The 230,686-nt window shown below is 59.2% G+C and carries 175 protein-coding genes, 1 tRNA gene, 6 pseudogenes and 1 riboswitch; of the genes and pseudogenes, 71 read left to right on the top strand and 111 right to left on the bottom strand.

The window, feature by feature from the left end; translation table 11 throughout:
- Window positions 1-764 precede the first annotated feature (764 nt).
- The 10 genes from LRS06_RS03175 to LRS06_RS03130 all read right to left on the bottom strand — a co-directional run bounded on the left by LRS06_RS03175 (window position 765) and on the right by LRS06_RS03130 (window position 9,959).
- Window positions 765-935, bottom strand: a complete 171-nt coding sequence (locus tag LRS06_RS03175; RefSeq protein WP_257870146.1) for a hypothetical protein — start codon at window positions 933-935, stop codon at window positions 765-767.
- A gap of 86 nt (window positions 936-1,021) precedes the next feature.
- Complete coding sequence (locus LRS06_RS03170) at window positions 1,022-2,146, bottom strand: cytochrome-c peroxidase (RefSeq protein WP_257870145.1); 1,125 nt, start codon at window positions 2,144-2,146, stop codon at window positions 1,022-1,024.
- Window positions 2,147-2,281: 135 nt separating this feature from the next.
- Window positions 2,282-3,268: a hypothetical protein gene (locus LRS06_RS03165; RefSeq protein ID WP_257870144.1), complete on the bottom strand. Its 987-nt coding sequence runs from the start codon at window positions 3,266-3,268 to the stop codon at window positions 2,282-2,284.
- Between the two features lie 36 nt (window positions 3,269-3,304).
- Window positions 3,305-4,363, bottom strand: a complete 1,059-nt coding sequence (locus tag LRS06_RS03160; RefSeq protein WP_257870143.1) for a cytochrome-c peroxidase — start codon at window positions 4,361-4,363, stop codon at window positions 3,305-3,307.
- A 3-nt stretch (window positions 4,364-4,366) separates the two neighbouring features.
- Entirely contained in the window at window positions 4,367-5,134 is a 768-nt protein-coding gene (locus tag LRS06_RS03155; protein ID WP_257870142.1) for an MbnP family protein, read from the bottom strand.
- A gap of 113 nt (window positions 5,135-5,247) precedes the next feature.
- On the bottom strand, window positions 5,248-5,628 hold the full coding sequence (locus LRS06_RS03150) for a hypothetical protein (RefSeq protein ID WP_257870141.1): 381 nt from the start codon (window positions 5,626-5,628) through the stop codon (window positions 5,248-5,250).
- 69 nt (window positions 5,629-5,697) lie between these two features.
- Entirely contained in the window at window positions 5,698-6,225 is a 528-nt protein-coding gene (locus tag LRS06_RS03145; RefSeq protein ID WP_257870140.1) for an NADPH-dependent FMN reductase, read from the bottom strand.
- A 121-nt stretch (window positions 6,226-6,346) separates the two neighbouring features.
- Window positions 6,347-7,102 carry a succinate dehydrogenase/fumarate reductase iron-sulfur subunit gene (locus tag LRS06_RS03140; protein ID WP_196953075.1) on the bottom strand — a complete coding sequence of 252 codons (756 nt, stop codon included), beginning with the start codon at window positions 7,100-7,102 and terminating at the stop codon, window positions 6,347-6,349.
- Between the two features lie 192 nt (window positions 7,103-7,294).
- Window positions 7,295-9,271, bottom strand: a complete 1,977-nt coding sequence (locus LRS06_RS03135; protein WP_257870139.1) for a fumarate reductase/succinate dehydrogenase flavoprotein subunit — start codon at window positions 9,269-9,271, stop codon at window positions 7,295-7,297.
- Window positions 9,272-9,284: 13 nt separating this feature from the next.
- Window positions 9,285-9,959, bottom strand: coding sequence for a succinate dehydrogenase cytochrome b subunit (locus LRS06_RS03130; RefSeq protein ID WP_257870138.1), 675 nt, complete (start codon window positions 9,957-9,959; stop codon window positions 9,285-9,287).
- 222 nt (window positions 9,960-10,181) lie between these two features.
- Between LRS06_RS03130 and LRS06_RS03125 the strand changes: the two genes are divergently transcribed.
- Both LRS06_RS03125 and fabD read left to right on the top strand, forming a co-directional pair.
- Complete coding sequence (locus tag LRS06_RS03125) at window positions 10,182-13,091, top strand: gliding motility-associated C-terminal domain-containing protein (RefSeq protein WP_257870137.1); 2,910 nt, start codon at window positions 10,182-10,184, stop codon at window positions 13,089-13,091.
- A 117-nt stretch (window positions 13,092-13,208) separates the two neighbouring features.
- Entirely contained in the window at window positions 13,209-14,096 is an 888-nt protein-coding gene (gene fabD / locus LRS06_RS03120) for an ACP S-malonyltransferase (RefSeq protein ID WP_257870136.1), read from the top strand.
- A 137-nt stretch (window positions 14,097-14,233) separates the two neighbouring features.
- Here the strand turns inward: fabD and LRS06_RS03115 are convergent, their stop codons facing one another.
- Window positions 14,234-14,659 carry an HAD family hydrolase gene (locus tag LRS06_RS03115; RefSeq protein ID WP_257870135.1) on the bottom strand — a complete coding sequence of 142 codons (426 nt, stop codon included), beginning with the start codon at window positions 14,657-14,659 and terminating at the stop codon, window positions 14,234-14,236.
- A 75-nt stretch (window positions 14,660-14,734) separates the two neighbouring features.
- Entirely contained in the window at window positions 14,735-15,823 is a 1,089-nt protein-coding gene (locus LRS06_RS03110) for a PAS domain-containing sensor histidine kinase (protein ID WP_257870134.1), read from the bottom strand.
- Window positions 15,824-16,050: 227 nt separating this feature from the next.
- Between LRS06_RS03110 and LRS06_RS03105 the strand changes: the two genes are divergently transcribed.
- The 3 genes from LRS06_RS03105 (at window position 16,051) to LRS06_RS03095 (ending at window position 18,073) form a co-directional block, all read left to right on the top strand.
- A complete protein-coding gene (locus LRS06_RS03105) occupies window positions 16,051-16,320 on the top strand; it encodes a hypothetical protein (RefSeq protein ID WP_257870133.1) in 270 nt (89 codons plus the stop codon).
- A gap of 575 nt (window positions 16,321-16,895) precedes the next feature.
- Window positions 16,896-17,087, top strand: coding sequence for a cold-shock protein (locus tag LRS06_RS03100; RefSeq protein ID WP_196953065.1), 192 nt, complete (start codon window positions 16,896-16,898; stop codon window positions 17,085-17,087).
- Window positions 17,088-17,239: 152 nt separating this feature from the next.
- Window positions 17,240-18,073: a phosphatase PAP2 family protein gene (locus LRS06_RS03095; RefSeq protein WP_257870132.1), complete on the top strand. Its 834-nt coding sequence runs from the start codon at window positions 17,240-17,242 to the stop codon at window positions 18,071-18,073.
- A 92-nt stretch (window positions 18,074-18,165) separates the two neighbouring features.
- Here the strand turns inward: LRS06_RS03095 and LRS06_RS03090 are convergent, their stop codons facing one another.
- Window positions 18,166-19,695 (bottom strand): NAD(P)/FAD-dependent oxidoreductase, encoded by a 1,530-nt coding sequence (locus tag LRS06_RS03090; RefSeq protein WP_257870131.1) that lies wholly within the window; start codon window positions 19,693-19,695, stop codon window positions 18,166-18,168.
- Window positions 19,696-19,940: 245 nt separating this feature from the next.
- Between LRS06_RS03090 and ctlX the strand changes: the two genes are divergently transcribed.
- Entirely contained in the window at window positions 19,941-20,837 is an 897-nt protein-coding gene (ctlX, locus tag LRS06_RS03085) for a citrulline utilization hydrolase CtlX (protein ID WP_257870130.1), read from the top strand.
- Between the two features lie 128 nt (window positions 20,838-20,965).
- Here ctlX and LRS06_RS03080 read toward each other — a convergent pair whose 3' ends face one another.
- On the bottom strand, window positions 20,966-23,797 hold the full coding sequence (locus tag LRS06_RS03080) for a bifunctional transaldolase/phosoglucose isomerase (RefSeq protein WP_257870129.1): 2,832 nt from the start codon (window positions 23,795-23,797) through the stop codon (window positions 20,966-20,968).
- A 212-nt stretch (window positions 23,798-24,009) separates the two neighbouring features.
- Window positions 24,010-25,530: a malate:quinone oxidoreductase gene (locus tag LRS06_RS03075; RefSeq protein ID WP_257870128.1), complete on the bottom strand. Its 1,521-nt coding sequence runs from the start codon at window positions 25,528-25,530 to the stop codon at window positions 24,010-24,012.
- A 128-nt stretch (window positions 25,531-25,658) separates the two neighbouring features.
- Between LRS06_RS03075 and LRS06_RS03070 the strand changes: the two genes are divergently transcribed.
- Window positions 25,659-26,231, top strand: a complete 573-nt coding sequence (locus tag LRS06_RS03070; RefSeq protein ID WP_257870127.1) for an NADPH-dependent FMN reductase — start codon at window positions 25,659-25,661, stop codon at window positions 26,229-26,231.
- 124 nt (window positions 26,232-26,355) lie between these two features.
- Complete coding sequence (locus tag LRS06_RS03065; RefSeq protein ID WP_149068989.1) at window positions 26,356-26,547, top strand: cold-shock protein; 192 nt, start codon at window positions 26,356-26,358, stop codon at window positions 26,545-26,547.
- A gap of 87 nt (window positions 26,548-26,634) precedes the next feature.
- On the opposite strand, the gene LRS06_RS03060 is transcribed toward LRS06_RS03065, so the two are convergent.
- Both LRS06_RS03060 and pncA read right to left on the bottom strand, forming a co-directional pair.
- A complete protein-coding gene (locus LRS06_RS03060; RefSeq protein ID WP_257870126.1) occupies window positions 26,635-27,366 on the bottom strand; it encodes a TIGR04283 family arsenosugar biosynthesis glycosyltransferase in 732 nt (243 codons plus the stop codon).
- 61 nt (window positions 27,367-27,427) lie between these two features.
- Window positions 27,428-28,042 (bottom strand): bifunctional nicotinamidase/pyrazinamidase, encoded by a 615-nt coding sequence (pncA, locus tag LRS06_RS03055; RefSeq protein WP_257870125.1) that lies wholly within the window; start codon window positions 28,040-28,042, stop codon window positions 27,428-27,430.
- Between the two features lie 162 nt (window positions 28,043-28,204).
- Between pncA and LRS06_RS03050 the strand changes: the two genes are divergently transcribed.
- The gene (locus LRS06_RS03050; protein WP_257870124.1) at window positions 28,205-29,131 is read left to right on the top strand and encodes a hypothetical protein; all 927 of its coding nucleotides are present in this window, start codon (window positions 28,205-28,207) and stop codon (window positions 29,129-29,131) included.
- Window positions 29,132-29,225: 94 nt separating this feature from the next.
- Here LRS06_RS03050 and LRS06_RS03045 read toward each other — a convergent pair whose 3' ends face one another.
- Both LRS06_RS03045 and LRS06_RS03040 read right to left on the bottom strand, forming a co-directional pair.
- Entirely contained in the window at window positions 29,226-29,759 is a 534-nt protein-coding gene (locus LRS06_RS03045) for a 2'-5' RNA ligase family protein (protein WP_257870123.1), read from the bottom strand.
- Between the two features lie 9 nt (window positions 29,760-29,768).
- Window positions 29,769-31,325 carry a T9SS type A sorting domain-containing protein gene (locus LRS06_RS03040; RefSeq protein WP_257870122.1) on the bottom strand — a complete coding sequence of 519 codons (1,557 nt, stop codon included), beginning with the start codon at window positions 31,323-31,325 and terminating at the stop codon, window positions 29,769-29,771.
- A 202-nt stretch (window positions 31,326-31,527) separates the two neighbouring features.
- On the opposite strand from LRS06_RS03040, the gene hutI reads away from it, so the two are divergent.
- Window positions 31,528-32,736, top strand: coding sequence for an imidazolonepropionase (gene hutI, locus LRS06_RS03035; protein ID WP_257870121.1), 1,209 nt, complete (start codon window positions 31,528-31,530; stop codon window positions 32,734-32,736).
- Window positions 32,737-32,740: 4 nt separating this feature from the next.
- On the opposite strand, the pseudogene LRS06_RS03030 reads toward hutI, so the two are convergent.
- The 6 genes and pseudogenes from LRS06_RS03030 to LRS06_RS03005 all read right to left on the bottom strand — a co-directional run bounded on the left by LRS06_RS03030 (window position 32,741) and on the right by LRS06_RS03005 (window position 37,595).
- Window positions 32,741-33,125, bottom strand: a pseudogene (locus LRS06_RS03030) (DUF423 domain-containing protein).
- Between the two features lie 40 nt (window positions 33,126-33,165).
- On the bottom strand, window positions 33,166-33,783 hold the full coding sequence (locus LRS06_RS03025) for a hypothetical protein (RefSeq protein WP_257870120.1): 618 nt from the start codon (window positions 33,781-33,783) through the stop codon (window positions 33,166-33,168).
- A 65-nt stretch (window positions 33,784-33,848) separates the two neighbouring features.
- On the bottom strand, window positions 33,849-34,517 hold the full coding sequence (locus LRS06_RS03020; protein WP_257870119.1) for a YggS family pyridoxal phosphate-dependent enzyme: 669 nt from the start codon (window positions 34,515-34,517) through the stop codon (window positions 33,849-33,851).
- A gap of 162 nt (window positions 34,518-34,679) precedes the next feature.
- A complete protein-coding gene (locus tag LRS06_RS03015) occupies window positions 34,680-35,705 on the bottom strand; it encodes a VWA domain-containing protein (RefSeq protein WP_257870118.1) in 1,026 nt (341 codons plus the stop codon).
- An 89-nt stretch (window positions 35,706-35,794) separates the two neighbouring features.
- Window positions 35,795-36,703: a hypothetical protein gene (locus tag LRS06_RS03010; protein WP_257870117.1), complete on the bottom strand. Its 909-nt coding sequence runs from the start codon at window positions 36,701-36,703 to the stop codon at window positions 35,795-35,797.
- The gene (locus LRS06_RS03005) at window positions 36,696-37,595 is read right to left on the bottom strand and encodes a DUF58 domain-containing protein (RefSeq protein ID WP_196953047.1); all 900 of its coding nucleotides are present in this window, start codon (window positions 37,593-37,595) and stop codon (window positions 36,696-36,698) included. The genes LRS06_RS03010 and LRS06_RS03005 overlap by 8 nt, the downstream gene beginning before the upstream one ends.
- Before the next feature lie 36 nt (window positions 37,596-37,631).
- On the opposite strand from LRS06_RS03005, the gene LRS06_RS03000 reads away from it, so the two are divergent.
- Window positions 37,632-38,042 (top strand): DUF4296 domain-containing protein, encoded by a 411-nt coding sequence (locus LRS06_RS03000; RefSeq protein WP_257870116.1) that lies wholly within the window; start codon window positions 37,632-37,634, stop codon window positions 38,040-38,042.
- Here the strand turns inward: LRS06_RS03000 and LRS06_RS02995 are convergent.
- From LRS06_RS02995 to egtB, 7 genes and pseudogenes are all read right to left on the bottom strand, one after another.
- Window positions 38,039-38,389 (bottom strand): tRNA-binding protein, encoded by a 351-nt coding sequence (locus tag LRS06_RS02995; protein WP_257870115.1) that lies wholly within the window; start codon window positions 38,387-38,389, stop codon window positions 38,039-38,041. The genes LRS06_RS03000 and LRS06_RS02995 overlap by 4 nt on opposite strands.
- Window positions 38,390-38,496: 107 nt before the next feature.
- Entirely contained in the window at window positions 38,497-39,069 is a 573-nt protein-coding gene (locus tag LRS06_RS02990) for a DUF922 domain-containing Zn-dependent protease (protein ID WP_257870114.1), read from the bottom strand.
- A 32-nt stretch (window positions 39,070-39,101) separates the two neighbouring features.
- The gene (locus LRS06_RS02985) at window positions 39,102-40,463 is read right to left on the bottom strand and encodes an MATE family efflux transporter (protein ID WP_257870113.1); all 1,362 of its coding nucleotides are present in this window, start codon (window positions 40,461-40,463) and stop codon (window positions 39,102-39,104) included.
- 50 nt (window positions 40,464-40,513) lie between these two features.
- Window positions 40,514-41,605, bottom strand: a complete 1,092-nt coding sequence (locus LRS06_RS02980) for a pyridoxal phosphate-dependent aminotransferase (protein ID WP_257870112.1) — start codon at window positions 41,603-41,605, stop codon at window positions 40,514-40,516.
- A gap of 25 nt (window positions 41,606-41,630) precedes the next feature.
- Entirely contained in the window at window positions 41,631-41,876 is a 246-nt protein-coding gene (locus LRS06_RS02975) for an L-histidine N(alpha)-methyltransferase (RefSeq protein ID WP_257870111.1), read from the bottom strand.
- A gap of 55 nt (window positions 41,877-41,931) precedes the next feature.
- Window positions 41,932-42,513, bottom strand: a pseudogene (locus LRS06_RS02970) (L-histidine N(alpha)-methyltransferase); the annotation flags it as partial.
- 184 nt (window positions 42,514-42,697) lie between these two features.
- Window positions 42,698-44,023: an ergothioneine biosynthesis protein EgtB gene (egtB, locus tag LRS06_RS02965; RefSeq protein ID WP_257870110.1), complete on the bottom strand. Its 1,326-nt coding sequence runs from the start codon at window positions 44,021-44,023 to the stop codon at window positions 42,698-42,700.
- A 135-nt stretch (window positions 44,024-44,158) separates the two neighbouring features.
- On the opposite strand from egtB, the gene LRS06_RS02960 reads away from it, so the two are divergent.
- The 8 genes from LRS06_RS02960 to LRS06_RS02925 all read left to right on the top strand — a co-directional run bounded on the left by LRS06_RS02960 (window position 44,159) and on the right by LRS06_RS02925 (window position 53,072).
- Window positions 44,159-45,232 (top strand): o-succinylbenzoate synthase, encoded by a 1,074-nt coding sequence (locus LRS06_RS02960; RefSeq protein ID WP_257870109.1) that lies wholly within the window; start codon window positions 44,159-44,161, stop codon window positions 45,230-45,232.
- Window positions 45,233-45,381: 149 nt separating this feature from the next.
- Window positions 45,382-46,584, top strand: coding sequence for an aspartyl protease family protein (locus tag LRS06_RS02955; RefSeq protein WP_257870108.1), 1,203 nt, complete (start codon window positions 45,382-45,384; stop codon window positions 46,582-46,584).
- Between the two features lie 66 nt (window positions 46,585-46,650).
- Window positions 46,651-47,826, top strand: coding sequence for a hypothetical protein (locus LRS06_RS02950; protein ID WP_257870107.1), 1,176 nt, complete (start codon window positions 46,651-46,653; stop codon window positions 47,824-47,826).
- A 261-nt stretch (window positions 47,827-48,087) separates the two neighbouring features.
- Window positions 48,088-49,080, top strand: coding sequence for an alpha/beta hydrolase (locus tag LRS06_RS02945; protein ID WP_257870106.1), 993 nt, complete (start codon window positions 48,088-48,090; stop codon window positions 49,078-49,080).
- A gap of 166 nt (window positions 49,081-49,246) precedes the next feature.
- The gene (locus tag LRS06_RS02940) at window positions 49,247-49,759 is read left to right on the top strand and encodes a phasin family protein (RefSeq protein WP_257870105.1); all 513 of its coding nucleotides are present in this window, start codon (window positions 49,247-49,249) and stop codon (window positions 49,757-49,759) included.
- A gap of 143 nt (window positions 49,760-49,902) precedes the next feature.
- Window positions 49,903-50,406 carry an AarF/UbiB family protein gene (locus tag LRS06_RS02935; RefSeq protein ID WP_257870104.1) on the top strand — a complete coding sequence of 168 codons (504 nt, stop codon included), beginning with the start codon at window positions 49,903-49,905 and terminating at the stop codon, window positions 50,404-50,406.
- The gene (locus LRS06_RS02930; RefSeq protein ID WP_257870103.1) at window positions 50,369-51,589 is read left to right on the top strand and encodes an AarF/ABC1/UbiB kinase family protein; all 1,221 of its coding nucleotides are present in this window, start codon (window positions 50,369-50,371) and stop codon (window positions 51,587-51,589) included. Before LRS06_RS02935 ends, LRS06_RS02930 begins: the two co-directional genes overlap by 38 nt.
- 74 nt (window positions 51,590-51,663) lie before the next feature.
- A riboswitch (Fluoride riboswitch) is annotated at window positions 51,664-51,737 on the top strand.
- A 75-nt stretch (window positions 51,738-51,812) separates the two neighbouring features.
- Window positions 51,813-53,072 (top strand): chloride channel protein, encoded by a 1,260-nt coding sequence (locus LRS06_RS02925; protein ID WP_257870102.1) that lies wholly within the window; start codon window positions 51,813-51,815, stop codon window positions 53,070-53,072.
- A 21-nt stretch (window positions 53,073-53,093) separates the two neighbouring features.
- Here LRS06_RS02925 and LRS06_RS02920 read toward each other — a convergent pair whose 3' ends face one another.
- Window positions 53,094-54,221, bottom strand: coding sequence for a hypothetical protein (locus LRS06_RS02920; RefSeq protein WP_257870101.1), 1,128 nt, complete (start codon window positions 54,219-54,221; stop codon window positions 53,094-53,096).
- A gap of 119 nt (window positions 54,222-54,340) precedes the next feature.
- Entirely contained in the window at window positions 54,341-56,077 is a 1,737-nt protein-coding gene (locus LRS06_RS02915; RefSeq protein ID WP_257870100.1) for a phospho-sugar mutase, read from the bottom strand.
- Between the two features lie 259 nt (window positions 56,078-56,336).
- On the opposite strand from LRS06_RS02915, the gene LRS06_RS02910 reads away from it, so the two are divergent.
- Window positions 56,337-58,031: a Hint domain-containing protein gene (locus LRS06_RS02910; RefSeq protein ID WP_257870099.1), complete on the top strand. Its 1,695-nt coding sequence runs from the start codon at window positions 56,337-56,339 to the stop codon at window positions 58,029-58,031.
- Window positions 58,032-58,127: 96 nt separating this feature from the next.
- On the opposite strand, the gene LRS06_RS02905 is transcribed toward LRS06_RS02910, so the two are convergent.
- Window positions 58,128-59,117, bottom strand: coding sequence for a LamG-like jellyroll fold domain-containing protein (locus LRS06_RS02905; protein WP_257870098.1), 990 nt, complete (start codon window positions 59,115-59,117; stop codon window positions 58,128-58,130).
- A gap of 364 nt (window positions 59,118-59,481) precedes the next feature.
- On the bottom strand, window positions 59,482-60,615 hold the full coding sequence (hppD, locus tag LRS06_RS02900) for a 4-hydroxyphenylpyruvate dioxygenase (RefSeq protein ID WP_257870097.1): 1,134 nt from the start codon (window positions 60,613-60,615) through the stop codon (window positions 59,482-59,484).
- A 170-nt stretch (window positions 60,616-60,785) separates the two neighbouring features.
- Here hppD and LRS06_RS02895 point away from each other — a divergent pair, with 170 nt between their 5' ends.
- The gene (locus LRS06_RS02895; RefSeq protein WP_257870096.1) at window positions 60,786-61,172 is read left to right on the top strand and encodes a hypothetical protein; all 387 of its coding nucleotides are present in this window, start codon (window positions 60,786-60,788) and stop codon (window positions 61,170-61,172) included.
- A gap of 66 nt (window positions 61,173-61,238) precedes the next feature.
- Window positions 61,239-61,586 carry a DUF952 domain-containing protein gene (locus LRS06_RS02890; RefSeq protein ID WP_257870095.1) on the top strand — a complete coding sequence of 116 codons (348 nt, stop codon included), beginning with the start codon at window positions 61,239-61,241 and terminating at the stop codon, window positions 61,584-61,586.
- A gap of 71 nt (window positions 61,587-61,657) precedes the next feature.
- Here the strand turns inward: LRS06_RS02890 and LRS06_RS02885 are convergent, their stop codons facing one another.
- On the bottom strand, window positions 61,658-63,580 hold the full coding sequence (locus LRS06_RS02885) for an ABC-F family ATP-binding cassette domain-containing protein (protein WP_257870094.1): 1,923 nt from the start codon (window positions 63,578-63,580) through the stop codon (window positions 61,658-61,660).
- A 129-nt stretch (window positions 63,581-63,709) separates the two neighbouring features.
- Entirely contained in the window at window positions 63,710-63,943 is a 234-nt protein-coding gene (locus LRS06_RS02880) for a hypothetical protein (RefSeq protein WP_196953025.1), read from the bottom strand.
- A gap of 158 nt (window positions 63,944-64,101) precedes the next feature.
- On the opposite strand from LRS06_RS02880, the gene murI reads away from it, so the two are divergent.
- The 3 genes from murI to LRS06_RS02865 all read left to right on the top strand — a co-directional run bounded on the left by murI (window position 64,102) and on the right by LRS06_RS02865 (window position 73,885).
- A complete protein-coding gene (gene murI / locus LRS06_RS02875; RefSeq protein ID WP_257870093.1) occupies window positions 64,102-64,935 on the top strand; it encodes a glutamate racemase in 834 nt (277 codons plus the stop codon).
- Between the two features lie 1,057 nt (window positions 64,936-65,992).
- Entirely contained in the window at window positions 65,993-68,350 is a 2,358-nt protein-coding gene (locus LRS06_RS02870) for a T9SS type A sorting domain-containing protein (protein ID WP_257870092.1), read from the top strand.
- 687 nt (window positions 68,351-69,037) lie between these two features.
- Window positions 69,038-73,885: a choice-of-anchor D domain-containing protein gene (locus tag LRS06_RS02865; RefSeq protein ID WP_257870091.1), complete on the top strand. Its 4,848-nt coding sequence runs from the start codon at window positions 69,038-69,040 to the stop codon at window positions 73,883-73,885.
- Window positions 73,886-74,323: 438 nt separating this feature from the next.
- Here the strand turns inward: LRS06_RS02865 and LRS06_RS02860 are convergent, their stop codons facing one another.
- The 4 genes from LRS06_RS02860 to LRS06_RS02845 form a co-directional block, all read right to left on the bottom strand.
- Entirely contained in the window at window positions 74,324-74,650 is a 327-nt protein-coding gene (locus LRS06_RS02860) for an iron-sulfur cluster assembly accessory protein (RefSeq protein ID WP_149069025.1), read from the bottom strand.
- An 80-nt stretch (window positions 74,651-74,730) separates the two neighbouring features.
- The gene (locus LRS06_RS02855) at window positions 74,731-75,141 is read right to left on the bottom strand and encodes a hypothetical protein (protein WP_257870090.1); all 411 of its coding nucleotides are present in this window, start codon (window positions 75,139-75,141) and stop codon (window positions 74,731-74,733) included.
- Window positions 75,142-75,231: 90 nt separating this feature from the next.
- Window positions 75,232-75,648: a Fe-S cluster assembly scaffold IscU gene (gene iscU / locus LRS06_RS02850; protein ID WP_044001465.1), complete on the bottom strand. Its 417-nt coding sequence runs from the start codon at window positions 75,646-75,648 to the stop codon at window positions 75,232-75,234.
- A gap of 117 nt (window positions 75,649-75,765) precedes the next feature.
- Complete coding sequence (locus LRS06_RS02845; protein ID WP_257873368.1) at window positions 75,766-76,977, bottom strand: IscS subfamily cysteine desulfurase; 1,212 nt, start codon at window positions 76,975-76,977, stop codon at window positions 75,766-75,768.
- A 171-nt stretch (window positions 76,978-77,148) separates the two neighbouring features.
- Between LRS06_RS02845 and mce the strand changes: the two genes are divergently transcribed.
- From mce to LRS06_RS02830, 3 genes are all read left to right on the top strand, one after another.
- On the top strand, window positions 77,149-77,556 hold the full coding sequence (gene mce / locus LRS06_RS02840) for a methylmalonyl-CoA epimerase (RefSeq protein WP_257870089.1): 408 nt from the start codon (window positions 77,149-77,151) through the stop codon (window positions 77,554-77,556).
- Window positions 77,557-77,703: 147 nt separating this feature from the next.
- Window positions 77,704-78,282 carry an L-threonylcarbamoyladenylate synthase gene (locus tag LRS06_RS02835; protein WP_257870088.1) on the top strand — a complete coding sequence of 193 codons (579 nt, stop codon included), beginning with the start codon at window positions 77,704-77,706 and terminating at the stop codon, window positions 78,280-78,282.
- 101 nt (window positions 78,283-78,383) lie between these two features.
- Entirely contained in the window at window positions 78,384-79,814 is a 1,431-nt protein-coding gene (locus LRS06_RS02830; protein ID WP_257870087.1) for a CCA tRNA nucleotidyltransferase, read from the top strand.
- A gap of 170 nt (window positions 79,815-79,984) precedes the next feature.
- Here LRS06_RS02830 and LRS06_RS02825 read toward each other — a convergent pair whose 3' ends face one another.
- Both LRS06_RS02825 and LRS06_RS02820 read right to left on the bottom strand, forming a co-directional pair.
- The gene (locus tag LRS06_RS02825) at window positions 79,985-82,588 is read right to left on the bottom strand and encodes a PspC domain-containing protein (protein ID WP_257870086.1); all 2,604 of its coding nucleotides are present in this window, start codon (window positions 82,586-82,588) and stop codon (window positions 79,985-79,987) included.
- 44 nt (window positions 82,589-82,632) lie between these two features.
- Entirely contained in the window at window positions 82,633-82,986 is a 354-nt protein-coding gene (locus LRS06_RS02820; protein WP_257870085.1) for a PadR family transcriptional regulator, read from the bottom strand.
- Between the two features lie 293 nt (window positions 82,987-83,279).
- Here LRS06_RS02820 and LRS06_RS02815 point away from each other — a divergent pair, with 293 nt between their 5' ends.
- Window positions 83,280-84,368 (top strand): PorV/PorQ family protein, encoded by a 1,089-nt coding sequence (locus LRS06_RS02815; protein WP_257870084.1) that lies wholly within the window; start codon window positions 83,280-83,282, stop codon window positions 84,366-84,368.
- Between the two features lie 48 nt (window positions 84,369-84,416).
- Window positions 84,417-89,417 carry a C25 family cysteine peptidase gene (locus LRS06_RS02810; protein ID WP_257870083.1) on the top strand — a complete coding sequence of 1,667 codons (5,001 nt, stop codon included), beginning with the start codon at window positions 84,417-84,419 and terminating at the stop codon, window positions 89,415-89,417.
- Window positions 89,418-89,607: 190 nt separating this feature from the next.
- Here the strand turns inward: LRS06_RS02810 and LRS06_RS02805 are convergent.
- From LRS06_RS02805 to LRS06_RS02795, 3 genes and pseudogenes are all read right to left on the bottom strand, one after another.
- A pseudogene (locus LRS06_RS02805) lies at window positions 89,608-90,092 on the bottom strand (dihydrofolate reductase).
- A gap of 40 nt (window positions 90,093-90,132) precedes the next feature.
- Complete coding sequence (fmt, locus tag LRS06_RS02800; RefSeq protein ID WP_257870082.1) at window positions 90,133-91,089, bottom strand: methionyl-tRNA formyltransferase; 957 nt, start codon at window positions 91,087-91,089, stop codon at window positions 90,133-90,135.
- 92 nt (window positions 91,090-91,181) lie between these two features.
- Complete coding sequence (locus LRS06_RS02795; protein ID WP_257870081.1) at window positions 91,182-92,450, bottom strand: DUF1343 domain-containing protein; 1,269 nt, start codon at window positions 92,448-92,450, stop codon at window positions 91,182-91,184.
- A 113-nt stretch (window positions 92,451-92,563) separates the two neighbouring features.
- On the opposite strand from LRS06_RS02795, the gene LRS06_RS02790 reads away from it, so the two are divergent.
- Entirely contained in the window at window positions 92,564-93,712 is a 1,149-nt protein-coding gene (locus LRS06_RS02790) for an FtsX-like permease family protein (protein WP_257870080.1), read from the top strand.
- A gap of 168 nt (window positions 93,713-93,880) precedes the next feature.
- Here LRS06_RS02790 and LRS06_RS02785 read toward each other — a convergent pair whose 3' ends face one another.
- Entirely contained in the window at window positions 93,881-94,573 is a 693-nt protein-coding gene (locus LRS06_RS02785; RefSeq protein WP_257870079.1) for a peptidoglycan DD-metalloendopeptidase family protein, read from the bottom strand.
- A gap of 156 nt (window positions 94,574-94,729) precedes the next feature.
- Between LRS06_RS02785 and LRS06_RS02780 the strand changes: the two genes are divergently transcribed.
- Together LRS06_RS02780 and LRS06_RS02775 are read left to right on the top strand one after the other, a co-directional pair.
- Window positions 94,730-95,839, top strand: coding sequence for a ferredoxin--NADP reductase (locus LRS06_RS02780; RefSeq protein ID WP_257870078.1), 1,110 nt, complete (start codon window positions 94,730-94,732; stop codon window positions 95,837-95,839).
- A 93-nt stretch (window positions 95,840-95,932) separates the two neighbouring features.
- Entirely contained in the window at window positions 95,933-97,609 is a 1,677-nt protein-coding gene (locus tag LRS06_RS02775; protein ID WP_257870077.1) for a M3 family oligoendopeptidase, read from the top strand.
- A gap of 90 nt (window positions 97,610-97,699) precedes the next feature.
- On the opposite strand, the gene LRS06_RS02770 is transcribed toward LRS06_RS02775, so the two are convergent.
- The 6 genes from LRS06_RS02770 to LRS06_RS02745 all read right to left on the bottom strand — a co-directional run bounded on the left by LRS06_RS02770 (window position 97,700) and on the right by LRS06_RS02745 (window position 101,804).
- Window positions 97,700-98,293, bottom strand: a complete 594-nt coding sequence (locus LRS06_RS02770) for a hypothetical protein (RefSeq protein ID WP_257870076.1) — start codon at window positions 98,291-98,293, stop codon at window positions 97,700-97,702.
- Between the two features lie 74 nt (window positions 98,294-98,367).
- Complete coding sequence (gene paaD, locus LRS06_RS02765) at window positions 98,368-98,847, bottom strand: 1,2-phenylacetyl-CoA epoxidase subunit PaaD (protein ID WP_257870075.1); 480 nt, start codon at window positions 98,845-98,847, stop codon at window positions 98,368-98,370.
- Between the two features lie 59 nt (window positions 98,848-98,906).
- Window positions 98,907-99,659: a 1,2-phenylacetyl-CoA epoxidase subunit PaaC gene (gene paaC, locus LRS06_RS02760; protein WP_257870074.1), complete on the bottom strand. Its 753-nt coding sequence runs from the start codon at window positions 99,657-99,659 to the stop codon at window positions 98,907-98,909.
- Between the two features lie 84 nt (window positions 99,660-99,743).
- Window positions 99,744-100,370 (bottom strand): phenylacetic acid degradation b, encoded by a 627-nt coding sequence (locus tag LRS06_RS02755; RefSeq protein WP_257870073.1) that lies wholly within the window; start codon window positions 100,368-100,370, stop codon window positions 99,744-99,746.
- A gap of 100 nt (window positions 100,371-100,470) precedes the next feature.
- A complete protein-coding gene (gene paaA, locus LRS06_RS02750; protein WP_257873367.1) occupies window positions 100,471-101,469 on the bottom strand; it encodes a 1,2-phenylacetyl-CoA epoxidase subunit PaaA in 999 nt (332 codons plus the stop codon).
- A gap of 35 nt (window positions 101,470-101,504) precedes the next feature.
- Window positions 101,505-101,804 (bottom strand): TetR/AcrR family transcriptional regulator C-terminal domain-containing protein, encoded by a 300-nt coding sequence (locus tag LRS06_RS02745; RefSeq protein ID WP_257873366.1) that lies wholly within the window; start codon window positions 101,802-101,804, stop codon window positions 101,505-101,507.
- Between the two features lie 478 nt (window positions 101,805-102,282).
- Between LRS06_RS02745 and LRS06_RS02740 the strand changes: the two genes are divergently transcribed.
- The gene (locus tag LRS06_RS02740; RefSeq protein WP_257870072.1) at window positions 102,283-103,431 is read left to right on the top strand and encodes a T9SS type A sorting domain-containing protein; all 1,149 of its coding nucleotides are present in this window, start codon (window positions 102,283-102,285) and stop codon (window positions 103,429-103,431) included.
- Window positions 103,432-103,604: 173 nt separating this feature from the next.
- Entirely contained in the window at window positions 103,605-104,633 is a 1,029-nt protein-coding gene (gene thiL / locus LRS06_RS02735) for a thiamine-phosphate kinase (RefSeq protein ID WP_257870071.1), read from the top strand.
- Between the two features lie 358 nt (window positions 104,634-104,991).
- On the opposite strand, the gene LRS06_RS02730 is transcribed toward thiL, so the two are convergent.
- Together LRS06_RS02730 and rlmD are read right to left on the bottom strand one after the other, a co-directional pair.
- Window positions 104,992-105,366 (bottom strand): hypothetical protein, encoded by a 375-nt coding sequence (locus LRS06_RS02730; RefSeq protein WP_257870070.1) that lies wholly within the window; start codon window positions 105,364-105,366, stop codon window positions 104,992-104,994.
- A gap of 442 nt (window positions 105,367-105,808) precedes the next feature.
- Complete coding sequence (rlmD, locus tag LRS06_RS02725; protein WP_374679415.1) at window positions 105,809-107,218, bottom strand: 23S rRNA (uracil(1939)-C(5))-methyltransferase RlmD; 1,410 nt, start codon at window positions 107,216-107,218, stop codon at window positions 105,809-105,811.
- Between the two features lie 187 nt (window positions 107,219-107,405).
- Between rlmD and LRS06_RS02720 the strand changes: the two genes are divergently transcribed.
- Complete coding sequence (locus LRS06_RS02720) at window positions 107,406-108,212, top strand: SDR family oxidoreductase (protein ID WP_257870069.1); 807 nt, start codon at window positions 107,406-107,408, stop codon at window positions 108,210-108,212.
- A 106-nt stretch (window positions 108,213-108,318) separates the two neighbouring features.
- Here LRS06_RS02720 and LRS06_RS02715 read toward each other — a convergent pair whose 3' ends face one another.
- Window positions 108,319-108,852 (bottom strand): SH3 domain-containing protein, encoded by a 534-nt coding sequence (locus LRS06_RS02715; protein WP_257870068.1) that lies wholly within the window; start codon window positions 108,850-108,852, stop codon window positions 108,319-108,321.
- A gap of 270 nt (window positions 108,853-109,122) precedes the next feature.
- Between LRS06_RS02715 and LRS06_RS02710 the strand changes: the two genes are divergently transcribed.
- Both LRS06_RS02710 and LRS06_RS02705 read left to right on the top strand, forming a co-directional pair.
- Window positions 109,123-109,195: transfer RNA gene (locus LRS06_RS02710), tRNA-Lys, on the top strand.
- Window positions 109,196-109,672: 477 nt separating this feature from the next.
- Window positions 109,673-109,828 carry a hypothetical protein gene (locus tag LRS06_RS02705; protein WP_257870067.1) on the top strand — a complete coding sequence of 52 codons (156 nt, stop codon included), beginning with the start codon at window positions 109,673-109,675 and terminating at the stop codon, window positions 109,826-109,828.
- Between the two features lie 249 nt (window positions 109,829-110,077).
- Here the strand turns inward: LRS06_RS02705 and LRS06_RS02700 are convergent, their stop codons facing one another.
- The 3 genes from LRS06_RS02700 to LRS06_RS02690 all read right to left on the bottom strand — a co-directional run bounded on the left by LRS06_RS02700 (window position 110,078) and on the right by LRS06_RS02690 (window position 113,133).
- Window positions 110,078-110,329, bottom strand: a complete 252-nt coding sequence (locus LRS06_RS02700) for a hypothetical protein (RefSeq protein WP_257870066.1) — start codon at window positions 110,327-110,329, stop codon at window positions 110,078-110,080.
- A gap of 440 nt (window positions 110,330-110,769) precedes the next feature.
- Entirely contained in the window at window positions 110,770-111,633 is an 864-nt protein-coding gene (locus LRS06_RS02695; RefSeq protein WP_257870065.1) for an ATP-binding protein, read from the bottom strand.
- A gap of 1,146 nt (window positions 111,634-112,779) precedes the next feature.
- Complete coding sequence (locus tag LRS06_RS02690) at window positions 112,780-113,133, bottom strand: hypothetical protein (RefSeq protein WP_257870064.1); 354 nt, start codon at window positions 113,131-113,133, stop codon at window positions 112,780-112,782.
- Between the two features lie 262 nt (window positions 113,134-113,395).
- Here LRS06_RS02690 and LRS06_RS02685 point away from each other — a divergent pair, with 262 nt between their 5' ends.
- The 3 genes from LRS06_RS02685 (at window position 113,396) to LRS06_RS02675 (ending at window position 115,722) form a co-directional block, all read left to right on the top strand.
- Complete coding sequence (locus LRS06_RS02685; RefSeq protein ID WP_257870063.1) at window positions 113,396-114,115, top strand: XRE family transcriptional regulator; 720 nt, start codon at window positions 113,396-113,398, stop codon at window positions 114,113-114,115.
- A 75-nt stretch (window positions 114,116-114,190) separates the two neighbouring features.
- Complete coding sequence (locus tag LRS06_RS02680) at window positions 114,191-115,444, top strand: site-specific integrase (protein ID WP_257870062.1); 1,254 nt, start codon at window positions 114,191-114,193, stop codon at window positions 115,442-115,444.
- Window positions 115,438-115,722: a hypothetical protein gene (locus tag LRS06_RS02675; protein ID WP_257870061.1), complete on the top strand. Its 285-nt coding sequence runs from the start codon at window positions 115,438-115,440 to the stop codon at window positions 115,720-115,722. Before LRS06_RS02680 ends, LRS06_RS02675 begins: the two co-directional genes overlap by 7 nt.
- 663 nt (window positions 115,723-116,385) lie before the next feature.
- Here the strand turns inward: LRS06_RS02675 and LRS06_RS02670 are convergent.
- From LRS06_RS02670 to LRS06_RS02635, 8 genes are all read right to left on the bottom strand, one after another.
- The gene (locus LRS06_RS02670; RefSeq protein ID WP_257870060.1) at window positions 116,386-116,919 is read right to left on the bottom strand and encodes a hypothetical protein; all 534 of its coding nucleotides are present in this window, start codon (window positions 116,917-116,919) and stop codon (window positions 116,386-116,388) included.
- 10 nt (window positions 116,920-116,929) lie between these two features.
- Window positions 116,930-117,541, bottom strand: a complete 612-nt coding sequence (locus LRS06_RS02665) for a type II toxin-antitoxin system MqsA family antitoxin (RefSeq protein ID WP_257870059.1) — start codon at window positions 117,539-117,541, stop codon at window positions 116,930-116,932.
- A gap of 517 nt (window positions 117,542-118,058) precedes the next feature.
- Window positions 118,059-118,778 carry a M48 family metallopeptidase gene (locus LRS06_RS02660; RefSeq protein WP_257870058.1) on the bottom strand — a complete coding sequence of 240 codons (720 nt, stop codon included), beginning with the start codon at window positions 118,776-118,778 and terminating at the stop codon, window positions 118,059-118,061.
- A 100-nt stretch (window positions 118,779-118,878) separates the two neighbouring features.
- Entirely contained in the window at window positions 118,879-119,358 is a 480-nt protein-coding gene (locus tag LRS06_RS02655; RefSeq protein ID WP_257870057.1) for a hypothetical protein, read from the bottom strand.
- 307 nt (window positions 119,359-119,665) lie between these two features.
- Window positions 119,666-119,962 (bottom strand): hypothetical protein, encoded by a 297-nt coding sequence (locus LRS06_RS02650; protein WP_257870056.1) that lies wholly within the window; start codon window positions 119,960-119,962, stop codon window positions 119,666-119,668.
- 205 nt (window positions 119,963-120,167) lie between these two features.
- A complete protein-coding gene (locus LRS06_RS02645) occupies window positions 120,168-123,227 on the bottom strand; it encodes a type I restriction endonuclease subunit R (RefSeq protein ID WP_257870055.1) in 3,060 nt (1,019 codons plus the stop codon).
- A 108-nt stretch (window positions 123,228-123,335) separates the two neighbouring features.
- Entirely contained in the window at window positions 123,336-124,529 is a 1,194-nt protein-coding gene (locus LRS06_RS02640) for a restriction endonuclease subunit S (RefSeq protein WP_257870054.1), read from the bottom strand.
- A gap of 20 nt (window positions 124,530-124,549) precedes the next feature.
- Window positions 124,550-127,111, bottom strand: coding sequence for a type I restriction-modification system subunit M (locus LRS06_RS02635; protein WP_257870053.1), 2,562 nt, complete (start codon window positions 127,109-127,111; stop codon window positions 124,550-124,552).
- 169 nt (window positions 127,112-127,280) lie between these two features.
- Between LRS06_RS02635 and LRS06_RS02630 the strand changes: the two genes are divergently transcribed.
- From LRS06_RS02630 to LRS06_RS02590, 9 genes are all read left to right on the top strand, one after another.
- Complete coding sequence (locus tag LRS06_RS02630) at window positions 127,281-128,876, top strand: hypothetical protein (RefSeq protein WP_257870052.1); 1,596 nt, start codon at window positions 127,281-127,283, stop codon at window positions 128,874-128,876.
- A 1,100-nt stretch (window positions 128,877-129,976) separates the two neighbouring features.
- Complete coding sequence (locus LRS06_RS02625) at window positions 129,977-133,726, top strand: DEAD/DEAH box helicase (RefSeq protein WP_257870051.1); 3,750 nt, start codon at window positions 129,977-129,979, stop codon at window positions 133,724-133,726.
- A gap of 20 nt (window positions 133,727-133,746) precedes the next feature.
- A complete protein-coding gene (locus tag LRS06_RS02620; RefSeq protein WP_257870050.1) occupies window positions 133,747-134,463 on the top strand; it encodes a hypothetical protein in 717 nt (238 codons plus the stop codon).
- A gap of 27 nt (window positions 134,464-134,490) precedes the next feature.
- Complete coding sequence (locus tag LRS06_RS02615) at window positions 134,491-134,919, top strand: hypothetical protein (protein ID WP_257870049.1); 429 nt, start codon at window positions 134,491-134,493, stop codon at window positions 134,917-134,919.
- A gap of 23 nt (window positions 134,920-134,942) precedes the next feature.
- Complete coding sequence (locus tag LRS06_RS02610; protein ID WP_257870048.1) at window positions 134,943-136,337, top strand: hypothetical protein; 1,395 nt, start codon at window positions 134,943-134,945, stop codon at window positions 136,335-136,337.
- 21 nt (window positions 136,338-136,358) lie between these two features.
- Window positions 136,359-137,285, top strand: a complete 927-nt coding sequence (locus LRS06_RS02605) for a hypothetical protein (RefSeq protein ID WP_257870047.1) — start codon at window positions 136,359-136,361, stop codon at window positions 137,283-137,285.
- Window positions 137,286-137,493: 208 nt separating this feature from the next.
- On the top strand, window positions 137,494-138,108 hold the full coding sequence (locus LRS06_RS02600; RefSeq protein ID WP_257870046.1) for a hypothetical protein: 615 nt from the start codon (window positions 137,494-137,496) through the stop codon (window positions 138,106-138,108).
- Between the two features lie 726 nt (window positions 138,109-138,834).
- Window positions 138,835-140,409 carry an McrB family protein gene (locus tag LRS06_RS02595; RefSeq protein ID WP_257870045.1) on the top strand — a complete coding sequence of 525 codons (1,575 nt, stop codon included), beginning with the start codon at window positions 138,835-138,837 and terminating at the stop codon, window positions 140,407-140,409.
- Window positions 140,406-141,686, top strand: coding sequence for an McrC family protein (locus LRS06_RS02590; RefSeq protein WP_257870044.1), 1,281 nt, complete (start codon window positions 140,406-140,408; stop codon window positions 141,684-141,686). Before LRS06_RS02595 ends, LRS06_RS02590 begins: the two co-directional genes overlap by 4 nt.
- 7 nt (window positions 141,687-141,693) lie before the next feature.
- Here LRS06_RS02590 and LRS06_RS02585 read toward each other — a convergent pair whose 3' ends face one another.
- Window positions 141,694-141,954: a hypothetical protein gene (locus LRS06_RS02585; RefSeq protein WP_257870043.1), complete on the bottom strand. Its 261-nt coding sequence runs from the start codon at window positions 141,952-141,954 to the stop codon at window positions 141,694-141,696.
- A 213-nt stretch (window positions 141,955-142,167) separates the two neighbouring features.
- Here LRS06_RS02585 and LRS06_RS02580 point away from each other — a divergent pair, with 213 nt between their 5' ends.
- Both LRS06_RS02580 and LRS06_RS02575 read left to right on the top strand, forming a co-directional pair.
- Window positions 142,168-142,635, top strand: a complete 468-nt coding sequence (locus LRS06_RS02580) for a LexA family transcriptional regulator (RefSeq protein WP_257870042.1) — start codon at window positions 142,168-142,170, stop codon at window positions 142,633-142,635.
- A gap of 101 nt (window positions 142,636-142,736) precedes the next feature.
- Complete coding sequence (locus LRS06_RS02575; protein WP_257870041.1) at window positions 142,737-144,059, top strand: Y-family DNA polymerase; 1,323 nt, start codon at window positions 142,737-142,739, stop codon at window positions 144,057-144,059.
- 947 nt (window positions 144,060-145,006) lie between these two features.
- Here LRS06_RS02575 and LRS06_RS02570 read toward each other — a convergent pair.
- The 25 genes and pseudogenes from LRS06_RS02570 to LRS06_RS25500 all read right to left on the bottom strand — a co-directional run.
- Window positions 145,007-145,636, bottom strand: a complete 630-nt coding sequence (locus LRS06_RS02570) for a hypothetical protein (RefSeq protein ID WP_257870040.1) — start codon at window positions 145,634-145,636, stop codon at window positions 145,007-145,009.
- Window positions 145,637-145,777: 141 nt separating this feature from the next.
- On the bottom strand, window positions 145,778-146,971 hold the full coding sequence (locus tag LRS06_RS02565) for a T9SS type A sorting domain-containing protein (protein WP_257870039.1): 1,194 nt from the start codon (window positions 146,969-146,971) through the stop codon (window positions 145,778-145,780).
- A 110-nt stretch (window positions 146,972-147,081) separates the two neighbouring features.
- Window positions 147,082-147,624 (bottom strand): GH32 C-terminal domain-containing protein, encoded by a 543-nt coding sequence (locus tag LRS06_RS02560; RefSeq protein ID WP_374679439.1) that lies wholly within the window; start codon window positions 147,622-147,624, stop codon window positions 147,082-147,084.
- Between the two features lie 132 nt (window positions 147,625-147,756).
- Window positions 147,757-148,460: pseudogene (locus tag LRS06_RS02555) on the bottom strand (family 43 glycosylhydrolase); the annotation flags it as partial.
- 276 nt (window positions 148,461-148,736) lie between these two features.
- Window positions 148,737-150,260 carry a glycoside hydrolase family 32 protein gene (locus LRS06_RS02550; protein ID WP_257870038.1) on the bottom strand — a complete coding sequence of 508 codons (1,524 nt, stop codon included), beginning with the start codon at window positions 150,258-150,260 and terminating at the stop codon, window positions 148,737-148,739.
- 13 nt (window positions 150,261-150,273) lie between these two features.
- Window positions 150,274-151,188: a carbohydrate kinase gene (locus LRS06_RS02545; protein WP_257870037.1), complete on the bottom strand. Its 915-nt coding sequence runs from the start codon at window positions 151,186-151,188 to the stop codon at window positions 150,274-150,276.
- 134 nt (window positions 151,189-151,322) lie between these two features.
- Window positions 151,323-152,657, bottom strand: coding sequence for a sugar porter family MFS transporter (locus LRS06_RS02540; protein WP_257870036.1), 1,335 nt, complete (start codon window positions 152,655-152,657; stop codon window positions 151,323-151,325).
- 73 nt (window positions 152,658-152,730) lie between these two features.
- Window positions 152,731-154,446 carry a RagB/SusD family nutrient uptake outer membrane protein gene (locus tag LRS06_RS02535; RefSeq protein ID WP_257870035.1) on the bottom strand — a complete coding sequence of 572 codons (1,716 nt, stop codon included), beginning with the start codon at window positions 154,444-154,446 and terminating at the stop codon, window positions 152,731-152,733.
- 166 nt (window positions 154,447-154,612) lie between these two features.
- Window positions 154,613-157,783 carry a TonB-dependent receptor gene (locus LRS06_RS02530; protein ID WP_257870034.1) on the bottom strand — a complete coding sequence of 1,057 codons (3,171 nt, stop codon included), beginning with the start codon at window positions 157,781-157,783 and terminating at the stop codon, window positions 154,613-154,615.
- 375 nt (window positions 157,784-158,158) lie between these two features.
- Window positions 158,159-160,870 (bottom strand): substrate-binding domain-containing protein, encoded by a 2,712-nt coding sequence (locus tag LRS06_RS02525; RefSeq protein WP_257873363.1) that lies wholly within the window; start codon window positions 160,868-160,870, stop codon window positions 158,159-158,161.
- A gap of 967 nt (window positions 160,871-161,837) precedes the next feature.
- Window positions 161,838-162,266 carry a hypothetical protein gene (locus LRS06_RS02520; RefSeq protein ID WP_257870033.1) on the bottom strand — a complete coding sequence of 143 codons (429 nt, stop codon included), beginning with the start codon at window positions 162,264-162,266 and terminating at the stop codon, window positions 161,838-161,840.
- A gap of 118 nt (window positions 162,267-162,384) precedes the next feature.
- A complete protein-coding gene (locus tag LRS06_RS02515) occupies window positions 162,385-163,137 on the bottom strand; it encodes an SDR family NAD(P)-dependent oxidoreductase (protein WP_257870032.1) in 753 nt (250 codons plus the stop codon).
- Window positions 163,138-163,229: 92 nt separating this feature from the next.
- Complete coding sequence (locus LRS06_RS02510; RefSeq protein ID WP_257870031.1) at window positions 163,230-164,174, bottom strand: AraC family transcriptional regulator; 945 nt, start codon at window positions 164,172-164,174, stop codon at window positions 163,230-163,232.
- 226 nt (window positions 164,175-164,400) lie between these two features.
- Window positions 164,401-166,155, bottom strand: coding sequence for a class I adenylate-forming enzyme family protein (locus LRS06_RS02505; protein ID WP_257870030.1), 1,755 nt, complete (start codon window positions 166,153-166,155; stop codon window positions 164,401-164,403).
- A gap of 52 nt (window positions 166,156-166,207) precedes the next feature.
- On the bottom strand, window positions 166,208-167,476 hold the full coding sequence (locus tag LRS06_RS02500) for an acyltransferase family protein (RefSeq protein ID WP_257870029.1): 1,269 nt from the start codon (window positions 167,474-167,476) through the stop codon (window positions 166,208-166,210).
- 237 nt (window positions 167,477-167,713) lie between these two features.
- Window positions 167,714-170,602: a gliding motility-associated C-terminal domain-containing protein gene (locus tag LRS06_RS02495; RefSeq protein WP_257870028.1), complete on the bottom strand. Its 2,889-nt coding sequence runs from the start codon at window positions 170,600-170,602 to the stop codon at window positions 167,714-167,716.
- 70 nt (window positions 170,603-170,672) lie between these two features.
- Window positions 170,673-170,981, bottom strand: coding sequence for a hypothetical protein (locus LRS06_RS02490; protein WP_257870027.1), 309 nt, complete (start codon window positions 170,979-170,981; stop codon window positions 170,673-170,675).
- On the bottom strand, window positions 170,978-171,868 hold the full coding sequence (locus LRS06_RS02485) for a carboxypeptidase-like regulatory domain-containing protein (protein WP_257870026.1): 891 nt from the start codon (window positions 171,866-171,868) through the stop codon (window positions 170,978-170,980). Before LRS06_RS02485 ends, LRS06_RS02490 begins: the two co-directional genes overlap by 4 nt.
- Window positions 171,822-176,411 (bottom strand): hypothetical protein, encoded by a 4,590-nt coding sequence (locus LRS06_RS02480; RefSeq protein WP_257870025.1) that lies wholly within the window; start codon window positions 176,409-176,411, stop codon window positions 171,822-171,824. Before LRS06_RS02480 ends, LRS06_RS02485 begins: the two co-directional genes overlap by 47 nt.
- A complete protein-coding gene (locus tag LRS06_RS02475; protein WP_257870024.1) occupies window positions 176,408-177,163 on the bottom strand; it encodes a hypothetical protein in 756 nt (251 codons plus the stop codon). Before LRS06_RS02475 ends, LRS06_RS02480 begins: the two co-directional genes overlap by 4 nt.
- Before the next feature lie 47 nt (window positions 177,164-177,210).
- Window positions 177,211-177,831, bottom strand: coding sequence for a hypothetical protein (locus LRS06_RS02470; RefSeq protein WP_257870023.1), 621 nt, complete (start codon window positions 177,829-177,831; stop codon window positions 177,211-177,213).
- On the bottom strand, window positions 177,809-178,297 hold the full coding sequence (locus LRS06_RS02465; RefSeq protein ID WP_257870022.1) for an OmpH family outer membrane protein: 489 nt from the start codon (window positions 178,295-178,297) through the stop codon (window positions 177,809-177,811). The genes LRS06_RS02470 and LRS06_RS02465 overlap by 23 nt, the downstream gene beginning before the upstream one ends.
- 1 nt (window position 178,298) lies before the next feature.
- The gene (locus LRS06_RS02460) at window positions 178,299-178,742 is read right to left on the bottom strand and encodes a DUF4348 domain-containing protein (protein WP_257870021.1); all 444 of its coding nucleotides are present in this window, start codon (window positions 178,740-178,742) and stop codon (window positions 178,299-178,301) included.
- Window positions 178,739-182,887, bottom strand: coding sequence for a peptidoglycan DD-metalloendopeptidase family protein (locus LRS06_RS02455; protein WP_257870020.1), 4,149 nt, complete (start codon window positions 182,885-182,887; stop codon window positions 178,739-178,741). Before LRS06_RS02455 ends, LRS06_RS02460 begins: the two co-directional genes overlap by 4 nt.
- 1,107 nt (window positions 182,888-183,994) lie before the next feature.
- A pseudogene (locus LRS06_RS25500) lies at window positions 183,995-184,702 on the bottom strand (LamG-like jellyroll fold domain-containing protein); the annotation flags it as partial.
- Between the two features lie 279 nt (window positions 184,703-184,981).
- On the opposite strand from LRS06_RS25500, the pseudogene LRS06_RS02450 reads away from it, so the two are divergent.
- Window positions 184,982-185,371 (top strand): annotated as a pseudogene (locus LRS06_RS02450) (integrase core domain-containing protein); the annotation flags it as partial.
- Window positions 185,372-185,437: 66 nt separating this feature from the next.
- Here the strand turns inward: LRS06_RS02450 and LRS06_RS02445 are convergent.
- A complete protein-coding gene (locus LRS06_RS02445) occupies window positions 185,438-186,655 on the bottom strand; it encodes an MFS transporter (protein WP_257870019.1) in 1,218 nt (405 codons plus the stop codon).
- Between the two features lie 226 nt (window positions 186,656-186,881).
- Here LRS06_RS02445 and LRS06_RS02440 point away from each other — a divergent pair, with 226 nt between their 5' ends.
- The 5 genes from LRS06_RS02440 (at window position 186,882) to LRS06_RS02420 (ending at window position 190,006) form a co-directional block, all read left to right on the top strand.
- A complete protein-coding gene (locus tag LRS06_RS02440; protein WP_257870018.1) occupies window positions 186,882-187,517 on the top strand; it encodes a hypothetical protein in 636 nt (211 codons plus the stop codon).
- A 72-nt stretch (window positions 187,518-187,589) separates the two neighbouring features.
- Window positions 187,590-188,033, top strand: coding sequence for a GNAT family N-acetyltransferase (locus tag LRS06_RS02435; RefSeq protein ID WP_257870017.1), 444 nt, complete (start codon window positions 187,590-187,592; stop codon window positions 188,031-188,033).
- A 2-nt stretch (window positions 188,034-188,035) separates the two neighbouring features.
- Complete coding sequence (locus LRS06_RS02430; RefSeq protein ID WP_257870016.1) at window positions 188,036-188,689, top strand: tetratricopeptide repeat protein; 654 nt, start codon at window positions 188,036-188,038, stop codon at window positions 188,687-188,689.
- On the top strand, window positions 188,686-189,639 hold the full coding sequence (locus LRS06_RS02425) for an MBL fold metallo-hydrolase (protein WP_257870015.1): 954 nt from the start codon (window positions 188,686-188,688) through the stop codon (window positions 189,637-189,639). Before LRS06_RS02430 ends, LRS06_RS02425 begins: the two co-directional genes overlap by 4 nt.
- Before the next feature lie 55 nt (window positions 189,640-189,694).
- Window positions 189,695-190,006: an antibiotic biosynthesis monooxygenase gene (locus LRS06_RS02420; RefSeq protein WP_257870014.1), complete on the top strand. Its 312-nt coding sequence runs from the start codon at window positions 189,695-189,697 to the stop codon at window positions 190,004-190,006.
- Between the two features lie 54 nt (window positions 190,007-190,060).
- Here LRS06_RS02420 and LRS06_RS02415 read toward each other — a convergent pair whose 3' ends face one another.
- Entirely contained in the window at window positions 190,061-190,657 is a 597-nt protein-coding gene (locus LRS06_RS02415; RefSeq protein WP_257870013.1) for a nitroreductase, read from the bottom strand.
- 215 nt (window positions 190,658-190,872) lie between these two features.
- Between LRS06_RS02415 and LRS06_RS02410 the strand changes: the two genes are divergently transcribed.
- Together LRS06_RS02410 and LRS06_RS02405 are read left to right on the top strand one after the other, a co-directional pair.
- Window positions 190,873-191,832 carry a hypothetical protein gene (locus LRS06_RS02410; RefSeq protein WP_257870012.1) on the top strand — a complete coding sequence of 320 codons (960 nt, stop codon included), beginning with the start codon at window positions 190,873-190,875 and terminating at the stop codon, window positions 191,830-191,832.
- Entirely contained in the window at window positions 191,832-192,203 is a 372-nt protein-coding gene (locus LRS06_RS02405) for a hypothetical protein (RefSeq protein WP_257870011.1), read from the top strand. Before LRS06_RS02410 ends, LRS06_RS02405 begins: the two co-directional genes overlap by 1 nt.
- Window positions 192,204-192,410: 207 nt before the next feature.
- Here the strand turns inward: LRS06_RS02405 and LRS06_RS02400 are convergent, their stop codons facing one another.
- Complete coding sequence (locus tag LRS06_RS02400) at window positions 192,411-193,127, bottom strand: hypothetical protein (RefSeq protein ID WP_257870010.1); 717 nt, start codon at window positions 193,125-193,127, stop codon at window positions 192,411-192,413.
- Window positions 193,128-193,493: 366 nt separating this feature from the next.
- On the opposite strand from LRS06_RS02400, the gene LRS06_RS02395 reads away from it, so the two are divergent.
- A complete protein-coding gene (locus tag LRS06_RS02395) occupies window positions 193,494-197,369 on the top strand; it encodes a T9SS type A sorting domain-containing protein (RefSeq protein WP_257870009.1) in 3,876 nt (1,291 codons plus the stop codon).
- An 81-nt stretch (window positions 197,370-197,450) separates the two neighbouring features.
- Here LRS06_RS02395 and LRS06_RS02390 read toward each other — a convergent pair whose 3' ends face one another.
- The 3 genes from LRS06_RS02390 to LRS06_RS02380 all read right to left on the bottom strand — a co-directional run bounded on the left by LRS06_RS02390 (window position 197,451) and on the right by LRS06_RS02380 (window position 203,346).
- Window positions 197,451-200,660, bottom strand: a complete 3,210-nt coding sequence (locus LRS06_RS02390; RefSeq protein WP_257870008.1) for an efflux RND transporter permease subunit — start codon at window positions 200,658-200,660, stop codon at window positions 197,451-197,453.
- Between the two features lie 119 nt (window positions 200,661-200,779).
- The gene (locus tag LRS06_RS02385; RefSeq protein WP_257870007.1) at window positions 200,780-201,919 is read right to left on the bottom strand and encodes an efflux RND transporter periplasmic adaptor subunit; all 1,140 of its coding nucleotides are present in this window, start codon (window positions 201,917-201,919) and stop codon (window positions 200,780-200,782) included.
- A gap of 56 nt (window positions 201,920-201,975) precedes the next feature.
- Window positions 201,976-203,346 carry a TolC family protein gene (locus tag LRS06_RS02380; protein WP_257870006.1) on the bottom strand — a complete coding sequence of 457 codons (1,371 nt, stop codon included), beginning with the start codon at window positions 203,344-203,346 and terminating at the stop codon, window positions 201,976-201,978.
- 605 nt (window positions 203,347-203,951) lie between these two features.
- Here LRS06_RS02380 and LRS06_RS02375 point away from each other — a divergent pair.
- From LRS06_RS02375 to LRS06_RS02350, 6 genes are all read left to right on the top strand, one after another.
- Complete coding sequence (locus LRS06_RS02375; RefSeq protein ID WP_257870005.1) at window positions 203,952-206,174, top strand: beta-1,3-glucanase family protein; 2,223 nt, start codon at window positions 203,952-203,954, stop codon at window positions 206,172-206,174.
- Between the two features lie 189 nt (window positions 206,175-206,363).
- Window positions 206,364-209,225 carry a carbohydrate-binding protein gene (locus tag LRS06_RS02370; RefSeq protein WP_257870004.1) on the top strand — a complete coding sequence of 954 codons (2,862 nt, stop codon included), beginning with the start codon at window positions 206,364-206,366 and terminating at the stop codon, window positions 209,223-209,225.
- Between the two features lie 111 nt (window positions 209,226-209,336).
- The gene (locus LRS06_RS02365) at window positions 209,337-211,592 is read left to right on the top strand and encodes a carbohydrate-binding protein (RefSeq protein WP_257870003.1); all 2,256 of its coding nucleotides are present in this window, start codon (window positions 209,337-209,339) and stop codon (window positions 211,590-211,592) included.
- Between the two features lie 78 nt (window positions 211,593-211,670).
- Window positions 211,671-213,560 carry a glycosyl hydrolase family 18 protein gene (locus LRS06_RS02360; RefSeq protein ID WP_257870002.1) on the top strand — a complete coding sequence of 630 codons (1,890 nt, stop codon included), beginning with the start codon at window positions 211,671-211,673 and terminating at the stop codon, window positions 213,558-213,560.
- Window positions 213,561-213,750: 190 nt separating this feature from the next.
- Window positions 213,751-214,206, top strand: a complete 456-nt coding sequence (locus LRS06_RS02355; protein ID WP_257870001.1) for a hypothetical protein — start codon at window positions 213,751-213,753, stop codon at window positions 214,204-214,206.
- Between the two features lie 118 nt (window positions 214,207-214,324).
- Window positions 214,325-215,080: a PD-(D/E)XK nuclease-like domain-containing protein gene (locus tag LRS06_RS02350; RefSeq protein ID WP_257870000.1), complete on the top strand. Its 756-nt coding sequence runs from the start codon at window positions 214,325-214,327 to the stop codon at window positions 215,078-215,080.
- An 83-nt stretch (window positions 215,081-215,163) separates the two neighbouring features.
- Here the strand turns inward: LRS06_RS02350 and LRS06_RS02345 are convergent, their stop codons facing one another.
- The 3 genes from LRS06_RS02345 to LRS06_RS02335 form a co-directional block, all read right to left on the bottom strand.
- A complete protein-coding gene (locus tag LRS06_RS02345) occupies window positions 215,164-216,180 on the bottom strand; it encodes a zinc dependent phospholipase C family protein (RefSeq protein WP_257869999.1) in 1,017 nt (338 codons plus the stop codon).
- A 67-nt stretch (window positions 216,181-216,247) separates the two neighbouring features.
- Window positions 216,248-217,561: an NAD(P)/FAD-dependent oxidoreductase gene (locus LRS06_RS02340; protein WP_257869998.1), complete on the bottom strand. Its 1,314-nt coding sequence runs from the start codon at window positions 217,559-217,561 to the stop codon at window positions 216,248-216,250.
- 48 nt (window positions 217,562-217,609) lie between these two features.
- Window positions 217,610-218,137, bottom strand: a complete 528-nt coding sequence (locus LRS06_RS02335; RefSeq protein ID WP_257869997.1) for a GreA/GreB family elongation factor — start codon at window positions 218,135-218,137, stop codon at window positions 217,610-217,612.
- A gap of 110 nt (window positions 218,138-218,247) precedes the next feature.
- On the opposite strand from LRS06_RS02335, the gene LRS06_RS02330 reads away from it, so the two are divergent.
- A complete protein-coding gene (locus LRS06_RS02330; RefSeq protein WP_257869996.1) occupies window positions 218,248-219,066 on the top strand; it encodes a GNAT family N-acetyltransferase in 819 nt (272 codons plus the stop codon).
- A 63-nt stretch (window positions 219,067-219,129) separates the two neighbouring features.
- On the opposite strand, the gene LRS06_RS02325 is transcribed toward LRS06_RS02330, so the two are convergent.
- Window positions 219,130-221,325: a PAS domain-containing protein gene (locus LRS06_RS02325; protein ID WP_257869995.1), complete on the bottom strand. Its 2,196-nt coding sequence runs from the start codon at window positions 221,323-221,325 to the stop codon at window positions 219,130-219,132.
- A 152-nt stretch (window positions 221,326-221,477) separates the two neighbouring features.
- On the bottom strand, window positions 221,478-221,876 hold the full coding sequence (locus tag LRS06_RS02320) for a hypothetical protein (protein WP_257869994.1): 399 nt from the start codon (window positions 221,874-221,876) through the stop codon (window positions 221,478-221,480).
- 526 nt (window positions 221,877-222,402) lie between these two features.
- Between LRS06_RS02320 and LRS06_RS02315 the strand changes: the two genes are divergently transcribed.
- The 3 genes from LRS06_RS02315 to LRS06_RS02305 all read left to right on the top strand — a co-directional run bounded on the left by LRS06_RS02315 (window position 222,403) and on the right by LRS06_RS02305 (window position 223,351).
- Window positions 222,403-222,693 carry a hypothetical protein gene (locus tag LRS06_RS02315; protein ID WP_257869993.1) on the top strand — a complete coding sequence of 97 codons (291 nt, stop codon included), beginning with the start codon at window positions 222,403-222,405 and terminating at the stop codon, window positions 222,691-222,693.
- Between the two features lie 123 nt (window positions 222,694-222,816).
- Window positions 222,817-223,032: a hypothetical protein gene (locus tag LRS06_RS02310; RefSeq protein WP_257869992.1), complete on the top strand. Its 216-nt coding sequence runs from the start codon at window positions 222,817-222,819 to the stop codon at window positions 223,030-223,032.
- Between the two features lie 43 nt (window positions 223,033-223,075).
- A complete protein-coding gene (locus LRS06_RS02305) occupies window positions 223,076-223,351 on the top strand; it encodes a hypothetical protein (RefSeq protein WP_257869991.1) in 276 nt (91 codons plus the stop codon).
- 58 nt (window positions 223,352-223,409) lie between these two features.
- Here LRS06_RS02305 and LRS06_RS02300 read toward each other — a convergent pair whose 3' ends face one another.
- From LRS06_RS02300 to LRS06_RS02275, 6 genes are all read right to left on the bottom strand, one after another.
- Window positions 223,410-224,063 (bottom strand): bifunctional 2-polyprenyl-6-hydroxyphenol methylase/3-demethylubiquinol 3-O-methyltransferase UbiG, encoded by a 654-nt coding sequence (locus LRS06_RS02300; protein WP_257869990.1) that lies wholly within the window; start codon window positions 224,061-224,063, stop codon window positions 223,410-223,412.
- 348 nt (window positions 224,064-224,411) lie between these two features.
- The gene (locus LRS06_RS02295) at window positions 224,412-224,867 is read right to left on the bottom strand and encodes a DUF3592 domain-containing protein (protein ID WP_257869989.1); all 456 of its coding nucleotides are present in this window, start codon (window positions 224,865-224,867) and stop codon (window positions 224,412-224,414) included.
- 194 nt (window positions 224,868-225,061) lie between these two features.
- Entirely contained in the window at window positions 225,062-225,781 is a 720-nt protein-coding gene (locus LRS06_RS02290) for a copper homeostasis protein CutC (protein WP_257869988.1), read from the bottom strand.
- A complete protein-coding gene (locus LRS06_RS02285; protein WP_257869987.1) occupies window positions 225,778-226,797 on the bottom strand; it encodes a N(4)-(beta-N-acetylglucosaminyl)-L-asparaginase in 1,020 nt (339 codons plus the stop codon). Before LRS06_RS02285 ends, LRS06_RS02290 begins: the two co-directional genes overlap by 4 nt.
- A 151-nt stretch (window positions 226,798-226,948) precedes the next feature.
- The gene (locus tag LRS06_RS02280) at window positions 226,949-227,827 is read right to left on the bottom strand and encodes an SDR family oxidoreductase (RefSeq protein ID WP_257869986.1); all 879 of its coding nucleotides are present in this window, start codon (window positions 227,825-227,827) and stop codon (window positions 226,949-226,951) included.
- A gap of 639 nt (window positions 227,828-228,466) precedes the next feature.
- On the bottom strand, window positions 228,467-230,686 hold the full coding sequence (locus LRS06_RS02275; RefSeq protein ID WP_257869985.1) for a hypothetical protein: 2,220 nt from the start codon (window positions 230,684-230,686) through the stop codon (window positions 228,467-228,469).

The following is a 230,686-nucleotide window of genomic DNA, read 5'->3' as shown; positions in this document are numbered from 1 at the left end:
ACAACTATTCAGACTACTCGGTGTACCAGCCTGCCGTAGCCAGTAAAGAGGTTCACCATCAGTTTCGGGGAAACTTTCGCCTGGTGGTTGCGGGTGGGCCCAGGGGGAGCCTCGGACTGCGGGTTGGCTTGGTGAAGGGTTCCGGCAAAGGCGGCTCTATTCAGTTTGGGACGACCCCGGATGCAGCCGTAAAGTTGCCGATTGGGAAGCTGGTTGAGGTACCGGTACCCCAGGCAGGGCCCCAGCTAACTACAATCGTCGACAACAATAGTGGTGTGCAGCTAAGCTCACGCGCCGGGGTGAAATACAGTGTTTTTGCTAGCAAGCAGAGCCCTTTGCACAGCTTTGCCCGGAATGAGTGGTGCTTTCTGGTGCCGGAGGGTACCACTGTTTTTGGGATCTGGAAAAAAGGAGTATACACGCTTGTATCACCCAGCGGCCGCCGGATAACGCAGCAGACGAGTGGCGAACTGCTGGAGTATTACGAGGTAGGCAAAGCCGAGGCGGGCATTTGGAAATTGGAAGCTCAATCAGGCACCTTATACCTTATAGGCGTGCCTCCCATCCTGGCCCCAACGCCCGCCCACCTGATCGTGCCCAGCGAGAAAAGCAGCAAGGCAAAGTAAGCTGCCGACAGCTTCCCCTTAGCTAAGCAGTTCTGGTATGCGGCTTTCGTGGTTCGATCAGCCTGCGCTACTAACCCAAATGCAACAGCGCCGCCGGAGTAATCCGGCGGCGCTGTTGTTGTATAAAGGTGGAACAAATCAGGGTTGCAGAGGCGGGAACTGGCTGCTGGCGCTGGTATCGGCAATAGCCATAAACCGGTGGGCTGGCTCTGCTATTTCCCGATCTACGCTCAGGGGCCTGGTAACTGCGTGGCTGCAGGCGCCAAACAACGGCGTGAGCAGCAGCAAAGAGTACAAAGTGCGTTTCATAATGGGCCTGATACGGGAGGATACTCCCGGTGTTACTTACAGGTGAAAATATAACGCCAGCCAGTAATTATATAGTTCCGTGATGATTAAGGAGTAAATGGGTTGCTGAATTGCTTGTTTTGAACAAAGGTAGAGTCAGTGAGGGTGCGCAGGAACGCCAGCAACTGTTGCTGCTCCAGCGGGGTGAGGTCCAGCTTCGTACCCCTGGGTGTATTGGAAAGCAGCATGTTGGGGTCGAGAAAAGGGCTGTTGCGCTCCACATGCTCGTTGTAGTGGGCCAGCACTTCCTCCAGCGTCCTGAAGCGCCCGTCGTGCATGTAGGGGGCGGTGAGGGCAATGTTGCGCAGGGTAGGGGCCCGAAATTTGCCCTGATCAGTTGCCTGACCGGTAACGCCGCCCCGCCCGGCATCGGCAAACGTGGCATCCAAGCCATTATTGAAAAACTCCGGGGAGCCGAACAGCCCCGTGGTTTCGAGGTGGCAATGGTGGCAGGCTGCCCCGCGCACGAAAATGCCCCCTACCTCGCCGGGGTGGCTGCGGAACAGGAAAGCGCCCATCTGCTCGTCGCGGGTAAGGTCGGTTTCGTGGCGCAGGAACTGGTCGTAGCGGGAGTTGGCCGAAATCAGGGTGCGCTCAAACTGTGCCAGGGCCTTCAGAACGTTGGTTTCGGTAACCGTCTGGCTGCCGAAGGCCTTGGCAAACAAGGGCGGGTACAGCGCCGTCTGCTGTAGCTTGCGCACGCCCTCGCCCAGGCTCTGGTGCATCTCTACCGTGTTTTCGATGGGCAAACGCGCCTGGTCTTCCAAGGTGTGGGCTGCGCCATCCCAGTTCAGGTTGGGTTCCCACAGCACATTGGCCAATGACATGGTAGAGCGGGCGTGCTCCTGCCCATCGGCCCCAAGCGCCCGGGCCCGGCCATCAGTGAAAGCCTTGCTTTGCTGGTGGCAGCTACCGCAGGAAATGGAACTGTTGCGCGAAAGGCGGGGCTCGTAAAACAGCATTCGGCCCAGGGACACGCCTTCCTGCGTCAGCGGATTATCTGCCGGAATAGCGGGGCGGGCAGGCATGCCCGAGGGTATCTGCAGCTCGTAGGGCGTGGCGGCAAAGGGCGCTACGGGCTCAGCTTCTCCGCCTGGCTCACAGCCGCCCGCCAGCAAGGGCGCAACCGCCAAGGCCGGCCAGAAACGGCGCCAGAAAGAAAAGAAAGTCATGTGCCGCAACGTCTGATGAAAGAAACCAATAAACTTACTGAACCAGCCAGGGCAGAACAATTGTGGTGCCCCGGCTGGTTCAGTAAACGAAGCTACCAGCTGCCGGCGTATACCTGCAGCCGGCAGCGCCCAGGGCTAAAATAAGTATTTTGTTTGTTTGAAGCTGTAGCCCACCGCCAGCACGAGCCGGCCAGCGCTGGCCGGGTGGCCGGTAGCGGCGGTATACACCGGAAACTGGGCGCTGGCGTTCAACGACACGTTTTTGTAGTAGACATCCAGGCCGGGCCCGAGCAGCGCGTTGTTCATGGCGTGCTCCCCCGTTAGGCGGCCTTCGAGCGTTTCGCCTTTGGTCTTTTCGTAGAAAAACTGCGCCGAGGGGTACACCTGCCAGTCGGCCTGCAGCGGGAGGCGGTAAAACAGGTTCACAAATGAGCTGGTGCTGGGCGCGGTGCTTTCCTGAAAGGCGTTGCGATTAGCCCGGCGGTAGCTGGTATTCAAGCTCAGGCCTACGTTGCGGTAGCTGCCAATGTAGTTGAGGTACACGAACCCGTCGGTGGTGCCGGTGCCGGGTTGCGTGAGGGTAGGGTAGCGCCGCCCGGCTTCGTTGCGCCGCCGGAAGTCACCGGTGGGCAGCTTGGCGCCGCCACCCACAATCAGGCGGCTTTGTACGCCGGCCGTTTCAATGTTGCGCAGCAGGTGGTAGCCTGCAAACACCGTTACGTCGCCCAGCCCCGATTGCGTCAGCTCCCGGCCGTTGGCGAAGGACGTATTCATGGCGTACGGCACAAAGGCGTTTAACTCCAGCTTTTTAGCCAGAAAATACTTGGCGCGCAGCTCCACCACCCGAAATACTTCGTAGTCGTGCGGGTCGCCATTGTGGGCGTGGCGGTAGTTGTCGTCGTGGTTGAGGTGGCGGGGGAAAAACGTCCGGGCTCCGTTCGGGAAGAACCGGGGTTGCTGGCCAAGCTGCTGGTAGCCGTTGAAAGCCCGGTAGCGGTGCATCAGCGCCACGCTGCTTTGGTTGTCATAAGGCGTAATGCCCATAAAGCAGCCGCAGATGTCGCAGGCTTGTGCCCGGTAGGAGCCCAGCAGCAGAACAAGAAAAACAGGTAAAGACTTCATCGTGAAAATCCGAAAAAAGAAGTTGATAGCCAGCCCTTAGCGGTGAGTTTCGCTGAGCCGGGCATCGTGCAGAAACTGCTCATCGGTGAGCGTGGCCAGAAACGCCAGCAAATCGGCCTGCTCACCAGCCGTAAGCGGAATGCCCAGCCGCTTATCGGCGCGGCGGAGCTGCGGATCGAGAGTAGGGGACTCTGCCACGCCGTGGTCGTAGTGGGCCAGTACCTGCGTCAGCGTGGCAAAGCGCCCATCGTGCATGTAGGGGGCCGTGCGGGTCACATTGCGCAGGGACGGCACCTTAAAGCGGCCCCGGTCGGCGGCCCGCCGCGTAATTTGGGCCCGGCCGGAGTCGGCCGCAAAGCCGCCGGGCAGCCCGTTGTTGCGGTACGACTCATCGGTAAACAAATCCGTGGCGTGGCAGCTGGCGCACTTCTGCCGCAGCACCGACAGGCCGCGCAGCTCGGCGGGCGTGAGCGTGCCCCCGGCTTCGCCGCGCGCGTACTGGTCGTAGCGGGAATTGGCTGAAGTAAGCGAAGCTGTGAACTGCGCCAGGGCCCTTAACAGCTGCTGCGAATCGATAGGCTTGCGGCCGTACACCTCGGCAAAGCGGCGTTGGTAGTCGGCGTCGGCATTGAGCTTGCGCAGGACGTTTTCCAGCGTTTCGTCCATTTCTACCGGATTGGTGAGCGGGGCCAGCGGCATTGTTTCCAGGTGCTTGGCGCCCCCGTCCCAGAGCAGCTCCCGGCGCCAGCGCAGGTTCTGGAGCGCGGGCGCATTGCGGGTGCCCAGGCGGTTGTCTACCCCATGGCTAAGGCGGTGGTCGGAGTGGGCGAAGGCGGCAAACTGCTGGTGGCAGCTGCCGCAGGATACCTCGCCGCTACGGGAAAGCAGCGGATCATAGAACAGTACCCGGCCCAGCGCAAACCCGGCTGGCGTAGGCGGATTTTCCTCGGCAGCATACTGAGGAGCCGGAAAGTTGGTCGGCACCACCATGCCGGGCACCTCCTCCACGGGCGCGGCTTCATTAGCCGGTGAGCAAGCCAATGGGAGCCAGCCGGCCAGCCCGAGGGCCAGCCGGCACATCATACGGCGTACCATTGCCTAGTTGGCGTGCACGTGGTCCACTGTTATCATGCCGGCGGCCTGGTTGTCGGCTATGCGCACTGCATTGGCGCCGCCCATCACGTCGGAGGTCGTAGCGAAGCGGATGGTATTCACCCCGGAAAACAGCCTGAGCACGTCGGTTTGCAGGTGCACGGCCGGGGTTCGGCTTGGGCGAATCTGAATCGTGGCGCCTTTCAGGGAAGGCGAAACCGTGCGGATGGTGTTGTTGGGCTTTTTGAAGCCGCCGATATGAAAAATCAGCCCGCCGTTGGACGCCTGCGGGGAGGTGCCTTCCAGCTTGGTGTAGATGTAGCCGGAGTCCCAGGTCCAGAACATGTTGTTGATCGGGTCCAGCGCGCCGGTTTGGGCGCCCGACACGTTGCGGGTGCTGTCTACCCCAATAACAAAGCTCAGGGAAGTGTAGTCGCCGGCCGGTATTTTGTCCAGCGTGAAGGCCTTGGACTCTGCCTTGGCCTCATCCACCAGAAAGTAGCTTTCCGGCACCAGGTACGTGCTGCCATCGACTTTGCCCAGGGTGAAGTTGGAGAGGTAGTAGCGGAAGGTAGACACCGTGAACTCGTCGCCAGCCGGCGTGGAGTAGCTGCCGGTATTCAGAACCAGCGGCAGTTGGCCTACGAAGTGGTCTATTTCAATGTCGAGCGTGCCGGGCTGGGTAGGCCCCGGGTCCTTATCGTCGCAGCTGGTGAGCAGTGTGGCCGCAAAAAGCAGGGAAGTACTGAGAAGGGAAAACGAACGGAAATGCATCGAAGAAGCGCGTTAGGCTGAAAACTGAAAAGCACGGCCGGCAGCCACCCCTTCCTATCGGAGCGGCGGCAGCTGACCTGTCAAACCCCGGGCAGGGGCTTGAGCAACGGAGTTCAGACGTGTAGCGCGGGAGGATGCAGGAGGCTGTACGCCGGCGCAAAGGCGTAGCAGCTGGCTACGCTGGGCGCAAACTTGGCCACTGGGGTGTAGGCCGGCATAGGGGAGGGAACGAAGCAGGCCAGAGGAGGCAGCACTTCGTACTTGAGCTTGGCAAACCCCGACTGGGGCGCCTTACGCTCGGTTTCAGAGGCTTTGCGCAGCTGTTTGGCCAGGTGGCAGCGGCCGTTGCAGCGCATTCGGGGCTTGGCTTTGTTGATGCAGAACAGGCGTGTAATCTGTTCCTTCTGCAGCTGGTAATTCACGACCAGCAGCTCCCGACTAAACGTCTGGAGCAGAATCAGGCAGGTCAGGAATAAAGCCAGCAGACGCGTCACGGAGTAAACCTTTCAGGTGCTTTGGGTGCGCTAAATGTACGCACGCCCGCTAGAAAACAAGGCGCACTGCTACCAGGCGGCTACCTGGGCTGCCTGCTCGCGCAGGAGTTGGAGCAGCAAGGGCTGGGTAAGCTGGCCGTCCGGCGTCAGGTGGGCATCAATACCGGGCAGTCGCACGCGGGCGGGCAGCACGGTGGTGCCTAAGTACATGAGCACGTCGGTCAGGTGGCTGAGGGCCAGCAGGCCGCCTTGCTGCCCGGTGCCCAACCCCACCAGCGCCGCCTTCTTACCGCGGATGCCGCCGGGGTAGGGCAGGCCGTCGATGAATCCTTTGAGCGCACCCGGAAAAGAGCAGTTGTACTCCGGCACCACAAAAACGAGCGTATCGGCCTCTTCGGCCAGCCGGGCCAGCTGGTTGAACTCCTCGTGCTGGCCGGTATTGTGGTAGAGTGCTTCGGTTAGAAAGGCAGGCGGCAGCGCCACGAGGTCCAGGATCTGGTGCGGGGCCCCCAGCTCCGTCAGCAGCTGGGCATAGAGGTTGGTGACCTGCCGGGCGCGGGAGTTGGGACGGTTGGTGCCGGAAATCAGCGTTATCATAAAGCCTGGTATAAAGAGGAGGGCAGGCCGCTGCTCTGACGCAGCTTTCGGCCTTCGCTTCTGAAAAATAAAAAAGCGAACCGGAGGGCCGGTTCGCTTTCCTATAACTCAACCACGAAGGCTACGCAAGGTTATTCGAAGAAGCCTTGGCAGCCAGGAATTCGCGGTTCAGGATGGCAATATTTTCCAGCGAAATGCCTACCGGGCACTCAGCGGCGCAGGAGCCAATGTTGGTACAGGCGCCAAAACCCTCTTTGTCCATCTGAGCTACCATGTTTTCCACGCGCGACTTGCGCTCTACCTGGCCCTGGGGCAGCAAGGCGAGCTGGCTTACCTTGGCCGACACGAACAACATAGCCGAGGCATTTTTGCAGGATGCCACGCAGGCACCACAGGCAATGCAGGTAGCTGCCTCAAACGCACGGTCGGCAATTTCCTTTGGAATCGGAATTTCGTTGCCATCGGGCGTGCCGCCGGTATTCACGCTCACGTAGCCGCCTGCCTGAATGATGCGGTCGAAAGCCGAGCGGTCTACGCTCAGGTCTTTGTTGACGGGAAACGCGTTGGCGCGCCAAGGTTCGATGGTGATGGTGTCACCGTCGGAAAACTTGCGCATGTGCAGCTGGCAGGTGGTCGTGCCCTTCTCGGGGCCGTGGGCCCGGCCGTTGATGAACAGGTTACACGAGCCGCAGATACCCTCGCGGCAGTCGTGGTCGAAGGCCACCGGCTCCTCGCCTTTGCGCAGCAGGTCTTCGTTGAGCACATCCAGCATTTCCAGGAACGACATATCCGGGGAAATGTCTTTTACCTGGTAATCCACAATCCCGCCCTTGGCAGTGCGGTTTTGCTGCCGCCACACCTTCAGGGTGAGGTTCATTGGTTTGGCGTTGGGGTTACTTCCGGCCATTGTATTGTTGGGGACTTGGGGACTTAGGGACTTGGGTACTTGGTTTGTGGCCAGCCTGTCTCGGGTCCTGGATTTTCAAAGAGAAAAGTAATTAGGAACACGAAGGAAATTCTTGAGGCCTCAAAGACAACCAAGTCCCTAAGTCCCCAAGTTCCTAATTCCCTACTTGTAGCTACGCTGCGTGAGCTTGACGTTTTCGAACTGCAGCTCTTCCTTGTGCAGGACTTCGGGCTGATTGTCGCCCACGTACTCCCAGGCGGCCACGTAGGCGTACTCGTCGTCGTTGCGCTTGGCCTCACCCAGCTCGTCCTGGTACTCCTCGCGGAAGTGGCCGCCGCAGCTTTCGTTGCGGTTGTAGGCGTCGTCTATCATCAACTCGCCCAGCTCCAGGAAGTCGGCCACGCGGCCGGCTTTCTCCAGCGTCTGGTTCATGTCTTCGCTCACACCCGCCACTTTCAGGTCACTCCAGAACTCCCGGCGCAGCTTCTGAATCTCGGCTTTGGCGTGGCGCAGGCCTTCGGCGTTGCGGGCCATGCCGCAGTATTCCCACATAATATGGCCCAGCGCTTTGTGGAAGTCGTCGGGGGTGCGGGTACCATTGATGCTCAGTAGCTGCTGCACGCGAGTGCGTACGGCCGCCTCAGCTTCGTTGAAAGCCGGGTGCTCCGTCGTCACTGGCTTGGGGGCGGTTTTCGCCAGGTAATCACCGATGGTGTACGGAATTACGAAGTAGCCGTCGGCCAGGCCCTGCATCAGCGCCGAGGCGCCGAGGCGGTTGGCGCCGTGGTCGGAGAAGTTGCACTCGCCGGTAGCGTAGAGGCCGGGAATGGTGGTTTGCAGGTTGTAGTCTACCCAAAGGCCGCCCATGGTATAGTGCACGGCCGGATAGATGCGCATGGGCTGCTCGTAGGGGTTTTCGCCGGTGATTTTGGCGTACATATCGAACAGGTTGCCATACTTCTGGGCTACCGAGTCGGCGCCGGTGCGCTTGATGATGTCGGCAAAGTCCAGATACACGGCCAGGCCGGTTGCGCCCACGCCGCGTCCTTCGTCGCACATCTGCTTGGCATTGCGCGAGGCCACGTCGCGTGGCACCAGGTTACCGAAAGCGGGGTATTTGCGCTCCAGGAAGTAGTCACGCTCCTCTTCGGGAATGTCCTGCACCCGAATCTGACCGGCGCGCAGGCGCTCAGCCATTTCCTTGGTAGCCGGCACCCACACGCGCCCGTCGTTGCGCAGGCTCTCCGACATCAGCGTGAGCTTCGACTGGTAGTCGCCCGATACGGGAATGCAGGTGGGGTGAATCTGGGTAAAGCAGGGGTTGGCAAACAGGGCGCCTTTCTTGTGGGCGCGCCACGGGGCCGTCACGTTGCAGTATTTGGCGTTGGTGCTCAGGTAGAACACGTTGCCGTAGCCGCCAGTAGCCAGCACCACCGCGTGGGCGGCGTGCTTTTCAATTTCGCCTGTAATCAGGTTGCGCGTGACGATGCCGCGTGCCCGCTTTTCTAGCGTAATTTCTCCCGTTTCCTTATCTTCTACCTCTACATCTACCACTACCACGTCCAGCATTTCGGAGCGGGTGTAGAGCTTCACTTTGCCATAGGCCACCTGCCGGCTCAACGCCGAATAGGCGCCCAGCAACAGCTGCTGCCCGGTCTGGCCACGGGCGTAGAACGTGCGGCTTACCTGTGCGCCCCCGAAAGAGCGGTTGGCCAGCAGCCCACCGTACTCACGGGCAAAGGGTACGCCCTGGGCCACGCACTGGTCAATGATGTTGACCGACACCTGGGCCAGCCGGTACACGTTGGCTTCGCGGGCCCGGTAGTCACCGCCCTTGATGGTGTCGTAGAACAGGCGGAACACCGAGTCCCCGTCGTTCTGGTAATTTTTGGCAGCGTTGATACCGCCCTGCGCGGCAATGGAGTGCGCGCGTCGGGGGGAGTCGTGGTAGGTGAAGGCCTTTACGTTGTAGCCCAGCTCGGCCAGCGAAGCTGCCGCCGAAGCGCCAGCCAGGCCCGTGCCTACCACAATCACGTCGTACTTGCGCTTGTTGGCAGGGTTGACGAGCTTAACGTTGAACTTATGCGTGTCCCACTTCTCGGCCAGAGGGCCTTCGGGAATTTTGGAATCCAGGTTCATCGGGTGGACGAGGTTAGGACTTGAAGAAGTAGAAGTACACCGGCATAGCGGCGAACAGGGCGCACACTATGATGGAAAAGCCAAAGCCGAGTACTTTAATGGCGGGCGTGTACTTGCGGTGGTTGAGGCCCAGCGTCTGGAAGGCGCTCTGGAAGCCATGCAGCAAGTGGTAGCACAACGCCACCTGCGCCACTACATACAAAAGAACGTACAGCGGGTTGCGGAAGGCTTTCACCACCAGCCCGTAGGCATCTTCGTTGCCGTTGGCATCGCGCGGTACATCGGTGAAGCGCAGGGAACCCAGGAAGTTGTACAGGTGTACTACTAGAAAGAACAGCACAATGCTACCCAGCAGCGCCATGCTGCGCGAGTACCACTTGCTGTTCTGCTCGATGTGGTCGGAAACGTAGCTGCTGCCGCGGGCGGCGCGGTTTTTAGCTGCCAGCGCCAGGCCCTGGTAAATGTGAAAGCCGAAGCCCAGCACCAGCACCCACTCAACGGTACGGATAACCGGGTTGTGGCCCATAAACTCGGAGTAGGCATTGAAAGCCACGCCGTTGTCGTCTTTAAACAGCTGCAGGTTGCCAACTAAGTGAACGACCAGAAAGGAGCACAAAAACAGGCCCGTAACGGACATAATGATTTTGCGACCAATGCTGCTGGAAAACGTATTACTGATCCAACTCATAGAAGCTACTGAAGGGTGTGGGTAGGTCGGTTGTACCGGCCAAAGGTAGGCGCCAACCACGTACGAAACAATCAGCCTTGTACGTTTGCATCTATCCCGGGCCGTTCCCGTAACACGCGCTAGACTTCAGGATAACCCTATCAGGCACAATTTTGTTAGGTTTCTGTCGTAATTTCCTTGACCTTCTTTGCTGACGGCCAGCCGGCTGTATACTCTCTTCCTATGACTCAACTCGTACTTCCGGACCAGCTGCGGCGGCTGTGGGCAGTGGTGCTCGTGCTGCTGGCAGCGCTGAGCGCCCGACCGGCTCAGGCTACCCACCTGCGCGCCGGCGACATTCAGGTGACGGCCGACACCACGGCCAACCCTATTCCCGGCCGGTATTTTTTCAAGCTCGTCACGTATGCAGTAACAGATGCGAAGGCCAATGATGATGACAGAGAAACCATCTTCTTCGGGGATGGTACATCCAGCGGTTTAGATGCTATTGTACGAGAAAGCACCACGCCACTGGGCAACAACGTTAGCCGCAACGTCTACCGGTTCTCGCATATTTACAATGCTCCCGGTCCGTACACCATCCATTACATCGGCGAAAATCGGAATCCCAGTATCCGGAATATTAACGGTGGCTCATCGGCTAACATCAACATCTACCTCTACGCCAAGATAATAATAGATCCGGCCCTGAAGGGTAACCGTTCACCCGTGCTAAGCGCACCACCTATCGATCTGGCCGCTGTGCGACAGGTGTACCTCCACAACCCTGCTGGCTCCGATGCTGATGGCGACAGTCTGGCGTATAAGCTGGTAGAATGCCGCTATGTACCGGGTGGCGTAGCCAGCGTTCGGGGCAATACCCCAGAGCCCAAAGTGGTGCCTGCGTACCGCTATCCTGACGACCAGGCCTCGACCGTATCGCCGGGTGGGGTACAGGTGCCCTTCGCAGGGCCACCGGCAGCCCAGGAAGGCCGCCCGGCTATTTTCACGCAGGATGTGCTTACTGGCCAGATTGTATGGAACTCTCCCAGCATGGCCGGCGAGTTCAACGTGGCCTTTGTGGTGGAGGAGTGGCGCCGCGTAGAAGGCGCAACCCCCGTCAAGATCGGAGAAATTCTGCGGGATATGCAGATTACCGTTTCTCCTACCGACAACCTGCGGCCCATTCTCACCCTCCCGCGCGACATCTGCATCATTGCCGGTGACTCGGCCCGGGGTGTGGTTCGGGCGGTTGACCCCAACGGCGACCCTATCGACCTGACGGCCTTCGGGGGCCTGCTGGCGCGCACTCCGGTGCTGACTCCGCCGGGTTACGAGCGGTTTCGCGCCACTTTCCGGCAAAAGCAGCGCACGGCTCCGGTAAGCGGCGTGTTCCGCTGGCGCTCCACCTGCGCCGATGTGGCCGAGCAGCCCTACCAGATTGTATTCCGGGCCTCTGATGACCCCGGCAACAACGAAGTGCCGCTGATTGACCAAGGCGTGTGGCGTATTACCGTGGTAGGGCCGCCGCCGGAAAATCTGCAGGCCACTCCGGAGGCCTTAGGCATTAACCTCACCTGGAACCTCTACGAATGCCAGAACGCCAGCCGCATCCTCATCTATCGGCGCGAAGGCCCTGGCAATTTTGAGCCGGATACCTGTAACCCGGGCATCCCTACGTCGGCTGGTTATGTCCAGATCGGGGAAGTAGCGGCCAACACCCGGGAGTTCCGGGATGATAACAAAGGCCGGGGACTGGAGCGGGGCAAAACCTTCTGCTACCGCATCTACGCCGAGTTTCCGCTGCCCGCAGGCGGCAAAAGCCTGGCTTCGCAGGAAGTATGCGCCAAGATTGAAGGCCGGCCCATCTTGCTCACGAACGTAACGGTAGAGCGTACCGGCGTGACGGACGGCTCCATTAAAGTGGTATGGACCAAGCCAGTGCTGGCCTCCGGGGCCTTCTTCACGCCCTCAGGCTACCGCTTGTACCGCAGTGAGGGCATCAATTCCACGCCTACCGTGCTGGTTACGGCTCCCATCCGGAACCTGAACGATACGGTGTACGTGGACAGCAACCTGAATACCCAGGAAAAGGCCTTCACCTACCGCGTGGAGTTCTTCAGCAGCAAAATCCAGGGCGGAACCGACGAAATAGTGGAAGCTCCGCCGGCCGCTTCTTCAGTGCGACTGGAAGGCACGCCCACTGCCGTGAGCGACGGAATTAATCTAACCTGGCAGTACCAGGTGCCTTGGGACAATACCGTGCGGCCCACCCGCATCTACCGCCGCGACCAGGGCGCTACAACCTACACGCTCATCACCACCGTGCCTGGGGGCGCTACCAGTGGCACCTACCTGGATAAGGGCACGGCTACGGCTCCGCTGCGCAAAAACCAGGAGTACTGCTACTACGTGGAAACCGACGGCGAATACAAGACGCCTCCCATTGGGCCGCTACTAAACAAGAGCCAGGAAAAGTGCGTGGTGCTGGCCTCCGTGCCCTGCCCGCCCGTACTCACCCTAGTCGAAACCAACTGCGACAGTCTGGCGGCGCTGCCTTACTTCCCCAACATCACCAGTACCCCCTACAACAACAAGCTCACCTGGACGCTGGACGAAAACAACCCGGCCGACTGCAGCACCGAAATAGCCTACTACCGGATCTATTTCAGTGCCACCCAGTCGCAGAATCTGGCCGATTTCACCCTGCTCGATTCGACTACCGTGCGCAGCTTCGTGCACCGCAACCTGACTTCTCCGGCCGGCTGCTATTACGTGGTGTCGGTAGATAAAAACGAGCGAACCAGCACACCCAGCAACATTGCCTGCCACGATGCCTGCCTGTTCTTCGTGCTGCCAAACATTTTCACGCCCAACGGCGACCGGATCAACGACACGTTCCGGCCGAAGGTGGCCAGTCCTATCCGGCGCACCAAGTTCACCGTGTTCAACCGCTGGGGCCGCAAGGTGTATGAGAGCGACAAAAACCCGCTGATTGAGTGGAATGGCACCGATAAGGTAGTGTCGGAAGGCCTGAACACGCCCAGCAGCAAGGTGGTGGATGGCGTCTACTATTACCTGGCCGAGGTGGAATTCGCCGACTTTGCCGGCACCAAGAAAACCTACAAAGGCTGGGTGGAAATAACCCGCTAACCCGCGGTGGCTGACTGACTGTTCCGCGCAAAGCCCGCTGCCATCCGGCGGCGGGCTTTTTTGCGTTTGGGCTATCTTGCCGCCCCATCCACTTTTCTTTCTCCGATTCTTCCTTCCATGAAAGCAGTTATTTTCCCCGGCCAGGGCAGCCAGTTCAGCGGCATGGGCCGCGAGCTGTACGAGCAGCATCCCGAAGCCCGCAGCCTTATGCTCCAGGCCAACGACATCCTGGGCTTTTCCCTTACCGACATCATGTTCACGGGCTCCGACGACGACCTGCGCCGCACCGACGTCACTCAGCCTGCCATCTTTCTGCACTCCGTGGCCCTGGCCGCCGTGTTGCCCGAGCTGCGGCCCGCTATGGTGGCCGGTCATTCCCTGGGCGAGTTTTCGGCGCTGGTAGCGGCCAAGGTGCTAAAGTTTGACGATGCCCTGCGCCTGGTGGCCCGGCGTGCCCAGGCCATGCAGGCGGCTTGCCAGGAGCAGCCCGGCACCATGGCCGCCATCCTCGGCCTCGACGACGAAACCACGGCCCGCATCTGTCAGGAAATATCGGCCGAAGGCGACGTGGTGGTGGCCGCCAACTACAACTGCCCCGGCCAGCTGGTGGTGTCCGGTTCCCAGCGCGGCATTGAGCGGGCCTGCGAGCAGCTGAAGGCTGCCGGCGCCAAGCGCGCTTTGCCGCTGCCCGTGGGTGGCGCCTTCCACTCCCCGCTGATGCAGTCGGCGGAGGCGGCGCTGGCCGAGGCCATTGCCCGCACTACCTTCTCGGCCGGCATTTGCCCGGTGTACCAGAACGTGGACGCCGCCCCCCACACCGACCCCGATGAAATCCGCGAAAACCTGGTGCGCCAGCTTACCGCCCCCGTCCGCTGGACGCAGAGTGTGCAGCGCATGGTGCAGGACGGCGCCACCGAGTTTGTGGAGTGCGGCCCCGGCAAAGTGCTGCAGGGCCTCGTCAAGAAAATTGCCCCCGAAGCCGCCGTGTCCTCCGCGGCCGTGTAGCTTACTCATGATACAAAAAGCGCCCTGCCGGACGGTTCCGGCAGGGCGCTTTTGTGTGTGGCAGGTTTCCCTAAAGCATCATGGTCTTCTCATGACTGTCAGGTAGGACAAGCTATGGTTGGTATAGCTACAGTTTTTCATTCGCCCATGGCTCTTAATACTGTTTCAGTCCAGTTGCTGTCTTGCGGATCGATAATGATTGTCCTGAAATTATGACGCTCACCCTCCATTTTTACTCCCGGTAAGTCATCAACGTGAACGTCTATACCAAAGGCAGGAGGATATTTGGATGCCCTGTTTCTGTGTTCTTTTAGTTTATTGTTATGGTGCCCCTGATTGATAAACCTGTCGATAGGTATGCTATACAAATGAAAAGTCAACAGTATCTTTCCCGTTGACCGATATGAGGTTGTATAGATATAGATTGTATGGCCACGTGACTTCAGCTCCTTGAAAAGACCAACTGTTCCTTTTCTTACTTTCTCGATTCCGAGTAGTCTTGGCAGCCAGTCTTGCTCTTCTGTAGGAAAAGTCTTTGACGCTGGAATGAGAGTGTCGTCCAAGTCAAATGAAATTGTCATAAATATTTTTTCTTAGCTACAGCTGGAGCTCATCGTTAACCTGAAAAGCCAAATCCTTTACGCCGGTAGGGCGGGTATTTCCAGCGTGAAGGTGGTGCCCTTACCCTCGGTGCTTTCCAGCCAGATTCGACCCTCGTGCAGCTCTACAATAGTCTTAATCACCGACATACCCAGGCCGGTGGTTTTTTCCCCACGTAGGCCGGGCCGGCGGGCCGGCGTGAACTTATCGAAGAGCACCGGCTGCAGCTGGCTGGGAATACCAATGCCCGTATCGGTGATGATGACGCGCAGGCTGTTGCCCAGGTCCTCCACGCGCACCTCCACGCGGCCCCCATCCGGCGTAAACTTGAGGGCGTTGCTGAGCAGGTTGTTGATGACCTGCTGAAACTTGTTGATGTCGAGGCGGGCGTAGAGCGGCCCGGCGGGTGCCTCCAGGGTTACCAGTATGTGCAGGTGCTGGGTGGCGCGCTCGTACTCTTCTAGGGTGGTGCGCATCCAGGCCACAAAGTCGGCCCGTTCCCACTTCAGCAGCACGTTGGCCGATTCCAGAAACTCATTGTCCACGAAGTCGCGGATAAGGTTGAGGCCCTGCCGGCTGGTGCGCTCCATCAGGTGCAGCAGGTGCTGGGTGGTCGGCGTGAGGGCGCCGTCCATTTCCTCGGTGAGCTGCTCGGTGAGTTGCTGGATGAGTACCAGGGGGGTAGTCAGGTCGTGAGAAAGAATTTCGAGGGTAGCGTTTTTCTTGGTGTTGAATTTCTGGGAATTGATATCCATTTCCTTGGCCCGGGTTATGTCTTCGAGCCGCCCACTAAGCAGGGTATGGCCCTCGGGCTGGGGCAACTGGCAGGCGGACAGGCGCAGCCATTGCGTGCGGTCGTCAGGCCGGGCCAGGCGCAGCTCCACGTTCTGCACCACTTCGCCGGGCGCGGCCTCGGCAAGCCGGTGGCGCAGGTAGTGCCGGTCATCGGGGTGCAGGCGCTCCAGCCAGAAGGGCAAGTCCTCGGCTATATGGCTGGCCGGGTCGCCGGTGAGGTCCTCATAGCCGGCACTCACGTAGAGCACACGCTGCTCCTGCAGGTGATACACAAAGTACACGGCATGGCTACCTTCGATGAGCGGGCGGAGAAAAGAATAATAGGTTGACATGCAGAGAAGGGTAGGACCACGGGACCGAAAAGTGCGGGGCTGCGTGGGTGCCAGGTAGTATATATTCGCGGAAACAGAATATACTGCTTTCGGCAAGATACGGCTGATTGTGCTTTGGTGATATCCACCACGCCGGGGGGCTCCGCTCCTTGGTTTCTGCCGGGCAGAGGCAAGCTGATGTACTTGCCACCCGAAAACCGTACCGCCTTACCCACGCCACGCCAGCTATGAACACCCAAAATATGACCACGCTCTATAAAAATATTCCCTGGATGTATAGCCTGCTGCACGAGGAGGCTACGGGCGCGTACTACCTGCAGGTGGTGTGCGGCACCAGTGCCTGGTACGAAATGGCCCTACGCCTAACCGAAGCCGAAGTGGCGCTTTTCCTGGCCGATCTGGCTGCTCACGACCCCGAGAAACACATGACTCTGCTCGCCAAACAGGTAATGGGTCAGGCTTCCACGGGCATTGCGGGCCGGGAATACCTGCGCTGATTGTACCCTCTCCGCTTCCTGCTGGTCCTGCGGTTGCGCTGCCATTGTGCCTTCTTTCCGGCCCAACAACGCCGGGCAACCGCAATTATTCAACTTTTCTTTTGCCTGTTACTGGTCGTAACCGGTGGCTCTTTGGCTCTGCCGGCTGCAGGCGAACAGAAAAAACGGCGGGGTAACTTCAGGCAGCGGCGCAGCAGACAGTGGCTGCAGTGGTATAGGCTTCGGGGTATACTGCTTGCTGGTTATATTACATAAAGACAGATGTTTGCCAGCTTTCTTGCGCCGGGTCGAGCAGTAGCGGTCGGCGCTTTCAGCCAGGAAAACCAGTGGCCGAACGGCCGGCCATTATCCGGAAATAGGGGCACGAAGCGAAAGAGTTTGAACCTAAAGCGTGGGCCGTCCGTTAGCCGCCCGTAACCGTCTGGTGCCGGGGATTGTCCGCTTGGGGCAGTCATTCCGGAAATAAAGCCGTACGTTTGCATTGTTTTAAGGCAAGTTGCCTCGTGTCGCTACCATTGCTTAATTGTAGAGTTCCGTTGTCAGTTGCTTCACTTTCACCTTTTTCCTAAAGCATCATGGCAACAGGAACCGTAAAATTCTTCAATGAGACCAAAGGTTTTGGTTTCATCAATGACTCATCTACCGGCCAGGACGTATTCGTCCACGTAACCGGTCTGATCGACGAAATCCGCGACAACGACAAAGTTGAGTTCGAAGTGGAAGAAGGCCGTAAAGGCCTGAGCGCAGTAAAAGTGCGTCGCGCTTAATTACCGCGTACTTCCCTAGGAAGTATAAAGAGCAGGCCAATTGGTCTGCTCTTTTTTGTTTGTGCGGGCCGTGGCCGGAACAATCCGGCCTTCCGCCGAAGCTAACCTGGCTTGGTCGTTTCTCGTTTCAGCGGCAACCATACTTACCGCTCATGAAACTACTTTCCTCGCTTTTACTGACCGTTTCTCTGTGGCTGTCGGCAGGGGCCGCCGCCCAGGCCCAACAGGCCGATTCCCCGTACCGCACGCGCTTCGTGGTGGATGCCCCCATCACCGTGGGGCTGGGGGCAGTTAGCGGGCTGGGGCTTTACCTGGTGCAGCAGAAAAATGGCCTGACTCCCGCGCAACTGGCCGCCCTCGATAAAAACGATGTTCCCAAGTTCGACCGGTTTGCGGCCGGCAACTATAGCGACCAGGCCCAACTGAAAAGTGACGTACTCTGCTACGGCTCTCTGGTGGTAGCGCCGGGCTTGCTGGCTTTGAACGATAAGGCCCGCGGCCGCTACGGACAGGTGGCTGCTCTGTATCTGCAAACCATGCTGGCCACCGATGCCGTTTTCACCATGTCGGTAGGCACTGTGACGCGCTACCGGCCCTTCCTCTACGGCTCCGAGGGCGCGGAAAATAAGCGTGGCAGCCGCATTGCCACCAACTCGTTTTTCGCGGGCCACACCGCCCACACGGCCACGGCCACGTTCTTCGCCGCCAAGGTTTTCCACGACTTCAACCCCGAATCCCCGGCCGAGCCATTTGTGTGGGGCGCGGCGGCGCTGGTGCCGGCAGCCGTAGCCTACTACCGCATCGAGGCCGGCAAGCACTTCCTGTCCGATAACCTCGTGGGTTACGCGCTGGGCGCCACCATGGGCATTGTGGTGCCGCAGCTGCACAAAACCGGCGGCCGCACGGGCATTTCACTGGTGCCGGTTCAGGGTCTGAACGCGAATGGGCATGCCTACGGCGGGCTGCTGCTTACCAAGGCCCTGTAAGAAATCAGTCAGCCTCTGAAAGAGGCCGCAGGCGCTACTAAAAAGGGTTTGCCAATAGCTGGCAAACCCCTTTTCTTTCCAGTTGATTGTTACTATACTGGCTCCGCCTGTAACTCCCGGGCTAAAACCTGCAGCGCTTTTTCGTGGGGCAGGGCCTCGGCCAGCATTTGCAAATGGGCTATCTGCTCCTCGGTGAGTATGGCTAGCTCGGCGCAGCCAATCTGGCGCAGGCATTCCCGATAGTCGGCGAGGGCGCTTGGCTGGGCGTGGGGGCCCTGGAGGCGGAACTGCGCGGGCGTAAGCGGGCCGAAGAGCAGCTCCTGGGCCAACTCAGAGTAGCGTTCCAGCGACGGAGCCACGCCAACGTTGGCGGCCAGCTGCATTGCCATTTCGTGCAGGCTGGTTTCGTAGCGCACCTGCCGGAAGGCCCGGAACTCAGCCAGGCCGGCTTCCATCTGCTCGTGCGAGGGCAGCGCACGGGCGCCGCTCCAGCAGGCCGCAATCCAGCGGGCCTGTAGCTCTACCACCGGGAAATACGGCCCCGCCTGCGGAAACAAGCCGATGAACGCCAGATTGGGCAGGCAAGGGTGGAAGGTGTGCTGGTGCAGGTCGATATGGTCGGGGCCGGCCTGGATGGTTTCCCGGATATCGTCGCTCAGGAAAGGCAGGTTGAGGTCGAAACCCGTAGCCAGAATTACGGCATCTACCGCGGCTTGGCTGCCATCCTGAAACACCACGCCCGTGGCGGTAAAATGCGCCACGGCTCCGCACGGCTGAATCCGGCCCTGCTGCACCAAGTCCAGATACTGGTCGTTCATGGAAATGCCGTCGGCCCGCACATCCTCCTGCGGACGAGGCGCTCCAAAGTCGGCGGGGTTGCCGCAGGTGCGCAGGATCAACTGCTTCAGGCCTTCGGCGGCCCGCGTAAAGGCCACGCAGTCGGTAGGGCGGCCGTTCAGGGTTTTTCGGAGGATGTAGCGCGGCTTGCGGCAGGAGGAAAGCACCGTCACCCCGGGGTGTTGGGCCAGTTCACTGGCAATTTCCAGCCCGCTGATGCTGTTGCCAACGACAAGCACGCGCTGGCCCGCAAAGTCGGCGCTGCGGCGGTAGTGGAAGGAGTGAAGTACCAAACCTTCAAACTCTGTCAGCCCCGGCAACTGGGCGTAGCGGGGCTTGTTGTAGCGCCCTGAGGCCACCACCACGTACTGAAAAAGCTCGGCCCGCTGCTCGCCCTGCCCATCCACCGACCATACTATAAACTGGCCTTTGGGGCCGCGGGCCACCTTGTTGATGCGCGTATGCCGGCGCAGGTGCGGGAGCAGGTTGAAGTGTCCCACGTAGCTTTCCAAGTACGCCAGGATGTCCTGGTTGGAGGGAAAGAGCGGGAGGCCGGGCGTGTGTGGGAAGTCGGAAAACCGGGTGTTGATGGCACTGGTGTTGGTGTGCATGGCCTCCCACACGCCGCTGTGCGGGGCACCCTGGTTCCACTGTCCGCCCAGGTGGGCGCTCTGCTCGAAGAGTACCGGCTCCAGGCCAGCCTCCAGCGCCGATTTGCAGGCTGCCAGACCCGACGGCCCGGCTCCGATGATGGCAATTCTGCCGTTTGATAAGGTCATTTTCATAGCGCGAGAAGGTTGGAAGAAGCGGAGTGCAGGCCGAAGCAGGTAGTTGCGCCAGCCGCGCTGCAAAGTTGCGCAACAGCCGGGCTTGCTTACATCACATCAAGATGTGAATCAAGGCGCTAGCAGGCACGAGTAGGCGGAAAATATGGGTGAGGGCCGGGGTGGTTACGCAATGTTTGCGCACGGAGTGTTTCTTTGCAGCCTCCATCCACGCCTCGCTCATGCAGTCAGCCCGCACCGTTTTCATGGTTCGTCCCGCGCGCTTCGGATTCAACACCGAAACCGCCGAATCCAACTATTTCCAGAGCGCTATAAAGGAGGCTTCGTGGGAGGAAATCCAGCGCCGGGCCCGGGCAGAGTTCGATAATATGGTGGCTATGCTCCGGGACCACGGCGTTCAGGTGCTGGTGTTTGAGGATACGCCCGCGCCGCACACGCCCGATTCCATCTTCCCCAACAACTGGCTGACCCTGCACCCCGACGGCCGGGTACTGCTCTACCCCATGTGTGCGCCCAACCGCCGCTTGGAGCGCCGCTCCGATATTCTGGCCGCGCTTCAGGAGCAGTTTGTAGTAACGGAGGTCATTGATTTATCGGGCTTCGAGAGGCAAAACCGCTTTCTGGAAGGTACTGGCAGCATCATCTTCGACCACCTGTACCGCGTGGCCTACGCCTGCCTGTCGCCCCGCACCGATGTGGCGCTGTTCCGGCAAGTAGCCGGTCAGCTGGGCTACCGCGCCGTGGCCTTTCATTCCCACGATGCGCGGGGCCAGGAAATCTACCATACCAATGTGATGATGTGCGTTGGCGCCCGGTTTGCGGTGGTGTGCCTGGAAAGCATTCGGGATGCCGCCGAACAGGCTGCCCTGACAGATTCACTCACCGCCACCGGGCACGAAATCATCGACATTTCCCTGGCTCAGGTATCGAGCTTCGCCGGCAACATGCTCACCCTGCAGCCCGCCTCCGGCCGCGAGCTGCTGGTTATGTCGCAGAGAGCCTACGACGTCCTTATGCTCGCTCAGCGCACTAACCTGGCGCAGTACTGCGACCTGCTGCCGCTGCCCATTCCCACCATCGAAACTATCGGCGGCGGCAGTGCCCGCTGCATGCTCGCGGAGGTCTTTCTGCCGGAGAAATAGTTCGTGTCATTCCGAGCAGAGCGAGGAATCTGATAAAGCAATTCCCAGATTGCTCGCTCTGCTCGGAATGACAAAAGCCTGATCATCAATGGATGATCAGGCTTTTGCTTTTTCACTTGTAAATGAATCTACTTCGCCAGCACGGTGCGCAGCTGCGCCAGCAAATCGGCCACACCCTGGGTAGGGTTGCCGTTGAAGTGGATGCGCAGGGTGCGGCGGTTGTAATCCTGGAGGGCCTGCAGGTCGCCGGCGGCCTGGGCATTCTGGAAGGTGCCGAAGGTGTAGGGGCGGCCGGGCAGGGGCAGGTCCTGGGCGTGGTCGGTGGTTAGCTGCAGGTAGAGGCCGGTGTCGGGGCCGCCTTTGTGGTACTGGCCGGTGGAGTGCAGAAAGCGGGGACCGTAGCCCGAAGCGGTGGCAATGTGCAGCTGTTCCTGCACCAGGGCGCGCACCTGCTGCAGCTCTTCGTTCAGCGCCGGCGTTTCCATCAGGTAAGCCTGAATGCACAGGAAGTCGCCAGGCTTGGTTTGCCCGAAGAAGCTTTGGAGCACTTCCTCTGCGTTGCGGCCGGGCACGTTAGTATAGTAAGCGGCGTCCTGCGCACGTACTACCGGCTCTGAGGTCTGGGGCAGGGCACCTTTTTCTACCACTACCTTCATCAGCTGGTCGGTGGCGGTTTTGGCGGCCTGCACGTTAGGCTGGTCGAAGGGGTTGATGCGCAGCACGGCGCTGGCCACGGCCGTGGCTACTTCCCAGCGGAAAAACTCCGAGCCCAGGTCGCGGGCATCTTCCATCAGAATGCGCACTACGGGGTGGCCGGCGGCTTCCAGCGCGGCCAGGTGCTGCTCATTCACGGCATCGGACTGGCCTTGGTAGCCCACGTACACGAATACACGGTCCGAGCCGTAGGAGCTAATTGAAGTCAGTGGCTCGCCGGCCAGGGGCAACACGCCTTTGCCTTCCTTGCCGGTGCTTTCGGCAATGAGCTGCTCCAGCCAGAGGCCCAGGTCGCTCAGCGAATCGGGCACTACCAGCGTGAGCTTGTCGCGGCCATGTTGGGCCAGTACGCCCAGGGCCGCGCCCAACTCCAGGCCGGGATTGTGGCTTACGGGGCCATAGGCACCGCAGGCGCGCATCATGCGCACGGCCCGGGCCAGAATGTCGCCGATGGGCAGGCCGTAGAGCGCGACCGGTACCAGCCCGAAGTAGGAGAGGGCCGAGAAGCGGCCGCCTACTTCGGCAAAGTTCAGGAAGATGCGGCGGTAGCCATCTTGGGTAGCCTGCGTCACGAACTTGGAGCCCGGGTCGGTAATGGCCACGAAGTTTTCGCCGGCCCGCTCACCCTTGATTTCCCGGAGACGATTGTAGAAATAGTCACCGAAGGCCAGGGGCTCGGCCGTGGTGCCCGATTTGCTGGCTACCACGAACAGGGTTTCGGCCAGGGGCACGGCATCTTCAATCTCGCGCACCGAGCCGGGGTTGGTAGTGTCCAGCACCGACAGCGGCAACCCATTGGCTTGCCCGGCAAAGGCCTGCTTGAATACAATGGGCGTCATGCTGCTGCCGCCCATACCCATCACCACCACGTGCTTGAAGCCGGCGGCTTTCACCTCGTGCACGAACTGCTCGATTTCGGGCACCGCACCCACCATGGTTTCAGCCACGCGCAGCCAGCCCATGAAGGAGCGTACGCTCTGCTGGGCGGTAGCATCCTCCACCCACAAATCGGCCTGCTTGTTCCAGAAGCCTGCGGTGAAGTTTTGAGCGTTGAGCTCCGCTACCTTGGCATCCACGGCGGCCTGGTACTGGCCCAGGTGCAGTTCGGCGGATACAAGCGGAGCTTGCAGGGCTTGCTGGCGTTTCTGTTCCAGTACCGTCAGGAGTTTGGCAAAAGGCTCATTGAACTTCTGACCGCCTTCATCTTCGAGCTGCTGGCTTACCTGATTCAGGTCGATGCCCAGCTCGGACAAGCGCGCCAGTACCTGGGCGGCCTGCTCGGTGCCTTCTTCCAGGCGGCTCTGTGGCCGTCCGCCCGTGCGGTATAGGTCCAGCGTCTCGACGGGAATGGTATTCACCGTCTCGGGGCCGATCAGGTGCTCGACGTACTTGAGGTTGTCGTATTTGGGGTTCTTGTTGCCCGTACTGGCCCACAAGAGCCGCTGCACGGCCGCGCCCTGCGCCTGCAAAGCCTGCCAGCGCGGCCCGCTGAAAATCTGCTTGTAGAGCTGATATGCCTGCTTGGCGCTGGCCAGGGCCACTTCGCCCACCAAGGACTGGGCCAGTGCGCCCTTTTCCCCGCCCTGGGCAGCCAACTGCTCGAGCTGCGGGTCCAGCAGCACGTCGATGCGGGAGAGAAAGAAGCTGGCCACCGAGTCGATGCGCGAGAGCGGCTGGCCCGCCGCGGCGCGGTTTTCCAGGCCCAGCAGGAAGGCTTCGGCCACGGCTTTATACCGTTCCAGGCCGAAGATCAGGGTCACGTTCACGTTCACGCCCTGGGCGATGAGCTGGCGGATGGCGGGCAGGCCTTCGAGGGTAGCGGGCACCTTGATCATCACGTTGGGCCGGTTCACAGCTTGCCAGAAGCGCAGGCCTTCCTGCACGGTACCTTCCGTGTCGTGGATCAGGGCCGGGGACACTTCCAGGCTTACGTAGCCGTCGCCCTGGCTGTCAGGCTGGTCATAGAGCGGGCGCAGCAGGTCGCAGGCGTGCTGCACGTCCTCCGTGGCCAACTGCTCGTAGATCTGCTCGGCCGAAAGGCCTTGCAAAGCCAGGGCCTGGATGCTGGCGTCGTAGTCAGCACTACCGCCGATGGCCTTCTCGAAGATGGCCGGGTTGGAGGTCACCCCGCGCAGGCCGTCTTCTGTGAGCAGGCGCTGCAGCTCCCCGTTCACAAGGATGTTGCGGCGGATATAATCCAGCCAGATGCTTTGGTTGAACTGACGGACGCTGGCTAATGGGTTCATAGGCAAATGGCTGGGGAAGCGCCCGGGGCGCACGAAAATGGGTCGAAAGAAGTAGCGGGCCGAAACCGAAAAGGCCGGACCACTGGCGCCGCAAAAGTAGGCAGGCTTTGCAAGGCGTCAAACCCTAACGCAAAACAGCGGCGCACGGGCAGAAAAAAGCCACGCCCCGGGTTGCGGCAGCGTGGCTTTTCAACTGACATTCCGGGCCGGGTTCAGCGCGCCGCCGGGGCGGTTTCCGTCAGGCCCAGCACCTGGCTGGTGTGGGCGCGCAGCTCGGCCAGCAGTTGCGGCTCCTCGCTGAGGTGGTGCCCGAAGGAGGGAAGCATGTCCCGGAACTTGGCCTGCCACGCCGGCGTGGCCGACTGCTGCGGGTAGCACCGCTGGATAAGGCCCACCATGATGCTGACGGCCGTGGAAGCACCCGGTGAGGCGCCCAGCAAAGCGGCAATGGAGCCGTCCTTGGCAGCTACTACCTCGGTGCCAAATTCCAGGATGCCGCCTTCCTTTTCGTCTTTCTTGATAACCTGCACGCGCTGACCGGCCGTTTCGAGTTGCCAGTCCTGAGCCCTGGCTTCGGGGAGGTACTCACGCAACGCGGCCAACCGGTCTTCCGGTGACTGCCGAACCTGGTTGACCAGATACTTGGTAAGCGGAATATTCTTGAGGCCGGCAATAATCATGGGCCGCATGTTGCTCAGCTTCACCGACAGGGGCAAGTCCAGGTAGGAGCCCTGCTTGAGAAACTTGGTGCTGAAGCCCGCATACGGCCCGAACAGCAGTTCCTGCTTGCCGTTGATAACCCGGGTATCAAGGTGGGGCACCGACATAGGCGGGGACCCTACGGCCGCTTTGCCGTACACTTTGGCGTGGTGCTGGGCAATAACGGCGGGGTTTAAGCACTTCAGCCACTGCCCGCTCACAGGGAAGCCGCCAAAGCCCGCACCCTCCGGAATACCCGACTTAATCAGCAGCGGCAACGAGCCTCCGCCGGCTCCGATGAACACAAACGGCGCCCGGATTTTCTTTTCTTCTCCCGTGGCTAAGTCCTTGGCTTTGATGCGCCACAGGCCGTCCTCTTTCTGCCGGAGCTTTTCCACGTCGTGGTGGAAATGGATGGTCACACCGGGCTTTTGCTGCAGCAGGTTGAACATGCCGCGGGTGAGGGAACCGAAGTTCACGTCGGTGCCCAGGTCCATGCGGGTGGCGGCCACGGGCTGCTGCGGGTCGCGGCCGTGCATCACCAGCGGCATCCAGCTTTCCAGCGTTTCGCGGTTTTCGGTGTATTCCATGCCTTGGAACAAGGGCGACTGGGTGAGGGCCGCGTGGCGCTTGCGCAGGAACTCCACGTTCTTGGGGCCCCACACAAAGCTCAGGTGCGGAATATGGTTGATGAAGCGCGTCAGCTCCTTCACCTGGTAGGTTTCGGCCAGGTACGACCAGAACTGCTTCGACTCTTCAAACTGCTCGGCAATCTTGATGGCCTTGCTGATGTCGATGGAGCCGTCGGGCTTTTCGGGGGTGTAGTTCAGCTCACAGAAGGCCGAGTGGCCGGTGCCAGCGTTGTTCCAGGCGTCGGAGCTTTCAGCGGCGGCCACGTCGAGCCGCTCGAAAATGGTAATAGTCAGGTCGGGCTGCAGCTCTTTGAGCATCAGGCCCAGCGTGGCGCTCATAATGCCGGCGCCAATCAGCACCACGTCGGCCGTGGCGGAAGTAGTAGGTTCGGTCGTAGTCATGCGTAGTTCAGGAAGAGACTCACGAAGTACGCAGGAAAGCGGTAAAAGGTGAGGATTGTTTGCGCAAGCTGAGCCGTGGCGCCGGTTTATTCCGCGTACTTTGCTCCACGCTTTCAGCTTTATCTGCCATGCATATTCTGGCCATTTCCGGCAGCCTCCGCGCCGCTTCTTCCAACACCGCCCTGCTGCGGGCCGCGGCCCTGCTGGCCCCGGTGGGCGTAGTTATCAGCTTGGGCCCGAGCCTAGCCGAGTTGCCGTATTTTCAGCCTGGCAACTACGACGAGCCCGGGGCCCCGGCCGTGGCGGCTTTCCGTGAGCTGGTGCGCCGCGCCGATGCTGTCCTGTTCTGCACCCCGGAATACGTGTTCAGCATGCCCGGCGTGCTCAAGAATGCGCTGGAATGGCTGGTGCCTTCCGGCGAGCTGTACCATAAGCCCGTGGCCGTGTGGAGCGCCTCGCCCGGCACTACCGGCGCCGACCAGGCCCACGCCGGCCTGACGGCCATGCTGCGCGTGATGGAAGCAGCTGTAAACGAGGCGGCTGCCCTGCAGGTGGGGCAGGTTTCGGGCAAGGTGAATGCGCAGGGGGAAATTACGGATACGGAGCTGGCAGAAAGCCTGCGAACGGCCGTAGCAGCGCTGGCACAGGCCGGAAATACTACTAATTCTGCGTATCAGGCTACGCAGGGTATACAAACTTGAAAAAAATATTACCTTTACCCCCGGCAATTTGCTTCGTACCACTACTCCCGATTCGCGTGCTGAATGTTGGTAGGGTTCCGCTGACATTTGCTTAACTGACTACCTTTTTTCACTTCCATTTACCATGCAGACGGGAACTGTAAAATTCTTCAACGAAACCAAAGGCTTCGGTTTCATCAAAAACGACCAAACCGGCGAAGACATCTTCGTGCACGTGACCGGTCTGATCGACGAAATCCGTGACAACGACAAAGTAGAATTTGACGTGCAGGAAGGCCGCAAAGGCTTGAACGCCGTGAAAGTACGTCGCGCTTAGTTCGCGCCAGGCCTTCGGGCCTGAGAAGAAAAGCAGCCTGCCTTCCGTGGCAGGCTGCTTTTTTTATGCCCTGGTTTCACCTCTACGCTACAGCTTGTCTTGGCGGATAAGGTGGCGGTAGGTGCGCACCATCGCTGGCTGCGGCACCCGCAGGTAGTAGAGCGCGCAGAGCAGCCCAAACGTGAACTGCAGCCGAAAAACCCCATTTTCCCGGTACTTGCGGGCCGAAGTGGTAACGGCAAACGGCAGCAGCCGAAACCGTCCGTGCCGCCGCAGCCGCCCGATGATTTCCTGGTCTTCGAGCACCAGCAGCTCTTCCTGGAATCCCCCCGCCCGCCAGAACACCTCGGCCCGCACAAACAGGCTCTGGTCGCCGAAGCGCACAAGGTCCAGATCAAAGCGCGTAAACCAGGCGCTCAGGCGCAGAAACCAATGGGGGTAGTCGAAGCACAGGCGGAAGCAGCCACTGCCCGTAGCCTCATCCGCTAAGGCTTGCCGGATGTAAGTCAGAAAGTTGGCGGGTGGCAGCGTATCGGCGTGCAGAAAGTAAAGCAGCTGGCCGCTCGCGTGCCGGGCGCCGTGGTTGAGCTGGGCTGCCCGGCCTTTGCGTGGGCACTGTAGTACGCGGGCCCCGGCAGCGGCAGCCACACCAGCGGTACCATCGGGGCTTTGCGCATCGGCTACCAGTAGTTCCACACTAGCTTCGGCGGCTCCGTGTGCGCGCAGATAAGTCACCAGCGCCCCAATCTGCGCGGCTTCGTTGTAGGTAGGAATGATGATGCTGACCGTAGCGGCGGCCGGCGGGCGGCTATCGGGCATGGAGTTCAACAGACTACGAAAACGTCAGCGGAAGAAAGCGAGGTGCACGTACACAAAGAAGTCAGCCGGCCAGCACCTGCGCCGAGGTAACAAGGTGGCCGCCGCGCTGGCGTAAATCAGCTTTGGCCTGCTCAAAGCCTTCGGCCGAAATGGGGCGGGTGGCGTCTTCTATCACGTAGGTTTCAAAACCTTCCTGGAGGGCGTCTTTGGCCGTAAAGTACACGCAGTAATCGGCCGCCAGGCCGGCCACGTACACCTGCCGCACGCCCCGGCCGCGCAGGTAGTCAGCCAGGCCGGTGCTTTTGCGGTGGCCGTTGTCGAAGAAAGCGCTGTACGAATCAATTTCCACCTCCGTGCCCTTACGGAAAATAACTTCCACGCGGCTGGTGTCCAGCTCTGCGGCCAGCTCGGCTCCGGCGCTTCCCTGCACGCAGTGGTCTGGCCAGAGCACCTGGTCCAGGCCGTGCAAATCGATGCGGTTGAAAGGCTGCTGGCCCGCGTGCTGGCTGGCAAAGCTCTGGTGCCGGGCCGGGTGCCAGTCCTGGGTGGCTACCACCAGCGGAAAGTGCGGTTGCAGCGCGTTGGCCAGCGGAATGATGGCGTCGCCCTCGGGCACGGCCAGCCGGCCGCCGGGCAGGAAATCGGGTTGAATATCAATCAGCAGCAACGCTTTCATAGGCAGAAAATCAGCTTCAACGAAAAAAGACCGCGCCCCGGCAGCGGCAAAGCTACCGAACCCCACCATATTTGCGGGAGCGGGCGGCGGCTCCGGGCGGCTCAGGTCGGCGGAACAAGCCAGCAACGCCCGGTTTTCAGTACACAGTAGCTTCCAGTACGCATGATGGCAACAATTGGGATACGCATTTCGGGCCTGCTGCTGAGTTTGGGGCTGATGCCGCTGGCTGGCCAGGCCCAGAGTGCGCCCGGCGCGCAGCGTATTGCCGGTACGCACGTGTGGCTGGTGCCCCCGGCCGGCTTCACCCCGGCGCCCGGCCTCACGGGACTGCGGCGCGAAGCGGCCGTGCTGCAGGTCTTCGACGGGCAGGGCGGCAACTACTACCGGCAGGCGGCAGGCTTCACGGCGGCGCGGTTTGTGGCCCGGGGTGGGCAGGTGCTGGAGCTGCAGGAAGTAGCCGGCGCGGCCTATCCGGCCCGACTGGCACGGGTGCGCCTGTCGCCCGCGCAGGAGTCGGCGCAGGTCTTGTTCGGCGATTCTACGTTTGCCGTACTGCTGGAGGCCCGCTACCCGGCTTCCGACACGGCTACCGCCCGGGCCTTGCGGCGCAGCCTGCTTTCGGCCACTTACCAGAAAGCCACCGCTGCCGCTGCGCCCGCTACGGCCCTCTTTGCCTTCGACGAAAGCAAGTCCACGTTCCGTTTTGCGCGGGCCGAGGGCGGCACGTACTACTACACCGTAGGAGGGCAGCCCGCCGTAGGTAGTGCCCCTACCGTAGCCGTTCGCCTAGCAGATTACAATTCCGGCATCACGGCCGCCGACGTAAGCCAGCAGATGCTGGGGCGCTACCCCACGCTGCAGGGCTTCACGGCCCGCAAAATCTCCTCTGCTAAGGTAAACGACCTGCTCACCTACGAAACCGAAGGCTTCGCCCAGCTCAACGGTCAGCGCGTACTGCTCTACCAGCAGGTATCGGTTATCGGCAACACGGCGGTGTCCATGCTGGGCCTGGCCCACGACGACGTGGAGGCTACGCTCGCCCAGTTCAAAGCCCTGACGCATACCATAAAGCCCCGCCGCAAACCTTAGCAGTGGCCACGGGTTGGCTTGGACGATACCCTACTTCGTTTGACGGAGCAAGCTTAGTGTAGGTGTCTTTATAGCCTGCCAGCTTCTAATGTATTCACCGGAGGTCTGAGGCGCCCGTGAAGACAAATTCCGCTAGGCTTTCCCAGGGGCCGTTGCGGTAGGCCCACAGATGCAGGCCGTTGCCCGTAGCGCCGAAGGGCGCAAAGCCAGCGGAAAGCTGCTCGTGCAGGGCGCGGGCCTCGGCGGGAGCTACTTTGTTCTGAACCGTGACGTGCGGCCGGAGCGGCTGGCGGTCCTGAGGCTTCAGTGTTTCCTTCCACACCTGCTGCAGCCTTCGGTGCAAAGTGCGCAGTTCCTCATTTTCCAGTCGATACGCAACGCCCTGGCCCAGAAACTGCAGGCCGGTTACGGCCAGCGGCAGCGGGGCGGTGTGCCGGGTAACGTCGGTTAGCTGATCCGTAAGCTGGGGCAGGGCCGCCCCGGATAGATGATGAAACAGAGTGAGGTGAGCAGCCAGAAAGTTGCGGGCTGGCGGAAAATGCTGACGCCGCAGCTCATCGAAATACGCCTGCGAAGCCGCGTCGAGGGTGAGCGTCAGAATAAGAGGCGCGTCGGGCAGCTCGGGCATGGGTTGACTTTAGCGGATAAGTACCCGCTGCGTGGTAGTCTGGGAACCTGTTTGGGCGTTCAGGAAGTACACGCCGGCGGGCAGCCCGGCCGTGGAAAGCTGCGTGGTAGCCGTGGCGGCCACCTGCCGCCGCACTACCTGACCCAGGCTGTTGGTGAGCGTGAGTGGGCCCGAGGGCGCGGCGTTCATCTCCACCGTCAGCTTGTCGTGCGCGGGCACGGGGTAAGCTCGTAGGTAGGCCGCCCCGGCGGTTCGCGTCACCTGCCGGATTTCGGAGTGCTTGAGGGTACCATCCAGATCCTGCATAGCCAGGCGGTAGTAGCTGAGGCCCGGGGCCGGGGCAGCATCCGTGAACTGGTACTGACGAAGCTGAGCCGTATTGGTGGCCGGCTCCTCGTGCAGCGTAATCCAGTGGTGCCCATCGGCGCTGCGCTCCACCCGAAACTCCTTGGCCAACTGCTCAGAGGCGGTAGTCCACTCCACGGCCACCCGGGCGCCTTCTGGCCGCACATCGAATCGGGTAAGCGTAACCGGCAGCGGCAGGGCCCCGGCAAACGACATGGCATCCCCGCGCGAGCAGCCAAACGCGGCCCCGAACGATTCGCCGGTGTACTCGCCGGTTTCGCGGTCGATGCGGTGAATGAGGCCGTTGTCGGCATCAATAGTATACACTTGGTTGAGGTTGTCGCGGAACATGCCGCCCACGTTTTCATTGGTTGGCACCGGGTTGGCCACTACTACGGTAGACGCTACGGGTGCCGTAGCCGGGTTCACGATGGTCAGGAACTTGTCTTCCTTGCCCAGGTAGCTGACCAGGTTGCCCGAGGCTGGGTCGTACACCCAGTCCTGGATGCCGCCTTCCGGGGCCGGGCCGGTAGCGCCGGCCGCCAGGTAAGTTTCTACCTGCGCTTTATAGCCATTGATGACCAGCGTCGTGGCCGGGTCGCTGATGTCCAGCTCACGCCAGGTAGGAGCGGCGTTGAAGGTGCCGGCCTGGTTAAGCTGCACCGTGCCCACGTAGAAATGGAAGTCGTTGATGCGGGCACCGGGTACGCCCAGGAAGTTGTAGCGGAAGGAAATGCCACCCACGTAGTACAACGACACCGGGTCGGCGTCTTCTTCGCCATCCCCAATAAAGTTCAGCGTCACACGAAAAGCCGGATTAAGCCCCGACGTTCCGGATGGGGGCGCAGGTGGAGGCGTCACGCTGCCCAGGTTAGTAGCCTCGGCCGTACCCAGGTCAATGCGGTAGAGGGAAGGCGGTGTGGCAAAGTTGCTAATAGTTACCTGCTCAGGTACGTCCATGGCATACACCACGGCTTCGTTGTCCTCATCGTAGCCCAGGGCATTGAGGATCAGGGGGGTAGTAGTGCCCTCAACATATACTGGGCCAATTGGCGTCAGGGAGCCATCCACGTTGATGCTTTGCAGGGTAGAGCCGGTAGTGGTGCCCACGTTGCAGCCGCGCGTCACGGCATAGCTGTCGGTGGGTAGCTGAGCGTAGGCGCTGCCCGCGTGCAGTAGGGTAAACAGGCCCAAAACCAGGGTAGTAGAAAGTTTTTTCATGGCGAAGCAGAGTGAAAAACAACAATACCTTTGAGCCGCCACGTAAGGCTGCTGAGCGTGAGGTTATGCCCAAAAGCCTTGCGTGGCTTTGGTAAAGGTCACACTTGAGGCGCCTTAGTCCAAATAAAGCCATGATTTTTTACATTCGTTGCTTGCTATGTACTGCACCCTGCTTATCCAAAATTGTGGTCAACTACTCACCATGCGTAGTGTTGCCCCAGGCCCGCTGCGCGGGGCGCAGTTGAGCAGCTGGGAAGTGCTGGAAGATGCCTACCTGGCATGTCAGGGAGAGACAATTGTGTCCATTGGGCCCATGAGTGAGCTGCCGGCCGGTATCATAGGGCCCGAAACCCAGGTGCTGGACGCCGCCGGGCAGGTAGTAATGCCCGGCCTTGTGGAGTGCCACACGCACCTGGTGTTTGCCGGCAACCGCGCCCACGAGTTTCAGCGCAAGCTGCGCGGCGAGTCCTACCTCGATATCCTGGCTTCGGGCGGGGGCATTCTGAGCACCGTGCGCGCTACGCGGGCGGCGTCGGAAGCGGAGCTGCTGGCCGGCGCCCTGCACCACCTGGAAGGGTTCCGGCGCTACGGCATTACCACGCTGGAAGCCAAGAGCGGCTACGGCCTCGACCGCGAAACCGAGTTGCGGCTGGTGCGGGTAGCGCGGGAGGCAGGCCACCGCCAGGCCGTGCGCGTGGTGCCCACCTTTCTGGGGGCCCACGTGGTGCCGCCTGAGTTCAAGGGCCGCCCCGCCGACTATCTTGATTTTCTGGCCAAGGAAGTACTGCCGGAGCTACAAGGCCAAGCCGAGTTCGTGGATATTTTCTGCGAGGAGGGCGCCTTCAGCGTAGCCGATTCGCGCCGGTACCTGGAAAGGGCGCGGGCACTGGGCTTCGGTCTGAAAATCCACGCCGAGCAGCTGCACGACCTGGGTGGTAGCGCCATGGCTGCCGAGCTGGGCGCCGTGAGTGTAGACCACTGCGACTACCTCTCGGCCGTCGACGCGGCACGGGTGGCCGCGCAGGAGCGTACGGTAGCCGTGCTGCTGCCCCTGGTGCCCCTGTTTCTGCGGCAGCAGCAGTACGCACCCGGCCGGCAGCTCATCGAGCAGGGCGTGCCCGTAGCGCTCAGCACCGACTTCAACCCCGGTTCCTGCCCGAGTAAAAACCTGTGGCTGGCGCAGTCGGTGGCCTGCCTGAACATGGGCTTTACGCCCCGGGAGGCGCTGGCCGCCGTCACCATCAACGCCGCCTGGGCCATCAACCGCCAGCACGACTGCGGCTCGCTGGAGCCCGGCAAGCGCGCCGATGTGCTCGTGCTGGACGTGCGCAGCTACGAAGAATTGCCCTACTGGCTCGGCGAAAACCCGGTTCGGCAGGTCATCATTGGTGGGCAATTGCAGCCCGCGTAAGCAGCTACAGCTGCCGGGCTACCAGCAGCAGGCTGATCCAGCCTGCAATGAACAGCAACCCGCCGATGGGCGTGACGGCGCCCAGCTTGGTGTAGCCCGTAAAGCAGAGCAAATACAAGGAGCCGCTGAACAGCACAATGCCTCCCAGCCATAGCCCGGCGGTGCGGCCCAGGCCCTGCAGCTCGGGCCGGGCCGCCAGCAGCACCCCCCACCGCCAGCAGCGCCAGCGTGTGGTAGAACTGGTAGCGCACGGCAGTTTCAAACGTGTCGAGGCGGTTGGTGCGCTGCAGCATATCGTGCAAGCCGTGGGCGGCAAACGCGCCAATACCGACGCTAAGCAAGCCCAGCACGGCGGCCAGTTGAAGAATGACGCGGGCAGTTAGTTGCATGGGGAAATGGCTTAATGGTTTTCTGGTTTAATGGCTGCCCCTAGAAGATTAATCCGCAGCCTGTTATGGTTCTTTCGAGGGGTAGCTCGTGCAATTGTTGGAAAATATCTTCTTTGGTAACAGGGTCGCCGGTTAAACATCCAGACCACATATCCTGAATCGTGCTATGCTTCAGCTGGAAAATGGCCACGTGCACAGACAGGCCGACGCCTCCGTGGTAGTAGGCCAGCAACGCCATATCATCACTCCGCCCCAGATAGATCAACTGCCGCCTTGGTAAGGAGTTATCATAAATAGCATCCGTTGCCTCAAAGGGCGCTCCTCGGTCAGCTATTTCGGGGGCGCCAGTGGCCCCGGTCTGCAATGCCAGGAAAGCGGCTACTATCGGCGGCAGTGCTTGGGCAGAAGTGTACGTTGTGAGCTTGGTACGCTGCAGTTTTTCCAGTAAGGCCGGCAACCGCTTTTTAGTCAGGATTGCCATGGTATCGATTACGTAACGTTGGGCTGCCAGCCGGGCCGCATGCATCGAATCAGCTGAATAAGCAGGCGCTATGCGGGAATACTCGGCCACTTTGGCGGAAGTATGGGCCATGCGGTCAGATGAATCTTGGCACGCCAGCAGCAGTAGAAGCGGCAAAAAAGTAAAAATGTACCGCATATTCTCAAAAGGAACTACCTAGTTGATGACAACACAGCCATTCAACAAGACAACCATCAAACCAGTCAACCCCGTGCCCCAAAAATAGCGCTGCCTACCCGAATGAAGGTGCTGCCTTCCTGCAAAGCCAGCGCGTAGTCAGAACTCATGCCCATGGAAATTTCCCGGAAAGCGGGCTGATCCGTGAAAAACCTTGCCTGCAGCTGCCCGAAGTAGCCCCGCAGCATCTGAAACTCGCGGCGGAGCTGGGCCTCGTCATCCGTAAACGTAGCCACACTCATGACGCCCACAATGCGCACGTGGCGCAGCTGACGGAAAGTATCAGACGTCAGCAGCTCCTCCGCTTCGGGCAGGGTGAGGCCGGTTTTGGTGGCTTCCTCAGCAATGTGAAACTGCAGCAGGGCGTCAATCACGCGGTTGTGTCTGGCCGCCTGCTTTTCCAACTCCTCCAGCAGCTTCAGGCTGTCGAGGCTCTGCACGGTATGTACAAAGGGCGCTATGTACTTCACCTTGTTGGTTTGCAGGTGCCCGATAAGGTGCCACTCCACGTCGGCAGGCAGTTCGGGCTGCTTGGCGGTCATTTCCTGCACGCGGTTTTCGCCGAAGATGCGGGCACCCGCGTCGTAGGCCTCCCGCAGCCGCTCTACTGGGTGCGTCTTTGTAACCACCACCAGCCGGGCACTGGTGCCGGCTAGCTGCTCCTCAAAAAAACGAATGTTATCGGCTATGGGCATGTTTTTTAATGTGCTGCGCTTCGCTAATGTGAAGTATTTGAAAAATACGCTAATAGACTTTACTGCGCTAATGTCAAGAGAATGAGCCGGGTTTCGCTCATGTGCTGAGGGACTTAATTAGCACATCAGCACATTTTCCACATTAGCACATTAAGCGAAGCGTTAGTCTTCCAGAGAGTTGGTGAGGAAGGTATTTTTGACAGCCAGCCAGAAGAGCCAGAACGCCAGGCTCCAGGCCAGGTAGTAGCGGTAGTGGTCGGTGGTATTGCGGTAACGAGTCTGCTTGATTTCCGACTTTTCCAGGCGGTTGATCTGGTCGAATACTTCGCGCAGGGCCTCGGTGTCCGTGGCGCGGAAGAACTGGCCGCCGCCAGCCATAGCCAGCTGGCGCATGGCCGTTTCGTCGAGGCGGGTTTCCACGTAGCGCGGGCGCCCAAACTCGTCTTTGCCGAACGGCACGGTACCATCCTGGCCCACGCCAATGGTATAGAGCCGCAGCCCGTAGGCGTGCGCCAGCTGGGCCGCCAGCAGCGGGTCGAGGTTGCCGGCCGTGTTTTCGCCGTCGGAAAGCAGAATGCAGACTTTGGTGCGGCTGCGGGAGTCGCGCAGGCGGTTGGTGGCTACGCCCAGGGCCGTGCCAATGGCGGTGCCGTCGTTAGCAATCATGCCCAGGCGCAGCTCGCTTAGGTTTTCGCGCAGCAGGTCGTAATCGGTGGTAAGCGGGGCCAGGGAGTAGGCGTCGCCGGCAAAGGCCACCAGCCCGATCCGGTCCCCGGCGCGGCCGGCCACAAACTCGCGGGCCACGCGCTTGGCGGCTTCCAGGCGGTTGGGCTGCAGGTCCTGCAGCTCCATGGAACCCGACACGTCCAGCACCAGCAGAATATCGATGCCTTCACCGGTTTGTACCACTCGCTCGTCGGTGCGCTGGGGGCGGGCCAGGGCCAGCACCGCAAAGGCCAGGCAGAGCAGCAGCACCATATCCGGCAGAAACCGCAGCAGCGCCGACCAGTCCGTGCGCAACCGGCCCGCCACGAAGGCTACCCCCAGCCGGGTGCGCCCCCGGTGCGCCAGCAGCCACCGCAGGGCCGGCAGCAGCAGCAGGGCCGGCAGCAGCAGCAGCACGCGCGGCCACTCCCAGGAATAGCTGGTGAGGGTAGAGTAGCGCAGGCCGTCCAGCAACGTCAGCATGAAGGCGGTGGAAAAGAAAAGTCGGGCCGGGAAGAAAGCAAAGCTACGGCCCCGGCCGGGATTGTGACGCCCCGCCACAAGCCGGCCGCTTACGCAACCAGCACCCGGGCCGCCGCCAATTGATAGCGCTGCTCGGCAAACTCGCGCAGCTGCGTAAAGGCCTGGTCGATTTCCGGCGTCTCGTCTTCGGCCAGCAGGTTGCCATACACCACCCGGTCGGCCACGCGCAGGGCGCTGCTCATGGCTGGGTGGTGCTCGTAGTGGGCTTCCACCTCGCGGGTCGTAAGCGAGTTGAGGTTGCTGTCTTCGAGGCGGGTGAGGTAGTTTTTCCAGAGCGTAATGGCCCGCTCCATATTGGTAGCCGAGCGCGACAACTCAAACCGCTCGATGTGGCGGGCGTACTGGGCCAGAAAGTAGGCGTGGTTTTTCCGGAGCTTGTAGCGCTGATAGCGGCGGCGCAGGCGCTGGCGAAACAGCAGCACCAGCCCACCGCTTAGTACCATCAGCCCGCCCAGGGCCGCCAGCCAGTAGGGGTAGTTGAAGCGGGCCTCCACCGGCAGCAGGGTAGTCGTAGCGCGCAGTGCGGGCGGAGAAGCCGTAGCGGCCGGAGCCAGAAAGCGCAGCCGCACCGCCGCCGGGGCCGTGGGCAGCAATACGGAGTCGCGGCCGCGCAGCACGGTTACGGGCAAGCTCAGCTGCTGCACCGGGTCGAGGGCGAAGGTGCGCAGGCGGTACACGGCGCGGTCGAGGCTCTGGCCCTGGCGGGTGCGGGTAGGGGAGTAGCGGCGGCCCACGTACTCGAATGGCCGGAAATCAGCCGTGGAATCAGGGAAGACTACTTCCAGCGCGGCCGGGTGCCGGAACGTCAGCTCGAACTCCACTACCTCGCCTACCTGCGTGGTGGGCTGCCGGAACCGGCCGACGGGCTCCGGCTGCTGTGCCAGGGCCGCCAGCGGCGCCAGGGCCAGGCCAAGGCGCGCCACCCAGCGGCTACCCACGGCTGCGTTGGTTGCGCCGCCGAAACAGGTTTACTAGCTGCGGCACGTAGTCAGCATCGGTGGCAATGGACACGAACTCGGTGCGGTGGCGGCGGCAAATCTGCCCGATCTGCTCCCGGTTCTGCTCGTAGGTGGCCCGGTAGCGTGCCCGGAAGGCCGCCGAGGACGTATTTACCCAAACTGTGCGGCCCGATTCCTGGTCGAGCAGGGGCACGATGCCCAGGGGCGGAAACTCCCGCTCCCGTTGGTCGAGCAGCTGCACCACAATCAGGTCGTGCTTGCGGGCCAGCATCGTCAGCTCCCGCTCGTAGCCGGTATCAATGAAATCGGATAAGAGAATAACCAGGCTGCGGCGCTTGATAAGGCCCAGCGCCTGCTTGATGCCGGCCGCTACGGCCGTGTGCGGGGAGCGGGGCGTGAGGTCGAATAGGCCTTTGATGAGGGCGTAGGCATGCCGGATGCCTTTGCCCGGCGGCAGATAAAGCTCTTTCTGATCGGAAAAGGCCAATATGCCTAGTTGAGCACTCTGGCGGGCGGCCGTGAGAGCCAGCAATCCGCAGACTTCGCGGCCTACGTCAATCTTGCGGCGGCCGGCGGCGCCCACGCGCTGGGAGGCACTCACATCCAGCAGCAGCAGCACCTGCTGTTCGCGCTCCTCCTTGTAGGTTTTCACGAAGGTACCGTGACCCTTGCTGGATACGGCCCAGTCGATGGCCCGCACCTCGTCGCCGTACTGATAGAGGCGCACGTCGTCGAACTCCAGCCCCGTGCCCTTGAACACGGAGTGGAAGTTGCCCTGCAGCTGCGCGTCGACGGCATGACGAATGCGAATCTCGAACTGGCGCAGCTTGCGTATAAGCTGCTGCAGTGGGGTGGCTTCGGCGGCCTTCATTCCGGCTAAACTAACGCATCTTCCTAACTTTGCCGCGTGAAACTGATTTCCGTTTGTGCCGGCGTGGCTTTCACGCTGCTAGCTGGCTGCCAGCGCTCCGAAGAAATAGCGCCGCCCCAGCCGCTGGTGCCCAAGCCCCAAATGGCGCGCCTGCTAACCGACCTGCACTTGGCCGAAGCCCGGGTAGATGCCTCGCGCCTGACCACCGACTCGGCGCAGGCGCTGTATATGCAGCTGCAGGATAGTGTATTGCGGCGCAACCAGGTGGGCGACTCGGCTTTCGCTAAAAGCTACCGCTACTACACCCTGCACGACAAAGACCTGCAGGAAGTGTACGACCTGGTGCTGGACTCCCTCACGGCCCGGGGCGCCAAGTACCGGCCCCCCGGAGCGCCGGCGCCTTCTTCTCCACCCCCGCCCGGCGAAATATACCGGCGCGGCCGCTAGTGCAGCCGCTGCCCGTTCGGCACGGGCGTATCGGGGCCGATGAGCACGATGGCGCCATCAGTATCCGAAAAGCCCGTCACCAGCACCTCCGACATAAACGGCCCGATCTGGCGCGGCGGAAAATTGACCACGGCCACCACCTGCCGCCCTACTAAGTCCTGCGGCTGATAGCGTAAGGTAATCTGGGCGCTGGAGCGCTTGCGGCCGATTTCGGGCCCAAAATCAATCAGCAGCTGATACGCCGGCTTGCGCGCCTCGGGAAACTCCCGCGCCTCTACAATAGTGCCCACGCGCAGCTCTACGCGTTCAAATTCCGCCCAGCTAAGCGGACCAGCCGTTGTTTCCATAGGAAGTTTTTGCGGCCCAAGCTACGGGATACGCGGTAATTGTTCAACCCGTCATGCAGAAGCAGAGAGGCTTTAAGACTCCTGAAAGCAAGCTGGTAACAGCCGCCTTACTCCGACAGGGCGTAGGCGCTGAGCTTCTCCAGGCGCTGCTGCACTGCGGCGGCCCACTGCTGCTGGCGTTCGGCATTCAGGCCGTGGTTGGTTTCCTGGTCGTAGCGGGCTTCTTCGCGCTGCCAGGCCAGAAAAGCCACCTTGGTGTAGTTGTTCAGAGCCGGCTGCAGCTTGTCGCAGTCGAACTGCATCAGGGCCAGCTTCTGGCGCATCTGCCGGGCGTGTACTTCGGTGAGGTCGAAATGTACCTGCTCGTGGCGCAGCAATTCGGGCCTAGCTTTGCCCGGCTCGCGCACCCAGGATTCGGTAGGCGTAAATACGGCTTTCACGGCCGCGTTGAACTTGAAATCGGTGCAGCCAACGTTGACGCTAATATTGGCCGAGGTGAGGGCCGCCAGGTTGGCGGGTGCGCCGGGCCGGGCCTGAAAGTCGGCCCAGCTCAGCGGCCGGCTGGCCGACCACGCCAGGGCAGGAGCTGGAGCCAGCGTAGCAGCCACCGGCGGGTTAATGGCCGCTGGGCTCAACCAGTTCAACCACAGCGGCAGCACGGAAATCAAGGAAAGCAGCATCGCAGATACAGCGGAATATGTCTGTTCTGGCGCTAACGCAGCACGGTCGTGGGTTCGTTCACTGTTACGGCACTAAAGCGGTTGAAACGCCACAGCAGCACGCCAGCCACCAGCGAAAGGCCCGTGAGCAGCCCCGTCCAAACGCCCATGGCGCCCAGCTTAAATACAAAACCCAGTACGTAGCCCAGCGGCAGCGCCACGGCCCAGTACGCCAGCAGCGCTACCACCGAGGGCCACTTCACGTCCTCCAACCCGCGCAATGCGCCTAGCCCCACCACCTGCACCCCATCCGATATCTGAAACAGCGCCGCAATGAGCAACAGGGAAGCCGCCTGCCCTACCACTTCGGGGTTGTGATTGTAGAGCGTGGGAATAAAGAATCGGCCGAAAACAAGCACGAGCCCCATGCCGCTCATGAAAGCAAACGTGAGCAGGTAGGCCGTGTAGCCCGCGTGGCGGCTGCCCAACGCGTTACCCAGCCCGCGCTGCCGCCCCACCCGGATGGTAGCTGCCGCCGCAATGCCGCTGGCCGCCATGTAGGTAACCGAGGCCACGTTGATGGCAATCTGATGGGCAGCCAGCGCGGTAGCGCCCAGCCAGCCAATCATGATGGCGGACACGCTGAAGGCGCCTACTTCAAACATCATCTGCACCCCAATAGGAGCCCCAAGGTCGGTGAGCTTGCGCAGCACGGCCCCGGAAGGCCGCCAGGCTCCCACCGCCGCGCGGTAAGGCTGCAGACGTCGGGCCCGCAGCACGTAGGTAGCCATCAGAATAGCCATCAGCACCCGGGAAATGAGCGTGGCCCAGGCCGAGCCCACCATGCCCATACGCGGGGCACCCCAGTTGCCGAATACCAAAGCATAGCACAGCAGGGCATTGAGCACATTGGCCAGCACCGATAAATACATAGCCTGGCGGGTGAGGCCCAGCCCTTCGGCAAACTGTCGGAAACCCTGAAACACCATCAGCGGCAGCAGCGACATAAACATGATGCGCACCCACGGGGCGGCCAGCTCCACTACGGCTGCTGGCTGCCGCAGAAACTGCAGCCCCCACGGCACCACCAGCCCCGCCAGTGCCAGCACCACGCCCGCCAGCGTGCACAGCAGCACGCCATTCACGAGCAACTGCCCGATGCGGGCCACGTCGCGCTGGCCGTCGGCGGCGGCTACCAGCGGCGTAATGCCCATCGACAAACCCAGGCCAAACACCAGCACCACCGTACTCACGCTCACGCCCAACGACACGGCCGCCAGCGGAACGATGCCCAGCTGACCCACCACCATACTGTCGCACACGTTCACGAGCACGTGCCCCAGCTGACTGATAACGACCGGGTAAGCCAGTAAAAGAGTGGGTTTGAAATGCGGGCGGAGAGAAGCAAGCGACATGAGCAGCGGAAAAATCAGCCGCAAAGGTACAACCCCGGCCGCCCCGGTGCCTAGTCGGGCCGAAGTGTTGCCAGCACTTGGCTTAGCCGGCCCAGTGCCGTGGTTAGCTCTGGCTCCGGTACGGCGCAGGAAAGCCGGGCGTAGCCCGGGGCGTGACAAGTGCCGCCATCCACCACTTCCACTCCTCCGGCCCGAAGGTGTTTCACCAAAGAGGCCGAAGCCTCGGCCGGTGGCAGTATGGGGTCCAGATAAGCGCGCAAATCGGGAAATGCGTAGTAGGTGCCCTCAGTGGAAGCACAGGGCAAACCCAAGGCCGTGAGACCAGTCAACAGTTGACACCGCCGGGGAGCCAGCTCGGCTATCAGCTCAGCCGCAATAGCATCGGCCGCTTCGGTGGCGGCCAGAGCCGCCAGCTGACTGGGTACGGCCACGGCACCCGAGGTCATGTGCTGCCAGTGCGTGCAGGCGGCGGCCAGGGCCGGTGGCGCTATAAGGTAGCCCACGCCCCAGCCTACCAGCCCCAGCGACTTGGAGAAGCCATGCACCAGCACATGCCGCCGGTCGGGGTCGGGAAAATCAAGCAGGGAAGGTACCGGAGCACCAAAGGATATCCGCTCGTAGATTTCGTCGCTTACGACCAGCACTTCGGGGCGGGTGGCCAATACGGCCAGCACAGCTTCCAGCTCAGGCGCGGAATAGATGCGGCCGGTGGGGTTGTTGGGATTCGAAAACAAAAAGACCCGGGTGCGAGGGGTGAGAGCCTGCGCCACCGCGGCAGGCTCCAGGGCGTAGTTGTTGTCCGGGCTCAGCGGTAGCAGGCGCAACGTGCCGCCAGCCTGCCGCACCAGCTCATCAAAGCCAAACCAGCTGGGCGTGGGCAGCAGCACCTCGTCGCCGGGCTGCAGCACGGTGCGCAGGAGGGTGAAGAGGGCCGCCTTTGCCCCGGGCGTAACGAGCACCTGCTCGGGCGCCACGTTTGGGTAGCGGCTGGCCAGGGCCATGCGCAGCTCCGGCAAGCCCGCCACCGGACTTCCAAAAGCTGTCGGCCGACTTAGGGCGGCTTGCAGCTGCTCCGTCACCACAGTCGGGGTGGGAAACGAAACGTACCCGGAAGCCAGCGAAATAAGCGAAGGAGAATTCATCCGTAAGCCTTGAAGCGCCTTGCAATCAGCCATGCGGCATCAGCACCACATCGGCAAAGTACTGCCAGGCATCGGTAAAGAAGTGCTGCACCCGCAGGCCGGCCGGACGCGCCAGCGCCTCAATCTGCGGGCGGGTAAACTTGTAGGAGTTTTCGGTGTGAATAACTTCCCAGGCCGCAAACTCGCAGTTGAAACCGCCGTCGGCAAACTGCACCGTCTGGGCGCGGCGGCTGACGAGGTAGGAGCGCACGGCCCCACTGGAGTGGGTCATAATCGGTGTAATGCTCCCAGGCCGCAAGGTCGAAGTCCGCGCCCAGCTCCCGGTTCAGGCGGCGGAGCAGGTTGAGGTTGAAGGCCGCCGTCACGCCCTGGCTGTCGTCGTACGCGGCCCGGATGATGCGCGGGTCTTTCTGCAAGTCGAACCCGATAAGAAGTCGGTCGGCAGAGGTAAGGTGACTAGCCAGCTGCTGCAGAAACTCCTGACGGTCCTGGGGCAGGAAGTTGCCGATGTTGGAGCCCAGAAATAGCACCACCTTGGGCTCATCGTTGCGTAGCCCGGCCAGGGCCGCGAAGTAGTCGGCCTCAATGGGCTCCACGCGCAGCTCGGGCAGCTCCCGCCGCAGGGTCTCGGCCAGCCCGGCCAGCGCCCCGCCCGAAATATCGACGGGCGCATAGGTGAAGTCGGCGCCCTGGCTTAGCAGCTCGCGCAGCAGCAGCATGGTTTTGGTGCCGTCGCCGGCGCCCAGCTCTACCAGCCGGAACGGCGTACCCGAAGGCGGAGCCAGCGCCGTGGCAATAGCTCCGCCCTGCTCCGTGAAAATCCCGAACTCGGTGCGGGTAGGGTAGTACTCCGGCAGCTGCATAATCTGCTGAAACAGCCGGCTGCCCTCGTCATCGTAGAAGTACATCGACGACAGTGTTTTGGGCTGGCGGCTGAGGCCCTCCCTTACGTGGGCCAGCAACTGGGCAGTGGCCTGGTCACCGGGGGAAGGAAGCGTATCGGCAAGCAAGGTGGTAGGCATTTCGGAAGAGCGGGGCATACAAATCAGCGCGAAGTCGGAAAGAAAGAATAGTCAGGCGGGTAGCGGATCCTTACCTTCTGGAGCGGGCCAGGCGCAGGCCGGTGAACTGCCAGCGCTTATCGGCGTGGAAGAAGTTGCGGTAGCTCAGGCGGATGTGGCTGGCCGGCGTGGCGCAGGAACCTCCGCGCAGCACCAGCTGATTTACCATGAACTTGCCGTTGTACTCGCCCAGGGCCCCGGCCGCACGGGCGTAGCCGGGGTAGGCGTGGTAGGCAGAGTACGTCCACTCCCAGGCGTCGCCCAGCAGCTGGTGGCAGCGCGTGGGGTCGGCATCGGCGGGCAGCGGACAGGTGTCGAAGAGGTTGCTTTCCTGGAAATTCTCTTCGGCAGCATCCGGCTGAAAAAAGCGGGCGGCAATTTCCCACTCGGCTTCGGTGGGCAGCCGCGCCCCGGCCCACTGGGCGTAGGCGTCGGCTTCGTAAAAGCTCAGGTGGGTGACGGGCGCGTTCAGCTCCAGAGGCTGCAGGCCGCGCATAGTGAAGCGCTGCCAGCCCGCCGCATCTGCCACCCAGTACAGCGGAGCCTGCCACTGCTCACGCTGGGCCAGATCCCAGCCTTCGCCCATCCAGTACCGGAAGTCCTGGTAGCCGCCGGCCTCCACAAACTTCAGGAATTCGGCGTTGGTTACCAGCCGGTTCTGCAACTCGAAATCGGTCACGTACACCTGGTGGGCCGGCAGCTCATTGTCGAAGCTGAATCCGTCTTCCTGTAGGCCGATGGTGTGCACCCCGCCCGGCACCGCCAGCCAGGACGCTTTGGGAAATGAGGAGTTATCATCAGCGGGTTTCCCCTCGGAAGCAGAGGAAGACAGTCCCTCATTGAAATAGCTGGGAGCCAGGGGGCTGGTGCTGAGAATATATTTGATGTCGGTGATGAGCAGCTCCTGGTGCTGCTGCTCGTGCTGCAAACCCAGCTCAAATACCTCGTGGAAAACGGCCGGCAGCTCGTCGGCACGGTCCTGCAGCAGGCGGCGCACGGCGGCGTCCACGGCGGCGCGGTAGGCATACACATCGGCCAGCGCGGGCCGCGAGAGGGTGCCCCGGTCGGCGCGGTTCACGCGGGAGCCCAGGGAGTTGTAGTAAGAGTTGAACAGGAAGGCGTAGTCGGGGTGGTGCACCGCGTAGCCGGGCTGGTATTCCTGCAGAATAAACGTTTCGAAAAACCAGGTGGTGTGCGCTAGGTGCCACTTCGGCGGGCTCACGTCGATGATGGGCTGCACCACGGTGTCCTCGGGCAGCAGCGGCCGGCAGATGGCCTCGGTTTGCTGCCGCACCTGCGCGTAGCGGGCGGCAAGGGCAGCGGAAGGCAGGGCAGAAACGGCGGCAAGCTCAGGCATAACGACGGGCACACGGAGGAGTTCGGTACGGGCATGTAACTCCGAAAGGCCGGAACGGGTTTTAGCCCTGAGGCCGCCCGGCCCACTCGGCTACCTTTGCCGCGGCCAGTGGCCCGGCCTGTTCCCCTGCTTTCTATGGCTCTGCACCTGCACTACTCGCACCGCGCGCTGCGGTTCAACTTTCCGGCCCGTACGTCCCGCGGGGCCCTCACCGAGCACGTGGCCTGGTACCTGCACCTGACCGAAGCCGCCCGGCCCGGCCAGCTTGGCCTGGGCGAAGCTGCGCCTTTAGCTGGCCTCAGCCCCGACTTCCGGCCCGACATTGAAGACCGTTTGCGGCGGCTTTGCCAGGCGTTCAACGCGGCCGGCTTTGCTTCCGCTGCTGAACCCGATATCGAACAACTGCTGGAGCCCGAGTGGCCTGCCTTGCGCTTCGGCCTCGAAACGGCCTTGCTCGACTGGCAGCACCGGGGCCGCCGTCAGCTGTTCGACAACGCCTTCAGCCGGGGCGAAGCAGGTATTCCTATCAACGGGCTGGTGTGGATGGGCGACGCTGACTTCATGCGCGCCCAGATCCGCCAGAAGCTCACCGAAGGCTACGGCTGCCTGAAGCTGAAAATCGGGGGCATCGACTTTGCCGCCGAGCTGGAGCTGCTACGCCTGATCCGCCACGAAGCCGGCCCCGCCGAGCTGACCTTGCGCGTGGACGCCAACGGCGCTTTCGCCCCCGCCGAAGCGCCGTCCAAGCTCGACCAGCTGGCCGCTTTCGACCTGCACTCCATCGAGCAGCCCATCCGCGCCGGGCAGTGGGAGGCGCTGGCCGCGCTGTGCCGCAGCTCGCCGGTGCCGATTGCCCTGGACGAGGAGCTGATTGGCGTAACCGAACCGGCCCGGCAGCTGCAGCTGCTGCAGGTGGTGCAGCCCGCCTACCTCGTGCTCAAGCCTACGCTGGTCGGCGGACTGGCGGCTACCAGCCAGTGGCTGGCCCTGGCCCAGGAGCACGGCATCGGCTGGTGGCTGACTTCGGCCCTGGAATCCAACGTGGGGTTGAACGCCATCAGCCAGTTCACCGCCCAACAAAATACCGGCGCCATGCCCCAGGGCCTGGGCACCGGCCAGCTGTATCACAACAACGTGGCGGCCCCGCTCCGCATTGAGGCGGGCCGCCTGTGGTACGAGCCCCGGGGAGTTTGGGAATTACCGGCGTAGATTATAAGGAATGAGCTGGCAATCAAAGGGTTTTTTTACTATATTACCCGGCCCGCACGTTCCCGAAAATGCCCACCCGTTGCATCCCTCGTACGCTTTTGCGCCTGGCTTGGCTAACCCGCCTGCTGGGGTGCGTCCTATTATGGTTTTTGGTCGCTGGCCAGGTTGCCGGGCAGGCCAATACGTCGTTTTCCTTAAGCAAGCCCCGGGCCCGGCACACCATTATCCCGTTTCAGCTGCAGCGTAATCTGATTATCGTACAGGCGAAGCTGAACGGCAGCGGCCCCTACAACTTTATGCTCGATACGGGGGTAGGCGTGAGTCTGCTGACGGACCCCTATCTGCAGGCCGAGCTGCGCCTGAAAGCCGGCCCGCGCTTTCAGGTGATGGGCGTGGGCGAAGAAACTGCGCTGGAAGCGTATATATCCGATAGCGTACGGGTGGAAGTAGGAGGAATTGTGGCTCCGGTTATGTCCCTCATGGTGCTGTCGGATGATGTGCTGGACCTTTCCAGCTACGTGGGCATGCCCATTCACGGTATTCTGGGGGCCGATGTTTTCCGCAGCCTCGTTATAGAGTTACGGCCCACCGAGTCGCGGCTGTTTGCCTATGATCCTACCCGCTACCGCGCCCCGCACGGCCGCCGCTGGGCCACCATGCCACTGTCGATGGAAGGCAGTAAGTCGTACATCACCACCAGCGTGGCCCTTACCGACTCCCTGCAGCTGCCCCTGAAGCTGGTGCTCGACACCGGGGCGGGCCACGCGCTGTCCATCGAAACCGGTTCCGATTCGCGTCTGCAAGTGCCGCAGAAGCGCCTCCGCTCCCAGCTGGGGCGGGGCCTGAGCGGGTTTATCAACGGCTATCTGGGCCGCGTCTCCAGCCTGCAGCTCGGGCGCTATCATATCCCCAACATGCTCACCTCATTTCCCGACAATTCTGAGGTGTACCAGCGCACCAACTCCGAGCGCAACGGCAACCTGGGGTTCGAGCTGCTCAAACGCTTCACCGTCATTATCGACTACCCGCACAACCGGCTGCTGCTAAAGCCCAATGAGCTGTACAAAGACCCGTTTGAGCATGATATGTGCGGCCTGGAGCTGCTGGCCACCGGCGAGGACTACCGCACCTACATCATCCTGAAGATACAGCCCGATTCCCCCGCGGCTTTAGCCAAGCTGGCTCCCGGCGACCAACTGGTTTCCGTGAACCTGTTGCCTGCCAATGCATTGTCTCTAACCCAGATCAGCCGGTTGCTGCACTCAAACGATGGCCGGCAGGTGCTACTCCTGGTGCGCCGGCCCGATGGGGAATTGCACTCGGCCAGAATTCAGCTGAAGCGGCAGATATGAGCCCGGTGGCTACTTTCGGCAATTTCGCTACCTTACCAGCCCACCTTTGCCTGCTCTGCCCGCCCGATGCCCACGGCCTCTACCCACACGCCGCCCCAGCCGCCGCCCGCCGTCCAGGCCAACCAGCACATCTACTCCGATTATTTCGACGAGGAATTTGCCCGCACCCTCGACGAGAACATCATGCAGCTGCTCGACCGGGTGTGGTTTCGCTCCAAGCTGGTAGGCTTCGAGGATTTTCCGCAGCCCAACAACCCTGAGCGGCCCCTCATCTTCGCTTCCAACCACTCCGGCATGGCTTTCCCCTGGGATGCCATGGTAGCCCTGGCGCACTTGCTGCGGGAGCTTCGCAAGCCCAGCGACCTGCCCCGGCCGCTGTCGGCGCCGCTGCTGTCGCAGTCGGTGCTCATGAATCCGTTTCTGGTCAAGGACTTCTGGAAGAAGTGCGGCTGCGTGGATGCCACCACGCTCAACTTCGAAACCATGATGTACTATCAGGACCATAACCTGATGCTGTACCCCGAGGGCGTGCCGGGCATCGGCAAGGGCTTCAACCGCAAGTACCAGCTGCAGCGCCTGGCTACCAGCATCGTGCGCCTGGGCATTCAGCACCGCACCGACATTGTGCCGTTCTATACTATCAACGGCGAGTACCTGAACCCGTACGCCTACAGCTGGGACTGGATAAACAACCTGAGCAAGAAAATCGGCATTCCGTTTCTGCCGCTCGGGCCCATTATCCTGCTGGTCCTGCTACAGCCCTGGTGCTTCTACATGGCGTTTCCGGCCCAGCTTACCTTCGTGCTCGGCCAGCGCATCCGCCCCTACGAGCTGACCGATAAAGCCCCCGAAGACCTGACCCGCGAAGATTATCTGGCCTTGAGCGAGCAGGTGCGCCAGCGCATGCAGCACGAGCTGGATGCCGCCGTGCAAACCCACGGGCAGAAGCCCTACCAGTGGCGGCAGCTGTGGCAGCGCATGAAGGAAAACCGCCGCTACTTTCCGTTTTTCCTGCCCTGGGCCTGGCCGGCGCTGTATCAGGAGTTTGAGCGCCAGTACGTGTACCAGGGCCGCCGCAACTTCCGGCTCGACCTCGACAAGCCCGGGGCATGGTGGCGTATGGTGTGGCGCAATCCGCTTTCGCTGGCCTTTTTTATTCCTATTCTGGGCTGGATTCCTATTGCCATCCGGGGCTACCGGGGCCACCGCCTGGGCAAAAGAGCCCCAAAGCCAAACGCCTAGCGCCCTTCCGCAGGAAAGCTTACTATACTGGTTCCGCCGCCTTCTCTAGCCGAAGAATTAGCGCACCACCGACGCCAGCCGGGCTGATATACTGCCAATTTCCGCAGCCGGTGCCGGACAAAAAAAGCCGGTTGCGTATAGGCTAGGGAAGCTGCCGGCAAATGCGTATTTTTGCAGCCGCATAGGCTGTTTCCCGCTTTCCGATGCTCCTGCCCAGCTGCTTAGCTTCTCGCTTAGGCCAGCCAAACTCCCACTTCCCGCATGCCCTCCACCCAACATCTGCTGCTCAAACAGCTCCTCACGGCGGCCACGCCCGCGCTGGCTTCCTCGCGCCCACGCTTGGCCCACGTGCGCCTGGCCGCCGAGTTCGGCGCTTTGCTGCAGTTCATACCTTGGAACGTGTTTCTGGAAGATGTAGACCTGGATGGCATGGCCGCTGAGTGGATTCGCCCGGCCCACGCCGATGAAAGCCGGGTGCTGCTGTACCTGCACGGCGGCGGCTATGTGCTGGGTTCCCTCAACACGCACCGCGGCCTCATTGGCTCCCTGGCCCAGCGTTGCGGGCTGCCGGCCTTCACCATCGACTACCGCAAAGCCCCCGAGTACCCGTTTCCGGCCGCGCTGGAAGATGCCCTGCTGGCTTACCGCTGGCTGCGGGCCGAAGGCTACCCCGCCGAAAACATTATAGTGGCCGGCGACTCGGCCGGGGGCGGGCTGGCCCTGGCTCTGACGCTGGCTTTGCGCGAGGCAGGTGAAGCCCTGCCCGCCGCCGTCATGGGCCTTTCGCCCTGGACGGACTTGGTACTGCCGGAAAAAGTGCTGCGCGAGGTGTGCGAGCAGGAAACCCAGCTGCTGGAGGCGCTGCAGATTCGTGACTGGGGCACGCACTACGCCGGCAATACCCCGCTCACGCACCCGCTGGTGTCGCCGGGCCAGGCTGAGCTACGCGGTTTGCCGCCCTTGCTTATTCAGCTTTCCGACGCCGAGGTGCTCTGCGACGACGGCCTGGGTTTCGTAGAAAAGGCCCGCCGGGCCGGGGTACCCGTTACGCTGCAAAGCTACCAGGGACTGGTGCACTGGTGGCATTTGTTTTGGCGGGTGCTGCCCGAGGCGCGTCAGGCCCTGGACGACGCGGCGGGTTTCGTGCGCGGCGTATGGGCAGCCCAGGCCGCAGCGGCTGATGCCGTGCGCCGGGCCGGGCAGCGGGTAGGGCGCAATACCGCCGCCAGCGCACGACTGCGGGCACACGGGTGAGGTTTTGACTAGGAATGAGAGGGAAGATGAAAAAATGTTTTCACTCACTTCCAACTATATAGGGTTCTTTTCGTAGGTTTGCAAAGTAGTCGGCTTGCATACTATTATATGCGGGGCCGTTGCTCGGATAGTTGTCATTTTCATCTTCTCCAACCCCCACATTCCCATGGAAGATCTGTTTAAAAAGGTCATCAACGCCGGCGTCGGCTTTGTTTCGCTCACCACCGACCGGGTGCAAACCACCATCGACAAGCTGGTGCAGGACAGCAAGCTGTCGGAGCAGGAAGGCCGCAAGATCATGGACGACCTGAAGAAAAACGCCGACACCAAGCGCAAAGAGTTTGAAAAGCAGATTTCGGGCGTGGCCTCCAAAGTGCTGAAAGGCGTGGGCGTGGCCCCCAACTCCGACCTGGAAGACCTGAAGCGCACCGTGAAAGGCAGCAAGTCGTCGGCTACTTCCTCTAAATCGGCTGCTGCTTCGTCCACCTCTTCGGCCGGCAAGAAAGCTGCTGCGGCTAAGGCTGCCGCTGGCAGCACGGCCAGTAAAGCCGCCGGTACCGTGAAGAAAGCCGCTGACAAAACCAGCGCCGCCGCGGGCAAAACGCAGAAATCGGCCGCTGCTACGGCAGGTGCCGCCAAGAAAACTTCGGAAGGCAGCAGCGAGGCCTCTGCTTCGTAAGCTACTTGCCGAGCGGCGCCCGCGCCGCCCAGCTATCAGAAAAGCCAGCACCACCGCCTGCGGGGAGCTGGCTTTTCTGTTGCCGGGCCGCAGGCCCTCCGTATTTTGCAGTTTCGTAACGTTTTCTGGCCCGTTTCCCTGGCATGTTCAAAAACACGATATCAAACCTGAGCCGCATCCGGCAGGTAGTGGAAGTACTGGTGCGCTACGGTTTTGAGGACGTGGTGACGAGCACGGCCCTGCGCCGCCTGGTGTCGAGCAAGCGCCGCCTCACGTGGCAGCACGCCGAGCGGCCTGTGTTTGAAACCACGCGCTGGGAGCGGATCCGCATGATTATAGAGGAGCTGGGGCCTACGTTCATCAAGCTGGCCCAGGCCCTGAGCAACCGCGCCGACCTGTTGCCCCAGCCGCTAATCGACGAGTTTGAGAAACTGCAAAGCAACGTGCCGCCGTTTCCGGTGGCGCTGGCCCGCCAGATTATCGAGCAGGAGCTGGGCCAGCCGCTCGAAAACGTGTTTAGTGATTTTGAGGAAGTGCCCCTGGGCTCGGCCAGCATCGGGCAGGTACACAAGGCCAAGCTGCTCACGGGCGAGGAAGCTGGTAGTGAAGGTGCAGCGCCCCGATGTGCAGGAAAAAGTGCGCACTGACCTCAGCCTGCTGCATGAACTGGTGCGCTTGACGGGCGGCTTTCTGCGCAAGCAGGGCCTGGCCAACCCCGAGGACATCGTGGATGCTTTCGAGCGCAGTATGACGCGCGAAATGGACTACACCTCCGAGGCCCGCAACCTGGAGCAATTCCGCCAGCTCTACGAGAAGTACGAAAGCTTCTATATTCCGAAGCCGTTCCGGGAGGTAAGCACCACCAAAATACTGGTGATTGAGTTTGTGGCCGGCTGCAAAATCACGGACAAAGCGCAGCTGCTGGCCTGGAACCTGAGTCCCGAGAAGGTAGCCGAAACCGGCATGGATATCTACCTCACGCAGATATTCGAGTTTGGGCGCTTCCACGCCGACCCGCACCCCGGCAACGTGCTGGTGCGGCCCGATGGCACCATCGTGCTTATCGATTTCGGCATGGTGGGCAAGCTCACCAAGCAGCAGAAGTACGCCTTTGCGGGAGTGTTTATTGGCATGGCCCGGCAGGATGCCCGCGGCATGGCGCTCAACTTTCGCCGCCTGGCCCTCACCAGCGACATTCCCGACATGCGTGCCTTCGAGGCCGACCTCAGCGACCTGATCGAGGACTTCTCGACCCTCGACGTGCAGGACATGAGCATGAGCGACCTGGCCGACTCCCTGCAGGGTATCATCTACAAGTACAAGCTGCAGGTGCCGGGCGCGGTGTTCCTGATTTTGCGGGCCCTGGTGATTCTGGAAGGCATTGGCAAGGTGCTGCACCCGCGCTTCAACACCTTCGAGTTCGTGCGGCCTTATGGGGCGCGCATCATTGCCGAGCAGTACTCGCCCGAAAGCATCCTCAGCGAGGCCGAGTACACCGGCACCCAACTGCTGGCCCTGCTGCAGACGTTCCCGGCCGATATCCGCCAGATCATGCGCAAGGTTTCGCGCGGCGACCTGCGCATGAAGGTGGAGCTGAGCGGTTACCTGCTGCTGCTGCGCAAGGCCGACCAGTTGGTTTCGCGCACCATTGTGGCTTTGCTGGCGGTAGCGTTTCTGCTGTTTTCAGGGCTGAGTCTGCTTGGTCACTACTCCCCGGAAATGCGCTACGTGCAGGGCATTCCTGTGCTTACCTGGTGGAGCCTGGGTATTACCGCCTTCCTGTTTCTGGTGCTGCTGATCCTGGGCACGCGGCGCGAGCGGAAAGACTAGCGTCGCTTTTCAGAGGTATTCGCCTGCTGGTTGCGGAGTGCAGGCTGAAGATCTGCCGGGCTGCGTATCTTGAGGCCGCCTACAGTGATGGATTTCCACCGCGAACCGCCGGAGCTACCTGCTCTGCGCTGATGATTCCTACTAAACGGGCGCCTCGGCGGCGACCCGCGTGCTTCATCGTAGGGTACGGCTTATGACTCGTATTTTCCCTTTTCTACGTCAGTTGCTTCTCCGGCTGCACACCGCTGATACCGCCGCGGCGCTGGTCTTCCTGCTGCGCTGGCTGCTGATCTGTGGGCTGATTGGCGTCCTGGCCGGCTCGGCGTCGGCGCTGTTTCTGGTGTCGCTGGACTGGGTGACGCGCTGGCGGGAGCAGCACCCGTGGGTGCTGCTGTTGCTGCCGGTAGCGGGGTTGGGCATCGGCCTGGTGTACCATTACTGGGGCGGGCGGGCCGGACGCGGCAACAACCTCATTCTGGACGAGATTCACCAGCCCAGCGCCCGGCTGCCGTTGCGGCTGGTGCCCCTGGTGCTGGGCAGCACCCTGCTCACGCACCTGGCAGGCGGCTCGGCGGGCCGTGAGGGCACAGCCGTGCAGATGGGCAGCGCCCTGGCCGATCAGCTTACCCGTCTTTTCCGCCTGCGCCCCCACGACCGGCGCCTGCTGCTGATTGCGGGCATGAGTGCCGGTTTTGCCTCTGTGTTCGGCACGCCGCTGGCCGGGGCCGTTTTCGGGCTGGAAGTGTTTCTGCTGGGCTCTGTTCGCTATGAGGCCGTGCTGCCCGCCTTCCTGGCTGCCGTGGCGGCCGATTTCGTGACGCGAAGCTGGGGGGTAGGGCACACGGTCTATCCACAGCTGGTGGCCTTACCGCTCACGCCGCTGGGTTTGGGCTGCACGCTGCTGGCCGGCGCCTTGTTTGGACTCACGGCCCGCAGCTTCGCCACGCTCACGCGCTGGATAAGCCGGCAGTTCACTCGCCTGCCCTATGCGCCGCTGCGGCCGGTAGCGGGGGGCATAGTACTGCTGCTTATTGTGTGGGCGCTGGGTACCACGCGCTACCTGGGGCTGGGTATTCCGGTTATCGTAGAAGCTTTCCAACGGCCGCTGCCGCCATATGATTTCGCCTGGAAGCTGCTGCTGACGGCCCTGACGCTGGGCTGCGGCTTCAAGGGAGGCGAAGTAACCCCGCTGTTTTTTATGGGGGCCGCGCTGGGCAGTGCCCTGGCCTTGGTGCTGCCGCTGCCGGTGGCGCTGCTGGCCGCTATGGGTTTCGTGGCCGTTTTTGCAGGGGCAGCCAATACACCGCTGGCCTGCACGCTCGTGGGGCTGGAGCTGTTTGGAGCGGACGCAGGTGTGTACCTGGGGCTGGCCTGCGTGGTGGCGTACCTGTTTTCGGGCCAACGGGGCATTTATTCGGCGCAGGTTATCGGGGAGGTGAAGCACCGGTGGCCGGCGCGGCAGCAGGGCAGCGCAGAGGAATGAAGAGCTACTCTGCCAAAAACACTACTTCCGATTCCAGCAGTAGCCTACCTGCGTGCCAATGAAGTCTATGGCCGCTCCGGAAAAGTGCCGCCCCACTACGCTTAGCTGCAGTTGGCGTTGTGCCGTAACAGGAATATATACTCCCGCTTGTAACTCATAATGCCAAGTATAGCGGATGTAAGAATTTCTTCTGCTGGCAACTGTCTGAAAATCATCTTCTCCGCGTGGTCGTAGCTGTGATATAATACGTTCGTGAAGAATAGCGGTTGGGCCAAAGCCTCCTGCCACGAACAAGCTCGTTTTATCGAAGCGACCAAACCGCTGGCCAGTCAATAAGGTACCGCTCACCATTCCGCTTTTCGTTTGAAATCGTTCTTCTACCGAGGGATTCGTTACGGGCTGAAAGGGCGCAGACCAGAGCTGGGCAAAGCCGTACTTAGCCTGCAAGCCAAACAGCAAGCCACTGGCCCGAATAGCTGTCCATTCTACGGCGGTGGTCCCGACCACGCCTCGTAGGTTCTGGCCGTAGGCACCTCTTTGGCCATCACGGCAGTAAAAAACACCGGCTTTGGCGCTGTAGCCGCGCTGCCAGGCTGCTTTCGATGCGCGGGTATCAGCCTTCCATTGTGGCTGCACGCAGCTGTTATACTGATAAATACGCTGCCGGACATTCATGGTGCTAAAGGACATATTCAAAACCTTCGGGCTGGTCTGTGATAGGCCAGCGCACTCCTTGAGGTGGCGGTTAAGCAGCAAATGCCAGTTGCTGGCAGTAAGCTCATATAACGTGTCGGCCGCGGGCGTAGGCTGCAGGAGCAGCTGGGGTTGTTCGGTAAGTGTGAACAGGCTCGCCGGGCCTGGCAGGGTAGGGAGCACAAAGCGCGCCACGGTCTGCTGGTCGGCTTGCTTTACCAACCGGCTGGCAATGAGCGGCTGCCCCTGCAAGCCATACCCACGCAGCTGGCTGGCCTGAAATACCTGAGCGGGGCCGGCGCCATCGGCGTAAAACTCTACTTGCTCGGCGCGCTTTTCGGCGACTGTGCCCCGCAGGGTGTCGCCGCTGAGTGTAACCACGTAGCCAGGCAGGCCTTGCGCCATGCTCGAAAAGCTGCTCAGCAGCAACGTGCACAGAATACTGATTCGCCACATAAACGAGGAGATAAGAAAGATAATCCAGAGGTAAAAAAACCAGATAATGACCCGAAACTAAATAAAATACCCGGGCTATATCAGTCCGGGTATTTTATTTAATTTATAGAAATTAAATTTTACTGCAGCTGCATGTCCGCAATGATGGCCTGAATCTTCTCGTCGGCGCGGCGGTTGGCCAGGTCGAAGTCTACCACGGATGCCAAGGGCTGCTTTACGCTGAAGTAGAACTTGATTTTGGGCTCGGTGCCGGAAGGGCGGGCGGAAATCTTGCTGCCGTCTTCGAGGATAAACTGCAGCACGTTAGAGCTTTCCAGGCCGGTGGGAAGCTCCTGGCCGGTGTGCAGGTTGCGGATGACGCCCTGCCCGTAGTCGCGTAGCTCGGTCACGGCCAGGCCAGCAATGGTACGGGGCGGGTTGGCGCGCAGGTCGCGCATCATTTCCTGGATTTCCTCGGCCCCGCGCTGGCCCTTCTTGGTGAGCGAAATCAGGTGCTCCTTGTACAGGCCGTAGGTGGCGTACATGCGCTGCATTTCCTGGTAGAGCGTGTGGCCCTGGTCTTTGGCTACGGCGGCCATTTCGGCAATCAGCGCGCAGGCCGAAATGGCGTCCTTGTCGCGCACGAAGTCCCCAATCATGTAGCCGTAGCTTTCCTCGCCGCCCCCGATGTAGGTTTCGCGGCCTTCCAGCTCCCGGATAATGCCGGCAATGTACTTGAAACCCGTCAGCGTCTGATAGGCCTTCACGCCGTGGCGCCGGGCAATATCACCCAGCACGTCGCTGGTCACGATGGTGTATACGATGAAGTCCTGCTCCGTCATTTTGCCGGCGCGGGCCCTGGCCGAGAGCAGATAGTGCGTGAGCAGGGCAGCCGTCTGGTTTCCGTTCACCAGCACCCATTCCCCGTGGTTGTCTTTCACGGCCATGCCTACCCGGTCAGAGTCGGGGTCGGTGGCCAGCACCAGGTCGGCGTCCAGGGCCTTGGCCTGGTCGAGGGCCAACTGCATGGCTACTTTCTCCTCGGGGTTTGGCGAGAGTACCGTGGGGAAGTTGCCATCAGGTGTGGCCTGGGCCTCCACAATGTGCACGTTGCTGAAGCCCAGCTGCGCCAGCGCCTGCGGCACCAGCGTGATGCCCGTGCCGTGCAGGGGCGTATACACAATCTTCAGATCATGCTGGCGGCGGATGGCTTCGGGGTTGATGCTGAGCTCTTTTACTTTGGCCAAGTAGGCCGCGTCCAGCTCCGCCCCAATCAGCTGCACGCGCGAAGCATCGGCCTGAAAGCGCACGTCGTCCACGCTCTGGATGGCGTTTACTTCCGTGATAATGTTCTTGTCGTGGGGCGAAACCACCTGGGCTCCGTCGTTCCAGTATACCTTGAAGCCGTTGTACTCCTTGGGGTTGTGGGAAGCCGTGACCACGCAGCCGCTCTGGCAGCCCAGGTGGCGGATGGCAAACGACAGCTCCGGGGTGGGCCGCAGCGCCTCAAACAGATACACCGTGATGCCGTTGGCCGAGAAGATATCGGCAGCAATGCGCGCAAACTCCGCGCTGTTGTTGCGCGAGTCGTGGGCCACGGCCACCTTGATTTCCTGGCCGGGAAACTGCTGCACTAGGTAGTTGCTCAACCCCTGCGTAGCCATGCCCAGCGTGTAGCGGTTCATGCGGTTGGAGCCCGCGCCCATGATACCGCGCAGTCCGCCGGTGCCAAACTCCAGGTTGCGGTAGAAGGCGTCGCTCAGCGCCTCTTCCTGGTCGGAGTCGAGCAGCTGCCGGATGTTGGCTTTGGTGTCCGCGTCGTAGTTGCCGGTCAGCCAGGTGTTGATTTTCTGTTGGAGGTCGGTTGAGAGGGCCATAAACTGGTGGGAGGTTGCGAAAACGCTATTGACGGGACAAAGAAAAAGAAGTTATGAAAATCAGCGGCGGCCGGGCGGCCGGCAAAGTGGGAAATAATCGGGAGTGTTGCCCGGTTTCACATCAATATGCGAGGCCGCAGCCCCGATAATGTGATTGACGCACGGCCGTTTTTTGGCGCACTTGCGGCCGCAATCTGCTGCGTAGCCACCGGGGCGGCGCGACCGGTTGCGGTCAATCATTTTTCTTTCTGCCGCTACTATGCACTCTGCTCACCGCGCTGTTAGCTTTTTGATGTTTCTGGTTTTGCTTTCGGCGTTTCTGCTGGTGGCCGGCGTGGCGCTGGCCCAGAAGCCCATTAAAACGGACGTCACTCTTCTGTTTGACAAAGTACCGGCCCCACCCGCAGCCTTTGGCTGCGCGCTGCAGCGCCCGGCCGAGCTGGCCGCGCTGGAAAAGCAGATCGGCCAGCACATGGTGGCTATTACCACCGCCCGCACCGCCGGGCAAAGCCGGGATGAAGCGGCCATGCAGGCCTTCGGTGAGCAAGCCACCGCCGACGGCGTAGAAAACATGACCGACCAGCAGAAAATGGCCTACCTGCAGCAGCAGGGCAGCGCGCTGCCCGGGCACAACGCCCAGGCCTTGCAGCTGGCCCAGCAGATGCAGGATCCCGCGTTTCAGGCCAAGCTAGCCAAGATGAGCGACGCGGAAAAAGCCCAGTTTCTGCAACAGCAAATGGCCGCGCCCGGCTCCGCGCAGCAGCGCCTGACCGCCAACCCGGCCTACCAGGCTGCGCAGGCCGAGTTTATGCAGCAGATGCGCGACCCGGCCTTTCAGAAAGCCTGGGCTAAGAAGTCGGAAGCCGAGCAGGATGCTTACACGGAGCAGTTGATGCGCAAGCACGGCCTGAATGAGGCCAGCATGAAGAGCGTAGCCGGTAAAACGCCGGCCGCCCCGCTCGGGCCGCTGGTAACCAAAGCCGCCCTTGAAGCCTACAGCACGATGAGCACCGCTCTGGCCGCCAGCAGCCAGACGCCCTCGGCTTTACAGCGCCTGACCACGGCCCTGCACTCCGACATGATGGCGCTGGAACAAAGCCAGCAGGCCCAGCGCCTGCCCGAGGCGAAAGATGGCGACTGCGCCGGCCAGCAGCGGGTGTACGAGCAGAACCGACAATTCTTCAAGCGACGCCAGGACCTGATGCGCCAGTACCTGCCCCGGCTCACGGCGGCCTGGACGGCGCACAAAGCCCAGCTAAAAGCCCGCGTAGCTCCCTTTCAGAAGGAACTGGCCGCCATCCACTACACCGACGATATCAGGCGGGAAGATGAAAAAGCCAATATTGCCCCGCTGGCCGGCGGCCAGCAGCAGATGCTGATGGAAGTGCAGAGCCTGGCGGATTTTACCGCCGCCGTGTACGATCTCAACCAGCAGTACTGCAGCCTGCAGCAAGCCTACGATCAGCCTTTCAGCTGCCACCTGGCTACCTGCTTTCCTGCTACGGCCATGGTAGCCCTGCCCGGTGGCCGGCAGCTGCCCATTGAGCAGATCCGCGCCGGCGACGTGGTGCTGGGCTACGATGCCGCTGCCGATGCTGTGGTGCCTACCCGGGTTCTGCGCCTCGATGAGCACACGGAAGCCGCTTACCTGCTGGTACAGCTCACGATTGGAGCATACGCCGTGTATGCATCAGTGGAACCATCACTAGCATCCGGTCTGCCTGCTACCGAGTTGCTGCTCACGCCCAACCACCCGCTCGTGCTCGGCAACGGGCAAACCCGCCGCGCCGATTCCCTGCAAACTACCGACGACCTGTTGCAGCTACAGGCTGCAACCGTAGCGCCCACCCACCTCACCGACCGGCAGGATGCGGGCACCGCCCCCGCCGTGTACAACCTGCGCACCGAATCCGGCAACTATTTCGTGAGCGGCATCCTGGTAGGCTCAAAGTAAAGGCCCTTGGTTAAGTCGTCTGGCAACCTTATATCACATAAAAGCGCCCCGGCTGTTTCGGCTGGGGCTCTTTGTATTAATCAAGTAGGGTAACTGCTACTGCACCACCATCCGCTGCGTCGTACTCTGCCCGTCGAGGGTGAGTTGGGTGTAGTAGACGCCCGCTGCCAGTTTGGTGTGAGTGAAAGGTATAGTGTAGGTGCCCGCGGGGCGGGGCTCATCTACAAGCGTAGCCACTGCGCGTCCAGTCACGTCGAGCACCCGCAGCTCCACGTGGCCCGGGCGGCTCAGCACAAACGGAATAGTGGTAGCCTGGGCGAAAGGATTGGGAAAGTTTGGTTGCAGCCGCGCTGTCAGGGTAGTGGGGAGGCGGTTGGCGGTGGATACCTCGTTGGTCCAGACCGGGTCATTGGCTTCGGTAGCGCTGGTAGCGCCCAGTACCCCACTCAGGGTCGGGTTGGCCTGGTTCAGCACGGTTTGGCCGGAGGTTTCATTGAACCGGAAATACGCCAGCAGCCCGGCGGGGGAGTTGCCCGGGCCGTTGGTTTGGTCGCTCTTGATCTGAGCCTGCGTGCGCGCCACGTTCCACACCATCACCTCGTCGATATAGCCCTGCCAGCCGGTGTCGCTGGAGCCGAAGCCGATGCCCAGGCTGCTGCCCAGGCGGTCCGGGGCGGCTTTAGTGGTGCCCACGGCGTCGCCATTCAGGTAGATGGTGCCGGTGGTGCCGTCCCAGGTGTAGGCCAGGTGTGCCCAGGTACGCACCGGCACGGTGCCGCCTTCCAGACCCGAGTAAAATTCCACCTTGCTATCCGAGTTGACACCAAACCAGGGGTCATCATTGCCAAACTCCAGCACGGTATTGAAGGAGCCGGCCGCGCCGAAGGCAGAGCCGTTGTAGTACACCCAGACCTCAAGGGAAAACGGCCCCGAAGCCGGCAACGCAAAGTTGGGCACCGTTACCTGGTCGTCCTGCTGGCTGGTGAAGCTCAGAAAATGGCCGCCCCGCTGGGCTTGGCTGCTGAAGGTGAGGCCGGTGCCCAACAAGGTAAGCAGGCTGGCTTTGCGTAGAAAATTTGCTTTCATGCGTGTGAAAAAGGTGACAGGTAGCTATGCAAGCCCGAAAGCCAATTCGGGAGAAATGCACCGGCAAACCAAGCGGATAAACGATAGGCAATCAATCCCATAATTGGGTGAGACGATAAAGCCGCCGGATAATATGACCCACCAGTAAGCCTGTTGCGTCCCGTAGCATCAGGCTCCCTCAGCAGCCTAATGAAACAGATGCTGGCGGAGTGGCTATGGGCCAGCCGCTGGCGGGCAGAATCGTTACTCACATCATCGTGTGAGCTGGCGGGCCAAAACGCAAAGCGCCCCGACCATCTGGCCGGGGCGCTGAACGCTTGCTTTCAAAATGCTGGCAGTCCAAGAAAATCAGAAGGCGGCGGGATTACAGATTGCCGCGCAGAGCCTGCTCCCGCTCAATGGCTTCAAACAGGGCTTTGAAGTTGCCTTTGCCGAACGATTTGGCGCCTTTGCGCTGGATGATTTCGAAGAACACCGTGGGGCGGTCTTCCACCGGCTTGGTGAAAATCTGCAGCAGGTAGCCTTCCTCGTCGCGGTCTACCAGCAGGTTCAGCTCCTTGATGCTTTCCAGCTCCTCGTCAATAGTGCCCACGCGCTCCAGCAGGTCATCATAATAAGTGCCGGGCACCGTCAGGAACTCCACGCCACGGCGGCGCAGTTCGGCTACCGTCGAGCGTATATCGTGGGTGATGATGGCAATGTGCTGCACGCCGGCATCGTGGTAGAAGTCGAGGTACTCCTCAATCTGGCTTTTCTTCTTGCCTTCGGCGGGCTCGTTGATGGGGAATTTCACGAAGCCGTTGCCGTTGCTTACCACCTTGCTCATCAGGGCCGAGTACTCCGTGCTGATGTCGTCGTCGTCGAAGGTGATGAGCAGCTTGAATCCCATGACGTCTTCGTAAAACTTCACCCACTGGTTCATCTGGCCCCAGCCCACGTTGCCCACGCAATGGTCTACGTACTGCAAACCTACCGGCGTGCCCTGGGGCACGTTGCTGGTTTTAGCCACGTAGCCGGGCAGAAAGGGGCCGGTATAGTTGCTGCGCTCCACGAAGGTGTGGATGGTTTCGCCGTAGGTATAGATGCCGGCCAGCGTCACGGAGCCGTGCGCATCCTGAATGGTATAGGGCTCGAAGGCGGGTTTGGCACCGCGCCTGGTGGTTTCCTCGAAGCTTTTGCGGGCATCATCCACCCACAGCGCCATCACCTTCACGCCGTCGCCGTGCTTGGCCACGTGGCGCGTGATGTCGGAGTCGGGCAGGAGGGAAGTGGTGAGCACGAGGCGGATTTTGTTTTGCTGTAGCACGTAGGAAGCCCGGTCGCGCACCCCGGTTTCGGGGCCGGAGTAGGCTACCAGCTCAAAGCCAAACGCGGCCTGGTAGAAGTACGCCGACTGCTTGGCGTTGCCCACGTAGAGCTCCAGGTGGTCGGTGCCGTTGAGGGGCAGAAAGTCGTGGGCGGGGTGAGCCTGCACGGCGGGCGAAGTCATGGTTTCCATGGGTGGGAAGCGGTTGGGTGGCGGGTGGATAAGTTACCGGGAGTAAAAATACGGGAATACCCGGATCTGCGCCGAGTTGGTGGCCGGTCTGGAGATGGGGCCGACCCCGGGCATGGGATTTTCCCGAAACCTGCGCACCTTTGTGGTACACCATTTTATTGCCCGTGGCTATGAACAAGGAGGACCTCAACCGCGCCCTTACCGCACTCATCGAGAAGAAACAGACTCTGCACGAGCTTTCGTACGACGACACCCGCTACGACGAAGTAGAGGAGGAGCTGCACGACTTGGAGGACGATTTCAACGACGAATACGGCGCGTTTCTGGAAGCGGCCCTGGAAAAAGTTCATAACGACCTGAACTCCGATACCGACGTGCTGCTGCCGACTGCCTACCTCCCCGCCAGCACCGGCGGCACTCCCTCGCCCAAAGAAGGCGTGTGGGTTGATTCGGAAAAATACCCCGGCAAAGAAGCCCGCATTACCCTCATTCCCAACCCCACCCGCATTGTGCTTACCGTGGGCAAAGCCGTGCAGCAGGAGCTGTGGCAGGCCTAGTGAATTGCTACTACATGGTTTTGGGTTGAATGGCTCGTCAGAACGAAACCAGAAAACCATTTGACCATGCTCTACCGCATAGCCCGCCCGGCGGATTGGGCCGCCGCGCAGCACACGAGCTTTTTTGCCAGCCCTGATCTGGCCGCCGAAGGCTTCATTCACGCCTCGGAACTAAGCCAGGTGCTGGACACCGCCCGCAAGCACTACCAGAACAGCCCGGACGCGGTGCTGCTGGAAATCGATGAAGCCGCATTGGCCACCGCGCAGGTGCGGGTAGAGCGGGAATGGGCTGAGAGCCGACAGGCATATTTTCCGCACATCTTCGCGCCCATTCCGCTAAGTGCCGTGGCGCGCAGCTGGCCTTTTCCGGTTGATGAAGCGGGGCGGGCGGCACTGCCGAAGGACTTGGGATAAGGTAAACAAATAGCAAGAGCCCCTTCCGTACGTACGGAAGGGGCTTTTGCTATTTGTTTAGACCGTAGAAGCTACACCAGCTCGGCCAGCTCCAGCCAGCGCATGCCTTTGTCGTCGAGGGCGGTTTCGGTGCGCTTCAGCTCGGCGGCCCAGTCAGCCAGCTCCTGGTGGGAGCCGGCGCCGGAGTTAAGCTTGCCGATGAGCTCCTGCTTGCGGGTTTCGAGCTGGCCCATTTCCTTTTCCAGGGTTTCGTATTCCTTTTTCTCCGCGAAGGAAGCTTTGCGCTTGGGCGCCTCGGCGGGCTTGGGCGCGGGGGCCGGCGTTGGGGCGGCCTCGGCTACTTTGGCGGCAGCGCGGGCGGCTTTGGCTTCCTTTTCGGCGGCTTCCTGGGTTGCTTCGGTTTCGCGCTCGGCCAGGTACTCACGGTAATCGGTGTAGTTGCCGGGGAAGTTAAGCACGGCCCCGCCGGGCTCCAGCACAAACAGGTGCTCGGCCAGCTGATCGAGGAAGTACCGGTCGTGGCTCACGATGAGCAGACAGCCGCCGAAGTGCAGCAGGAAGTCTTCCAGAATGTTAAGCGTGCCTAGGTCCAGGTCATTGGTGGGCTCGTCAAGAATCAGGAAGTTGGGGTTTTTGATGAGCACCCGCAGCAGCTGCAGGCGGCGCTTTTCGCCTCCGCTCAGCTTGCTTACCAGTGTATACTGCTGGGCCGGCGGAAACAGAAACAAGCTCAGAAACTGGCTGGCCGTCAGCACGTCGCCGTTGGCCAGCTCCACCACTTCGGCTACTTCCTTTACAATGTCGATGACACGCTGCGAAGGGTCGAATTCCAGCTCCGTCTGGGTGTAGTAGCCGAACACGGTGGTCTGGCCGACCTCGATGGTGCCGGAATCGGGCTGGAGCTTGCCCGTGAGCATATTCAGCAGGGTGGACTTGCCGGCGCCGTTGGGTCCCACGAGGCCAATCCGGTCCTTCTTCTTGAACACATAGCTGAAATCGTCGAGCACCACGTTGTCGCCAAACTTCTTGTTGAGGTGGCTGGCTTCAATGATTTTGCCGCCCTGGCGGGTGGTTTTCACGCTCAGCTCCACCTGCTGCTTGCTCAGGTTGGTGCTGGCCTTCTCCTTGGTCACGTAGAAGGCATCGATGCGGGCCTTCTGCTTGGTGCCCCGGGCCTGGGGCATGCGGCGCATCCAGTCCAGCTCCTTCTTGAACAGCTGTCGGGCCTTCTCCACTTCCACCGATTCGCGCATTTCGCGGTCGGCCTTCTTCTCCACGAAGTAGGCATAGTTGCCCTGGTAGCGGTACACCTGGCCCTTGTCGAGCTCCACAATTTCGTTGGCCACGCTATCCAGAAAATACCGGTCGTGGGTTACCATCAGCAGCGTAAGGCTGGGGGAGGAAAGGCGGTTTTCCAGCCACTCAATGGTAGCCAGATCCAGGTGGTTGGTGGGTTCATCGAGCAGCAGCACGTCGGGCTCCTCAATAAGTACGCGGGCCAAAGCCACGCGCTTGCGCTGCCCGCCCGAAAGCTGGCTTACGTTGCGCGTCAGCAGCTCGCCCAGGATGCCCAGCCGGCTCAGGATCTGCTGCACCTGCGCCTCGTAGTCCCAGGCATTCAGCGAATCCATGCGCTCCAGCACCCGCTGCAGGTCATCGGACTTGTGGTCGGGGTCGTTTACCACGTGCTCGTACTCCTGGATGGCGCGCAGTGTATCGTTCTGACTGGCGAAGATGGTTTCCTCCACCGTCAGGCTTTCATTGAACTCCGGGTTCTGGCCCAGGTACGTTACCCGGATGCCCTTGCGCGTGCTTACCAGGCCGGTATCGGGCTGCTCCAGCCCGGCCAGAATGCGCATCAGCGTGGTTTTGCCGGTGCCGTTGATGCCCACAAAGGCCACGCGCTGGCCTTGTTGCAGCCCAAAATTCAGGTCCCGGAAAAGCCACCGGTCGGCGTAATTCTTCGAAAGGTTCTCAGCGGAAAGCAGATTCATGCCGCAAAGGTACGGGCGGTGAAATTGTGAAATGGTGAAATTATGAAATGGTGAGTTGGCCGTGCTGCTTGCGCTACCTGGGCGGTAGAACGTCAACTCACCATTTCACCAACTCATTAGTTCACCACTTCAAATAACCCGCACGCGGTCCACGTTCAGCTCGTCGCGCAGGATTTCGAGGCCCCGGTAGGCGAGGGGGCGGCCCGTGTTGGTGGTCAGCTCGCCGCCGGCCTGGTGCAGGTGGGCTACGTCGAGAATCAGCTGGGTGTACTTCCGCTCGCCCAGCTCAATGGCTATGGGGCGGCCGCGGGCCGGGTTGAAAGACGCCAGGGCCTGGTCGATTTCTTGCAGAACCGTACTCATAACGGGGGAGGGTGGGGGTACCAAGGATTGCTGGCTACTATATAGAAGAAAATACGGCAGCAAGCAAGCCCCACCGGAAGCTGTGTGCTGGCTGGTAAATGCCGAATGCGGCTTCTGGTGAAATTTCTCAGGGAAAATATCCTACCTTTGCGCCCGATATGGGAAAAGCAGCTTCTTTCCCCCTTGCGGCCCGACCGATTGGGGTGTTCGACAGCGGTATTGGGGGCCTGACGGTGGCGCGGGCAGTGAGCAGGGTATTACCGCAGGAGCGGCTGATCTATTTCGGTGACACCGCTCACCTGCCCTACGGCGACAAAAGCACGGCTGCTATTCAGGCCTACTCCGTGAAGATCTGCGACCTGCTGCTGAAGCAGCAGTGCAAGGTGATTCTGATTGCCTGCAACTCGGCTTCGGCAGCTGCCTACGAGCTGGTGAAGGAGTACGTGGGCTCCAAGGCCCGGGTACTGAACGTCATCGACCCGATTGTGGCGCACGTAGGGCAGGCCTATGCCGGCCGCACCGTGGGGCTTATCGGCACCAAGCAGACTGTGAACAGCAATGTGTACCGCAAAAAGATAGATGAGCTGGATGTCGGCGTAGAGCTGCGGAGCCTGGCTACCCCGTTGCTGGCCCCAATGATAGAGGAAGGCTTCTTCAACAACTCTATCTCGGGCAACATCATCGACTCCTACCTGTCCAGCCCGGTGCTGCAGGGCATAGAGGCGCTGGTGCTGGCCTGCACGCACTACCCGCTCATCAAGCAGCAGATTACGGACTACTATAAGGGGGGCGTGGCAGTGCTGGATGCTTCCGATGTGGTAGCGCAGCACGTACAGCAGTACCTGCTGGCACAGGAGCTGGCCGCCCCGGCTGCCGGACCTGCACCAGCTCACCACTTCTACGTGTCCGATTTCACCCGCTCATTCGAGGAAAGCACTCGGATCTTCTTTGGGCAGGAAGTCCATCTGGAGCACTACCCGCTGTGGGAGTAGAGTAATTCCTATCCGAATAATCGGATTTTCTTTTGCACATTTCAACTATCTATGATAATGTTGTAGTTGGGTAAGAGTATCTCCTGGCATCAGCCTTACCTGATATGTGAAACTCAGGACAAGAGCCTGCATTCAATCAAGGGTTTGCCTGACCAAGAAAGAACGTATAAGGGGCGTAAAAGCCTAAAACCGCAAAAAGATAATTATTCGTATATCCAGATGGAGCCCGGAATCATTTGGGCACGAAATATGTAAACGACAGTAAGCCCGCTAAACCGATTTCCCTGCTATTTCGCCCCACGCTTTTGGGGGCGTTATGAAGCCAGCAAACCCACCAAGTACAGCATAAATGAATATAAAAGCAACTACATATAAGAAAAAATCATATGAAATGTCAGAAAAATCATTGAACTGCACTGTTTCAAATGCGTACAAGGACCATAATTAACCAAGTGGTTTCTTAAAATTTACTGACAGTCAACAAATTGCCCTTTTCTTCTTCCAAACTTTTCCACGTACTCATATGAAGAATTCATACACTCGCACCCAACACCGCGCCGGATGGTCGGTTATTTGGGTGTTCCTGTTGGCCCTCTTTGTTCTGCCAACGGTAGGCTTTGCCCAAACTCTTGGTGGTTCCACCATCAATAGCGACGCCCCTGACTTTATAGATACGGTTGTGGGCCAGACTACGGAGCAGGTAGCTGGTACCGACGAAGAAACTGAGGTTAACGACGGTACCATTGATGCCGGCTTCCCCGTTGTTGTGCGGGTAAAAGGTACTGGCCTCATAAATAACGTAAATGTTACTTTGACCGGGACAAACCCTGGTGACTTTAAGGTTAGCCGCAACGGCACCTTCGGCAGTTCTGTAACTCTTACGGCCACGGAAGCAAATAATGGCTTTGATGTTTATGTGCAGTTTGCTCCTACCGCTATAGGCAACCGCACTGCTAACGTTCGTCTTTCTTCGCTGGCACCGACGCCGACTAATCCGGCTAGAACTGTTACTAACACCTTTACGGTTTCGGGTGAGGGCCTTCCGGTTCCTCCAACCGTGACTATCACGCCTACCACGCTGCCGTTCAACGCCACGCACATTGGCGAAACCACATCCTCACAAACATTTGAGGTTTCGGGCTCTAACCTGTCGGGTAACATCACCATCACGCCTCCTTCAGACTACCGCATCAGCCGGAACAATACCACGTTCACGAATCAGCCTATCGTGCTGTCCCGCACGGGTACTTCGGTAGCACCTACTACCATCTACGTTCAGTTTGCGCCTACCCAGACGGGTGCGCGGAACCAGAGCATCGTGCTTACCACTGCTAACCCTAATGGTCCTCAGATTTCGCGGACTGTTACGGTAACGGGTGAAGGTGAACCAGCTATTACCTCGGCCATTACGTTCACCAACAACCCGATGGACTTTGGTACGGTATCGACCAACGGCTCGGGCACCAGAACCTCTATTGTAACGGCTACCGGCCTGGCTCCGAATTCCACGGTGACGCTGACGCCTCAGCAGGCTAACGTCCGCTTCCGGTTGTTTGGCACCGGTGCCTACGTTAACACCCCTATTACCCTGACCACCAACGCCAGCGGCAACGTGACGCAGGAAATTCAGGTGCAGCTGGTTGGTACGCCGTCTGGTCCCTTCACGGGGCAGATTGTAGCGGAAGGTGTAACCCCTGGCAACACAACCGCTATGGGTACGCTCAACATTGTGGCCAACGGCCTGACGGGTAACTCGGCTATCAACGCCTCGGGTGCGCTCAGCCTGTTCTCTACCGTACCCGGCGTGCCTTCGGCAGTGCAGACCTACCAGCTTTCGGGTACCAATCTGCTGGAAGGTGTTGACGTACAGGCACCGCTTTATTACCAGGTAGGTTTGTCGGTAGCTGCTCTGGAAGCGCTGGGTAACACTACGGGTAACACCATTACCATCCCCCGCAACTCCGGCAATGACCTGACGGTAACCACGGTTTACATCCGCTACCTGCCTCCAACTGCCCGTGAGGATGCCACCGTCATCACCCACACCAGCAGCCCGGCCAACCCCGTTACCTTCCCGGTATCCGGCACCAGCCGTCCGCAGGTGGAAATCACCAATGCCTTCACGAATCCCGGCCTGATCATCATCAACAACAAGTCGTCGGTTCAGAACCTGAACTTCACCGCAGCCCGGGTACGCCAGCCTATCACGATTTCCATCTCGAATACCTCGCCCTCGCCTCAGAACCCGGGTGGTACTCCTCAGTTCGAGCTTTCGACCGACGGTGTAAACTTCGCTCCCACGGCAACCTACACCCCGAATGCTACGACGTATGATGTAAATGCCCCCCTGTACGTACGCTATGCTCCTACCTACCTGGGCCAGGCTTCCAACAACCTGCGCTTCAAGAGCACGGACTTTGCTATCACGACGGAACAGGATTTCGTAAGCAACGGTCAGCTCTCGGGCCGCTCGATTGACACACAGCCTACGGCTGAGCGCCCCTTCCTGCTGACGCGTAGCGGCTCTACCATCACCGTTAGCTACATTGGCTCGGTAGCTGGCCAGGGCGAAGGTCACCTGATCGTAGCCAGCGAAAACTCTTCGCTGCCCACCAACCGTCAGCCGGTAGATGGTGTTTCGTATCAGACCAACAACTCCATCTACGGTAGCGGCCCAACGCTTGCTCCTGGTTACTTTGTAGTGTATGCTGGGGCTAACACCCAGCAGACCATCGAAGGCTTCGACAAGTCTAAGAGCTACTACTTCTACTCGTTTGAGTTCAACAACATCGACCCCAACACCGGCTTTATCACGCAAACCGCTGAAAACTACCTGACGCCCACCGTGGCTGAGCAGATTGAAGGCATCGTGATTGTGGGTGAGCCCCTGCCTGTGACGCTGGCTGCCTTCTCGGTGAAGCTGCAGAACAAGCAGGTGAACCTGAACTGGGCCACGGCTACGGAAGTAAACAACAAAGGCTTTGAAGTACAGCGCTCGGCTGATGCCAAGAACTTCCAGACGATTGACTTTGTAGCCGGCAACGGTTCGAGCACTAACAAACACGAGTACAAGTCGACCGACAAGAACCCGCTGAGCGGCACCGCTTACTACCGCCTCAAGCAAATAGACCTCGACGGTAAGTTTGCCTACACGGAAGTGAAAACGGTGGTGAACGGTGAAGCTGGCAGCCTGAGCGTGTACCCCAACCCGGTACAGAGCAACGTAACGGTGAAGCTGCCGGTAATCATCCAGAACGCCCGGGTACAGGTGCTTGACCTGACCGGCCGGGTAGTTCTGAACCGCACCCTGGCTGCCGATGGCAACCTCCAGCTGGGTGAGCTGCAGCGTGGCACCTACCTGGTGCGCGTAGAGCAGGGCGGCCAGAACTGGACGCAGCGCATCGTGAAACAATAAGCAGCGCAGATTTTTCTGCCACCAAAAAAGGCCTCCCGGTGTTCGGGAGGCCTTTTTTATTGTCTCGGCGAGAACAGGTAATAATTCTGTAACCCCGGAAATAGCATCAGATAGACTTCTAACCCGCTATATTTAGACTCTCAGAGTGCGCGCATTTCCTAAACTCTCATACACACCTCTCTATGACCTCACTTTCTACTCGACTGCGGGTAGCCCCGCCACTTTGTGTCCGGGGCTTCTTTGTGGCCTTCGCCCTGCTGCTGCTCCCGCTGCTGGGGTGGGGGGCAGACAGAGATATTTAATTACGCAGGTGGCGGAGCAGCCCCAACGGGCTGGACATTTGTCAATGGAGGTTCAGAAACTATTGATAAGTCTAGTTACTGGTTGCTGGAGAAGTCAAGTGTAGATAAGATAACAACTAGTAAGTATAACCTGACTGGTTATACCAACGTGTCATTATCTATTGATGTGGCTACATTTGGTAGTGGTACTCCTGAAAACCCTGTAACTGTTGAAGTCTCTTATGACAATGGAGCCACTTACACACAAACAGCAACTTCTGCAACGCCAACAAGCTCTGCTTATGTAAATGCGAAGATTGCGCTGACGTCGGTTTCCTCCGAGGTAGTAATTCGATTCTCAAATAAGGGGACAACTGGTCGTCAAGGTGACAGAGTACAGAAACTTGTGCTTAGCGGTACTGCACCTTCAACTCCTGACACCCAAGCCCCAACTTTCGTAGCTGCGTCAACATCAGTTACAAACGCTACTGCTACTGGTGCCACCATCAACTCGAAGCTGGACGAAGTTGGTAAAACCTATTATGTACTGCTGCCTGCTACAGCTACGGCGCCTACTACAGTGGCGCAGGTAAAAGCCGGTACGGATGGTGACGGTAATACCGCCACCAAGTCCGGCAGCTTCACCAACCCAGCTTCATCCTTTACAGGAAGTGTTGCGGTAACAGGTCTTGCGTCTAGCACCAACTATAAAGTATACCTGGTAGCCGAAGACAATGCCGCTACCCCCAACGCAAGTAGTGTGTATACGTCCACGGCGCTGGCATTCACTACCAACGCCGCCGATACCACGCCACCTACTTTCGTAACGCCACTTCCAGCAGTATCAGCCGCTACCACCACTGGCGCCACCATTACTTCGAAGCTGGATGAAGCTGGCAAGACGTATTTTGTAGTGCTGCCGGCTACGGCTGCGGCACCTACGGTAGCGAATGTGAAGGCCGGGCAGGATGCCAGCAGCACCACGGTTGCCGTTGGTGCCAAAGGTACCATCATTAACGCCTCCACGAGCTTTGAAAGCTCTGGTACCATATCGGGCCTCTCGGCCAGCACCAACTATGTAGTGTACTTGGTAGCTGAAGACAACGCCGCTACACCGAACGTGCAGGCTGGCGTTACCAGCGTAGCCTTCACTACGGCTGCTCCAGCTCCAGTTATTACGGTTTCTACGGCGGCTTTCACCGCGTTTAACACTATTGCCGGCGAGACGTCAGATGCTCAACAGTATAGTGTAAGTGCTACTAACCTCACGGCTGGGGTAGACGTAGCCGCTCCTACGGGCTATCAGGTGTCGCTAGACGGTACTAACTTCTTCGACTCCCGGACTATTCCGATGGGCTCGGGCACGCTGACGGATGTGTCGGTGTACATCCGTTTGACTGGCAACACTGTTACCAGCAGTCTGGGTAACACTATCCGTCATAACTCTACGGGTGCTAGCGAAAGAACGAAAACGGTATCTGGCCTGGGTACAGTAGTAGCAGAGCCTACCGTAACGCCTACTATCTCGGTGAGTGGTACGCCAACCAATAGCAGTGTTTCGCTTTCTACTTCGGGGGGCAACAGACGCATCATCGTCGTACGTCCCGCTACGGCCGCAGCTGTGGCGCCTGCTGATAAGACCAGCTACAGCGCCAATCTGGCTTATGGCTCAGGCAGCACTACCGGCCCTAACAACTACGTAGTACTAAGTGGTAACGGCACTACGGCTACCGTGACAGGCCTGACACAGGGTACCAGCTACGTGGCCGATGTATACGTATTCAACGAAAGCAGTACATCTACTAGCTTCAATAACTACAAACCCACACCAGGTACTGTCAGTTTCCTGACTGCTACCCCACCTACTATCAGCGGCTTCACGCCTGATAACGGGGCACCGGGCGCTGGGGTGGTTATTTCCGGCACGTTCTTTACGGACGTAATCAGTGTTAAGTTCAACGGCACCACGGTGGCCTCCTCGGCCTACACGGTAGATAACACTGGCCAGATTACGGCTAACGTACCCACGGGGGCTAGCACCGGTACTATCAGCGTAACTACGCCGGGCGGTACGGCTACCAGCACCGAAACCTTCACGGTAAACAACCCGGTACCCACTATTACCAGCCTCGAACCCAATACCAAAGTTGCTGGTTCAGCGGCTTTCTCACTAGTCGTGAATGGAACAGGCTTCGTGAGCGGAGCTATTGTTACATTCAACGGAGTGGAGTACACGCCTACTATTAATTCTGGGACTAAACTCACGGTAACCATCCCAGCCACTGCTATAGCCACGGTCGGAAGCTATGCCGTCACCGTTACTACGGGCGGCCCGGGTGGAGGCAAGTCCCTGCCTGCCACCTTTACTGTTACGGAGCCTTTTGCTGGGCTGTTTGAGGATTTTGAGGCTAGTGTCAGTAAGACAGGATATACTACTAGTAATGTGACTTTGACGTCGGGTAGCTGGGAGTTTAATGATGCTTTACTAGCAACCTCTGGTTCGGACATGATGAACGGGAGCAAGTCAGCCAGAATTCGAAATGTTGGCAAGCTCACCATGCGCTTCAACAAAACGAATGGGGCCGCAAGCATTGTCGTGTATGCGGCTAACTACACCGGTGATTTGAGCGGAAGCTTTAATGTAGAGACTTCAGTGGATAATGGGGTCAACTGGACGTTGGTTGGTGGCTCAGGAACGCTTACCTCTACCCTCACGGCCTACACTTTCACTCCCAGTACTGCTATTTCAGGGGATGTGAGAATCCGGATTGTAAAAACCGGGGGTGACCGTATCAACATCGACGACATCAGCATTGCCGATTACCAGGTAATTACCGGCCCCGAAATCAACGTGACGCAGGGTGGTACGCGCATTGCCAGTGGCGGCGGTTATTCCTTCGGCTTGGTTCCTACTGGTACGCCCGTCACGGCTACCTTCACCATCGAGAACCTGGGTACTACCGATGTGACGCTGAACGGCACTCCCGCCGTTACCTTTGAGGCCGGCGCTTCGACCGACTACACGATTACGGCTCAGCCCACGGGCCCTATCGCCAGCGCCGGTAGCACTACGTTCACCGTCACGTTTACGCCCAGCAGCTCGGCTACTCAAACGGCTGTGCTCAGCATTGCTAACAACGATGCAACCGGCAATGAGAATCCTTACCGCATCGTATTGACTGGTGCCGCGCCGCCCACCTACGTGTGGAATGGCACCGGCACCAGTTGGACAGCTGCGGCCAGCTGGACGCCAGCCCGTACTACGGCCACCGGCAATGACCTGCTGATCTTCGATGGTATTACCACACTTACGGCTACTCCTACGGTAGACTTTGGCACCAGCGAATCTATCGGTCAACTGATCCTGCGTAACAACGTAGCCGCTACTTTCCTGAATGCCTCCAACAACCGCACCCTCACTGTACGCAACACCAACCTCAACGGAGCCGACTTCGTGATTGAGGCTGGCTCTTCGCTTACGGTTACCAGTTCGATTGGCGCCACTACGGGGCTTAACATCCAGTTGGCGACGGGCGCAACGGCTACCATTGCCGGACATTTGGAATTCAACAACGGCGCACAGCGCTTGCTGGGTAATGGTACCAATAGCATAGAGTTTGTGTCGGGCAGCTCCTTCCTGCAGAATACGCTTATGAGCGGTGCTTCTTTCGGTACAAACACAGCCAGCTACAACACCGTAGTATTCCGCAACGGCTCCCGCGTGCAGCAGTCGGGCGGCGAGCAGATATTTGGAGCAACAGCTCCCAATTCAGCCATCACGCTTGAACCTGCCAGCACCTACGTAATTACAATTCCAGCCGGGAGTGTTGGTGGGCCATATGCCCCACCAGTAAGCCAGCGTACTTATGGCAACCTGGAGTTTGATCTGGGTGCTGCTGGACAAGCTAGATCTACGTCTGGTGGAGTACTAACAATTGCGGGTAACCTGACGGTAACCAGCGGCACAGTTGAGCTTAACCTGGGGAACTCTATTTTCATTGGCGGCAACGTGACCGTAAGCTCAGGCGCAGCACTTGGGTTTAATCCTGGCTCAGCAGAAACGTTGACGCTGAATGGAACGGCACCGCAAACTATTGGTGGTGGTGGTACGCTCACTTTCGGGCCCACATCTACACTTGCCATCAACAATGCGACAGGCGTGACGCTGGCGCGCCCAGTTTCGGTAAGCCACCTGACGCTGACCAACGGCATCCTCACCACGGATGCTACCAACCTGCTCACGCTGGGCTCTACGCTCACAGGGGGCAGCAGCACCAGCTACATCAATGGCCCGCTGGCCCGCGTGAAAGTAGCCGGTGCCGGTACCTTGTCCTTCCCAATTGGTATGGACACGGAGTATCGTCCGCTTACGCTCAACATCAGCCAAACTGATGCTGGCACATTCACCGCCGTGCAGCATGAAGGAGCCCCGGCCAACCAGACGTTGAGCGGCGACCTTAAGCGGGTATCCAAGCTGCGGTACTATACCGTAACATCTAGCGCAGGCAATTTTGCCGGTACCATCACGCTGTCGTATGATGCTGCCAAGGACGCCGTGACCAATGCAGGCGCCTTGGTTATTGCCAGCTCAAACAATGGTAGCCCCTGGGTGAACATCGGCCAGTCGGCCACTGTGCCCCCCACAGCTACTACCGTTACATCAGGCTCGTTCACGTCTTTAGGCGACTTCGTGCTGGCCAGCATTGATGAGGACGTCAACAACAACCCCCTGCCCGTGGAGCTGACCTCCTTCGCGGCCGAGCGGACGGGCACTCGGGTGGATGTACGCTGGGCTACGGCCTCGGAGCACAACAGCTCCTACTTCGTGGTAGAGCGCGCCACCGATGGGGTGCACTTCGCCCCGGTTGGCCGCGTGGCTGGGAAAGGCACTGCCACTTCCCGCAATGCCTACCTGTTCGTAGATGCTCAGCCCCTGGCCGGCGTAGCCTACTACCGCCTGCGTCAGGTAGACCAGGATGGCTCGGTTAGCTTCTCCGAGATTCGCACGGTGCAGAGCAGCTTCACGGCTGGCATCTACCCGAACCCCGTGGCCAGCACGCTGTACGTGCAGCTGCCGGAGCACGCCGGTCCGGTGCAGGCTACCATCACCGACTTGAGCGGCCGCGAAGTGTACCGCGGCCAGGTGCCCGCCTCCCGGCAGCTCGACCTGCGGCAGCTGCCCCAGGGCAGCTACCTGCTGGTGCTGCAGGGCCAGCAGCTGCGCACCACGCACAAGCTCCTGAAGACGAACTAGCCGCATACAGCAGCTAGCCGAAAAGTAAAAGGCCTCCCGCACCGTGCGAGAGGCCTTTTTTGTGCACTTAAGCGCCGGTGCAGCGCTGGAGGTCATAGGCTGTGTGGCCGGGCCGGTAATGAAAAAACGGTTGTCATGCTGAGCTTGCCGAAGCATCTCTACCGCACCGTTGCAGTGGTAATCTAACGAAGCGGTAGAGATGCTTCGGCAAGCTCAGCATGACGTTCTACAGGGTTTAGGTCTCTTTTGCAGTTCCTGTCCAGGTAGCCTAGGAAACGTTGCACAAGTGTTTCTCAGAACCCACCCGGCTTGAACGAAATCGGCAAACTTATGTAGACGTCCAAGTGGGGCAGGCCTATCCTACAACGCTTAGGTATAAAAAAACAGGCCAACCCCGAAGGAGTGGCCTGTACGGTATTCAACGCAATTGCTCAGGGCTTATACCGAGAAACTCTCGCCGCAGCCGCAGGTACGGGAAGCGTTGGGGTTGTCGAAGTAGAAGCCTTTGCCGTTGAGGCCGTCGGAGAAGTTGAGCTCGGTGCCGGCCAGGTAAAGGAAGCTTTTCATGTCCACTACCACGCGCACCCCCTTGTCTTCAAACTCCTGGTCCATGGGCTTCACTTCATTGTCGAAGTCGAGCTTGTAGCTCAGGCCCGAGCAGCCCCCACCGGCTACCGAGGCGCGCAGACGATACGTATCGTCGAGCTGGGCGTCGGCCATCAGGTGAGCTACTTTTTCTTTGGCTTTATCAGAAACGGTAATCATGTCGGTTGTCAGTTGTGGTTGCCGGTTTTCAGGCGGGCACGTCAGCAGGGGAGTGGCGCGTCCGATCTGGTAACAATCAACTACGAAGAAGGATTCAGGACTACGCTGAATACGGTGAGCGTGGTCTGGTCGCGGCCATAGTAAAGCTTGTCGAGGGCTTCGTAAGGGTTATGGGCGCGGAAGTAGGAGGTGTGCAGCTCCTTGTCGCCGCGGGCCCGCCACTGGATGGTGTAGGAGCTTTCGTTGTCGCGGGCGCTCTGCACGTAGGCCAGCATCTTGCGCAGGGCATCAACCCGGTCGTAGCCCACCTCGTAGCGAAACAGGAAGCTCTGGTGGTGACGCGGGTTGACGGTAATCAGGTCCAGCCGCACCTGCCCGGGCTCCAGCTGCCGGAACTCAAACAGCAGCTCGCCGGCACCCAGCCCCAGGTACTCCTCAATCTGCCGCTGAATCCGCGCGTTTTCCACGCGTACATCCTGAGAAACGTCCATGTATATAGAAGTGAGAGGTTAGAACTAAGAAGTGAGAAGTCAACCCCGCTACGTGGAGTCTAACTTCTCACTTCTAGTGTCTCAGTTCTACTAGTGGTGCGACTTGGCCATTTCCAGCTCGGGAAGACCGTTTTTCACGCGGTAGTCGTTGATGGCCGACTTGATGGCGTCTTCGGCCAGCACCGAGCAGTGGATTTTTACGGGCGGCAGCGCCAGCTCTTCCACAATCTCCATGTTGTCGATGGCCAAGGCCTCGTCCACGGTCTTGCCTTTCAGCCACTCCGTCGCCAGCGACGACGAGGCAATGGCCGAGCCGCAGCCGAAGGTTTTAAATTTGGCGTCGGTGATGGTGTTGGTGGTTTCGTCTACCTCAATCTGCAGGCGCATTACGTCGCCGCACTCAGGAGCGCCCACCAAGCCGGTGCCTACGTTCTTTTTGCTTTTGTCCAGCGTGCCCACGTTGCGGGGGTTGCTGTAGTGGTCGATTACCTTATCGGAGTAAGCCATGGCTTTTCTTTGAAAAGAATTAGTAATTAATAATTAGTAATTAAAAATTTGGAAGGGCGGAGCCGATGCCAGATGGCCGGGAATTACTCATTCCTAATTATTAATTACTAATTGAAATCAATGTTCAGCCCACTCAATGGAGTTGAGGTCGATGCCTTCCTTGAACATCTCCCAAAGCGGGGACATTTCGCGGAGCTTGGTCACGGCTTCTTTCACGTGGCCGATTGCATAGTCGATCTGCTCATCGGTGGTGAAGCGGGACAGGCCAAAGCGCAGGGAAGAGTGCGCCAGGTCGTCGCTCAAACCCAGGGCCTTGAGCACGTACGAGGGCTCCAGCGAGGCCGAGGTGCAGGCCGAGCCCGACGATACCGCCAGGTCTTTCACGCCCATCATCAGGCCTTCGCCTTCCACGTACTTAAAGGAGATATTGGTTACGTGGGGCAGGCGGTGCGTTACCGAGCCGTTCACGTAGCTTTCTTCCAGGGTCAGGAGCTCTTTTTCCAGCCGGTCGCGCATGGCGCTGAGGCGGGCAGTATCGGCGGCCATTTCCAGGCGGGCCAGCTCGCAGGCTTTGCCCAGGCCCACAATGCCGGGTACGTTGAGCGTACCGGAGCGCATGCCCCGCTCGTGTCCGCCACCATCCATCTGGGCAGTAACTTTCACGCGGGGGTTCTTGCGGCGCACGTACAGGGCACCAATGCCTTTGGGGCCGTAAAACTTGTGGCCGGTGAAGGCCATCAGGTCGATGCCATCAGCCAGCACGTCCACCGGAATCTTGCCTACAGCCTGGGTGCCGTCGGTCATGAACAGGGCGCCGTGCTTGTGGGCAATGGCGGCAATTTCACGGATGGGCTGAATGGTGCCGGTTTCGTTGTTGCCATACATGATGGTCACCAGAATGGTCTGGGGCGTCATGGCCGCTTCCAGCTCTTCCAGGCTGATGAGGCCGTCGGCATTCACGGGCAGATAGGTTACGCGGGCACCCTGCTTCTCTAGATGCTTACAAGTATCCAGCACTGCTTTATGCTCCGTAGTAGCCGTGATGATATGGTTGCCTTTCTGCGCGTACATCTCATACACGCCCTTGATGGCCAGGTTATCCGACTCCGTAGCGCCCGAGGTGAAGATGATTTCCTTGGGGTCGCAGCTGATGAGGGCCGCAATCTGCTCACGGGCGTAGTCCACAGCTTCCTCGGCCTGCCAGCCGAAGGGGTGGTTGCGGGAGGCCGCGTTGCCGAAGTGCTCCGTGAAGTAGGGCAGCATGGCTTCCAGCACCCGCGGGTCCAGGGGCGTGGTGGCGTTGTTATCGAGGTAAATTGGCAGCTTCAGCATAGTGCTTGATGGGCGTCGGATGAAAGTCAGCGGCAAAGGTAGCCAGCGGAGAATTATTCTCTCCTAGAACACGTAACCCGGCGGGGAGGTTTACTTTTACGCCACAAAAATAGACACAATCCAAACAAGGTAGGCTACTTTGTTCTGCCTCTTTTCCCTCCCACCCCTATGTTCATCAATCTGGAGCACCTGGGCCTGGCCGTTCGCGACCTGGCCGCCGCCACCGACCTCTACACGCGCCTGCTCGGCGTGGCCCCCTATAAGAAGGAGCACGTAACCAGCGAGGCCGTGGATACGGTGTTTTTTCAGGTAGGCGGCTCCAAGGTTGAGCTGCTGGCCGGCACCTCCCCCGACAGTCCTATCACGCGCTTTCTGGAGAAAAAGCCCGAGGGCATTCATCACGTAGCCTTTGAGGTAGAGGACATCCGGGCGGAAATGGCGCGGCTGCGGGCCGAGGGCTTCACCTTACTCAATGAGGAGCCCAAGCGAGGAGCCGACAACAAGCTGTTCTGCTTTGTGCATCCTAAAACGGCAGCCGGGGTACTGGTAGAGCTGTGCCAGAGCATCCGGGAATAACTGCCGGAGGCGTTTTCCTGCCTACTTTTAGCGTAATGAGGCGTACGTCTTTAGCCCGCAGAGGCCGCCGAAGTTTCCGCTGAGGGCACTGAACCCCTATTAGGCGGCAGAACCATTCGCCCGTCTTTTTTCATTTCTGAATTCGCTATGGCCAGTAATTTTTTTCGCCAGGAAGTAGACTCCGCCGTCGATGCGCTGCTGTTTCAGCAGGTTATCCTGTACCCCACTGATACCGTGTGGGGCCTGGGCTGCGACGCCGAGCTGCCCCGGGTGGTGGAGCGCCTTTACGCCCTCAAAAACCGCCCCGCCGAAAAAGCCTGCATCCTGCTGGTTGCTGATGAGCAGATGTTTGCCCGCTACGCCGCCGTGGTGCCGCCCAACCTGCCGGAGCTGCTGGCGGCCGAAACGCGCCCTACCACCTACGTGGTGCCCGCTGCCCCGAGTGTAGCTGCCAACCTGGTGGCGCCCGACGGTACCATTGGCCTGCGCATTCCCCGCGACGAATTCACCCACAAGGTGGTGCAGCGCCTGGGCCACGCCCTGGTGTCTACCTCGGCCAACCGCAGCGGGGAGCCAACTGCGGCCACTTTTTCGGCTATCAGTCCCGCGCTGGTGCGGGCCGTAGATTACGTGGTGAGCTGGCGCCAGGACGATGAAACGCCGGCCACGCCCTCGCGGGTGGTGCGCGTGCTGCCCGACGGCACGCTGGAAACCTTGCGCGAGTAAGGAGGAAGTAAAGTCGGAGGGAAGCTGCCTGCTGACGGGGGCAGTGGAAGTACGAAGCGGGGCGGTTACCTTTGCTGCTTGTCTGGCTTATGGTACCGCGCATGAAAACTCCCCAGCTTCCCGATTTACCCTTGTTCCGCACCATTGCCGATGCGGCCGGTGAACTGGGCTACCCGGCCTACGTAATCGGGGGCTTTGTGCGCGACCTGGCGCTGGAGCGGCCCAGCAAGGATGTAGACGTGGTGTGCGTAGGCGACGGTATCCGGCTGGCCCAGGCCGTAGGGCAGCGGCTGCCTTCCCGGCCGCGCGTCACAGTGTTCAAGAACTTCGGCACGGCCATGCTGCCCACGCCGGAGGTGGAAATCGAGTTTGTGGGGGCTCGCAAGGAAAGCTACCGGGCCGAGAGCCGCAAGCCTGAGGTGGAAGCCGGCACCCTGGAAGAAGACCTGGCCCGCCGCGACTTCACCATCAATGCCCTGGGCCTGAGCCTCAACCCTGAGGATTTTGGCACTCTCGTAGACCGCTACGACGGCATGGGCGACCTGGGCCGCAAGATCATCCGCACACCCCTCGACCCCGACATTACCTTTTCCGATGACCCGCTGCGCATGATGCGGGCCGTGCGCTTTGCGGCTCAACTCAACTTCGACATCGAGCCCGACACCTTCGATGCCATTGCCCGCAACAAGGAGCGTATCAAAATTGTGTCGCAGGAGCGGATAACCGACGAGCTGAACAAGCTGATTCTGGCGCCCAAGCCCAGCTACGGCTTCAGGCTGCTGTTCAGCTCAGGGCTGCTGCAGCTGATTTTCCCGCGCATGGCCCAGCTGCAGGGCGTGGAAAAGCGTGGGCAACACGCGCATAAGGACAACTTCTACCACACGCTGCAGGTGCTCGACAACGTGGCCGAGGCCGGCGGCGACCTATGGCTGCGCTGGGCCGCCATTCTGCACGACATTGCCAAGCCCGCCACCAAGCGCTTCGACCCCAAAGTGGGTTGGACTTTCCACGGGCACGAAGACAAAGGCGCCCGCTGGACGCCCGCCATCTTCACCGAGCTGAAGCTGCCCCTGGGCGAGGAAATGCGCCAGGTCCAGAAGCTGGTGCGGCTGCACCTGCGCCCCATTGCGTTGGTGAAGGAAACCGTGACGGACTCAGCCGTGCGCCGCCTGCTGTTTGAGGCTGGCGACGAAATAGACCGGCTGATGCTGCTCTGCAAGGCCGATATCACCAGCAAAGACCACCAGCGCGTGGCGCGCTACCTGCGCAACTTCGAGCGGGTGGAGGAGAAGCTAAAGGAAGTAGAGGAAAAAGACCATCTGCGCAACTTCAAGCCCGTCATCACCGGCGAGGTTATTATGCAGACGTTTGGGCTGAAGCCTTCCCGCGAAGTGGGCGAGCTGAAGGAAGCCGTGCTGGAAGCTATTCTGGATGGCAAGATCCGAAACGAGTTTGAGGAAGCCTTTGCCTTCCTGTTGCAGCAGGGTCAGGCCAAAGGACTTCCTCAGGGTCATCATTCACTCACCAAATAGGACCCACTCTTACTTCATATTCACCGCTTGTATAGAGGCGGGTCGGGTACGCTTAGTTGCCTGACCCGCCTCTTATTTTTTCGACTCAACCAGCCGCTGTTCAAAACGACTGCAAAGGTGCCGGTTGCTGGCTGCTTGTTTGGTAGCCGGCGTGTTAAGGTTTCGCTACCTTATTCCTCGTCAGTAGCCGTGTCCTCATCTGCATCAGCGGAGGTGATGGCGCGCACCCGGGACCCACCCGACTCCTCTTTCTGCACGTTGGCGGGGTTGCCGGCGTAGTCTACGTGGCTGGAGCCCGTTACTTCGGCCTTAAGCCGCTCGGCAACCCGTACGCGGGCCCGGCTGGCGCCGGAAAGGTCGATGGAAGCCTGGTTGGTTTGCAGGCGCAGCGCTTCGATTTTGCACACGCCCGAGCCATCAATGTCCAGCTCCGAGGCCTTGCCGCGCACGGCGGTGTTGCAGGCTCCGCTCAGGTCCAGCTCCAGGCGCGGCACGTTCACGTCCAGCTTAGCCGTGCTGGCCCCGCTCTGCTCTACCTGCAGCGCCTTGCCCTGGAAGCCCGATACATCGGCGCGGCAGGCTCCGCTAAGCTCCAGGTGGGTCAGCTCCGGCATCTGCACCCGGATGAGGATGGGCTCCCGGGTGCCGGAAAACCCGAACAGCCCGTCGCGGATGGAGCGGATGCGCAGGCCGTCGCCCACAGTTTCAATGCGCAGCTGGCTGATGTCGCGCTCCTCGCCGGCAGCTTCAATCTGGTAGGTGTCGCCGCGCCGCACCACAATGCGGTAAGCGCCACTGGCTTCGATGGTGTTGAAATCATCGACGGTGAAGGTGCGGCGGCCGCTGCCGTAGCTGCTGAGTTCCGTATCGAAGTCGGGCTTGCCGAGGTCGATGTTGAAAGACTCGCCATCTGAGTCAACATCCACGTCTATGTCGAAGTCATTGTCATTATCACTGTTGTCGTTGTCTTCGTTGCTGGTGCTGGTGCTGGGTGGGCAGCCGATGCACTCCAGCTTGTTGCCGCGCAGCCGGAAGGTGCGGTCTTCCACGTCTTCGGGAATGTTGTCACCTACGAAGAACTCGCTGCCCAGCCAGTACGCAAATTCGCTCGACATGCGGTAGCGCCGGTCGCGGGGCAGGCGGATAGTCAGCAGCAGCTCCTGGTCGCGCAGAGGCGAGCCAGCGGCAATGCGGAAGTGGTTATCGAACACGAGGGTGGAGTCGTTGAGGCTGCGCATCTGGTAGGAGACGCTGGAGCCGGCCGTGCGGGCCGCTTCCTCTTCCGTCACGCCGCGGGCGCTGGCTTCGCGCAGCACGCTCAGCACCTGGCCGCTGTCGGCCACCTGCAGTACCGAGCCGGCCCATTTGCCTTCCTCCAGGTCGCGCAGCTCCAGCCGCACGGTACGGGCATTCAGCTGCGGAAACGATACGTCCTGGGTCTGGTCGCCTTCGCGCTGGAAGTTGCGGCTGATATGAACACCGCCCATTACCGAGCCTACGATGCCCAGCAGCCACAAGCCAAGCAGGGTGAGCGAAGCCGTGCGGCTCAGGATAGAGCGGCGCAGGAGCAAGCCTACCCCCGCCAGCAGCATGGCCAGGGCCGGAATAAAGGTCGCGAGGAAAGCACTGACGAGGAACCACCCCGGGAAGTCGCCCAGCACCGAGTAGGCCGCTACCCCGTCAATTTCGAACTGCTCGGAGGTGAAGATGCCCAGCCCGGCGCCCAGCATAATGATGGTACCGATGAGCAGCGAAAAGCCAATCATGATCAGGAAAGCGGCGGCGGCTAAGCGGAGCAGGGTGCCCAGCACACTGAACAGGGGGCTCAGGTTGCGGAAAAACTCTTCCAGGAAGGTGCCTACGGGGCGCCCCGAGCTGCCATCAACGGCCTGGTTGCGCACGGAGGAGTCGATGCCGGACAGCGTTACCGCGTCGCCGCGCATCCGGAGGCGGTCGGAGGCCGTTTTGGCCTCCGGCAGCAGAATCCAGAGCACAATGTAGAGCGGAATAGCGAAGCCACCGGCAAAGACACCCAGTACAAACAGCAGGCGGAACACCACCACATCCGTCTTAAAGTAGGCGGCCAGACCAGCCGAAACCCCACCTACTTTGCCGTTGTCGGTGTCGCGGTACAGCTTCTTGAAGGTAGGGTCTTCATCGGCGGGCGTAGCGTCGTACTTCTTGGGCAGCACAATCCAGAGGATGATATAGAGCAGGAAGCTGATGCCCGGCAGGTCGAGGTTGCCGTTGTCGTCGTCCGTCCACCGGTGGAAGAGGATGTTCGGCAGGAAGAGTAGCGCCAGGAAGCCCAACCGCACCCACAGCGGATTCACGCTGAAGTAGCGGGCAATACCGGCGGCTACACCCGCAATCTTGCGGTTGGCTATGTCGCGGTACAGGCGGCGGGGCTCGGTATCAGCGGCGGCGGTGCCAGCGGCGGCAGCCGGCTCGGCCTGGGGCATACGGCCCGTAGCCACGGCCTGCTCCAGCTCGTCCTCGTCCAGCTCATCGGCCGACTGAAACTCGCTTACACGGCCCATCTTGGCGGTCATTTCCTCCACGTCGCTCAGGGTGATGACCTGTTTGGTGCTGGAAAGGCGGGCAGCGAACAGCTCGGCAATGCGGCCCTCAATGTCGGCCACAATCTCCTCGTGGCCGGGGTAGCCGGAAAAGTGCGCCCGTACTTCGGCCAGGTAGCGGCCGAGGACTTCGTAGCCATCTTCTTCAATGTGGAAGATCAGGCCCTGCAGGTTGATACTGATGTTCTTTTTCATCTGGTGCTGCGGTTCAGGAAGTACTGGTCAGAAACTGCCGGCCGTTACTCGGCGGCGGGGGTAGGGGTGGAGGGCTGGGAGCGGATGATCTGGATGGACTCCTCGATTTCCTCCCACGTGAGGCGCAGCTGGTGCAGGAAGTCCTGCCCCACGGCCGTGAGGGTGTAGTACTTGCGGGGCGGACCGAAAACAGACTCTTTCCAGGTATAATCCAGCAGGCCGGCGTTCTTTAGGCGGGTGAGCAAGGGATAGAGGGTGCCCTCTACCACAATCATACGGGCTGCCGTCAGCTCTTCGAGCATATCGGAAGCGTAGACCTCGCCCCGGGCAATTATTTCCAGAATGCAAAACTCTAGAATGCCCTTCCGCATCTGCACTTGGGTGTTCTCTACTTTCATAGGACTGATGCGTGGTAGTGGATGAAGAATGAGACAAAGATATCGAAAGGTACTATGCAACGCAAGGTACTAGGTGAAAATAATTTTATCTTTTTTCGCCGAAGCCCTTTTCCGGCTGGAATTGGCACTTTTTGCGGAGCTTTGAAGTCTGCTTCAGGCAGTTCGCACGAACGGCGCCGGGCCTCACCGGGCCGGCTGGATACTTGGTCGAAAACCGATATATTCAGTGCACTATTCGCCCGACCTTCGCGTTAAGCAGCCACCGTCCGTTACCCGATTTTTGTATCCCGCGTATGATGCACCTTTTCCGTTTTGCCCGCGTGCTGGGCGTAGTTGGCCTGAGCGTTACCCTGACCACGGCTGCCCTGGCGCAGAGCACCGACAACACCCCGAAGTATGCCAATGAATTTCTCAACATTGGGGTAGGAGCCCGGGCCCTGGGCATGGGCAACACGCAGGTGAGCCTGGCGCAGGATGCCACGGCCGGCTACTGGAACCCGGCGGGTTTGCTGGGCCAGAAAACCAAGTACGATGCCGTGCTCATGCACTCGGAGCTGTTTTCGGGCATCGTGAAAAACGACTACGCGGCCTTTTCTATGCCGCTCGACGAGCGGAGCGCCATTGGGGCCAGCATCATCCGCCTTGGCGTGGATGACATTGCCGACACCCGCAACCTGGTAAACGAGTACGGGCAGATCAACTACGACAACATTACCTACTTCTCGGTGGCCGACTACGCCATGCTGCTCTCCTACGCCCGCAAGCTGGGCCCCGAGGGCCTCACGGTGGGCGCCAACGGCAAAATCGTGTACCGCAACGTGGGCTCCTTTGCTACGGCCTGGGGCTTTGGCTTCGATGCCGGCGCCCAGTACCAGCGCGGCAACCTGCGCCTGGGCCTGATGGCCCGCGACATTACCACCACCATCACGGCCTGGTCCATCAACTCCGAGAAGTTCCGCAACAGCAACGACACGCTGGCCATTCCCAAGAGCAGCTCCGAAATCACGCTGCCGCGGGTGGTGCTGGGCGCGGCCTACAACGTGAAGCTGCCCGGACAGTTCTCAGCCCTGGTAAGCACCGACCTGGAAACCACCACCGACGGCCGGCGCAACACGCCCATTTCTACCAGCTTTATCAGCATCGACCCGAAGCTGGGCCTGGAAGTAGGCTACCACAACGTGGCCTTCCTGCGGGCGGGCGTCAGCAACTTTCAGAAAATCGAGGGCACGGCTTCCACCAAGGAAAGCTGGCGGGCCCAGCCCAGCCTGGGCGTCGGCTTCACTACCAGCGGCCTGCGGCTGGATGTGGCCTTGTCGCGCCTGGCCGTGGAGCAGGCCAAAACCAATTCCATCATCGTGTCGCTGGGTTACGGGTTTCGATAAGCCTGCTCTCCTCAGCAACTCATTTCTGCGTCAAAAACCGCTTACTCAATGTATAAACGCTACGCTAACGCCAGTACCTGGCGGCTTCAGTGGGGACTTTTGCTGGTTCTGCTGATAGCAGCCACCCGTCTTTTTGCTCAGTCGGGGCCGTATGGCAACGAGTGGATTGCCGACGGACAGCCGTACTATAAGATTAAGGTGGTGCGCGACGGTATCTACCGGCTCGATTATCAGTACCTGACCAAAGCCGGCGTTTCCGGGGTGAAGCCCGAGGAGCTTCAGCTCTGGCGCCGGGGCAAGGAGGTTGCCATCTATGTAGGTGGCAACCAGGCAACCTTTGATGCCAGCACGTTTGTGGAGTTCTACGGGCAGCGCAACGACGGGCAGCTGGACCGGGGCATGTACCTCAAAGGCACCGACCAGCCGCACGCGCTGTATAGCCTGTTTACGGATACGGCGGCGTACTTTCTCACCTGGAAAGCCGGCGTAGCGGGCAAGCGCATGACTGAGCCGACCGGCAGCAGTACGGCTGCGCACGCCACCTGGAAGAAAACCCGCACGTCGTTGCAGACCGCCAACTACAATCCCGGCGACGTGTCGCTGTTTTCCTATGCTCCCTGGGCCGAAAAGGGGGAAGCCTTCCTGTCCAACCCCATTACCTCGCAGGCGCCCACGGCCAAATGGGTTGTCGACAGCATTCAGGTACAAAGAATCAGCGGTGACAGCGTGAAGGTGACCACCCTGCTGGTTGGTAACTCGAACACCGACCACACGGCTACGCTCGATTTAACCGATGTGGCCGGCAACACCCTGCGCACTATTCAGACCGTAAAGTTTTCGGGGCTGAACTTCCGGCTGGTCAGCTTCAGCGTGGCCACGACGGAAATCAGCGCGGATGGCAAGCTGGGCGTGAAAGTAACCATGCCTGACCCTCTCACGAATCCTTCCGACCGTTTCCGGGTAGCTTATATCCGGGTGGATTATCGGCAGAAAGCCCGGTGGAGAAACAGCAAACGAGTGTTTTTTGAAAACGACTCCACGCTGGCCGGCCCGGCCTACTACCAGCTGGATTCGATTCCTGCCACCACCGTAGGCTACGATATTACCGAGCCCTACGCCGTGCAGCGCGTGGCTGGGGAAGCTACCGGTACAGACCAGCGCAGCTTCCTGTTTCCGGCGGCAACGGGTGTCACCCGAAAGCTTTTGATTGCGGATGCGGCCAAGGCCATCCTGCCCCGATCTATCAGCCGGGTATTCTTTAAATCGATAAATGCGGCCAAGGCCAACTATATCGTTGTAAGCCACCCGGCGCTAATGACGCCGGTGGGCGACGTGGCCAACCCGGTGCGGGCCTACGCCGACTACCGGGCCTCCACCGTTGGGGGCAGCTACGACACGCTCGTGGTGACGGGCCCGCAGCTCATCGACCAGTACCATTACGGGGAGTTGTCCCCGCTCTCCATTCGTCACTTTGTGGAATGGGTTCTGACCCAGGGCGAGGTGGCCAACCGGTACATGCTGCTGCTGGGCAAAGGCCGGCAGGTTGATGCCCGCAATGTGTCGACGAATAATTTCGTCGTAACCACGACGCGGGCCTATTCGGATATCTTCTTTTCCTCGGATTGGGAGAAAGGCTCCTACCTGGCAAAAATTCCGACCGGGCGCTATCCGGCCAGAACCTCGGCGGATATTCTCAACTACTTAACTAAAGTAAAAGAGCACGAGGCGCTGGGCAACGAACCGTGGCGCAAAAACATCCTGCACTTATCGGGTGGGGAGCAGGAGTCGGAGTTCGTGCAGTTCAAAAACTACGTCGACGAATACAAGGCTATTGCCGAAGGACCGCTGTTCGGGGGCAAAGTGGTGCGCACCATCACGCGCAACACTTTGGGTAACCGGCCAGTGTACATCAACATCGCGCAGGAGCTGAACGCGGGCCTGTCGCTCATTACGTATTTCGGGCATGGCTCCCCAACGGACTATGACCTGAACGTGGGCAACCCCAGCGACCCGCTGAACAACTACAACAACAAAGGCAAGTACCCAATCTTCCTGGTGAATGGCTGCTCGGGCGGCAACGCGTTTCTGACCACTGCCTTCACCATTGGCGAAAACTGGATGCTGGCCCAGAACAAGGGTGCTATCGGCTATCTGGCCAGCAGTGACTATGGCTTTGAAAACCAGCTGCACTACTACTGCACGGAAATCTATAAAGCCTTGTTCGCTGATCCGGCCTGGTACGGCAAACCAATTCCGGTTATCCACCGCGAAGTAGCGCGCCGACTGCTGGCACGTTACTCAAACGATATTCATGCCGTATCGATGGCCATGAATACCATCTGGCAGGGCGACCCGGTCCTGACGATGTATGCACCAGAAAAGCCGGACTACGCAACCGATAACTCCCGGATAAAACTGGTGCCAGGCGTTGGGCAAACCAAGGTAGATGCCAACTCTACGTCTTTCCAGCTGCAGGTTTCGGCCAGCAACCTGGGCAAATGGACGGGCGACGACGTGACGGTGAAAGTAACCCGCGAGTATTCCAGCGTGCGGGGCAATGAAACCTTCAGCAAAACCTTCACGCAGATCGGCCGCGACACGGTTCTGACCTTCGATTTCACGAATTCCGGTGACGTCTTCGGGTCCAACCGGTTTACGGTGGAGCTGGACAGCGACGGTGCAGTGGCCGAACTCAACGAAACGAACAACACGGCCACGCTGGAGTACAGCTTCCTGAAAGGCGGCATTACGCTGATTTCGCCAACTGAATTCGCCATCGTGCCCACCGCTACGGTGCATTTGGTAGGACAGAGCAACGACCCGGCGGGCGTAGAGCGGGCGTATGAGTTTGAGTTGGATACTGTTTCCACGTTCAATAGCCCGGGCATCAAGCGGGAAACCGTCATGGCCAGGATCCTGCCCGACTGGCGGCCCGAGCTGCCAGCCGCTGCCGGGCAGGATAGCGTGGTGTATTACTGGCGGGTACGCTTTAAAGACCCAGGCGCCAACGAAACAGCCGAATGGGCCTCCAGCTCTTTTCGCAGCATTCCCGGTAGCCCCACGGGTTGGTCGCAAAGCCACTACGGCCAGTTCCTGCGCGACGACATAACCGGCCTGACCCTGACCCCGCCCGCTGCTAAATGGGCTTTCGAGAAGCAGCAGGTACCTATTGCCCTGCGTACCAGCGGAGCCTACTCCACTACCTTTGGTATTCAGGTGGGGGATGCGCCGGTAGGTAGCGAGCTTTGCAACGTTCAGATTCCTAACTTCCTGGTTAGTGTCTTCAATCCCCAGACGCTGGCCCCGGTTACCGACATTCCCGGAGGTGATTATGCCCAATGCGGGCGCGAGTCGGCACGCTACTACACGTTTGCCACCACTAGCAGCAACAGCATGAACACTGCCCCTACGCAGGCGCAGTTTCTGAACTTTCTCCGGAATATTCCGGAGGGCTACATCGTGGCGCTGATTTCAACGAACCGAATTGCCTTCACCAAATTCTCGCCCGAGTTGAAGGAAGCTTTCCGGCGGCTTGGCTCGAAGGAAATCGACAACCTGAAGGACAACGACCCCTTTGTGCTGCTGGGCCGGCAGGGGCTGGCCTCCGGCCAGGCTCAGGAAGCTCTGCCCAGTTCGAGCGACCCAACTCCCCGCAGCAGCCAAATCGTTTCCCTCACCAGCAGCCTGCAAACCAATGGCAGCTCCGGCAAGATTACCTCCACGCTCATCGGGCCCTCCACCAAATGGGGCACCCTGTTCTACACCTTGCCGGTTACGGGTACAAGCAGCGCCAAGCTGAATGTAATTGGGGTCGATGCCCAGGGCAACTCGCAGGTGGTTCGGGAAAACGTGGCTCCCTCGCAGGTTGACCTGAGCACGGTTTCTGCCACCGAATACCCCTACCTGCAGCTGCAGCTGGAGCTGAAGGATGAAGCCAACCGCGTAGCCCCGCAGCTCAAGCAGTGGCTGGTGACGTATACCGGCCTGCCGGAAGGCATTGTGCGCCGCGACCTGGCCGCCGCCGGCAGCTACGACAACCTCGACAAGCAGGCAGAGGCAGGCCTAGTGCAAATACCGGTGGTATTCCAGAATACGTCGTTGGTGGACTTTGCCGAGAAAGTGAAGGCCGTAGCTACCATCACCAATGGTAACACGGTGCGCACGGTGGAGCTGGAATCGGAAAGCGCGCTGAAGGCCGATGCCTCGGTAACCTATCTGTTCAAGCTGGATGTGTCGGACCTCGCGGGGGCTACCACGGTGAAAGTGGTGGTGAACCCACAGCTGCAGCCGGAGCTGTACTACTTCAACAACGAGCTGTCCGTGGCCTTCAACACCCCCGACAAGAACCTGCCGCCCACGCTCGATGTAGCCTTCGACGGCCAGCATATTCTGAACGGGGACATCGTGTCGCCTTCGCCCATCATCACTGCCTTGCTGCACGACGACGATACCCGGCGCCCGATGGAAGCCGGTAGCTTCGAAGTGCTGCTGACGCGCCCGGATGGCTCTACGCAAGTGGTGGACATGACCAGCGCCAACATCACCTTTAAGGCAGATGCGGCGAAAGGAAAGGCGCAGATCGACTACCGCCCCGAAAAGCTGGCGGATGGGAAGTACAAGCTGTATGTGCAGGGCAAAGACCTGCGGGATTCCAAGGCGGCTACGGAGCGGTACGAGGTGTCATTTGAGGTGATAAATGCCTCGACCATCACCAACATCTATCCGTTCCCGAACCCGGTTACCAGCAAGACGCGCTTCGTGTTCACGATGACGGGTTCCGAAATGCCCCGTGACATGAAAATCCAGATCATGACGCTGACGGGCAAAGTGGTGCGCGAAATTTCGATGGCTGAGCTGGGCCCGCTGCACATCGGCAACAACATGACCGAGTACGCCTGGGACGGCACCGATGAGTTCGGCGACAGGCTGGCCAACGGTACCTACCTCTACCGCGTGGTGATGGACAACACCGGCCAATTTGAGCACCGCCGCACCAGCGCCGACAAAGCCTTCAAGAAAGACTGGGGCAAGCTGGTGCTGCTACGGTAGCGGTGAACTGGCGAGTTCCTGAGTTGGTCATGGCGAGTCAAAGCCGAAGCCATCCATCCTGTACAGCGCACTAAGCCATGGAATGTGAAAAGCCCCTGACGTCTGCTGACGGCAGGGGCTTTCTGCTAAAGAATGTGACTGGTTCTGAAAAGGACGGATGGCTTCGGCTTTGCCTCGCCATGACACACCGCTACCGCCGCCGCAGCGTGACGAAGCTGAAGGCGTAGGCGTGCTTGTCGTCGGGCTCGTGCCGCTCGCGGTTTTCCTCGCGCCAGTCGCCGGGCGTGAGGTCGGGGAAGGTCACGTCGCCCTCGAAATCGTGGTGCACTTCGGTAAGGTACACGACGTCGGCGGCGGGCAGGGCCTGGCGGTAGATTTCGCCCCCCCAATCACAAATACCTGCTCATCCAGCGGCGCGGCCAGCTCCAGGGCTTCCAACACGGAGTTGGCAACCCGGCAGCCCTCCGCCTGCCAGTCGGTCTGGCGCGTGACTACGATGTTGGTACGGTTGGGCAGCGGCCGGCCAATGCTTTCAAACGTGCGGCGGCCCATAATCACGGGGTGGCCGTGGGTGAGCTGTTTGAAGTGCTTCAGATCCAGCGGCAAGTGCCAGAGTAGCTTGTTTTCGCCCCCAATCACGCCATTATCGGCTACGGCTACTACCAGTGCGGTCATAAGCTAATAGAAGAAAAAGAGGTGGCCCCGCAGAAAACGACTAGCCGTTCTGCAATCCTAGTTGGCTTACGTTGATACCGCGCAGAAAGTCCTGCACAGGCATGCGCTTTTTGCCTTCCAGCTGCACGTCCAGCAGATCAAGTAAGCCGCTGGCGGTCTGCAGGCGCAGGTAGGTGCGGCCATCGGAAAGCCAGCGGCCGGGCTGGTTGGCATCGGGGCCGCTGGCTTCCTCATCGTCGAGGGGCTGAGCCTTGAATACTTTGAGCGTGCGGCCATCGGGCAGCTGGGTGAAGGCCGTGGGAATGGGGGAGAGGCCGCGCACCAGATTGGCCAGCGCCGGCGCCGACTGCCCTACATCGAGCCGGCCGGTTTCCTTCTGGAGCTTGGGGGCGGGGCGCAGCTCCGGCCACACAGGCTGGGGAATGCTGGGCGCCTGTCCGGCCGCAATAGCCTGCACCGAGCGCAACGCCAGGGCCGCGCCGGCCATCTTGAGCTTTTCATACAACGTTCCGAAATCATCTTCCGGCAGAATAGCCACGGCATCCTGGTAGATAAGGTTGCCGGTGTCGATTTCGTGCTGCAGGAAAAAGCTGGTGACGCCGGTTTGCGTCTCACCGTGAATGAGGGCCCAGTTGATGGGCGCAGCCCCGCGGTACTGCGGCAGCAGCGAGGCGTGGATATTGATGGAGCCCAGGCGTGGCATGCTCCACACGGCTTCGGGCAGCATCCGAAACGCCACCACCACCTGCAGATCGGCCCCGTAGCCGCGCAGCTCCGACTGAAACTCCGGCGACTTCAGGTTGGTGGGCTGCAGCACGGGTAGCTGGTGCGCTTCGGCCGCGGCTTTCACCGCCGAGCCCTGCAGCTGCCGCCCCCGGCCCGCCGGCTTATCGGGCGCCGTCACTACGGCTACCACCCGGCACCCTTCCCAGGAATTCAACGCTTTTAGCGTGGGCACCGCAAACTCGGGCGTGCCCATGAAAATGATGTTCAGCATAGTTTATCAGACGATTGGAGGGCGCTGAGGTCGTTCTTCCGCGTCTTCCGCGCAATCCTCCGCGCCTTCTGCGGGCTAACCTCGCCCACGATTTAATTAAAGTCCGGGTACAGCAGGTACTTCTGGCGCAGAGCCTTGTACTGGCCGAGCGCTGGCTCCCAGGACGCCCGTATTTCCTGCTCCGACTTGCCGGCTACCACCTGCTGCCGCAAAGTAGATGTACCACTGAGCTGTTCGAAGTACTTACCGAAGAACTTTTCCTTGGCAGTGCTCTGGCGGTAGTAATCCAGCAGGTACTTCAACGTGAAGCCCACCTCGTTGCCGATCTGGCGCAGGTCTTCCCCGTAGCACAGCTTGCCATTCTGCGGGGGCGTAGGCGAGCCGGCGTTGGGCCGGGGCGTGAAGCTGAAGGGGCGCGTGGCCGGCTGCGTGGGTGCGCCAATCAGCTCAAAGGGTGCGTCGGTGCCGCGGCCCACGCTTACGTCGGTGCCCTCAAACAGGCAGATGGCGGGGTAAAGCGCCACGGCGTGGGCATTGGGCAGGTTGGGGGAAGGGCGCACGGGCAGCTCGTAGCGCGTGGCGTGGGTGTAGCCCTGCACCGGCACCACCGTCAGGCGGCATTGCCGGCCGCTGGCCAGCCACTTTTCGCCATTAATCATCTTAGCCAGCTCGCCCACCGTGAGGCCGTGCACCACCGGAATGGGGTGCATGCCCACAAACGACTTGTGCTGGGGTTCCAGCACGGGGCCATCTACGTACCAGCCGTTGGGATTCGGGCGATCCAGCACCAGTACTTCTTTGTTTTGTTCGGCCGCCGCCTCCATCACGTAGTGCATGGTGCTGATGAAGGTGTAGAAGCGCGTGCCCACGTCCTGAATGTCGAATACCAGCACATCCACGTTCTGCAGCATCTCGGGCGTAGGCTTTTTGGTGGCTCCGTAGAGGCTGCGCACGGGCCGGCCGCTACGGGCATCCTTGCCGTCTTTGATGGTGGCCCCGTCGGCGGCCTCACCCCGGAAACCGTGCTCCGGCGCAAAAATTACCGTTACGTCTACGCCCTTCGTCAGCAGCGTATCCACCAGGTAGGCACGGCCCACGCGGGCCGTTTGGTTGACCACCAGCCCCACGCGCTTGCCTTTGAGCAGGGGCAGATACTGGTCGAAGCGGGCCGCGCCTACTACCAGCGGCGCGGTTACGGGCTCAGCGGCCAGTATTTGTGGAGATGATGATTGCGCCTGGCTAACTTCCGCTACGGAGGAGTTAGCGTTTGAGGGTGAGGTGCTTGACGAGCTGGCCGTCCGGCTGCAATCCGTGAGCAGGAGCGTGAAACCGAGCAGGCCGGTAAAAAGGGCTGTAGGCATGTACAACGAAGCTAGAAAACTGAACGTAGACGTGTAGCTTTACGCCAGTGAACGTCTCCCGGTATATATCCCACAAAATTGACGGTGCCGATGCGGGGTCTTTTACCTCGACGGTGACAAAAATAGCCATTGTCAGCATAGCGCTGGGCGTGGCAGTCATGATTGTGTCGTTTTCCATCCTGGAAGGCTTCCGCAATGAAATCCAGAACAAGATCTTCTCGTTCGGGTCGCACCTGACTATCAGCAAGTACGACAACAACAACTCGCTGGAGGTAGAGCCCATCGGCAACGTGCAGCTGCTCAACGACCTGAAACGGTTTCCGCAGATCCAGTCTACGCAGCCGTTTGCCCGCAAAACGGCCATCATCAAAACCCGGGAAGAAGTGCTGGGCGTGGTGCTGAAAGGCATTGACGAGCGGCAGAGCCCTTCGCTGATGCGACAGAACCTGGTGGAGGGCAAGTTTCTGTCCTTTTCCGATACGTCGGCTTCCGATCAGGTGCTGCTTTCGCGCAAAGTGGCCGATAAGCTGCGCCTGAAAGTGGGCGACGACGCGCTGTTCTACTTTATTCAGAACCCGCCCCGCGTACGGCGCTTCGTGGTCAGCGGCATTTACCAGACGGGCCTCGACGAGTTCGACGAAGTGTACGTTATCGGCGACATTCGCCAGATACGGGAGTTGAACGCCTGGCCCGATACGCTGGTGGGCGGCATGGAAGTGGTGCTGAAAGACTTCAAGCAGCTTGACCCCGTAGCCGACAATCTGTACGAAAACCTGCGCTACGACCTCAAGCTCGATAAAATCACGGACGAGTACGCCCAGCTTTTCGACTGGCTGCAGCTGCTCAACCGCAACGTGGTTATCTTTCTGCTGCTCATTGTGTTCGTGGCTACCTTCAACATGGTGGCCACCATCTTCATCATGATTCTGGAGCGCACCAATATGATTGGGGTGCTTAAAGCCATAGGGGCCACCGACAACCAGATTCGGAGTATGTTCTTTTTCCGGGGGCTGAACCTGGCGCTGCGCGGTATTTTCTACGGCAACCTGGCCGGGCTGGGTTTCTGCGCCATTCAGTACTTCTTCCACCTTATCCCGCTGGACCCCGAGAACTATTACATGGACCGCGTGCCAATCTACTGGGACCCGCTCATCATCGTGGTCCTCAATGTGGCTACCTTCCTGATGTCCCTGTTAGCCGTACTGCTGCCTACCTACCTCATTTCACGCATCAAGCCCGTAGTAGCCATCAAGTTCGACTAAGACCACGGATTTTGTAGTTGACACAGTCATGGCTTATAAGTTCATGAGCAACAAAAAAGCCTCGCGTTGTGCGAGGCTTTTTTGTTGCGTAAAAATTGTCTACGAAATCCGTATAATTCGAAAAACCCACGCGAAACGAAGTTCGGCGTAGCCAATCCGTGGTTCCCTTTACAGGTGCCGACTCTGCAGAATCAGGTTAGGATCCGGGCATAAAGCTACCCACTTGTTTTTCTCCGCTGGTGCTGCCACGCCGGGAAAGTCGCCGACGCGGCCCTGCAGGTCGGCAATAACCTGAAAGTGCAGGTGCGGGGGCCAGTCGCCGTTTTCGGGGGCGGGGCCTACTTCGGCGAAAGTGCCACCTTTTTCAATCACCATGCCGGGTCGCAGCAGGGCCGTTTCGCGCCGGGTGAGGTGGCCGTAGAGCGTGTAGAACGTGGTGCCCGCCAGCTCATGCTCCAGGATGACGGTGGGGCCGTAGTCGCCGAATCCGACGTTGTCCTGGGCGCTGTGTACTACGGCATCCAAGGGAGCCAGCACCGGCGTGCCGGCCCGCAGCCAGATGTCTACGCCCAGGTGCAGGGAGCGGGCGGGCTGGGCGTCGTCGCCAAACAAACCGGGGCTGCGCCGGTAGATGACGCGGTTTTCGAGGTAGCCGCCCACGCCGATGGTGGCTTGCCGGGCTTCCAGCAGCTGCACTATCAGCCCCTCAAACGCTGCCGTAGCGCGCAGATCGGCCTGGACTACGAGCGGGTTGGCGGCGGTGAAATCGAGGCGGGCTACTTCGGGAGCATTGAGGTCAACGGGCAGGATGGGGCCGAAATCGGCCTGGTGGCGACGCAGGAGGGAGGCAAGAGCGGACATAGACGGAAAGTAAACCGGGCAGGGCGCCGGAATCGTATACAGGAAAGGTGGGCGCAAGCTAAAACGTACCCGCCGGATTCGCGTAATTTGCAGCCCCGTAGCTCCTCTGGTGGAGCGGCGGCTGATTTTCCCTGTACCACCCGTTTACTTGCCTGAATGAGTTCCCCGTACCTCACACTCAACGTTGTCGAAATCACCCAGGAAACCTCCGACGCCGCCACTATTCACTTCGAGCGCCCCGACCGCCAGCCGGTAGCCTGCCAGCCCGGCCAGTTTCTGACGCTGATTCTGCCCTGCGGCCCCGGCGGCAAAAAAGAACGCCGGGCGTATTCACTGAGCAGCACGCCCGGCGAGGCGCCCCGCCTGGCCGTCACGGTAAAGCGCGTTTCGGGTGGCTTAGTGAGCAACTACCTGCTCGATACAGTGCGCGTAGGTCAGCAACTCGAAGTAATGGCGCCTCTGGGCAACTTTTGTCTGCCAACCCAGCCCCAGGCGTCGCGCTCCATCGTGCTGGTGGGCGCAGGCAGCGGTATCACCCCACTCATGAGCATTCTGAAGGCCGTGCTACGTGAGGAGCCCCGGAGCCACGTGCTGCTGGTGTACGGTAACCGCAACGAAGAATCAGTGATTTTTGGGGCGCAGCTGCGGCAGCTGGAGCAGCAGTACGCCGGCCGCCTGCAGGTAGAGCACGTGTACAGCCAGCCCACGCACGGGCCGGCCGCGCACCAGCACACCGGCCGCCTCAACCGCACCACGCTGCTGCGCATTCTGGAGCAGCGCCACCAGTTTCCGCCCGCGCAGGCCGAATATTTCCTGTGTGGCCCCGAGGGCATGATGGCCGAAGCCAAGTCCGCGCTGGAGCTGCTGGGCGTGCCCGCCGCCAACATCCGCCGGGAAAGTTTCGTGGCTGCCGCCGAAACCATGGAAGCTGCCGCCGCCCAGCCCAACGGCCACGGCGACGTATCCTCGGCTGATGACGACGGCCAGATTGTGACGCGCAACGTGACCATCAACTACGAGGGCTCCGAGTACCAGTTTGAAGTGACGCCCGCCCAAACAATTCTGGAAGCGGCCCTCGACCTCGACATTGATCTGCCGTATAGCTGCCAGGCAGGCCTGTGCACGGCCTGCCGCGGCAAGTGCCTGTCCGGTAAAGTCCATCTGGACGAGCGGGAAGGCCTGTCGGACGCCGAAATGAAACAGGGCTACGTGCTGGTATGTGTGGGCCACCCACTCACCAGCGACGTTGTAATTGAAATCGGGTAGGCCCGGCTTAGCATCTTTAGCTTCTATTCTGGATGGATACTCTCGTCGAAACGGCCCTGGCCACCGACACCCAGCGCCCCCCCTCGCCTCTATTTGCCCGAGGATTTCCGGGTAACCGACTGGGCTGGGCTGGAAACTTACTTCGTGGAGCTGCGCGACCGGCCTATACACTCAGCGGCCGAGCTGGAGCGCTGGCTGCTGGACCGCTCGGAGCTGGAAAGCATGCTGAGCGAGGACATGGCCTGGCGCTATATCCGCATGACGTGCGACACCCAGGACCAGGAGCGCGCCAAGGCGTTTCAGTTTTTCGTGAGCGAGATTGAGCCCCAGGTAGCGCCCTACGACCACGCCCTCAACGAAAAAATGATGGCGTCGGAGTTTCTGCCGGGGCTGGACGAGGCCCGCTACCGCGTGTTTGTGCGCTCGGTGCGGCAGGCGCTGGCCATCTACCGCGAAGCCAACATTCCGCTTAAAACCGACATCAGCACCAAGCAGCAGCAGTATGCCGCTACCGTGGGCGCCATGACGGTGACGCTGCACGGCGAGGAAATGACCTTGCCCCGCGCCGCCGACCAGCTGAAAAAAACCAGCCGCGCCCTGCGCGAGGAGGCCTACCGCGCCATTCAGGAGCGCCGTCTCCAGGATGCCGAGCCGCTGGACGAGCTGTTTACGGAACTGGTGCAGTTGCGCCACCAAATGGCACTGAATGCCGGCTTCCCTAATTTCCGCGACTATATGTTTGCGGCCCTGGGGCGCTTCGACTACACGCCGGAAGACTGCTTTGCCTTCCACCAGGCCATCCGCGAAACCGTGGTGCCGCTCATTGACGACCTCGACCTGGAGCGGCGGCAGGATCTGGCTTTGGCCGAGCTGCGCCCCTGGGACTTGGATGTAGACGTATCGGGGCTGGCGCCGCTACGGCCGTTTGAAACGGGCGAAGAGCTGCTGGAGAAAACCGTGACGGTGTTCGAGCGCCTCGACCCGTTCCTGGCCGACTGCCTGCGCACCATGCGCCAGATGGGCAACCTCGACCTGGAAAGCCGCAAAGGCAAAGCGCCCGGCGGCTACAACTACCCGCTCGACGAAACCGGCGTGCCCTTCATCTTCATGAATGCCACCAGTTCCCTGCGTGATGTGGTGACCATGCTGCACGAGGGCGGCCACGCGGTACACAGCTTCCTCACGCGCCGCCTGCCGCTGTCGGCCGACAAGCACCCGCCGTCCGAAGTGGCCGAGTTGGCTTCCATGAGCATGGAGTTGATGAGCATGGACCACTGGGACGTATTCTTCCCGGATGCCGAAGAACTGCGCCGGGCCAAGAAAACCCACCTCGAAAGTGTGCTCGAAACCTTCCCGTGGGTGGCTACCATCGACAAGTTTCAGCACTGGATTTACGAAAATCCTAAGCACACCGAGACCGAGCGCCACCAGCGCTGGACGGAGGTTTTCGACGAGTTCAACCAGCGCACCGTGAGCTGGCAGGGGCTGGAAAGCTATAAGCCCTACCTCTGGCAAAAGCAGCTGCACCTCTACGAAGTGCCGTTCTACTACATCGAGTATGCCATGGCTCAGCTGGGGGCAATTGCCGTGTGGCGCAACTTCCGCCAGAACCCGGCCGCAGGACTGGCTGCCTATAAGCGCGCCCTGGCCTTAGGCTATACCGCCCCCATCGGCGACATTTATGCTGCCGCGGGCATCCGCTTTGATTTCAGCACCGAGTACCTGCGCACCCTCGCTGACTTCGTGCGCGACGAAATGGCGAAGCTATAGTTACAGCTACGTATCAGCGCCAAAAGCAAAAAGCCCCGGGAAGCGGGGCTTTTTGCTTTTAGATAGGCCTGAAGGTAAGGCCACCGACGACTACAGCTGAATGGTAAACAGGGGCAACGGCTGAAGCTTGGCATATTTGCCGCCCAACTCCTGCAGCTCCGGCTGGTGCAGCTGCAGATAGTCGTTGAAGTGCTTGGCTGCTCGGTCGTAGCGCACGCGGAAGCCTACCACTTCATTATCGGTTTGCTGGATGCCTTCCGTAAGGTTGCGCACCAGTTCGTTGGGCTGGCCGGCCTCAGGCAGCGCCACCGGATACAGCGCCCGCAGCAAAGAGTCCTGGGCCGCATCGTAGGCATCAATCCGCGCCGACTCCCGCATCGTCTGCTGGTCGTAGCGCAACGCTTTCAGCCGATTGTTGGCCTGGGTAAGCTGCTGCACCTTTACGCGGTCAGTGCCAGGCTGCTCGGCCAGGGTGCGGAGCACCTGACTGGTAGCGCTGAGTTTGGCATCGTCGCTGGCTATCATCTCGGCCCAGCAGCTGGCTACCGTGTCCTGCAGCACATCGAGCTGCACTTTTACCGCTTTGGCCGAGGCAGGGTCGAGGGGTTTGGGCGTACGGTTACAGGCGGCCGTGAAAAGGAGGATACAGGCCAGCCACAAGGAGGGCTTCAGGATCAGCTTCATGCAAGCAACAAGTGAAAATAAGATCTGAATAACGGCAAAAGCAGGGAAAACACTCCCTATAGAGAAGCATTGTGCTACACGGGCTTGAACTGCTCGAACCCCTGGCGGCAGTTGTGGCAGTAGTGAAGAGCCCGGCACAGCGTAGGGCCAAACGGAGAACGAAGCTCCGTATTGTGGGAGCCGCAGTGCGAACACTCGGCATATTCCAGAATGTCGAGGTCGATAATGCCCTGGTGGGCGGGCGGTGGTGACAGACGAAACTCGCGCAGGGCCTGCCGGCCGCGCTCCGTCACGTCGTTGCTGCTCCAGGTTTCTTCCAACGACATTTCCACGGTATAGCTTGCCACGCCATGTTCTAGTAGCACCCTTTCTACGTCGCGACGCATGTAGTCCATAGCCGGGCAGCCCGAAAAAGTGGGCGTCATGCGCACCGTCACATGGCCATCAGCCCCGATCTGCACGCGGCGGATAACGCCCAGATCCACCAGCGACACCACCGGAATTTCGGGGTCTTTCACTTCGTAGAGCCAGGAAAGGATGGTGGATTCGTCCATATTCAAGTTGGCGGTTGATAGTTTTCAGGTAGTTTGTCAGGCAACCGGCAACCCAGGAATCACCAATCGGCGGTAGGGTCGAGGCGGAATACTTCGGCCATTTCGTCGAGCAGGGGTTGCAGAAACTCGGTGTGCTCTCCGTGGCGGCCGCCGCCTACGGGCGTCATAGCGGCCAGGTCGGGCAGTTCCAGCTGCGTCTGGCTCAGCACGCGGCTGATGTTTTCCAGCCACTGCGCCCGCAGCGCGTCTTCGCCAATGAACAGGCCTTCGGCAATAATGGCGGGCTCGGCCTCGGTTTTTTCAAACAGACCCAAAGCGTAGGGCAAGGTCAGATCCAGCGCAGCCTGGAGCTTTTCCAGGGCTTCTTCGGTGCTGGTGCCCAGCTGTCGGATCCAGGTATTGGCGTGCAGCACGTGGTACTTCAGCTCACCCTTGAGCTTGCGGGCCACCTGCGCCAGGGGCTCGTAGGAGCTGGCCGCAAGCGCCTCAAAGCGCAGCAGCTCGGCGTGGTCGAAGAGGAAGTGACGCATGAGCGAAAAAGCGTAGTCGCCGATGGGCAGCTCTACTAGCTGGGAGCAGTGAAACTGCGCCGCGTTGCGCGTGAAAGCCACCGTATCCGGCTCCGCCTCGCCCAGCTCATGCAAAAGTGAATACAACTGCAATGCATGGCCCAGCTTGTCCTGCGCCATAGACGAAAAGGCTATGTCTTCTTCCAGAATCGGGCCCAGGCCGTTCCACTCGGAGTTGCGGTGGCCCAGAATCAGTTGGTCGTCGGCCAGCCGGTACAGCAGGTCTTTTTTAGGGTCATTCATAGAAAGAAGTATCAGGTGATGAGGTGGCCCATGACAGGTATCAGGTGACAGGTTCGTTCGCGTGACCTGTTACCTCATTACCTGTCACTTGTTACCTGTTTCCAGCTTGAACCGCTCGATGCGGTCCTGCACTTTGTAGGCAATGGCTTCGCGGTACTTTTTCTCGGGGGTCGTCAGCCAGATGTCCCGGTCTTCCGGGTCCAGGGGCAGCACTTCGTTCCACGGCAGCACCCACACGTTCACCACGGGGCGCTGCTCCCCGAAAGTCAGCTTGGCCTGATGCAGCGCATCGGCGGCCGAGGCAGCTCGCACCATGCCCACGTACGTATGGGCTTTGCCGCGCTTTTTGAGGTGAAAAATGGCGTACTCTTGCGGTTCAGCCGGCGCGTCAGCCGTTGGTACAATAGCCGTAACCCCATCGTACACCGATTCCTGGTCGCCCACGTAGGCAGTGAGGCTGATGGCGCTGGTAGGCACCACCCACATGCCGGTGCAGGCAAAGCGCCGGCTGTACTGCTCCTTGGCAAATAGAAAGGCTACATCGGCCGACGGCGCGTGTACCGGCCCTACGTAGGTGTAGGCGGCCCCGTCTTTCTTCTGATGAAAGACCTCGAACGTCTCAAACTGGTCGAAAGCCGCCTTGGGCGTAGGTGCCGGAGCCGTATCGGGAAGCGCCAGGCGGGCTATGCGCGGGTCAAGGGAAGAAAGCATCGGGGGATAATTATGAGTTATGAATTATGAATTAGGAATTCACGCAAAGGCGTTAACCGGGCGAATTCATAATTCACAATTCATAATTCAGCATTCATAATTAAGCTAACGGGCGTACTGCTTTGGGAGCCTGACGCTTGGCTTGCAGAGCGCGGCGCACCCAGGCCCCGTTTTCCTCGGCGGCGCGGCGCACGGCCAGGCGCTCCTGGTTGCAGGGCCCGTCGCCGTTAATCACGCGGCGCAGCTCTTCCCAGTCGGGCTCCGTGAATTCCCACTTACCGGTTTCCTCGTTTTTGCGCAGGTTGGGGTCGGGAATGGTCAGGCCGATTTCCAGGATTTTCGGCACGTACATGTCCAGAAACTGCTGGCGGCAGTCGTCGTTGGAAGCCATTTTCACTTTCCAGCGCATCAGAATTTCGGTGTGCTGGCTGGCTTTGTCGGCCGGGCCGAAGAACGTCATGATAGGTGGCCACCAGCGGTTCAGCGCTTCCTGCATCATGCGCCGCTGAATGGGCGTGCCCGTAGCCATGTGCACCACGGCATCGTGGCCGTACTTGAGGTGGAAGCTTTCCTCGGCGCATATCCGCTCCAGGGCCCGGCAGTAGGGCCCGTAGGAGCCGCGGGCGTTGGCCATCTGGTTTACAATGGCACCCGCGTCAATCAGCCAGGAAATAGCGTTGGAGTCGGCCCACGTAGGCGTGGGGTAGTTGAAGACGTTGGAGTACTTGCTTTTGCCGTTGATAAGGTCCGTGAGCATATCCTCCCGCGACTTACCCAGGGTTTCGGCGGCCGAGTACAGCAGCTGCGCGTGGCCCACCTCATCCTGCACCTTGGCCATCTGGGCCATTTTGCGGCGGAAGCCCGGGGCCCGCGTAATCCAAGTGCCCTCCGGCAGCGACCCAATGATTTCGGAGTGCGCGTGTTGCTCAATCATGCGGATGAGCTGCTTGCGGTACAAAGCCGGCATGTAGTCGTCGGGCTCGATTTTCTCGCCGCGCGCAATGCGGGCCTCAAATTCGGCCAGCTGCTGCGGGTCTTCGTTTTCGAGGCCGGTGGTTGCCTGGGCCGGAATGTCGTGGGTGCTGACGGAGCCGTACATAATTGGGTGGGGGATGGAAGCGTGAGAGGAAAAGCTTAATACGCTAAACCGTCGAGAAGTTGGTCGGTCAGGCGCTGGGCAATCTGGTCGGGCGTGAGCGTGCCTTCTGGGCGGTACCAGTTGGGCAGCCAGTTGAGGCTGGCCAAAAGCGTGAGAGCGGCAAAAGCCGGGTCGGGCGTGTATAGCTCGCCAGCCTGCACCCCCTGGGCAATCAGGGCCCGGAACTCGGCCTCGTACTGCTGGCGCAGGTGCTGAAACTCGGTGTGGGCCGGCTCGCTGAGGTGGCGCCACTCGTGCAGAAACACGGCGGAGGCCGCCGTATCCGCAATCAGCACCCGCACGTGGTTTTCGATGGCCCGGCGCAGCTGGAGTGGCGGCCGAAGCCGTGGGCTCCGCGGTCTGGGCCTTGCGCAGGCCGGCCATGAACGATTCGGCCAGACCAAAGCAGACACGATGCAGAATCTCTTCCTTGGAGCGGATATGGGAATAGATGCTGCCGGCTTCAATGCCCAGGGCCGCAGCTAGCTCGCGCATGCTGGTAGCCGCGTAGCCGCGCTGCCGAAACAGCCCGGTGGCTACCTGGTCGATCTGGGCTTTGCGCGAGAGAGGAGTGGCAGTGGTTTCCATGGGGCTGCTGAGTAAACAAAGATAGGGTTCCGAACGTTCGTTAGCAAACGTGCCTATCAGCAGGGAAGTATAGTGAAATTCCTGTTACGTTTTAGTTTGATCTTAGCAGAATACACGACGTGAGAAGTCGGTAAACAAGATTTGCACAGTATCTTTGGGCCGGTTTGTACACTTACCCATTGCACCATGAAAAAACATTACGCAGTACTTTCAGCATTGCTGCTCACGGCTTCCGCGTCGTTCGGCCAGGCCAATGAGCTGTTCTTCTCGGAATATAATGAAGGCGCGCATCAAAACGGCTTTGCTTATCCGGAGTCAAACCCAATCAAATCAGCGGGCAACGAGCGGGCGTTAGAGGTTTTCAACCCAACTAAGGCAACGGTTAACCTGAATGCCTACTCGATACGCCGCTACTCAAATGGCTCTACCACCCCTACTGAGGAAGAGCGTTTGATGCGCAGCCAAGGCGAAAACGTACTGCTGCCCGCCGAGGCTTTTGTTTATGCTAACCTGACGGCAAGCCTGTCGAGCATTCTGACGGAAACGGACCAGCTGAGCGCTCCGTACCAGACTGAAGGTCCTAATACAATCAAAACACCCGCTAAAACCGGTGGTGTTGCCTTTTTCAACGGCAATGATGCCATAGCGCTGGTACGCTACCCTAGTGGTACGGCCGGAGTGGGTGCTGGGGTGATTGTAGACCTGATTGGGGTTATTGGTGAAAACCCCCTTAATGCCGCTGGAACGGATGATGGCAACTGGAGCGGCACGAACGCGGCCGATAATGCTGCGGATGGCAAAGCAGTTTTTGTAACATCCGCCAATCAGTCCATTATCCGTCGTCCGGAAGTTTCGGGAGGCAACATGACCAATCCGCTGCCCCAGAACGTCCCCGGCTCAAACCCACCCACCCGCAACCCCGGTGGCTACAACATCTCCGATACCTGGATGATGTATTCCACGGCCTTCAACGGCCCCGATGGCTCCAGCAACCCGGGTGGTCAGGACTACTCCCGCCTCGGTACTCACGACTACGACTTCGACCTGGGTACCTACAACGTTACCCTGAAGACGCTGGACAAGTTCAACACTGGCATCAGCATCTACCCCAACCCGGCCCAGGGCGGCAAAGTGAATATTTCGCTGCGCAACGTGAAGGTGGGCACTATCACGGTGCTCAACAATATGGGTCAGCGCATTTCGGTGCAGCCCCGCAACCAGACTGACGTAAACCTGACCCTGGACGTATCGAAGCTGAAAGCCGGTCTGTACTTCGTGCAGTGCACCAGCACCGACGGCCAACTGACGGTCTACAAAGAGCTGGTAATTAAGTAACCACCTCTCAGGCCGACGGCTCCACCCGCCGACTGACTGCCAAGCACGATGCCGCTTCCTTTCGGGGGGCGGCATCGTTGTTTTAAACGCGGGCCGAAGCATAGCGCCGAAGCCGGTATCTTTGCCTCTGAGAACAGCGCGGCTGCGCTTGAAATGTTGAACTACGTACTGTCATGAGTGAGGTAACCCCGTTAGATAAAGTAGGTGAGTTTGGTTTGATTCGCCGCATCCAGCAAACCGTGCAGCTTCAGCAACCCAGCACCATTCTGGGCATCGGCGACGACGCGGCTATTCTGGCGCCGGCGGCCGGACAGGAAATAGTCGTCAGTACCGACCTGCTGGTGGAAGGCGTACACTTCGACCTTACGTTCTGCCCGCTCAAGCACCTGGGCTACAAGGCGGTGGCCGTGAATGTGTCGGATATTGCGGCCATGAATGCGCTGCCTACCCAGATTGTAGTAGCGCTAAGCGTACCGGCCCGCTTCTCGGTAGAGGCCGTGGAGGAACTCTACGAAGGTATCCGGCTGGCCTGCGAGGCCTACAATGTGGATCTGGTGGGCGGCGACACTACCGGCAGCCGCTCGGGCCTCACCATTGGCATCACGGCTCTGGGCCAGATCGAAGTCGGCAAAGCCGTGCGCCGTAGCGGAGCCGGTCCCAACGACCTGCTTTGCGTGACGGGCGACCTGGGCGGGGCCTACCTGGGCTTGCAGGTGCTGGAGCGCGAAAAGCAAGCCTGGCAGGCCGACCCCGAAACTCAGCCCGAGCTGGAGAAATACCCTTACGTACTCCAGCGTCAGCTCCGCCCCGAGGCCCGCATGGACGTGGTGCACGAGCTACGCGACCTGGGCGTGGTGCCCACCAGCATGATTGATATTTCCGACGGGCTGGCCTCTGAAGTGCTGCACCTGTGCCAGGCCAGCGGCACCGGGGCGCGTGTGTTTACCGAGAACCTGCCCATTGCCAACCCTACGCTGGAGGTGGCCGAGGAGTTTAACCTCGACCCCATCATGTGCATGCTCAACGGCGGTGAGGACTACGAGTTGCTCTTCACCGTGCCCTTGTCGGCCCACGACAAAATCAAGAACCACCCCGATATTACCATCATCGGCCACATGGTGGAGAAGAGCGAAGGCGCGAATCTGATTACCAAAGCCGGCCAGCCTATTCCGCTGCGCGCCCAAGGCTTCAACCACTTTTAACCACGGACGGAACCACGGATTGGCTACGCTGAACTTCGTTTCCAGCGGATTTGTCGGATTCTACGGATTTCGTGGACGATTTTTCAGCAGTAAAAAGCCGCGCAGTATGCGCGGCTTTTTACTGCTGTCATCCTGAGCGTAGCGAAGGACCTTCCTGAATTTTACCACTGCCCATAATTCAATGCACTGAAATCAGGTCTTGTAAATAGAAGCGTTGTCTCAGCTTGGGCGCTTATAAGAGCTAATTCCTTCGCTGCGCTCAGGATGACAAAAGAAGAAAAGGGCTTGCCTTCCAGCAAGCCCTTTTTAATCGTCCACAAAATCTGTGCAATCCGACAAATCCGCTGGAATCCGTGGTTCAGTCTTCCGGGTAGGGGATGTACACAAAGTTGGTGAACTCCTTGTCCAGCACGAACAGGCAGCAATACTCGTCGGCGTCGCGGTAGGTGCTCTGGAAGGCTTCGATTCCATCCGGGCTGATAATGCCCTGCTGCACGAACAGCTCTAGGTAGCTGGCAAACACATGCCACTCCAGGTTCAGCTCGTCGGCGTTGATGAGCAGGCTGCCCAGCGGCACCTCCTGGCGGGCAAACACGAAGATGGGGTACTTGGAAATATCCAGCTTGCGGATCTGCGAAGAAGCCTCGCTCAGCGTATCGGAAACGGTAGCAAAATCCTTGGTGATGGTGCCGAGATACTTGCCGTTCAGTTCAGGGTCGTTGGTGTAGTCCATTTGTCAGTCTTGCCTTGAAGGCTTCCAGAGAGTGTGAAAAGCAATACCAAAAGTAAAACCGTTAACTGCCGATACACACAACAGCAGTAAGACAAATGGCGTCAAATCCGTGGAAGAATTATTATTTAACATGTGAGAAAAAAAGATTATAACAGAAAAGATTAACAAAGCATAAGCTGTAGTAACCAAGCCGAATAATAGAGAATTAAGCTTTCGAGAAATTATTTTGATCTGTGTTCGAGGAGCTTGAATAAAGATGATGTTGAATAATAGGTTAAAAAACCAGGAAAAAGTACTAAACAATAGTAAATTCCTGTCTAATGAATAAAGACCCTCTAAATAGTAAATGCCTAGTATAAAGGCTAATTGCATAGCTATCCAGCCAATGATAAAGGCTAAAAATGATGCAAGTGAATAACTATTCATACTCTAGGAGATAAATCTACTTCAACTCCAGTAGCACCACATTCTCTACATGATGGGTGTGGGGAAACATATCCACGGGCTGCACTTTTACCACTTTGTAGGCCTCGTCCAGCAACTCCAGGTCGCGGGCCTGGGTGCCGGGGTTGCAGCTGACGTACACGATGCGGGGGGCACGCATTTCGAGGAGGCGGGCTATTACCTCGGGGTGCATGCCGGCGCGGGGCGGGTCGGTGATGACGACATCGGGGCGGCCGTGCTGCTGGATGAACTCGGCGTTGAGTACGTCCTTCATGTCGCCGGCGTAGAACTCGGTGTTGGCGGTGCCGTTGATTTCGGAGTTGATGTAAGCGTCTTTCACCGCCGATTCCACATACTCCACGCCCACTACGTGCCGGGCCTGACGGGCCACGAAGTTGGCAATGGTGCCGGCTCCGGTGTAGAGGTCATACACCAGCTCCGAGCCGGTGAGTTGGGCGAAGTCGCGAGTGATTTTGTAGAGGTTATAGGCCCCTTCGGAGTTGGTCTGGTAGAAGGATTTCGGTCCCACGCGGAAGCGCAGGCCTTCCATTTCTTCGTGAATGTGCGGCTCCCCTCGGTAGCACACCACCTCCAGGTCGTGGAAGGTTTCGTTGCCCTTGTCGTTGAGCACGTAGTTGAGGGAGGTGATTTGCGGGAACCGCTCATGCAGGAAATCCAGCAGCGGAAACAGCGCGTCGTGGGCGTAGTAGCACTGCAGAATCACCATCAGGTCGCCTGTGTTGGCCGTCCGGATGATGAGGTTGCGCAGGAAGCCTTCTTGGGTCACGAGGTTGTTGAAGGGCAGCTCGTGCTCCAGGGCGTAGTCGCGCACGGCCAGCCGGATCTGGTTGCTGGGGTCGGGTTGTAGCCAGCAGTGGTTGATGTCGAGAATCTTATCGAAGCGGCCGGGGGTGTGAAAGCCCAGCACGCGCCGCTCGTAGTTGTGGCCGCCGGCAATCTGCTCGTTGGTCAGCCAGCCGTTGTGGCTGAAGGTGTACTCCAGCTTGTTGCGGTAGTAAGTCTGGTCGGGGGAGGGCTGAATCGGCAGGATTTCGGGCAGGGCCACCTTGCCAATGCGCTGCAGGGTGTCGGCCACCTGCTGGTGCTTGAAGCGGAGCTGAGTTTCGTAGCCCAGGTGCTGCCACTTGCAGCCCCCGCAGGTGCCGAAATGCTCACAGAAAGGCGTTACGCGCAGGTCGGAATACTTGTGGAAGTGCGTGGGCACAGCTTCCAGGAAGTTCTTTTTGGCCTTGGTCACGCGCAGATCCACCACGTCGCCGGGGGCCACCTGCGTTACAAAGATGACCAGGTTTTCGCGGCGGACCAGGCACTTGCCTTCGGCCACCATGTCGGTAATTTCGACTTCGCGGAGCAGCTCCGCGGGAATGTTTTTAACGGATTTCCTCACAAGGGCAAAATTAGCGGATAAAGCCGTGCGGTACCTAGCCCGCGGCGCCCCAAGCCGTAGTTTATACCCAGGGAGTGTTTCAGCAGTTGCCGCAGGTAAAACGGCTTTTGGGTAAGATCAGCTTTGGAAAACCGTAGTTTTGTGCCCTTGGGATGCCTGATGGCCCCGCTTGTTTACTGAAGATTCTATGAAAGGAAAAGTTGTTCTTATCACCGGCGGCACGTCGGGCATCGGGCGGGCCTGCGCCGTGGTATTCGGCCGGGCCGGCGCCAAAGTCGTTGTCACGGGCCGCAACGAGGAGCGCCTGCGCGAAACGGCCGACGAGCTGCGAAGCCTGGGCATCGAGCACCGCACCGTGCAGGCCGACGTGGGCAGCGAGGCTGACTCGGAGCGGGCCGTAGCCGAAGCCGTGGCTGCTTTCGGTGGGTTGGACGTGCTACTGAACAACGCGGGCATTTCCATGCGGGCTATGTTTCAGGATGCCGATTTGGACGTTATCCGGCAGCTGATGCAAACCAACTTCTTCGGTACGGTTTATACTACCAAGTTTGCGCTGCCGTACATTCTGGAGGCTAAAGGCTCTATTGTGGGCGTGAGCAGCATTGCCGGCTACCGGGGCCTGCCGGGCCGCACCGGCTACTCAGCATCCAAATTTGCCATGCAGGGCTTTCTGGAAGCCTTGCGCACGGAGCTGCTGCCCCAGGGTGTGCATGTACTCGTAGCCTGCCCCGGCTTTACCGCTTCCAACATTCGCAACGTGGCCCTGGCCGCCGACGGCTCCCAGCAGGGCGAGTCGCCGCTGGATGAGGGCAGCATTATGAGCAGCGAGGAAGTAGCCCGGCATCTGCTGCGCGCCGTGCAGCAGCGCCGCCGCGACCTGGTCCTCACGAGCCAGGGCAAACTCACCGTGTGGGTAAACAAGCTGTGGCCGGGCCTGGCCGATAAGCTCGTGCTGAACCACTTCCGGAAAGAGAGAAACTCGCCGGTGAAGTAAACGGTGGCTTGTAGTTCCATAGTCCAAAGCAGTGTTTTCGTCCGCTAGGCTGCCGGCAAGGCAGGGCTTCAGCGCATGGAATGGCTGCTGGTGAGCAAGAGAAAAGCTACTCGACCAGCAGCAGATTGCCTTGGCGGATGTAGGCTGTCTGACCATGCCAGAGGACTTTGTACCAGATATCCTGCCGGCCCTGCACGACCAGCCGGTCACCTGCTGCGGCCACGGTAAGCCAGCCGGCACCGGCACTTGGTCCGCTCATTATCACCGCCTGGGTGCGGCAAACCAGCCCAGTCTGCTCGGGCTGAAACACATTTACAAAGCCTGCTAGCAGGGCTACGTACAACCCGAATGCAACCCACCAGCCGACCTCCACATGCCGGTGCTTCAGGAGCCGCGCCAGCAGAATGGTGCCTGCAGCTACAGCCACCGTCAGTAGCACCTCTAGTAAGAGCATATAGTATCGTTCGAGGCTCAGCCGGATGCTGGATTGCCAAGAGGAGGAATAGCCTTCCAGTCGGTTGGCCTGGGCCAACTCAATCATCTTATTCCAGGTAGCGGCAGTTGGCCAGCGTCGTTGCGCTACTGCCAGGTAGTAGAGGGCGGCCGGGTAATGGCCCTGTTGTTCCTGAATGTAGGCCATTCGCACCAACTGACGAGGGCTTGTCTGCCGGGTTTGGCGCAGCAGCTGGCGATAATGCGGGTAAGCCTGGAGCAGCTGCCCGGATTCAAATAAAGAATCGGCTTTTTGAAGGCTTGGGCTATCCTTTTGGGCCCTAACAGGTTGGCTTAGCAACAGCCCAAAAAGAAAAAAAAAGTACAGCTTTTTAAGCAAAACGTTTGCAGGATACGACAAGGCCCTCTACTTTTGTGCCACAATCAGCGAATAAGCAACGCCGGTTGCAAAGTAAAGGATTCTGTAGCTCAGCTGGTAGAGCAGTACACTTTTAATGTACGGGTCCTGGGTTCGAATCCCAGCGGAATCACGAAAACCCTCTTAGCACAACGCTAAGAGGGTTTTTTATTTTCTGCCAACGTTTAAGCCAACGGTTAGTTTTTAGTCATGTAGTTCTTGTCTTGACTTTTTTGGGTGGATAGGGGAGAAGTGAGTAGCTTGAGCTAACTGGGAGATTTCATTTTTCCCTAGTCAATTATCTCATCAGGCAGCATAGCTCAGTTACATTTACCCTTTATTGTTATCCCACCTATGCTTATCCCCGAGCAACGCGCCCACCAGATTATTGATGAGCAGCTTCAGGCCGCCGGCTGGTACATCTTCGACAATGGGAAGCAGAACCTCAGCGCCGGATCAACCAGCACTTCACCCTCAAGACCAATCCCCTCAGCCGCCCCACCTCGACGACTTCGTGCAGTGCTACAGCCAGCCCGGCGAGGTAGTTAAGCAGGTATAAACCGAGCGGTTCAAGTCCTTTACCTACGACGAGCTGCTGGCCCGTGACAAAGTGAACCTCGACATCTTCTGGCTCAATGACGAAACTCTGGCAGATAGCGCTTCACTACCGGCACCGGATGTATTGGCCCAGGAAATACTGGAGAACCTGCAGGCAACGCTGGCGCAGTTCAGCTCTATTGCGGAGGAGTTTGAGATAAGCGAATAAGCAAATGATTACCTCCTGCTTTACTTACGCAAGCCTGGAAAAAGAACCGCTCAAGAACAACGGCCACCGGTTACTCGGTGGCCGTTGTTCTTGAGCAGGAGGGAAGGGATGCCTTCTCCTTGTTTGTTACTATATACTTTATGTGTTTGAAGGCTACTATCTAACTATTAATGGGTTATCAGAAACATGGCTGGTAGTTATATCCGTTCTTAAACGTTTATATAGCGGTTCTGAACCGTTTGCAAACGGCTATATCCGTTCGCGTAGCTGGTTCATCCACCGGCGGCTGAGGTACTCGGTGTGCAGGTCATCGGGACCGTAGTACACGAGTTCAAGCAAGACGCTGTCTACCAGCTTACCCATCTCGATGATGTCGTTGTAGCGATGGTGCGCCGCATTCTGCGCGCTTTGCAAGGCGGGGTGGTATGCGTAGAGCATCCGGTTGTTTTGCAACTGCGTCTGGAGCTGGCGCAGTTGCGGCACCGGCACACGTTGTTCCACGATTCGCAAGAAGGGCTCTGCGGCTGCGCGGTAGGCTCGTTGCAGGTCTTGCTCGGTCGGCGGGATGTACCAGTACGCGGCCGGGTGCGGGGTGAAGTCGTGTATAAAATTACCGACTCCGCTCACTGGAAAGGATACGTACCGGTCATCATAATTGTGAAGCGTAACGGAGCGGGGTTGCAGTTGGTCGCGGCGGTGTTGCGAGCGGCAGGCCGAACTGCAGAACTGCTTGTCTTTGCGGCCAGTAAAGACGAAGCCGCAGCGGCATTGTTTTGTCGATTGCATCGAGAATAAAAGATTAGAATGAAGGAAACGTTTGTGCACGGATAGAGCTGTTTGTAAACGATTAGAACCGTTTATAAACGTTTAGACCCGTTTGCAAACGGTTCCAAACGACTCTGTGGGGCATGCGAACGGGTAGTCAATGAACACGTCAGCGGTTAAGCGCGGCGGTCTGGGGCCCCATCGGGAAAGTTGATGATGTTGAATAGCCCACGGATGCGGGAGCGGCACCGCGGCCCGTAGATGCTCCCAATGCCAGGAATGAGATTTCCTGCTTCACCTTTGTAATCATCAAACCTAAGGTTGGTTGTCATGTGTGTGGCGAAACGTGGCATTTTTCCCGCTACCACTGCATCATCACGAGAGGAAATAATGTCTTCCATCACATTCATCTCTTTGCCAAAATGCTTGGCTTGCCAGTCTTCAGTACCTAAGTCGTCGAAACAAGCACCTGCCTGGGTTCGATAATTATATTGATACTCTTGGCCATGGATGATATCAACCACACTTTTATAGCGAGATAGTGCTTCTGCACCTCCGCCGTGCACCGCACTGTAGCTGCTGACAATCTCGCGGCAGGGGTGTACTACATATGGGAATCGGGGATTCCGAGCAAATACTGTCAGTAGGCTGGTTTTGCCACAGCCCACAGGACCACGCAGTAGTAAGCCTTTATTGAGCTGGTAGCCGTTTTCCTCAAAACGGGCGTCCTCTGCAAAATACTTGCAGAGCAAATCAAGTACCTGGCAATTATGCTCATCTTCCTCGAAAGGCCTGTCTAATACCTGTTTTGCTTCTTGATGAAACCACTCCTTAATATCCTCGGCTGAAAAGGGTTGGGGCTTAGCAGTCATCTTGAGCCGTTGGGTATACCAAATAGTATAGGCTTGAGTGTATTTTTGCTGACGCGCTGCCTGAAGTAACCGCTCTATTTCCCAGTCATGGAGCGTCAATTCTCTGGAGGGACTCTCATAAAATTGATTAGGAGCCGGAATTTCCAGTTGAATTTTAAGCGTGGTCATTCGCGTAGCTGAGACGGGCTGGGAGAATGGTTCGTTGGCTGGCAGCAGGGAGGTTAGCAGAACGGGAGTGTGTAGCTTGTGCATGGGAATGTTTAGATGGCTGACAGAAGTTGATCCACCGTCCAGCAATGGTGTACTTAATTATTTCAATTGCTTTCTGCTCGGAGCCTTTAGCAAGCCCTGCTAGACTATCGAGCCCAGCTTGCTCACTTACATCTCCCAGATAAGGTCTTTTAGCCTCTCGCAGCCATTCTCGCCATAGCACCCAGTTTGTTTGAAAGGCACTGGTGTTGAAAGGCAATTTCAATGAAGTTGAGAGGTCAGCTAAGGCATTCATTTGATGAGAAGTGCCCTCTGAGCAGGAGGGGGACAGTGCAATGTTAGCTGAGGCATGAGAGGCGTGAGGCTCTGGGCGACTATTATCACTGGCAGTAGTTAATTTTTTTTTATTTCCTCTCTTATTTAAAATTTGCACGCTCGCCCCAGAGGCGTGAGCCTCTAGTTTCGTTTCATTTATTTTTGACTTAGAGTAGTAATGGCTATTCTCAGGGGGAAACTGTGGCGATAAGGGAGGAGAATCCCCTAGGAAAAAGGGGGTATTTAATCCCCCCCTTTTGCAAGGCTTTTCTGCCAGAGTTTTCTGTTGGTGGAGTTAAAAAATACTGAGTAGTGCATCCCCGTCCTTGGCCATTTCGATAATCGATAAGTCCAGCTTCTTTAAGCCGCCTACGCGCTGTATCGAATGGATCTTTGCTGCGTAAGCCTAGCCTTACCAGTAAGTCATCCACGGAGTAATTGAAAGGATTCTTCCATCCTAGGGTATTACTTCGGTCAATGAGACGAAAGTAGATGGCAACTTCGAGTGGCGTGAATGAGAATTCTAGATCTTTTGTCCAGAAGCGAGTAATCAAGAGGATGTAATTCATTAGTAATGTGCGTTTGAAGTTAAAAAATGAGCGCAGGTAGCTTAGAGTAGGCACACAGAGAGCCCTGCACTCAAAATGAGCTTGGTTTGCATTGAGGAAAGAAGGGGGGAGAAACCTCTGGGCGCCTTAGCACACAGGGTATTTAACCAAATACATATAGCCAGTCACCGTGTATGACAGTTTTCAGCACTAGCTGAGCACTGCTCTAAAAGCTTCAATGCTATTGTTGGATACTATAGATACTATGTTGCTCACGTTGCTCCAAGTCTCCTAAAAAGTAACGAACGGCCTTTTCACTAACCCGATATGCTTTTTTTGCAGCACAGATGTAAGCAATTTTTCCTTCGGTAATCAATAATCTGGCGGTACTGACGCCTACTTGCAAGCGCTTGGTAAGTAGTCCATCATAAGGCAAGGAAGGATCTGGCTCGCCTTCGATGCGGTAAAGCACCATTAGAGCCTTCTGTTCCGCCTCAGCATCAGCTTGGCGTTGGAGTTGAGTTTCTAGCAGTTTTGTTTCAAGCGCTTCGTTTTCAATTTCGAGGCGGCCGTTGGAAGTAATAAGCCGGAGCATAAAGCAGTGATATGTATGAGGGTTAATGGAAGAGGACAATCATGAAAGAGTGATTACTAACCGCATTCTAGACGGTACACTAGGGAGGTGAGTAGTAAGGCATTTCTTAGATGTTTAAAGTTGATAATGGTTGACTTTAGCGAAGTTTCGCCTTACTTTGTGGGCCTCATTAAAATCGGAAGCCTATGCAAACGTATAGAATACGATTTTATAAGTCAAGTAAAATCAAGTAAAATTTTACAATAATAAGTAAACCAAAAACATGGCTATGAATGAAAATGGTGAAGTGCCTTTCTATGAGAGAGTTAGGGCAAGGAGACGAGAGTTGGGACTCACTCAAGAAGAGTTTGGTCAGCGTATTGGGATAAGTAAAGCGGCTGTGTCGGCTATTGAGAAGGGAAAAAATGCACCTGGACCAGAGACTTATAGCCGAATGGTGAGTGAGTTTAACCTTGGTTCAATTCCTTCAGTCGGTTACATCCAAGAAGATGTAGATGTACCATTCTCAAATGGGTTAAAGCTGCCAGCTGCTAGAGGATATAAGGTGCCGTACTTAGAGCGCATTCGCCGTGACGAAATGATAAAGAAGGCATCACAGGTATTCACGAATCAAATTGACCTATATAATGGCCTGTCTACCTATCCATTAGGATTGCCCAAATTTAGTAAGCCCTATGACGGGAGCTTTGTTGTTGAGATAGGCAGCGACGATGCAATGCAGCCACTCTTAGGAAGTGGGTCTAAAGTTTTAGCCTGGCCTGTAGCTAAAGAAGAGTGGGGATACCAGGCACCAGGAGTCTATGTAGTCTTAACCAAGGATAGGATGATGGTTAAACGATTGAAGGACAATAGTCTCAATGAGAAGAAGAAGCTGACGCTACATCCAGAAAATACTAACTCAGGTTCAATTTTGACACTTTCAGAAAATGAGCTAGTAGCCATATGGAAAGTAGAGCGAATCGTTGATTCTCCCATCTCATAATAGGCAAGGCTTACTATGAAATATAACAATGTTCTGTAAAAGTCAACTTAAGTAAACTATATACTTTAAAGGTAGATGGAGCTGGTATTTCGTATCCGTCCTGAGCGTACCGATAAAAAGGGGCGTTCAGCTATTACAATTGACATTCACTGGGCTGGTGGGAGGCTGCAGCTTGCTACTGGTGAAAAGGTACAGCCTATTCACTGGCAGCCAACAAAGAGTAAGCGAGTAAACACCAAAGAGCCTGATTCAGCTAAATTGAACTTGGCACTTGACTCGTTGCAAACCCGGATTACAAAGCTCTTCACACTTGCTGAGGCAAGCGGGCAACCTGAGTCAAGCGTTTCTGCTAATGATCTGCGCGGCGCCGTTAGTAATAGCACTGTTCCTATTGAAGTGTCAGTGGTAGAAGCACCTCGGCATGACCTTGTATCCTTGCATGCTCAATGGAAACGTGAAAACGCCGGGCTTGCAGCACATACATTGAGGCGTTACGATCAAGTTATTTCGCACCTAGAGAAATTCCGTGCTGGCTTAACGGTCCACCAGCTCACTCGGCAATTGGTAACAGATTACCAAGTTCATCTACAGCAGTTGGGCCTGGCCGACTCCACTTTTTTAAACCATGTTAAGTTTTTACGTGAGGCCTATCGAACAGCAGGCTTAGCCGCCCCTAACTATTTAAAGTTTAGGGCTCCTGAAGCTAGACCTGTAGCACTACGGGCTGAAGAGTTTTTACAGCTAGTGCATCACAAATTTACTCCTTCCCAACAAGGCCTTGCTGACGAGCGAGACACATTCGTTTTGCAAACGCTAGTACTACTCAGGGATTCTGATTTGCGCCGACTGCGCCCGGCGTATGTTCGTCCCTTATTACTACAAGGATACGCAGAGCCGGTACCGGTTGTAGAAATGCCGCAGAAGAAAACCGATGAAGAGGTGGCAGTGCCACTGCCTCCCTTGGGTGCTGCTATATGGGAAAAATATGCAGGGCGTTTGCCTCTAGTTGCTCAACAAAACCGCAATGAAAGGTTAAAGCACATGGCTGCAGTTGTCGGCTTAAACCGCGAGTTTGTAAGCGTGCGTTGGGTCGGTGGTGAAATGCATGAAACAGCAACACCGTTATCCGCTGTAATGACGACTCATGTGGCCCGACATACAGGGGCAGACCTTTTGTTAATCGGTTCTCATGGTGATAGGAACCTAGTGGAGGTAGCATTAGGCCATACTCGCTATACATATGGTCGTGATTCTATCGTCCGTTACGGACCCTCTATCTTAGATGCTTGGATGCGCGTATTAGGGGCTATCTGTTCTCATGAATGTTAATCATTGATCATCGCGTTGTCAACATCGTCTGCCGCATTCCTGACGACCATCCCGACGCTCAACACCTACGCCACAAGCTGACCATCATCAACCAGAAGCACCGCCGCGGCCTGCTCACCGACGCCCAGGCCGAGCTGCAGCGCCACGAGGCCCAGCAGGCCATTCAACGCCAGTTCCAGCCCGACTGGCAACCCAGCAAGGCCGCCCAGCAACAAATCAGCCAGCGCCACCAGCAGGCTACCCTACGCTTCGCCGAGAAGTTAGGCCTCGAACTTTAGTACCTCGGTGCCTGAAAGAAAAACGTGGTGCGTGTAAATCACATCATGCAATGTGAATGGCTGCCGCCTGTTGCTGAAGCAGACTAACGCAGTTTCCGGTTATTTAGTAGCTCCTCCAGCGAGTAGTACCGCTCGCCAGTGTTGTTATCAGTTGGATGGGGCTTAAGCGGTAGTGGTCCCAATGTTGGCTGGTAACCATCTGGATTATCCTGCTGCGGTGTGAGCACGTAGAAACGCTGTACCTTACGATAGTCGCCCTTCAGTCTAGTAGTTACAGCCTGCATGTAGCTACTTAGACGCACTTGCTGGCTGATAGGAAGCTGTATACTTAGCTTAACAAGCTGGGCAGAAAGAGGCTGCTGTGGATCAAGGATTAAGCCCGCCGGCGACACCACCTGATAGAGCCAGTGCATATGGCCACCCCCTGCCTCCCGGAAAGTCAGGTACCCATTCGGGTTCTGGCAATAGGGCTCTACTATGTCCCGGTTCAACTGTATGCTGTACACGCCATGCTTATGCGTGTACTCACTACTCTTGCCAATGGGTAGGGATAGTACAGTTCGGTCCATGATCAAGCCAAGAGGTCAAAGAGGAAGTTAGCTGCCGCCAGTTGCCCATAAAAGGCTGTTAAATCACCGTAAATTCCAGCGTCTCAAAACAGTATTAGCTCTTCTTCCGGGCCCTCGGTTTAGCTGGTTTTTTTAGAACCGGTTTTTCCTGGGCATTCTGCTCCGCGATCATTCGCTTCACCGACGCCTCCAGCAGTTCCACCGGCCACCGTAGGGGCAGGGAAAAGCCGTGCAAGGGCGTATCCTGCACTTTGCTTAATAACATGCCACGGGCCGTTGAGTAGGCCACGCCTCCTAGCATCACCATCATTTCGTGAGTTGGAATTGGGTCGGACGTCGCTTCAATCGTGGCCAAATGTTCATCCAAGTTGTCTACCTGAAAGTCAAAGTACAGTTGAAAGCGTCCGGCTACGCCCGTGGGCTCGCCCTCTGGGCACAGGCCTTGGCAGTTCACATGCACGATGTAAGAGATTCGCTTCTCAGCCGTTGTGAACTGCGGAAACAGCCAAGCCTGCTCCGGAAGGGCAATGCGCTCCACCACTCGTCCCGAATCGTCGGCTGAGCTGATGCAGCACTCCAGAAAGGTGGCCGTTACTAAGTGTATTTGCTGTAAATCAGGAGCTGCCATAATGTGTGCTTTATGCAGGCTGTGCTTCACTTTCGGCTGTCTTCTGACGCGCTCTTGGTCGTAGCTGGCCACCCATGTAAACCACAGCAGATCCTCCCTGTAAGGCCAGCAGCTGCCGCACCTGCTCGCGTGGCAGCTCCTGCTGCACCCGGGGCAGCACTATTACTGGGGCAACTGGCTCCTCTGCCAACGCCTGCAGCTTGCGCTGCGTGCGTGCTGGCAACTCCGCCCCGCGCTGCGCCAAAATGGCTGCCAGTCCCTGGATTGAACAGACCAGCTGTAGCAGCAGCACATTCGAGTTCGAGGGCATTTCGCCGGCTTCGTACTGCCGCCACTGGTTCACACCCAGGCCCAGCAGGTCCGACATTTCCCGCATACTCAACTCCAACTCCTCGCGGCGGTACCGCAACTGCTCAGGCGTTGGAACCCGGTGCGTTTCGCGCCATTGCGCGTGCAGGCGGCTGATAAATTCCTCGTCCTGCTCGTTGGTCGTGAATTGCTCACCGGTGTCCTCACATTCGTACACCGGAGCCGTTACCTCAAATTGTTCGCCGCGAAAAGTATAGCGTTGCGTGTCCTGGATTTCTCGGACAGCACCGCCAGTGAAAGGGCTAACCATCATGTAAGTCAGAAGAAAAGGGGGGAGGGGAAGTAACAGCTGCCACCACGGCCTCACGGCCGGAATGGAAACCGGAGCGGGTGCTCTTCAGGATGAAAGGAAATGCAGATAGGGGCGCCGTTGAACTCGCCGAGCTGCATCTTGATGTACACCATTATGCCGCTTACCAAGGTGCCGAATACCCAAAGCTGTCCTTTTCCGGGGGGTGGGTTGTCTGTATCCGGCGAGGTCCTTGGCAGTAGTCATAGTACGTGAGACGACGGATATAAGGTAAACGGTCAGCTGGTCGGATATCCAGGTCCAGCAAGGCCTGACGATTCTTCGGACGATTCAGAAAGACAATCGGTAGAGAAGTAGGATTAAAATCCATCCGACTGTGCAAATCCCGTAGAAACTGCTCTATCTTGGCTTGAGCAGGTAACGAATCAGTGTCCAAAACTGTGATACTTTAAGCGTAAATGCAACGAAAAAGTTGCAAATATTTTTTCAAATTTTGTGTAACACTTCTGATTCGGGCCCGTCATCCTGCCACAAATGCCGCAAGTTCCCCTCCATTCAACTCCTCCCGGTGCAGCCGCCAGTTCGGCATAAACTGATCCAGCAGCGTCCGGAAACGCTCATTATGCTTCCGCTCCAGCAGGTGAATTAGCTCGTGCACTACCACGTACTCCAGCAGATGTGGGGCCACCTTGGCGAGTTCCAGGTTCAGCCACACCCGCCGGGCCTCTATGTTACAGGTGCCCCACTTGGTTTTCATCAGCTTCACCTGCCAATCCTGTACCTGCACCCCAATGCGGGGCTCCCACTTGGCAGCCAGCGCCGGCAGCTGCTCCTTCATCTGCTCCCGGTACCAGCCTTGCACCACCCGACCCCGCGCCACCTCGTCACTACCGGGGCGCACGTAGAGCGTCATGTGGGAGTTGCCACGTAGCTCAATCCGGTTGAAGCCCGTGGTGATTTCGCGCACCTCCAACCTGTAGCGCCGCCCCCGGAAGTAGTGCGTTTCCCCATCCACATACTGGCGTAGCGGCTGCCGCTCTTGGCTCTCAAACTTGGCTTGCTGAGCGTGTATCCAACTCAACCGCCCAATTACCAGCCGCCGCACTGCATCGTCGTCCACTTGGAGAGGAGTAGCTACCCGCACCTTGCCATCCGGCGGCAAAACAGCCAGGTGCACATTGCGGATGTTCTTGCGGATAATGTCAACCTGTAAATCCCCTACCAACAGCTGCTCGACCATACCTGCAAAATATACTAGGCTGTCCTGAAACAGCGTATTAAAACGTGTGCTTTTTTACCAAGCGAAGTGCCACGGATGCGTTTGGGCTATTTGTCAATTCTCAGAGCTTCGTTTGCAGAAAGCGTGCAAGCACCACGTAGGCAGTCAGCATCAGCAGCATTTTCAAGATGAAAAAGCCCCAGGTAACTTTCTCCAGCAGGGGCGGAGCATGTACATCTTTTGTCTGCAGTTCCCGCTTGGCTGTCGCTTGCGCAGCAGCAGCAGTCGAATCTATACCCCGAGCCTGCGCAGTTTCATATTCCCGCTTATACAGGGCATCGGCCTGGTTTTCGCGGATACGGTAGAACATGTATAGCCATATAGCCTTCACAATATACTGAACCAAATCCAGGCCTAGCCCCAGCACCGCTAAGAGCAGCGCCCAAACAAGAGGCATCGGCAAAAGTGTTTTAGCCCCTTCTGGGTTCTTGAATATCCATACTGCGGCCACCGCCCCTAGCCCCAGATTGCGGGCAATATCCTGAGCCTGCTTTGCCGTCTCGCCAAAATCAGACAGGTAGGACTGTAATGGCTTTTCCATTGCGCTTATTCTGGTATCGGCCCTGTGCCTCTGGTTTTAAAAGAGCCCGGGCCACTCTTTGCCGAACTACGTCCCGATAGTTTACCCCCGGAAGAATAGGTACGAACTTCTTTCTTCGCTGGAGGCGCTGATTTCTTCGCGGGGGATGATGTAACTTTTTTTGGAGACGAGCCGCCCGTAGTTTTCGGGGTAGATGATTTTTTAGCCATCAGATAAAACTTGAAGTTTAGTGATGTACAAGGTAGAAATAACCGAACTAATCAATTATTACAAACTCTAGGCTGCCAACCTACATGCACTACAGCGTTTAACGCTTCTGGCGAGCCAGCGCAACAGTACGATGCGTTCCTACACCGTGTAAATCACGCACATATTCCATCAAGTCTTTCCAGGCTTGCCCGTTTTTTACTCTGTTGTCAAATAGCATCCTTCGCACTTTTCCTTTAGTGTCAGTAATGTGAGCAACCAATACCGTCCCGTCTATGCCAAATTCCTTTTTGTCCTCACTATCAATGCTCCAACCATCATGCTCCTCAAGGCGGCACTTGATGCCGTTCCACTCTAATATATTTCCCGGTACCCTCTGCCTGGTTTGATCCTGCACATAAGATGTGTATCTGACGCTGTTCGGGGTCGATTTGTAGAAGGAGGTTTCGATGTGATACAGTATAGTAGGAAGGTTAGACTGGTTCTGGGGCTGGTAGACATAACCGTCCGCGCAGATGCAATAAAATGCGGCGCTTGGAGCAGTCAAATTGGTAGATGCTGTAGTCAAAATTGAGGGGTGTGTTTTAAATTTCTGTATCAGTTTACTTGTACTCCCCGTGCAGCCGCACCACTTCCAGGAGCTTCTCCGCAGCTTCCTTGCTGAGCCCGCAGGCTACCACGGCGTTGCGCACCTCTATTTCCTTGACCCGGCTGCCAATCCAGTTGTCCTTCTTCACATACTGAATAGCGGCATCTGCCGCCAGTGCCAGCTCCTCGTTGCTGTCGAGTAGGTTGTAGAGAGCTTTGCGGCCAGGCGTGTCCACGGCGGCGGGGTAGGCCGGGCCGGTAGGCTTCTGCTTCTCCTTCATCTGCCGGCACATCTCCGTAATCTTAGCCAGATACTCCTCGTAGGCTTGGGCACCCTTGCGCCGCTCTTCCACCAGTGCCTCCAGCAGCTTCGACATCGACTCGTAATAGGTCGGGTCCGTAGCCGATTCCTGGATGATGAGGCGGCGCACGTTGTTGGCAATGGTTTCGGCCATGGCCTCCTTGCTGGCCCGCATCTTCTTGGGCAGGCCCTTGGTGGCCTCATCGGCTCCGTACTGCACTATCATCTCAATCAGCCCCAGGTCTTCCAGGTCGCCCAGCTTCTCGCTGTCCTCGGCCTTCACGTACATGTCCAACAGCTGCCGCATGTCGGGCTCGTAGGCCTTCAGGTCGGGAGCTTCGCCGCTCGCAATCTTCACCATTTCGCGCAGCTGCTCGTAGTGGTTCACCTCGTACTGCACCTGCTTGGCTTCGGCCTCATCGTAGCCCGCCGCCGGCAGTTCGGCCGCCAAATCCACGTAGGCGTGCAGCAGGGCCGAGGTGTATTTGTACAAATCCTGACGGCGGCCGGCGGTTTCGCGCAGGTCGTCGGCCTTGGCGGGGTTGCCGCAGAAGTAGCCGATGTACTGCTCCTGGGTAGGCGCGGTGCCCGCCGGCTCGCACAGCACCCGCAGCTGCTCGCGTACCTCCTCCAGCCGCTTGCGGCCGGCCGTCAGGCGGTTGGTCAGCAGCCCCTCCACGTCCTTCTTGTCGTAGCCGTCGAAGGCCCCCAGCGTGTAGTCCTTGATGGCCGACTTCAGCGACTCAAACAGGTCCTTATAGTCCACCACGTAGCCATATTCCTTGTCCTCCCCATCCAGCCGGTTCACCCGACAGATAGCCTGGAACAGCCCATGGTCCCGCATCTTCTTGTCGATGTACAGGTAGGAGGCCGAGGGGGCGTCGAAGCCGGTCAGCAGCTTGTCCACCACAATCAGCAGCTTCATCTGGGCGGGCTCGTCCACAAACTGCTTCTTCACCCGCTGCTCAAACTCGGCCGCCGACTCCTTGCCCAGCATCTTCTGGTAGGTTTCGTACTGCTGCAGCTCACTGGTGGCCGCGCCCGTGCCCAACGCCTGGCCCTTGGCGTCGCTGATGTGGGGCTCGTAGCTGGTCACGATGGCGCACTTCGTAAAGCCGTTGCTCACGAATAGCTCGTAGTACTTGCAGGCCTCGTAGATGCTGCCCGCCACCAGCATGGCGTTACCGCGCCCGCTGTGCAGGCGGGGCTTCAGGGTCATGTCCTCGATGATGTCCTTCACAATCACCTCCAGCCGGCCCTTCGAGCTGAGCACCTGCTGCATGGTGCCCCACTTCTTTTTCAGGGCCGTGCGGGTGTAGTCATTCAGCCCCGAGGTTTTGGCCTCAAACCAGGCGTCTATCTTCTTCGGCGAGCCGATGTACTGGTCGATGTCGCGGGCCTCGTAGCGCAGCTCCAGCACCACGCCGTCGCGCACGGCCGCGTCCATCTTGTAGGTGTGGATGAAGGGGCCGAAGGTTTCCAGCGTGCTGCGCTTGTCGGTTTTGAGCAGGGGCGTACCCGTGAAGCCCAGCAGCGTGGCGCCCTCGCCCAGCAGCTGCTTCATGGCCTCGTGCAGCTTGCCGCTCTGGGTGCGGTGACACTCATCCACCAGCACCCACAGTTCGCCCTTGGCCTTGAAACCGGCGCTGCCGGCGGCACTGGCCAGCTCCTGCAGGTACTCCTCGTAGCCGGCATCGTCCTTGCGCCTTCCGAACTTATGAATCAGGGAGCACAGCAGCCGCGGCTCAGCCTTGTTGAGCTGCGTCACCAGGTCCTTGCCGTTCTTGGTGCGGTAAATGGTTTCCTGGACGCCGTTGAATACCTTCTCAATCTGCTCGTCCAGCTCGTCGCGGTCCGTGAGCAGCAGCACCCGGGCCTGGGGGCGGGTTTCCAGCAGCCACTTGGTCAGCCACACCATGGTCAGGCTTTTGCCCGAGCCCTGGGTGTGCCAGATGACGCCGCCTTCCTTGCGGGCCACGTAGTCGCGGGCGGCCAGCACCCCGAAGTACTGGTTAGGTCGGCACAGCTTCTTAATGCCCCTATCGAATATAACAAAGTCGTGCAGCAAACTCAGCAGCCGCTCCCGGTTGCACAGCTGCGTCAGGTGCTTGTCTAGGTCGTGGGCGGGCTCCTCGCCGTCTTCCAGCCACTCCAGGTAGTAGGTGGCCGTGGTGCCGGTGGTGCCGTAGCGCAAACCCTCGGTGTCGGAGCCGGCCATTACCAGTTGCATGGTCGAGAAGAAACCCTCGATAAACAGCTTCTGCTGATTGTCCAGGTTCTGGCGGATGCCCTCGTGCACCGATACTGTGCTGCGCTTCAGCTCCAGCACGCCCACGGCTATGCCGTTGAGGTAGAGCACCACGTCGGGGCGCTTGCTGTGGCCGCCGGGGCCGGGCAGCACCGTTACTTCTTGGGCCACGCCGTACTCGTTTTCCAGCGGGGCGTCCCAGCGCACCAGCTTCACCGTGACGTGCGGCTTGCCGGCCTCGGGCTGGACGGGGATACCGTAGCGCAGCAGCTGGTACACGGCCTTGTTGCGCTCATACAGGCTGACCGTCACGTTGTCAGCGGCCTGGTGCAGCTGGTGCAGGGCCCCGGTTATCAGGGCATCGGCGTAGCCCTGGCGCTTGAGGTAGTTGCGCAGCAGCTGGTCCTCGATGGGCGAGGTACGGGGCTGATTTTCCCAGTTGCCCAGGTAGGTGTAGCCGGGCAGGTCGCGCAGCAGTTTCACCACCCGGTTCTGGGTAGCCCGTTCTTTATCGCCGATGTTCATAAGGATAGAAAAGTATTCATGCTGAGCATGTGGCGCATCAAGCCAGGGTCCGGAGGTGCAGTCGAAGCATCTCTACCGCTTCGTTGCGCAGTTTAAGAAACAGAATACTTATACCAGCCGCAGCTTCCCAGTTAACAGCTGCTGCATCAGGCCCTGCTTGAGCTGCTGGGTCTTGGCGTGCTCAGCTTCCAGCGCGGCCAGGTAGGCATCGGCTTCGCTGAGCACGGCGGCAATGGCGCGCTGCTCGTCAGCGGATGGACATGTGATTTCAAAAGCCTTGAAGGTTGGAAGGCGGAGAGAATCTACAGTAGCTTTTACCGAGTTCTTGGTAGCCTCAACACCAAAGTTTAGAGTCATATAGTAGAAGACGAATTTACCAGATAACTCAGGAGAAAAATTACTGATTTTATATACACGTTGGTGGAAGTCGAACTTGCCATTGATATAATGAAAAATGCTGCCGATTCCACCTTCGCCAGGAATTAATATGGCCTCTCCATCAAATGAATAAGAGTTAATAGATTCTACTTTTTGAGACCTTACAAAGAAGGGGTATTGACCTCCTTCTATTTTATCCTCGTTGTTTTTTTTACCTGTTTTAATCTGGGTGAAATCTCCTAACCGCTTCACCTCCCACTCCCCTGTAAACCCCGGCAGGCGCTTCTTTTCATTTAGTAGCCCCTGCAGCAGCCCCTGCTTCACGGCCCGCTGTTTTGCCAGCCGCGCCCGTTGCGCCGCCAGCAGCGCATCCATTTCCCCCAGCGCGGCGGCTATGGCCTGCTGCTCGGCAAGGGGCGGGAGGGGGATTTGAAGCTTTGAATATTCCACCCCGTTAATGCCTGGCTGACCACTACGCATCGAGGTCATGCCTACCCATTTCCAATAGGGGCTGGTTTCCGTATAGGCTTTGAGAAACCGAGGATCTAGTTTTTTTGGGTTGGTAGTTATGCGTATCAGGAACCCGGCAAACACCAATTTCCCATTGGCTTCAGTATGCAGGTATGTCTTACCCGTACTCGCGCCAGTTCTAGCAAAGACAATATCGTTCGGAGCCAGGATGTAGTTCTCTGCGAAAACATGATTTACTGACACCTTATTATTGGTCAGTAACTCCCCATTATCTGAAATATCAGTGATGCGCAGATAAGTGGGCAGGGCTTCGGAATAACCTACAGCTGCTGCATTAATTCCATAATCCGGGCGTCGGGAAAGCAAGGGACTCAGCGCACTAGTATCCCACTCCTCCGGCAGCACGCCCAAATCCGTCACCTTATACCCGGCGGGTACTTGCGTAGTATCCATAGCTCTGTTGTCCTGGCGAATTAGTTAACCGAAAATCCCAGCGTGGCGAGGTAGCTGTTCACCTGGGCCTGCCGGGCAGCTACTTCCGCTTCCAGGGCGGGCAGGGGCTGGGCGTAGCGCTGGGCCAGCTCCGTGAGGCTGCGGGCCAGCGTGCCGCTCAGGCGGGCCAGCTCGTGGCTCAGGCCCTGCCGCAGCGTGGCCAGCCATTTGTCGTCCACCACCAGCGTACGCACGTCGTCCGGCTTCAACGCCAGGTAGCGCTTGGCTAGGCCGGCTTCCAGGCCCGCTTCTGCGTTTTTAAGCTGAGCTTTGGCCGCATCTTCCACTTCCACGGCCTGCGTGTAGGCGCGCAGCGCCGCTACCTCCTCCGCGTCGTCCGCATCCTGGGTTGCTGCTTCCTGGGTGCGGGTAGCCATGTAGGCATCCATCTGCTCCATGAAGTTCAGGAGTTCGGGTACTTCCAGCCCGTCGTTGGCCGGGGCGTCGGTAGCGGGGAGCAGCAGCTTGGCCGGCCGCCCGCGCCGGGCTTTGGTAGCCGCCAGGCTGGCCTGGGCCGGGGCGGCCTTCAGCCGCTTTGCTACCAGCTTGCGGTCTAGCTTACCGGTGGGGGCGTAGTCGGCCAGCAGGCCGTCCTCGCCGGCGTACTCTTCTTCCAGCTCCTCCCGCAGGCGGGTGGCTTCTTCCAGCGCGGCCGTGGCCTGGTCCAAGTCCAGCTGCTCTTCGGGCAGGTAGCGCGCCACCACCAGCTCCCGGGGCACCAACTCGCTGTTGTAGTGGCCCTTCTTGGTTTTGGTGAGCCGGGCCTTCCAGCCCTCGGCCACCACCTCATACACGTCGTCCTGCATGGTGGCGGCCCAGTAGTCCATCAGGTTCTGGTACACGTCGTAACAGTCCAGCAGCGGCAGCTCGGCCAGCGTGTGCAGCAAGTCCTCGGCCAGCAGCGGCAACAGCTGCTTGGGCTTGGTGTCGGCGCTCAGGGCGTGCAGGGTGGTGTGGGCCCGCTCCGCCCATTCCCCATACTTCGCCTCTATGCTCCGCTGAAACGCCTGAAACTCGGGGTGCTCAAACACGGTAGGGCGCACCGCCTCCGGTGCCACCCGCAAGCTTAGGTATCCCGGCCGGTCGCCGGGGCCCAGTAGCGCGTCGTGCAGGGCCGGGCACACCGCCCAGTAAGGAGCCAGCGCCGCCGCGTCGGCGGCCGGAATGCCCCCGCGCAAATGCGCGTCCAAATCCTGCTGCACCTCCCCGCCCTGGCTTTCCACGTAGCGCGGAATGTTCAGGTTGTAGCCGTTGCGCTCAATCTCCTCGTAGGGCACCATCCGCGCGTAGCCCGGCACGTCGCGCAGCTCCCCAAACACGTCCACGATGCGGTGAATGTCCTGCTCGCGCAGCCGGTTCTTGTTGCCGTCCTTCAGGTAGCCCTTGCTGGCGTCCATTAGGAAGATGCCCGTACGGTCGGCTGCGCCAGCCTTGTCCAGCACCAAGAGGCAGGCCGGAATGCCCGTCCCGTAAAACAGGTTCGGCGGCAGCCCGATAATGCCCTTCAGATACCCCCGCTGCACCAGGTTGCGCCGGATGTCGGCCTCGGCGTTGCCCCGGAACAGCACCCCGTGGGGCAGCACCACCGCCCCGCGGCCGGTGCCGTTCAGGCTGCGTACAATGTGCAGCAGAAACGCGTAGTCGCCATTCTTCACCGGCGGCACCCCGTAGCCCGTAAACCGCTCGTAGGGGTCGTGGGCCACATCCACGCCGTTGCTCCAGGCCTTCACCGAGAAGGGCGGGTTGGCCACCACGAAGTCGTGGGTTTTCAGTCCGCCGCCGTTGCCCAGAAATTTCGGGTCGGCCAGCGTGTTGCCCTTCTGGATTTCGGCCGTGTTGTAGCCGTGCAGAATCATATTCATGCGGGCCAGCGCGTAGGTGGCGTTATCCATCTCCTGCCCGTAGATGCTCAACTCTACCGGCGCCTCGTCGGCCGCCTTGAGTAGGAGGGAGCCGGAGCCGCAGGTAGGGTCATACACCGTCTGCGTCGACTTCGTAGCGTGCTCGATGCCAATCACCTTGGCCATCACCCGGCTCACTTCCGAAGGCGTGTAAAACTGCCCCTTGCTCTTGCCGCTCTCCGTGGCGAAGTGCTGCATCAGGTACTCATAGGCGTCGCCCAGAATGTCGTCGCCGTCGGCGCGGTTACGGCTGAAGTCCAGCCCCGGCTCCTCAAAGATGCCCACCAGCGCCGTCAGCCGGTCCACCCGGTCCTTGGGGCTGCTGCCCAGCTTCTCGGGGTCGTTGAAGCTGGCCACGTCAATGATGCCGGTCAGCTCGTTGGCCTTGGCCAGGCTGGCAATGACCATGTCCATGCCCTCGCCGATGTGCTTGCTGCCCTTCAGCGCCACCATATCCTGGAAGCTGCCGCCCTCCGGTATCACAATCACCGAGTCGTCGCGCCCGGCGTACTTGTCACTCACGTATTTCACGAACAGCAGCGTCAGCACGTAGTCCTTATACTGCGAGGCATCCATGCCCCCGCGCAGCTGGTCACAGCTCTTCCACAACGAGCTGTACAGTTCACTTTTCTTAACGGCCATAATCTGGGTAAAATCTAAATCCTCCCTTCCTGTCACAAACCAGCAGCGGGAGGGAAGATAAAAGTAGCCGTTTGGTCCAGGAAATCGGTCATCACGCCTTTAATTGCTCCCATAATTACTATTTTGGATGGCTTAATCACCTTAATGGGTTTTATGTCTACTCGCCGATATGTCTACTCTAGATAATCAGACCTTTAGAATATTCTGTCTCCGCTCAGTAGCAAAGGCAAAAGGCTGTTCTGAAAAGCAGCTTGCTCACTGGCTGAAGAGTGGAGGATATCCTATAACCCGGCATCGGCAGCTGCCGTTTCCTCAGAGTGCTTATCTACAACTGATACAGTATGTTGAACAGGGGGTAGCTTGTCAGTTTGATACGGCTACCGTTCCTACTTACGAAGAACTTCTCCGGAGAAGAAACGAACTCGACCTCCAGCTGCAGCGCCTTCGGCGTCAACTCATGGAGCAGAACCAGGTCGTAGCCCGGTATCGTGCAGAAGTATCAAAAAATCCAGAAGGCCCCCAGCTCGATCTTCAGTTAGCAGACATAGAGAAAAACCTGGATACCATCCGGCAGCAGCTAACCCCGGGCAGCAAGCTTGATTTGCTAAGCCTGTCCAATGAGTATCAGCATGCGCAACAGAAAAAACAGGCAATAGAAAAACAGTTGAAAAAATGGTTGGATACCGGTTTGCTGCAAAAGCAGCAAAAAGCAGAAAAAGCGCTACAAGCCATTCGCACTGTGCATCAACGTGTCGAGTCCGAACGAAATGAAGTGAACGGGCTGGTAATGCAGCATACGAAAAGGCAGTTGGAGACCGAAAAAGCCAATAAGCAAAGTCGGCAGCCAATTGTTAAGAGCGAAAAAAAGCCAGCTACGGTAGCAGAAAAGGTAGCAGAGAAAGTAAAAATCATTCAACCCAAATCGGCTAAGCAACCCGCAAAGCTTACCACTAGGCTAAGGCTGCCCGTTTTAGCACCTGCGCCACTCTCTGGTCTGGAGCAATTAATTACGGTAGAGTGGAAAGACATCCAGTTTTGTGATGGTGGCTTACTTATCCGCCACCGGGGTTCCTTTCTCAACCGCTTTTATTTCCCCGAGGCCCGCCAATACCTGAACCTGGTCAAAGCGCACTACACTTTCCGTCAGGCGCCGCCCCTGCAAGTTAAAATTCAACAGCGCACAGTTAGCACTATCCTGAACCGGGAAGTGGTGCTCTATTACATCCGGTTCCTCTCGAACACGGGTAAGTTGCCGAGTATCTCTAGTCCGGACGATTCTGGTTTGGTCATCCATAAGTTTGCCCAGTACACCAAACAGTATTACCGTAACCACCTGCCTGATTTCTTTCGAACTACGAGTATGCGCTACTTGTGCGAGGCCATGGACGAGGAATCCTGTATAGTGCCCACGCCCGAGCAGGTTATCAACTCTAATGGAGTTAATGGTATTCACGATTCTTTCCTTTTCACGCTGAAAAGCCCAAAGGCGGCTTATATCATCTGGGAAAGCGCGGAGGAGGGTAAGGCTACTTATGTATTTAAAAGCACCATCGCCACCCTGGCACAGTCGCTCCAGAACATATACAACTATATCGTCAACGATACGGTGAACAAGCGGAGCACTCTATGCCGCAACCACCGCCTTCAGGAGCAGCTGGGTATGGTTGACTGGATTTCGCATACCAACTATTCCGAATGGAAGCAACGAATAAGACCTTATTGCTGGCAGCCAACTCCAACGCGTGCCCGTCTGCAAGCCAGTTAATGTTATAAAACGACGTAGGTTTTTCTAGCTGAATATGTGTCCTGCTTAGGGAGACGCTGGCAAGTGCGTTTAGTCTGTTATCGACCTCGTCTTCAGTAGCTGGCTCAGCTGTACCACCAGCCGGTCCATTTCAGCTTGCAAAGCTTCTCGCTTGCTTTCTTCCTTCTACGCCAGCGCGTACGCTTTCAAGGCCGTAGCTCGGCCAGCTTCCGTAGCCGTTACGTGTGCCTGGCTGCCAGCATATCCCGCCGTATTCGTAGTGCCTGCACAGAGGCCACGCCAGCAGCGGCGACTCACCAGGATTCAGTTTTTCAATCATGGGCATTAGAAGATAAAACTTCTCACTATCCGTTTCGGCTAGACCACCTCAGACCAAGCCTTCTGAAGTTTAGGTACCTATCCTAGACTTAGTATAATTATATACTATTGGTTGATTGGGAGGATGCATATCAGAGTAATATCATGTTAGGTAGTCGTATGTAATTCGAACTAGATTCTATACTTTGCTTATCTGTCTTCCTTGTGTTGTCCTATTTCTAGCTGATTTGAAATTTTTATAAGATATGCCTCAGCTACAGGCCGGTTATTTTATCGAGGAGTTGCTTCCGATTATTGCCGGTTCTCTTGATATGCCCAGCCCTCACGAGCATATTCGGCTCCTACTGCACAACTTGAGTTATTTCGAGCTGGAATGTACTATCCCTTTAAATGGTCCCGGCGACGAGCCTGATTCGCTACTGGCGGTTGCCAGTAATTTAGTTAGCCGCGGCCTGCCCACCCGGGCACCACTTACCCTAGCTCAGCAGGTGCTGCGCTACGCCTGGCCGGAGCCGGTTGAGCATACCACCGACACTCAGGGAAATTTGCGCTTTCCCCTTCTTCCTAGTGTTGATAATCAGGAAGTAGTTTCTATGCTATGGCGGGCTCTACACCTCATCGAGCCCCGCATCCAACCTACGGCAGCTATCCTGCATGAACTGGCAAGCTGGGAAAGTCACGGCAGTGATTTAGAGAGACGCTTTTTCACGCAGACCATTCGAAAGGAGTTCGGTCCCGCTTTATGGCAGTTGCTTGCCCCGCAAACCTCCTTACGTTCGATTTTGGAATTTGCCCCGGAGGAAGCAGAGCAAGTGCATAAAACGCTGCACGTAAACCCCAATGAATTCACCGAGCAGGACGCCGATTTTACACTTGCCCTACCGTATCCCTGGTTCCGCACACCGCTAAGCCCACCTGTCCATGGCATAGTGGTCGAAATAGATGGCAGTCAGCATCTTGAGCCCAGTCAGCGCCAGAAAGATGCCCGTCGTGACTGGGCTACTGAACAGGCCCACTGGCTTACTGCCCGCCTTCCCTCAGCAGAGTTCGGTACTCCACAGAAGGCGTTAAGGCCGTTGCGCGAAGCAGTCGAGCAACACGAATACTTTGCGCACTTGGCAGCCAACTACGAGCAGCCCATGTACGCTTCTACTGCGGGGCTTCAGGCTCAGCAACTCCTGCTTACTCCCTTAGCCGTGGCGCGTCTGCAGCGCACTCTGCTGGAATGCATCAGCAATGGGCTGTTGCCCCTACATAAGTCAGCCTGGCACCTAGTCATTGTCGAGCACGACGTTCCGTGTGCCCACCTGTCCGTGGAAGCTTTGCAGGAGTTAATGCTGGAGCTGTTCGACTTGGAAGGTCGTGAACGACATTTACCGGAGATTCGCCTCCAGGTTTTTGCTTCGCATGAGTACCTGCACGCGGCGCTGCATACCGCTCCCGGTCATGCGGTGCAGCCACTCAGCATGGCCAGTCTCGCAGCGCCGGCCGACTTGGTGCTGGATGTGGCCATGCTGCAACGTCCTGGGTTTACGCCATCCTCGCGGCATTTGCCAGGCCAGGCATACGTCAGCATCCGCTCCGCCTATGCTCCCCGCGCCGCCCGGCGGTTTCAGACTGCGGCCTTGGTAGCGTACCCGCCCATAGTACAGGAGTACGACCGGGAAGATGAGTATGAGTATCCCGAGCTACCCGGCCGCAAGGAGCCACTGCTCTATTTCCTGCAGAATATTTTCCGCAAAGCCGACTTCCGCGAAGGTCAACTGCCTATCCTCAACCGGGGCCTGCAAGGGCGCAGCGTACTAGGTCTGTTGCCTACCGGCGGCGGCAAGTCCCTTACCTACCAGCTGGCTGCTCTCCTGCAGCCAGGCGTAGCCTTGGTGGTTGACCCCATCAAATCCCTGATGCAGGACCAGTACGAAGGCCTGCAGAAGAACTGGATTGATGCCACCAGCTACGTCAACTCTTCTATTCGTACGGCTACCCAACGCGAGCTGCGCCTGCGCCGGCTGAGTCGAGGCGAGTTGCTATTCTTCTTCATCTCGCCCGAGCGCATGATGATTCAGAGCTTCCGGCAGCAGCTGCAGCGTATGCGTAGCCCCGATCGGGTTGCTACCCGCGTAGGCTTCAATTACTGCGTTATCGATGAGGCGCATTGCGTGTCGGAGTGGGGCCACGACTTCCGCACCCAATACCTGCGCCTCGGCGACAACGCCCGCGCCTACTGCCACACTTTCAACGGCAAGTCCGTACCTCTCTATGGCCTAACGGCCACCGCGTCCTTCGACGTGCTGGCTGATGTGGAGCGAGAGCTGCGCCTCGACCCTGATGACGTGGTGCGTACCCGCACCACGGAGCGTAGAGAACTGAGCTACCGTATTATTGACGTCAAAACTAACGAGTCACACCGTCATGAAAAAGACCCTCTGGGCGCAGCTAAGCATCAGGAGCTTCGTCACCTGTTGCAGAATTTGCCGTACTCCCTGGAGGAGCGTATTGCCACTGCCGAGGAAGCCCGCTTTATACCCCGCAGTTTCCAATCCGACTCTTTTTACCAGGAGGATGAAGGGCGCTATCCGCATGCCGGACTGATTTTTTGCCCCTACAAATCCGAGCGGCACGCGGCGGGGGTGCGCAGCATCCATACTATGCTCCAAAATGTAGACACGCTACCGCTACGGGTGGGGTACTTCATGGGCAGCGACCAAAACGATACCGATAAAGACAGCGCGCAAAATGAGATGGAGCGCATGCAGACGCGTTTTGTCAGCGACCAACTCAACCTATTGGTAGCTACCAAGGCCTTTGGGATGGGTATTGACAAGCCCAACGTCCGCTTCACTATTCATTACAATTTTCCAGGCTCCATTGAGAGCTTCGTGCAGGAAGCTGGCCGTGCCGGCCGCGACCGGGCCTACGCGCTGAATTACGTGCTGTTCCATGAGGCAGACCGCCGTATTCAGGAGCAGTTTCACCAGAACAGCTTCAAAGGCCGCAAAAAGGAAGCCCTGGTCATGCACGAGTTGCTGAGCCGGGTGACCTTTCCGGCCTTGCAGCAGTGCGCCGAGTTGGCTGAATACCTGCAGGAAACCTTCTCACTACCTGTAACCGTTAGTCTCTTCCCTCGTCCTGGGCAGGGAGAACCTCGTTTCCTCTACGTCAACCAAAGCTTCGGCGTCGGCTATGGCCGCGTCGATTTTAGCAACCCCAAAGCGCCGGTTGCTTCCCTAACGAACAAGCACGAAAGTATATCCGTTGAGCAGGCGCAGGCTTTGCTCGACTGGTTGGTGCAATACCTCCTCGAAGAAACACCTGATGATGCGCTGGCTTCTCAGGCTACCCTGGCGGAGTGGCTGGCAACCCGAACCAGTGCCTCCTCCACGCTTGGCATTGTACCGAAGTTAAGCCAGGTGGCCATAGGCGAACGTCCTAACCCGCTCACTATTGGTTTTGTCAATGGATCCTACAGTGAAATGGCGGAAATAGCCGCTTCCTACGGCTGGAAGCTGACCGAACCCTTGCTCAAACAAGCTGCCGCATACACAACCACCGACCAGGAATTTCTGAATAACCTCCGCCAGCAGCTGACACCGGAACCACCTAAAGAAGTATTCGATGCCCTCCGCCGTAATTATCCTCGCATCCGCGAAGAGCAGGATACCTACAAAGCAGTTCACCGCCTCTGCCTATTGGGCGTAGTCGAGGACTACACCATCGACTACGGGGCCCGTACGCTCACGTTATTGCTAGCTCCCCGGCCCGCTACCGATCAGCATTACCTCGACCGGCTGGAAGACTACTTTCGGCGCTACACCACGGCCACTAACGCCCGCCAGCTGTGCGAGCAGACGGTGCAGCGCGAAAAGGGGGAAACCTTATTAGAGAAGTGCCTGGGCCAGGTTCTGGATTTCACCTACTCTGAAATTGCTGCTAAACGCAGGCAGGCCATTTTAGAGATGGAAAACGCTTGTCGTAACGGCTTGAAGGGCGACGACCTAAGCGAGTTCTTCGACCTTTATTTCAACTCCAAGTATGCGCGTCCTCACCTGCTGCCTGAAGATACCAAGCAAGGCACCCATTTCGACCAGGAAATTCTGTGGAAATACCTGAAGTATATGGCCGAGCCACCCGATGGACTGGGCAAGGAGAAAGACAACATCAAGCACCTCCGGGGCGCATGCGCCCGGCTGCTGCAGGCCGCTCCCAACAACGGCGCCCTGTTGCTGCTTGATGGGTTTGCCATGTTATTATTAGAGAAACACAAACCCCCGAAGAAAGTGGACCCACGATTAGAGGAAGTTGGGCGCCGCAAAATCCGGGACGGTCTGGTGGCATTCTACGAGCAGACCCAGCTTACCGAAACCGAGCTGAATGAGTTGGCCCGGCGCTATGCCACTGAAATCAGCCACTATGAGCCCTCCCTGGGGCCTTACGTGCTCGACCATGTCGTTGATTCCATTCTGGTCGATATCAATAGCAAATGGCTGTTGACTTTCAATAAACGCTTCGACAACCGCACCTCCCTGGCCTAGTCTGGCACCTTATAACATCTATGGCAGAACAACCTACTTCCACTCTCGATGTCCTGAAGCGTGAGCTAGGGCGCCTCAAGAACTTTACTGATGAAATCGGCCGCGCTAAGGATAGTGCCTCCGAGTCTCGTGATGCCGCCGATGCTGCCATCCGGGCTGCCGAAGCTGTACACGGACAGCAAAAAGCCTTGCTGGCTGATCTGCAACGGGAACACAAGAAAAGCATCGACGGCCAGAGTGAGCTGCTCCGCCAGAACTCCAAGCAATGGGCTGAGGCGCTGGACAAGCAACTGCAGCTTGCCCTGCGGGAATATGGCAAGCAAACCAACGAGCTGGAAAAGGCCATCGAAGCGCTGCGCAAAAATGGGCAGAGTCAGGGCGACGTTCTAACCGGGCTCAGCGACCGGCTCCAGGTAATCACAGCTAGCCTGACCGCCTTCCGGGACGCCATGAATGCGGCTCGGTTTTCCGACCGCCTGGAATCTATCGACGCTCAGCAGCAGCGGATTCACCAGTCTACGGAGCAGAAGCAAACCACTACGCTGGAGCGACTCACGACCTTGGATCAGGCACTGGCCCGGCAGCAACAGTATCACTCGCAGCGGCACGAACAGCTTCAGGAGCTGATTGCTGGCTTGCAGCAGCAAATCACTTCGCTAACTACCCGCTCCACCATTTTGCAGGTAATAGCACTGCTAGGTATAGCCGCATCACTTGCCGTTGCCATCCTTAAGTAATACTCTCACCTCATCAACCTCTACTGCATGGAAAATTTTACCCCCACAGTTTCTGTCAGTTCGCAAGTAACACACAGCCTGCTGGCGCGTCTGCTGGCTCTGGCTTACGTTGATCAGGAAGTAGACCTGCGTGAAGTAGAGCTGATCTACAGCATCGCGCTGGAGCGCGGCGTTTCCAAGGAGGCGTTGGAGTCCATCATGTTGCGCCCTCACTCCGTCAGTACTACTCTACCTAGCACCCCACACGAACGGGTATCCCACCTCTATGATCTGGCCCGCCTGATCCTAGCTGACGGCATTATCAAAGAGGAGGAGCGTGCCATGTTGCGCCGCAGCGTGCTGCTGTATGAGTTTGCCGAAGAGAATGCCGACGGTATTGTCGATTTTCTATTGGAGCAGGCCCAAGCAGGCGTGGCGCCGGCCCAGGTGGTCCAGGTAGTTCAGGAATCCCTCTAACCGCAAGTACACCCGCATTCATTATGACTTTACTCAAACCTGGCCTCTTCAACCTGAAGCCAACCCCCGAACCTATTGCCGCCGAAAGCCCTGCTTTAGAGACGCTTGGCCGCGACGCATCTTTTGCTGACCGCGTGCTCAAAAAGCTCGGCTTAGTAAGCTCCGCCGCCGATAATCTTGAGTCGGAAAACTATGCCGACCCGGATTCTGTCCGCATCCAACGGACTATGCGGCAGGCCGGCTTCCGTGCGGCTGGTCAGCACAACGGCACCACGCACGGCCTGGAGGTAAACCTGACGCGCATCCTGGCCAACCTGCACGAGCAGTTCGACCAGAATGACCGCCAGCAGGAAACCCAACGCAAGCAAAAGCAAGGCGAAATCAACGCCGTTAGCACTGAAATCGAATATCGCCAGGATGAGCGGGCTACACTGGACAATAAGCTGGACGGCACTAAGCAGAAAATAACGGACATCAAGCACGAGATTCATCTGCTTCGCACTTCCCCCGAGGATATGCACCTGCAGGAGCCTTCCCGGCTGGCTCTATGGATTAGTGGCACTATCCTCGCCTTCCTAACTGTATACTTATTTGTCTTTTATAGCTCCGCTATCTACTCAGCTTTCTTCAAAAGCTTCGGTGCCGATGACCAGGCCGTGAGTCGGGCTATATTCGACGGCCAGGCCTTTATAAAAGCTTGGCAGGATGGATTTATGGAGGTGTTGCTCATGCTCACGCTTCCATCAGCCTTTTTAGGCCTGGGCTATATCCTGCATCAGTTTCAGAAGAGCAACTCGCAAGTCAAATGGTTGAAAATAGGAGGTATCATCTTGGTTACCTTTATTTTCGACTATGTCTTGGCCTATGGAATCTCCAAAAAGATTTACGACTTAAACAAAGCTGCGTCCTTTAAAGATATGCCCGATTATACCATGGGGATGGCTATAGTGGATGTCGACTTTTGGACTATCATCTTTGCCGGCTTTGTAGTGTACCTCATCTGGGGGCTGCTTTTTGACTTCTTCATGGAAGCCCACCGCCTTTCCAACAAAGTGGATGCGGCCATTACCGAGCGGCAAAAACAAATTCAGGAAAAGGAAACGGAGTGCATCACCCTAGAAGAGCAAATCGGTAAGGTGAAAGAAATCATCAAGAACTTGATTGCCCAGCGGCACCAGCTGGAGGCACAACTCATGGGTGTTATCATTCCAGCCCGCGAGTGGGCGAACTACCTTATGGAGTTCTGCGACGGTTGGCTATCCTGGATGACAGGTGCGGATATGTCGCACTACAAGCAAAACCAGTGCAAAGCCACCCTCGACCAGTTCATCGAACGTCATTTAGGTCAAAACACCGTTCTGTCTTACCGCTCTTCCGAAATAGATGGGCTGGGTATGCAAGGTCCATCTGCTAATTAACTCTCCTACCTGTTTTTACGAATGCGTTTCTCGAAAATTTTAGCTCTTGGTTTCTTAGCGGCCTCAGCAGGCTTCAGCTCGTGTGAAGGAAAAAGGGGGGCAGTAGAGACTGTCGGTGCCCCCACCGCTGCCACGCCTGCCAAAAGAACCAACCTGACTATCCTGCTGGATCTGTCCAACCGCATTAATGCGCGTTTCGGGCAGGATACCCAGCAAAACCGCGATGTGGCTATTGTAAAGGCCGCTTCCACCTGGTTTAAGAGCCACATGGAGAAGCAGGGTGCCCTCAAAGCCAAAGACCGATTCGCCATCTACTTCGAGCCCCAGCCTCAAATGGATGCGAACCTCGATCAAGTAGCCCGGTCGCTACAGGTAGATCTGGGCAAACCCGAGATGGACCCTAAAGCCAAAAAGGAGGTATACAATAAATTGGTAGCGCAAACTACAGCCGGCGTAGAGCGTCTGTACGAATTCGTAAAACAGCAGCCGCAAGATGGCGCCGACCTGTGGGGCTTTGCCAAAGAGAAGATGGCTGCCCGTTGTATCATGGATACCTCCATGTACCGCAACGTCCTCATTGTTGTGACCGATGGCTACCTGGACCACGTGCGCAACCGTAGTATGCGGGATGGCAACAAAGCAGCGTTCTTTAACGATACCTATATTCAGAATGAGTTGGTGAAAAAGGGGCAATTCACCGCCGCTAACTGGGCTGCCAAGTACGAGGCTGGCAAATATGGCTTATTGGTTCCACCCGGCACCAATCTGAAGGGGCTCGATGTGCTTGTACTGGAGATCAACACGTATAGCCGGCCGCCTTTTTACGCTGATATCGTGAATCGCTACGTCACAGATTGGTTTAAAGCTATGGGTGCAAACCGAGTTGAGGTACGGGCCACGGATGTGCCGACTTACACAGAGGAGAATGTAAAGGCGTTTCTAAAGTAGGAATACAGCCAAGTATACTGTACTAGAGTGACGTTCGGCTGTTGAATCATGAAAAATACAGCCATCTATTAGGTGGCTATGTTTTTAAGCTTCAGGATTAAGGAATTTACAGAAGCATTCCCTGACTCCAAAACATCCTCATATCAGCCTACATACATCCATTAGGTCGAACTAGCATCTCTCCTGTATACCTAATTTCAAAAATTACATGACCTTACTCCAACTTCTTGAGGCATTATCATATATAGCCACTATCCTAGGGGCTGGGGGACTACTGTTTGCGTTGCGTAGCTGGCAGAGCTCCCGCGACAGCCTGCATCACCAAGTCATCATTAACTGTACTAGCCGATTTCAGGAGCTAAGCCCAAAGCTCGCTCAGCTTCCGCTAGCCAACGAAGCGTTGCAGCAATATCTGGAGCTATGCAATGAGGAACTCTTCTATTTCGAGAGCAACTTTCTGCCCCAGCCTATTATAGACGAATGGCTCGATGGCATGCTGAGCTTTATCTGCTTGCGGCGGAAAGACGGCTCATATTTCCAATTGGTGGCAACTACTTCGTCTTCAGTGCCCGACCTTTCGCCTCCCTTTTCCGCTGAACACCAGCTTCTCCTTGAGAATTATCCCCGGCTTGATTACGCTTTCCAATTAACGCCGAAAGCTGAGAAAGCAATTGACAATGTTCTGCAACAGCATGGGTCTAAGGCTGCTCGTGCCCAGATGGTTCTGACGGTGATAGATAATCTTCAGTCCTACAAGGAGGAACCTTTTCTCAAACACTTGCGCCGTGCTCGGAAGGTTATCAATAAACTGAAGAGCAGGTAGCCAATACCTTTCGACTACTTCAAATTGGCTATGTTACGTCATATAGATAATACTACTTTGCAACAGCTTAAAACGCTGCTAGCCGACGACCATATTGACGTAGCTCCGATAGTAGTTCAACACGAAAACTACACTGTCCGGAACAAAACCACTAGCCTCGAATCACCTCTTCGATTTCGGTGGTGGCATGACGATCAGACCGAGCCATTGTTGTTTGACCTGACCACTTGGAACACCCAGGAGAGTCAGAAATATCCAGGTACTTACCTGATCCTGGGTACGGAGAAGACCCCGCGCATTGTGGGCTTTCCGCTATACTGGCTACCTCAGGACGATGAGTTTGTGTACCTAAGCTTCAAACTGGGGACTAATGAAGGAGGTAAAAACCGTTGGTTTGGTCGGGGGCACTTCACCGATGAGCCCCGCAGTCTGGAGCGCACCAATCAACTAGCTGTCGATTTGTGTCATTCGCTCCAGCAAGCTTTCCCTGGCCCGCTATCAGTGAATCCTTCCCTTCCGGGTGATTGGCTCATCTTGGCCAAGCTGCCTTTAGGTCAACTTCATACAAGCGCCAGTAGTAAGCAGAAGTCAAAAATTAAAACACTCATTTTAAGGGGATTATTGCAGGCATTCATCATTGCCGAAAAGCTTCGTGCCGATTCATTTACCGCTGCAGATACCATCTCTTTCAGCAGCACTGAAATCTCTCAACCCAGTTTATCTTCTATGCATCCCCTCAACCAGATTCTCTATGGACCTCCCGGCACCGGCAAAACCTACTCCACTGCCGAGTGGGCCCTTGCAATCTTGCAAAACCGCCCCGTAAAGGATATACGGCAAGAATACAAGCATCGTCATAACTTGGTGCGAGAGGAGCTAAACAAGTATCGGGAGCGGGAGCAGGTACAGTTTGTCACCTTCCACCAGTCCTTCAGCTACGAGGACTTTGTCGAGGGCATCAAACCCAAGCTCACCGGGGATAAGCTCGCCTACCGCGTCGAGCCCGGCGTATTCCAGCACTTGAGTCAGGCCGCCAAGCGTGCCTGGCAATACCCTGGCGAGGCTGCCACGGCCGCCGCGCCCGTCGCCGACTTCGACACGGTCTATGCGGCCTACATAGAGCACCTGCAGGAGCAGCTCAAATCGCCGGGTAGTAGTATCCCCATCCAGACCATGACCGGCGCCAAGGCCCTGATTACGGCCATCAAAAATGGCGACACCATCGTCATGCAGCATGATCCTTCCCAGTACACTTTCTCTATCGCCAAAAAGTGGACGGCCCAGGTAGCTGGCCTCTATGAGCGGGCCGAGGACGTCGTGCCCATGAACCAGAAAATGCTGGAAATCGGCGGCCCCAATGCCTCCTTGCAGTGGGCCCTTTTCCGGCATTTCAAGTCCTTCGAGCAAAAACTTTTTCCCGCCGAGCAAAACCCCGATGCCGCCGCTCTGGCCCCCATCCCGGCTGCCGATGGACTAGCCCGCTTCGTCCTCATCATCGACGAGGTAAACCGCGGCAACGTAGCCAGTATTTTTGGGGAACTGATTACCCTGCTCGAAGACGATAAGCGCGCTGGCCAGTCCGATGAACAGTCTGTGCAGCTGCCCTATTCAAAAGCGCCATTCACAGTTCCCCCCAATCTGCACCTGCTGGGCACCATGAACACCGCCGACCGCAGCGTCGAGGCTCTTGATACGGCCCTTCGTCGGCGTTTTGCCTTTACCGAAATGCCGCCGCTACCACAGTTGCTCAGCCCTGCGCAGATGGTTGCCCGCCTGTGGTGGCGTTATGAGAACGTAAGCTGGTCTGATAAAAGCTACCGCGCCGCCGAGCTTCCTCTGTATGAGCTACTGGGCTGCCCCCTGGCAACCGAAGTGGAACAGGCTCCCCTATGGAAGGCTGTTCAAAAGGGACAGGAGCCGGCTCTGGTACTGCAGACCGTGAACTTCACCGGCGTCAACCTGCAGCTCCTGCTGCAAGTCATCAACAAGCGCCTTGAGTACCTGCTCGGCCGTGATTACCGCCTCGGCCACGCCTGGCTGATGAACGTGGGCAGCCTCGAACAGCTGCGACTGGCTTTCCGCAATAAGATCATTCCCCAGCTCCAGGAATACTTCTATGGCAACTGGGGCCGCATCGGCCAGATCCTGGGGCCAGATTTCGTGATCAAAACGGCCGACGCCGATTCGCCCTTGCTGGAGTTTGGCGATGAGCCCGACGGAGAGGGGAGAAGCCTCTACGAAATCAGTCAGGCCGACTGGACAGTCCAGAACTTCCGGAATATATATACCCAAAAGCCATGAGCCAGCCGGGGCCTTTCTGCCTCACGTCCTACGAGCACGAAACCCTGCCGTTCTCCCGCTACCCTGAGCTGCTGCCGTCCCATCTGGATGCCCTCGAGCGCCTGCAGCTTCAGCAAAAGGCCAATTGGTTTACGCGCTTGCACGGGAGCCTCCACCTGAACCAGTTCGTTGGGGTCATTCAGGTGCCCGGTCTGCTGCTCGAAATCCTGCCCAAAACCGACGATACCCGCCGCACCAACTCTCCGGAGTTTGATACTCACTGGCGTCAGGTGCTGCTGCAGATGCTGGCCTACGTGCACGACCTCTCCGTCGCCGTGCCCGACGCGGCCCAGCTGGCCCACTCGCCCCACGCCATGCTCGACCTGTTCGTGGCCGCGCTCATTGAACAGGCCGACAGCCTGCTGCGCCAGGGCCTGGTTAAGCACTATCACACCACCGACGGCAACCGCTCGGCCCTCAAAGGACGGCTGCTCTTTCAGCAGCACATCACCCATAACCTCACTCACGGGGAGCGGTTCTTCACCCGTCACCAGACCTACGATTACGCCCATCCGCTCAATTCTCTGATCCGAATGGCGCTGGAGCTGGCCACTGAGCAGGTCCACAGCCCCGCCTTGGCGGCCCGTACCCGGGCACTGCTGCTGCATTGGCCCGAACTGTCCCCGGTACCTGTCCCGGCTGATTCACCTCCCCTCAACCGCAAAACCGAGCGTTACCACAAAGCGCTTGAGCTAGCCCTGCTGTTGCTGCGCGGCCATAGCCCCACTCTCCGAAGTGGTCGTACTGAGGCCGTAGCCCTGCTCTTTGATATGAATACGCTCTTCGAGCGCTACGTAGCCCGCCATCTGCAGCGGGCTGCCGCGAAGCGCCAGGGCCACGTCCAGCTACAAAACACCAGGGTTTTTTGGCCAGGTATCAGTATCCGCCCCGACCTAGTGCTTACGCTGATTACCGGGGTTAAACCCGCAGAAATAAGCCATACGTTCATCCTCGACACCAAGTGGAAGCTGCCCATGAACTACCGGCCTTCTTCGGATGACATGCAGCAGATCTTTGCGTACTGCCACCTGTGGAAGGCCAGTCATGGTGTGTTGCTGTATCCCCGTGCTGGCAAGCCCCCATCCGAAATCCGTCATCGATATTCTGTTAGTCATTGGGCGCCTGATGTGCCCATCGAAGGCCACGCCTACTTTGCTCGTGTCCTAGGAAACGGCGCCGTCCTCAATGATAACCTGGGAAAGGAGATTATTGAGTACTTGGAAAAGAGCTTAGTATAGAATGGCATTAGCCTATAATGCCCCGCGTAATCCTGGTCAGCTGTGTATCCCGAAGATGCTCCAGCCACTGTTGCGCGGCCTCCGGCGTCTGCATCTTTTCCGGCGGCAGGTGCAGCACCGGCGAGGCATTGCTGCCTTCCCCAAACAGCACTTTCAACGCGTAATACCCGAAGTAAGCGTCCGGCTGCACCTCAAACCTCAGCCCCCTGGCTATGTAGGCGCCAAAGATTTCCTGCAACGATTCCTGGTCGGGAAGAAAATACTCCATACTGTTTTTGCTATTTATTTTAGTGAAACTTCTTCGGGTGAGGCTGGCTGTAAATGCAGCTGTAGTAATCATTTAAGGATGTTTATGGCACCGATACCCACTTATCAGAGCTGCGCCTGAACTACAAGGCGCTTACAAGTATACACCTTCACACAAACAATATGCTAACTATTTTAGTATAATTGCTATGCTCCATCCCTGTCCTCCCACCGTATGACCACCGTTGAACTCATCGAAGTCGGTGAACCTGCCACCACCCTGTGGATTCCCTTGTTTGCCTCCCTGGTGCCCGCCGGCTTTCCTTCCCCCGCCTCCGACGAGCTGGAAGAGCTTTTCGACCTGAACCGCATTCTGTTTCGCCACCCCGAAGCCACCTACCTGGTGCGGGTAGCTGGCGAGAGCATGCAGGGCGCCGAAATCCACGCCGGCGACCTGCTGGCCGTCGACAAGCACCTCATGGCCGACCACAACCACATCGTCGTCGCCGTGGTCGAGGGGGAGTGCACCGTCAAGCGCCTCGTCTGCCGCGCCGGCATCTGGTGGCTGCAAGCCGAGAACCCGGCTTACCCCGACTATGAAATCACCGACCCCGAGAACCTGCGCATCTGGGGCGTGGTCACCCATGTGGTGCACGAACTCATCCCCGGCAAGCTCACCGCCCTGCTGCGCAGCCGCGACTAAGAGGGGAACTCATGAGATGGTGAACTGGTGAGAGCTGCTCCGACGGCAGTAGCAGCGCCGCTCCGACCTCTCCAAAACTCACCATTTCACCACTTCTCCGCATGTTCGGACTAGTCGACGGCAACAACTTCTACGTGAGCTGCGAGCGGGTTTTCCAGCCCCGCCTCGACGGCCGCCCCGTCGTAGTCCTGAGCAACAACGACGGCAACGTCGTGAGCCGCTCCGCCGAGGCTAAGCAGTTAGGCATTCCCATGGGCGCCCCCTTCTTTGAGGTGCGCGAGCTGCTGCGCCGCCACCAGGGCCACGCCCTCAGCTCCAACTACGCCCTCTACGGCGACATGTCCCGCCGCGTCATGGCCCGCCTGGCCGACCAGGTGCCGGCCGTGGAGGTCTACAGCATCGACGAGGCCTTCCTAGACCTGCAGGGCCTCACCACCTGGTGCGGCACCCTCGACGCCCGCGCCCAGCGCCTTCGCCACGACGTGCTCCGCTGCACCGGCATTCCCACCTGCGTGGGCATGGCCCCCACCAAGACGCTGGCCAAAGTGGCCAACCGCCTGGCCAAGAAGTTTCCCGAGCTGCAGGGCATCCTGCGTCTCGACACCGAAAGCCGCCGCGAAAGGGCCCTGCGCGCCCTGCCCGCCGCCGACGTCTGGGGCATCGGCCGCCAGTACGCTCAGCTACTTGCTGCCTATGGCATCCGCACGGCCTGGGAGCTGGCCGGCGTGTCCGAGGCCTGGGCCCGCAAGCACCTGGGTGGGGTTGTGGGCTGGCGGCTGATCCAGGAGCTGCGCGGCCAGCCCTGCCAGGGGCTGCAGCCCTCCGAGGATGGCACCCTGGCCCGCCAAAGCATCAGCTGCTCCCGTTCTTTCGGCCAGCGCCTCACTTCCTTCGACGACCTCTGGGGCGCCCTCACCACCTACCTGAGCCGGGCCGCCGAGAAGCTGCGCGCCCAGGGCAACCAGGCTCACATCCTGACGGTATTTATCAGTCAGGACCGCTACGATACACGCGTGCCGCCGCCCTACACCCGCTCAGCCACGCTCACCCTGCCCAGTGGCCCCACCAGCAACACCCTGCAGCTGCTGGCTTATGCCCGTCGCCTGCTGGAACGGTTGTACGAGCCCGGCCGCACCTACGTTAAGGCCGGCGTGGTGCTCGACGGCCTGGAGCCGCCCGGCCGCGGCCAGCAGCTCAGCCTATTCGCCCCCGCCGCCGAGGCCCCCGTGCTCGCCCCCGATGCGGGCCGTGCCCGCCAGCTCATGCACACCCTTGATGCCCTGAACCGCCAGTTCGGCCGCGGCACCGTGCGGCCCGCCGCTACCGTTACCGCCGGCCCCCAGCCAGCTCCCTGGCAGGGTAAAGCCCAGCACCGCAGCCCGGCCTACACCACCCGATTTGACGAGTTATTGATGGTAGCCTAGCTACCAATGTTATTTGGGAGCTGCTACGAGCATTGCTCTATCTCCCCGCCAGAAAGTTGTTCATCAGAAGTCTGCATTTAATATAACGATACAGAATATTAAAAACTCCAGACAGGTGGCGCTATCTGGGAGTATGCTCTTATGAGTCGGTCAACGCTCCGCTTGTAATGGTTATTTAACTACTTCTCTAATTACGTAATGATGTGCTTGAGGAATAAGTGAATACTTTCAGATTTACTGTCCTAAAACCGACCCCTTTTCAGTCACTTTCACCAGATGCCAAAACGCCCCCGAAAACCGTGTTTTTCGGGGGCGTTTTTCGCACCCTTTTTGGACACGTACATTACTCGATTCTGGATAGGAATTGTAAGCCAAATCTGGCTCCATCAGCGTGGTTTCAGCCCTTAACCGGAATAAGTGGCTACTTGAACCACCGTTTAATTTAACACAAACGAAGTCAGCTAATAGCGTATCTCTACGGGTAATTCGGCCGCTATACACGCCTCATAGGCCCGTTGAAAGCGTACCATCTCCCAGCCCTCCTGTTGAACGAACTGACGTACTCCCTCCTGAATACGGGTCAGCAAATACTGTTGGCGCTCTTGGTCCGTCGCCAGACGTGCCACTAGATGAAAATCAACTAACAGATAGTAGTCGAGATACCCTATGACCGTTTTCTCTACCCGCCCGTCCTCCGGAGGGAGACTTGTTAGGTAGAGATTAATGCTATGTATCCCCTCGAAAGACGGACCGCGCAAAAAAGTAGAATACTGCGCCGTCAACGGAGTACATAGCAATTGCCGAAAAGGGAAAGTATCACGGGCTTCATAGCTTGTGTAGGCGGCCAAACGCCGAAAGCGTTTATGGACGTAAGGAGGCATAAAAGGCAGTAGGGGTTAACGCTAAAGTAAAAGGCTCGTTAATCTTCCGACCGTTTAGCAGGACAGTCAAAAGCGAGAAAGACGCAGCTCACCTCCGTCCGTAATGGCCTGGTGAACCAGTGCTTGCAGTACCTCGTGGAAAAGGCCCGTTTTCGGCTGTAACCGGAAGCGGGACACATCGATAGCAGCCAACTGAGCTGCGAACAAGGGCAAATCCTCAACAATCATTTCCTCTTCGTGGAAGCCCCAGCAGCCCTGCAGCAGATGGTACGGTAGTAGCAACCCTTCCCACATCCCCTGCGGCCCCGGTGGAATAGCCTCGAAAACGTCATCGAAGAAACCATTCCACACATTGATAGAACCGCTGGAAGGGCCTACCAGTGTAAAGACTAGCTCATCTTCCCCCTCATATCCACTATAGAAATCAGCCTCAATGTGTTTCATAAAGTCAAAAGAAGGTCGTCTTCTACAAGATATCAGACAGTGGGTAAATCCTCGTTTTGCTGAAATAAGAAACCCAAAATACGCCGGTAAAGTGGAGCAAACCCTGCGTTTGAGGAGTTCACGAAACTCATCCACCGGAAAGGGTTTTCTGTACTTAGCTAACTGAACCAGTTTATTGAACTCGACCGCTTCCAAGGCGCAGGTTGTAGGGACTATCAGGGCCCTGTTGGCGCGGTTCAGGAAAAGGAGCATATCCGGGCAGGCAGCAATGGATCCTCATGGGAATTTTGGAATGGGTAGGAAGAGAACGAAAAAGGTGGCCGGTGCCAGGAGTCATTTGTAACAACAGTTCCTGGTACCAGCCACCCACAAAAACAACTATAAATAAGCAGCTTACATCAGCATCACTTTCCGCACAACCACTAGGCTACCTACCTGCACACGCATCAGGTAGGTGCCCGCAACTACATCAGCAGTACTGATGCGGGTGGCGTGCGTTCCTGGTGCCTTCACACCATTATCGAGGACGCGGATGGTTCGGCCCAGCAGGTCGGTGAGCACCACGCTGGTCTGGGCCGTAGTCTTTACCTGGTAAGCGACTGTAGTTTGGCCCACGCCAGGGTTTGGATATACGCGCAGGGCCACGGCCGCTTCGGCGGCGGCTTTGGTGCCTAATACGCCGGTGGCGGTGAGCTGCAAGGTAGCGGCTTGGCGGCCCGCAATGGCCGTAAAGTCTGGGCTGTGCTGGAGGCTGCCGTTGCCGTCGGCGCCGGTAGCGGGCGCAGTGTACTGAGGGATAATGTCACTGGAGAAAAAGTCCCCGTCGGCATTATTCTGGAGGGCAAACACTTCTAGCGCACCACCGGCAGCCGGCAAGCCCAAGCTGGCGCGGCTCATGGAAATTTCGAGGCCGGTAGAGCCGGCGCCGCCTTGGGTGGCCGTGCCGGGGTTGGTAGACAGGCGGGTGCTGTTGCGAAATGCCACTACGGTATTGGCAAACAGCGCATACACGCCCGTGGCCTGGGCCGGGCTAATGGCGACGGGCAGCCCCGTCAGCACGTTCACGCCGCTGGCGTTGAGAGGCTTGGTTGCAGCCGTAGCCGGCGAACCGGCGCGGTACACCACGCCATCTACCTGTACTTGGCCAGCCATGTCGTTGCCCTTCACGCCAATGGCGAAGTCACCGGGCAAATCCAGCTTGGCCGATACACGCTTGAAGGAGGTAATGGGCGTACTGGCGGCGGGCTCGGGCAGAGCGGTGCCCACCGGCACGGCCGTCACGCCGGGGCGGGCTACGTACAGCTGCAGGGAGTTGCGCACGTGATTGAGTGTGCCCGGGGAGCCATCGGTTTCCAGGGTGCCGGCCAGGAAGAAGTACACGTTGGTGGCATCGGCAGTGGCGTAGAGGGCCAGCAGGCCGGCGTCGCCGAAGCTGTGGGGGTTGGTGTAGCGCCCCAGCAGCTGGTAGCCCGAGGAGCTGATTTCAGTGGCCGACAGCACACCATCCACAGCAATAGTCTGCGCCCGGGCGCTGAAGGAAGCGACAGCCAGCGCAGCCGCCACGGCGAGAGTAAAGGTTTTTTTCATGGGAGAGAAGGGAGGATGAAGGGTGAAAAGAAAAGGCAAGACGAGCCCGGCCGCGCTTTTAAGCGCGGAGCGGCAGTCCAAGAAAAGCGGGAGCCGGCCGGCGGCGCAGACTAGGGTTTCGTGACGGTGAGGTTGCGGAAAGTGGCCGTGCTCTTATCGGCGAAAATGCCCCAGGAAGTGCGCGGGGCCTTATAGATGCGCGACGACAGGGCCGCGACGCCATTTAGGTACACCACCACCACCGAGTTTTCCTGCACAATATCCACCGAGTACGGGGTGTTGGGCTGCATCGGGAACGGCACATCGGCCACTGCGGAGGTGCCGGGGTTGAGGCTATTCCGGTTGGTGCGGTCGAAGCTGAAGCGGTTCTGGCTGGGCACGAAGCGCAGGCTGTAGAACTCGTTGGTGCCGTCGCAGGCGCCCAGCATAAAGCCGAAGTCGTTGGCCGCGTCGGTGTACGAGACGGTAGCGCTGATTTTGTAGCGCGTCAGGCTCAGGGGCTTGAACAGCACGTTGGCCAGCGGGCCGTTGGTGGGGCCGGCCAGCACATAGGTGCTGGAGTCGGGGCGAGCAGCAGTGGCCGTGCGGCTCACGCGCACCAGTGGTTCGGTCTGGGCTTCGAGGTAGGTTTTGAGGGCGGGCAGCAGCTGCACGGTCAGGTCGCCGTTGGCGGTTTGCACCAACTCGTGCGTCACTAGGTTGCCGCCCCACCACCAGCTGCCGCCATCCTGGTTGTTCTGGTAGCGGTTCACCCAGCCAATGAGGTAGTTTTTGCCGGTAACGGTGTTGTTCAGCACTTTGGCCGCGTACAGGCCGCTGCCGTCTACCCGCTCCGTGCCGGTGGGTGGGCTCCAGGGGCCGGCGGGCGAGGCGCTTTTGCGGTAGTGGAAGTTGCGGGTGCTGATATCGGAGAACGTGAGGTAGTAGGTGCTGCCGATTTTGAACAACTGCGGACACTCCAGCATCACGTAGCTGCTGCTCCCCCGTCGTAAAGGATGCCCTGGTAGCTCCAGGTCAGCAAGTCGGTCGAGGTGTACTTCATCACCACGCCCCGGTTGTTCTGGCGGGCGGCCACCAGCATGTCGTACTGCTTGGTTTCGCCGTTCAGGTACACATACGGGTCGCGGAAGTTGTCATTCTCGTCGAAGCCCTGACCCTTGGGCACGTAGAGTGTGGTGAAGGCCGGATTCTTGGTGAACCTCTGGGCCGGGCCGGGCGCGGTGGCCAGCATGATGCCCTCTTTGCGGTGGCCGCAGTTGGCGGAGTTGGGGTTGTGGCCGGTGTAGAAGGCGTAGTACGTGCCGTTCAGCTCCTGCACGCTGCCCGTCCCGATGGCGCGGTCCTGGGCGCAGTCGGCGGCGGCGGAAGCCAGCAACTCGCCGGCCGGCAGCTCCGTGTACTGCCGGAAGTCGGTGGTCTGGTAGCCGTACCAGGGGTGGCGCTGGTTGGTGGCGTCGCTCCACACATCCTTCAGGTAGTAGATGTACATGGTGCCGGAAGCTTCATCGAAATAAGGCATCACGTCGCCCACCCCCACGCCGTCGGAGCCTTTCGGGAAGATGCTGTAATCGGTGCGCTCGGCCCCGGGTGTGCACACCAGGTTTTTGCTAGGATCGGTGACGGGCGGCTTGGGCTGGGCCGGATCTTTTTCCTGGCAGGCAGCCAACAGCAGCCCGGCGGCCAGGAGTACCCGGCCGGGCAAGTGAGAAAACGTCATGAGTCGAAGAAGAAGTTGCGGGGACGCAGCAGGCCGACCGGCAAGCGGCTATTTCCCCTTTTTAAGGGCCAGGGGCGCGTACGTGAGGGCATCCACGGTGAGGCCACCGGGCGCGCGCAGGGCTATTTTGCTGAAGGGCTGGCTCAGGAAGAAGATTTCCGTCATCGTGGTCAGCCCACCATCGGCAAACAGCTCCACCGACGCCGCGTCGAACAGCAGCGTAAGGTCGGCGCCGGGCGCGGTGGCCAGGCGCGGGCCGGGGTGGCGGCCGGGGAATTTGTCGCTAAAGCCCGTCAGGCCGGCCTTGCTGCGGTCGATGTAGTACTGGTTTTGCTGCTGGTCGTAGCCAATCAGCAGCTCCTCCCCTTTCTCGTTCGACAGCACCAGGGTCATATCCGTCAGTTGCCTGGTGGTGAGCTTGAGCTGGAACTGGGGCGTAAGGGCGGGTAGCTTCTCGGTCAGCAGCAGCTCGGGCTTCACCGTCAGCTTTTTCAATTCTACGGGCTTGGGCTGGAGCAGGCGGGCCATTTCCGTGGCCGTGCGCGAGGTCAGGTAGGTTTCGGCACCTACCTGCTGCAGGGCCAGCTCGCGCGGGGCCGTCATGGCGCTGCGCCAGGGGGCAGTGGGCACCTTCTCGGCGTACTCCCAGTTGCTCATCCAGCCCAGAAAGAGCTTGCGGGCACCGGTATTGCCCCAGGTTACGCCCGCGTAGTTGTCCTTGCCCCAATCAATCCACTTCTGGGTGGTGGTGGCAGGCGTGAAGGTCTTGCCGTCGAACTGGCCCACGAAGTACTGGGTGGCCGAGCCCCCGTTAGGCCCTCCGGGGTTGATGCTCACCAGCAGCACCCAGTGGGTTTTGCCGTTCAGGGTAAGCGGAAACAAATCGGGGCACTCCCACACGCCGCCGTGGGCGCCCAGCTTCTCCCCAAACTCGCTGAGCTTGGTCCAGTTTTTCAGGTCGGGTGAGCCGTAGAAGGTAATCCGGTCTTTGGTAGCCAGCGTCATCACCCACTGCCGGGAGGCCTCGTGCCAGCTCACTTTGGGGTCGCGGAAGTCCTGGATGCCGGGGTTGGGCAGCACGGGGTTGCCGGCGTACTTCGTCCAGGTTTTGCCTTCGTCGAGGCTGTAAGCCAAGCTTTGGTACTGGTGGCGCCCGGTGCCTTTCTTTTCCTCGTCGGGGTTGTGGTGGGTAAAAATAGCCACCAGCGCGTTTTTGCCGAAGCCGGCGGTGTTGTTGGCGTCCACCACGGCGCTGCCCGAGAAGATCATGCCCAGCTTATCGGGGTAGAGGGCAATGGGCAACTCTTTCCAGGTCACCAAATCCTGGCTGGTGGCGTGGCCCCAATGCATGGGTCCCCAGGTCATGCCCTCGGGGTAGTGCTGGAAGAACAGGTGATAGGTGCCATTGAGGTACACCATGCCGTTGGGGTCGTTCATCCACATGCGGGCCGGGGAGAAGTGGTAGGCCGGGCGGTACTGGGGCGTGGCCGGTGGCGCGGGAGCGGCGGTTTGCGCCGGGGCCGCAGTAGCAATACTCAGGGCCGCAAGGGCCAGTAACAAGGACTTGTTCATGGGGTGGGTGAGATTACACCAGCTGCGCGGCCAGCAGGGCGTGCACGTCGGTTTCCTGGAAGGTGGGGGTGGCGCCGGCGTGGGTAGCCACCAGAGCGCCGGTGGCGCAGGCGAAGCGCAGGGCCTCGCCGGGCTCCTGGCCGGTCAGCAGGCCTTTCAGCAAAGCGGCCAGGAATGAGTCGCCACTGCCGATGGTGTCCTTAACCGCTACCGGCACGCCGGGAGCCGAGTAAAGCTGGTTGTTGGCCCACAGGATGGCCCCGTCGGCGCCTTTGGTGAGGCACACGGCCTGCAGCCCGAAGCGGGCAGCCAGCCACTGCAGGGCGGCGGCCTCATCGGTTTCTTCACTGAACCAGGCCATAATTTCGGTTAGCTCGTGGTGATTGAGCTTCACCATATCGGCCTTTTCGAGCAGGTACCGCACCACGTCTTTGGTATAGTGCGGAGGGCGCAGGTTTACGTCGAAGACCTTGAAGCGAGCGTGCTCCAACAGGCGGTAGAGGGTTTCGCGGGTGCCGGCCTGGCGAGCAGCCAGAGAGCCGAACACGAATACATCGGCCTCCCTGACCAGGGCTTCGAGGGTGGCATCGTAGTGGATGTAGTCCCAGGCCACGGGCTGCACAATCTTGTAGGTAACTTCGTGGGCGTCGTCCACGTTGGCCTTCACCACGCCCGTAAGGTGGGTATGGCCGCGCTGCACATAGTCGAGGCGCAGGCGTTTGCTTTCAATGAAGGCCAGCAGCTCAGTGCCCAGCTCGTCGTCGCCCACGCGGCTGATCAGGTTGGCGGGCAGGCCCAGCTGGCGCAGGTGTACGGCCACGTTGAAGGGGGCACCGCCGGGCTGCTGCCCGGTGGGCAGCACGTCCCAGAGCACTTCGCCAAAGCAGGCAAAGGAGGGCGTTTCGAGGTTGGGAAGTCGGGAAGTCATCAGCAAAGGGCTTTGGACAAAGTATCAGGGATCAGCAGCGGTGAGACGGCAGGCGCCCGCGTAAAAGTCGCCGGTACGGTTTGCGTGACGGTAGCTAAAGTTTCTACGGTCACTTCTGGCGGCTAATCGGGCGGTTAGTGCAGCACGAGGGTTTTCTCCACGTGTTCCAGGGAGGTGCCTTTGGTTTCGGGCATCATGCGCCACACAAAAAGGAGCTGAAGCACCATCATCGAGCAGAAAAAGGCGAAGGTATTGCCGCCGCCCAGCTTTTCGGCCAGGGACGGGAAGGTGAAGGCAATGAGGGCCGCCATCACCCAGTGCGTGCTGGAGCCCAAAGCCTGGCCCTTGGCGCGAACGGTGTTGGGGAAGATTTCGGAGATAAACACCCAGATAACGGCCCCCTGCGAGAAGGCGAAAAAGGCAATGTAGACGAACAGCAAAGCTGGTACCAGCATACCACCCAGGGCCTGGAAGTTTTCGGTGTAGAACGTCCAAGCCACCAAACCCAGCGTGGCTATCAGGCCAAACGAGCCGATGAGCATGAGCTTGCGACGGCCAAACTGGTCGATGACGCGGCGGGCCAGCAGGGTGAAGGCGAAGTTGACCAGCCCCAGCCCGGCCGAGGAGAGCAGGGCGGAGCTTTTGCCCAGGCCCGTCATTTCGAAGATGCGCGGGGCGTAGTAGATGATGGCGTTGATGCCGGATACCTGGTTGAACAAGGCAAACAGCACGGCTAGCATGACGGGTCCGCGGTGCTGGCGGGCAAACAACGACCGGCCGCCGGCGGCCTCATCGGCCGCGTTGGAGGTGAGGATGTCGGTTACCAGCTGATCGGCACCGGCCGCGTCGATGCGGCGCAGCACGGCGCGGCCTTCCTCCACGCGGCCCTGGCCGAGCAGCCAGCGGGGGCTTTCGGGCACCCGGAACAGCAGCCCGAAAAACGCCAGGGCCGGCACCACCTGCACGCCCAGCATCCAGCGCCAGTCCTGCTCCCCGGCGCCCGTGAGCAGGTAGTTGGAAAGGTAGGCGGCCAGGATGCCAAACACGATGTTGAACTGGAACATGGCCACCATCTGCCCGCGCCGGGCGGCCGGGGCCACCTCCGAAATATACAGCGGCGCCGTGACCGAAGAAGCGCCCACGCCCAGCCCGCCCAGGAAGCGGAACAGCATAAACGCATACCAGTTGGAGGTGAGGGCCGCACCCAGAGCCGACACGAAGTAGAGCACGGCAATCCAGATCAGCGTCTGGCGGCGGCCCAGCTTATCGGAGGGAATGCCCCCGAAGATGGCGCCGATAACCGTGCCGATGAGGGCCACGGCAATGGTGAAGCCATGCTCGCCGGCACTCAGGCCCCAGAGCTGCTGAATGGCTTTTTCGGCCCCGGAAATAACGGCCGTATCGAAGCCGAACAGAAAGCCGCCCAGCGCCACAACCAGGGACCAGAAGAAGACGTTGCTATTTTTCATAAAAAGTACGCTAGAGGGGTGGGAGCGTTGGTAGCGCGAACGTTGTAGTTCGCGCTACTACCAGGTGGGCCAGCTACCAGTTTGGGTTTTGCTTGTAGAGGCCTTTGCTGAAGTTGATTTGGTTGAGCGGGATGGGCAGGTACTCGTCGCGGCCGCGCTGGAACTGGGCATTTTGCAGGTACTGGCGGCGGGTTTTCTCCACGCTCAGGTAGGTGTTCAGGTAGTCGGCAGCAATGCCCCAGCGCACCAGGTCAAAAAAGCGGGTGCCCTCCATGGCAAACTCCAGGCGCCGCTCCCAGCGCAAAGCCTCGCGGGCGTATTCCTGGGTCCACTGGTCGGCGGCGTACTCCCCGATGCGGTAGTTGGATACCGGCTGACCGTTGATGTCCTTAAGCAGGGTAGTGCTGGCGGCGGCCCGGCGGCGCAGCTCGTTGATGAGGGGCAAGGCCTCGGCGGCGCGGTTCAGCTCAATGAGGGCTTCAGCCTTCCACAGCAGCACATCAGCGTAGCGGATGACGGCCCAGTTCTTGGTGCTGCTCATGAAGGGCGGCAGCTTCTGGAAGCTCTGGTCCTTAGGCCCTACCAGCTCTTTCTGCGACATAAACTGGCCGTAGATATCGGGCACGCGCACCCAGCTGCGCTGAAACACGAAGGAGGGGTCGTACTTCCAGGGGTGGGTAGGAATGGCCACGGTGTGGTCGAGGCGCGGGTCCACGGCGTTGGTCTGGAAATCGGCCGGGGCGGTAAGGCTGGTGGTGTTGAAGGAAGTGAATAGCGGCAACCCCTGGGCGTCGGTTTTGAAGGCGTTGACCAGGTTCTGGCTGGGCTGGTGGAAGCCGCAGCAGCCAAACTCCGCATTCATGGGGTAGTTGAGCTTGTTGCCCTGGTTGATGCGCCCGCGCGGGGTGCCGTCGTCCTTGGAAAACTGGATGGCAAACACCGACTCGCGCCCGTTGTCGAACTGCGACTGGAAGTTGTTGCCGAAATCGGGGGAGAGGCTGTGCTTGCCGGAGTTGATGACTTCATCGGTGAGTCGTACCACCTCCTGCAGCTTGGCCTGATCGATGCTGGTAACCTGGTGGTTGTCGTTCTGCCCGTAGGCCTGAAACAGGCGCGTTTTGGCCAGATACGCCTTGGCCGCCACCTGGCTGGCCCGACCTACTTCCCCTTGCGAAGCTGGTAGGTTGTCTACTGCAAACTGGAAGTCGGCGGCAATCTTGTCCCAGAGCTGCTGGCTGGTCAGGTCCACGTTCGAAATCTTCTCGTAGTCGGCTACGGGCACAGTTTCGTCGATGTAGGGCACCCGGTCAAACAGTTCCTTGAGCAGGAAATAGAAGTGCCCGCGCAAAAAGCGCATTTCGCCCTGGCGGATGGCCTTGTTGGGCATATCCACCTTGTTGAGGCGCGTGAGGGCCTCGTTGGCGCGGGAAATGCCCACGTAAAGGCGGAACCACACTTCATCGGTGTTGCCGATGTCGGGGCGGTTGAAGGTGAAGGTTTCGTAGAAGTGGAAGCCCTCAATGTCGCCGGTGCCCCCGCCGCCCTTGTAGGCGTCGCCGGAGCGCAGGTTGCCGTAGGGCCACAGCGAGCTGAAGGGCGCCGTGAAGCCGTCGTTGGCCAGGGCGGAGTAGGCCGCAATTACCTGCTTTTCGGCGCCTTCGGGCGTGTTCAGGTTCTCGTCGCTCAGGGCCCCGCGCGGCGACACGTCCAGGAAGTCCTTGTCGTTGCAGGAAGTAGCCGACGCGGCCAGCAGCGCCGCCGTGAGGGTAAGTAGCTGTATCTTTTTCATTGTGGGAAGCAGAGTTGGGAGAGGGGTCAGTCGGCCGTCATTCCGAGCGAAGTCGAGGAACCTCGCGTGCTGATGTAGGGGTGGTAATCAGAAGTTACCACACTAGCGAGATGCTTCGGCTGCGCTCAGAATGACGTTCTGGGAATGATTTTCACTTCCAGCCATGCTAGAAGGTCACGTTCAGGCCGGTAGTGAAGGTTACCGGGATAGGGTAGCCGAACGTCTGGATTTCGGGGTCGAGGCTGGTGTAGGCGTTAGGGCCTTTGCGGTCTTTGAGGGTGAGCAGGTTGGTGCCCTGCACGTAGAGGCGCACTTGCTGCAGGCGGAGGCGGCCCGTCAGGCGCTGGGGCACCGAGTAGCCCAGCTGGGCGTTGCGCAGCTTCAGGTAGGAGCCGTTTTCCACGAAGTAGCTCGACTGGCGCAGCTCGTTGTTCTGGTTGAGCAGGGACACGGCCGGGATAGTGGAGCCGTTGTTTTCGGGCGTCCAGGCATCCAGCACGCGCTTGCCCCAGTTTTCGCCGGTCACGTAGCTGAAGTCGGTGCGGAACTTGGTCTCGTTGTACACCTCCAGGCCCTGCACGCCCTGCCAGAACAGCTGCACGTCGAAGCCCTTGTAGCTGGCACCCAGGTTCAGGCCGTAGATGAAGTCGGGCTGGTTGCTGGTAATCCAGGTCTGGTCGAAGTTGTCGATTTTGCCGTCCCCGTTCAGGTCGCGGTAGCGGATGCGGCCGGGGCCGGCGCCTACCTGGGTGGCGTGGGTGTCTACCTCGCCCTGGCTCTGAAAGAGGCCATCGGCCACATAGCCGTAGCGCGAGCCAAACGGCTGCCCGATGATGGTCACGTCCTGCCCGTTGCCGCCGTATGCGTTGATAACCTCGCGGGGCAGGGCCGTTACCTGGTTGCGGTAGCTGCTCAGGTTGCCCGTGATGTTGTAGGCAAAGCCGCTGCCGGCCAGTTCGTTCTGGTAGCCCAGCAGGAACTCCCAGCCCTTGTTTTCGATGGAGGCGCCATTCACGAACCGGTCACCGCCTTCGCCGACTACGGCCAGGTACGGCGGCTTCACCAGGATGTCCTTGGTGTTCTTCACGAAGTAGTCTACCGAGCCGGTGAGCTTGTTCTGCAGCAGACCGAAGTCCAGGCCTACGTTGGTTTGGGTGGTGGTTTCCCACTTCAGCTGGTCGTTGCCCTGTTGAAAGCGGCGGTAGCCCGAGGGCAGTGCCCCGGTTTTGTTGCCCGCAATGTCGTAGGCTGTGCCTTGGTCGGGGTCCCAGGTGGGGTCGGTGCCGTATACGGGGCGGTAGAGGCTGTAAGCCGCGTCGTAGGCAATATCCTGGTTGCCGGTCTGGCCCCAGCCGGCGCGCAGCTTCAGGTCCGAGACTAGCGCCACGTTGTCTTTCAGGAAGCTTTCCTCCGAGATGCGCCAGCCCGCCGAAGCGGCCGGGAACACGCCAAACTGGTTTTCCTTGCCAAAGCGGGAGCTTCCGTCGCGGCGCAGCGTGGCCGAGGCCAGATACCGCTCGTTGAAGGAGTAGTTGACTTTGCCGAAGTAGGAGGCCAGCCGGTAAGCCGAGGCAAAGCCGCCGTTGTCCTTGTTGGCCGAGCCCGCGTCGAGGTAGGCGTAGTCCAGGTCTTCGATGGCAAAGCCGGTGCGCTGGGCCGATATTTCGGTGAAGGTATAGCTGATGCGCTCCGTGCCGGCCAGCAGGTCGAACTGGCTTTTGCCCAGGGTGAGGTTGTAGTTGAGCGTGTTCTGCCATACCCAGTTGCCAAACGTGCGCTCCACGTTCACCAGGCGGTTCAGGTTGTCAGACAAATAGCCCGACTTGTAGCGCTTAAACAAACTGCGCTGGCTGAACAAGCTGTAGTCGATGCCGAAGCTGGTGCGCAGGTGTAGGTTTTTCACCAGCTCCAGGTCGGCAAAGGCGTTGCCGAAGGCCCGGTTGGTAGCCCCGTAGTTCTGCTTGTTGTCTTCCAGCAGGCGCACAGGGTTCTGGCGGTCGGCAATGCCGTTTACCGGCCCGCCCCAGCCCACACCATCCACGGTGCGCACCGGCACAATGGCCAGCTGCAGCACCGATACGCCCAGGGCCTGCCGGTCTTCGCCGTAACTCTGGCGGCTGCGCGCCAGCGTCAGGTTCTCGCCCACCTTCAGCTTGCCATCCAGAAAGGAGTAGTCCGAGTTCAGGCGGCCCGTAAAGCGCTTGAAGTTGGAGTACTTCACCACGCCGTCGTTGTCGTAGTAGTTTAGTGAGAACAGGGCGTTGCCCCGCTCCCCACCGCTGGCCAGGTTCACGTTATAGCTCTGGATCAACGAGCGTTGCTGAATTTCCTCAAACCAGTTGGTGTCGGCAGCGCGCTGGGTCTGGTCGGCGTCGATAAACTCGGGCACTACCACCTCATCCAGCACCGGGCGGCCATTGGCGTCGGTGTGGGAGCGGAACATATAGAGCGGGCTGCTGGGCGTGAGGCCGTCGTTCACAGCCGCCTGCCAGTAGGTGCGGCCGTACTCCTGGGTGTTGAGCATGGGCGCCAGCTCGCGCGGGTGCTGCACGGTGGCAAACGTGCTGAACTCCACCCGGTTCACGCCTTTGCGGGCCTTTTTAGTGGTGATGATGATGACGCCGTTACCGGCCCGGGAGCCGTAGATGCTGGCCGCCGAAGCGTCCTTGAGCACCTGGATGCTTTCGATGTCGTTCTGGTTGAGCTGGTTGATGCCGTCCTTGGTCGGAATGCCGTCAATCACGTACAGCGGGTCGTTGTTGCCGAGCGTGCCCAGCCCCCGAATCCGCACCGAAACACCCCCGTCGGGCGCTCCATCGGTATTGATGCTCACGCCCGGCACGCGGCCCTGCAGGTTGCGCATGATGTTGCCGGAGGGCAGGTCTTTCACCTCGTCCACCTTCACCACGGCCACGGCCCCGGTCAGGTCGGCTTTGCGCTGCACCTGGTAGCCGGTTACCACCACCTCGTCCAGGGCTGCCACGTCCGTCGCCAACTTCACGCTGAAGCTGGTGCGGCCTGCGGCGGACACTTCCTGGGTTTTGTAGCCGATAAAAGAAAAGATGAGCGTAGCGTTGTCGGGTACGCTCAGGCTGAACCCGCCGTCGGGGCCGGTGCTGGTCCCAATGGTCGTGCCTTTCACCACAACAGTCACGCCGGGCAGGCCCGCGCCCTGGTCGTCGGTCACGCGGCCGCTGATGGGCGTTTCGGCCAGCCGGGCCGTGGCGCCGGCGTACCGGAGGGTAGCCGCCTGCACCGGGCCGGTCAGGGCCAGCGGCCCCGCCGCCAGCATCGACAGGAACATTGCCTGCCGCACAAAGGGTACTGTTTCTTTCATGGGAATTAAAAGGAATAAGGGAGCAACACCAGGGCCGACGAGCGACGACCGAAAACGATTCCGGAACGCTCAGTCAAAAAAGCCAGCCGGCAGTAAGCACCACCGCGCCGCCCGGTCCGGCTCCTGTATTTGTAGGGAGCGGGCCCGGCGGCGCGGCAACAGCTTAGGGAAGATGGGTAGCTTTCATGACTGATTGTTTCCCAAATCTCAGTCGAAACTCCAGCGGGAGCTTCCTTTATTCATTCAGATTCTTCCAAATTTTAGACCCAGCCCCGCAAACGTTTTCTGGTTTAATAATCAATTAGTTATAGATAAAGTCGATACAGATAGTGTAAGCCTGCCTTCTATTTTTGATACCTGATTTTCACTTTTGATTCAGGCACTGGGCGTCGTATGCAAAGCCCGGAACTCCGAAGGCGACACTTGGTAGCGGGCCTTGAAGCTGGTGGAGAAGTACGAAGGCGTGGAGAAGCCCAGTTGATAGGCAACTTCGGCAATGGTCAGCTCTTCCGTGAGCAGGAGCTGGCGCGCCTTGGTCAGCCGCTGGCCCTGGATAAAGTCGGTGACGCCGGTGCCCAATACGGCCTTTACTTTGCGGTAGAGCTGCACCCGCGAGATGCCCAGGCTACGAGCCACATCCTCCACGCTTAAGTCGGAGCGGGTGAGGTTGGCTTCCACAATGGCCGTGAGGTCGGCCAGGAATTTCTGGTCCACGCGCTGAGGCGCCACGGTGGCGGTGTCTACGCTCAGCTCGCGGCGAAAATGCTCTCGCAGCTTGTCGCGGTTGGCCAGCAACGTGCGCAGGCTTTCCAGCAGAAAGGTAGGGTTGAAAGGCTTGGTCAGGTAGAGGTCGGCGCCGGCCTGCACGCCTTCCACCTGCTGCTCGGGGGCGCTGCGGGCCGTAAGCAACACCACCGGAATGTGGGAAGTGCGCCAGTCCTCCTTGAGCTTGGCCACCACTTCCAGCCCACTGATTTCGGGCAGCATCACGTCGCACACAATCAGGTCGGGAATGGTATCGGCGGCCATGCGCAGCCCGGTGGTGCCATCGGTGGCGGCACTCACCTGGAAGTGCGGCCGCAGCTTCTGCACCAGAAAGGCGTTGACTTCCGGGTTGTCTTCGATGATGAGCACCAGCGCCTCGCTGGTGGCGCCTTGTGCCAGGGCCGGTAGCGGGGTTTCAGTGGGGCTGGCCACAATACCTTCCTCCAGGGTGAGCATAGGAGCGGGGAGGGAAGCCGCGGCGCTGGCCTTCAGGTTGGCCGGCAGTTCCAGCGGGAGCGTCACCACAAACGTGCTGCCCTGCCCCGCCTGACTAGTGAAAGCCAGTTGCCCTAAATGCAGGCGCGTCAGGCCCAGGGCCAGGGCCAGGCCCATGCCCGAGCCTTTGGCCACTGACTGCTGCCCCTGGTAAAACCACTCGAAAATGTGCGCCTTATCCTGCTCCGAAATGCCGCGGCCGGTATCCTCCACGCTCACGCGCACGGCCTGCTCGGCCGCCACCACCTGAATACTGACGGTAATCTGCCCGCGCTCCGGGGTGAACTTCAGGGCGTTGGATAACAGGTTGAAAAACACTTTATCCAGAATGTTGGCATCAAACCACAGCGGAATAACGGGCTGGGCCGGCAGAAACCGGAGGCTAATACCACGCTGCCGGGCCGGCCGCTCAAACACGTCCATAATCTCGCGCACAAACGCGACCAGATTGCCTTCCGTGGCCCGCACCGGCATTTTGCCCACGTCAATCCTGCGGAAGTCCATCAGCTGGTTGACCAGCTGCAGTAGCCGCTGGGCATTGCGCCGGATCAGACTTAAGTCGTGCCGGTGGGCGGCCGGCACGTTGCTACCGCTGGTGAGCATTTCCTCCACCGGCCCCAGGATGAGGGTGAGCGGGGTGCGCAGCTCGTGGGAGAAGTTGGTGAAAAAGCGCAGCTTGGCTTCCGTTTCTACCCGGGCCTGCTCGGCAAATTCCTGAATCTGGTTGCGCTGGAACAGGATTTCCTGGTTTTGTAAGGCTAGCTGGTGGTTGATGCGGCGGTTGGCCCGAAAGGCCCGCCATACCAGTAAGCCCAGCAGCGCCGCGCCCAGCAGCGCCGCCGCCAGCACGTACAGCACCGTTTGCTGGCTGGCATAAGTGTCGCGCTGCTTGCGCAGCAGTTCTTGCTGCCGCTGGATATCCTGCTGCTGGCTGGCGAGCTTCTCCGTCTGGAGCTTCATCGTCAGCACGTTGGTTGAGTCGATAACCATGGTGCTGAGAATATTCTCTTTCTCGTAGGGCTGCTTGCGCAGGATTTTCATGGCCATCCGAATAGCCTCCTCCCCACCCGGTGAATACAGCAGCGTAGCGTTGATAATGCCATCCTGCACCAACTGAATGCCCCCGTGCGCACCGGGCAGCCCGTCTACGCCCACAATTTTGATACGCCGCTCCAGACCCAGCTGCTTGCACACCTGGTAGGCTCCCAGCGCTAGCCGGTCGTTGTGGGCAAAAATCAGGTCGATGTCCGGCTGCGCTTTCAGCACGGCCGGCAGCCGTGCCAGCACGGAGGGCCGTTCCCAGTTGCTGTTCAGCTCGCCTACCAGCTTCAAGCCCGGATACGCCATCAACGCCTGGACAAAGCCGCGGTGCCGGTCAACGGCGGGGGAGGAGCCCGGGGCACCTAGTATTTCCAGCACGCGGCCCTGCCGCCGCAGTAAGTTGGCTACGTAGTTGCCGGCCGTGCGGCCTACCTCTTCGTTGTTGCCGCCTACGTAGGCGGTGTAGAGTTTGGAGGTGGTGCGTCGGTCCAAAATAACCACCGGAATACCGCGGTTGTAGGCCTCCTCCACAATGGGCGTCACGGGCTCGGCTTCATTAGCCGATACAATCAGTAGGTCGATGCCTTCCTGCAGAAATTCCCGGATGTGTTTTTCCTGCCGGGCGCTGCTGTTGTGGGCATCCTTCATCCGAAACGTTACCTCCGGATAAAAGCTCAGTTCTTTCTGCATACCCGCCAGCATAGCCAAGCGCCAGGCATCCCCATTGGTGCACTGAGAGAAACCAATGACATAGCTCGGCTTGTCGGCAGCCGTTACCGGGCCCATCCACAAAGTCCCTAGCACCAGAAGGATGCAAACAATCAGCCTACTCATGTGGGCAATGTGAAGTATAGAACAAAGAACAACCCGCCAGCCGCATTTAGCAAAGGTGGTTTAAAGGCCAACGCAAACAGCCAACGCTTTGTGCAAACTTACACCAGCTATGCGGGTGGTTGACGATATCCAAGCATATAGAATTAGCTCCTTTGCTGGAAGACATTGAAAAGTATGTTTTCAAGTATAAGCGAAGCAGGAGGCAGCCGTAAAAGTATGGTATACGATGCTCAGCCTAAGTACCTCTGATAGCTACCTTGCTCAGCACTCAACAAAACCTAATGAAACAAAGCCATATACCGCGGCGTTGCGGAAACACCTTATGTGGCCATGGGTTGGCAGGCTCAGTTCGCGCTGAGCCCTAGAGCTCAAGTAAGTAAATGCGAAGTCTACTATCTGCCCAGTCACGTTGTTTGGGGATACACGGAAAGTGGCAAGAGGAAAGACCGTAAAACAAATCTCTTAAGGGTTTCGGGTGCCACGCTAGGTGTTGACGACTTGGCTATCCTTCCTACTAGTTGGAATATGACCGTTGGCAAAACTAGAATTTGCCAACGGTTTATGGCAAATAAGCCAACGCTTGGTAACAGGGTAGGAGGAGTGAAGTACTTATTACAACTCCATAGAGCCATTCCACGCTTGTTAAAACCTGTTTGCCAGTATATTGCTAAACCCAGCGGAATCACTAAAACGCTCCTAGCACCTCGCTAGGGGCGTTTTTATTTTACTGCCAACGGTTTCCCAACAGCTGAGCAAAAAGCCGGATAAAGGGGTAGATAAGACTGGTTAAAGAGTTACTGGCAGTGCATTGGGTAATGGTTCCTAAGCAAAGAAGAAAAGCCCCCGTACAACTGGTTGGTTGTACGGGGGCTTTTCTTCTTTAGCTATAGGTGCTACCGATGGCAGTTTCGGGCCGTTTTTATTTCTTGTCCGTGTACGCTTTCAGCCAGGCAGCAGCTTGCTCACCATCCGTGAATACGCAGTAGACTAGGGCGCCTTCTCTTGCCTGTTGCATCATGGTGCTCATGGCTAATCGGGCAAAGACGTCCTCCGGCAATAAGACAGCCGCTACCATTTCTTTCTGGATGGCATGGCTGACGATGAGCCACTGGTCTTTAATCCACTGACGCTCTTCTTCCGTGTAGGGCGCCATCAGCCGCTGATTGGCAATCATCTTATTCCACCCCCGGCTCTTCATCAAATTCTCCAGATGGGTGAGAAAGGCCTGGTGAGCCTGACGGTCTCGCGGGCCTGCCTTGAAATCTACAATGATGTAGCCGTCAGCATGTGCGTATAGCCGGCCTATGGGGTTCTCAAAATATAGCGAAGCAAGTTCCAGATGTAACATCGAAGGGGAGCTGAAAAAGGACCCGAATATAGACGATGGAATTAGCTGGTCATACTATATTACGCAACGGGAATGGCCACTACACCAGCCAACAGAGGCAGACATAACAGCCGAACAGTTACAGCACCATCCCGCCCGTGGCCTCAAGGCGTTGGCCGTTAAGCCACCGGGCCGCATCGGTGCAAAGGAAGGCTACGATGCCCCCAATGTCATCGGGCTGGGCGGTGCGGCCAAGGGCCGTCATTTGGGCCACCCAGGCGCGAATTTCAGGGGTATCGGTCATGGCACCACCGCCAAACACGGCGCCGGGCGCCACCACGTTAGCCGCAATGCCCCGGCTGCCTAGCTCCACGGCCAGGTAGCGGGTGAAGACCTCCACCGCTCCTTTCATGCTGGCATAGGCCGAGACGCCGGCAAAGGAGCTGCGGGTAGTGGCCGAGGAAATGTTGACGATGCGGCCCCCGTCGCGCAGCAGGGGCAAGGCCATCTGTGTGAGAAAGTACACGCCTTTGAAGTGGATGTTGAGCATCTCGTCAAACTGCGCCTCGGTCATCTCGGTGATGGGGGCGCTCAGGCTGGTACCGGCATTGTTGATGAGAAAGTCAAACCGGTCGACGCCAAACGTATTGGTCAGGGCGGTGGTAACCTGCTCGAAGAAAGCCGCAAAGGTGCTGAGGTCAGCGGCATTCAGGGGTAGGGACACAGCGCGGCGGCCCAGGGCTTCGATATCGGCCACTACAGCCGCAGCTTCGGCTTGCTGGCTGCGGTAAGTCAGGATGACGTCGATGCCCTGCTGGGCAAGTTTCAGGGCCATGTCTTTGCCCAGGCCACGGCTGCCGCCGGTCACGAGGGCAATTTTGGAAGTACTCATAGGAGTGCGTTTGCGGTGTTAAATGAACACGACAAAGGTCCCGCGCCTCACGGCCAGTAGTGTTGTACCGGCCAATCAGCTTGTTGTATAAATCAAGCCGGCATAGCCTCGGGCGTGCGAAAAGCGCCGGGACTCATGGCGGCGTAGCGGCGGAAGAAGTGGGAGAAGTGCGCCACATCCACAAACCCCAGGCTGTCGGCAATTTCCCAGAGCGTCCAGTTGGTTTGGCGCAGCAGGGCCTTGGCTTCCTGGCCCAGCCGCTCGCCGATAAGGTTGGTGGTGGTGCGGCCAGTACTGTCTTTGAGCACCTTGTTGAGGTGGTTGACGTGCACGGCCAGGCGGTCGGCAAAGTCCTTGGCCGTTCGCAGCTGCACGCGCTGCTGAGGCGTTTCCAGCGGAAACTGCCGCTCCAGCAGCTCCACAAAGCGCGAGGAGAGCCGGGCCGCAGCCGAATGGGCGGGGTGCAGCGTGGTAGCGGGCTGCCGCTTCTGGCCCAGGTGCAGCAGTTCCAGCACGTAGGCCCGCAGCAGGTCGTACTTGTGGGTGTAGTCAGAGGCCAGTTCCTCCTGCATCTGGGCAAACAGGGCCGATGCCCGCGCCGCTTCAGTGGGCGTCAGCTGGAATACGGGGTAGCCGTTGGCCCGGAACAGGGGCAGCTCGTCGGGGGTGCCGCCACCGAGAACGGGCAGCAGAAACTCGGCGGTGAAAAGGCAGAAATGCCCCTGCTGCGGCTCGGCGGGCCACCATTGAAACGGTACTTTGGGCGTCGAAAACACCAAGGCATCGGGCTCGATGGCAATAGTTTGGTTGGCGTATTCGGTGCAACTGCGGCTACGCAGCAAGCTGATTTTGTAGAAGGAGCGGCAGGGGTAGGGCGTGTCGGGCCGCAGGGACATGGACTCCGAGAGGTCGGCCAGATCAAACACGTTGAAGTGCCCGACCTCACGCTGAATGTCTGCGGGAAGCAGGGTGCTCAGTTCCAGGCCGGTGCAGGGAGCCAATTCCTGGTAAAGGGCACTGAGCGAATCAGTCGTCATGGCAGCAGTCTGATTGTACGATTCAAAGCAACTGCAACCTGCCGCAGGGCAGAAAGTTTGCCGTACCCCGTAGAACTGCCCGTTGCAGGGGCACGGCTGCCCAGAGCACACCCAAGCCCCAAGCTGGAAATGCAAGCGGCCCGGTCAGCGGGCAGCGCAAACATTGGAGGTGGCCCGATGACTGGGCAGCCGCAATAACGTCAACCAGAACAAGGCCAGCCAATAGCTACACGTATTCCCGGTCAATCATCTGCAGCAGCTCGTTTCGCACTTTGGCCACGTCGATTTTTCCGGTTGCATTGAGCGGGAGAACAGGCAGCCGCAGAAAATGCTGGGGTACCTTGAAGGTGGAAAGCGAGGTATGCAAGGCCTCCCGAAGCGCCGCAACGGATACGCTGGCCCCGATTTTTTCGGTGAAAGCGGCAGCAACCACCTCACCGTACAGGGCATCGGGCAGACCCAGCACCAGCACCTCCTCAATACCGGGCTGTCGTTTTATCACGCGCTCAATTTCGGCCGGCGCAATCTTCTCACCACCCCTGGAAATAATGCGCTTCAGCCGGTCAGTAATCATGATGCAGTTGTGCGAATCCACGTAGCCTAGGTCGCCGGTTCTAAACCAGCCTTCTGCCTCAATAGGCGCGTGGGTACTACCGGGCACCAGCCGATAGCTGCGCACTAGAATTTCGCCTTCCTGCCCCGCGGGCAGCCATTCGTCCGTATGTATGTCCCGGATGCCTACTTCTACCTGATGGGCAATTCGCCCACCAATACTGGCCGGGGTGCTGGTAAAGGACTCCAGGGGAATTTCACCATCTAAGTAATTCATACTGCGCAGAATGCGCAACAGCAGTGAAACTGCGGTATGGCGGCGGTTGGGTATAAAACAGATTCCATTGGCCACCACGCCGGTTTCTGTGGAGCCATAGCTGACAAAAAAGAAGTATAAATTTTTAAAGCCTTGAATTGCCTGCTCAAGCACATGCGGCTGCAGAGCTGCTGAGGCAAAAAGTACTCCCAACACACTTTCCAGGCGGGTAGGCGAGGCATGCTCCAGCGCCAGTATGGCCTGAACCATGTGGGGCGTACCAACCAGAAAACGGGCTTTCGTCTGGGCAATGGCATCCAGACCCCGCACTGGATTGAACCGGGCCAGCATAGCCAGCCGCGCGTTGCACACCTGCAGCGGCGTAAGCATCATGCCAATGCCGGCCAGGTGATACAGGGGCAAAAGGTTCAGCGCTACGAATCGGTTGACGTAGGCATTGCCTTTTCGGGAAAGAAACGACTGGAAAGCGTTTGGCTTCTGGCTTTTATCAACCGGCTTCCGGCTCGTGAAAGCCGCGGCCGACCGCAGAATAGCTTTGGGCCGGCCGGTAGTGCCGCTGCTGAACAGCAGAAAAGCCGGCTCATAGGCCGTTAAAGCGGCCACATCCATGGCAGGTTTTTCAGGCTCAAGGGGGGCTTTAAGCGCTTCGTAGGGCTGGAACCCCGATGCCGGCTGAACCGGGCTGCCCTGAACAAAGGCCTGCTGCGGAATCCAGCGAGCCTCCGAAAGGGCCTGCCCACCGGTTTGGTCAGCCACCACGTCCGTGAGCTGGGAATAGGCCAGATGATGCTCGGCCGACCCCATGATGAAAACAGCCGGCCGGGCTTCCAGCAGGCAGTCTTTAAGCTCTTCTTTGGTTAGGTAGGTGCTAAGCGGCACGGCCACCCCGCCAGCCGCAATAGCGGCATAAATGCAGATGATCTGCTCGGGGCATCCTTCCATCAGAATAGCAATGCGGTCCTGACGGCGGACGCCCAGCCGGCGGAGGCTGGCTGCCACGGCTTGCACTTCTTTCCACACGAAGCGCCAGGTGCAGGTTTGGTCTTTTTCCGGAAACAGGTAGCAGGGGGTATCCGGGAAATCCAGGGCCCGCTGGTGCAGCATCCCCGGGATGGTGTTGGAATGAAATTGAAGCGCGCCGAGGGTCAGCATTTTGGTGTGGTTCTACAACGCTTTCCCATTCAGGAAAACCCGTTTTTGCGTGTTAAATAAGGCTGCCGGCCTCTATTGGCGTGGCAGCTGGTTTTTCGGATTTTCTGAAACCGCTCCAAAAAGCGTAGGGAGCCAGCCGCCGCCCATTAAGCCAGCCGCCTAAGGGGGTGGTGCGCACCCAGTACTGGTAGGTCAGCAAAGAAATACCGGTAGCGCCGGCCCAGGTCAGCAGAAACTTCAGCAGGGCTGGCAGCGGCAGGTCTATCAGCAGGCCGGGAAGCAGCAACGTGAGGGGCACATGTACTAGATACACCCAGTAAGATGCTTCCGACAGGTATTGAAACAAACCGGTTGGCTTCCTGAAATAGCGCATGGCCAGCCCAATGCTGCCTAACGACAGCAGCCAGATGGCCGGCGCGGCTACTGCCACTTGCAACAGATGCGGCTTTGCTACGGGAGGATGCAGGATAAGCCATGCATACAGGCCGGCCGCGCCTAGTCCCAGACTGGTGTAAAGCCATGCCCGGTCCCGAAGCCGGGTAAGCAGGTGCTTATGCCGGAACAAAAGCCAGCCAAAAACAAAAAACACGAAATAGGCCACCAGGATGGCTATCGGCGGCAGAAAGGCGTGGGTGCCTTCTATGCCCGTTGTAACCTTGTTGGCTGGGCGCATGGGCACCATCGTGAGCCCGGTAATGGCCGCGAGCAGTACTACACCAGCCGGCTGGAGCATTATCTGCTTGAAAGAATTATCTGCCAGATTTTTGATTTTTTGCGGCAGTTGGCGCAGGCCCCGCAGCAGGAGGGTAATGGCCCCGTAAAATAGCATCAGGAAATACAGAAACCACAAGTGCACCAGCCCCATCTGCATCAGTAGCTGGGAAAAGGTGAGGTTGTTTTTCGCCAGTAAAGCGCCCGAATGCAGCTGCTGCACAATGTGGGCAACTCCCTTGGGGCCACCAAGCACCGTAAACGCAGCGCTCAAAACAATCAAGGGAAAAAGTACTACCCAACTCAGGACCAGGGGCAGCAACACCCGCTTTACGCGGTTACGCAGCAAAGCCCGGGTGCCGCGTGCATGCCATATCACGCTGCCGAAGAAGCCAGCCATCACGAAAAAGGCCGGCATACGAAACAGGTGAAGCAGGAAGGCCAGGCCACTCAGCACGAACGTATGGGCCGTGTCGTGGAAGGCTGTATAAATGCTGAACGTCCACGTAGCATAAGGCTGCGCACTATGCAGTACTACGCCCAGCAGCATCATAACAGCCCGTAAGCCGTCCAGCGCAAAATAACGTTCCTGAGGTAGCGCAGGAGGCATTGGAGTAGATAAATAGTAAGCTGCAAAAGTAAGAACTATCCGAAAGCTTATAGATCTATAGATCAGCTTCTGGCCAGATGCACATACAGGATTTAGACCGGGCCAACTCCCCCTGTTGTTCCGTTGTTGGTAAATGCGGTACCTGATAGCTTGACGTTCGTGCCCTTCGGTGCAGCTATGTGCCAATCAAAATGTTGGCCTGGGTTCAAAGACGGCGCGGATGGTGAAAATTCAACCCTAGTGCGCAATAGTGACGTAGCCCTTGTACTGGCGCTGGTTGGTATACCGGATCAGGTAGAAGTACACCCCGGCTGGTAGGCCACCTCCATCCCAGCGGAAGCTGCGGCTACCTGACTCGTACACCTGCTTGCCCCAGCGGTTGAACACCTGGATGCCGGCAAAGCGCTGGGCGCAGTAGTCCGGTGGCAGGGTGGGCAGCTCGAAGAAGTCGTTGCGGTTGTCGTGGTTGGGGGTGAAGATGTTCGGCGGCTCAAAGGCCGTCAGCTCGGGGTTGGCCACGGCAAAGCGTACGGTCTGCTCCCGCGGCTGCGGGCGGCAGGCGCCTTCCTGCAGGGCAAACACCACGGCATACTCCTGCCCCAGCGTTAACCCGCAGCCCGGCGTCCAGCGGAACGTGCCCGTAGCCTCGCCGCCCGTGGCGCGGGCACTGAACTGCATGCCCGCCGCCGCCAGGTCGAAGCCCACTCCCCGTGCCGTGAGCGTGAGTGGGTTGCCCTCCGCATCCCGGCCCGTCACCGGGGCTTCCAGGGTAGTGCCGGGCAGCAGAGTAATGGGCGCAGCCGAGGTGAACAGGGAAGAGGAAAGTACCGGGGCCGTGTTCGGGTCGTCTACCTGCAGCGTCACCACCAGCTCGGTTACGCCCGAGATGCCGCAGGGCAGGTCGGAGGCCGTGAAGGTGAAGGCGTAGCGGGTTTGCCCCGGCGCAGGGCAGGGCACCTGCCAGCGAAAGTGCCCGCCCAGCTGCATCACCCCCGGCTCCAGGGTGAACTGCGCCCCCACGTCCGGGGCACTGAAGCCGTTGCCCCGCATGCGCAACTCCAGCGGATGGTTGTCGGGGTCGGTGGCCAGCACATCGAAGGAGACGACCTGGCCCACGCGCACGGGCAATGGTGTGGTGCTGCTGACGGTGGCCGTGAGCAGCGGGGCCTCGTTGTGCAGGTCAATCCGAATCGGGATGCTCAGGCTGGTGCGTTGGGTGCTGTCGCAGGCCCGGGAGGAAGCCGTGAAGGTAAACACGTACGGCTCCGTGGCCGCCGGCAGGCAGGGCACCGTCCAGACAAACTCCCCGCGGGTGGTCCCTACCCCGGCCTCCTGGCTCAGGCGGGCGCCCAGCTCCTGGGGAGAGAAGCCCTGCCCGCTCACCGCCAGGGTCACGGCATCCTGGTCGGCATCGGTGCCCGTGAGAGTAAAGCGCAGCACCTGGTCGGGGCGCACAACCAGCGGGCGGGTAGCCTCGGCCGTGGTCGTAAGCTGGGGCGGGGCATTCGTCTCATCAATGTCGACGGCCACCACGAGCGTATCGGCCTGCACCCGGGCGCAGGGCGAGGCCGCGCCAATAAACAAAAACTCGTAGCGCCGCTTGCCTCCCAGGGGGCAGGGTACGCGCCAGCGAAAGCGCCCGCGCAGTTCCTGGCCGGCGGTCGTCGTCGTTAGCTCGGCGCCCAGAGCCTGGGCATCGAAGTCCCGGCCCTGCAGCGTCAGCGTCAGCGCGTCCTGCTCCGCGTCGCGGGCAAATACGTCGAAGCTCACCAGCTCGCCGGGTTTGGCCCGCAGGGGCGTGGTGGCCGTGGTGCGCAGCTCAGGCACGGCATTGGGTGGGGCGCGGGAAATAAAGGCCACCTGCAGCGTGTCGCGGCGGGGTAGGCTGCAGCCGTTGTCGGCCACAATCACGTCCAGCAGAAAGACCTTGCCGCCCGTGTCGATGCACTCGGCAAAGCACAGCTCCGAGGCCAGCGTATCAGGCGCGCCGGGGGCCCGCACGGTTCCCTGCTTGAGCGTGAAGGCGGGCAGTGGGCCCCGGAAGTTGACCGGGTGCAGGGACAGTGTGAGGCGGGAGGCCGCGTCGGGGTCGGTGAAGCGCAGCGGCAGGCAGCGGTTCGGGCCCGGCTCCAGCCGCAGCGTGTCGCGGCCGGGTAGGTAGGCCTGCGACTGGTCGGGCAGCCGGGCGGTGAGCGAGGGCGTCTGGTTGGGCGGGCAGTTAAGCACTTTCAGCTGAAAGTCGCGGCGCACCTCGCCCAGCTTGACACCCTGGCGATACTCCAGGCACTTGATGCTGAATACGAACAGCCCGAGCTGGGACGGGCGTACCTGCAGGCGGCCAGTGTGGCGGTCGATGGTCAGGGCCGGAGAGCCCAGGATCTGGGTCGTGGTGCTGTAGCCAGGCAGCCAGCGCACGGGCAGGTAGGGGGCCGCCGTGGGCACGTCGGGCTTGGTATTGGTGTTGTCGGTGCTGCCGTTCAGGGGCGTGGCCAGCTCGTAGACCAGCGAGTCACCGTCGGTGTCTTCGCCCCCGAAATCAAAGTAGAACAGCTCGTCCTTGCAGGCATAGTCGCTCAGGGGCGGAAAGATGCGGGGCGTGGAGTTGAGCAGCACCTGACCGTTGCGCACCACGGGTGGAAACTCCAGGTAGAAGACCTGGGCGGCGTCGCCGGGGCTTTCGATGTTGTTGATAGTGCCGTTGCGGCAGCAGCGCTCCACGGCCGCGTAGTAGCCTTGGGCGTCGGCGTAGGTGGCGGCCGGCAGCTCCACCAGGCGGGTATACACCAGCTTGCGGGTGCGCAGGGAGGAGGCCTCGCACTCGGGGTTGGTGTAGGCTACAAACGAGTCGCTGGTCAGCGGTAGGGATACGGCCTGCAGCAGTTGGTTCGTGCGCTTGGCAAACAAACCCACGGTCAGGTCCTGGTCCAGGGCGTTGGCGTTGCCGTTGATGTCGTCGAAGTACAGGTTCAGCGTCAGACGGTAGGTGTCGCCGCTCTGGTGCTGCAAGTCCAGCTCCCCGCCCACGATGTGCGTGGCCCGGGCCGAATGGGAAAATAGCAGCAATAGTAGGCCGCAGCCAGCCGACAACAGGAAACGAAACAGGGTGACGTGTAGTGGTAGAGGCATAGCACGACGAAAAATAAGCCCGCGTCTTGAGTAGGATTCCGGCCCGGCGCGGATGCTCAACAGATGCCGCTTATAGGACCTTGAAGCGGATAACCGTCTGGACTTGCGGATTACCCGATTCCTGCTTGAATAAAGCCAGCGTGGCGCCAGAGGCTTCCACCATCTGGCAAGTCTCAGGGTATAGAGAGTCCAGCTGCTGCATTGTCAGATAAGTGCTCTTTTCCAAGAGCGGCCACTCGCCATGTACAGTAATCGGGAAACTAGGGTCATAAGTAGTGCCGACAAAGTCCCAGAGGTAGGTGCCATCGATAGCAAAAATTAAGTTATCCCACAGGCAGTTGGGGTAAGCGAGTGTGGCGTAGCCGACAGGCGCATTCACGGATAAGTAAGCGTGGTATTATTCATCGTCGTGAGTTGCGTCCGGGAAGCGGGGAAGACCTCTTTGCCCGTCACCGCATCAATATAGGAGTCGGCGGCCGGATTCTCCTCCATCACCCGGGCCCGGCTGAATTTTCCTACCGGAAAGCCCAGCTCAATCAGTTTCGCATGCGGAATACTATCCAGCCATAGGTTTGGAAAAGGCCCTCCCTCCTTAACGGGCATAGCATAATCATATTCAGTAGGGGTGGGCATATTATCCCCTTTGCGGAAATACACGCGGGCATGGCGAATAGCCGGCTGAGCCGGGGTACGGCCAAAGAGGGCGCCGCCCAATTGCAGATTGATATAGCCTTTGTCGATAGATAAGCTGGTTGTCCAGGTAGGTATCTGCCCCAAGCGAACCGGCTTGTTTAGACTGGTGTTTTCCTGCACCGCCAGTTGCTCGGTTTGGTAGGTGCCATAGCCGTCCTTGCTGATCTGCAGACGATGCTTGCCTTTGTTCAGACCAGTTAGGGTAAAGCTGCCATCGGCGGCAGTCGTAGACGTTGGTCCGCTTGTTTGCCCGAGCAATGATACCACAGCGCCGCTGTTATCCGCCGCCGTATGGCCTTGCTCATCCAGCAGGAGAATGGTGCCTTGTACAACCCCAGATGCATCTTCTTTATCGCAGGCCCAAAGGGTAGCCACCAGTAAACCAAGGAGCAGGAATTTGCCTGGAATAAAAGCTAAATGTTGTGAACGTCGCATGGCTAAGCAGGCAGAATGAGTTAACGAAATAGTGATGAGAAAACTGTGGAAAAGCAGGTATGAGCTAGGCTGTGTGGACATGGCGCATATCTCAAAGGCAGCCTGTATTTCCCAAGGATACCCAGCGGGTTTGGGCATAGGTGGTACTACTAGGATTTATGTCTTTTTCCTCTTTCTGTTTTTCCCCGGTGTAGGTGCCGTTAGCCGTCATGCAACGCGTAGTGCCTGTTTCCAGCCAATTAGGCTCTCGCATCCGGGCATAGTTGTAGGAGCGCTCCGCCAGTAGCTTTTCACCACCAACTTCGCCCCCCGGCCGATAAAAAACTTCTGCCAGCGTCTGCACTACCTTACCGGCAGCGTCGTACTTGTAGTGCGTGAATAGGTTGTTATTATCCAATTGGTAAGTAAGCTGCCGGGTATGTTCATCATACACCGACGCACTCATCGCTGACTGCGCAGGCTGTAGACGGAAGTCGTCAAAATAGATCGTAGAAGCCCCCACATTCTTACAGCCCACTTGCAGCGTTTGGGAGTTTGCGCTCGTGGGAAGCGAGAAGATGAGCGTCAGTAGATACCAGTCACCTGCTTTTCGCGTAGTTGCACTGCCAATGGCGGCCTCTCCTTCCGTCACGGCTACTCCGTTGAGCGTGGCATAGAGGCGGCCATCCGAGGCATTCTGACTATTGAGCCACACACTCACTTTGTATTTACGATTCGCTCTGATATCGTTGGCATCTCCGACTTTAGCCCGGTAGGTGAACCCCGTTCGGTTCGAAGGATCCAGTTTTATGCTGTATTCGCCTGTGTGGGCCAAGTACGCGCCGGTTGCTGTCAGGCCACGGTAGCGGGTGTGGCCATCCCGTACTTCCCCGCTAAAGTGGATAGAGTTACTAGGTAGCGGCTCTGTTGTCTCAGCGCTGGAAAAGGCAAATTCTCCGTATTTGGCGTTAGATACGCTTGCCAACGGCTGCGTATGTTGCCGCTCGTTTTTAGTGCTGCTATAAAAACCATTTAGGTCCAACTGCTCCAACGCGTGGGAATAATGATCATAGCGTACGGTCTGCGAAGTGCGGAGCCAACCAGCTGCTTGACCGGCGGGCAACAATTGATTCCAGTTAAAGTCTTGAAATGCTGCGTACGTGCCGTCCGCGTTCAGGAGTTTGCCTTGCCAGAGGTAGTTTTCATGCTGGCGCCAGATAGGGTTCGCGGCATCAGCTTTATCGGTATACCCATCCGTGGCTGCATCGTACTCCCGATACGTGGCCCAATCGTTTTTCCACGTAGTTACCTGCGCGGCTACTAACGTTTGGCGACCGGCTACTTCTTTATATACATATTCAGCCCCTGCCTGGGCCAACATATTTTTATTGGTTGGATCCAGCGCTTTCAATCCCATCGTCTGGAAGGGAGTGATAAGATAGGCGGGCACTGTCTTGGTGCGGAACGTGGTGCCAAGGGCATCCTTCGAAACGGTTTCCAGCACCTGGCCACTCAGAAAATCGTATTGCGCATTCGTGTTTTCCGACCGGATTCCGTTTGCTATACTCACGGAACTGGCCATGATGGTTGGCAAGTAATGCTTGGTGGTGCGGTTGATGCGGTAATTGGTTCGCTCCAGCATCTCCGTCGTCATGGTGCCCTCTGTGAAGGTGCCTTGATTGCCGATACCATCGGCGTTGGGCACGGCAGAGGAATAGGAGAAGGTAGTAGCTAGTTCAACCTCTCCCCGTTTATTCGATTTCTTCACGGAGATAGGCTGACCAATCTTGCCCATATCTACCACTACCTTGTTGTACTGCGATTCAACCTTCAGACCGTTATTTAGAATTTGGGTACTCTGACTGCTGTTAAATGCCGGGCTCTGAGAAAGCATGGTGCTTTGCGGAGTATGAAAGGAATATTCCTCCCGCTGGTTATAGTCGCTATCTGAGTTATTTTTGAAGGGCCCTCGCAAAACGGTAACCTTACTGTACAGGACTGGGGTATTGGGATAATCATACTGGTTTTCGAAAGCGCGCGGAATGTAGCCTGCTACAAACTGTGGCTCTTTTGCCAGGACCCCGGTGGCTGTTTTACCAGGCAAGTCATCCCGGGTGTAGCGGTACCGAACTTGATAGGCCGTGGCATTCTCATCCGTTGTCGTGATGGCGGCAATGCGGATATCGCCGCCGTAGCGGTTAGCGGCCACCTCCACACTAGCCGACATGCCAAGTGGAGTAAGCTCGCAATAGTCGAATCCGTCAGATTCAGAGCAAAGCGTATTATCGGGCGGATCAGCGATAGTGATAGTAGTGGCTGTAACAGCCGTAATAGTGGTTGCTCTATTGCTGTAATGATCTTTGCATATCGGCTGCTTCGTCATAAACCCGTCTAGATAACAGTTCGGTTGAAAGGTGGCAACACCATTGATAGCAATGGGTTGATTCACTTTAAAATAGTCCCGTAAATCTCCGGTAAACCCGTTGCCGCTCGTAAAGCCGTTGGGGGCTGCTGTTCGTACGGTTAGTAGGGTGCCACAATCGTTATTCGAAAAGCTGATGGCCCGAGTGCCAAACTCAGAAATCTGGCTATATTGGTCCCGCTCGTACTGGAATTTGGTACTACCCCCCAAGGGGTTGATGACTTCCGTCATCGACCAAGCAGCGCCATCAGCTGCCGCCTGGGTGCCATTGACCGCTACCTGATGATTGTTAGTGGTGGCCGTAGCCATGCCACCGCTGGCATACATGCCAAAATAGTCGTATTTCTCCGGTGAGTAGGCGGGGTTGTTGTCGTATTTGAATTTGATGTCCGGAATAAGCTTGGCGTTTTGGGGGCCAAAGACAGATAAACTTTCCAAGGTAAGCTTACCGGTACGGCCTACGCTGGCTTGCGCTGGGTCCATAGAAGGTAGCTGCGTCAGGCTGGGAAAAGAGCTGGGCGTGCCCGGACACAGGCGGTAGCTATAATTAAATTGGATCCGTTTGAGCGCTCGTTTATTGACGTATGCCCGTATGCTGCTGCTAACGTCAAGATCATGGATATCGAGTACTTCTTTGTAGGTGTCCTGGGTATTTTGTTTAACCAACTCAGCTGGGTCGTAGGTTTGGGAATTAGTTTGCGTATCATTTGTCAGAGCCGGGATGGTGATGCTACCGTCGCTGGGCTGCCGAATCCCGTTCACCGTTTTCAGCTTATTCCAATCATCATTATCAAGCAGAATAATTTCATCCAGTCGTAGAGAGGAAGAAGGAGTGGTTTCCGTTATGCCCAGCGTGGTACTGCCCCCTGGGGTGAAATGTCCCCGGCCATCTTTGCGCACGCTCTTCACAAATAAAGCCGTGTAAGTGCGCGTTCTAATGGAGTTTAGATAGTAGGTTTCTTTGTAGCCTTCCGAGTAACTGACGGTGTTCATGTCATCAGGCCGATACGACTTGCCGACATACGGCTGACGCCATTTGTACTGGGAGGCAAACTTGCCGTAATCAAACCTTACCCAGCCGCCCCAATCGTCTTTATCAACCGTGCCGATCTGGCCCCGGTCGACGTAATCAGGCGAAGTAATAGCGGTCAGCAACCACGTGGTGGCATATCCCTGGGTACTTCCTTTTTCGCCTAATTGCGTGGTGGCTACTCCAACGCCTTCCGTAGAGGGAGATGATAACTCCCGGGATTCACTGTACGTGGCGAAGTGATATACTGGCAGGGAATAATGGTAGGTTGTGCCATCTTCTGCCGTAATAGCAAATGCGCCAATACCTTTCCCAGGCTTCGTAATACGCCAGGGGTTGGGGGTGGGGGCTGTTGTTTGCGTACCATAGATCGGCTCCTTATAGCATTCATCCCGGTTGCCATTCGGACAAATCCATTCTCCATAGCCAGTAATTACCTGGGTATTGATAGACTGTGCGGCCGGCTTATAAAACTCCAGAAACTTACTGCCGTCGCCTTCCGGGTTGGCCGTGTACAAACTCATAATCTCATCATTCGAGTACCACTGCACGTGCTTGCTCTGAGCTAAGACCCGGTTGAAGACATCATTGATGATGCCTTTGCGCGCCGGAGCCGTGCGCGTGCCGGGGTAGTCAGCAAAGAGCTTTTGATCGGTGAGCACTAAGCTGTTGGAGGGTACTTCTGTGCCAATACCGGTAGTTAATAAGCCGTTACCAGCGGCGTCCGTCGGTTGATGGTAGTCATAGCTGTTGGAGATGCTGTTTTCGTAGCGGAACCCTACTTTGTAGTCTAGAAAAGGAATAAGGCTGTATTTATCATGCTTATCCGCCATCACCCTGGGGACGGCCAGCGAGCCGACATCCAGTCGTTGCGGGCGAATAGGCCCCGAAATGTTGTCACCCATGACGGAAAAGTCATCATGCGCAATGCTTAAGGGGCGCAGGCTAGCGCTGAAATAGCTGTAATCATAGCTGGTAGTTGGCTGGTAGAGGTCAGCCCCCACTTCGCGCTCAACGGTGCCGTTGGTGCCATAATCCCGGTAATAGGAGAAGGGCATGGCCTTGGCTACTGTGACAGAGCCCCGCTTAATATTGGGCCCGACAGTATACGATTCCTGCTGCTGTTCAGTCGCGGTGCTTACATTTTGGCTCATGTCCTGAAAATACAGAGAGCCGTACATCATCTCAGATTTATTGTCATTATAGAACTGCCAGTAATCTTTGTAATAATAACGGTTATCTATTTTCACTGTCGGGCGGTTAAATCCTCCGCCGGTTTTATCTTTTTACCAAATAAGTTCATGCCATTATTGATAGCATTACCGATACCAATACTTTGCGCTTGCTTTAGGGCTAAATTGCCCACAAACGAGCCAGAAGGAGCAGTGCCAGCGCTGATTATGGTAAGCGCCGCAAAGGCCATTCGTACTGGGTCGACTTCTACTCCCGCTCCTTTGGTGTATTTGATGCCCACCAAGTCAGCCGATTTAAACTTGCTGTTTTCCCAGCTTACACTAGCCAGTCCAATCAGGTCCACCGTTCCTGAGTGCCCGGTTACGCTACTCCAGCCCAGGTCTATAACGCCGGGCAATCCGCCCTTCCAGCCTCGGTCCAGCTTTTTGGAATAGGTGGTGCGATAAGCATAGTTAGAGGCATCATCCGGGTAATTGTTAAGGTTGCGGGCTATGGCCCCTGGGTTGAGTGTCCAGCCCAAACCTACCCAAGAGGCTTCCTGCTCCAGCCGGATACCTGCTTTGTAAGTAAGGGGGAGAGAAAACTGTTGCTCTGAGCCGGGAATGTCCAGCAGCGGAATCTGGTAGGTCATGTCCCCGGTGGTCATATTGACCATATCCGATGCGCCGGCGGGCTCATAGCTGATGAATTCCGGCTGGCCGGGACCCATAACGGCCAGGCTAACAGAAGGTACGAAAATGCTGCTCAGCGTCTGGAGAAGCAGGAAGCAGGCAATTAGGCGGGCCAAGCGTCGGTTGCGGAATAGCATAGTAGTGGAGCGTAGCGGTTGGGTCAGGGGCCTGGTAGTTCAAAAGGTTAATGCACAAGCTGGGGGAGGTCAGCCAGATCTTCGCCCTTGAAGGGGAAGCGCGCGGAGCCGACGCCCAGATAAGTATCGTGCAGGGCCAGGGTAAAACCATCCTGCAAGGGCAAGCGGGCCGTATCGAACACGAGCAGCACCGTGGAGTGACCAGTAGTGCCGAACCCGCGTGAGTAGTTAGCCAATAGTGCTGGCACCGAATCATGGGGCTGGGCAGTGGGCACCAGGTAGGTAACGGCCCCGATGCCGGTGTTGAGGTAGGCCACGGTCTGGGCCATGTCGCCACCATGGTTGGCCGTGTGGCTTTCCAGGTCCTGACCGTTCGCGGAGAAGGTGAGGGTGCAGTAGGTTTTGCCGGCATAGGCCTGGCGCAGAGAATCCAGGCGGGCCGAGGCAGCTGCGTTTTCACCCAGCTCCTGGTGCAGAACAAGCTCTACAGGGCGGTAGGTAGCCTGAACGTGCATACCGCTAGCTTCAGCGCTCTGTACAAGACCGTGGGCGGGGTCCTGCAGGTAGGCCCGGTAGGCCGCTTCTTCCACCGGGCTGGAGCAGGCTCCGAGGGCTACCCCGGCCAGCACACTCGCGCCGCGTAAGTTACTCGCTCGGGTGCTGCGCATCGTATTGCTGGTTGAGGCCGGCCAGGATTTCATTGGTCAGGTCGGTGCTTTCGGCAGCGTACACGATGTTGCCCTGGTTGGTAGCCCCGAAGATGAAAGCATAATCGTGCTCCTTGCCGTACTGCTTGATGTAGGCATTGATTTCCTCCAGCAGCGCCTGCTGCACCCGCGCCTCCTCGGCCTGGGCTTTCTGCTGCGCGGCTTCCCGGTAGCGCAGCAGTTCCTGCTCCTTAGCGGCGCGCTGAGCAGCAGGTTGGGCCTGTAGCTCCCGGGCTAAGGAATCAAGGTTAGCTTGCCAGGCTTGGTTGGCTGTCAGCAATTGTTGACGGTGGGGAGCTGTGCCGTGGTAGCCATCAACTAGCTTGACGGGGTTGATGTAAGTGTATTTCTGTTGTGAGCATGTAAGAAAACAAAATGCAGTGCCACAAATGAAAAACAATCTATTTAAATGAATGCCTGTTTTCATATTATATATATTCAAATTTGTAGTAAACCAAATACCATTTTCCGTTCCTTTTCTCAAACTTCCTGTTAATGGTAAAACCAGAGTCTTGAATCCATATTTGTTCAACCGCATACGCATTTGATGTAGTGACTTTTTTCTTTATATTCTTCATCTGTTTTTTAAGATTGCTATAAGATATTACCTCAAAATCCTTGTTTATTTTCCATTTTTCAAAAACAACCTTATCATTTTCATCTATATATTTTAGCTCGCCTTTTAGGGGTGTAATAATTCTAGATAATTGGAAAGTTTTATTACTGTAGAAATTATTATAAAACACTTCAAATGTTTCATTGCTTTGGCTTGTTTTTTTGGGATTTCCATTTAGGCTATAGCTTTCTGTGGTTTCAGACTTGCTATAGCAATGCAACTGCAATGCAATTATGATTGAAAGAATGAGTTTCATAATCCAAAAGGAAAAATGCTAAGTGGGTTTATGGTCTTTCCATCAACTCTGACCTTAAAATGTAAATGAGGGCCAGTGCCATATTTTCCTGTGTATCCAATTATTTGACCTTGTGATACCTTTTGTCCTTGCTTAACAACTGTTCTCGAGAGGTGAGAATAACTTGTTGTAATCTTACGACCATGGTAGCGAGTAGTATGATTTATTATAACGAACTGCCCATAATCAGCTGTCTCTGCCTGCGAAACTACACCAGACCAAGGACTTCTTATAGGTGTACCTGCTTTTGCTCTTATGTCTAAAGCCGGATGAGACGCACTTTTTTTGAAGTTAGCCGTGTTAATAATTCTTATGCTTTCAGTATATGGACTTGTAACTACTCTGTTGTAAGAAATAGGTGGAGTAGGTTCTTGTGTGTCGAATTCTTTTAGGGGTGTTAGCATTCTAAACGAAACTTCGATGTTTACATCAGGAATATTTATTTTTGGTATATTCCAGCTTATGTCATAATCAATATTGTCAGCCTTTGTTGATCCATGGCGTTCAACGTCAGGCCCTAAAACTCCACCGGCAAGAAAACCGATAGCTGCTCCTTTCGCCGCCCCATCCCACTTACTTCCGGAACGATCCATAGCCATACCTATGCCTGCTCCAATTAATGCTCCACCTGCAGATCCGACCCAGCTCCATCCACCATCAATATCAACGCCAGAAACCGGATTATTGCCCATACCCACGTAGGGAGAGTGAAATTGACCTTCCGGGTCGTAGGATGTCCAGCGGCCAATGCGGCTGTTATAGAGACGCAGCTCAAAGGCATCATAGCCGGTTTCGTCGTCCTTGTCAGCGTACTGACCCTGGTAGCCGTGGCGGTACTTCTTCGTGCCTACCGCGTAACTCAGGCCGGTGATGGGGGTACCAAACGCGTACTGGTGCTGCTCCTGCACGATGGTGCTGTTCGTGTGTTCCAGCACAACATCATCAAAATACACCGTCCGGGTAGGGTCATTGCTTTCCACGGAGAGCTCCAGCTTGCCGGTCTGGGGCAGGCGCACGCCCAGCTTAAGCTGTTGCCACACATCGGCCTGGGTGCCCACGAAGGGCTCGTACTGGTCGGAGACGGTGTTGCCCTGCTCGTCTTTGAGGCGGTAGTGCAGCCAGGCCAGCACCCCGGCCGTGGGCTTGGTGGGCTGCAGCAACTTGCTTAGGCCTGTGAAGGTGAGGCCCACGCCTACCCGGCTCAGCAGCTGGGAGGCTTTGCCGGGGTGGCGCAGGGTTTCGCGGGCGCCGCGGCTCAGGCCATTGCCCACGGTGCCGGTCGTTACGGTGGCCGCCGCCAAGATGGCTGAGCGGTTACCGCAGGTAGGGCAAGTAGGGACACTAAACCGTACCCAGGCTGAGAAACTAACGGTGTCACCCTTCTGCACGTCCAGAATTTTGGCCGGGCCAGTTGTAACACCTTGCGCGGCCACTAGGCGTGAAACGGAGGTGCCGGTAGAGCCGGGGCGGTTGGGCGAGAAAGCAAACCGCGTAGCCGCCACATTGGTAAAGTCCGCTTCTTCCTGGCTGGCCTGTGCGGTTTCCATCGTGGCTTGGAAGGTTTTGGTTTTGGGCCGTCGGAAGACGACGCGGGCGTTGCCCAACTGGTCGTTCAGCTCGTAGCGCGGTTCCAGGGTGTTGTCCTCCACGCGGGTAATGGTTCCTACCCGGCTGGCTCCGTAGAGGGGTACCTCGGTTAGCTGCAGGGCCTGGCCGGCGGCCTGCTCGTAGGTGCTCAGCACGTTGCCCTGGGCATCGGTTACGTAGTAGGTGGTGTTTTGCAGCACCCCGGCAGCATACACGGCCTTGGAGCGGCGGTAGCCCCGGTCGTCGTAGGTGTACAAAGCCAGTGGGGTAGTGCGGGCCGCGTTGGTGTACACACCTGTCACCTTGCCTGCCACGTCGTAGCTCAGGAAACGGTCGGTTTTGCCGGCTTCGGTTTCACGGGTCATCTGGCCGCTCTCGTCGTACTCGTAGCTGAGTACAGGATTACCGGCGCCGTTCACCGTGCGCGTGAGCTTGTTGGTATTAGCGGCGTACTGGTAAGTGAAATCGTCCGTCGCCAGGCCGGCACCATCACGGCGCCGCAAACTCAGAATATTGCCGTGGGCATCATAATTCAGGTTACCCTCTGAGAATTTTCGGGTTGCTTCCTGACTCAGCGTGGTGCCAGCCGTCAGCGTACCATAGTCAGATTCCAGCAGTTGGCCTTTCGCATCGTATTGGTACGCGTAACCATGTACATTAGGCGCGGCGGCTGTGTGCCAGGAACTGGCGCGTACTAGCCCCGCGTAGAAAGTCTGGTTCTGGTTGGCCGGGCTGCTGAGGTTAGGAGCCGTGAGTTGGCGGCTGGCATAATCCCCGTTGAAGTAGTCGAGTCGCAGACCGAACAGATCTTTCAGTGTGCCATTGGTGGTTGGATTATCCTTGCCGGGGTCGAGGCGCTTTTCCGCATTGTTGATGGCTTTCAGCCAGCCTTGCACAGTGTAGGTATAATCAATTCCCTGCAAGCGGTCAGCTACCTCCACCCGTTTGAGCGGGCCATGCAGGTAGTAGAAGTAGCGGGCCTGCAGCGTCCGGTTCTGGGCCAGCCCATCGGGGCTGGTGTACACGCTACGCAGGCGCTTATCGGCATCGTACTCGTAATGGTGGTAGAAGGCGTCAGGCTGACCTTTTTGATACGCCACTTCCAGCACGTTGCCCAGCAGATCATAGGTATAATCCACGGTTTTGGTGCCCATCGTCGGGGCGTCCTGTACCATCCAGATAAGACGACCTAACTCATCGTAGCTGTACCAAGTGGTGCTGGTGCCATTGGTGGTTTTGGCCACGCCACCGAGCAGAAAATCCTGCTGTCTGCCATTCAGCTTTGGGTCGGCTTGCCCATTCACTAGCACGGGCTCATCGTACCATACCTGGTTGCGCTGGCTGCAGCGGCCCACATCCAGGCCGCCGCTGGCGGTACGGTCTTCCACAAGAGCCAGCACGCTGTTGGCCGCGGCTATCCGTTCCCGGTGCAACTCCAGGTAGTCGAGGTTGACGCCCCCGGTGTCGCCGTTATCAACCTGTAGCTTAATGGTGTTGACGCCACTGGACAGGTTGAGGGAAAGCGTAGTGGTTTCCCACCCTGTCAGGGAGCTGGTAGCCGGAAACTGGACTTTCGATACGAAGACGTTATTGACGTAAAGGCTGAGCACCTGGTAGCCGGAGGTGGTGCTGGTGGCGTAGCGAACATGCACTGGGTACGTGCCTGCGGCCAGGGAAGCCGTGCTTACGCTCGCGTACTTGCCGGTAGCCGTCAGGCCCGTCAGGTAGCCCGTACTCCGGTAGCCGACATTGGCGGTGGCTACCGTCGCGTTTTTGGTGCCTGCTGCCTCGGCCTCATGGGCAAATACCTGCGGCAGTTGATTCTCAAACAGCTTGCCCTGGGTGCGGTCAGTGGCCATGGTGTATTCCCCCGACTCCACTACCCGGCCGAACCCGTCGTAGTTGGAATAGGAAAAGCGGCCATTGGCACGTTGCAAGGCACTTTGGGAAAAGCGGATCCGTCCATCGCGGGCGTACACATATTCTGTCCGCCCTTCGTCAATGCTCTCGGTAGCCAGTACGGCACCGTCACCGCCGTACGTGGTACGGGTGACGTAGGTAGGCTGGGAGCTGTCATTCTGCTTAACCAGCTCTATGTCATCAAAATAGATCCATTGATTGGTGCCCGCGTTTGAGCTGAATCCTACTTCGCATTTGCCGGCCGTCACGGCAATATTCGTCAGCTCAATTTGCGTCCAGTTGCCCCACTCATAGGTAGTCGGGATAGGTATCTGCCGTTGCGTACCGCCAAAGTTGCGGGCCAGCATAAGCACCGACGTTTGCCCGCCGGTCGACTTTACCCAGGCCCGCAGGGTATAAGAGCCATTGGGCAGGTTGGTTACCGTCTGAATCGAGGTAGTAGTATAGGCGGTTGAACCCCAATGGCAGCCATAGTACCGCCCGCTGTGGGGGGCTCGGTCAGCGCGGGTTTCGGTGAAGGCATTGTTATTGGCACTCACCCATCCGCTAGCGGCTGTGGTACCGGTTTTCTCCTGCTCAAAGCCGGGGTTACGTAACAAGTTGCTGCTGTTCGTTCCTTTCGAGGCAATCGTGGCCACTACCCGCCCCGCATCATCATAATAGCAGTAGCTAAATTCCCCATAATGGGCCAAGTAGCTGAATGCTTGATTGTCACTGATGGAAACTAGCCGGTAAAAGCCCGGGCTCAGCGAAATCGTAGGCCACGGCGCGCTGTATGTGCTGACTGCATCCGTTAATAGATTGACTACTTTGAGACTACCGGTGCCTGTTACTGTTAATTGCGTGCGACCAGCCATTGGTATATGCACATCCTGAAATTGAGGAATACCACTCGTATTGGCCGGATCAGAATGAATGGTGCCAGTGAGCGTCAGGCCTGGATACTGCGGCCCACTCAGGCATGTGGCTACCACCTGACCATCGGCATTGCGGAACGTGATGCTTTCGGTACTATCTGGATTTATACTGACCATTTTCTCCCCTTGCAGCCGTAGGGCACTACCGGCCGGTGTACCCGCCGTATACAGGCGGCGCAGGCTTAGATAATGGTCTAATTCATTGAGTACGGGGAACTCCCGGCCCCTCACTTCCCGACCCAGTCCCATGCGGAGTGCATCGCCCGGGCCGGTGGCTCGTTTCACACCTCCTAAAGGACCGCTGAACTCTTCTGTAAGGCTAAAGGGATATTGTGTTGTGGCCGTTAAAGGCTCCAGAGTGTTATTTGCACTGTAATAATATCCAACAGATCCAAGGGTACTCTGGCTCACAGCAGATGGATTGGCGGCATTCGAACCTTCAAAATTTGTAGCAGCATATGTAGTGCCGGGGGCGGTGGAAGGAGAGATGAAGTTGTTTTTGAAAGCGAACTGGCTGTTGTCGATCGGAGCAGGGAGGGTGGATAGCAAAGGTTTACCACCCGTACTGTAAACAGTCTGAGTTGCAAGAATATGGTTAGTTGTCTGACTTTTCACTTGTGTTTGGGTTGGCCGCCCCATACCATCCATAAACTGCTTCCCCTCCGAGACAATACTTCCACTCCCATCATATGAACGGCTATAGCTCCAGTTTTTATCCAAGTTGTCAGCTGCGGCTGCGGCTGGTGTATATACCGTGGCAACACTGGTCGCCAGCTGCGCTATTTCAGCTGCCGACAGAGCCCGATCATATACCCGCAGATCGTCATAGTATCCTGTGGCACGCAATTCTGTCCGTAGTGGGTTAGGCGAGCCGATGTATAGGTCTTTCCACGCGGTAGGCATAGTCATACCCGTGGCACGGTAGGCAATACGGGTAGTGGCGCTGCCTGCCACTGAGCGGTAGAGCGCCGCTTCCCCTCGATTATAGGTGAAGCTGAACCGCACCCATGTACTAGCGGGTAGTTGATTGATGCCAAAGGGAGACTCAAGTCTGGTTCCCATGTCAGTACCAATAAATACCTGCCCGCCTACAGAGGCGTGAAAGAAAAAACCTCCGTCCCAAGCGTTTCCATCAGAGGCTATGCCTGTACCGATAGCTTGTGAATAGTTTGTGACAGTGTTCGGGGCAACATATACCCACCAACTTATAGTAAAGGCCGCTGGCTGCCAAGCGATAGGAATGCGCACAGAGGCTTGGTTGGTGAGCCATATAGAGCGCCCTACCTTTCCTGATGACCAATTAGCGCTGCCATCTACTATCGCCGAGTGGCCACTGCCAGAAGCATCGGTCGCAACTAAGCCTCCCGTTTCATCAAACTGTAGCCAAGTGACCAAGCCCGCTTGTAGTGAGCTACTAGATTGTGCCTGGCCGAGAGTGCAGTTGAATAGGACACAGGCAGCAAGAATACAGTTGCGGATAAGTAAGCAGTGCTTCATACACATACTATTACTGATGGTGTAATCAGATTAATCCCATAGAATTTACTACAGGAAAAGACACACCTTCTTGTCAAGGCCTTAAGAGCCCTGCAAGAGGTAATAAGCATGCAATAGGATAACCAGTGAGTAGAGCAAAAGAAGGACACTGGCCGCCCTTCTGAAAGCTAATATATTATTATATAAAAATATATACAAGGTTTTAGTCATATTTTTTATTGCGATAGTTCCTGATATAAATAGGCTATTAGAATGATTTGGCAGTTTTCTAACTCATAATTCCTGCGCCGGGTGCTCGACAAGCTGTCCTACAACGTGCACACGGTACTGACCGATAACGGTGTGCAGTTCACCCCGCGAGCCCACCAGTTCCTGCCCGGCGGGCACAGCTTTGACCGCATCTGCTGGGAATACGGGGTGGAACACCGCCTGACCAAACCCGCGCACCCCTGGACCAACGGCCAGGTCGAACGCTTCAACCGCACGCTGAAAGAGGCCACCGTCCAGCGCTACCATTACCAGACCACGGCCCAGCTCAACGAGCACCTGCAAGCCTCTTTGCTGGCCTATAACCACGCCAAACGCCTCAAGCGACTGCGTGGCCTGACACCACACGAATTCGTCTGCGCCCAATGGCAAAAGAGTCCGGCTAGCTTTACCCGTGACCCGACCCAGCTCACCCTCAGCACAACCCAGCCTGAGCACGCACCTCGACAGGCTTGGATCAGGGCTGAATTACTTGGGTAGAAGCCCGGTGGACGCAGTTTCAGCCAGGGGCTCGGGGGTTGGCTCAAGCGGCGTGGGTTCTGCTTCCTGGCTATTAGGCATCCCGATGGCGAGGAGACCGATGGCCGCTCCCATCAGGGCTACGAAGGCGAAGGACAGCCGCAGGTTGAACAGTTGGGCCAACAGCCCGATAAGCGGCGGGCCGGCCAGAAATCCGAAAAAACCTACCGTGGATACCAGCGCCAGCGCCACGCCCGGCGAAATACCTTTCACGCGCCCCGCGGCACTGTAGGTAAGCGGAATTACAGACGAGGTGCCAAAGCCCACCAGCAGAAAACCCAGCAGCGCCGTGGGCAAACCAGGAAACAGCACCGCCGTGAGCAGCCCCAGGCAGATAAGGGCGCTACTCAATTGCAGCACCCGTGCCACGCCCAGATGGCTGGTCAGAAAATCGGAGCCGAAGCGGCCCAGAGCCATAGTGCTCATGAAGGCCACGTAGCCGCTGGTGACCCAGGCTTTGTCGGCCTGCACTACCTTCTGAAAGTACACCCCGCTCCAGTCGAACATGCACCCTTCGCAGAGCAGCCCAAACAAGGCAATAAGCCCCAGGCGCAGTAGTTGCCCATCAGGCATGCGCAACACAAAGCCGGTACCGCTGGCGTGCCCCGTAGGCTTGGGTAAGCTGCCCCGCACGACCAGCAGCAGCACCAGTAGCGCCGCGCTGATACCGGCAAAATGCACGAGCGGCGGCTGGTGCCAACCTACGAGCCAGGTAGCTACTATACCGCCTACAAAGCCGGCCAGGCTCCAGAGACCGTGAAACGAGCCCATGATGACGGAACTGCCGTAGCTTTTCTGCACTTCCAGGGCCTGGGCATTCACGGAAATATTGAGCAGGTTGCCGGCGCTGCCGAACAAAACCAGCACGGCGGCCAGCGTCCAGGTGGTAGGGGCTAAGCCCAGCAGGGGCAGAGAGAGGGCGTAGAGGGCCGAAGCTAGTTGCACCACCCGGCGGCTGCCGTAGGTATCGGTGAGCCAGCCGGCCAGGGGCAAGGCCAGTAGGGAACCCAGGGGCATAGCCAGCAGCAGCTGGCCCAACTGCCCTTCGGAAAGGCCCAGTTGCAGGCGGATATCGGGGATGCGGGAAGCCCAGCTGGCAAAGCACAGGCCACTGAGAAAAAACAACGCGCTAACGGCGGCGCGGCTCCGGCGGGGAGAAAAAGACATAAGCAAAGGAGTAGAGCAAAGCCGTGGGAATTTCAGCGTAGCGCCTCCTGGGGTCGTAAAACCAACTGCAAGTTCCGACAAAAAGGACAATCGGGCACTGATACGGACGCCGCCGGAAAAAGGTATGGTTCGGGTTGGGGCTTGCACGGCGGCCCGGCAATCGGCAATTTGCGGGCGGCGGGCCGCCGGTGCGGGCCGCATTCGTTTGTTTGCTGAAGCCGCTGCCATGCTTTCTTCCACCCACTACGCCGCCCTGCCCACCGCGCCCGCCCTGCAGCGCCTCTGCCAGGCTCTGGCTGCCCTCGACGCCATCAACTCGCCCGACCCGGAGTACCGCTACTACACCTACGACCCGCTCTGGGACTTACAGGAGCAGCTGTTTGAGCTGAACGACGGGGAAGGTGACCAGCTGCTGGTGCTGTTCCGGCCCGAGGGCTGCTGTATCAACGGCTTTCTGGCCGGGTACGACCAGCCCGAGAAAGCCCAGGTGACGCGCGGCCTTCCCGAGGCATTCGAAGAGTTCATGTTCGGGGAGCCGGTGAATTCCATTGGTACCACGTCCTGCCTGTGGTACACGCCCGCCCACGGCTGGCAAACCGGCCTGATTGAAGACGAGGACGATGGCTCCGACGAGCTGCTGTTCATCTTCGACGGCCAGCCCGAAACATACGCCGACTGGGCCAACGAGTACTACCTCGAAGACACCGACCGGGACCCTATCGAGCCGGAAGACGTAGCCCGCATCTACCGCCACGAGCCCCTGACGAAAGCCACCGCGCTGGCCCTCAACAACGAGCTGACCGACTGGCCTCAGCTGGCGGCGGACCTGCAGGAAATTGGCTACCCGTATGAGCTCAGTTAATTAGCAGTTCGTCATTCATAGCGCGTCACGCTTCTGCATGACTGGCGCGACGACCAGTTTACCTAAACCCCCATGCTTTTCCGCGACGCCCGGCCCGAGGACATTCCCCAGCTGACAGCAGTGCGCTTTGCCGTGCGCGAAAACGTGCTGCGCAACCGCGCCCTCGTCACCGAAGCGCACTACCTCGACTACCTCACGCGCCGGGGCCGCGGCTGGGTGTGCGAAGTAAACGGAGCGGTGGCAGGCTTTGCCATTGCCGATCTGCAGGACCACAGTATCTGGGCCTTGTTCGTGCATCCTGATTTCGACCAGCGCGGCATTGGCAGTCATCTGCACCAACTCATGCTCGACTGGTACTTCCAACAAACCCCCGAAACCATCTGGCTCAGCACCAGCCCCGGTACCCGCGCCGAGGCATTCTACCGCCGCCAGGGCTGGCAGGAAACCGGCCGCACCAGCAGCGGCGAAGTACGCTTCGAAATGACGAAGACAGGGTGGACTGAAAGAGGAGGGTAGTAATGGAAACCACGCGCTATCTGCAGAAACAGGCTGATGCCGGGGATACTGATGCCCTGTTTAGGCTCGGCTACCGGCTGGCTTTTGGCCGCCATCGGCTCCGCCCGGTGACCTGGGAAAAGGTGCTGCACTATTGGGAAACAGCGGCGAAACAGGGGCATAGACGCGCGTTATTTTACTTAGGCACTTGCTACGAGCACGGTAGAGGAGTACCTATCGATTTGCACCAGGCATACCAGTATTTTCTGCAGGCGGCGGAACAAGGGCATATTGATGCGGCCTACAACGTTGGGTTTAGCCTCCGGAACGGAAATGGAGTGGAGCAGAACCTGCCTTTGGCGGTATCATGGTTCCGGCGGGCCGCCGAGGCCGGAGATGCAGAGGCTCAGCGCGACCTGGGCTACTGTTATATGCTGGGTGTGGGAGTTCCAGAGGATTACAGCCAGGCGGTGTACTGGTACCGGAAAGCGGCCCGGAACGGGGATAGGAAGGCCCAATACAACCTGGGTTTGTGCTATCTGTCCGGTGAAGGCGTGGCGGCTTCCGACCGTTGGGCAGCCTTCTGGTTTGGCAAAGCGGCTGGTGCCGGGCACCGCAAGGCCAAACAGGAGCTGAAGAGACTGTTCACAAACCGAACCTCCCGGAATCAGCCATGAGCTATAAACGAACTGGTTGGATTTGTCTGGTGCTGTGGCTGCTGGCCCTCCCAGTTCCTGCCCAAACAGCCTTCACCGTAGTGCCCCTGGGCGTGCGGGGTGGCGGCGACGAAAGCAACCTTTCCTGCTACCTGGTGGCTGCGGCCGGCACTTCTGCCTACATCGGCCTCGACGCCGGCACCGTGCGCGCCGGCCTGGTCAGGGCAGTAGCTGCCAACGCTTTTCGGGCGCCCGTTGAAGCCATCCTGCGCGACTCCATCCGGGGCTATTGCCTTTCGCACCCGCACCTCGACCACGTGGCCGGCCTGCTGCTCAATGCTCCCGACGACGCCCGCAAACCCCTCTACGGCCTGACCGGCTGCCTCGAAACCCTGCAGAAAAGCTACTTCAACTGGCAGGCCTGGCCCAACTTCGGCCCCGGCGGCGCGGCCCCTGCCCTGGGTAAGTACATGTTTCAGCCCCTGGCGCCCGGCCCCGAAACGGCCCTGACCGGCACCGACCTATTCGTGCGCGTGTTCCCGCTCAGCCACGGCCCGGGCTACGAAAGTGCGGCTTTCCTCCTGCGCCACCGCGGCAGCTACCTCCTGTACCTGGGCGACACCGGTGCCGATGCCCTGGAAAAGTCCGGGCTGCTACGGGCGCTGTGGCAGGCGGTGGCCCCGCTGGTGCAGCGCGGGCAACTGAAGGCCCTGTTCATCGAAGCCTCGTACCCCAACGAGCAGCCCGAAAACCAGCTGTTCGGCCACCTCACGCCCCGGCTGTTGCTGCAGGAGCTGGATGTGCTGGCGCAGCTCACTGGTCCCAAGGCACTGCGTGGGCTGCCGGTAGTTGTCACGCACAGTAAGCCCACGGCCGATAATGAGGCCCTGGTTCAGCGGCAGCTTGGGGCGGCCAATGGGCTGGGCGTGCGGTTTGTTTTCCCGCAGCAGGGCCAGCGGCTGGGGTTTTGATTGGGAAAACAGCTGGGTTCAGCTACTTTGGCTTTTCTTCAACCATCCAAACGCCATGAGCAAGCTTATTACCCGCATCTGGCACGGCACCACGGCCGCCCACCACGCCGATGACTACCTCCAATACCTGGAAGAATCCGGCATCCGGGACTACCGCCAAACGCCCGGCAACCTGGGCGTGCAGGTGCTGCGCCGCCTAGAAGGGGAGGTCTGCCATTTCTGGACCGTTACGCGCTGGGACAGCTACGCCAGCATCCAGGGTTTCGCCGGCGAAGACTATGAGAAGGCGCGGTACTACCCCGAAGACGCGCAATACCTCCTGGAGTTCGAGCCCACTGTCCTACACTGCGAGACGTTCGAGTTTTAAGTAAGCGTGGAAGCGACTTAGCCGGCTGCACCCAAAGCCAAGCAACCCCGCCCCTTAATCCCTCACCCAGGAGACTTTCTCCTCGATGGGCTTGCGCAGGTTGCGGCCGGGAAGCTGGGCTACGTAGCCCAGGTAGAAGAAGCCGAGCAGCTTGTCGTCGGGGCCGAGGCCGAAGAAAGGCTTGGCTTCCTCCACGTACGTAATGCCGCCCGAGCCCCAGTAGCCGCCCAGCCCGTAGGCCACGGCCGATAGGTGCAGGTTCTGCACGGCGCAGGCCACGGCTTCTACTTCCTCGATTTCGGGCAGGATGTGGTGGCGCTTCATGCCGATGGCAATGACGTGCGAGGCCAGCAGCGGATTCTGCGCCAGCTTCTGTGCCTTCTTCTCGTCCACCAGCTCCCCGGCCTGCGCGCGGTAGAGCCCCGACTGAAACTCGGCCAGCCGCTTCAGTCCTTCACCCTTGAAGACCACAAAGCGCCAGGGTTCGGTGCGCTTGTGCGTGGGCGCCCAGTTGGCGTTTTCCAGCAGCTGCAGCACCATGTCGTCGGGGATTACGCGGCCAGGCTCGAACTGCACCGGCTGAATACTGCGCCGGGCCAGCACAAGGTGGTTGAACTGTTCGGGAGTAGGCAGAAGCGGGTTGGCAGCCATAGCAGGAAGAATCGGAAGATGGAAGCGGAGCGGCCTGCAACTGGCCGGCTCGGATAGGAAAGCCAATGCCCGGTAGGTTTGTTTCGGGCCGCGCCCCGGCGGCCTACTTACCAAATCCGGTTGTTGCCATACCGGAATACCCCGGCCGCCACTAGCGGTTAGGATATGGGGCTGGCCGCGTGGACTTTTAGCTGCTCCTGCTAACCTTCCTGCTTATGAAAACATGCTACCCCACGCTGCTGCTGCTGCTGCTGCTGCTCGGCACCATCGCCCGCGCCCAAACCACGCCTGCTACCGGCTCCGTCGGCATCGGCACCAGCACGCCCGACGCCAAGGCTGCCCTCGACATCAGTAGCACCGACAAGGGCCTGCTCATTCCGCGCCTGGACTCGGTGCAGCGCGCGGGCATTGCGGCGCCGCCCGACGGGCTGATGGTGTTCCAGACCGACGGGCGCCAGGGCTTCTGGTACGCCCTCGGCGGCCAGTGGCTGTACATTCCCGATAAGACCAAAGCCGGCGACAACCTGGGCAACCACGCCGCTTCGCAGCACCTGGGCCTGCGGGACTTCGACCTGCGTCTGCGCGAGGCCTCCGACGGCAACCACGGCCTGGGCTGGTACGGTAACAGCAACAGCCCTAAAAACTGGCTGAGCCAGACCGTGGACGGGCCGGTGCTCTACGGCTATGGCGGCGGCGTGCTCGGCACCGCCGACGGCAGCAGCCCCCGCTCGGTGCTGACGTGGACCAACGCCGGCCGGGTGGGCATCGGCCTGAACAGCCCCACCCTGCCCCTCGACGTATCGGCCGCCCTGGGCCTGCGCAACGCGGCCTCCTGGGACCACCTCTACTTCAGCCATGACGGCAGCACGGCCCTCGTCAACGCCGGCGGCGCCGAAAGCGGCCTGGCCCTGCGCGTGGGCACCGGCAGCACCGGCAGCTACGGCGACCAGCCCTACAACGAGGTGATGCGCCTGCGCGCCAACGGCCGGGTGGGCATCGGCACCAACGACCCGCAGCAGACCCTGGACGTGAACGGCACGGCCCAGGCCGACGCCTTTGCCTACCGCACAGCCCAGACGCGCTACCTCACGGTGAGTGCCGCGGCTTTCATCAGCGCTGCGCCCCACGTCTACGATACCAACGTAACGATTGGCCCGGCTACGGGCTCCCCCTGATGCTCAACCTGCCGAATGGCACCGTGGGGCAGCCGGGCTACGTGGTGGCGCCGGTGCAGCTGCCCCAGGGCGCCACCATTACCAGTCTCACTCTTATTGCCTTCGACAACGATGGCACCAGTGTGGTGCCTCAGGCCCTGCTGGGCGCTATTATGCCGGCCTCCAGCAGCACCACCATCAACGTGGCCTACGTGGGCCAGGTAGCCCTGACGACCGAAAACGGCGACTGGCAGACCGTCACGCAACCCACCAGCCACGTCGTGCGCAACGATTTGTACACCTACAACCTGCGTGTGCGCCTGGCCCAGAACAGCAGTGGCAGCCTGCTGTTCAGCGTCCGCATCGGCTACACCGTGGCCCAGCCCGACTAGGGGCCAGCGTTCCGGCTACAGCCCGCACCGGTGCTGAGGCTAGGCTGATGCCTTCGGGCGGTATCTGCACCGGTGCGGGCTGTGTCCAGAGGCCTTTGGATAGTTGTTGCACCGGTGCGGGCTATAGCCGGGGAGCCTCAGTCGTCTTCCGCACCGGTGCAGACCCTGCCCCAGGATCTTTGGCGGCTGCCCGCACCGGTGCAGACGCTACCCGGCAGCCGGGGTGGTGGGCTGCGCCTGGGCGCGTGCCACCGTCCGCCGGGCATTACGCTGCGGCAGCGTATCGTAGTCGAAATAAGTAGCGGCTTTGGCGGGCTCCTGGCGGTGCACGTAGAGGGCAGTGCAGTGCACGGCCCAGAGCGCATCGGCCAGGGCCAGGGCCTCGGGCCCCAGAGCTGAGATGGTGTCTTTAAGGACCTTGGCGCCCTGGTGCTTGGCAGCCGTGGCCGTGGTGTAGGCCGTGAGCAGCAGGCGGGCCTGGGCACCAGCCGCCTTCAGGGCCGCATCGGCGTGGGTTTCCAGCTGCTCCACGTAGGCCGTGAGGCGGGTCAGGCGCTTGCTCTTGGGCGCCTGCGTCAGGCCACTGAGCTTGTCGGGGTAGAACAGGGGCCGCTCGGTGGGGTGGTCGTAGAGGCGCGGGGCCAGCAGCTTTTTGTCGGTGGCCTGCACCTGGGCTTTAAGGGCCGCAAAGGCCTGGTCCTCGGTCTGGGTGCCGCTCTGGCGCTGGCCGCTGCCGCTGGTGCGCCCGCTCAGGCCCTGGCGGAAGGCGGTGAGGGCTGCGAGCAGGGCGGGGCGCTCATCGCGCAGCAGCTTGGCCACGGCGGCGGGTTTGAGGGCCTCGGCGGTGTAGTCGGCAAAGGCCGCGAAGGCGTCGCGCGAGGCCTGCAGGCGCCGGAAGTGGTTGTCGTACCGTTCTTCGTACATAGCGGGAAAGAAGGGATAAGAAGGAAGAAGAAAAGATGAGCGGCCGGGGCGGGTACTGGCGGTGTGTAAGAGGGCCCGGGCCAAACAGATAGCGCGTAGATAACTGGCCGGAAGATGAACCGGAAAAGTGACTTCTGCAACATAGCTGCCGGCTCGACACAACTATCTTTGCTTTAGTTTTGCCTTTCATCCGTGCGTTATCCCTTTTGCATGATACACCGTTACACTTCTACCCTCTTAGTACTTATGGTGGGGCTGCTCCCCATGCTAGCGCTGGCTCAGGCTCCTACGCTTACAGCTCGAATACCGGCTGCTAATGCTCCTGCTCCACGCAACGGTGCTGTTGAACTAACTTTCTCCGAGGCTATGAACACGCGTACGGCTTCTGCCGATGCCGTACGCGTAGTTAGCCAGTGGCGTGGGCTCTTGCCGGGCACCTATACGGGCGCGGGCACCAAGACCATTCGCTTTCTTTCGAGTCGCATATTGCTACCCGGAGAGCCAGTCACAGTGGGTGTTACTAGTCAGGCGGCCACCTTGGCTACGGGTAAGTCCATAGTGCCCACGCAGTTTCAATTTGCCGCCCAGGTGCTGGCGGGTAATGCTCGATTTCGTCCTGAAGAGGAAGTTCTGAATGCGGGCCTCAACCCGAAAAACTTGGCTTCGGGTGACTTAAACGGCGACGGCCGCCTAGATTTAGCGGTAGTCAACAGCGGCTCAAACCATATCGGTATTCGACTAAGCGTCGGCGACGGCACCTTTACCAGCTCCCCCAACGTGAGCGTGGGCACCACTCCAAGGGAAGTAGCTTTAGGCGACGTAAATGGTGATGAAAAGCTGGATATAGCAGCGGTCAATTATGACAGCAATACAGTAAGCATCTGCCTGGGAGCAGGCAACGGCATGTTCAGTAGTGCAAGCAGCGTAAGTGTGGGTGTAGGGCCAAATAGCGTGGCACTGGGCGATGTGAACGGCGACGGCCACTTAGACTTGGTTACCTCTAATACCTATTACCTGACCCCTAGTGTGAGCGTTCGGCTTGGAGTCGGCAATGGTACGTTCAGCGGCACCGGTACGCTCACCGATGCCAGCACAAATATCCCACAACAGGTACTGCTGCGCGACGTGAACAAGGACCAGAAATTGGACCTGATCATGCGCTATGCTACCTACGGCAACTCGGGCGTATCTATTCGGCTGGGTACTGGTAGCGGTACATTTGGCACTTCTCTTCGACTGCCAATAGGTACTCCACAGGACGTAGAGTTGGCTGATGTGAACGAAGATGGCAACGTAGACCTGCTGGTTCCTGATGGGGGAAGTGCGGTGTTTGTTCGTTTAGGAAACGGTAACGGCACGTTTACCAGCGCTCCTAACGTCGCACTGCCTTACAGCAACTGCGGCATGGCACTTCAGGATCTGAATGGGGATGGCCACCTGGATATGGCCGTAGCCATCACCAGATCCAACACGGTGAGTATTAGTTTGGGAGTCGGCGATGGTACCTTTCGTAGGGCGGTCGATGAGGTAGTAGGAGCTGGGCCGCTTGATGTAGTGCTTGCTGATCTGAATGGGGATGCCCGGCCCGACTTGGTCGCTGTCAACGGTGATAACGGCAGCCTTAGCGTACGCCTGGGGGCCGGCGACGGCCGTTTTTCCGCGACAGCACAAACACTCGGTGGCGATGTTGTTCGTGAGGTGAAGCAGGGGGATGTGAATAATGACGGCCTAACCGATTTGGTACTCGTTGATAGCTCGCAAGACCGCATACACGTGCGCTTGAGTACCGGCGATGGTACATTTATCAGCGCCCCTAGCGTATCCTTGCTTCCCACCGCTTGGAGCACGACGCTAGGTGACTTGAATGGCGACGGCAACCTGGATCTGGCGACGGCCCATTACGGTATTGATATGGTCACTATTCGTCTGGGAGCCGGCGACGGTACGTTCAGTGGGTCTACCTACTTTACTGTAGGCTCCGCGCCCTATGCAGTGGCTATCGGCGACCTGAACGGGGACGGGCTAGCCGACCTAGCTGTGGCGAACACGCGAAGCAACACCGTTAGCATTTGTCGGGGCAACGGCAATGGCACCTTCTCCACCACTGTCAACGTGCCTGTAGGCTCCTTTCCTAATACGGTTATCATCCACGATCTAAATGAGGATGGAAATCTGGATATCGTAACAGCGAATCTTTACGGCAACAACCTTAGCATTCGGTTCGGCAACGGCAACGGTACCTTCACCAATGCCCCCGACGTGCCCGTGGGCGTTAATCCAGGACGTGTGGAGGTACACGATCTGAATAAGGACGGAAAAGGGGACTTGGTTGTAGCTAACTCCCGAACCGGCAATGTGAGCATCCGATTAGGCGACGGCACCGGCAGCTTCACCAGCGCGGCTGATGTACCTGTGGGCACTACTCCCACCGAAATGGCCATAGGCGACCTGAATGCAGACGGCAACTTGGACATTGTGACGGCCAATGCGGCGGCCAACTCCGTCAGCATGCGTTTGGGTAATGGTGATGGTACTTTCCGGGGCTCCGCTAATTTGCTCGTGGGGGTAGAACCCGGATCCGTTCTGCTCAGTGACCATAACCGGGACGGCAAAGCCGACCTGACTATTCTCAGTCGGGCAAGCGGCACGCTAAGCATCCTTCCGGGCAATGGTACCGGAGCGTTCGATGGCACGAGTGACCTGACAGTCGGCACCGCGCCAGCCAGTGTGGCATTGGGTGACTTAAACGCTGACGGCTTGTTAGATGCAGCTACTTGCAACTACACTGCTGGTACGGTTTCGGTTCGGCTGGGCACTGGCGCAGGGCGCTTTGCTAATGCCCCCGACGTGAGTGTGGGCCTCAATCCGCTAAGCTTGGCCCTTGGTGATGTCAACGGCGACAATCAGTTGGATTTGGTCACCGCCAACAGCGGCGCCAGTACCATTAGCGTCCGCCTTGGCGGCGGCAATGGTACCTACAGCAGCGCGGCTGATGTAAGCGTGGGAAGTAGTCCACGCAGCGTAGCCTTAAGTGATATAAATGGCGACGGCCGTTTGGATATTGTGACGGCCAACTACAACGCGCACACTGTAAGCATACGGTTGGGAAACGGCGACGGTACGTTCGGCGGCACCACTAACATAACCGTGGGAAATTTCCCGCACTGCGTAGCCCTCGGTGATTTAAATGGAGACGGAGTTCAGGATATAGCCATTGCTAACAGTGGAGCAAGCTCCGTCAGCACCCGCTTGGGGGTAGGCAATGGTACCTTCACCAACGGGCCGACGTTTATAGCAGGTACTACGCCTCAACACCTAGCCTTGGGTGACCTAAACGGAGATGGGACGCTAGACTTGGTCGTAGCCGACAAGACCAGTACTGGGGTAGCTCACATCGGCCTGGGCACAGGTACTGGTACGTTTGCTGCCGTCGCTACTATACTTGTGGGAGCCGGCTCCCAGTACGTTGCTTTAGGCGACTTGAATGCAGACGGAAAGCTTGATCTGGTGATGAGTAATTCCAGTGTCCATACGGTGAGTATGCGCCTGGGTACCGGAACGGGGGCATTCACTGGCAACACCAACATAGTGGTGGGCAAAGCCCCGTACAGCGTAGCTCTGGGCGACATAGACGGTGACGGGGACGTAGACATAGTAACCTCGAGCTATATAGGCAACACCCTGAGCGCGCGCTTGAACAATGGTGGAACCGGCATACCAGACTCCCCGCCTTTGCCTGTCGAATTAATTCAATTCAGCGCCCTGCGCGCCGCGACTACGCAGGTACAGATGCGCTGGCACACGGCTCAGGAAAAAAACAATGCTGGCTTCTATATCGAGAAAGGCATCGACGGCCGCCACTGGCAGCCCGTGGGCTTTGTGTCCGGCCATGGCAGCACCACTACTGCCCACGTCTACAACTACTCAGATACCGAAGCCGGTGCGGCCTACTACCGTCTCACCCAGCAGGACCACGACGGCACCAAGACCCGCTCGGAGGTGCGCTATGTGGCCGGTGGCGCGGCAGTTGTAGAGGTGTTGCAACTGTTTCCTAACCCGGCCGCTACCACCGTGCAGCTCGTGGGTACCGATGCAGGGGCTGAGGTGCAGTTGTTGACGCTACAAGGGCACCTGTTACGCCGTTGCCCAGCCGGCACGACCCAACTCGATGTACGCGGCCTGGCAGCCGGCCTCTATCTGGTACGCTGCGGCCGGCAAGCGGCGCGGCTGGTGGTGCAGTAATGACGTTCAGTTCCCAAACGCACAACGGCCGGCCTTCCGCAGGGGAGGCCGGCCGTTGTGCGTTTGGGGGGTGACGGGTAGCTACCCCGGGTGCGGAGCAGCGGCGTCCCCGGCCGCGGGGCCGCCGTGCTCTTCATCGGGCTGGTAGTTGGCTTCCAGCTCGGCCAGCTTTTCTTTGCCGTAGGCGAAGCGCGTAATCAGCACGTAAAGCACCGGCACGATGAAGATGGCCAGCACTGTGGCCGAGAGCATACCGCCCAGCACCGTCCAGCCAATGGTCTGCCGGCTCTGGGCGCCGGCGCCGGCGGCAAACACCAGCGGCAGCACCCCCAGGATAAAGGCCAGGGACGTCATCACAATGGGGCGCAGGCGCAGGCGCACGGCTTCCAGCGTGGCTTCCACCAGCGGCTGACCTTTATCCACCCGCTCCTTGGCAAATTCGATAATCAGAATGGCGTTCTTGGCCGAGAGGCCGATGAGCGTAATCATGCCAATCTGGGCGTACACGTTGTTGGTGAGCTTGGGCAGGAAAAACAGCGCCAGAATGGCCCCGAACATACCCACCGGCACGGCCAGCAGCACCGAAAACGGCACCGACCAGCTTTCGTAGAGGGCGGCCAGGAACAGGAATACGAACACCAGGGACAGCCCGAAGATGTACACCGTTTGGCCCCCGGCCAGCAGCTCCTCCCGCGTGAGGCCCGAGAATTCGTAGCCGTAACCCTGGGGCAGGGTCTGGGCCGCCGTTTCCTGCAGGGCCCGGATGGCGTCGCCGGAGGAGTAGCCCGGGGCGGCGCTGCCGTTGATTTCGGCCGAGCGGAACAGATTGAAGTGGGAAATGAGCGGGGCGCTTTCGGCGCGCTTGTAGCTGGTGAGCGTGCTCAGGGGCACCATGCCGCCCGAGGCATTGCGCACGTAGTACTGGCCCAGGTTGCTGATGTCGCCGCGGTACATGCTGTCGGCCTGCGTTACTACGCGAAAGTTGCGGCCGTACACCGTGAAATCGTTCACGTAGGCCGAGCCCAGGTAGGTGCGCAGGGCCGTGCCGATGTCGGCAATGCTTACGCCCAGCTTCTTGGCTTTCTCCCGGTCGATAGTGAGCTGGTAGCCGGGGGTGTTGGCCGTGAAGAAGGAGAAGGGCGCGGCAATTTCGGGGCGCTTGCGCAGGGCCCCCAGGAAGTTCTGCAGCGTGGCATCGAAGTTCTTGATGTCGCCGCCGGCCTCGCGCTCCTGCAAGACAAAGGAGAAGCCGCCGCTCTGGCCCAGACCCGGAATGGCCGGGGGCGAAATCACCACGATGTTGGCCTCGCGCAGGCGGCTCAGGCGCTGCTGCACGGTGGCCATCAGGCTTTGCAGCTGCAGCTCCTTGTCTTTGCGGTTGTCCCAGGGCTCCAGCTGGCAAAACACCGTGCCGCTGTTCGACTTGGAGGAGAAGTTGACCACGTTCAGGCCGCCTAAGCCGGCGTAGTGGGCAATGCCTTTGATCTGGCCCAGCTCCTTCATCACCTCGTGCAGTGTAGCCACGGTGCGCTCGGTAGAGGCAGCTTCGGGCAAGGTGAAGGTCACAAACAGGCGGCCCTCATCCTCCGTCGGGATAAAGCCGGTAGGCTTGGTCTTGAACAAGAGCCCCGTAGCGGCCACGATGCACACCAGAATCACCACCACCAGGCGGGAGTGCTTGATGCCGCGCTGCACGCCGTTGCCGTACTTGCTCGTGACCCGGTCAAACCAGGAGTTGAACTTAAAGAACAGCCGGTCGAGGCCGCGCGAGTTTTCGTCGCGCTTGTGGGGCTTGAGCAGCAGTACGCACAAAGCCGGCGTGAGCGTGAGAGCCACGAAGGCCGAAATCACCACCGAAATGGCAATGGTAATGGCAAACTGCTGGTACAGGCGACCGGTGATGCCGGGAATAAACCCTACCGGCACGAACACGGCCGCCAGAATCAGGGCAATGGCAATAACCGGGGCCGAAATTTCGCGCATGGCCGCCAGCGTGGCATCTAGGGGGCTCATGCCCCGCTCGTTCATGTTGTGCTCCACGGCCTCCACCACCACAATGGCGTCATCGACCACAATACCGATGGCCAGCACGAAGCCGAACATGGTGAGCGTGTTGATGGTGAAGCCGAGCGGAATGAAAAAGATGAACGTGCCGATGATGGACACCGGAATGGCCAGCACCGGGATGAGCGTGGAGCGCCAGCTCTGCAGAAACAGAAACACCACGATGATAACCAGCACCAGCGCCTCTACCAGCGTATGCAGCACCTCGTTGATGGACACCTTCACCACCGTGGCCGACTCAAACGGCACCACGTAGTCCAGGTCCACGGGGAATTGCTTTTTGAGCTGCTCCATAGTAGCCAGCACGTTCTCGTAGGTATCCAGGGCATTGGCACCGGGGGCCTGGTACACCAGCAGGTAGGCGGCGCGCTTGCCATCCACGTAGGAGTTGTTGGCGTAGTTGAACTTGCCCAACTCCAGCCGGGCCACGTCCTTCAGGTACACCATCGAGCCGTCGTCGGGCCGGGTCTTGATAACGATGTTGCCGAACTCCTCGGTGTTGGTGAGGCGGCCCTTCACAAATACGATGTACTCGAAGGTCTGCCCGGTTTGGGCGGGCGGGGCGCCAATGGAGCCGGCCGCAATCTGGGCGTTCTGCTCCTGGATGGCCGCCGTTACTTCCTGAGCCGTTACGCCCAGCTGGCTGAGCTTGTCGGGGTTCAGCCACACGCGCATCGAAAAGTCGTCGGCCCGGCTCACAATGTCGCCCACGCCCTTGGTGCGCAGCAGCGCGTCCTTCACAAACACGTTGGCGTAGTTGTCGAGAAAGGTGGTATTGTGGGTGCCCTTGGGCGCGTACATGGCCACCAGCATCAGGATGCTCGGGTTACGCTTGCGCACAATCAAACCCAGGCGCTGCACTTCCTGGGGCAGAGTCGGCTGGGCAATGCTCACGCGGTTCTGCACGTCGAGAGCGGCAATGTTGATGTTGGTGCCCACCTCAAAGTTCACCGTCATGCTCATCTGCCCGTTGCTGGTACTGTTGCTTTGCAGGTAAGTCATGCCGGGCACGCCGTTCACCTGCACCTCCACGGGGGTAGCCACGGTCTGCTCCACCGTCTGGGCGTCGGCGCCGGTGTAGGTACCCGTCACCGACACCGTGGGCGGGGTGATTTCCGGGTACTGGCCCACGGGCAAATTCAGGATGGCCAGCACCCCCACCAGCACAATCACCAGGGAGATGACGATGGCCGTGACGGGGCGCCGGATAAAGGTTTCTGCAATCATCTAGGCTAATATTAGGGTCGCGGCTAAGGCCAGTTTTGGCTTAGCGGCCACTAGTTTGGTTTATTCACCGCGTCAGTTGATCCGTGCGTACCGCAGTAGGGTTGAGGCGGCAGCCCGGGCTACTTGGTGGCGGTAGGCGCGGCCGGTGCCGGTCCGGCCTGAATCTGGCCGCCGTCGCGCAGGCGGTTGAGGCCCTCGGTCACGACCTGGTCGCCTTCCTTTACGCCTTCCATAATCACGATCTGGTCGCGCAGGCGCGGGCCGAGCTGCACCTTGCGCTGGCGGGCCTTGCTGCTGTCGCCAGCCACGAACACGAAGTTCTCGCCCATCTGCTCCACCACGGCCCGGAAAGGCACCACCACCCGGCGCCCCGACTGCCGGTTGAGCACCCGCAGCACGGAGCTCATGCCGTCCTTGAGCTGGCGCCCCGTGTTGCTGAACTGCACACGCACCTGTACCGTGCCGGTTTGCTGGTTCACGCCCCGGTCGATGGCCAGGATGCGGCCCGGCTGGTTGTACGAAGTGCCGTCGGGCAGCTCCAGGCGGAAGGTCGAGTCCTGGGAGCCGCCGGCTGCGCGCTGCAGCGCCACGAAGCGGGCCAGGTCGCCTTCCGTCACCACAAAGTCCACCGCCATGGGGTCTTCGCCGCTGATGGTGTTGAGCAGCGTAGTTCCGGGGCTCACCTGGGAACCCAGCCGCACCTGCGAAATACCGATGCGTCCGGCAAAGGGCGCTTTAATCAGGGAGTAGTCGAGGTCGGTGCGGGCGGCCTGTACCCCGGCCTGGGCCACGGCCACCTGGCTTTGGGCCGTGGCGTAGGCCGTGGCGGCGTTGTCCACAATCTGGCGGGCAATAGCATCCTGCTCGGCCAGGCGCTGGTAGCGGTCCAGGTTCACCTTGGCGTTCTGCACGGTAGCCTGGGTGCTGCGCAGGTTGGCCAGGGCCTGCTGGTAGCTGGCCTGGTACTTGCGCCGGTCGATTTCATAGAGCGTCTGGCCTTTCCTGACTACTTCGCCTTCCTTAAAGAAGATGCCCGTAATGAAGCCCGCCACCTGACTGCGCAGCTCCACGTTGTTGATGGCTGCTACGGTAGCCGGGTAGTCATCATAGTACACGGCATCGGTGGTGCGGGCAGCCACCAGCGTGACGGGCGTGGGCGGCGGGGCGGCGTTTTTCTGCTGGTCGGCGGCTTTGTCGCCGCACGCGTTCAGGCCCAGCAGGCCCACGGTGTATGACAAGGCGAGAATCGTTTTTTTCATATCAGGAAAGCGGGCGTCGAAAGAAGGGTAGGAGGGAAGCATAACGGGCTTCCGGGCTAGTACTCCGTGGGCAGGGCACCCAGGGCCCGCTGCACGTCTACCTTGCTGGCCAGCACCTGAAACAGGGCGCTGTAGTAGTTGAGCTGGGAGGTACGTAGCGTGGTTTGGGCCACCAGCAGATCAAGGTAGGTTTTGATGCCTTCGCGGTACTGCAGGTTCACTACCTGGTACACCTGGCGCGAGAGTTCGAGGTTGCGCTGGCCCATGAGGTAGTCGTTGTAATAGCCTTTGTAAGAAGCCAGGGCCCGCGCGTACTCCGTGTTGATCTGGTTGCGGGTATTGAGGATGTCCTCGTCGAGGCGCTGGTTGAGCAGGCGGGCCCGGCGCAGGTTCTGGGTGCGCCGAAAGCCGGTGAAGATGGGCAGCGTGGCCTGCAGACCGGCGTAGGAGTTGGGAAAACGCTGCCCGTACAGGTCGCCGAAGCGGTTGTTCTGAAACACCGAGTTGTAGTTGCCGAAGGCCGAAAACGACGGCAGAAAGCCCAGGCGGTAGTAATCCACGTTCAGGTTCTGCAGGGCCTTGCGGGTCTGGAGCTGCTGGATTTCGATGCGGTTGGCCGGGTCCAGGGCGGCCGTAGTATCGAAAACGGCCTCCTGCTCCAGGCGCAGGGTGTCGTGCTGCAGGGCCAGAGGCTGAGCCTGGGGCAGGTTCATCAGCTGCCGCAGGTAGGCCTTTTTGGCGTTGATGCTTTCCTGCGCCTGCTTACGCCCGGCCAGGGAATTGTTAAGCGAAATTTCGGCCTGCAGGTAGTCGGTTTTATCGACCAAGCCCACGTCGTAGCGGGCTCGGGCGTCGCGCAGGTTGCGCTGCAGGCGGATAATATCTTCCTGAAACACCGCCAGCTGCCGTTCCGAAAGCAGGATGTCGTAGAACGCCTTGCTCACGTCGGCCACCACGTCGATGCGGGTGCCCACGGTGTTTTGCTGAGCACCCTGCCGCGTGAAGCGTGCCCCCCGCGACGCCAGGTTTACCTCATTATTATAGAGAACCTGCGTGCCGGAAAGGCCCAAAGTAGAGGTGTTGCGTAGCCCCACCTGCCGGGGCGTGTTGATACCATCAATGGGAATAACAGTGTAAGGCAGCCCGAAGTAGTGTTGGACCGAAGCCGTGAGGCCTACCTGAGGGAGCCACGCGGCCCGCGCAATGCGGATGTCGGCGTCGGCGGCTTCTTCATCGAGGCGGGCCTGGCGCAGCAGGGGCTGGTTGCTTATGGCGTACTGCAGGCACTGGGCCAGGGTAAGCGGGCCGGACGGAGGTGGCGGGGGCGTGGTCTGGGCCAGGCTTCGGGCCGGAGACGCCAGACACGCCAGCAGGATCAGCACGCCGCTCATCAGGCGCGCAGCAGGATAAATAGGGCACATGGCCATGCAAACCGGGTAGGTATCTGAAAAGTTATCGGCTCCCAAAAAAAGCCCGGACCGCGACTATGCGTCCGGCCGCCGGGCAGGCTATGGTCAACTTATCGGCCCTCAGGGTTGCAGGCGGTAGCTGCCAAAGCCGGGCCGGAGTATGCCAGCCGGGCTGACATACTCCGGCCCGGGCCGCTGAGTTGCGGAGTAGGAGCGGGCTGCGGATCTGGCAATAAAATTATGGCTGCAATCAAAAAAACTGATTGTTTTTTAAACGATACCCACTTTAAGCGCAAAGTTGTCAGCACACCGGCTATTCAGCCGGACTACCGGCCGTAAACGCCGGGAACGTGCGCTGTAAGCGCACGAAGGGTCTGCACAACATACGTAAGGCTTAAATAACCCCTTTTATTTCTTATAAAAAGCCAACTATCTTTCAAACGCACCTCTTCCCGGGTGCTGCCTTCACCTGCCCATCTCACTGCCTATTGAATGCTCTGCTTCTCCCTTACCTATCGGGCTTGACCCAGTCGGGGGCGCAGAGTCCTCCGCCCTGAAGTTGCGGGTTTCCTCCGTGGAGCCGAACTGATATTGCCTCCTTTTCACCAAACTCCCACACAACCATGCTTACACGTTTCCGCATTTCCCTGCTGGGCGTAGCCGCCCTCTTATGCCTGCTGCTGTTGCCCGGGCGCAGCCAGGCCCAGGGTAGCATCCCCTTCACCATCGCCAATAATTCGCCCTTTCCCGACTCCGACCTGTACGTGGCCATTGTGGGCAAAGACGCCAACGGCAACCACCTCTGGATCAACGCCGCCAACGGGCAGGTACTACCCATGTCGGCCTCCTATAATACGGTGACGGGCCCTACCTACAACGGCAACACCGGGCCGGGGCAGAACTCCAAGTATGCTGCCTGCTTTACCAAGCTGAGCAACATTCCGAACAAGACCTTTACGCTGCCCTACATTGCCGGCTGCCGGGTGTTTATCTCCCAGGGCCAGCAATTGTACCTGTATTTCTTCGGGGCATCAGGAGCGCCTTCGGGCTACGCCGCCCCGGATTTCCAGAACCCCAACGACCCCAACAAAGGCATCCGCTACGAGTTCATCGAGCTGACCAACAACCAGTATGGCTTCTTTGGCAACCATACCCGCGTAGACTCCTACCACTACCCCATGGGCCTGGAGCTGTGGGGCAACGGCTACTACAAGCGCGCCGGTGAGCTGAAAAGCCACGCCGATATCCTGTCCGCCTACCAGAGCTTTGCGCCCACGGCGTTTCAGAGCCTGCTGAACACCTCAGCCGGTACCATCATCTGCCCCGGTAAGTCCCCCGCATTTCAGGCTGGTGGGGCGCAGGCCAGCTACTTCAATGCGTACATTGATGCCATCTGGAGCAAATACGTAAACGAGGATCTGATTTTCTACGCCGGCGACGCGGGCGTGTTCAAAGGGCGCATCAGCAATGGCCGCCTCACGGTAGTAGGCCAGTCGGGCGGCTTTGCGGGACGCACGGGCATTGTTTCGCGCAAGCCCACCACGCAGGAAGTGCTGGAAGGCAAAGGCGTACTCGACCAGCGCGTGAGTGACGGGGACCTCGACCTGGTGATACAGTCGCAGCTGTGCGCGGCCATCAACCGCCACGTTGTGAACACCACCACGCCCAACCCCGGCCAGCAGAACTGGTACAACGCCAGCCAGTACTACCTCACGGCCCCGGCCAACTACTACGCCCGCTTCTGGCACCAGGGTGGCATCAGCGTCGACAACCTGAACTACGGTTTTGCCTACGACGACGTGAACGACCAGTCCTCCAGCCTGCACACGCCCCAGCCTACCAAGGTGGTAGCCACGTTCGGCGGCTTCGCCGGCACGACGCCACCGGTGACCGGGGTAGCCACGGTGTACAAGGACTGCAACTACACGGGCACGGCTAAGAGCCTGCCAGCGGGCAACTATAACCTGGCTGCCTTGCAGAGCCGCGGCATCCTGGACAACGACATCTCCTCGCTCAAAGCCAACGCCGGCTATGAGGTGGTGCTCTACGAAAACGACAACTTCACTGGCGCCTCGCTGACGGTGGGCAGCGCTGGCAACGGCTGCCTGGTGGGCAACGTGCTGGGCACGGGCAACTGGAACGACAAGACCACCTCGCTGCGCGTGCGCACGACCACGACCTCGCCGGGCTTCAGCGTGACGTTGCAGGCGGAGTCGGCCAACGTGAACAATGGCATGAGTGCCGAGACGACCACGGATGCGGGTGGCGGACAGAACATGGGCTGGGTGGATGCCGGCGACTACCTGGTGTGGAACGGCATCAACTTCCCCACCACGGGCACTTACACGATTGAGTACCGCGTGGCCAGCGGCGGGGCTGGGGGCACGATTTCCTCGGACCTGAACGCGGGCTCGATTCAGTTCGGCAACTCCACGATACCGGGCACGGGGGGCTGGCAGAACTGGCAGACGGTATCGAAGACGGTGACCATCAACGCCGGCACGTATAACTTCGGCATCTACGCCCAGACCGGCGGCTGGAATATCAACTGGGTCCGTATCACCAAAACGGCCGGGGCCCGTACTGCGCTGACGGCCAAAGAGTCAGAAGAAGCGCAAGCTACGCAGCTCTATCCCAACCCGGTAGCCGACCGTCTGCACCTGGTCTCGAAGCTGAACCTGACGAACAGCTCCTACACGGTACTCGACACGCAGGGTCGCCGGGTAGCCAGCGGTACGCTGGACAACGGCACCCTGAGCGTGCGTGCCCTCAAATCGGGACTCTACACGCTGGTGGTAACGGCCAAAGACGGCCAGCAGATTACCCGCCGCTTCAGCCGGCAATAAGTGAATGCAGGGGAAGTCGGCCGGGCCGGCTTCCCCTTTGCATTACGCGGCAGCCAGTAGCCGGATTTCGGCCTCACTGCCATTTACCAGACCTCTCTTGCTTGTGAGCCGGGCCATTGCCGGGCTTCTGGCGGCGCTGTGCCCGCCGGGTCATTTCTCACCTCCCCACTTCACTACCTTCTTCTCAGTATGAAAAAGAACTACTCATACGGGCTGAGCGCGGCCCTGCTGCTGGGCAGCCTCTCGGCCCAGGCGCAGCAGCCCCGGCCCGCCGGCCCGGCCTATTCGCTGGGCTCCAGCCAGGCGCTGGTGCGCCAGCTGGAAAGCCAGACCGCCGGCACCGCCCGCCGCCAGACCGCACCCACCGTCGCGCTGCGCGTGTCGGCCACTCAGACGTTTACCGGCAAAGTAAACTACCGCGAAGACCTGGCCACCACCGGCGAATACCTGGTAGGTGAGGTGCAGGGCGTAGCCGGCTCCTCGTTTCTGGTGCGCATTGATGGCAAGAAGGTGGAAGGCAACATCATCTTCCGGGCCACCAAGCGCGCCTACCGCTACTCGGCCGACGAGGCGGGCAACGTTTCCGTGCAGGAAGTCGACATCAACAAGGTCATCTGCATCGACTACAACCAGCCCACCGGCTACCAGGAGCGGAGCGGCCGCTCGGCCACGCAGGCCGCTGCCGCAGCGGTGGTGTCTTTGCAAAGCTACCCGGGCGCCCGCGGCTGCATCCTGCTCGACTTCGACGGGCAGTACGTAGCCGGCACGCCTTGGAACAACGGCAACCCCATCAACGCCGCGCCGGCTAACATGGTGAACGACAACGGCAAGATTCAGGCCCTGTGGGAGCTGGTGAGCGAGGATTTCCGCCCCTTCAGCATGAACGTGACCACGGACGAGAACGTGTTCAACTCGTACCCGAAGACGATGCGGATGCGCTGCATTATCACGCCCACCAACACGGCTGCGCCCGGCGCCGGCGGGGTGGCCTACATTTCCTCCTTCAACTGGAACGACGACACGCCCTGCTGGGTGTTTATGTCGGACGACCCCAAATCGGCGGGCGAGGCGGCTTCCCACGAGGTGGGCCACACCCTGGGCCTGGGCCACGACGGCCGCGTGAACCCCGCGGAAGGCTACTACACCGGGCAGGACAACGCCGGGGCCTGGGCGCCCATCATGGGCGCCGGCTACTACAAGCCCGTTACGCACTGGAGCCGGGGCGAGTACAACCGCGCCAGCAACACTCAGGATGACCTGGGTATCATGGCCAGCGCCACCTACAACGTAGGCTACCGGAATGACGACCACAGCAACGGCACCAGCGGTGCTACCAACCTGAGCCGCAGCGGCAACAATCTTTCGGGCGGGGGCATCATTGAGCGCACCGCCGACCAGGATTACTTTGCCTTCACCACCGCCGGCGGGGCCGTGACGCTGAACGTGAATACCGTGGGCCGCTACGGCAACCTCGACATTGTGGCGCGCCTGTTCAACGGCAGCGGCGCGCAGATTGGCACCTTCGACACGGGCGGGGGCGGCAACCTCAATACCACCATCAGCGCCAGCCTGGGCGCGGGAACCTACTACGTGCAGATTGACGGCACCAGCTCCGGCAGCCCCGCCACCGATGGCTACTCCGATTACGGCTCCCTGGGTACCTACAGCATTTCGGGTACGGCTCCTGCCGGCACGACGCCACCGGTGACGGGGGTGGCTACGATGTATAAGGACTGCAACTATACCGGCACGGCCACGGGCCTGAACGCCGGGGACTACAACCTGGCCGCGCTCCAGAGCCGTGGCATCCTGGATGATGACGTATCTTCGCTCAAAGTCAATTCCGGCTACGAGGTGGTGCTCTACGAAAACGACAACTTCAGCGGCGCCTCGCTGACGGTGGGCAGCGCCGGCAACGGCTGCCTGGTCAACAATGCCTTAGGTACCAGCAACTGGAACGATAAAGCCACCTCGCTACGCGTGCGCCCCGTGGCCACGGCCAAAGCCATACCCGGCAAGATCGAGGCCGAAGCCTTCAACGCCCAACTGGGTACGGACAAGGAAACCACGACCGACACAGGCGGCGGGCAGAACGTGAACTGGTACGAAACCGGCGACTGGCTCGACTACTCGGTGAATGTTGCGGCTGCGGGCACTTACACCATGCAGCTGCGCGTAGCCTCGGCCAACGGCGGCGCAACCCTGCAGTTGCGCAACGCGGCCGGTGCGGTGTTGGGCTCGGTAAACGTGGGCAACACGGGCGGCTGGCAAACCTGGCAGACCATCAGCACCAATGTGACGTTGCCGGCCGGCACGCAGACGCTGCGCCTGCACGCCTCTGCCTCGACGGGCTGCAACGTAAACTGGCTCAACTTCACGACCACGACCTCGCCGGGCTTCAGCGTGACGCTGCAGGCGGAGGCGGCGAATGTCAATAATGGCATGAGTGCCGAGACGACCACGGATGCAGGTGGCGGACAGAACATGGGCTGGGTGGATGCCGGCGACTACCTGGTGTGGAACGGCATTAACTTCCCCACAACGGGCACCTATACCATTGAGTACCGCGTGGCCAGCGGCGGCAGTGGGGGCACGATTTCCTCGGACCTGAACGCGGGCTCGATTCAGTTCGGCAACTCCACGATACCGGGTACGGGGGGCTGGCAGAGCTGGCAGACGGTCTCGAAGACGGTGACCATTAATGCCGGCACCTACAACTTCGGCATCTACGCCCAGACCGGCGGCTGGAATATCAACTGGGTCCGCATTACCCGTGCTGCCGGTGGCGCCGTGGCTCAGACGACTACGCTAGCATCCAAAGCCGTCCTGGAGTTGTACCCCAACCCGGTGACCGACCGACTCATGCTGGCCTCGGCCAAGCTGCAGACCGGCGAGCAATTGCGCATCGTGAGCATGGATGGCCGCGAAGTATGGCGCGGTACTTATGATGGCAAGTCGGTGGATGTGTCGGCACTGAAGCCGGGCCTCTACACGCTGGTGGCCGAAACCAAAGACCGCCAGCAACTGACCAGCCGCTTCAGCAAACTGTAATCGGTAGTCCTTGGCCAACTCCAAGCCCGTCATGCGCTGTCTTTTGCTTTGCATGACGGGCTTTTTGGCTGATCCCGCGTTGTCCAGGTCTTTCTATTCAAGCCTTGCCGGATGAAAAAACTACTACTTACGCTGCTGGGTGCGGCGGCCGCGCTGGCCGGGCAGGCCCAGCCCGCCAAAGTTCAGAAAACCAATACGCTACCGGTGTATGTGCACTACATGCCCTGGTTTGAGACCCCGCAGACCTCCGGCAACGGGCAGTGGGGCTGGCACTGGACGATGGACAACCGCAACCCCAACGTGGTGGATGCCAGCGGCAAACGCCAGATTGCCTCGCACTTCTATCCGCTCATTGGCCCTTATGCTTCCTCCGACCCCGATGTGGTGGAGTATCATTTGCTGCTGATGAAGCTCTCGGGCATTGATGGCGTGCTGGTAGACTGGTACGGCTCGGCCGGCACCAACGGCGACCTGGGCAATCTGCTGCGCAACTCCAACGCCCTCATCAACCGCACCGACGAAACCGGCCTCAAGTTCGGGCTGATTCTGGAAGACCGGTTTACGGGCTCCGTTGCCAATGGCCGCACTAACCTGGATTACGCCCGCACCAACTACTTCAACCGTCCGGAGTACATCCGCTATGGCGCCGGCAACGACCCGCTGTTGGGAGTATTCGGGCCTATCACCTTCAATCAGCCCAGCCAATGGACGGATATTCTGTCGGCAGCGAGGGAGGACGTGGAGTTTCTCACGCTCTGGGACAACAACAACGCCGGCACCAACGCCGACGGCCAGTACGTGTGGCCCTGGGAAGATGAAAGCCTCGACAACTACTACTCCTACATGGAGGCTTATTACCGTGACCGGGCGCCTTCCAAGAAGACGGTGCTGGGCGTAGCGTATCCCGGCTTCCATGACTTTTACGCTCAGGGCCAGAACGGCGGCACCAGCTACTTCGACATCCCGCACAACAGCGGCCAGACGCTGAATCAGACGCTGGGCCTCGTGAATCAGTACCGCGCCAACATCGACATGCTGCAGCTGGCTACCTTCAACGACTTCGGCGAGGGCACCATCTTCGAGCCAACCCTGGAAACGGGCTTTTCCTACCTCACGCGCATTCAGCAGTACACCGGCGTGCAGTATACCGAGGCCGACCTTCGCCAGGTGCTGCGCCTCTACAACCTGCGCAAGCAGTACGCCGGCAACGCCACCAAGCAAAGTCAGCTTAATCAGGCTTTCGGCTACTTCGTGGCCCTGCGCATTGCGGATGCCGTGGCTATGCTGAATACGGTGGAAGGTACCACGCCGCCGCCAAGCGGGCAGCCTATTCCCGGCACTATTCAGGCTGAGAGCTTCTCGGCTCAGTCGGGCGCCCTGACGGGAAACACATCTGATACCGGCGGCGGCCTGAACGTGGACTACTTTGATACCGGAGACTGGCTCGAGTACAACGTCAGCGTAGCCACGGCCGGTACGTATACCGTCGGTTTCCGCGTGGCCAGCGCTTATGGTGGCGCTACCCTGCAGCTGCGCAACGCGGCCGGCGCGGCCCTGGGCTCGGTAAACGTGGGCAACACGGGCGGCTGGCAAACCTGGCAGACCATCAGCACCAATGTGACCCTGCCAGCCGGAGCGCAGAAAATTCGCGTGCACGCGGCTGCTTCCACCGGCTGCAATGTGAACTGGGTATCTTTCTCCCCCGCCAGCTCGCCGGGCTTCAGCGTGACGTTGCAGGCGGAGTCGGCCAATGTGAACAATGGCATGAGTGCCGAGACGACCACGGATGCGGGTGGCGGGCAGAACATGGGCTGGGTGGATGCCGGCGACTACCTGGTGTGGAACAACATCAATTTCCCCACCACGGGCCAGTACACTATCGAGTACCGCGTGGCCAGCGGGGGCAGCGGGGGCACTATCTCCTCGGACCTGAACGCAGGCTCGATTCAGTTCGGCAACTCCACGATACCGGGCACGGGGGGCTGGCAGAACTGGCAGACGGTATCGAAGACGGTGACCATCAACGCCGGCACGTATAACTTCGGCATCTACGCCCAGACCGGCGGCTGGAACCTCAACTGGGTCCGTATCACCAAAGCCGGGGCCCGCACCGCTCTGGCTACAACTTCGGCCAGCCAGGCGGTGCTGGAAGTGTATCCCAACCCAGTTACCAGCCAGCTCCGCATTCAGACGGATATGAGCCTGACCGATGCCCGGTACCAGATTCTGGACGCGCAGGGCCGGGTAGTAGCCAGCGGCCCGGCCGGCAATGGCCGCCTGGACGTAGCGGCCCTGCGGCAAGGCGTTTACACGCTGGTGCTGACAGCCGCCAACCATGCGCCGCTCACCCGGCGCTTCGTGAAATAACTTTTCCCATTTTTTCACTGCCTTGGCTCGCTGGCTGCAACCGACGTTCCCGGGCTCTTTCCAACCAACCTTCACCGTATGAAAACTACTATCCTGAGAAAGGTACTGGCGTTGCTGGTGCTATTGCTGGGCGCAGCCCCTGCCTTCGCGCAGTTCAAAGTGATTGGCTATATGCCCTCCTGGACCGGCGACGTGAACACTGTGCAGTACGACAAGCTCACCCACATCAACTACGCCTTTCTGCTGCCCAATGCCGATGGCTCTCTGCGGCCCATCGAAAACCCCAGTAAGCTCCAGAGCCTGGTAGCCACGGCCCACGCCCGGGGCGTGAAGGTGCTGATTTCGGTGGGCGGCTGGATGAACGATGGTAACCCGACCGAGTTCGTGTCCATCGGCAACAACGCCACTTACACCCGCAACTTCACCACCAACCTCGTCAATTTCGCCAACCAGTACAACCTGGATGGCATCGACATCGACTGGGAGCACCCCACGTCGGCGTCGGCTAATGGCTACGCGGCCGTGATGCAGGACCTAGCTACCCAGCTGCACAGCCGGGGCAAGCTGCTGACTACGGCCGTGGCCGGAGGCACCTGGGCCGGCCCCTACATCCTGAGCAGCGTGCTCAACAACGTGGACTTTCTCAACATCATGGCCTACGACGACGCGGCCCCGGCTCACTCCACCTACGCGCTGGCTTCGCAGTCCATTAGCTACTGGCGCGGACGCGGGTTGGCGGCCAACAAAACGGTGCTGGGCGTGCCGTTCTACGGACAGGCCGGCGGCGAAACCTACGCCTCCTTGCTCTCCCGCGGCGCCGACCCCAACGCCGACCTGTTCCAGGGCATCGGCTACAACGGCATTCCTACCATGAAAAGCAAAACCAACCTGGCCTTCGACCAGGGCGGCGGCATCATGATCTGGCAACTGGGCGGCGACGCCACGGGCACGTACTCCCTGCTGACGGCCATCAACCAAGTGGTCGTGCAGCGCAACGGCACGACCCCACCACCGGCGACGGGGGTAGCCACGGTGTACAAGGACTGCAACTACACCGGCACGGCTAAGAGCCTGCCAGCGGGCAATTACAACTTGGCTGCCTTGCAGAGCCGCGGCATCCTGGACAACGACATCTCCTCGCTCAAAGCCAACGCCGGCTATGAGGTGGTGCTCTACGAAAACGACAACTTCACTGGCGCCTCGCTGACGGTGGGCAGCGCTGGCAACGGCTGCCTGGTGGGCAACGTGCTGGGCACGGGCAACTGGAACGACAAGACCACCTCGCTGCGCGTGCGCACGACCACGACCTCGCCGGGCTTCAGCGTGACGTTGCAGGCGGAGGCGGCCAACGTGAACAATGGCATGAGTGCCGAGACGACCACGGATGCGGGTGGCGGGCAGAACATGGGCTGGGTGGATGCCGGCGACTACCTGGTGTGGAACGGCATTAACTTCCCCACCACGGGCACCTACACTATCGAGTACCGCGTGGCCAGCGGTGGCAGCGGGGGCACTATCTCCTCGGACCTGAACGCGGGCTCGATTCAGTTCGGCAACTCCACGATACCGGGCACGGGGGGCTGGCAGAGCTGGCAGACAGTCTCGAAGACGGTGACCATCAACGCCGGCACGTATAACTTCGGCATCTACGCCCAGACCGGCGGCTGGAACCTCAACTGGGTCCGCATCACCCGCGCCGGAGCCCGTACCGCGCTGGCGGCTAAAGAGTCGGAAGAGGCTCAGGCCACGCAGCTCTACCCCAACCCCGTGAAGGACCGCCTGCATGTGGTGTCGAAGCTGAATCTGGCCGGTAGCCGCTATTCCCTGGTGGATGCGCGCGGCGGCCAGGTAAGCAGTGGCACGCTGGATAAAGGCTCGGTAAATGTAGCCGACTTGAAGTCCGGCATCTACCAGCTGATCATCACCACAAAAGACGAGCAACAGATTACCCGCCGCTTCGCAAAGTAGTGTCTTGGTACTCCTGAGAAGCAGGCTTCCCGGTTGGGGAGCCTGCTTTTTTGTTTAAGTATCCAAGACGCCTGCGTAAAGACTTTGATGAGGATCAGATACTACGAAATAAATAGTTAAACGATTCTTTAATTCTATTTTAATCTATTGATCTTGCGCGAATATCTGCACACCGCAACTAATCTATTGTATGTCAAAAGCTTTACTCTGCAGCCTTTTTGCCTTGCTGGGTGCCGGAACGGTACTGGCTACCGGCCCTGCCAAACCCAAGGTGACCTCCGACAATGGGCAGAAAATTCTGATTCATACCATCGAGCCCGACAGTGCCGCCTTGCGCCGCGTGCGGCTGATCCTGCGCATGGAAGGTTACAACCGGCAGGTGCTGGTGCCCACCGCACATGCCTACGTGGCCGGCCCGAAAGTCAGCCCGGCCTTTGGCGGCACCATGTTTTACATCACGGCCAAGGTTTCCGGCAACACACTCAGCCTCTCGGCCAAGCACGTTTCGTATGTAGGAGATAAGGTGGTAGACGTGACGGCCGACGAAGCCACCAAAGCGGCCGGGCAGCCTACGCCCACCGCCCTGGAGCTGCGCCGGGTGGCAGCTCTGTATACCGGCTCGCCCTTGGTAGCCCAGCGGCGGTAGCGTATCTTGCGCTGACTGTATAGTGGGTTCGGTGCTCGGCAAGCGGGTACCGAACCTCTTTTTTCGCGCCCGCTACAACCTCCCGGCAGCTGAGCAAGTATCAGCTGACTGAACGAATATGCCTGAACCTGCTCGCCGCCCCGACCTGCTGCGCCTGTCTTACGACGACTACCGCGCCCTGCCTGCCATTGCCAACTCCGACCTCTCGCGCCTGCGCGACGCCCTCAGCGGCCGCCCCCGGCGCGAAGGCGGCGGCAACGCTCCGGCCCTGAGTTTCGGCACCGCTTTTCATACGGCCCTGCTGGAGCCCGAGCAGTACGTGCCCGGTTACCCCGTCGTAAACGATACGCTGATCTGGTGGCTGGTGGAAGGCGTGAAGCTGCGCGAAGACCTGCGGGAGATGCTGGAAAAGGGGGTGCCGGAGCCCAGCTGTCTGTTTACGGACCCCGCCACCGGCACGCTCTGCAAGCTCCGCGCCGACTTAGTAGTCGACCAGCCCGGCCAGCCCTACACCATCATCGACTTCAAAACCACCCTGGCCCGGGACTACCACCACTTCGTGGCCCAGTGCTCGGGCTATGACTACGACCGGCAGGCCGCTTTCTACTCCGATGCGCTGCAGGCCGAGCGGTTTCTACTGGTAGGCGTGCAAAAGGTAGAGCCCTACCATGTATTTGTGTACGAGGTGCCGCCGCACATGCTGGAGGAGGGCCGCGCCAAGTACCGCCGCCTGCTGGGCTTTCTGAACCCCAAAACCCAGTCGGCTTACCTCAGTACTGCTGCCCGCGAAATGATTCTGGAGCTGGGCCACACGCCTCCCGAGCAAGAAGATGACTCCGCCGGTCTTGCTTCCGACGATGATGTAATTCCGTAGGCAACCAGCCTGAAAATAGCTGAAAAAGCCAGGGCTATCTTCTTTGAAAGGATGACCCTGGCTTTTTCTTACCTGAGCAGCAGCTAAAACTCCTGAAAAGAACGGAAGTCGATGAGTTTGCCTTTGCGGATTTCCTTAAGCTCTTTTTTCAGGTTTTTAGCGCTGGCCTGAGTTGTATAGTCGGCGTCGAGCTTGGTGAGGTCGGGTTTGCCAGCATTCACCCAGGCCGTGTACCAGAAGTTGGCCGTGGCCTGGGCCGCCGTGCGCAGCTGCCGCTCTACCATGCGGTTGAGGGCCTGATGGTAGGCCGCCGAATAGGCCGGCGTATGCACCGGGTTGTTGAACACGTTTTTCTTTATCTGCCCGTCGGCATTCAGGGCGTAGATGTTGGCGGGCGGCGTCTCGGCGGCCAGCTTTTTTTCCAGCGCCAGCAGCGTATCGGCAGCGGCATGGCTTTGGGCAATGATGCGCCAGGCTTCAGCGGCTGGGTCCTGCAGCAGGCGCGGTTCGGCCAGCCGGAAGTTGTAGTCCTTGCCAAACTGTTCGGGCAGCTGCGACTCGAAAAACGCGTGAATCCCTTTCTGGCCCGTCAGCTGCCCGTCGTGGTTGGAGGAGGTGTGCAGGGGCTGGGTGGCGTCGCCGAGGTAGTGGCCCAGGTCGGCAGCCAGAAACAGGATTTCATCCTTGCGCCCGTTTTTCATCGACTGCGTGAGCTTGGCCAGCACATCCTGAATGTACCAGGGCAGACGGCCGCTTTTGTCGAGCATGGCCGCGTCGTACTTCTTGTAGGCCTCGGCCGAGGTCTGTGGTAGCTCACTGATGGCTTGATTACCAAAATCTTCCAGATCAATGAAATGGCGCGGAAACTCCGCCCGGTCGTTGATGACGTACTTGCGCGAGTCGGGAATGACGGCCTCCGTCACTATGAAGTCGATGTGGTTGTAGAAAAACGTGCGCAGCGGAGCGGGCAGCGCCAGCACGGCCGCCCGGTTTACGCGCTGGTGGCCCCAGTTGCCCCAGGCCAGCAGAGCCGTGGGCAGCAGCAACAGGCCGCAGGCAACCAATATAACGCGCGGCAGACGGTAAAAACGGAGCAGCATGGCAAATCAGCTAAAGAAGCAAAGTCCAAATGTCCGGACTTTTGGGCGGCCGGCCAAGATTCAACAGCTATTTACCGATCTGTAATATGCGCCGGGCAGCGTCCTGCCCGCTCACCAAAGCCGCCTCTACGGTGCCCGTGCTGGGGCCTTCATACACGCCTTCGCCCGCGAAGAAGAGGGTATTTTCTACCGGCGTCAGCAACGTTTGTCGGGCCGCGGCGGCTTCCACCGTAGCATAGGAGTAGGCGCCGCGCGCCCACGGGTCGGCGGCCCAGTTCACCACGCAGTAAGCCACCAACTGCTCGCGGAGGGCGGCCACCGTGCTGCCCAGCACATAAGCCAGTGATTCGAGGGCCAGCTGTAGCAGGTCTTCGTCGGGCGTGTGCTGGTGATAGGTAGCAGCGGGCCCGCCCAGCCAGCCCGTGAGCAAGGGGCGCGCATCTGGCAGCTGCGACCACCACGTAGGCACCGGCGCATCCGAAAATGCAAAGCCCAGCTCCGGCAGGTGCTGCGTGAGGGGCGGTTGCGCGGCCCGGTGGAAATCCGGCGCAAACTCCAGCAGCACTTTGATGACGGCGCCAAACCCCAGCTGCCGGGCAGCGGCCCGCAACTCTGGTAACTCAGGCTGAAAGCTGAGGGCGCCCACTGTTCCGGCCGATGCCTGCAGCACGCCCACGGGCACCGTAATCAGGGCCTGCCGCGCCCGGAATAGCTGGCCGGTCGGGCTGACGGCTGCCACCTGTCCAGACTCCCAGGTAAGCTGCCGCACGGGCGTGTCAAGGTAGAGTACGGCGCCCGCGGCTGTGGCTTGGTCCCGTAGCAGCTCCACTAGCTGGCGGTAGCCTCCCGTCGGGCGGGGCGAGTCTTCCGCCCCGCCACCGGCCCATTCGTCGCGCAGGGCAAAGGCACTAGCGCGGGCAGCATCGGCCAGGTTGTAGCCCTCGGCAAACTGGCTTGCCTGCAGGCGTAGCGTGGCGTGCTCGTCGCCGGGGAAGTAGCAGGTCAGGAAATCGGCCAGGGGCATATCCTGCGGCAGCGCGTGCAACTGTTGGAGCAGCGCGGGCATATCGGCCAGAAACTCCACAGACTCCCGCACCTGGCCGGCGTACACCTCATAGTTGCGGCCGGCGGTGCTATGCCACGCTGCCCCGGCTTCGCGCAGCAGCGCGCGGGTAAGCGGCGCGTCGCCGTGGATGAACTCGGCGCCGGCTTCGGTGGGCCCGGTAAAGCCGTCTTCCAGAAAAGTATGAATGCGGCCTCCAATTCGGGCGCGGGCTTCCAAAATTGCTACGCGGCGGCCGATGCGGGCCAGGTCGCGGGCGGCCAGCAGACCAGCTGCTCCGGCACCAATAACGAGTACGTCGATAGAATAGTCGGGCATAAGAAAGGCTGGGCAGGAAAGGGCCGGCACCGGTAAAACGCCGTGTGCCTACTGGTCGCCCTCGTATTGGATGGCGGTTATTTCCACGATTTCCGCGGGTGGGCCGGGTTGCACCGTTACTTGCTGGCCTAGCCCGGCCCCCTGCAGTGCCCGCGCAATGGGCGCCACAAAGGCCACCCAGCCTTTGGCAATGGAGGCCTCATCCACGCCCACAATGGTAAGGCGACGCTCCTGGCCCGGCTGCCGTCCTTGGATGGTGCGCAGCGAAACCGTAGCGCCAAAGCGTACCTCTGTGGCGGGCTGGGTGCGGGGTTCCACTACTTTAGCGCTGGCCAGCCGGGCCTGGAGGGCGTGCAGGCGGCCGTTGAGCACGGTAAGCCGGCGTGTGCGGTCGGCTTCATTATCGTGGCGGGCTTCGGCCTGGGCGCGTTCGGCTTCCAGGGCAGTTAGCTCCTGGCGCAGCAACTCCAGGCCGCGGGGCGTCACGTAGTTGGGCGTGTTGGGTGGCAGGGCGGCGCGGGGCGGAATAATGGGCGCTTCCAGCGAATCATCTTCTTTGGCAAATGCTCGGCTCATAGGCCTGCTTAACGAACCAGGGCAGGGGAGGTTGCTGCCCCCTTGGGCGAGGTCCGTAAACCAATTACCTTGCGGCCGGGGCTCCGGTGGAGCTTCCGCTGCAACTGCTTATGCTGTACTCTGACTTCACCTTATCCCAGCGCCTCGAACGTACCGAAGGCCGTAGCAATGCCGCCTTCGTAGAAACCCGGACCCGGCTGCAGCCCGCCAGCGGCGCCACCTGGTGCGAGGTAGCCGGGGCCACCGCCATGTTCGACGGGCCCGATTCACCCCTGACGCAAACCTTCGGGCTGGGCATGTTCGGGGAAGTGACACCCAGTGACCTAACTGCGCTGGAAAGCTTTTTTCAGGAGCGTGGGGCCCCGGTGCTGCACGAAGTCAGTCCGCTTGCCGATGCTACTCTGCTGCCCTTGCTGACCCAGCGCGGTTACCAGCCCCTGGAATACACCAGTGTACTGTACCAGCCGTTGTCGGCGGCAGCTGCCCCGCCGGTTTCGCGCAACCCGCAGCTGCGCACCCGGCTGCTGGCGCCCGATGAGGCCCCGCTCTGGGCCCGCACGGCCGCGGCCGGATGGAGCACCGAAATGGATGGCCTGGAAGAATTCATCCGGGAGCTTAGCGTGGTCAGCGCCCAAAGTGCCGGTGCCCGGCCATTCCTGGCTGAGCTGGCCGGGGAGCCGGTAGCGGCCGGCGGGTTGTTCGTCTACGACGATGTGGCGCTGCTCGCGGGCGCCAGCACGGTGCCGCAGGCCAGGCGCCAGGGCGGGCAGCAGGCGCTGCTGGAAGCCCGCCTGCACTACGCTGCCAGCCAGGGCTGCACGCTGGCTATGATGGCGGCACTACCAGGCAGCCAGTCCCAGCGCAATGCCGAGAAGCACGGGTTTCGGATAGCCTACACGCGCACCAAATGGCAACTGGCTGCGAAGTGAGTTCGGAGATTTTCAACCAAGTATGCTGATCAGGAGACATCAGCAAAATATTCAGCCAGCTTGTTAGTATCGGCTTTCGGGCAAATGCAGGCGGAAGGTGGTGCCTTCGCCTAGGGTGCTTTCCACGGCAATGTGGCCCCCAGCCTGCTGCACAATACGGTTGACGAGGTAGAGGCCCATGCCGGAGCCACCTACGTGGTCGTGAAAGCGGCGGAACATCTGAAATAAGTCAGTGCCGTAGCGGGGCAGGTCCAGGCCCAGGCCGTTGTCCTGCACCAGCAGGATGGGCGTACCATCGGGTGCCTGCTCGGTGGCCACCCGGATGTGGGGCGGGCGCTCAGGGTGGGCGTACTTAAGGGCGTTGCTGATCAGGTTGTAGAGCACGCTCTGTAGGTTCAGGCGGCCAAAGTTCAGCACGGGCACGGCTGCCATATCTACCTCCACGGTTGCGTGCTGAGCTTTTATCTGGCTGTGCAGGCTGCGGACGACGGACTGCGCCAGCGGCACGAGGGCCACCGGCTCGGCCGGCACGTGGCTGTGGCGCCGCTTTACCTGCACTACTTCCACCAAGCCCTGAATGGTACGGTGGATCTGGCTTAGCGCGCCCTCAAACATGCCCAGCAGTAAGGGCGCATCGGGGTCCTCGAAGACGGCGGTGCGCTTCAGCTCCTCAAACACGCCCGCCATGTTGTTTACCGGCTGTTTGAGGTCGTGGGAGGCCGTGTATACAAAGTTGTCGAGGTCCTGGTTGCTGCGGGTAAGCTGCTGGTTGGCAAGGCTGAGCTCCTCGTTGGCCTGCGCTACTTTCTGGCGGGCCAGCACTTGCTCTGTCACCTCGTAGGCAAACACCAGGATACCATCAATCCGGCCCTCGGCATCGTGGCGGGCCTGGTACGTGAAGGTGAAGTATCGGTCTTCGAGCGGAGCGCCCTCGTAGCGGGCCGAGTGCAGCAATACTTCCTTGCCCTCAAACGCCTCGCCGGTGCGGTATACCCGCTGCAGAATTTCCCAGATAGACTGCTCCTTCAGCTCCGGCAGCGCATCGGCAATGGCCTTGCCGCGCAGCTCCCGCCCCGGAAACAGCTGCTGATAGCCGGGGTTCACCAGCTCGTACACCAGGTCGGGCCCATCCAGAATGCAGATAGCCGCCGGAGCCTGCATAAAAAACCGCTCCAGGCGGGCGCGCTGCCGCTCGGCTTCGGCCTGGGCCGTTTGCAGCTCCTGGGTGCGGGCCGCTACGCGGGCTTCCAGCTGCTGGTTGAGCTGCTGCAAAGCCCATTGCGCCTTGGAAAGCTCGGCGTTGTTGGCTTTGATTTCCTGATTGGCTTCCTGTAGCTCTCCGTTGGAGGCGGCCAGATCCTGGTTGGTTTGCGCCAGCTGCTCGTTGAGGGTGCGCAGCAGCTGCTCACTTTCCTCTACCAGGCGGCGGGCTTCCACCTGGGGCGTTACCTCGTAGGCAAATACCAGAATCCCGTCGATGGCTCCCGTGCTGCTGTGGCTGGGCTGGTAGATGAAGTTGTAGTAGTTTTTGCCCAGCTCGCCGGAGTTGGTGTGGTCCAGCTGCACCAGCATCTCGGTAGCGTAGAACGTTTCGCCGGTGCGGTACACGTGGTCGAGCAGGTCGAAAACGGGCTGGCCGACCAGCTCCGGCATGGCCTCCCGGACAGGCTTGCCCAGAATGGCCCGTGGCCCTACCAGCTGCTGGTAGCGCGGGTTCACCAGGCTAAAGGTGTGCTCAGGCCCCTGAAAAATGGCAATGAGGGCCGGCGCTTCCATAAACAGGTTGTGCAGGCGGTTGCGCTGCGCTTCGGCGTCGGCGCGGGCAGCCTGCTCCCGGGCCCGGCTTTCGCGCAGGGCCGCTTCTACCTCACTGTGCGTGTGGGCCGCAGTGCCCGTCACGCTCACCAGCAAACCCTGGCCGGCACGCCGGGCCGACAGGTGGTAGTGGTCGTCGAGGCCATCAGCCTGGTAGTGCAGGGTAAACCGGCCCGGCTCACCCGATTCGAGCACGTGCCGGTAAAACGCGAATACGCCGTTGTGCAGCGTCTGGGGGTATACCTGCAGGTGCGTGCCTTGCGGGTGGGCCGGCAGCTTCAGCAGCTGCTGAGCCGCTGAGTTCAGCAAAACAAAATCAAGGTCCGTAATCTGCCCATCGGTGCGGATGGGTTCATAGAGCAGGATGCCGGTGTGCGAAACCTCCAGCAGCCCCAGCAGCAGGTCATCGGGCGGAAATGAGGCTCCCAGGTCGGCGGGTAACATAGCAGCGGCGGAAGGAATAACGGGCACGACAGAAACCCGGAAATGCGCCGTGGAAGGGCAGCGCCGGCTACGGGTAAGCCAAACAGACCCCGGAAGGTACTGCTTACGGCAGAAACAACCAGCCAACCGTTTCCTCTTCCGGAGCAGCGGGCCTACTTAGTCCCAAGCAGCCAGGATGTGGCAGCGGCTTCATTGGCAAACAGGTGGTACGTGAGGGCGGCCGCCTCACCATCCTGCCGGGTAAACTCTGCCGGCAACTGGGCAAAATCCTCTTCGGCCAGCAGTACAGCCCCAAATACGCGGTGTCCCTGGTTTTCTTCGGAAAGCCAGTAGCCTAGCACCCACTCGTTTTCTTCGGGCGTGAAGGGCTCCATCTGGCGCTGGTCGCCGAGCATCCGGTCCCAGTTGCGCAGGCGCAGCAGCTGTACCGTGTGGGTCAGAAATGCCTGGAGGTGGTGAAGCTTGCGCGGGCCTGGGTGGTACTGCACCAGCGCGTACCCATCAGGATGCTCCAGCACCCGGCCCACGGGGTTTTCAAAATATAGGCGCATGGAAGAGAGAGGCAAGCAAATAGGTGGTGAAAAGCAGGGTAGGAGTAGCTTGGCAGCCGACCTGCAGTAAAGCGGCGGGTCCGTATACTCTCTTCGGCGGGCAGATGATACACTTCCCGCCAAACGGCTGCAAAATAGCCAGCAAATGGTAAGTTTCCTGTTTTTAATTGTTCGTTCCCCGTTGTCAGGAACAAGCGCCTGCCACAAACAACGGGGAACAGAGAGCTGGATAGTAGAGTGGTGAAAAATATAGTTTACCCCAAATGACCCTCTGCGGGCTGCAATGGTCGTTTTGGTGGCTGGCGCCCGCACCCGGCAGGCAGCCGCACCGGATTATCGGCAGAAAAGGCGGAACTTACATGGGCCAACCGGGCTGCGGCCCCACTGGCCACCCCCGCCATCCTTGTTTTTGCTGCTTCCGGTCGTAGGGCCGGCACGGCCAGCACACGGAGCCGAGCCGGCACCCGGCCCCGTGTAGCCTACTGCCCGGCCCCGTGGCCGGGTGCCCTTTGCGGGTTCTTTTCCTATGACTTCCTTCTACCAGCCGGCGGCCGAGTTGCTGCGCGCCTGGGGCTTTGCGCCCTACGCCGCGCCCGCCGGCCAGCGCCGCTTCAGCCGCCCCAGCGACTGTGGCCAGGAAACCCTGGTGCTCTACGACGACGGCGAAATGACGCTGCTCGAAGCCGTGCAGGGCCAGTTGCTCTACAGCTTCCAGGGCCGCGTGGCCTCCGAAGCCGAACTGCGAGTGCTGCTGCGCCAGGTGAACTGGCCCGCCGAACCTCCTATTTCTCAAGAATCTTCCCCCCAACTACCATGACGGATACTTACCTGCGGAGCCTCGGCTTCGTTCCTACCGAACCCGCCCGCACGGCCATGACGCCCCCCCTTCCACCTGGCTTGGCGCTACCAGCAGGAAAAGCTGGCCCAGGATGGCACGCCCTTGTTTATCGAGCACCCATTTGGGGTAGCCAGCTGCCGGCTGAGCGCCCTGGCCGCCCCGCTCGACCAGCAGGATGTGGTAGCCACCGTGGCTTTGCACGACCGCCCGGCGCTGGAAGAAGCCATTAAAGCATTTTTCGACGCGCACGGCGGCGTAGGCCAGCCGATACCGGCATTTGTGCCACATACCTTCCGGCCCTACCGGCGCAGCGAGTAAGGCCGGCGCCCCTCCCTTTTTTGCTTCTGCTTACTTAAAGATCATGGATCAAGACCTCCAGCTTAGCCTGGCCAACAACGCCAAAGAGTGGCTGGCCCTTTCACTGTCAATTTCTTCTGCCGAAAAGCAGGCGTTTGGCAAAGTACACGACGGCTTCTTCACCACCTACGGAGCCAATTTCATGGCCCATGTATACCGCCTCACCATTGAGCGCGCCCTGCAAAGCATGCCTGAGACCGAGCGCGACAAGCTGATGATTACCTTCCGCGAAACTATGGATAAGGCCATCGACGAGCATTACTCTACCTCGCCTTCCTGAATCAGAGTAGAATAAGGAATGAAGCGTGTGCAATGAAGAAGTGGACTTCCCATAATCTTCATTGCGCACGCTTCGTTGTTTTCCGGGCTACCAGGCGGACCAGCCGGTGGGTTTCGCGGGTGAAATCGGCTACGGCAACGGGCTCCTCGTAGCGCACGATCTGGAAGTCAGCCGTGCAGTAAAGGTCCGGCAGCTCGTTGGTAGCAAAGCCCACGCGGTGGGTGGGCGGCGTCTGCCAGGTTTGGTTGACGTCGGCGTGGAAGTTTTCCAGCACCAGCAGGCCGCCAGGCCGCAGCGCCGCCTGCACCTGCGCCAGGTGGGCGCTTTCGTCGGCGTAGCAAAGCAGAATCAGGTCCCAGCAGCTGTTACCCCAGTCGTACGTATTGGCGTCGCCTACCACGGTGGTGAGGGCTACGCGCAGCTGCCCGGCCCGTTGCTGCGCAAAAGCCAGCGCCTGATCGGCCAGGTCAATGCCCGTAACTTTCCATCCCAGTCCGGCCAGGTACAGGGCGTTGCGACCTTCACCCATGTTCACGTCTAGGGCTGCGCCGGGTGGTACTGCCTGCACCGCTTTCTTTAGCAGTGCGTTAGGCTCAGGGTTGAAGCGGGTGCTGCGCCAGGTGGCATCGAGCAGGTGATGGTTCCAGCGGGCACGCTCCTGCTCGAGCTGTTGCGCGGGCGTAGGATTCGGCGGCAAGCTGGATTCAGCCATTCTAGGTAGTAGTGAGAGTAATTGAGAGCGGCACCGATTGGCGACAAGTACGGGAAATAAAGGGCCGAGGGATGAAAGCTTAAGTTGGCACCTTGGTGCTGGGCGGCTCCTGCTTGCTGTATTACAATGCATGTAGGCTTTCTGCTTTACCATAGGTATTATCAGTATAGCCTCTATAGCGACCAGTTGGTGCCGTGCCGAAGCGGCTTAAAATTCATCAGACGAACATCTTAGAGCGTGTTTGGGAATTTATGAAAACGTCGTTTCTGTCATGCTGAGCCTGCCGAAGCATCTCTACCGCTTCGTTGAAAAAGCCCCAAACGAAGCGGTAGAGATGCTTCGGCAGGCTCAGCATGACGTTCTTTTCAAATTCCCAAACACGCTCTTACTCAGGAAGACCATATACAGGACACAAGAGACGAATAGCACATACCCTAACCAAGCCAGCCAGTCGAGCAAGCCAAAGGATTCTTTGCCGATAATAAAGCTCCGGGAATCGTTAGGATTATATAGTATATGGATAGGTTGTCCTACGTGGAAAGGCGAAGGATAAGCCCCGATATCATAACGCACGGTTAGCAATTCGTTGTTGGCATCAACATATTGAACTACTGGTACCAGAGAAACAGAATCACTATCTCTCTCATCCTTCTCTAGGCAAATAATTGTTCCCTTTGTAAGCACCCCATGCTGTTGAAACCATATTCTTTTGCGGTAACGCGCAAAAACGAAATAGTTTCCAGCAATAAAGATTGAAAGGAAAAAGACCAATCCAATAGCGTCAATGAGGTGTAAAGGCTTCATAGAGTTAGTTGCTTACAGTTAAAGCAATCAAGCTGTTTCAACTGCTTCAGCCACGAGGCTCTGGATTGTTAGGCGGCTTCCATTTTCCTGCATTCCAAATAAAACAGCTAAATACATTAACAATCCGCACCTGTAACTACTGGCTAGCGCTGAAGTGACGAAAGGAGCTGGGAAGGGCATTAAGGCACTACACGCTAGCGGTCAAGTTGAGCTAAGAGTTGCGCCACAATGGCGGCATCGGTTTCGGGCAAAGAAACGTCGAAAGGCGTGGGCGTTGGGCCGTGCGAAAGAGCTGCCGGCCCGGTGGCGCTGGCGTGAAACTCGGTGGCGCCGGTGCGGGCTGCCAGCGCCCGGATGTTGTCCGGCCGGATGCCTGCGCCGGGCATTACCGTGATTCGCCCGGCCGCCTGGGCTACCAGGGCCGCCAGCTGCGCCTGGCCCGCCTCGGCCGTAGCCTGGCCGCCGGAAGTGAGGATGCGCTGGCAGCCCAGGGATACTACGTCTTCCAGCGCCTGGGCCTGATCGGGGCAGGCATCAAAAGCGCGGTGAAAGGTAACGGGCAGCGGCCCGGCCACCTCCAGCAACTCCCGGCACCGGGTCTGGTCGACGCGACCGGCGGCATCGAGCACGCCCAGCACCACCCCGTCGCAGCCTAGCTGCCGACACTGCGCAATGTCTGCGGCCATAATGGCCAGCTCATCGGGGGAGTAGCAGAAGTTGCCCGGCCGCGGCCGAATCAGCACAAACACCGGAATATCGACCAGCTCCCGCACCCGCCGTATGAGGCCGTAGGAGGGTGTGGTGCCGCCCTGCGCCAGGTTTTGGCATAGCTCTATGCGGTGCGCCCCACCCGCCTGCGCCGCTACCGCCGACTGCACCGAGCCCGCGCAGATTTCCAGCACATGCGTCTTCATTTCAACAGATACTCGCTTTGAATAAGCTGCTGGTTGCTGGCATCACACACGGCGTAGCTGAAACCCTGCTGCAAGGCAAACGCGCCGTGCTGGCCCTGAATGTTCACTGCAATGAAAGCCACCTGAATGTCGCGGGCCTTGGCGCCTTTGATACGGGCAATGCGCTCCACGGCGGCTTTGCAGGCAGCTTTCGGCGAAAGGCCCTGGCGCATAAGCTCTACCACGGTGTGGGCCCCGGCAATGCGAATCACGTCTTCTCCCTGCCCGGTAGCCGCAGCGGCGCCCACCGCATTATCCACAAACAGGCCCGCGCCGATGAGAGGAGAGTCGCCGAGGCGGCCGCGCATCTTGAAGCCCATGCCGCTGGTGGTGCAGCTGCCGCTTAGGTTGCCACGCGCATCCTGAGCCAGCATGGCAATAGTGTCGTGGTTGTTGGCCCCGCCCACCGGTCCCACCGGTTTCTTGCTGCCCGAGTTTTCGATGTTGACGACGGGCTTGTACTGGCTGGTTTTGAGCCACTCCCGGTAAGCCAGCTCGGCATCGGGGCTTAGTTTCTGGGGCTCCAGCGGGAAGCCTTGGGCCACGGCAAACTGCTGGGCCCCTTCGCCCACCAGCATCACGTGGGGAGTGCGCTCCATCACGCGGCGGGCCACCTGAATGGGATGCTTGATGCGCTCCAGGGCGGCTACGCTGCCGCAATTGAACTGGTCATCCATGATGCAGGCGTCGAGCGTCACAATACCGTCCCGGTCGGGGTTGCCGCCCAGGCCCACGCAGCAGCTTTGCTCGGCTTCCGTCACCATCACGCCCGCTTCTACCGCGTCCAGGGCCCGGCCGCCCTTGCTTAGCACTTTCCACGCGCCCTGGTTGGCGTTCAGCCCGGCATCCCAGGTGGATATTACCAGCGGCTTGCCCGCTACGGCCCGCGGGGGCAGACTAAGCGCTTCAGCCGGGCGACCGGCGGCCATAGCCAGGGAAGCAGCGGAAAAAGTCAGGAACTTTCGGCGGGTGGTCATAGCAGAAAAGGGCAGATGCTGGACTCCAAAGAAAGCAGGTTCCCGGCACCTGGCCGCATCAAGGTCCATTGTACCACACCGGTTACAATACAACCCGCGCCCCAGCCGGCACGGGTTTGGCCGGGGCGCGGGTTCATGAATTAGCTGGTCCCTAGCTGCCCTTAGGCATGCCGCCGGTTACTTCCAGCAGGCTGCCGGTGGCGTAGCTGCCATCCTGGGAGGCAAAGAACACGTATGCGGGGGCCAATTCCTCAGGCTGGCCGGGGCGGCCCAGCATCGTGGAGTCGCCAAACTTTTTCAGGTCCTCTTTGATCATGGTGCCGGGAATGAGGGGCGTCCAGATCGGGCCGGGCAGCACCGCATTCACCCGAATTTTCTTTTCACCGAGGTAGGCGGCCAGGCTTTTCGTGAAGGTGTGAATGGCGCCTTTGGTAGAGGCATAATCGATGAGGTGCGGATTGCCCACCAGCCCGGCAATGCTGCCGGTATTAATGATAGAGTCGCCTTCGTGCATAAGCGGAATGGCCGCCTGCGCCATAAAGATGTAGCCCTTGATGTTGGTGTCGAAGGTGCGGTGCACGTTTTCCTCGGGGATGCTCTCGAATTTCTCGTAGCCCATCTGGTAGGCGGCGTTGTTGACGAGAATGTTGAAGCCGCCCAGTTCCGTATGGGTGCGGCGTACGGCTTCGCGGCACTCGGTAGCGGAGCTCACATCGGCCTGAATAGCCAGGAACCGGCGCCCCTGGGCTTCTACGGCCTGTCCTACCACGGCGGCATCTTCGGCATTGGTGTGGTAGATGATGGCTACATCGGCGCCTTCCATGGCGAAGGCCAGCGCTACGGCCCGCCCAATGCCTGAGTCGCCGCCCGTGATGAGGGCCACTTTGCCCTGGAGCTTGCCCGAGGGCTGGTAGCTCGACATATCCCAGTCGGGCTGCTCCTTCATGGCTTCCTCGCTGGTAGGGTACCCCATGGGCTTGGGGTTGATTTCGCTGTTGGTGGGCCGAGGCTCGTTTTGTTCCGTCTGCATAGCTTAGAAAAGGTTAGTACAGGCAGGAAATACGAGCTCCGGCGGCGAAGGTCAGCCAAGGCCGAAAAGTTTTTGCGGTATGCTTCAGCTTACGGAAGCGTATCTACGGGCCTCAAAATGCCTGAAAATCAATGATAAACAGGATCGGAAAGAGCCATGTGAGCTGCACGCTATGGGGCAGCCCAACAAAGGCGTCTCATAAGAAGCGCGGACGCAGCTAGAGGAAGGAGAGGGGAGAGCTAAGAAGGCGCATTTCAGTCTATCCACGCCTGGGGCAGTTGCTGCCTAAGCTCAAGCCAGAGTCTGTTTACTTTTCGAAGTAGTGCCCCTGCTCCAGCTCTGCCAGGAGGGTGCTGTGGCTGGGCGGCCAGCCCAAACGCTGCTGCGTAAGGGCCTGGAGGCCGCTGGGTAGAGCCCCACGAAGCCAGCCATCCAGCCGAAATGGTCAGGGGCGGCGGTTACCTTCCTAACTACTAGCCTGTTTGGGTGGCCACGAACGTTGACAATGGCACGCACATCGAATGCCTTAGCCAGGCTGGTACCGCTAGCAGACCGAGCGTCTGATGAAGTCCAACGTCTTTCAAGCTTTTCACGGGGTACTCACGGAAGCTTCGGCGTAGCAGGGCTAATAACGCGGATTCAGTTGTTATCCTGGTCGGCCACGTAGAGGGTGCCGTCCGGGGCCACGGCTACGGCGGCGGGGTGGTTGAAGCGGGCCTGGGCGGCGGGACCGTCGCGGTAGTCGCCCAGGGCCTGACCTTCCATGCCGCCGCTGTCGTCGGGGCCGTAAAAGTGCTCGGCGTACTTGGTGAGTGGGGGCTCCATACGGTGGCGGCCCGTTTGCCCGGCCACGGTAGTTACCTCGCCCTGGGGGCTGACGCGGCGGATAAGGTGGTTGCCACGGTCGGCAATAAACACGTTGCCGTGAACATCCACGGCCAGGCCGGTGGGGTAATGGAAGCGGGCCTGGCGGCCGGCACCATCGGCGTAGCCCGGCTCGTAGTCGCCGGCCAGCCACTCGGAGCGGCTGCTGCCGGGGGCGTAGCGTAGCAGGCGGCCCTGGAGCACGTACACGGCCCCATCGGGCCCCACGGCCACGGCGCTGGGGTAGAAGTAGTGGCCTTCGTTGCTGAAAGGACTAACGAAGTGGGTGTCGCCTTTTAGCAGGGTGCTGACTTTGCCCTTGGGCGAAATCCGGCGCACGGCCATTGTCTCACCGTCGGTGACGTAGAGCGTGCCGTCGGGGGCGGCCGCAAGGGTGCCGGGCTTGTTGAAGCGGGCACTCCAGAACAAGCCGTCGTCGTGGTTGCCGGCCACGATGCCCGGCTGCCCGGCCCAGACCTGCACCTTGCCCTCGGCGCTGAGGCGGTAGATGGTGTGGCGGCCTTCGTCGGCTATGAATATGCTGCCCACGGGCCCGGCCACCACCCCGGCGGGGTTGAAGATTTCCTCGGGAGCCTGGCTACGCTCCTCGGGGTGCGGAAAGCGGCCGGCAATGGTGCGTACCTCGCCCTGGGGACTTACGCGGCGCACCAGGCCGTTGCCGAAGTCCGCCACCAGCAGGTTACCATCGGGCTCCAGAGCCAAGCCCCGGGGCTGGCTGAACGAAGCCATGACGGCCGGGCCATCCAGGGAAGTGCGGGGCGGCTCCCCGGCCAGCGTAGTCACCTGGCCAGCAGGGGTAATGGCGCGCAGTACTTTGTTTTGCACGTCGGCCACGTACAGGGTGCCATCCGGGCCCAGGGCCAGAGCATCAGGATAGTTGAAGCGGGCCTGGGCGGGGTTGGGGCTGTCGGCATAGGCGCGGGCGTCCTTCACCCCGGCCCAGGGGCTGACGGGCTCGGTGTGGTCGGGCAGGATGCGGCGCACGGTGTGCCGCGAGTCGTGGGAGGTGAGGTAAATAGTGCCTTGCTTATCGACTACCATGCCTTGAATGCCGTCCAGGCGCAGCTTGGCCCCGGGCCAGGTGCCGCGCCGGGTGTTGGTCATGGTGCCGGCCCAGGTGGTTACTTCCCCGCGCATGCTCACCCGCCGGATGCAGCCATTGACCACGTCGGCGACCAGCAAAGCCCCATCGGGTGCCAGGGACAGGGCCTGGGGGTGGGCGAAGCGGGCAATCCGGCCCGCACCGTCCACCGCGCCGTACTCACCCGGCTCCCCGGCCAGGGTGCTAACGATGCCGGCCGGGGTAATGCGGCGGATGACGCTGTTTTGGGTATCGGCTACGTAGAGGTTGCCCGCCGCGTCAAGCACCAGGCCCATCGGGCGCCGGAACCGGGCCTGGGCAGCAGGTCCGTCGCGGTGACCTTCCGCGTCGTAGTCGAAGCCCGACTTGCCGGCCAGCGTGGTCACGTCGCCCTGCGGGCTGATGCGGCGGATGGCATGGTTCTCGGCCACGTAAACCGTGCCATCCGCCGCTACGGCTATGGCCTGAGGAAACGTAAACCGGGCTGCCACGCCCCGTCCATTGGTGAGGTCGGTAGAGGTAGCTAGGTGTATTACGTAACCGTCGGCCTGCTTCTGCGGGGCCGGCGGCTCCCCGGCCAGGGTGGTGACCCGGCCCGCAGGCGTGATTTTGCGGATGGCCGGCCCGTCGATGAGGTAGAGGTTGCCCTGGGCATCGGCGGCCAGGGAGCCTACCTGGTAGAACCGGGCCGCGGTGCCTTGCCCGTCGGCGTAATTCGGCGGCAGCGGGCGCCCCGCCAGGGTGCTGACTACCAACTCAGGCGGAGGCCCCGCCGGTTGGGTGCGGGTCGGGTGCCGGACCGGTTCGGGCGCCCGGCTGGCCCGGAACAGCCAGCTACCCGCCGCCAGCAGCAGCACACAGATTCCAATCACCCCAAGCCAGCCGTAATTCAT

Origin of the sequence: Hymenobacter sp. J193 (assembly GCF_024700075.1) — a bacterium.
Classification (GTDB): domain Bacteria; phylum Bacteroidota; class Bacteroidia; order Cytophagales; family Hymenobacteraceae; genus Hymenobacter.
This window is presented reverse-complemented; position numbering and strand designations above follow the sequence as displayed.

What these genes read in the sequence shown, in the direction of transcription:
- LRS06_RS02500 (WP_257870029.1), bottom strand. Translation starts at nt 167,476, where the DNA reads ATGCCTCCTGCGCTACCTCAGGAACGTTATTTTGCGCTGGACGGCTTA.
- LRS06_RS02895 (WP_257870096.1), top strand. Translation starts at nt 60,786, where the DNA reads ATGAACAAGGAGGACCTCAACCGCGCCCTTACCGCACTCATCGAGAAG.
- LRS06_RS03090 (WP_257870131.1), bottom strand. Translation starts at nt 19,695, where the DNA reads ATGAAAATGACCTTATCAAACGGCAGAATTGCCATCATCGGAGCCGGG.
- LRS06_RS03095 (WP_257870132.1), top strand. Translation starts at nt 17,240, where the DNA reads ATGAAACTACTTTCCTCGCTTTTACTGACCGTTTCTCTGTGGCTGTCG.
- LRS06_RS02380 (WP_257870006.1), bottom strand. Translation starts at nt 203,346, where the DNA reads ATGGCCATGTGCCCTATTTATCCTGCTGCGCGCCTGATGAGCGGCGTG.
- LRS06_RS02665 (WP_257870059.1), bottom strand. Translation starts at nt 117,541, where the DNA reads ATGATGGTTAGCCCTTTCACTGGCGGTGCTGTCCGAGAAATCCAGGAC.
- LRS06_RS02820 (WP_257870085.1), bottom strand. Translation starts at nt 82,986, where the DNA reads ATGAAAGTAGAGAACACCCAAGTGCAGATGCGGAAGGGCATTCTAGAG.
- LRS06_RS02815 (WP_257870084.1), top strand. Translation starts at nt 83,280, where the DNA reads ATGATGCACCTTTTCCGTTTTGCCCGCGTGCTGGGCGTAGTTGGCCTG.
- LRS06_RS02890 (WP_257870095.1), top strand. Translation starts at nt 61,239, where the DNA reads ATGCTCTACCGCATAGCCCGCCCGGCGGATTGGGCCGCCGCGCAGCAC.
- LRS06_RS03145 (WP_257870140.1), bottom strand. Translation starts at nt 6,225, where the DNA reads ATGATAACGCTGATTTCCGGCACCAACCGTCCCAACTCCCGCGCCCGG.
- LRS06_RS02980 (WP_257870112.1), bottom strand. Translation starts at nt 41,605, where the DNA reads ATGAATTCTCCTTCGCTTATTTCGCTGGCTTCCGGGTACGTTTCGTTT.
- LRS06_RS02810 (WP_257870083.1), top strand. Translation starts at nt 84,417, where the DNA reads ATGTATAAACGCTACGCTAACGCCAGTACCTGGCGGCTTCAGTGGGGA.
- LRS06_RS02635 (WP_257870053.1), bottom strand. Translation starts at nt 127,111, where the DNA reads ATGGCCGTTAAGAAAAGTGAACTGTACAGCTCGTTGTGGAAGAGCTGT.
- LRS06_RS02740 (WP_257870072.1), top strand. Translation starts at nt 102,283, where the DNA reads ATGAAAAAACATTACGCAGTACTTTCAGCATTGCTGCTCACGGCTTCC.
- LRS06_RS03020 (WP_257870119.1), bottom strand. Translation starts at nt 34,517, where the DNA reads ATGCCCATAGCCGATAACATTCGTTTTTTTGAGGAGCAGCTAGCCGGC.
- LRS06_RS02580 (WP_257870042.1), top strand. Translation starts at nt 142,168, where the DNA reads ATGACCACCGTTGAACTCATCGAAGTCGGTGAACCTGCCACCACCCTG.
- LRS06_RS02295 (WP_257869989.1), bottom strand. Translation starts at nt 224,867, where the DNA reads ATGAAGCCTTTACACCTCATTGACGCTATTGGATTGGTCTTTTTCCTT.
- LRS06_RS03060 (WP_257870126.1), bottom strand. Translation starts at nt 27,366, where the DNA reads ATGCCCGATAGCCGCCCGCCGGCCGCCGCTACGGTCAGCATCATCATT.
- LRS06_RS02405 (WP_257870011.1), top strand. Translation starts at nt 191,832, where the DNA reads ATGCTCAACCTGCCGAATGGCACCGTGGGGCAGCCGGGCTACGTGGTG.
- LRS06_RS02315 (WP_257869993.1), top strand. Translation starts at nt 222,403, where the DNA reads ATGACTTCCTTCTACCAGCCGGCGGCCGAGTTGCTGCGCGCCTGGGGC.
- LRS06_RS03100 (WP_196953065.1), top strand. Translation starts at nt 16,896, where the DNA reads ATGGCAACAGGAACCGTAAAATTCTTCAATGAGACCAAAGGTTTTGGT.
- LRS06_RS03155 (WP_257870142.1), bottom strand. Translation starts at nt 5,134, where the DNA reads ATGCATTTCCGTTCGTTTTCCCTTCTCAGTACTTCCCTGCTTTTTGCG.
- LRS06_RS03065 (WP_149068989.1), top strand. Translation starts at nt 26,356, where the DNA reads ATGCAGACGGGAACTGTAAAATTCTTCAACGAAACCAAAGGCTTCGGT.
- LRS06_RS02320 (WP_257869994.1), bottom strand. Translation starts at nt 221,876, where the DNA reads ATGCGCCTATATTTTGAAAACCCCGTGGGCCGGGTGCTGGAGCATCCT.
- LRS06_RS02655 (WP_257870057.1), bottom strand. Translation starts at nt 119,358, where the DNA reads ATGGAAAAGCCATTACAGTCCTACCTGTCTGATTTTGGCGAGACGGCA.
- LRS06_RS02305 (WP_257869991.1), top strand. Translation starts at nt 223,076, where the DNA reads ATGGATCAAGACCTCCAGCTTAGCCTGGCCAACAACGCCAAAGAGTGG.
- LRS06_RS02610 (WP_257870048.1), top strand. Translation starts at nt 134,943, where the DNA reads ATGACTTTACTCAAACCTGGCCTCTTCAACCTGAAGCCAACCCCCGAA.
- LRS06_RS02950 (WP_257870107.1), top strand. Translation starts at nt 46,651, where the DNA reads ATGCCCACGGCCTCTACCCACACGCCGCCCCAGCCGCCGCCCGCCGTC.
- LRS06_RS03160 (WP_257870143.1), bottom strand. Translation starts at nt 4,363, where the DNA reads ATGGTACGCCGTATGATGTGCCGGCTGGCCCTCGGGCTGGCCGGCTGG.
- LRS06_RS02515 (WP_257870032.1), bottom strand. Translation starts at nt 163,137, where the DNA reads ATGAGTACTTCCAAAATTGCCCTCGTGACCGGCGGCAGCCGTGGCCTG.
- LRS06_RS02605 (WP_257870047.1), top strand. Translation starts at nt 136,359, where the DNA reads ATGCGTTTCTCGAAAATTTTAGCTCTTGGTTTCTTAGCGGCCTCAGCA.
- LRS06_RS02990 (WP_257870114.1), bottom strand. Translation starts at nt 39,069, where the DNA reads ATGCTGCTTTCCTTGATTTCCGTGCTGCCGCTGTGGTTGAACTGGTTG.
- LRS06_RS02670 (WP_257870060.1), bottom strand. Translation starts at nt 116,919, where the DNA reads ATGGCAGCTCCTGATTTACAGCAAATACACTTAGTAACGGCCACCTTT.
- LRS06_RS02410 (WP_257870012.1), top strand. Translation starts at nt 190,873, where the DNA reads ATGAAAACATGCTACCCCACGCTGCTGCTGCTGCTGCTGCTGCTCGGC.
- LRS06_RS02330 (WP_257869996.1), top strand. Translation starts at nt 218,248, where the DNA reads ATGCTGTACTCTGACTTCACCTTATCCCAGCGCCTCGAACGTACCGAA.
- LRS06_RS02465 (WP_257870022.1), bottom strand. Translation starts at nt 178,297, where the DNA reads ATGAAAACAGGCATTCATTTAAATAGATTGTTTTTCATTTGTGGCACT.
- LRS06_RS02505 (WP_257870030.1), bottom strand. Translation starts at nt 166,155, where the DNA reads ATGCTGACCCTCGGCGCGCTTCAATTTCATTCCAACACCATCCCGGGG.
- LRS06_RS02290 (WP_257869988.1), bottom strand. Translation starts at nt 225,781, where the DNA reads ATGAAGACGCATGTGCTGGAAATCTGCGCGGGCTCGGTGCAGTCGGCG.
- LRS06_RS02795 (WP_257870081.1), bottom strand. Translation starts at nt 92,450, where the DNA reads ATGCCTACAGCCCTTTTTACCGGCCTGCTCGGTTTCACGCTCCTGCTC.
- LRS06_RS02365 (WP_257870003.1), top strand. Translation starts at nt 209,337, where the DNA reads ATGAAAAAACTACTACTTACGCTGCTGGGTGCGGCGGCCGCGCTGGCC.
- LRS06_RS02520 (WP_257870033.1), bottom strand. Translation starts at nt 162,266, where the DNA reads ATGTTACATCTGGAACTTGCTTCGCTATATTTTGAGAACCCCATAGGC.
- paaA (WP_257873367.1), bottom strand. Translation starts at nt 101,469, where the DNA reads ATGTACGGCTCCGTCAGCACCCACGACATTCCGGCCCAGGCAACCACC.
- LRS06_RS02835 (WP_257870088.1), top strand. Translation starts at nt 77,704, where the DNA reads ATGGCCAGTAATTTTTTTCGCCAGGAAGTAGACTCCGCCGTCGATGCG.
- LRS06_RS02860 (WP_149069025.1), bottom strand. Translation starts at nt 74,650, where the DNA reads ATGATTACCGTTTCTGATAAAGCCAAAGAAAAAGTAGCTCACCTGATG.
- LRS06_RS02395 (WP_257870009.1), top strand. Translation starts at nt 193,494, where the DNA reads ATGAACACGCGTACGGCTTCTGCCGATGCCGTACGCGTAGTTAGCCAG.
- LRS06_RS02640 (WP_257870054.1), bottom strand. Translation starts at nt 124,529, where the DNA reads ATGGATACTACGCAAGTACCCGCCGGGTATAAGGTGACGGATTTGGGC.
- LRS06_RS02985 (WP_257870113.1), bottom strand. Translation starts at nt 40,463, where the DNA reads ATGTCGCTTGCTTCTCTCCGCCCGCATTTCAAACCCACTCTTTTACTG.
- LRS06_RS02620 (WP_257870050.1), top strand. Translation starts at nt 133,747, where the DNA reads ATGGCAGAACAACCTACTTCCACTCTCGATGTCCTGAAGCGTGAGCTA.
- LRS06_RS02400 (WP_257870010.1), bottom strand. Translation starts at nt 193,127, where the DNA reads ATGTACGAAGAACGGTACGACAACCACTTCCGGCGCCTGCAGGCCTCG.
- LRS06_RS02440 (WP_257870018.1), top strand. Translation starts at nt 186,882, where the DNA reads ATGCTTTCTTCCACCCACTACGCCGCCCTGCCCACCGCGCCCGCCCTG.
- LRS06_RS02525 (WP_257873363.1), bottom strand. Translation starts at nt 160,870, where the DNA reads ATGGGCCCGGTAACGGCTGCCGACAAGCCGAGCTATGTCATTGGTTTC.
- LRS06_RS02570 (WP_257870040.1), bottom strand. Translation starts at nt 145,636, where the DNA reads ATGCTCCTTTTCCTGAACCGCGCCAACAGGGCCCTGATAGTCCCTACA.
- thiL (WP_257870071.1), top strand. Translation starts at nt 103,605, where the DNA reads ATGAGTGAGGTAACCCCGTTAGATAAAGTAGGTGAGTTTGGTTTGATT.
- LRS06_RS02275 (WP_257869985.1), bottom strand. Translation starts at nt 230,686, where the DNA reads ATGAATTACGGCTGGCTTGGGGTGATTGGAATCTGTGTGCTGCTGCTG.
- LRS06_RS03080 (WP_257870129.1), bottom strand. Translation starts at nt 23,797, where the DNA reads ATGAACCCATTAGCCAGCGTCCGTCAGTTCAACCAAAGCATCTGGCTG.
- LRS06_RS02690 (WP_257870064.1), bottom strand. Translation starts at nt 113,133, where the DNA reads ATGCTCCGGCTTATTACTTCCAACGGCCGCCTCGAAATTGAAAACGAA.
- LRS06_RS03050 (WP_257870124.1), top strand. Translation starts at nt 28,205, where the DNA reads ATGATGGCAACAATTGGGATACGCATTTCGGGCCTGCTGCTGAGTTTG.
- LRS06_RS02885 (WP_257870094.1), bottom strand. Translation starts at nt 63,580, where the DNA reads ATGAATCTGCTTTCCGCTGAGAACCTTTCGAAGAATTACGCCGACCGG.
- LRS06_RS03005 (WP_196953047.1), bottom strand. Translation starts at nt 37,595, where the DNA reads ATGAAGGCCGCCGAAGCCACCCCACTGCAGCAGCTTATACGCAAGCTG.
- LRS06_RS02855 (WP_257870090.1), bottom strand. Translation starts at nt 75,141, where the DNA reads ATGGACGTTTCTCAGGATGTACGCGTGGAAAACGCGCGGATTCAGCGG.
- LRS06_RS02370 (WP_257870004.1), top strand. Translation starts at nt 206,364, where the DNA reads ATGAAAAAGAACTACTCATACGGGCTGAGCGCGGCCCTGCTGCTGGGC.
- LRS06_RS02545 (WP_257870037.1), bottom strand. Translation starts at nt 151,188, where the DNA reads ATGACTTCCCGACTTCCCAACCTCGAAACGCCCTCCTTTGCCTGCTTT.
- fmt (WP_257870082.1), bottom strand. Translation starts at nt 91,089, where the DNA reads ATGCTGAACATCATTTTCATGGGCACGCCCGAGTTTGCGGTGCCCACG.
- LRS06_RS02935 (WP_257870104.1), top strand. Translation starts at nt 49,903, where the DNA reads ATGTTCAAAAACACGATATCAAACCTGAGCCGCATCCGGCAGGTAGTG.
- LRS06_RS02435 (WP_257870017.1), top strand. Translation starts at nt 187,590, where the DNA reads ATGCTTTTCCGCGACGCCCGGCCCGAGGACATTCCCCAGCTGACAGCA.
- LRS06_RS02585 (WP_257870043.1), bottom strand. Translation starts at nt 141,954, where the DNA reads ATGGAGTATTTTCTTCCCGACCAGGAATCGTTGCAGGAAATCTTTGGC.
- LRS06_RS03140 (WP_196953075.1), bottom strand. Translation starts at nt 7,102, where the DNA reads ATGAACCTCACCCTGAAGGTGTGGCGGCAGCAAAACCGCACTGCCAAG.
- LRS06_RS02460 (WP_257870021.1), bottom strand. Translation starts at nt 178,742, where the DNA reads ATGAAACTCATTCTTTCAATCATAATTGCATTGCAGTTGCATTGCTAT.
- LRS06_RS02780 (WP_257870078.1), top strand. Translation starts at nt 94,730, where the DNA reads ATGAGTTCCCCGTACCTCACACTCAACGTTGTCGAAATCACCCAGGAA.
- LRS06_RS03040 (WP_257870122.1), bottom strand. Translation starts at nt 31,325, where the DNA reads ATGAAAAAACTTTCTACTACCCTGGTTTTGGGCCTGTTTACCCTACTG.
- murI (WP_257870093.1), top strand. Translation starts at nt 64,102, where the DNA reads ATGGGAAAAGCAGCTTCTTTCCCCCTTGCGGCCCGACCGATTGGGGTG.
- LRS06_RS03135 (WP_257870139.1), bottom strand. Translation starts at nt 9,271, where the DNA reads ATGAACCTGGATTCCAAAATTCCCGAAGGCCCTCTGGCCGAGAAGTGG.
- LRS06_RS02675 (WP_257870061.1), top strand. Translation starts at nt 115,438, where the DNA reads ATGTTAATCATTGATCATCGCGTTGTCAACATCGTCTGCCGCATTCCT.
- LRS06_RS02510 (WP_257870031.1), bottom strand. Translation starts at nt 164,174, where the DNA reads ATGACGACTGATTCGCTCAGTGCCCTTTACCAGGAATTGGCTCCCTGC.
- LRS06_RS02535 (WP_257870035.1), bottom strand. Translation starts at nt 154,446, where the DNA reads ATGAAAAAGATACAGCTACTTACCCTCACGGCGGCGCTGCTGGCCGCG.
- LRS06_RS02360 (WP_257870002.1), top strand. Translation starts at nt 211,671, where the DNA reads ATGAAAACTACTATCCTGAGAAAGGTACTGGCGTTGCTGGTGCTATTG.
- LRS06_RS03165 (WP_257870144.1), bottom strand. Translation starts at nt 3,268, where the DNA reads ATGAAGTCTTTACCTGTTTTTCTTGTTCTGCTGCTGGGCTCCTACCGG.
- LRS06_RS02680 (WP_257870062.1), top strand. Translation starts at nt 114,191, where the DNA reads ATGGAGCTGGTATTTCGTATCCGTCCTGAGCGTACCGATAAAAAGGGG.
- LRS06_RS02905 (WP_257870098.1), bottom strand. Translation starts at nt 59,117, where the DNA reads ATGAAAGCAAATTTTCTACGCAAAGCCAGCCTGCTTACCTTGTTGGGC.
- LRS06_RS02325 (WP_257869995.1), bottom strand. Translation starts at nt 221,325, where the DNA reads ATGTTACCCGCCGACCTGGGAGCCTCATTTCCGCCCGATGACCTGCTG.
- LRS06_RS02695 (WP_257870065.1), bottom strand. Translation starts at nt 111,633, where the DNA reads ATGACCACGCTTAAAATTCAACTGGAAATTCCGGCTCCTAATCAATTT.
- LRS06_RS03025 (WP_257870120.1), bottom strand. Translation starts at nt 33,783, where the DNA reads ATGCGGTACATTTTTACTTTTTTGCCGCTTCTACTGCTGCTGGCGTGC.
- LRS06_RS02495 (WP_257870028.1), bottom strand. Translation starts at nt 170,602, where the DNA reads ATGCCTCTACCACTACACGTCACCCTGTTTCGTTTCCTGTTGTCGGCT.
- LRS06_RS03105 (WP_257870133.1), top strand. Translation starts at nt 16,051, where the DNA reads ATGAACACCCAAAATATGACCACGCTCTATAAAAATATTCCCTGGATG.
- LRS06_RS02390 (WP_257870008.1), bottom strand. Translation starts at nt 200,660, where the DNA reads ATGATTGCAGAAACCTTTATCCGGCGCCCCGTCACGGCCATCGTCATC.
- LRS06_RS02575 (WP_257870041.1), top strand. Translation starts at nt 142,737, where the DNA reads ATGTTCGGACTAGTCGACGGCAACAACTTCTACGTGAGCTGCGAGCGG.
- LRS06_RS02550 (WP_257870038.1), bottom strand. Translation starts at nt 150,260, where the DNA reads ATGAACAAGTCCTTGTTACTGGCCCTTGCGGCCCTGAGTATTGCTACT.
- LRS06_RS02445 (WP_257870019.1), bottom strand. Translation starts at nt 186,655, where the DNA reads ATGTCTTTTTCTCCCCGCCGGAGCCGCGCCGCCGTTAGCGCGTTGTTT.
- LRS06_RS02975 (WP_257870111.1), bottom strand. Translation starts at nt 41,876, where the DNA reads ATGACCCACTCCAGTGGGGCCGTGCGCTCCTACCTCGTCAGCCGCCGC.
- LRS06_RS02660 (WP_257870058.1), bottom strand. Translation starts at nt 118,778, where the DNA reads ATGGTCGAGCAGCTGTTGGTAGGGGATTTACAGGTTGACATTATCCGC.
- LRS06_RS02600 (WP_257870046.1), top strand. Translation starts at nt 137,494, where the DNA reads ATGACCTTACTCCAACTTCTTGAGGCATTATCATATATAGCCACTATC.
- LRS06_RS02425 (WP_257870015.1), top strand. Translation starts at nt 188,686, where the DNA reads ATGAGCTATAAACGAACTGGTTGGATTTGTCTGGTGCTGTGGCTGCTG.
- LRS06_RS02385 (WP_257870007.1), bottom strand. Translation starts at nt 201,919, where the DNA reads ATGAAAAAAACGATTCTCGCCTTGTCATACACCGTGGGCCTGCTGGGC.
- hppD (WP_257870097.1), bottom strand. Translation starts at nt 60,615, where the DNA reads ATGGAAACCATGACTTCGCCCGCCGTGCAGGCTCACCCCGCCCACGAC.
- LRS06_RS02645 (WP_257870055.1), bottom strand. Translation starts at nt 123,227, where the DNA reads ATGAACATCGGCGATAAAGAACGGGCTACCCAGAACCGGGTGGTGAAA.
- mce (WP_257870089.1), top strand. Translation starts at nt 77,149, where the DNA reads ATGTTCATCAATCTGGAGCACCTGGGCCTGGCCGTTCGCGACCTGGCC.
- LRS06_RS02375 (WP_257870005.1), top strand. Translation starts at nt 203,952, where the DNA reads ATGCTTACACGTTTCCGCATTTCCCTGCTGGGCGTAGCCGCCCTCTTA.
- LRS06_RS02280 (WP_257869986.1), bottom strand. Translation starts at nt 227,827, where the DNA reads ATGCAGACGGAACAAAACGAGCCTCGGCCCACCAACAGCGAAATCAAC.
- LRS06_RS03175 (WP_257870146.1), bottom strand. Translation starts at nt 935, where the DNA reads ATGAAACGCACTTTGTACTCTTTGCTGCTGCTCACGCCGTTGTTTGGC.
- LRS06_RS02720 (WP_257870069.1), top strand. Translation starts at nt 107,406, where the DNA reads ATGAAAGGAAAAGTTGTTCTTATCACCGGCGGCACGTCGGGCATCGGG.
- LRS06_RS02615 (WP_257870049.1), top strand. Translation starts at nt 134,491, where the DNA reads ATGGAAAATTTTACCCCCACAGTTTCTGTCAGTTCGCAAGTAACACAC.
- LRS06_RS02715 (WP_257870068.1), bottom strand. Translation starts at nt 108,852, where the DNA reads ATGGCCTACATTCAGGAACAACAGGGCCATTACCCGGCCGCCCTCTAC.
- LRS06_RS02830 (WP_257870087.1), top strand. Translation starts at nt 78,384, where the DNA reads ATGAAAACTCCCCAGCTTCCCGATTTACCCTTGTTCCGCACCATTGCC.
- LRS06_RS02880 (WP_196953025.1), bottom strand. Translation starts at nt 63,943, where the DNA reads ATGAGTACGGTTCTGCAAGAAATCGACCAGGCCCTGGCGTCTTTCAAC.
- paaD (WP_257870075.1), bottom strand. Translation starts at nt 98,847, where the DNA reads ATGGACGAATCCACCATCCTTTCCTGGCTCTACGAAGTGAAAGACCCC.
- LRS06_RS02300 (WP_257869990.1), bottom strand. Translation starts at nt 224,063, where the DNA reads ATGGCTGAATCCAGCTTGCCGCCGAATCCTACGCCCGCGCAACAGCTC.
- LRS06_RS02940 (WP_257870105.1), top strand. Translation starts at nt 49,247, where the DNA reads ATGGAAGATCTGTTTAAAAAGGTCATCAACGCCGGCGTCGGCTTTGTT.
- LRS06_RS03075 (WP_257870128.1), bottom strand. Translation starts at nt 25,530, where the DNA reads ATGACTACGACCGAACCTACTACTTCCGCCACGGCCGACGTGGTGCTG.
- LRS06_RS02630 (WP_257870052.1), top strand. Translation starts at nt 127,281, where the DNA reads ATGTCTACTCTAGATAATCAGACCTTTAGAATATTCTGTCTCCGCTCA.
- LRS06_RS02355 (WP_257870001.1), top strand. Translation starts at nt 213,751, where the DNA reads ATGTCAAAAGCTTTACTCTGCAGCCTTTTTGCCTTGCTGGGTGCCGGA.
- LRS06_RS02430 (WP_257870016.1), top strand. Translation starts at nt 188,036, where the DNA reads ATGGAAACCACGCGCTATCTGCAGAAACAGGCTGATGCCGGGGATACT.
- LRS06_RS02340 (WP_257869998.1), bottom strand. Translation starts at nt 217,561, where the DNA reads ATGCCCGACTATTCTATCGACGTACTCGTTATTGGTGCCGGAGCAGCT.
- LRS06_RS02910 (WP_257870099.1), top strand. Translation starts at nt 56,337, where the DNA reads ATGCACTCTGCTCACCGCGCTGTTAGCTTTTTGATGTTTCTGGTTTTG.
- LRS06_RS03130 (WP_257870138.1), bottom strand. Translation starts at nt 9,959, where the DNA reads ATGAGTTGGATCAGTAATACGTTTTCCAGCAGCATTGGTCGCAAAATC.
- LRS06_RS02915 (WP_257870100.1), bottom strand. Translation starts at nt 56,077, where the DNA reads ATGGCCCTCTCAACCGACCTCCAACAGAAAATCAACACCTGGCTGACC.
- LRS06_RS02785 (WP_257870079.1), bottom strand. Translation starts at nt 94,573, where the DNA reads ATGTCCGCTCTTGCCTCCCTCCTGCGTCGCCACCAGGCCGATTTCGGC.
- LRS06_RS02825 (WP_257870086.1), bottom strand. Translation starts at nt 82,588, where the DNA reads ATGAAAAAGAACATCAGTATCAACCTGCAGGGCCTGATCTTCCACATT.
- ctlX (WP_257870130.1), top strand. Translation starts at nt 19,941, where the DNA reads ATGGTTCGTCCCGCGCGCTTCGGATTCAACACCGAAACCGCCGAATCC.
- LRS06_RS02565 (WP_257870039.1), bottom strand. Translation starts at nt 146,971, where the DNA reads ATGAAAAAAACCTTTACTCTCGCCGTGGCGGCTGCGCTGGCTGTCGCT.
- LRS06_RS03125 (WP_257870137.1), top strand. Translation starts at nt 10,182, where the DNA reads ATGACTCAACTCGTACTTCCGGACCAGCTGCGGCGGCTGTGGGCAGTG.
- LRS06_RS02475 (WP_257870024.1), bottom strand. Translation starts at nt 177,163, where the DNA reads ATGCTATTCCGCAACCGACGCTTGGCCCGCCTAATTGCCTGCTTCCTG.
- LRS06_RS02590 (WP_257870044.1), top strand. Translation starts at nt 140,406, where the DNA reads ATGAGCCAGCCGGGGCCTTTCTGCCTCACGTCCTACGAGCACGAAACC.
- pncA (WP_257870125.1), bottom strand. Translation starts at nt 28,042, where the DNA reads ATGAAAGCGTTGCTGCTGATTGATATTCAACCCGATTTCCTGCCCGGC.
- LRS06_RS02960 (WP_257870109.1), top strand. Translation starts at nt 44,159, where the DNA reads ATGGCTCTGCACCTGCACTACTCGCACCGCGCGCTGCGGTTCAACTTT.
- LRS06_RS02595 (WP_257870045.1), top strand. Translation starts at nt 138,835, where the DNA reads ATGCATCCCCTCAACCAGATTCTCTATGGACCTCCCGGCACCGGCAAA.
- egtB (WP_257870110.1), bottom strand. Translation starts at nt 44,023, where the DNA reads ATGCCTGAGCTTGCCGCCGTTTCTGCCCTGCCTTCCGCTGCCCTTGCC.
- LRS06_RS02685 (WP_257870063.1), top strand. Translation starts at nt 113,396, where the DNA reads ATGGCTATGAATGAAAATGGTGAAGTGCCTTTCTATGAGAGAGTTAGG.
- fabD (WP_257870136.1), top strand. Translation starts at nt 13,209, where the DNA reads ATGAAAGCAGTTATTTTCCCCGGCCAGGGCAGCCAGTTCAGCGGCATG.
- LRS06_RS02345 (WP_257869999.1), bottom strand. Translation starts at nt 216,180, where the DNA reads ATGCTGCTCCGTTTTTACCGTCTGCCGCGCGTTATATTGGTTGCCTGC.
- LRS06_RS02350 (WP_257870000.1), top strand. Translation starts at nt 214,325, where the DNA reads ATGCCTGAACCTGCTCGCCGCCCCGACCTGCTGCGCCTGTCTTACGAC.
- LRS06_RS02540 (WP_257870036.1), bottom strand. Translation starts at nt 152,657, where the DNA reads ATGAAAAATAGCAACGTCTTCTTCTGGTCCCTGGTTGTGGCGCTGGGC.
- LRS06_RS03045 (WP_257870123.1), bottom strand. Translation starts at nt 29,759, where the DNA reads ATGCCCGAGCTGCCCGACGCGCCTCTTATTCTGACGCTCACCCTCGAC.
- LRS06_RS02920 (WP_257870101.1), bottom strand. Translation starts at nt 54,221, where the DNA reads ATGTGGCGAATCAGTATTCTGTGCACGTTGCTGCTGAGCAGCTTTTCG.
- LRS06_RS02530 (WP_257870034.1), bottom strand. Translation starts at nt 157,783, where the DNA reads ATGAAAGAAACAGTACCCTTTGTGCGGCAGGCAATGTTCCTGTCGATG.
- LRS06_RS02485 (WP_257870026.1), bottom strand. Translation starts at nt 171,868, where the DNA reads ATGCCCAAACCCGCTGGGTATCCTTGGGAAATACAGGCTGCCTTTGAG.
- LRS06_RS03170 (WP_257870145.1), bottom strand. Translation starts at nt 2,146, where the DNA reads ATGACTTTCTTTTCTTTCTGGCGCCGTTTCTGGCCGGCCTTGGCGGTT.
- LRS06_RS02770 (WP_257870076.1), bottom strand. Translation starts at nt 98,293, where the DNA reads ATGAAGCTGATCCTGAAGCCCTCCTTGTGGCTGGCCTGTATCCTCCTT.
- LRS06_RS02415 (WP_257870013.1), bottom strand. Translation starts at nt 190,657, where the DNA reads ATGGCTGCCAACCCGCTTCTGCCTACTCCCGAACAGTTCAACCACCTT.
- LRS06_RS02945 (WP_257870106.1), top strand. Translation starts at nt 48,088, where the DNA reads ATGCCCTCCACCCAACATCTGCTGCTCAAACAGCTCCTCACGGCGGCC.
- LRS06_RS02730 (WP_257870070.1), bottom strand. Translation starts at nt 105,366, where the DNA reads ATGGACTACACCAACGACCCTGAACTGAACGGCAAGTATCTCGGCACC.
- LRS06_RS03110 (WP_257870134.1), bottom strand. Translation starts at nt 15,823, where the DNA reads ATGTCAACCTATTATTCTTTTCTCCGCCCGCTCATCGAAGGTAGCCAT.
- paaC (WP_257870074.1), bottom strand. Translation starts at nt 99,659, where the DNA reads ATGAATGACCCTAAAAAAGACCTGCTGTACCGGCTGGCCGACGACCAA.
- LRS06_RS03015 (WP_257870118.1), bottom strand. Translation starts at nt 35,705, where the DNA reads ATGCTGACGTTGCTGGACGGCCTGCGCTACTCTACCCTCACCAGCTAT.
- LRS06_RS02755 (WP_257870073.1), bottom strand. Translation starts at nt 100,370, where the DNA reads ATGCTTTCTTCCCTTGACCCGCGCATAGCCCGCCTGGCGCTTCCCGAT.
- LRS06_RS02420 (WP_257870014.1), top strand. Translation starts at nt 189,695, where the DNA reads ATGAGCAAGCTTATTACCCGCATCTGGCACGGCACCACGGCCGCCCAC.
- LRS06_RS02335 (WP_257869997.1), bottom strand. Translation starts at nt 218,137, where the DNA reads ATGAGCCGAGCATTTGCCAAAGAAGATGATTCGCTGGAAGCGCCCATT.
- LRS06_RS03070 (WP_257870127.1), top strand. Translation starts at nt 25,659, where the DNA reads ATGCATATTCTGGCCATTTCCGGCAGCCTCCGCGCCGCTTCTTCCAAC.
- iscU (WP_044001465.1), bottom strand. Translation starts at nt 75,648, where the DNA reads ATGGCTTACTCCGATAAGGTAATCGACCACTACAGCAACCCCCGCAAC.
- LRS06_RS02470 (WP_257870023.1), bottom strand. Translation starts at nt 177,831, where the DNA reads ATGCGCAGCACCCGAGCGAGTAACTTACGCGGCGCGAGTGTGCTGGCC.
- hutI (WP_257870121.1), top strand. Translation starts at nt 31,528, where the DNA reads ATGCGTAGTGTTGCCCCAGGCCCGCTGCGCGGGGCGCAGTTGAGCAGC.
- LRS06_RS02995 (WP_257870115.1), bottom strand. Translation starts at nt 38,389, where the DNA reads ATGGAAACAACGGCTGGTCCGCTTAGCTGGGCGGAATTTGAACGCGTA.
- LRS06_RS02285 (WP_257869987.1), bottom strand. Translation starts at nt 226,797, where the DNA reads ATGACCACCCGCCGAAAGTTCCTGACTTTTTCCGCTGCTTCCCTGGCT.